Below are 230,686 nucleotides of genomic sequence, written 5' to 3'. Positions count from 1 at the left end.
CGGCTTCGTTGGATGCTTAACAGGGAGTGCCGGAAAGCAAACATCATTCGCCGTGGGATTTTTTCGGATTTGTACTACTACCTATGGGCGCGGGATTTTTCCTGCGCCTTTTTTGTGCAGGAATGCCGTGTATAATGAAGATGCCGGCGGGCCAGTTGTCACCCGTGATAGGCGCCGGAGATATACTTTTCCAGGTTTTCAATGGTATGCTGTTGCTCCTGCATGATCTGCTTTACCAGGTCACCGATGGAGACCAGGCCTACCAGCCGTTGCTGGCCGTCTACTACAGGCAGGTGGCGGATATGTTTGTCCGTCATCAGCTGCATGCAGTGCTCCAGGGAGTCGGCCTCCGTTACGGAAATAGGGTGCTCTGTCATGATGTCGCGGATGTGGGTATCGCGGGAGTTGCGCCCTTTCAGCACCACGCGGCGGGCATAGTCACGTTCGGAGAACACACCGAGGAAATTCTGGGCGGCATCCACCACCATCAGTGCGCCTACATTGCGCTCCACCAGCATTTCCAGCGCCTCGTACACGGTATGATCTGGCGGGATTGTGTACACTGCATGGCCCTTTACGTGCAGGATCTGTTTTACAGTAGTCATAGTTAAATTGTTAGATGGTTAGACGGATAGATGGGCTGATGGTCGAATGGCCGGGCTATTGAATTGCTGGGTTGTTCGATGGCGCTGATAAAATCGACGGATGCCGGGGAGGCCCGGGTATTGTTTTGGTTGAAAAGACAGGGACTTACAGGACAGGAACAGATACTAGAAAAATAATATACAATAGGGCTTATGGAAGTAGTTGCGTGTTTCCTAAGATAATAAAAATGCGGGGTATTCACAAGACATCCCATAAAAAAAGCCGCTCCAACCGGAGCGGCTCTGAAAAATCTATTGTTAAGGCACAAACGGCTATCGCTAACGATTCACCATCTGGGCACCTGACAATTTAAAGATCCTAAATATTGCCTTTCTTCATTTCCTTCACAGCGTAATCCACCGCGCGGGCGGTCATGGCCATGTAGGTGAGGGAAGGGTTTACGCAGGCAGAAGATACCATGCTGGCGCCATCGGTCACAAATACGTTCTTCACGCTGTGCACCTGGTTGTAGCCATTGAGGATGGAGGTCTTCGGGTCGCGGCCCATGCGGGCGGTACCCATTTCATGGATGGCCATGCCGGGCCAGGAGCCTGCGTCGTAGGTCTTTACGTCCTTTACGCCGGCGGCTTCCAGCATTTCAGCGGCATCGTTTGCCATGTCCTTGCGCATTTTGTGCTCGTTCTCCTTAAACTCGGCGTTGAACTTGAGCACGGGCTGGCCCCATGCATCCTTGGTACTGTTGTCCAGGGTTACGTAGTTGTCTTCGTAGGGAAGGCATTCACCAAAACCACCCAGGCCCATCATCCAGTGACCCGGTTCGGTGAGCATTTCCTTGAAGTCCTTGCCCACGCCCATTTCCGCGATACCGCGTGCCCAGCCTTCGCGGCTGGCGCCACCCTGGTAGCCAAAGCCACGGATGTAATCGCGCTTATCGCTGCCAATGTTGCGGTAGCGGGGAATATAGATACCGTTTGCACGGCGGCCAAATACATATTTATCATCAAACCCTTCCACGCGGCCGGAAGCACCGGTACGGAAGTGGTGGTCCATCAGGTATTTACCCAGCACACCGCTATCGTTGCCCAGGCCGTTGGGGAAACGGCTGGAGGTAGAATTCATGAGCACAAAGGTGCTACCCAGGGTAGAACCGTTCACGAAGACGATCTTGGCGTAGTACTCGGTCATCTGCTTGGTGTGCTTGTCTATCACGCGCACGCCGGTGGCTTTGCCTGCCTTTTCATCATAGATGATAGAATTCACTATGCTGTCGGGGCGCAGGGTCAGCTTACCGGTGGCCACTGCTGCGGGCAGGGTGGACGACTGGGTGCTGAAATAAGCGCCAAACGGGCATCCGCGGCTGCACAGGTTGCGGTACTGGCAGTTGGTACGGCCAGGCAGCGGCTGGGTGATGTTTGCCACACGGCCAATGGTCATGCGACGGCTGGGGAACTTGCCTTCAATGCCATGTTTTACGGCTTCTTCCACGCAGCTCATGGCCATGGGCGGCATGAAGTGGCTGTCGGGCAGCTGGGGCAGGTTTTCCGCCTGACCGCTTACGCCGATGAAGCGTTCCACATAATCATACCAGGGGGCCAGGTCCTTGTAGCGGATGGGCCAGTCCACGGCAATCCCGTCTTTCAGGTTACCTTCAAAATCAATATCGCTCCAGCGGTAGCTCTGGCGGCCCCACATGATAGACTTGCCTCCCACGATGTCGGGGCGGTACCAGTCGAAGCGTTTTTCTTCATTATAAGGAGACTCTGAATCCTTGATCCAGTATTTTTCATTGTGCTCGCTGTAGGGATAGTCGCGGCTCAGTTTAGGATGCGTTTCCCGCTGGTCCACGGTAATGCGGCCACGGTGGGGAAACTCCCAGGGATCTTTGGTAGCAGTTTCGTAATCTTTCACGTGCTCCAGTTTCTTACCGCGGTCCAGCATCAGCACGGTGAGACCGTGTTCGGTAAGTTCTTTGGCGGCCCAGCCACCGCTAACGCCAGAACCGATCACAATGGCGTCGTAAGTATTCTGGGCGTCTGCTTTAATGTTTAAATTCATTGTGGAACCATTTTCGGCGGCATCGTTCCCGAGCGCCCTACTGGCGCGGGTTTGCGAGCTTCCTTGTTAGAATAAGTTTTGTGCAAAAGCTTCCGGTTGCGCAAAGGCATGTTGGATCAGGTGGCCCAGGCCTTGTCACCTTTTTTATACGGCAGGCAGGGATCAAATTTGCCCGGTACGGCTACGTAGCGAAGGGCTTCGGTAGCGCCCGGCTTGGAAGTGAAGTAGCCCAGGAGGGTCAGTTCTTTCAGCACCTGGAAGTAGTGAGGGCCGGCGCCTTCCTGCTTGGGTTGCTTGTTGTACTCCACGCGTTCCTTGTCAATGGCGGTAAGCACCTGTTCCCGCTGTTCAGGTTTCAGGTCCATAAAGCTGTTGCCAAACTGCTTTTTGCTGGCTTCATCGATAGACTTCAAACCGTCCAGTACCCGCTGCTGATCTTCCGGCTTGTAGCAATCATTCAGCATGGTGATGATGAACTTGTCTACCCCACCGGCTTTAGCGCCAGGCGTGTTCGTGGTGGGAATGATCGTTTCTGCAATTTCTGAAAGCAGGTCTTTGGTTTCCGGAGCCTGTAAAGCATAGTTCTTCGGGCCCGACACACAGCCATTCAGCGCAGATAACGTGGAGGCAGAAACGGCCGTTCCGAGCAGGATGGCTACGCTTCTGATGGCTTCTCTTCTGTTCATGTTGTTTAGTTAGATAAGTGGAATTTGACCAATTTCCCCAAGTTGAAAAAAATAATCGACATTTCAAGGCTTTTCGTGATGAATGGGGCAGTTTTACGCTTATTCCCCTTCCGCAACCGTTTGCCAGCAAGGATTTGCGGTCAAAAAATTTTTTCCCCGGGGAATGGATTTCATTGTGTTGAAATGACCTAAACTTTACTATCCGGGCATTTCCGGGCATTAAAAAAGCCGGTTGATCTCTGGGAACCACCGGCTTTTTGCGGGTATTTTGGAAATGGTTGTCCTGTTATTACATGATGTACTGACCCTTGTCATCCGTGAGCACCACGGGTATGCGATGGTGTTTTTCAAAGTACATGTAGGCCGTGCGCAGGTTATCCCAGAACAGGCCTTCACAATCATTGTTACATACATTCATCAGGTAGCCGGCAGACCCCAGGTTGCTGAAGCGCACCGGGTATACATGCACGGGAATGAAATCCTGCCCGGCATTCTTGGCATTCACTGCCAGGATATACACTTCATCTATAAAGTTGTCGCTTAGCGGAATGCAACCTATGGTAAGGCAGCTGCCGTGTATGTAGATCTCGTTGCCCGGGCGTTTCGGGTCGCTGAGAATACGGTCGGAGTAGTTCGGGTAGTTGATGCCCAGGGACAGGTGGTAGTTGCTGTTCGGGTTAAAGTCGTTGATGTAGTAAAATCCTTCCGGCACCTGGAGGTCGCCCTCGCGGCGCTTGGGCCCCATCTTGCCGGACAGGTTGCACACCTTGTAAGACTTGAACAGGCGGAACGTGTCTGCAATGTTGTTTTTCACCCAGATCTCCAGTTCACTGTCCAGCTTAAAGGAGCGGAGATAGATATATTTGGCCGGATAGGTCAGGCCCTTTTTTTCAAACTCCTTCTTTAATGCGTCTTCCTTGGCGCGGTAGGCCTCTCCCACCTTGGGAAACAGTTTCTGGTTCTCCAGGAACGACTGCTGGGCGTGTACGGCAGCGCCACACAGCAGCAGGGACAGGCATAAGGTGATCCATTTCATCATATAAACAACAACTTCTTCTTTATCTGTGTGCCAGGTTAAACCAGGCTAAAAAATACATGAGACAAGCCAGGAGGAGGTAAAATACTGCACTTCCTTTTTTGCCCAGGAAACGCATGGTATAATGCTGTTGACCCCGGAAGAGCAGGAAGGCTGTAACACTCTGGAAAAGACCGGCTACCAGGAAAATAATACCTATAATCAGATGGCTGTTCATACAACGTAAAGCCGGGCGGAATATTTTATTGGGACCGGGTTAGGAGCAAATTTAAAAAAAGTGCAGATTTTGAAGGGGTTGAGAATAGTTGTAGGAGATGGTTTTAACAAGATGTTAACGGGAGGTGCCGGGGCAGCCCCCGGTCGGGGCTGGTCCGGCGGGTGGCGGGTAAACAAAAATACCGGCAGGGCCTTGCCCCACCGGTACCGGATCAAACATATAAAAGCGCAAATAATACTGCATGTACAGTGCACCGGTGCTACAGGTTGCCCCGCAGTTCCTGCTCCCGCTCAATGGATTCAAACAACGCCTTGAAATTGCCCTTCCCGAAAGAAGTAGCTCCCTTGCGCTGGATGATCTCGAAGAACACGGTGGGCCGGTCCTGCAAAGGCTTGGTGAAGATCTGCAGCAGGTAGCCCTCATCATCCCGGTCTACCAGGATCCCCAGTTTTTCCAGGGATGCAATATCCTCATCGATCTTGCCTACGCGGGCCTGTAACTCCTGGTAATAGGTGCTGGGCACCGTCAGGAATTCCACGCCGCGGGCCTGCAGGTCAGACACCGTCCGGATGATGTCATTGGTGGCAATGGCCACGTGCTGTACACCAGGGCCTCCGTAGAAATCCAGGTATTCTTCGATCTGGGATTTCTTTTTGCCTTCCGCCGGCTCATTGATCGGGAATTTCACCCGCCCGTTGCCATTGCTCATTACCTTGCTCATGAGGGCAGAGTACTCGGTGGAAATGTCGGAATCATCAAAGGAGATGAGGTTGCGGAAACCCATCACTTTTTCATAGAAGCCTACCCAGGTGTTCATCTCGTTCCAGCCTACGTTGCCCACGCAGTGGTCTACGTACAGCAGGCCGGTCTCGGAAGGATTATATGCACTTTTTACAGCGCGGTAGCCGGGCATAAAGGCGCCGGTGTAGTTCTTTCTTTCAATGAACATATGCACGGTTTCACCGTAGGTGTAAATGCCGCTGCGCACTACCTCGCCAAATTCGTCTTTCTCTGTAACCGGCTCCAGGTAAGGCTTTGCGCCGCGCTTCACGGTTTCTTCAAAAGACCTGCGGGCATCGTCCACCCAAAGGGCCAGCACTTTAACACCATCACCGTGTTCATTTACATGACGGGCAATGTCTGAAGTGGGATGCAGGGCGCTGGTGAGTACAAAGCGCAGTTTGTGCTGCACCAGCACATAAGAGGCGCGGTCGCGCACACCGGTTTCGGGACCGGCATAGGCTACCGTTTGAAAGCCAAAGGCGGTCTTGTAAAAATGGGCGGCCTGCTTGGCATTGCCCACGTAAAACTCTACGTAGTCTGTACCATTCAGCGGCAGAAAATCTTCCGCGGAGACGGCCGGTTGGTTTGCAAGTGTAGATTCCATGGTGATTTTGTTGTGATGAATTGGTTTTTGATATTTTTTACGAAACGAGTGCTAATCCTTGTAGTTGCTTGTTGATGAAATCCATTTCCTCGGAGCTGAGCTTTACCTGCGAGGCACGTGCGTTCTGCAAGGCCTGGTCTGCATTGCGCGCGCCTACCAGGGCGGCGGTAATGCCCGGCCTTTCTATGGTCCAGCGGATCACCAGCTGGGCCACGGTGGCATTTTTGGTTTCTGCCAATGGCTTTAAGCGGCCCAGGAAATCATTGATGCGGCTTACATTTTCCGGCTTGTAGACCCGGCTGGTGGCGCGGGTATCGCCTTCGGCAAAGTGATGCCCCGGGCGGATCTTACCGGTAAGGATACCTCTTTGCAACGGGCTGTAAGCGAGGATGCCAATGTTCTCCCGCACGCAATAAGGCACTATTTCATGCTCAATATTTTTTTCCACCATACTGTAAGGCACCTGGTTAGATGCGATGGGCAGCACGGCGTGGGCGCGTTTCAGCTGCGGCACATTGTAGTTGCACACACCGGCTTCCAGGATCTTGCCCTGCTCCTGCAGGCGCAGCACGGCTTCAAAGGTTTCTTCAATGGGCGTGGTGTTATCCGGCCAGTGGATCTGGTACAGGTCTATATAGTCCGTGCGCAGGCGGCGCAGGCTGTCTTCACATTCCCTGATCACGCTGTCCCTGCCGGCATATTTATATACCTCAATCGGGTTACCGTTGTTATCCTTGCTTTTCATGGCCAGTTCTCCATGCGGGGTCACGAGGTCCCAGCGCATGCCGAATTTGGTCAGGATCTGCACTTTGTCGCGGTTCACTTCCTGCAGGGCCTCTCCCACCAGTTCTTCACTGTACCCCTGCCCGTAAATGGGCGCGGTGTCAATGGAGGTCACCCCCTCGCCAATGGAGGTCTGTATGGCTTTGATGGCATCCTTGTGCTCACTGCCGCCCCACATCCATCCACCGATGGCCCAGGCGCCGAAAGTAATAGCGGATACATTTACGCTGCTTTGTCCGAGTTGACGGTATTCCATAATTGCTGTATTTGGTAGGTTGTACGAATCGGTTGTTATGCCGTCCAGCTTCTTACGTAACCCTCATCCTCAATGCCCAGGGCTGCCTCCGTGATCTGCAGGGGATGGAAAGTATCCACCATCACGGCCAGCTCTTTGGTTTCCCTGGCGCCTATGCTTTTCTCCACCGTACCGGGGTGCGGCCCATGCGGGATGCCCGCGGGGTGCAGGGTGATCATGCCCCTGGTCACATGCTTGCGGCTCATGAAATCACCGTCCACGTAATACAACACTTCATCACTGTCAATGTTGCTGTGGTTATATGGCGCGGGGATGGATTGCGGGTGGTAATCGAACAGGCGCGGACAGAAAGAACACACCACAAAATTGGTGCCTTCAAAGGTCTGGTGCACCGGCGGTGGCTGGTGTACCCGGCCCGTAATGGGCTCAAAGTCGTGGATGGAAAATGCAAAGGGATATTCGCATCCATCCCACCCCACCACGTCAAAAGGATGATGGCCGTAGTGAATGGGGTACATCATCCCTTTTTTCTTGATGCGCAGCACAAAGTCGCCTTCCTGGTCTATGGTCTGCAGGTTTTGCGGCTGGCGGATGTCGCGCTCACAGTAAGGCGAATGCTCCAGCAGCTGGCCGTATTTGCTCAGGTAACGTTTGGGATAACGGATAGGGCTGAATGATTCCACGATGAACAGGCGGTTGTCTGCCCCTGCAAATTCCACCTGGTAAATAGTACCCCTGGGCACCACCAGGTAATCACCATACCCAAAGGGCAGCTGCCCGTACTGGGTATGCAGCACACCACTGCCTTCGTGGATGAAGAGCAGCTCATCAGCATCGGCGTTTTTATAAAAATAATCTCCCATGCCCCGGCGGGGCGCTGCCAGGGAAATGTGCAGGTCATTGTTCACCAGCACAGGCACCCGGCTTTGCAGGTAATCATCCTGCGGGGCAATATGGAAGCCCTGGAAGCTGCGGTGTTTCAGCATTTTTTCTTCGGCCACTCTGGGGGCCACGGAATAGGCTTCGTCTACCCGGAGGATCTCGGTGGGCGGGTGGCAATGGTACAATAAGGTGGAGTTGCTGGAGAAGCCTTCCGTGGAAAAAAGCTGCTCACTGTATAATCCTCCATCCGGCTTTCGGAACTGGGTATGCCGCTTGTGCGGGATACGGCCAGCCTGGTGATAATGCGGCATGACTGAATATTGAAATCAGGAAAAAAGGAGTGGAATATTCATACAGGGTGATTGTACACGGCGTGGGCTACAAACGGTAGCACGCAGGTACAAGGAACACCATTAATAAATGTACTTGGGTAAAAAAGGCATTACATCGTTGAATCCATAGCCAGGGTGGCCATGAGACAATAGTAGCGGAGCTGTTCAGTATTTTTAAGCAACGATGCCAAAGTAGTGATTGTTTTCCAAGGCTAATGTAAGGCTATTCCCCGTGAATGAGAAAAAAAATAACCATGCCCGTTACATTAGTTGCTACAGCATTTATATAAAAACCAACGCTTTCTTTAAATAATTTCAAAAGTTTGACAATTGCTATTGCAAATGCCAATGCTATTTCGCATTTTTGTTTCCAGAAAGTCACAAACACCCAGTGTCCCGTAAGTCTACATATCACTTCTCCTCCATTTGCAGCGCCCCTGCAACCGGCACTACCGTGGCTTTTGGTGTGATCTCCATTATTACCACCACCATTATTACAACCCTTCGGGGTTAATCTATTCATATCGTCCACAGACCAGTACCTGGTACACTTCCGGCAGAAGCCGGCACTCTTTCCAACTTCAACCTTTCGTCAAACATGCAAGTACTAAAATTTGGCGGTACCTCCGTAGGTAGCGCAAAGGCCATCGAGCAGGTGTGCCATATCCTCCAGCAGCACAAACCCGCTGGCCGTTATGCCATTGTTGTTTCCGCGATGAGCGGCGTTACCGATAAACTGATCCAATGCGGCACCCTGGCCTCCAAAGGACAGGAAAACTATAAAACCGTGCTGCAGGATATTGAAACCCTGCACCTCGATACCATCCGCACCCTCTTCCCTATCACCGTACACAGTGGCCTTATCAGCCAGGTAAAAAAAAGACTGAATGCCCTGGAAACCCTGACAGACGGCATTTTCCAGGTAGGTGAACTTTCAAAACGTTCGCTGGACAAGATCATGAGCTTCGGAGAGTTGATGTCGTCTTACCTGCTGGCAGAAAAACTGAAACAACTGGGCCTTTCCGCCGCGTGGAAAGACAGCCGTGAAGTGATCATCACCGATGACCGTTTTGGCAATGCGCAGGTAGACTTCCTGGCCACCAACCATCAAATGCAGCAGTTCTTTGCCGCCAGTACCGTGGAATACGTGGTAATGCCGGGCTTTGTAGCCGCTACCGCCGAAGGTGAGACCACGACCCTGGGCCGCGGGGGCTCTGACTACACGGCCGCCATCGTAGCCGCCGCGGTAAATGCAGACCTGCTGGACATCTGGACGGACGTAAGCGGCATGATGACCGCCGATCCACGCCTGGTATCGCAGGCCCTGCCCATTGCCCACATCTCTTATGAAGAAGCCATGGAGCTCTCCCACTTTGGCGCCAAAGTGATCTACCCGCCCACCATCCAGCCGGTGATGAACAAACGCATTCCCATCTGGATCAAAAATACATTTGCCCCTGCCGATCATGGCACGCTGATACAGAACAGCACCGAGCGTAACTTCCCGGTAACAGGCATTTCCGGCATCCAGCACATTGCGCTGCTTACCCTGGAAGGCAGCGGCATGGTAGGCATTCCCGGCTTCAGCAAGCGCCTGTTTGATGCGCTGCTGCATGCCCGCATTAACGTGATCCTGATCACGCAAAGCTCTTCCGAGCACTCCATCACCGTGGGCATCCATGAAGCAGACATGCTGAAGGCCAAAGCCGCGGTGGACAGCGAGTTTGGGCAGGAGATCCATGAAAAGAAAATAGAGCCCCTCATCGTGGAGCGCGACCTGAGCATCATTGCCGTAGTAGGCGATAAAATGAAGAACCACCACGGCACCAGCGGCAAACTGTTTGGTGCTTTGGGCCGCAACGGGATCAATATCCGCGCTATTGCACAGGGCTCCACGGAAAAAAATATCTCCACCGTTATTAATAAGAACGACATTAAGAAAGCGCTGAACGTGCTGCACGAAGCCTTCTTTGAAACACCCACCAAGCAGGTGAACCTGTTCATAGCCGGTGTGGGCAACGTGGGCAGCAAGCTGCTGGAACAACTGCAGCAACAGCACCACTACCTGGAAGCAGAACTGGGCCTGCACATCCGCGTGATAGGGGTGGCTAACAGCAAGCAGATGGCCTTCCGGGAAAAAGGGATCGCCTCCGGCGAATGGCGGGATGCCCTGGTAAGCGGTGAGCGCATGGACATGGACGCCTTTGTGCAGCAAGTAAAAAAACTGAACCTGCGCAACAGCGTATTTGTAGACAACACCGCCAGTGCCTCCGTGGCCAGGGTATACAGCGAGTTCCTGCAACACGGCATCTCCGTGGTGACCTGCAATAAAATTGCCTGCTCTTCCAACTACGCCAATTATAAACAACTCAAGGAACTGGCCCGCCAGTTCAACGCTTCTTTCCTCTTTGAAACCAATGTGGGCGCAGGCCTGCCGGTGATCAACACCCTGAACGACCTGGTGCGTAGTGGTGACCAGGTAAAAAAGATCCAGGCTGTACTTTCCGGCAGCCTCAATTTTGTGTTCAATCATTTTGTGGGCAATGCCAGCTTCCGCAACGTGGTGCAGGCCGCACAGGATGAAGGCTACACCGAGCCCGATCCGCGTATAGACCTGAGCGGCGTGGACGTAGCCCGCAAGATCCTCATCCTGGCCCGTGAAAGCGGTGCCCGCATGGAAATGGAAGACATCATCAACCACTCCTTCCTGCCGGAAGCCGCGCTGCATGCACCTTCCGTGCCGGCCTTCTATGACCAGCTGGATATATTTGCCAGCCATTTCAATGGCCTCCGCGAAGCCGCCGAAAAAGAAGGCAAGCGCCTGAAGTTCGTGGCATCGTATGAAGATGGTAAAGCGTCTGTAGGCCTTCAATCGGTAGGCCCGGACCATCCTTTCTACAACCTGCAGGGCAAAGACAACATTGTGCTCTTTACCACCACCCGCTACGCAGACCAGCCCCTCATTGTAAAGGGCGCCGGCGCAGGGGCAGACGTCACCGCATCGGGCATTTTTGCAGACATTATCCGTACGGCGAGATAAATGACAACGTATCAATCTAACCATTTAACAATCTAACAATCCAGCCGATGGAAGCAGACTGTATTAAAATATTCGCTCCCGCCACAGTGGCCAATGTGGCTTGTGGCTTTGACGTAATAGGCCTCGCCATTGACGCCCCCGGCGATGAGATCATCCTGCGCCGCAGCAGTGAACCAGGCATCCGCATCCTGGCCAATCATGGGGCAGACCTGCCACTGGAAGCTTCGCAGAATGTGTGTGGCGTAGTGGCCCAGCACTTTCTCAAAAAGCTGGAACAGCCGGATGCCGGCGTGGAAATGGAGATATTCAAGAACATTGCCCCCGGCAGCGGCATTGGCTCCAGTGCCGCCAGCAGCGCAGCGGCAGCCGTGGGTATGAATGAGCTCTTTGGCAGGCCTTATGACAACAAGCAACTCATCCGTTTTGCCATGGAAGGGGAACGCCTGGCCAGTGGCGCCGCGCATGCAGACAACGTGGCACCGGCCATCATGGGCGGCTTCACCCTGGTGCGCAGCTACCAGCCGCTGGACATTACCGCCCTGCACACCCCAAAGGAATTGTGGGTCACGGTGATCCATCCACAGATAGAAGTAAAGACCTCCGATGCCCGCGCCATCCTGAAACAGAAGGTGCTCATGACAGACGCCATCAAGCAGTGGGGCAATGTGGCCGCACTGGTGGCGGGCCTTTACCAGGAAGACTACGGCCTCATTTCCCGCTCCCTGGAAGATGTGATCGTGGAGCCGGTGCGCTCCATCCTCATCCCCGCGTTCCAGGAGCTGAAGCGCAAATGCAAGGAAGCCGGCGCCCTGGGTGGCGGCATTTCCGGTAGCGGTCCTTCCGTGTTCATGCTGAGCCGCGGGGAGGCTACCGCCCGGCAGGTACAGGCCGTGATGAACGAAGTGTATGCGCCGCTGGGCGTGGATTACAGGATCTATGTATCGCCCATCAGCACCCAGGGCACAAGAGTGGTGCCCTTTTAAAAACAAGAACAGACATGCAGTATTATAGCTTAAATGACCATTCCCGGAAAGTATCTTTTGCAGACGCCGTAGTACAGGGCCTGGCGCCGGACCGCGGCCTGTATTTCCCCGCATCCCTGCCCACGCCGGGCAAGGAATTCATGGAAAACCTGGGCCAGTACAGCGATCATGAAATTGCCTACCGCATCATTGCCCCCTTCGTGGGCGATGAGATCCCTGAAAACGTGCTGCGCAAGATCGTGGCAGATACCCTGAGCTTTCCTTTCCCGGTGCATGCCGTGGAAAAAAACGTATATGCGCTGGAGTTATTCCATGGCCCTACCCTCGCGTTTAAGGACGTGGGCGCCCGCTTCATGGCCGGCTGCCTGGGTTATGTGCTGCGCAATGACAAGCGCCCGGTAACCGTACTGGTGGCCACTTCCGGCGATACCGGCGGCGCCGTGGCCGCAGGCTTTTACAATGTACCCGGCATTAATGTAGTGATCCTCTACCCTTCCGGTAAGGTGAGCACCCTGCAGGAAAAACAACTCACCACCCTGGGTGGCAACATCAGGGCCCTGGAAGTGCAGGGTACCTTTGATGATTGCCAGCGCATGGTGAAGAGCGCCTTCCTGGATACGGAACTGCAACAACATGTGCTGCTTACTTCTGCCAATTCCATCAACGTGGCCCGCTGGCTGCCCCAGATGTTCTACTACTTCCTGGCCGTAAAACAACTGAAGGCGCAGGGCAAGGAAAAGCTGGCCTTCTCCGTGCCCAGTGGCAACTTTGGCAATATCTGCGCCGGCATCCTGGCATCGGTACTGGGCCTGCCCATTGACCATTTCATCGCCTCCACCAATGTGAATGACACCGTACCCCGCTACCTGCACAGCGGCGAGTACAAACCCGCCGCCGCCATTGCCACCCTGAGCAATGCCATGGACGTGGCAGCGCCCAGCAACTTTGTGCGCGTGCTGGAACTGTTCCAGCAAAGTTTCCCGGCCCTCACGTCCAAACTAACCGGTTACAGCTTTGACGATGCCGCCACCGTAGCCGCCATGGAAGCCGTGTACAAAGCAGATGGCTATATGATGGACCCGCATGGCGCCGTAGGTTACCTGGGCCTGAAAAAATACCTGGCAGACCACGCAGACTTTACCGGCGTATTCCTGGAAACCGCCCACCCGGTCAAGTTTGCCGATACAGCCCCCCCCTCGTTACAACCCTGCATTGTAACACCGGAGCGCGTACGGGAACTGTTTTCCAAAGCCAAACAAAGCACCCTGCTGCCCGCAGACGACGCCGCGCTGAAAAGCTGGCTGCTGGCACAATAACAGGTTTTTGTATGCTACATTATCACAAAAGCTGCACCTGTAAAACCGGTGCAGCTTTTATGTTATGCCGCCCTGGCCACCGGTGTGAAAATTTTCTCCATCCAGTACTTAATTTTTCGCGAACGCCCATGGCGTGGGTATTCACCGCTGCCATCCCCTTTCCTAAAATCAACCTTTCTCACTAGCTTTACGGCCTATGAAATACATCCCCCGCGTATTACCGTTGCTGCTCTTACTGGCCGCCTGCCAGACCAGGCAAAAGCCAGCTGAAACAACTGCCACACCCGCCGCACCCGGCACCATTGATTCTGCGCTGTATGCGCCGGATGTGGCACCGCTTACGGATTCTATTAAAATGTTTCCCACTGCTTCTTCTTTATATTACCGCCGCGGACTGGCCCTGTTCAACACCCAGCCTGCCCTGGCCCTGGCCGACCTGGAAAAGGCCACCAGCCTCAATCCGCGCATAGCAGATTTTCCTGCTGCCGCCGGCGAGGCTGCGATCAATAATTCATTATACCCAAAGGCCATCGGCTACTTCCGCCAGGCCCTGCATATCTCCCCAAATGATTATTACTTAAAATACCGCCTGGCACTGGCGCTCATTGAAAACAAACAATACACCAGCGCAGATAGCGCTATCACGGAACTGGCCAGGGATGAGCATTCCAGGGATAAAGCCGGCTACCTGCGGGCACGCGTGGCAGAAGAACAAAAAGACACGGCCATGGCCATTCAATACCTCACGGAGGCCATCCTGGCGGCTGGCAAGAACCCACAGTTTGATGCCGTGATGGAACTGGGCGACCTGCTCTCCGCCCAGCACAATCCCAAAGCAATCAGCTATTACAAACAGGCCGCCCAGCTGGATCCTACCAGCGGTGACCCCATGATGGCCGCCGGTGATTTTTACCAGGCACAAAAAAATTACGCCGCTGCTGTTGAAGCCTACAAACAATGCATACTAACGGATGCGGAATATACCAATGCCTACTTTGCCCTGGGCGATATAGCCCGCCTGCAGGGCCAGTGGAAACAAGGCGTTACCTATTACAGCATGGCCGCCAGGACGCATCCTACCAGCGCGGATGCCTACTTCCTGCGGGGCGCCTGTGAAGAAAAACTGGGTAACAGTGCGGCCGCCAAAGAAGACTACCGGAAAGCGCTGTCTTTCAAAAAGTCTTTCCCTGAGGCACAGGCCGCGCTGGACCGTTTACATGGATAAATCAGGAACAGGCCACCTTTTTTAACCGCGAGATCGTTAACTTGCTGTATAACTGTTTCTAAAAACCAAGCTTACTATTCTGACCATGAGCACTCCTTATATAGCGCCCTCCTTACTGGCAGCGGATTTCCTGCACATTGCGCAGGCGGTGGACATCATCAATAACAGTGAGGCCGACTGGCTGCACCTGGACGTGATGGACGGCCGTTTTGTGCCGAACATCAGCTTTGGCATGCCCATTATTGCGGCGGTGAAAAAGATGATCAAAAAAACCTGCGATGTGCACCTCATGATCGTGGAGCCGGAAAAGTATGCCGCCGATTTTAAAAAAGCCGGAGCAGACATCCTTACCGTGCATTATGAAACCTGTCCCCACCTGCACCGCAATATCCAGCAGATCAAAGACCTGGGCATGAAAGCCGGCGTGGCCATCAATCCCCACACCACCATTGGCCAGCTGGAGAATATCATTACAGACGTAGACCTGATACTGGTGATGAGCGTGAATCCCGGCTTTGGCGGGCAATCCTTCATCCCGCAAACCTACCAGAAGCTGCGCCAGCTCCGTAAGCTGATCAACGAAACAGGTGCCAAGGCCCTCATTGAAGTAGATGGCGGCATCAGCGCCCACAATGCCGCGGATATCATCCACGCGGGCGCGGATGTGCTGGTGGCGGGTAGCAGCGTGTTTGGCGCGCCGGACCCCGTGAAGGCGATTGCGGAATTGAAAGCGGCCGCCATGGCCGGGAAATAGCATAAAAAACCAAAAGTCCAATACACCACCGTGCATTGGACTTTTTAAGTACAAAATATCTTCGTTTAGAACTTGCGCCTATTGCGCCTCTTCCAGCAATTTCATCATCACGCTTTGCGCCAGCGGCTTGGTGAGGTAGCCGTTCACAAAATGATATTGGCTTACGCGCTCCTTGTCCTTCTCATCAATGGAAGAGGTAAGTACGTAAATGCGCACGCTGTGCGGGATCTTCTGGTAAAGGTTTGCGTATTCGTTGAGAAAATCCCAGCCATCCATTACCGGCATGTTCAGGTCCAGGAGAATAATGTCCGGCATGGCAGACGCCTCCGTGAGATGGGCCTTGAGATAGGTGAGCACTTCCTCCGCATCACAGAACTTCATGATCTTTTTAGCAACGCCCAGGCGTTCCAGCATGATCTGTGAGATCTGCTGGTGAATAGGATCATCGTCTACAATAAATATCATGTTAAAGGCCTTCATGCTCATAATAGGGATCATTCGGCCTTAAATGTAATGATAAATTTGGTTCCTTCACCTAACTTACTCTCCGCGCGGATGCTGCCGCCCATGGCTTCTACCTGGCTCTTGGTAATGAACAGCCCGATGCCCTTGGCGTCTTTGTTCTTATGAAAGGTCTTCCGGAAGCCAAATAACTTGCTGCCAAACCGGTCCATGTCTATCCCAATACCATTGTCTTCCGCCGTGAGCACTACGTACTCCTCTTCCCGGGTAGCCTTCAAATGCAGCTTGGGCGGGCGTTCCGGCGAGCGGTAGCGGATGGCATTGGTGATCATGTTCTGGATAATGCTGTCCAGGTACACTTTCGGGTATTCAATGCCGGGGGCTTCTTCAAAGTCCGTGGTGAGCTGCATGCCGCTGGTCTCAATGTCCATATACAGGATCTCTTTCAGGTGCTGTACGCGGTCGGCAAAATTGAGCCATTCCCGCTCCACGTTCACGTCCTTGCGGATCTGCACTACTTCCACCAGGTCGTTGAGGGTTTCGTCTATTTTCTTGATCACCTCGTGCAGCATGCCCAGGTACAGGTCGCGCTCCGCCTGCGCGGAGGCTTCGTTGTGCATCTGCATCAACGCCTTCAGGTTGGCAATGGGCGCACGCAGGTTGTGCGAGGTGATGTGGGCAAATTCTTCCAGCTGCCGGTTCTGCTTCACCAGGTTCTTATTGAGCCCGTTCAGCTGCTCATTGGCGCGCCGCAGTTCTTTAGACATTTTCTTGCTGTCTGTAATATCGCGGAAGAACACGGACACGCCGCCTTCGCGCATGGGCGCTATGAGGAAGTCGTACCAGCGGTCGACGCGCTGGAAGTAACCGTTGAACGACTGGGAGACGCGGCGGTTGATGGCCTCGTTCAGCCTTGCATGGAAGGTGGTGTTCACCATCCAGGGGAACAGTTCAAAGATGTTGCTTTCGGTGCGTACGTTGCGGCGGATGATCTGCTGGGCCTTGCGGTTCAGGTATGTGACACGGCCGTCATCTTCTATTGCGGCATAGCCCATGTCGATGGCGTCAAAGAAGAGGCGCATCATTTCCTGGTTGCGGGTCAGCTGTCCGCGCATCTGGTATTGTTCCGTGATGTCCTGCACCACGCCGTATATGCGTACCAGTTTGTTGTTCTCATACACGGGGCGGCCTATGGCGCGTACCCGCTTGGTATTGCCGCGGGAGGTGCGGAGCGTAAGCTGCACGTCGTTCGGCTTTTTACCACGGATAATATCCCGCAGCATGCTGAGCAGCAATGCCTGCGATTCCTCATCATAAAAAGCCTGCAGGCGGGCAAAAGTAATGGGCGGGTAGAGCGGGATCTCGTGGATCTTATAGGTTTCATCGCTCCAGCGCAGGTATTTCTTGCGCACGTCCAGTTCCCAGCCGCCTATTTTCCCGATCTCGCCGGTTTGCAGCAACAATTCCTGTGATTTGGTGTTCTCGCTTTCCTGGCGTTTCTTTTCGGTCACGTCGTTCATCAGCGCCACCACGATCAGGTCCTTATCCACCGGGTCTTCCACGGGGAACACTGTCATGTCTATGTACACCTCGCGGCGCACATTGGTCCATTTCTGTTCGCGGGAAAAATCCAGTTTTTTCTCCGTACGGATCATGCGGTTCTTCTGCAGCACTTCCATGAAGAGATTGTCCAGCTGGAAGAGGCGGGAGAAGGGGTCGCTGAGGATGTTATAATGTTCCGCGGGATTGTCCACGGAGGGTGAATTAAAGAAGGAGCGCTGGCTTTGATTGACCCGCTGGATGAAGCCAAAATTATCGAACTGGATATAGCCCATGGGCAGGTTCTCAATGATATTGTCCAACAGGCGCTGGTTCTTCTCCACGGCTATCTTGGCCAGTTTTTTATCTGTGATCTCGTCCAGGATGAGGAAGAGGAAAGAGACTTCCTGCTGCTCATTGAGGATTGGAAACACGGTGGCTTCATAATAAGCCGGTGATACGCGGGTGATGCTGCCTTGTTGCTCTTCCTTGTATTTGAGCAGCAGTTCTTTTTTCACTGCTTCCTTGCGTTGCAATACTTCCAGGAACAGGTCGCACAGGCCATTGCGCTGGTAGTAGGGATCACTCAGCAGGTTGTACCCTGGCTGGGTCATGATGGGGTGGTCTTTTCCCCAGATGCCGCGCTGTACGGTGTTCATATCAATGCTGAGGCCCTGCGGGCTGAATTCCTGCAGGCCAATGGGCAGTTTTTCCAATACTTCGCGGAAGAAGCTTTCGTTTTCCCGGATCTGTATTTCCTGTTGCTTGCGCTGGGTCACGTCAAAGCCCAGGGCCACATAGCCGGTCACGGCGCGACGTTCGTCCGTCACAGGGGTGATGGACACGTCTATCCAGATCTCTTTGCGGTCCTGTAAAGTATATCTCAGTTCTGAGCGCCAGGTTTGGCCGGCCCGGAGTTGCTGGTCTGCCAACGGCCATTCTTCGCGGGCGGAAAGACCCGTCATTTCTGCAAAGTTACGGCCACGCAGCAGGGGTTCCGGCTGTTGCAGCATTACGCACGCGTGGGGGTAGGCAGAGAGGATCTGCCAGTTAATATCGAGCATGAGCACCAGCGCACAGCTATTGATAGCTTGCTGGATGCTTTGTAATTGAATATCTGACCGGCGCAGGTCACGTGCGTAATTCAGTTCATTACTGATATTACGGCAGACAAAAAAGGCGGCCTGTACTTCCCCACTATCGCTTACCAACGGCTTGAAGCTGATCTCAAAATGTGCAGGGGCTGCCAGGTTCGGCAGGCGCGCACTCTTTACATATTGAAATGACTCTCCAAGTAGTGCGCGTTGCCAGTCGGGGGTTTCGTAGCCGAACAGTGGGATCCTGTTTCCCAATGCCCGGAGGCTGTCGCCCTTTTGTAATGCAATGCCCTGATATTTTAGGATCTCCGCTCCGAATGCCGCATTCATTTCCAGCAGGCAGCAATTTTTATCATATACCGCCACCGGGTCCCGGATCACGTCCAGGACTTGCTTCATCATCGCAATGTTCATAGGCATATGTAAGAGATCATAAAAATAATTAATATATTACTTACTTCCAACGACTTGTAGAAAATTGTCCCGTCTGCCATTCCGAATAGCTAAATCTCGATATCTTTGGGCCGGTTCGGGATACCGGAGCCGGTAGGTTGCCGTAAACACACACCAGTTAGGACGCTGGGAAAAGCGGCAAAGGCAGCAGCATAGCTTAGGTCCGCTACAACCAATTCATTAATAGCGGATTGTACTCAAAAGTCATGGAATTAATATCAACAATCATAAAAATCTGAGGATGAAAGTACTAATTATTATGGGTTCTGAGAGCGGCAACTAAAACGCGCCTGTCTTCTTTTCCACATTTGTGCGTAAATAGTTAACTGGAAACTATTTTTTAACATGATTTGCAAGCTTTTTGCATGTAAATTACGGTAACACCTGGCAGGAAGCTTTAACCGCCCTGTGTTACGCCTTAGCTTGCGCAAGCCTGGTGATGACACCAGGCGGCAGGACCTCAGCCAACCAGGCGCTGAATGATGCCTGCTGAAAGCCGGTACACCCCGTTCCTGGTATTATTGTTACAGCGTAGCCAGGTACGGCGCCACCCAAGCTCAGAGGCGTCTCCACCTTATTCATTATTTAAACTCTCTTACCGTTGACGGAATCTATCATTAACCTGGACAGTATTAATCCCATTGAGTTTTTTGGTGTCAACAACGGAAAACTGGATTTACTGAAGAAAAAGTTTCCCTTACTTAAAATCCTCTCCCGCGGTACGCAGCTCAAATTATCCGGATCGGCAGAAGAAGTGAACGCCGCCAGTGAAAAGATCAACCAGATCGTGCAGTACCTGGAACGCAACGGCAATCTCAGTGAGAACTACTTTGAACAGATCCTGAACGATGAGGAAAGCATAGACAGCTTCCGCGACCGCAATCCTAACGAAGTATTGGTGTTTGGCCCGAATGGCCGCAACGTGAAGGCCCGTACCGCCGGCCAGAAAAAAATGGTGCAGCTGGTAGACAAGAACGATATCGTGTTTGCCATCGGCCCTGCCGGTACCGGTAAAACCTACACAGCGGTGGCCCTCGCCGTACGCGCCCTCAAGAACAAGGCCGTGCGCAAGATCATCCTCACCCGCCCCGCGGTGGAAGCCGGCGAAAGCCTGGGTTTCCTGCCCGGCGACCTGAAAGAGAAGATCGACCCGTACCTGCGCCCCCTCTATGATGCACTGGACGACATGATCCCGGCAGATAAGCTGACCTACTTCATGACCAACCGTGTGATCGAGATTGCGCCACTGGCCTACATGCGCGGCCGTACGCTGGACAATGCCTTCATCATCCTGGACGAGGCCCAGAATGCCACGGACCTGCAGCTGAAGATGTTCCTCACCCGTATAGGCGCCAATGCCAAAGCTATTATCACCGGCGACATGACGCAGATAGACCTGCCCAAGAACCAGCGTTCCGGCCTGGAAAAAGCCAGCCGCATCCTGAACGGGGTAGACGGCATCGGCAACCTGAAACTGGATGAAGAAGACGTGGTAAGACACCGCCTAGTGAAATCCATCATCCGCGCCTACGACAAGGCCCAGGAAGAGGAAGAAGAACAAGGCAGGCCTTATGTAAACGTACCCCGCGCTAAAAAAGTGGCGGAGTAGTAATACCACTACAAACGGGTGAATGCCGCTCCGGGCCTGTTTTAGCACGGAGGGTGCTCACCCGTCTGTTTTCCCGGGAAATACATTAGCGCAAATAATAATACCTTTTATTTCGCGTTATTACTGCCACAACATTACGGACAACGGGCAAAAGCAGGCGTTAGTAGCCAAATTTAACGGCCTTGCAGCATTCTTTTGCTTTTTCAATCTTTCTGAATAATTTTGTAAGTGATTTAATCACGCTGTCGCATGACTTACCGGCCTTATCTGAGTTTTATCTTCGTATCAGTATTTCTTTTGTTGACCAGTTGTATCAAACATGCGACCCCGCAGGATGTAGCGCTGAACTTCATGCACGCTATCCAGCAGTCTAATTTTGAACTGGCCAAAAAGTACGCCACCAAGGAATCCCAGCAAGTCATCAGCCTTTACGCCATCTTTGATGACCGCCGCAACCCCGCCGAGCGTGAAAAGATCCGCCAGGCTGAGATCAGCATCGTGAACCACGAAGAGAAAGGCGACCAGGCCACGGTAACCGTGCTCAATTCCTCCTCCAAAAAGGAAGAGCTCCTGAACCTGGTGAAGGAAAGCGGCCAGTGGAAGATCTCCCTCACCCTGGAAAGCATCATCCCCTCCTCTACCGGTGCCGGCCCCAATGACAGCGTACCTGCGGCTGCCCCCTACCCGGCCGACAGCGCCAGTGGAGCGGCTCCCGGCAAAGGCATCTAAAAATTTCACTATTTTTCCCTTTCTGCTGATATTTTTTTAGCTATTCTGCTGGAGTTGCTTAATTTTGCGACTCTTTGCAAGCTGCTGCTGTATTTTTGCCAACCCGCAGTGGTTCCGAAAGGAGTTACACACACATTTAACTAAACGATAGTAACTAGATGACGACGACAAATCCATGGCATAGCGTGTCACCGGGCGAAAACGCCCCGAAGATCGTGAACGCTATCATCGAAATTCCGAAAGGCTCCCGCGCTAAATATGAACTGGACAAAGAAAGCGGCCTCCTGAAACTGGACCGCGTACTTTACTCCTCCGTATACTACCCTGCAAATTATGGCTTCATCCCCCAGTCTTACTGCGATGACCATGACCCGCTGGACATCCTGGTGATCTCCCAGGTAGACTGCGTTCCGATGTGCATCATCGAAGCCAAGGTGATCGGCGTAATGCAGATGGTAGATGGTGGCGAGGCAGATGACAAGGTGATCGCCGTGGCAGCAAATGACATGAGCGTAAACCATATCAACGACATCAGCGAACTGCCCCAGCACTTCCTGGAAGAAATGCGCCACTTCTTTGAAGAATACAAAAAGCTGGAGCGCAAAACCGTAAAGGTAGAAGAGTTCCAGAACCGCGAAAAAGCACAGCAGATCGTGCTGGACGCGTTTAAGATGTACCAGGAGAATTTCTAGGAATTGTACAGCGTACAACGTACAACGTACTACGTACAACGTACAGCGTACAATGTACTACATAACGAAGGCCGGAAGTGTTATCAGAACGCTTCCGGCCTTTATCTTTAAGCCTACTTTAATGCCCCTGCAGTAAGGATGTGATGGTTAATTTGTACCTTGGCCTCCATAGATTGTTCTTTGACCCCGCCGCCTGTATTCCGCTTCCCGGTACGCTGTACGTTGTACGCTGTACGTTGTACGCTGTACGTTGTACGCTGTACGTTGTACGCTGTACGTTGTACGCTGTACGTTGTACGCTGTACGATTTTCAAAACAACCGCTTAATGATCCTCAGCTGGTGCGTCCTTACACCGGTTTCTGCGTTGATGATGCCCTGGGTGTCTATGGCGTCTATACGCACTTTGCCGGAGGCATGGAGGATCTCGTGGTCATTGAGGAGGATGCCTACGTGGGTAATGCGGCCCTCGGCGTTATCGAAGAAGGCGAGATCGCCCGGGCGGGCCTCCTGGAGAAAGTCCAGTACCTGGCCCTGGGTGGCCTGCTGGTAGGCATCGCGGAGGAGGGGAATGCCCAGCACGCGGTATACGCTTTGCGTGAAGCCGGAACAATCCACACCAAATACGGTGCGGCCTCCCCAGAGATAAGCGGTATTCAGGTAAGCATGGGCGAATGCCAGCAGTTGCTGGCGGAAAGGCTCACTGCCGGGGTGATGTTTGGGAAGCAGGGTCAGGGCTGCATTAAAACGGATGCTGGTGAGGCCCCAGGTCACAGCTTCCTCCGTTTTTAGCACACACCCAAAAGGCAGGTGCATGGGCAGATCATTCACGGTAACCGTATTGCTCCAGCCGGCTGTAAAGTGGGTGGGGGCGGCTTCGTAGTAATCCAGGGGAACGGGCTCTATGTGGGATGCTGTGATGAAGCCCTCGTAACCATCGTACTGGTGGCGGATCTTCACCCATCCATTGTCTGCTTCGTGCAGCACTTCCAGGCAATCGCCAAACAGTGACTGGGAGATCATTTCGCTGGTATGCGCGGCCAGCTTGCGCAGGGGCGATACCGGCACAATGGTAACGGCGTATGGCATATTAATTGTTTGAATTTTTTTTTATATAATCGGGCTATAAAAAGCGTAAATTATAAAGAATATTCCGCTATGCAGCAGCAGCTTCACAATTTATCCGACAAGGAACTCATTGTACGCAACAAGAAGGGAAAGGACCAGGAGGCGGAAGCCGTGCTCCTGGAGCGTTATGGCCACCTGATGGTGGCTACCTGCCTGCCCTGGCTCAATGCAGAACGCAATGCCGGGGTCGTGTTTCCTGCGCTGCTGGAAAAACTGCGGGCTGGTCTTAAAACGGATTCTATCTACAAGATGAATGAATGGCTGCACCAGGCCATCCGTAATATGCAAAGCAAGCAGGATAAACCCCTGCCCTACCCGTCGCGCGAAAAGCGGGCCCTGCTTGGTATAGAACAGCAGGTGGAAAGTGCGCTCACCAATACCATCTCCACCGAACGCATGGCCACCCAGCTGGAAAAAGCCATGGCCACACTTTCTAAAGAAGAACAACAGGCCCTCACCGGCTTTTATATAGACAACCGCTCTTTCAGCGATATGGCAAAAGCGAGGAATATTACGACCGAAAAAGTGCGCCTGGCCCTCAAATCGGCCAAGCGTAAATTAGCTGTACAAATGATGGAACAATCTTATGGCCAATAACGGATCTGCCAACCCAAAGTTGCTCAAAATATTCACCCCGGTGCGTTGCCTCAACCGCGACCAGCTGCCCCGTTATATCGAGGGTAAGCTCACCGACCTGGAAAAGCACCTGGTGGAACAACACCTGGTGGACTGCGATCTATGCAACGAGGCCATGCGCATCCTGGAAAACGAGACGCACCGCAGCCGCTATGCCACGCTGGTAGGCCAGTTGCAGCAATATATCCACGTCAATATCCGCCCTGAATCACAGGTAAAGAAAAAAGAAACCGCCATCCGCAAGGAGCGCAACCGCGAAAGCCTGCTGGCCATTTTCTGGCTGGTAGCCACCGTAGTGCTCATTGCCGGCGGCGTGTATGTATACAACGGCTTCCAGCGCCAGCAACGCAATGCCGGCCTGCAGCCCATTGCACAAAGCAGCGCCGCCATTCCCGCCAATACTGCTGCCGACCTGGAACACCCGGCCGCCCGCCATCCGGACACCCTGAAAAGCACCCCGGCCCCCGCCCCCCAGGCCCCGCTCACCGCAGCGCCACCTCCTGCCACCACCGCGCCGGTCCACAAGCCCGATAGCGCCGCTAAAACGCCGGCCGCAACACCAGCAACCGCCAGCGCTGCCAGTGTTGCCGCGCGTAAGGACAGCGCCAAAGCAACCCCTAAAAAGCCCGTAGACACGGCCTCCAAAACGCCCGCAGTAGCAAAGGCGCCGGACAGCGCCAAGAAAACGCTCCCTTCCAAACCGGATGATAAGACGGACGACAAAACACCGCCCAAAAAGGACGTAGCCAAAACGGAAGCACCCAAACCGGAAGCATCCAAAAAGAACGATGACACACCCGGCGGCACTTCCCTGGACGAATTCATGTACAAAGCCGCCCGCGTATCCCAGCAGGATGGCGATCTGAATGAGGCCATTGTGCGCTACAGGAACATCATCAATTCCGGCGCACCCAAATACGTGGAGCTGTCTAAATACCAGATGGCCCAGTGCTACAAAGCCCAGGGCCACCATGCCAAGGCCAAGCGCCTCTTCAAGGAAGTGGTAAAAATGAACGGCAGCATGAAAGCACAGGCCCAGGCTGCCATTGATAGTGATAAGTCTGATGCGGAATAGGACCTAAGACTTAAGACCTAAGACCCAGGACAAAAAGATTTATGGAATCCCTATCCCCCTTGCATCCTATCCACACTATCTTTAGCCCGTGAATCAACGACTGCACAACGATATGAGCGACCAGGAACTGCTCCAGCGCTATAAGACCGATGGCGACAGCTATTGGGTGGGCATCCTGTTTGACCGCTATGCACTGCAACTGCTGGGTGTGTGCATGAAATACCTGAAGAATGAAGAGGATGCCCGCGATGCAGTGCAACAGATCTTCCTGAAAGTATTATCTGATATTCACAAGCACGAGGTGCAATATTTCCATGCCTGGATCTACCAGGTGACCAAGAACTACTGCCTTATGCAGCTGCGCCACCCGGAGCGGCGGCACCCGGCAGCGATCACGGAACAACATGCAGAGCAACTGGACAGTGGTGCCGAGCAGGCACTCAACCCCGTGGAAAAGGAGGCCGCGCTGGAACACATGGAAGCCGCCCTGCAGCAGCTCAATGAACCACAACGTGTGTGTGTAACGAAGTTCTACCTGGGAAAGCAATCTTACCAGGAAATTGCAGACACCACGCCCTACACATTGCTACAAGTGAAAAGTCATATCCAGAACGGGAAGCGCAACCTGCGCCTGTTCATGGAAAAACAGGGCGCTTTTAAGTCCCGTTAGTTTATTTTTGTAAGGCATATGAAAGCATCTTTCGACGATATTTTTGTGACGACCACCTGCCCTTCCCAGGAGCAGCTGCTGGACTATGTGCAGGGCAAGCTAAGCCCGGAGGAGCGCCATGCCATTGAGTTGCACATCACTGACTGTGAAATGTGCAGCGAAGCCCTGGAAGGCCTCATGGCCATTCAGCAAAAGGAAAAGATCCCCGGCTGGCTGCGCCAGATGAAGTGGGAAACCCTCTCCAAACTCCGTCGCAAGTCACGCACCCGCAGACCGGTGGACTTTAAGATCTCTTTGGTGGTGATCGTGTGCGCCGTTATTTTCCTGGTACTGGCGTTGTTCTGGACGTATTATTTCTATGTGAGGAAATAAGGGCCCAACGAAAGCAAATTACACTCTAATAAAAAAAGTCCAATGCACCTGCGTGTATTGGACTTTTCAGTTATATGTTCTTGCCAAAAGCTGGTATGGGCCCCCTGTCAATGAAGCATTTCACGGCTTTTTTTAAAATTACCCCGGAGGGTCATCAATAAAGTTTCTTATCCCCCTTCTCTTTCCAATCCCGGAACACCTGCAATGCTTCCTCGCTGGGCATGGAGATCAAAGGGATCTTGCGCTGGGGCAGGGGTACGTTGATCTCTTCGTAAATAAAGGAATCGTCGAAATCAATGGCGGCGGCATCGGCCTTGGTATTGGCAAAATATACGCGCTGGGGGCGGGCCCAGTAAATGGCGCCCAGGCACATAGGGCAAGGCTCACAGGAAGTGTAGATCTCGCAGTCGTGCAGCTGGAAGGTGCCCAGGTTCTTACAGGCATCCCGGATGGCCATTACTTCCGCGTGCGCGGTGGGATCGTTGGTGCGCAGCACCTGGTTCCAGCCACGGCCCACAACTTTATCCCCCTGCACTACGATGGCGCCAAACGGGCCGCCTTCGCCTTTTTCCATCCCCTCCGCGGAAAGGCGGATGGCCATTTCCATAAATCGTTGTTCTCTGTCTCCCATTTTTATAAGCTTGAACTTGTCTTTGGCAATTTAAAGAAAAAACCCGGCGAGGAATCGCCGGGCGTCATGTAACTGTATATCGTCGTATTTATAGAAAGTTGAAAAGTGCTTATTAATTAACGCTTGCGCTTATAGTATTATTGGCTGCGGCATTCCGGATCACCACTACCCCATCAAACACATCGACCAGTACCGGTTTGCTCTTGTCCACATCTCCTGCCAGGATCTTCTTACTCAGCAGGTTGATGATCTCTTTCTGGATCAGTCTCTTCAGCGGGCGGGCACCAAATTGCGGGTCAAAACCCTGTTCGGCCAGGTAATCGATCGTATAGTCTGAAAACTCCAATACTATGCCATTTTTAGCCACCAGCTCACGCAGATTTTGTAATTGTATGTTAATAATTCCCTTCACTTCTGAGCGCATCAGGGGCTGGAACATAATCACTTCATCTACACGGTTTAAGAACTCCGGACGGATGGTCATCTTCAACAAATTCATGACCTCTTCCTTCGTCTTTTCCACCACGTCTTCCACGTCGCTGTCTGTTACTTTTTCAAACCTTTCCTGGATGATATGGCTGCCCATATTGCTGGTCATGATGATAATGGTATTCTTGAAATTTACCACGCGGCCTTTGTTATCTGTGAGGCGGCCGTCGTCCAGCACCTGCAGCAGGATGTTGAACACATCCGGGTGGGCTTTTTCAATTTCGTCCAGCAGCACCACGGAGTATGGTTTGCGGCGCACAGCCTCTGTAAGCTGGCCGCCTTCATCGTACCCTACATAACCCGGAGGTGCGCCCACCAGGCGGCTTACGCTGTGTTTTTCCTGGTATTCACTCATGTCTATGCGGGTAAGCATGGCATCATCATCAAAAAGGAAAGATGCCAATGCCTTCGCCAGCTCTGTTTTACCCACACCGGTGGTACCCAGGAAAATGAAGGAACCAATAGGCCTGCGGGGATCCTGCAGCCCGGCACGGCTGCGGCGGATAGCGTCTGCCACCGCGGTGATGGCTTCTTCCTGGCCTACTACGCGTTTGTGCAGTTCATCTTCCAGGGTAAGCAGCTTGTCCTTTTCACTCTGCAGCATGCGCGCTACCGGTATGCCGGTGGCTTTGGACACATTTTCTGCAATGTCTTCCGCATCTACTTCTTCCTTGAGCAGTCGCTTGTGGGAGCTGCTCATCGCGTTCAGTTCTGCGGTATATTTTGCCACGAGGGCTTCCTGTTCTTTTACTTTACCGTAACGGATCTCGGCCACCCGGCCATATTCCCCGTTCCGTTCTGCCTGATCGGCTTCCAGCTTCAGGTTTTCAATCGCAGCTTTGGCACTCTGCACTTTGTCTACCACTTCTTTTTCCTGCTGCCATTTTGCTTTGAATGTATTGCGGTCTTCGCTCAGGCGGGCTATTTCCGCGTTGAGGTCTGACAGTTTCTGGTCGTCGTTTTCCCGTTTGATGGCTTCACGCTCAATTTCCAGCTGACGGATGCGGCGTTCCAGTTCATCCAGTTCTTCCGGCATGGAATTCATTTCCAGGCGCAGTTTTGCCGCGCTTTCGTCGATAAGGTCAATGGCCTTATCGGGCAGGAAACGGTCTGTAATGTAGCGGTGCGACATTTCCACGGCGGCAATGATCGCTTCGTCTTTGATCAGCACATGGTGATGGCTTTCATAGCGTTCTTTAAGGCCACGGAGAATGGAGATAGCGTCTTCCACGGAAGGCTCGTCCACCATTACTTTCTGGAAGCGGCGTTCCAGGGCTTTATCTTTCTCAAAATATTTCTGGTATTCATTCAGCGTGGTGGCACCAATGGCGCGGAGCTCCCCGCGGGCCAGGGCCGGCTTCAGGATGTTTGCCGCATCCATGGCGCCTTCCATGGCACCAGCGCCTACCAGCGTATGGATCTCATCTATAAAGAGGATGATGTTCCCATCGCTTTCAGACACTTCTTTGATCACTGCCTTGAGGCGTTCTTCAAACTCCCCGCGGTACTTGGCGCCGGCCATCATGGCCCCCATGTCCAGGGCGAAGATGATGCGCGACTTCAGGTTGTCCGGCACGTCGCCGCTGATCACGCGGTGGGCCAGGCCCTCTGCGATAGCAGTTTTACCTACACCGGGCTCGCCCACCAGGATGGGATTGTTCTTGGAGCGGCGGCTGAGGATGTGCAGGGTGCGGCGGATCTCTTCGTCGCGGCCGATCACCGGGTCCAGCTTACCGGCGCGGGCCAGTTCGTTGAGGTTCTTGGCATATTTCTGCAGGCTGTTATATTGTTGATCGCTGGTCTGCGAATTGACTGTTTGTCCTTTGCGCAGCTCGCGAATGGCGGCCTTCAGTCCTTTTTCGGTGAGGCCTGCATCCTTAAGGGCTTTGGCGGTATCGTCACTACCGGCGAGGATGCCCAGCAGCAGGTGCTCCACGCTCACAAATTCATCTTTGAATTCGGCAATGGAAGCGCCGGCGCGCAGCAGTGCATTATTCGCCTCGCGGCTCAGCATCTGGCCCGGCTCCCCGCTGGTCACTTTGGGGTATTTGCGCAGGGTTTCATCCAGCTTGGACTGCAGCAATACTGTATTCACATCATTTTTCTTCAGCAGGTAGTCGATGCTGTTATCATCATCATCGAGCAATGCTTTCAGCAAATGACCTGTTTCCAGGGATTGGTGTTGCATATTAAATGCAATCTGCTGCGCCCTTTGCAGGGTTTCCTGTGATTTAATGGTGAAGTTATTCAGGTTCATACGTTTTGTTTCCTTTTATGAAAAAAGCACTGGGATTTACGGGGTAAAATTCCCCGCATTGCTTTCCCTGTACGTAACAAATTATACACCAGTAAAGTGAAGCGGTTATTCTGTCATTCCCGCGCGTAAAAAACTGATCTTTTGCCAGTTATCTTTAACAAACCCTGCCATTATGTAAGCCAAGGCGGCCCCGGCTAACCAGGCTGGGCATGCTTTTGGCACCTAGTATCCTGTACTTGTTTCTCCAGATCCAACCTTAACCACTTAAAAATTACAACTATGTCACTTGACCTTGTAGACAGCACCCGCAATCTTTTCACGGCGGACGTTATCAGCCGGGCAGCTACCCAACTGGGAGAGGCCGATACGAATGTACAAAAAGCAATTCACGGGCTGATACCCTCCGCACTGACCGGCATCTTATACCAGGCCGGCAGCGACGCCGGGGCCAGCAACATACTTGCCTACAGCCGCGACGCGGCGAATACTGCCCCGCCCGTTAGTTTTGGCAGCACCGTGTTTGCTCCCGGGGCTGCTTTTGCACCGGGCGCCACGGACTGGGGCCATAACCTCTTTGGCGATAAAACCGCCGGCCTGGCCGCCCTGGTAGCCGCTTATGCGGCCGTCCGCGAGTCTTCCGCCCTCTCCCTCCTGAACGCGGTGATACCCGCCGCCTACAGCGTAATCGGCCAATACGCGGGCGCCAACAACCTGGGCCCCGGCGGCGTGGTAGCCCTCCTGCACGACCAGCGCGACCGTATTATCAGCGCCGTGCCTTCCGGCATCCCGGTAGCCGGCATCCTGGGCCTGCCAGCGCTGGCAGATGTGGGGGAACGCATTCACCGCGCACACGCCGCTTATGCCAGGCCTTCGGCCAACCATCACTACCGGGAGCACCGCAAACGCAGCTTTCCCGTGGCACTGGTATTTGTGATCCTGATCATCATCATTGGCGCCGCCTGGTTCTTCTTAAGCGGCAACCACGATACGAAAAACAGGCTCACCACCAGCGATACCACAGTGTCCACTATTCCCACTGCAGATACTGTGGTGACCACCACCACCACTACCACTTCGCAACAGGTGGATACTATCAAACATTAACCAACCCTATATTAAAAAGACAAATTCCAACCCACATTTGTTTGCAGGTTGGAATTTGTCTTTTGGGAAATTGCATTAGGCATTTTGTCTTAGGTACCAGGTCTTAGGTCCTCCGCCGGCACATCATTCCTTCACAAACACCGCCCTGCTCCTATCCGCTTTGTACACCGCATCATAGAAATTCACAGCATCCTGGTAGGAGGCCGCGGGGAAGATGCCGCTGCGCTGTTTAAAATCACGGATGTAGGTAAGCTGGTTGTCTTTCAGCTGTACCTCGCAGTGATAGTCGCCAAAGGCGCTGTGCAGGTCCTGTGCCCTGGGCAGGGCTTCTGCCTTGTACCCACCGGGAAGTGTGAAGCGGGTGGTATCGCTGTAATGATAGGTATCATCCAACTGCAGGTTTGCCGTGCGGACGGTATCCTTATTCAGTTTCACCCCGGAGTGATGCAGCACATTGGGCACCACGAAGAGGCGCTTCCCGGTCACCTGTGCATAGCCATTTACATCCAGCTGAATGTGTTCATCAATGGCAGGAATCCTTCCCGGATACTCTTGCCAGGTATAGCCGGCCACGTCGTAGGTAGGCAGGCTATAGGCGTCTTTCAGGGCACGCAGGATCTCTTCTTTAGAGCGGTTGTGAATGAGCTGGTGGCGGCCATCCTGTTCCTGCCCGGTGTAGTGCGTGGTACAGTCCATGTGGGCATTGCCCGTTTCATCCACCGTTACCTGCATAAAGGAATTACGGCGGTTGTCTTCCATTTTATACGTAGGCGTGTGCACCAGGGCACCTCCATCGGGGGTAACGGCCAGGCAATAGCGGTTAGATGTGAAAGCGCTCAGGTAACCGGGAAACAGCGTCTGGCTGGTGCATTCCAGCCAGGTGGTATCCTGGTTATGCGGCACCATTACGATCACGTGATTAAACTGGTCACTTACAAAATCGGGGATGAAATCTGTTTCATAACTGCCGCCGTGAATGAGCACACAACTGGAAGGAATGCCGGCTGCCTTGAGGAGGCTTTGCATGTAGTTGGACAAGGCCTTACAATCCCCGTAACCACGCCTGGCTACGTATTGCGCATCGTAGGTTTGCAGACCGCCTATGCCCAGGGAAATATTTACATAGCGGGTGTTCTGCTGCAGGTATTGGTACAGGGCCGCTATTTTCTGATCCACGGTCTTCAGGGTATCTGTGAGCTGGTGCACCTTTGCGATCATGGCGTCCGGCAGCACATCCCGGTTTGCATTGAGGGTACTGAAGAATTTACCCATGTTACTCCAGCTATCCAGGTTGCCCTTATAGCGCTGCATTTCAAAGTCGCCGGGGCCGGTGAGCACATTGGGGCTGCGGCGGCTCCACGCCTCTGCCATGGCTTCATGCGGCATGGCGCAAAGGCCGCTCACCGTCCAGTCGTACTGGTGCATGCCCTTTTCCGGGGCGCTTTCCTTTGGCTTGCCTACGCGGCCCAACCGGTAGCGCAGCGGGTAATTATCCGGCAGCTGCACGGAGAGGGCGCTATGTTGCACGGCCACATCTTCCCGCTCCTGCGGGAGCCAGTCCGGGAAGCTGTAGCTGTTATACATTTTTATATCCAGCTCATAGTCCACCGTGTAAGGATACTGGTGGCAGGAAAAGTTGTAGTATTTGTACCGCGTATCGTCTACCATGGCGCCATCTACGTCATAGTTGCCATCCTCCATATCCGACATTTTCATCTTCCTTACACGCATGCCATTGGCATCATAGAGCGTAGCTTTTACGCCCGCCACTTCATACAGGCCAGGCGTGTAAGTATGGATAATGACACCATAGCGGTCACCCTCCGGATCGAGGATGGTAACGGTATAATGCCGGATATTGTGGCTGCGGCTCAGCTCTTCCATGCGGAAGGTTTCCGTGCTTTCCCGCACCACGGCATGTGCATTTTTCTTCAGGCTGTCCGGTATGAGGGCGGCGGCCAGCTCCGGGCGCATGTCCTGTGCTTTAATGCCGCTAAAAGCCGCCATCAGTAAGGCAGCGCTACACCATAACTTCTTCATCAGGCTTTCTTTTTTAGCACGATCTGCTCGGCTTCTTTTTTTACAATGTAATCGAAAAATGCACGGAGGTCGTTGTACTCCTCCGGCTGGAAATTAGCACGGGTAAGGTGTACTACCACGCGCAGCTGTACATTCTCCGCGGAGGCCTGCACCAGGTACTGGAACACGCCATCCACTTCATTGAGTTTTACCACCGCGGGTTTGGGCAGTTCCTCCACTTCGTAATTAGGCGGCAGTGCCAGGTTGAGCGTATACATCTCCCACATCATGTAGGGAAACTCCACCGGGTAGCGGCGTTCCACTGCGGCAAAAGGATTTTCACGGGTAGCAGCACCGAATAAAGGTGTCAGGTACAGATGGTCTTCATCCCCGGTGCTATTCACCTTGAAATCAAAAGAGGTCATCAACGGTACATCCAGGCTGTCGAGGTCAGACACCTGTTCATTACTGATCAGTGCATCGTTGTAAAAAGACTTCCCGGTTTCTTTAAAAAAGCTGGCATTGCCTTTATCGTGTATATCGCGCCGGATCTTATAAGAGCCATAATACCCCGGTTGCGACTGTACGTTACCGGTCAGGTTACCGGTACTATCCAGCGTGGCCATCACCGTCGTCCTGTCCAGTTCCTGCAGGGAATCTGCTTCCAGGAATACCGCCGGCATGTCCGGCGTCACCATGCGGGCATGCCCGTTGTAGCATTCCAGGGGCAGGTGGTTGAAGCCCAGCAGGGGCCGGGATGCATCCATGGAAAAAGCCTGGTCACCATCCTGTGCATACACAACAACATAGTTATAACGGTCTGCCAGCGGGTACATGGCCGGTGTGGTACCATTATCGCGCGTACTGAGGATGATGGGCCATGCCTGCAGGCCTGCCCGGCGCAACATGGCCACCAGCAAGAGGTTCAGCGCAGTACTATTGCCCTTCTTATTATTGAAAACAGCTTTCAGACCATCTTCATCCATGTACAGGCGTTCTGCTTCCGTGCAGGAGTAATTATGCTGGATGTATGCGTACAGGCGGCGGGCTTTTTCTTCCCCCGTTTGCGCGCCGGCGGTCACCTGCTTCACTACATCGGCCAGGTACCCGTTGTTCTTGCTCAGCGAGGCGCCAAAGTTCTCATCTTCCAGGAGGGACTGGGCCAGCTGGCTCCAGGAGCCCAATACATTTTTAGTAACCCCACTCGGCCACCGGATAGAAGCCAGCTGAAATGTGATAGCCTGCTCATGGTTGCGGATGGTGGTCGTGAAAGGCTCTTCGTGCAGCGCCGGCATATTGTGGCTTACAAAGCGGTAGTCAGTAACGTTCTGCTCCAGGTCTGATGATTCAGAACGGCCGGTAGCGCCATCCGGCTCATAGCGGATGTGGAAGCGCTCCAGGCGCGTTTCCTTGCTCTCTGTAACCGGGTAGTAACCCTGGCGCATGAACACGAAATTAAACAGCTCGGGAATGCTCACATCGTACTCACACCACTCCCGCGGGTACTTGCCCTGGAAGCGCCAGGATGGCAGGGCATAGCTGGTAAAGCGGTGCAGGTCGTAGCTTACTTCAATGATGGACCCTTCCTTCACATTGGGCAGGGTAAAGGATTCATCAAAGATGTGGTCCGTTACTTTGGTGGTGAAGACGGATTTGCTATCCAGTTTTGTTTCCACCACCTGGCCGTTTTCCAGGTTGTAGGTAACGGCTTTCAGGTCTGTAAGGCGGTCATCGTCCGCCGCGGAAGCACCTTTGCGCATGCGCACGGAAAAATCGGCCGCATCGTAGCCCGCCTTGTGCAGGATGCGCACGCGGGTATAGCGGTGGAATACCATTTCCATGCTGCCGCTGCTGGAGTTGTAGCCGGCATTGCCCACATCGCAAAGGATCACGGCATGCGCCGCAGAGTCGATGGAGTATACCTTGGGGGCAAAGTCCTGCGCTGTTACTTTGCCAAAGCGGTAAGGTATTTTTTCTTTGTTCTTGTCCTGCGCCAGTACGGGTACTACAAACAAGGTTGCGCAAAGCCCCAGGAGGGCTTTAAATGTTCTGTTCATACAGTTTAATTTCATGTATTGGGATTGAAAAACTATTTGCTGGTTATTGCTTCTTCAACACTACCGTCTCCGCTTCCTTCTTCACTATAAAATCAAAAAATCCACGCAGGGCATCATATTCATCCGGTTTAAAAAAAGATTTTTTAAACACCATGGATACGCGCAGCTGCACGGCATTGCCCTCCTGCTGGATCACGTAGCGGAAACTGGCGCTGCTGTCGGGCAGCATTACATTGGCCGGCTTGGGCAGGCTTTCCACCTTGTAATGATCCGGCAGCGTGATACTGGCGGTGTAATTGGCGCGCTGTGTGTATCCAAATTCCACCGGGTAGAGGCGCTCATTTTGGGTAAAGGGATTTTTGCTTTCGCCCCCTGCCAGTACGGGCGTGAGGTAAATAAGATCCGGCTTGCTTTCTTCCGGCGCCAGTTTAAAATCTGCTTTTAGGGTAAGCGGCGCCTCCGGGTCGTCCTTACCGTCTACCACAATGTTGCTTACCGCAACCTCTTTGGGCAACCCGGTAACGGCGTGAATGTTTTCTTTGATGGATGACATCCCCTGCTGGCGCAGGCGCAGCGCATGGTGGTAGCCAGCCATGATGCTGGCCGAGCCACTCAGGTTGCCTTCCTCATCCAGTTCCGCGTGTACATACGTCACCTCTGTTTCGTGCAGGGAATCTGGGCTCAGCATGATGGCCGGTGCGTCGGGCGTCATGAGGCGCGCGTGCCCGTTATAGCAGCGCAGCGGCAACTGCCCAAAGGCCAGCGCGGGCTCAGATGCGTCCAGCATGGAGGGGCCCTCCTGCAGATTGATCCAGGCAATGGTGTAGTTGTATTGATGATACAGTGGATAGTCGGGGTACGTAAATCCATGGTCGCGGGTGCTGAGGATGATAGGCCATGCGTCCAGGTTAGCGGCGCGCAGCATTTCCACCAGCAGCAGGTTGATCTCCGTGCTGGTGCCCTTGCGCTCCTGGAACGCCTTTTTCAGCGGCGTTTGGCCCAGCAGGTAATTCTCCGGTTTGCGGCCCATGGTGTGCTGCATCCAGTAAAAGATGGCGGCTGCTTTTTCCCGGTCTGTTTGCTTGCCTGCGGTAAGCTTCTCCGCCACTTCCTTGAGATAGAAATTATCTTCGAGGAGACGGGCGCCATAGTCGGAACGTTTCATCAACTCTTCCTGTAACTTAGGCCAGGTAGGAATGATCTCGTGTTTGTTCGATTCATCCGGGCCAAAATTCACCGCTGCCAGCTGGAACTCCACGCCACTGGCAAAATTGTACCAGGAGCTGGAATAGCTTTCCACGTTGAGCGCGGGCAGGTTGTGCATGGTGTAGCTGTAGTTGGTTACATGGGCAGACACGCTGCCGTTTTCTTCCTGGGCGGCGTAGCTGGTAGACAGGTCTGCATCCTGGTGCCAGCGCCAGCTTCCCTGTGATTCCTTTTTGGTAACATTCAGTTGGTAATAGCCGCGCGGCAGCACTGCGAAGGCATAAAAGCTTGGCACCTGCATGGTAAACTGGCTCCATAGCACGGGATATTGTCCCTGGAAATACCAGGGAGCCGGTGAGTTCATGGAATAGTACTGGCAATCGTAGCTTACTTCTATGATGGATCCTTCTTTCACATTGGGCATCGTAAAACGCACCAGGTGGTCTTCCTTGTTTTTGGTAACGTACACCTGGGCAGGGTCCAGCTTTGTTTCCACCACCGCGCCGTTTTCCAGGTTGTAGGTGGAGCCGCGCAGGTGCTGGAGCACATCTGACCGGTCTGTACGTTCATCATTGAGGTACACTTCAAACTCCGCGGCGGCGTAACCTGCCTTTTTGAGGATGTGTGCCCGCAGATAACGGTGGGTAAGCAGCTCCATGTCTCCCGTGCGCCCGTCAAATTCAGCGGCACCGGCATCTGCCAGGATCACCGCCGCCGCACCGGAATCTATCGCGTAGGGCGCCTTATGAAAATCCTCCGGGGACACCTTGCCAAAAGTATATGGATTTTTCTCCTGGCCCAGTGTGGAAAGACTGGTCAGCAGGAACAGGGACAATAAATGAAATCTACGCATACAGTATCGGGGTGTTGGATTTATGATTGTTTCCGGAGCACCAATAACTCCGCTTCCTTGTTTACAATAAGATCAAAAAAACGGCGCAAGCCTTCATATTCTTCAGGGCTAAAGACAGCGCGGTTAAAATTAAGCATCACCCTTACCTGCACCAGGTTTCCATCCTGGCGCAGCTGGTAGCGGAAAGTAGCGGCACCATCGGGTAGGGTTATGTTTGCCGGTGCAGGCACGCCTTCCACCACGTAGCCGGGCGGTATAAGAATGGAGGCAATATACGTTTCATTGTCCATATAACTCATCTCCACCGGGTAACGCCGCTCCATGGCCGTGAAAGGATTGCGCACCTGCACCTGCCCCACGATGGGATGGAGGTACAAACGGCTTCCATCCCCGTTGTGCTCCCATTCAAAATCAAAATTTTCAGCCACCGGGGCATCTATGCTATCGAGGTTAATCAGTTGCAGGTTGCTCACGGTGGCATCGTTGCCCAGGATGCGGGCCAACCTTTGCCGGAATGCGTCCTGGCCCTGGCTTGCCACATCATCGCGGAGGTGCAGGGAGCGATAGTAGCCTTCCTGCTCCGTGTAGGTGCCTTTCACATTGCCATTGGCGGCCACGTTCATGCGCACGGCCGTCACCAGGTTTTCGTGCAGCGTGTCTGCGTTGAAGTAGCGTGCGGGAGCTTCGGGGCTCATCAGGCGGGCATGCCCGTTATAAAGATAAAGCGGCAGGTGCCCGAAGCCCAGGTGCCCGCGGGAGCCGTCCAGGTTGTATTCCCGTCCATCTGCCTGCACCCACGCTGTTACATAATCAAAGCGGCGGTGCAGGGGATATTCTTCATACGTTTTGCCGTGCGCGCGGGTGCTGAGGATCAGGGGCCAGGCTTCCAGCCCGGCTTTCCTGAGCATGGCCACCAGCAGCAGGTTAATATCCGCCCCGGTGCCCCTGCCGCTGGTAAATACATGGCGCAGGCCGGGTGCCTCCATGTACATGCCGCTGTAACCGGTGCAGGTCATGTGTTGCTGTACCCAGCGATAGATAGCCTTTGCTTTTTCCGTGTCATTGGGCGCTTTGGCGGTCAGTTGTTTTATCACATCCTCCAGGAATACGTTGTCCTCCATAAGTGGTGCGCCAAACGTGGCATCCCGGAACAGCTCTTCCTGCATCTGGGGCCAGGTGGACAGTATCCTGTGCTCATCACTGTTGGGATAATGCACGGATGCCAGCTGAAACTCCACGCGGCACAGGTGGTTGCGCAGGGTGGTGGTAAAACTTTCATCGCGCAGGCCGGGCAGGTTACGGGCGGAGAAAAAGTGGTCAGTAACGCTCACGGATGCGATGCCGCGGTGGGCCTCGTGCGCCCCGGTGGGTGTGTAGTTAAATGCAAAGTTGGCCACCCGTTCCTTGCTATCGTAGTCCACATCATAATATCCCTGGCGCAGGAAAACGAAGCCGTACCATTGCGGGATGCTCACCGTATAGCCGCTCCAGATACGGGGGCAGCTGCCTTGGAAGTCCCAACTGGGCGGGGTACGGTCCACATAACCGGAGCGCGTATAACTTACCTCTACGATGGAGCCTTCTTTCACGGCGGGCATGGAAAACTTTTTCACTACCCATTCCCGGTCCTCCTTTTCTGTGAAGATGGTTTTGATATCCAGTTTTGTGGCCACCACGCGGCCGTTTTCCAGGTTGTAGGTTACAGCTTTGAGGTCGTTCAGCACATCCGGCTTGCCGGCATTGCCACTGTATAAAGGGATGGTAAAGGTGGCTTCATCGTAGCCGTTTTTGTGGAGGATGTGAATGCGGGTGTAGCGGGTAAATTCCAGTTCCAGGTCACCGCTGCGGTCATTGTAGGAAGCCTTGCCCACGTCTGCCAGGTACACGGCTGCGGCGCCCGTGTCCACTGCATAACTGGTGGGACGGAAATCGTCCACAGACACCTGGCCAAACTGGCAGGGGCTTTTCTCCTGGGCCTGCAGCCTGGTAGGGGTGGTCAGTAAGACCAGGGCTGCTAAAACAAAACGCAACATACTGCCGTACAGGTTCACATGAGGGATAAAGGGCGGAAAGGCCCTGTGGCAACGCTCCGACGGGCGGTACAATGCAGCACGGGGCTAAAGATAGACAAACCTTTCGTATTTTTGCCCGATGACCCAGCAGGAGCGGCATACGGCATTTATCAAGGAGCAGGCAAAGGCCCTGGGCTTCGACTATTGTGGCATAGCCCGGGCGGAGCAGCTGGACGATGATGCCCGCCGCCTGGAAGCCTGGCTGGGCAAGGGCCTGCATGGGGGCATGCAGTACATGGAAAATCACTTTGACCTGCGCATAGATCCCCGCAAGCTGGTACCGGGCGCCAAATCTGTGATCACTTTCCTGCTCAATTATTACCCCGAGCAGCAGCAGCGGCCGGATGCGCCACAGGTAGCCAAGTATGCCTACGGAGCCGACTATCATGAAGTGATACGCGCCCGCCTCAACCAGTTCCTGCAATGCCTGCGCGCGGAGATTGGCGAAGTACAGGGCCGCGGCTTTGTAGACTCCGCGCCGGTGCTGGAGCGCAGCTGGGCCCAGCGCAGCGGGCTGGGATGGATAGGGAAGAATGGTAACATCATCCATAAGCAGGCAGGTTCTTTCTTCTTCATTGCCACACTGATCGTGGATCTTCCGCTGGCGTACGATGGCCCCGTAACGGATCACTGCGGCCGCTGCACCCGCTGCCTGGATGCCTGCCCCACGGGGGCGCTGGCCGCCCCCGGCCTGGTGGATGGAAGCCGTTGTATTTCCTACTTCACCATAGAACTGAAAGATGCGCTGATCCCGGAAAAGTTCCAAGGGCAGTTTCGTAACTGGGCCTTTGGGTGCGATATCTGCCAGGATGTATGCCCGTGGAACCGCTTTGCGCAGCCGCACCAGCAGGAGGCACTCCAGCCTATCCCGGCGTTGCTGAACATGAGCACACAGGAATGGGAAGAAATGAGTGAAACCACGTTCCGGGAGCTATTCCGCCAGTCTCCTATCAAACGCAGCAAATACAAGGGGTTGCAGCGCAATTTGCAGTTCCTTAAGTTGAAGTGATTTTTGCCGCCCATTAAGTGTCCCTGGCACAAATAATTTCCTGGTTTCAATTTCCCTGAAAACAGGGCTTGCAGCGCAATGCCAGCTACTACAGCTGAAGCGATCACCTCACCCTTCCTTCTCCCGGTTAACAGAAAATTAACCGTGCATTCGACATTTGTTTGTACATTCATACCCTACAATGATAGGATTACTGTCTTCGTTTGCCCGCTCCCAAACTAAATGGCCTAATAGCAAAGTGCTTTATTAACGATCCTTCCTGTAGATTCCCCTGATTTTTTTGATGATACCCCTGCACGGTGTGTGCATATTGTATTTACGGTCCGCTGCCAACTGCCCTCACAGGGCTCCTGGCAGCGTATTGCATTATGACTTGTCGTTCCTTTTCTATAAGGCTGTTATGGCCTATCCTTGAGAAAACCCGCCCGTGTGTCTTTCGATCCACGGGCTTTTTTTATGCATTGTCTTCCATTAAATACGCCAAACATTTTTATCGTTAACAATTCATTCACCAACAACTTTTTACCGTCCCCTACCTTTAGGAGGTTGATATTAAAGAGCAAAAAATTATAAGGGTGCATTGTCTAGTGCGCCTTTTCTTTTTTGTGAAAAACCCGTGGAATACTTCCCACTCCTGCATTTGGATATGGCGGGTGCTGCCGCTATTTTTACAGCATGCAAACGCCCTTACTTTTCATGGCGCTTATTGGCTGCAAGCCGCCACAGCGTCATACAGAACAGCATGATGTATTCTTTGGCATTGGTCCGGATATGAAGTCGCTCCTGCCCCACATACAAGCCTTCTGGCCGGAGGCCGGCAAGTGGCATGTGGATGGCTACCGGCCGGTAACGGTAGTAGACGGATACCAGGTACGGGTGGTGCCCAAACGAACAGCTGCACCCGGGGCGCCCCGCCTGTTCTTCCTGAACCTGGGTGGTTATAAGCCGGGGGAGTTTGAAGAGTATCATTACAAAATGCTGGCGGTAAGTACGGATGCCAGCGGGGCTATACAACAGGCAAAGGCTACGGCCTTCTTTAAGCATACCGGCCTGGCCACCTTCAGCACGCATATTGATGATAAGTACGGCGTGGATGTGGATGACATCATGCAGGTGGAAGACATCCTGCCGCCCGCATTCCGCGCGGCTTTCAGCCTGGAGCTGGTACCGGCCGCTGGGCTAACGGCACAGGATGAACTGCAACTGGGCTACTTTAAACCGGAACACTTCCAGGGATAGCTTTGCGTCATAAATACAGGGCATGCCGCCATTTTGCAGTGTTTTCACGTGGACTGTAAACGTGGCCCCGGGCCTGTTTCAGGGCCCGCGTCTTCTAAAAATGTTTCCGCTGAAATATTTGGCTTTTATAAAAAAAATCACTATACTTGCTTAGAGAAATAAGCACTTAAAAATTAATACTGCATCGACACCGGTTCAACCAGATTGTCCATTATTACAGCACTACAACTTTATACCAATTTCCAGCGCATCATTTATTTTTTGCCGCAGGGCATTTTCATCCTGATATCTAATCCCTGGTAGTTTTCTTCTGTATCGGTTCCATAGATCCAGACCAAATAACGCTAAACATCCGTTCAAATATATTTGCACCAAACCGGTAAGGTACCTTCTGCATGATCTATGCTGCCGATACTTTATTGAGCTTGTACAGGTATGGTAACCACCGTACCAATTAACCCCAAAGTAAAGTCCCGCTCCACTGAGCGGGACTCATTATTTTTAGTACATGCGTGGGCGGATGTTATGCGATACTGCATACTAACCGACTTTATCCCGCAGTCACCCCATAGCTATGTCCTGGCTCCAGGCTGTTATCCTCCAGCATCTGGCTGGCATGCTGGCGCACCGGCAGCAGTAAAATAAACGTAGCCCCCTGTCCTTCCTGGCTGCGGGCGCTGATAAGCCCCTGGTGTTTTTCAATCACTTTTTTGGCAATGGCCAGGCCAATACCGGTGCCCTCGTATTCTTCCCGTGCATTCAGGCGCTGGAAGATGGTGAAGATCTTATCCAGGTATTTCTCATTGAAGCCGATCCCATTGTCCTGAATGAGGATGCGGCACCAGGCGCCATTGGGGGCTGCCGGTGCATCCAGGTCTTTTTCCGCCACCAGGGCGGCGCTGATACTGATCTCCGGTCGCACGTCCTTTTTACTGAATTTCAATGAGTTACTAATAATGTTCTGGAATACCTGCCTCATCTGTCCGGGGATCGCCTCGATCTGGGGAATATCGGCCACAACAATAGCAGCCTGCTTTTCCTGGATGGAGAGCTCCAGGTCGCTGAGGATGTCTGTGATGGTCCGGTTCAGCTGCACAGGCTCAAAAGCGCTGTCTACGCTCAGGCGGCTGTAGCCCAGGAGGTCGTTGATCAGCTTACTCATACGCTCACTGCTGTTCACAATGCGCGTAATGTATTGCAGCGATTCATCGTCCCGGCTTACGTGCCGGTCGCGCAGGATGGAGGAAAACAGCTGGATCTTGCGCAGGGGCTCTTTCAGATCGTGAGAGGCCACGGAGGCAAACTGCTGCAGGTCGTGGTTACTGATCTCCAGGGCCAGGTTCATGGCCCGCAAGGCTTCCGTACGTTCTTCTACCCGCTGCTCCAGGATCTCATTGGCCTGTTTCTGGTGCGCAATGTCCGTAAACGTGCCTACCCATTTCACGATCTGGGCGCCTTCCTTTACCGGTGTTACGCGCAGCAGGTGGCAGCGGTAGTCCGGTGCGCCAAACACATTTTCCGCGGCCTTCCGCTTGATGAACACTTCTGTTTCCAGCGAGTGGCCGGAGGCCAGCACGCGGGCCAGCTGCTCCTTCACCGGTGTTTGTCCCGGCAGGGTTTCCGGCCAGGAATGCAGGTCCGGGCTGTAGGCATACCAGTGCTGGTTCACGTACTCCAGGGTACCGTCTGCCTTGGCGGTAAAGGCGATCTGCGGAATGCTTTCCAGGATGCTGTGCAGCTCCTTCACCGTATCACTGAGCGAGGCCTGCGCCTGTTTGCGCACCTCCACTTCTTCCTGGAGCTGGGCCTGCATCTGGCTCAGTTGCTTGGTCTGCTCATAGAGCTTATAGAATGTTTTTACTTTCAGGATAAGGATGTCGGGGTCTACCGGCTTGGTGATGTAATCTATGCCCCCGCTGGCGTAGCCACGGGTTACAAATTTCTTGTCTTTGTTCACCGCGGAGAGGAAGATGATGGGTACGTCCTTGGCCTTGCTGTAGCCGGAAATGGCTTCCGCCACCTCAAAGCCATCCATACTGGGCATCTGCACATCCAGGATGATGAGGGTATAATTGGTCTTGAGAATTTTTTTAAGTGCTTCTTCGCCTGACAAGGCTGTATCTACCTCGAAGTTGTACAACTCCAGTGTTTTTTTCAGCGAGAGTATATTTTCCGGTTTATCGTCAACGATCAGGATCATATTCCTTGGCTTCTTTTTGTGGATCAGGTGTCGCTGACCGCTCATTTAAAAGGTACCCGCCGGTTTTTGATCCTGGCGGCAGCATGGTGACAACTTCTTTACGCTTTGGCAGTGATTTTTGGTCGCCTTTAAAAGGTGCTGTATTGGCACAAAAACTACGCCAAATGCATGCTGGGCGCTGCTTCTAACGGGACAGCGCCGCAAACGTATTAATATAATCCGCCATTTCCGTAATATCCAGGATCTTGCTCACGTGGGCGTATTCCAGGGCCTGTTCCGGCATAAATGGCACCTCCGCGGTTTTAGGGTTCTGCACTGCTGTGAGCCCGCCGCAAGCGGCTACATCACACAGGCCTTCCACACCGTCTGCATTGGCGCCGGATAGCAGGATGGCCAGCAGTTGCGGGCCATACAGGCGGGCCGCACTGGAGAAGCTAACGTCTATGCTGGGCCGGGAAAAATTCACTTTCTCAGAATAGTCCAGGCTCAGGCTTCCATTGCTTTCCAGCAGCAGGTGATAGTCTGGCGGCGCCAGGTAAATGCAGCCCGCCTGCAACACGTCTTTTTCTTCCGCTTCCTTTACCTGCAGCGTGGTACGGGTACCCAGCAGGTCTGTGAGCACTGAGTCTGCATAGTTCTTCCGGTGCAGCACAATGATAACCGGCACTGCCAGGTGTGGGGCCAGCCCTGGCAGCACTTGCAGCAGCACACTGAGACTGCCTGCGCTGCCCCCTATTATCACCAGCGATGTTGCGTTCATAGCGTTGATCAGATAGTTAGTTTACAGGTATAGTGAAAAGAAAATCAGATGCTCACTTTTCTCCAGATCTTTTCGCGCTTGTCTATTTGCCGGAACTTGTGGGCGTCATTGGTAAATTTAAGTGTTTCCTTGGCACCAAGGCCCAGGTAGCCCAATTGCTCCAGGCTTTCACTGAAAAGGCGCAGCACCTTTTCCTGCAGGTCTTTATTGAAGTAGATCAGTACGTTCCGGCAAATGATGAGCTGGAACTCGTTGAACGAGCCGTCTGTCACCAGGTTATGGGGCGCAAAGATCACTTTGCGGCTCAGGGATTCGTTGAATTTAGCATAATCATACTTGGCGGCATAGTAAGCACTGAACTCATGCTGCCCGCCACTGGCCATGTAGTTCTGCGAGTATTGCTGCATATTGGCGATGGGGAAAATGCCTTTGCGTGCTTTTTCCAGCACGCTGGTGTTAATGTCTGTAGCATAGATCACGGATTTGTGCAGCAGGTTAGCCTCCTGCAGCAGGATGGCCATGGAGTACACTTCCTCTCCCGTGCTGCACCCCGCATGCCAGATGCGGATAAAGGGATAGGTAGCCAGCATAGGCAATACCTGTTTGCGCAGGGCCAGGTAAAAACTGGGGTCGCGGAACATTTCTGTAACGTTCACCGTGATCTCTTCCACAAAGTGCTGTATGTAGGATGGATCGTTGCGCACCCGGTAGCGGAACTCCGCAAAGCTCGGGAAGCGGTCCATGCTGAATAGACGGTTGATGCGCCGTTGCATGCTGGCCAGTGAATAGTCCGTAAAGTCGTAACCATAGCACTCCAGCAGGTCATTGAGCAGCACACTGATCTCCTCTTCTTTAACGGCGTTCAATTCCACTTGCTATACAGATAAGTAGTTCTTTAATTGCCCGAGCAACAGGTCCATGTCGATCGGTTTTGAAACGTAGGCGCTGGCGCCCGCGGCCAGGCATTTTTCCCGGTCGCCCACCATGGCCTGTGCGGTCACCGCAATGATGGGGAGGTTTGCCCTTCCCGGCAGGTGGCGCAGCAGTTGTATGGCTTCATACCCGTCTGTTTCCGGCATCATCATGTCCAGCAATATCACCTGCACTTCCGGGTGCTGCTGCAGGGTGGCAATGCCTTCCTTTACGCTCGCGGCGCATAGGCTGGTAAATCCTTTTGCTTTCAACACGGCCTGCAATGCATAGATATTGCGGGCGTCATCGTCAATGATCAAGATCCTGTTCACTGGTTATATTGTTAGATTGATAGATTAATATTTCCGCCCCTTATCGTATAGCCATACCCGGAGCAAAGATAACAACTGATCCACGTCTACAGGCTTGGAAATATAATCTGATGCGCCGGCGGCCATGCATTTCTCCCGGTCGCCCATCATGGCCCTGGCGGTAACGGCTATTACCGGCAGGTTTTTGAGCTTACGGTTGGCGCGGATGTGGCCAATCGTCTGGTACCCATCCATTTCCGGCATCATCATATCCATCAGCACAATGTCTACTTTATGCTGGTCCAGCTGGTTCAGCGCTTCCTGGCCATCTATGGCGGAAAGCACGGTCATCTGGTGCTGTTCCAGTGATTTGGTGAGTGAAAAAATATTGCGCACGTCATCGTCTGCCACCAGCACTGTTTTACCATTGAGCACTTCATTCAACCCATTGCCCCGGCCCTTAGCGGCCACGCTTTCCGGGCGCCCGCCCCGCTCTTCCACCAGGTGCAGGAACAGCGACACTTCATCCAGGATGCGCTGGTAGGAATGGGCCGTTTTTACCACGATGGAGTCTGCATAACGGTGGATGCGCTGCTCTTCAGATTTGCTCAGGCTTTTGCCCGTGAAGATGATCACCGGCACGTTTTCCATGCCCGCACCGGATTTCACAGCCTCCAGGGTTTCGTATGCCCGGGGATCTGGTATGCCCATGTCCAGGATCACACAATCAATGCCTTGCTGTTGCAGCACTTTAAGGCCAGCGTCCATCTGCTGGCAGATCTCCGTGTTCACGTTGTACGTGCCCAGGAAATAGGCCAGTGCCTTGGCATGCTGCGCATTCTCTTCCACGATGAGCACTTTCTTGGGATGCTTGTTCAAAACATATTCCAGTTTCGCAAACACATCCTGCAGCTGGTCAAAGGCCGCGGGCTTGTTAATGAAATCCACCGCGCCCCGGTGCAGGCTTTCCTTTTTCATTTCCATACTGGACATCATGTGCACGGGAATGGGCCGCGTTACCGGGTCACTTTTCAGGGCTTCCATCACTTCCCACCCGTCTTTCACGGGCAGCATCAGGTCCAGCAGGATGCCCTGTGGACGGAATTCCCTGGCCAGTTGTATGCCCTGGTCCCCGCGCACCGCCACCAGGCCTTTATAGCCGCGGGCGCGGGTATATTCCAGCAGTGATTTTGCAAAGGCGGTATCGTCTTCAATGATGAGGATCGTTTTGTCTGTGGCCGTAATGTTAATGCGGTCGTCCGGCACCGGCTCCGGGATAAAGTCCGTGATGAAGTGTGCCTGCTGCACCAGGGGGGCAGGCTCGGAAAGCGTTGCCTCGCCGGCAGGCTGCACCCTTACCGGATCGGCCATGGCAGCGGGTCTGGCAACAGGTATCACCAGCGTGAAAGTGCTACCCTCCTCCGGGATACTTTCTACTGAAATATGTCCACCCAGCAACCGGGCTATTTCGCGGCTGATGCTGAGCCCCAGGCCGGTGCCACCATACTTGCGGCGCGTGGTGCCATCCGCCTGGCGGAATGCTTCAAACACCACGTCCTGTTTTTCCGGGGCAATGCCAATACCCGTATCCATAACCCGGAACTCAATGCGGTCTACACCCCGTGCGGCCACCTGCAGGGAAATGCTGCCTTTGGCGGTAAATTTTAGCGCATTGCTCAGCAGGTTTTTCAATACCTGGTCCAGGCGTTGCCGGTCTGTGTCGATGTATTCCGGTGTGCCGGTACGTATTTCCCAATGCATGTCCAGGCCTTTTTCCTTAGCCATCGGCTCATAAATGGCCTGCAGGTCTTCCAGCAACAGCGCGGGTTTTACCTGTTGGTATTCCAGTTCCATGCGCCCGCTTTCAATTTTGCTCAGGTCCAGTATTTCATCTATGAGGGTCAGCAATCCTTTGCCACTTTTGAGGATCACCTGTGCATATTCCACCTGGTCTGCGGAAAGGTTGCCATCATTGTTTTCTTCCAGCAGGCGGGAAAGCAGCAGGATGGAATTGAGCGGGGTACGCAGTTCGTGGCTCATATTGGCCATGAACTCAGATTTGTAGCGGGTGCTTTGCGCCAGTGCCTCGGACTGCCTTTGTATGTCCAAATTGCGCGCGGTGATCACTTCGTTCTTTTCTTCCAGCAGGCGGCTGCGTTCTTCCAGTTCTGCATTGCTCTGCTGCAATTCTTCCTGTTGCACACGCAGCTCCTCGTCCGATGCCTCCAGTTTCTGTGCCTGCAATGACAGCTCCGTATTCAGCGCTTCCAGTTCACTGTGCTGGGTTTGCAGCTCTTCGGATTGGGCCTGTGTTTCTTCCAGCAGTTCCTGCAGGCGCTGGCGGCTGCGCGCTGTTTGCAGGGCAACGGCAATGCGCGATGCCGCTTCTTTGATGTACTCCAAAGCGGCATCAGCGAAGGGATGCATGGCACCCAGTTCCACCACGCCTTCCACCCGCCGGTTATGTACCAGCGGCACGATGAGCGTGTGTGCCGGCACGGCTTCCTGCGTGGCGCTGCTTACGTTCATAAAGGCATCTGCATGCTGTTCCAGCTGCATGGTTTGCTGGTGCCGGGCCGCCTCGCCCAGCAGCGTGCTGCCCATGGCTATTTGTTGCGGGGCAGGCACGCGGTCATTAAGCCCATAACCGGCGTACAGGTGCAGCCAATCCTGCTCCCGCACATACAGCACGCCCACCTGCGCCTGCAGGTACTGCACCAGGCTTTGCAGGGCCAGGTTGCTGAGGGAATGCATGTCACCTTCGCTGATCAGTTTATCATTGAGGTCATTAATACCCTGCTGCACCCAGATGGTGTGCTCATTATGTTCATGGTAGGCCTTCAGATCGTTGCGCATGTGCACCAGGGCGTGGCCCAGCACATCTTCCTGGCTGCGGGGGCTGATGAGCACATTGAAGTGCCCCTGCCCTATCTGCGCTGCTGCTGCCGCCAGGTGGGCATTGTTCTGGTCTATCTGTGCAAAGGCTTTGGATAACTGGCCGATGGAATCGCGCGTGTACACCGGCAGTTTCACACCGGTGGCGCCGCGGGCAATCCGGCCTGCCGCCTCCTCCAGTTCCCGGAGCTGGCTGGCCATATTGCGCAGGGTAACGCTGATAATGTAAATGCCCAGCGCTACCAGCAGCACCAGTACGGCAATGCTGCGGTTGCGCACCACCAGCTGGCTTTCATAAATATGTGCGGCACTGTCGCTGATGGCCGCTACCAGTGACTGCTCCACCTCTTTGAGCGGGTGCAGGCTCACTTCTGAGTCATTCCACCAGGCATCCGGCGTCATGGCCAGGTCCAGGTGGCGGTCCTGCACAAAATTGTCGATCACCGCCATAGTAGCGCGGTAACTGGCGCTTTCCGTAATACGGTGCAGGTCGCGCTGCGCATCGGCCGGGGACTGCTCATTGAACTGGGCCAGTAATGATTTATAAATAGCGAGGCTGGTGCCCATCTGCTCTATATCACTGGCATCGGCCTGGCGCTGGATAAGGAGCATGTAGAGGTCCAGCCGCATAATGTTCAGGTAAGTGGTCATTTGCGACAGCAACGACTCTGCACGCAGGCGGGGATTGATGGTGCGTGCGGCGGGCATGTCCGGCAGGGTATTGATGGTGAGGCTGTTCAGCCGCAAAATGAGCGCTGTAAAAAAGCTCATGGCGGCGCGCTGATCCAGCTCATTATTATCGATCTGCCTGCGCTTACCTGCCAGGAGCGAGAGCAGGGAATTGCGCTCAAAATTAGCCGGCGCCATGGACACCTGGCCCTCCAGCGCACGGATGGCGGCATCTGTGCGGGCGCGTTGCAGCAGCAGGTCATTGGCATTGCCGGTAGGCGACATAAAATAACTTACTGTAAAGCGGCGCTCCTGCTGCACTTCGTCCACGATCTTCATGATCGCCACGGACTCCTGCACCCCCTCCTGGAGCTTTTGCATGCTGTGCACTTCGCCGGTTTGCCGCAGCAGCAGTTGTATGGCGAAATAGACCATGCAGCCCAGGGGCACGAGCACCACCAGGGACAATTTGATATGAAGCGGAAGTTTCCTGAAAAATTTTCTCATACAGAATCAATGCTAATGCTGTGGTAACAGGTATCGGATAACCGGAATGGGAAAACAGCACAGGCCGTGCCAAATAAAAACAGGCGCCGGGTAAGGCGCCTGTCTGTTGGCAAAGTGGCAAGGTTATGAATAAAAAATCGTACGTCCGTTAACTTTATAGACCACCAAGGTAGCTCAAATATTAGTTAAGCAGTTGTTAATGCATGCTAAATAATTATTATCAGGTGGGCCGCGCCTGCGGCCAATGCGCTGCGGAAGGCAGGAATCCTTTTTGATATATCTTCACACCAGACTAAAACACCGTTATGCCCAGACACAGCGCCGGCATTCTTCTTTACCGCTACCAGGCCCATATGCTGGAAGTACTCCTGGTGCACCCGGGCGGTCCCTTCTGGGCCCGCAGGGATGCCGGCGCCTGGAGCATCCCCAAAGGGGAATATGAAGACAACGAAGATCCTGAAACCGCCGCCCGGCGGGAATTTGAAGAAGAAACCGGCCAGCCCCTCACCGGTAAGCTGCTGCCCCTTACCCCGGTAAGGCAGAAAGCCGGCAAAATAGTGCAGGCCTATGCCTGCGAGGGGCAGCTGGATGTGAACAAAATCCGCCCTAACACGTTTTCGATAGAATGGCCTGCGCGCTCCGGAAGACAGCAAAGCTTCCCGGAGATCGACAAGGCGGCCTGGTACACGCTGGCGGCAGCCCGTGAAAAGCTATTGCCCGCCCAGCTCCCCTTGCTCGATGAGCTGGCGCAAAAGGTGTGAACTTGCATGCCAGCGATGGATTTGCTATCTTGCTGCTGCCGTGCAACAAACACCACCATTGTTGCCAATTTTTCAGCCCTTCATTTTTAAGATCCATGCACCGACAACACATCTGGCTTGCAATAGCCGCGATACTGGCAGGTGGTTGCCATCATCCTTCTTCCAAAACTACCAACATTGATTCCAGCGGCAAAACCGCTTCCGGCGTGGAATGCATCAACCCTGCCTCCCGCTCTGCCATGATACAGGCAGCCGGCAAAGGTAGCAGCAGCCAGTTGGTAGCCGGGCCATCCGCCACGGAAAAAATTGTACTCGATACGACCCACTGGCCGGCCAGACCCTGGCCCGCCGGCATGGTGTGGATCCCCGCCGGCACCTATACCATGGGCGGTGTGGGCGGAGAAGCGCGTAAGGATGAATTTCCCCTGCATGCCGTAAAGATCCTGGGCTTCTGGATGGATAAAACGGAGATCACCGTGGGGGAATTTAAACGCTTTGTAAAGGCCACCGGCTTTATAACTGAAGCAGAGAAAACCCCGCAGTGGGACCAGCTGAAACAACAACTGCCACCCGGCACACCGGAGCCCGCGCCTGGCACCCTGGTGCCGGGTGGTATGGTATTTACCCAGACAGATGGCCCCGTGCCGCTGGACAACTACGCCCGCTGGTGGCGCTACGTACCGGGAGCCAACTGGCGCCACCCCAACGGCCCGCAGAGCGATGTATGGAGCACCGCGCAGTTTGACAACCATCCCGTCACCCAGGTATGCTGGTACGATGCCCTGGCCTATTGCAAATGGGCCCACAAGCGCCTGCCCAGCGAAGCGGAATGGGAGTACGCCTGCCGGGGCGGCCTGGAAGGCAAAGAATTTGAGTGGGGTGATGATGCGCCTTCCGCTACTAACATCCGCGCCAACCTCTGGGAAGGGGAGTTTCCTTACAAAAACTACAAACGCGATGGCTATGAACTAAGTGCACCGGTAATGTCGTATAGCCCTAACCGTTATGGGCTCTATGATATGATCGGGAATGTGTGGGAATGGTGCAGTGACTGGTACCGGCCAGACACGTACGCGAAGAGCCAAGCCGGCGTCACTGATCCGCTGGGCCCTAAAGATGCTTATGACCCGGACGAGCCTTATGCACAAAAGAAAGTAATCCGCGGCGGCAGCTTTTTGTGCAATATTAATTACTGCGCCAGCTACCGGCCTTCTGCACGGATGAAAACAGATCCGTATACGGGAGAGAACCATACGGGGTTCCGGGCGGTGATGAGTGATGGTGATTGGAGGAGCAGTATGAAGCTGGTAGCAATGAAATAGGGAAAAAAGCACACCCTCAGCGTGTGCCCATCACCGTTAGCACTGTAAAACCAGGAAAAAGAGATCAGGAAAACTGGGTCACCAGCTGTACAATGGCCATCCCTATCATGGACAGGCCCAGAAGATCCGCGGCTTTCAGGAAGAGCAGCGCGGTGCGCACCTTGCGTTTTTCAGCCACATCGTCCGTAGCTACCATGTAGCCCCGCAGCGCCTTGCTGTTTACACGACGGTACCAGTCAAACTTGATGTGTGAATGGGCGGGCGCCTGCAAACGGCCCACCATCAGCAGTGCCACCACCATAAAAATGAAAACAAAAACTACGCAGGCAATCAGGTAATCTGCAATGATATCCGACATAGGTTAGTAATTCTAGCGTCAGCCCTCCCGGCAATTTGTTTCTTCAAATTGGCAGGCTCAAGATAGTGAATTTTATATTACATCATAGTTGTAGGTAAATTTTTTTAGTGCCCTGCAACCTTTACCAGTGGCCTATTCCAGGCTTTTAACAGCTAACGTTTACCTGAATTACATTAAATCATTTTATATATAATTTATTCCAATATATCAATAGTTTTATAAATAAAGCACTTACCAAAAACAGCGACGGACATTCACCGGCAAGCCAGCAAACATCCGTCGCATCACACACTACGAACACCGCCCGTAAGACTTAAGAAAAAATTAATCGTGGTGCACCTTTGGTTTGAGCAGTTTGTACATCACCGGTGTTACCAGGCGGGTAAGTACGGTAGAACTGATCAGGCCTCCCACCAGTACCCATGCAAGCGGTGAGTACAGTGGGCTGCGTTCCAGCACCAGGGGAATAAGGCCGCCAATGGCGGTAAGCGTGGTGAGGATGATAGGCAAAAAGCGCGTCTCCCCTGCTTCCTGGATGGCCTCGTCCAGCCCCATGCCGCCGGCTCTGAGCTGGTTAGTATAGTCTACCAGCAGGATGCTGTTCTTCACTTCAATGCCTGCCAGTGCGATGATGCCGATCACGGAAATGAAGGAAAGTGTATTGCCGGTAATGAGCAGGATGGCCACTGTGCCCACAATACCCAGGGGGATCACAGACAGCACGATCAGTGTGCTTTTGAAGGTCTTGAATTCCAGCAGCAGGATGCCCAGGAAAGCAAAGATGGTGATCACGATGATGGTGCCCAGGTTGCCAAAGCTTTCCTGGCTGCTTTCCACTTCGCCCGCCATCATATAGCCGTAGCCGTTAGGGAATTGCATTGCCTTCAGTCCTTCTTCGATCTTTTGCGTGGTCACTGCGGTGTTAAACCCGTTCTTCACAAAGCTGGTCACCAGTGCATAGCGGTTCTTATTATAATGCTTGATCTGGGGCACGGACGTCTCAAACTCCAGGGTGGCCAGCTGGTTGAGCGGTACCATGGCGCCGGCCGGCGTGGGAATATAGATCTTGTTAAAGGCGTCCAGCGTCTGGTGCTGGTCGCGGGGCAATGATACGTTGATAAAGTAGTTATCTCCCTTCTCGTCTTTATACTGCGCCACATTCAGGCCGGCTATGCCCATGCGCACCATGCGGTCTATATCACTGGTCTGGATGCCCAGCAGCGCGGCTTTGTCTTTATTGATCTGCAGGTGCAGGTCTGTTTTATACGTTTGCAGCGGGTTATTCACGTAGATGGTACCCGGGGTGCGGTGCATCAGCTCTTCCACGCGGCCGCTGAGGTTGCGCAAAGTATCCAGGTTATCTCCAAACAGGCGGATGGCAATAGGTGCTTCCTGCAGGGGACCTTGTTCAAATTGTTTCACTTCGATCTTTGCATCTGCATAGTGGTCAAAACGGCCGCGCAGGGTATCTACCAAACGTTCCATCTCCGGCACTTCCAGCGGGTGCAGGCGGATGAACAACTGTGCAAAATTGGAAGCCTCACTGTGCTGCGCCTGGTTGTAATACACGGCGGGGTTGCCCTTGCCGGTGTTGGAAAATACGTTCTGTATATCCGGGTGCCGGCGCAGTTCCGCTTCTACAAAACGGGCCACGCTATCCGTTTTATCCAGGCTGGTGCCCAGGGGTGTTTCAATATTCACCAGGAACATGGGCTTTTCAGAACGCGGGAACAACCCGAAGCCCACCACCTTGAACAACATACACGCCGCAATGAACAGTGTAACCGCGAAACCCAGCGTCCAGTAAGGTTTTGCAAGGGCCCTGTTTAGCAGGCGGCGGTAAGAACCATTGATCAGTTGCTGCAGCTTGCGCAGCACAATATTACCCTCCGGGTGTGCATGCGGGCGCAAAATAAGGCGGGACAGAAAGGGCACGATGGTGAGTGAAACAAACAGCGATGCGATCACGGTGGTCACCACGGCCATGGGCAGGCTGCGGATAAAATCACCTGCGCCTTCCGGCAGGAACAGGATGGGTAAAAAACTTACAATAAGGATAGCTGTACATCCTACTACTGCTACACTGATCTGCTTCGTGGCGTCTATCGCGGCACGCAGCGGGGTGGCGCCCTGGCGCAGGTAACGTTCTATGTTCTCGATCACCACAATACTATCGTCCACCAGCAGGCCTAAAGCTACCACCATGCCTACAATGCTTAACTGGTTAATGGTGTAACCCAGCATCTGCAGCATAAATAAGCCAATGGCAATAGACAACGGGATAGAGATCATCACCACGGAAGATGCACGCCAGCCCAGCGGGATAAGGGTAACCGCCACGAGGAGAATGGCAATGATAAAATCGCGCCCAAAGTGAGACAGCCGCTTCTGTACATCCTGGGCCTGTACAAAACCTTCGTACAGGGCCATGTTGCCCGGCAGTGTTTTCTTAAACGCGCTGATCAGGGGCTCTACCGCTTTGTTATTAGCCAGGATATTCGTACGCTCTTTCTCGTTAGCCGTGATGTACACGCAACGCTGTCCGTTGAAACGCGCCAGGTAGCTGGGTTCTTCATCATCCATGCGTACATCGGCAATGTCGCCGAGGAGCACCATCTTATCACCGGCAGCAGCGATCACCGTGTTGCGGATATCATCGATGCTGGTATAATCACCGTTTGTTTTGATGTTGAACTTCTTACCACCAGCGTCAATACTGCCACCGGGAATGTTCTGTGCCCCAGCCTGTAACGCAGCGATGATGCGGGGTAGCGACAAATGCTGCTGGGCCATTTTTTCCAGGTCTACCGATACGCGGATCTGCTGCTGTGGATAGCCGTGGATCTCCACTTTCTTCAGCTCCTTTACTTTTTCCAGCTGGGTTTTGAGTGCATCTGCCACATCCCAGAGTTGTTTGTAAGTGGCGCGCTGGCTCACCAGTGCCAGCTGGTAAGTATTCACATTGGACGACTCCGCCTTCTTCACATCCAGGCTCAGTAGGGCTTCCGGCAGGGTGGTGCGGATGCTGTTCAGTTCCCGTACCACTTCATTGTACTTGTCGTCCGCATTGGTGCTGTAGTCAAATTCCAGGTCCGTCACAGACAGGCCGTCATTGATGTCCGTACGGATGCGTTTTATATCGGAGAGCTCATGCAGCTTGTCTTCTATAGGTTTGGACACCAGCTTCTCCATGTCGTTCGGACTGGTGCCGGGATACACGGCGATGATGGTAAAGCGCGGGGCTTTGAAAGGAGGGTCTTCCCCTCTTGGCATGTTCAATAAGGAAGTCAGCCCAAGCGCCAGTACCATGAGAAAGATCACGATGGTGAACTGGTAGTTCTTTACAGAAAATTGGGTAATGCGCATAGCAATAAGTTTATAAATGAGGCGGGCGGTAGCTGCCGGTTATTTGGTTTCTTTAACGAATGAGTTTTCCCGGAGAAATGCCGCACCGTCTGTTACTACCCGGCTGATATTTTCCAGGCCCTTATCCACGCCCACGGCATCTTTCAGCTGGCAGGCAATATTTACTGCATGGCGGCTTACAGATTTTCCATCCGCATTGATCGTGTATACGTAGGCGGTAGTGTGGTTTACTTCCGTGATGGCTTCTACCGGTACAAAGGCCAGGGGCGCAGCTTCCGAAGGATAGAGGCTGATCTTGGCAGTAAGCCCGCTGGCAAGGGCAATGCCGCCCGGCAGGACCTTCAGCTTAAGGGGGAAGGTACCCGTAGCCGCATCCGCGGCTTCTCCCCGCTCGGTAAGCACAGCCTTTAATGTTTTGCCCGGATAAGCGTCCAGCGAGAGCGAGGCGGTATCCCCTATTTTCAGGCGTGCCCAGTCGCGGTCTGCCACGCCGGTGCGGATCACCCAGTCTGCGGCATTGGTGCTGTTGATCACATACACCGCCTGGCCGGGGGCCGCTATTTCGCCGGTATTCATTAGTTTATGCAGTACGCGGCCGGATTGATTGGCGTAGATAGCGGCGTATTGTTCATTGAACTTTGCGATATTCAGTTGCTGCTCCGCCATATCCAGGGCGGTCTGGCTGTTTTCCAGCTCTTCGCGGGTAGCGGTGCTGTCGTTATAGAGATTACGGGTGCGTTGCTGCTGGCGCAGGGCCTTATCATAACCTTGCCTGGCTTGCAGCGCCTGCGCATGGATCTCTGTGAGATTGAGGGTACCGAGCAACTGGCCGGCGTGCACGGCATCACCTTCTTCCACATTCAACCGGGCGATGATACCACCGGTTTTAAAACTGAGCCGGGTTTCCTTATCAGAACCGATGGTGCCGCTGCATATGATGGGCGCCACATAGCTGCGCATGGCCACTGCAGCGGTTTTTACGGGCGTGATGTTTACCGTTTCTTCGGGTGCGGGTGAAGAGGTTCCGCAGGATGCCATCAACAGGATGACGGGCAGACAAAAGAAAAATACCTGTTTCATACAATGCTATTTGGTGTGTAGTGTGATCGTTTTTTATAAAGGATAAGCGGCGGTAACCTGTTCCAGTTCCGCTTTGCGGGTGAGCACTTCAGTAAGGGAAAGTTGGTAGGCCAGCTGGCTGTTCACCAGTTGGGTAAATGCGTCGCTCAGCTCTACCAGGAGCACCAGGCCTTCTTTGTAGCGTACTTTCATTTCGCGATAGTACTCCGTGGTGGCATCCAGGCTGGCACGGGCGCTTTCCAGCCGGGCCTGCGCATTGTGCAGGTTTGTATTGGCGGTAGTAAGCTGGAGCCGAAGCTGCTGCTGGGTTTCCTCCATTTCATTTTGCAGGGAGCTGAGATCCACTTCCGCCTGTTTCAGTTGGGATTTGCGCTGGTAGCCATTAAAGAGGGTCCATTTCAATGACACACCGCCAAACACGTAGCGCTGGTCTGCATTGAAATGATAACCGGTGCCCTGGTAACCACCGTCAATAAAAGTGGAGAGTGTGGGCAGTTTATCCGCGCGTTTCATTTTTACATAGAGCTGCGTTTGGGAAATGCCGCTTTGCAGTACTTTCAGTTCATCGCGCTGGGCCAGCACTTCTTCGCGTATAGCCGTTACCGTATCAAGCCCCGGTTCATTGTACACGCTGGAGTCCGCGGTGAGCGGCGTGTCCAGGGGGCGGTTCAGCAGGAAGTTGAGATAAGCCTGGGCCACCTGGATGTTGTTGGTAGCGGCGGTGAGCTGGGCCTGGTTCTTATTGATGTCGGCCGTTACTTTGAGGAGATTGCCCCGCAGCATTTTGCCATTGTTCACCAGCGACATTGTGTTACGGTATTGCTCCTGCAGCAGGTTGGCGGCGTTGGAAAAAATGTTTTGCTGACGCAGGGTATTAAGATAGTTGTAGTAAGCCGTTTTGATGTCCTTTACGAGGTTGCGTTTGTATACGTTGATCTGGGCCTGTTGCTGGGAGATCATTTCTTTATGGATCTTGTAGTTGTACCATATCTCCGTATTAACGAGGGCCATACTGGCTTGCAGGCGGGTGTCCTGGAAGTTGTTGGGCAGGAAGAGCACCTTTTGGTTGGGGATGTTGGAGAATTTGGTGCCTTGCTGCAGTTGGTTGAGGGAGTTGTAAATGGGATTGAACAAGTCGCCGAGGGGCAGGTCTATTTTGCGGCCACCATTGGCGTAGTTGTAATCTGAGAGGAATGAGAGGGATGGGTAAAAGAGGCCTTTGGCTTCCTGGAGGGAGAGTTGGGCTTTTTCCAGGTTTTGGTTTTGCCGCTGCAAGGCCAGGTTGCTTTGCAGCCCTTGTCTTGTAAGCTGCTCCAGGAGCGGGCTTTGGGCCAGGCTGCTGCTGATGGCGGCGAGGAGCAGCCCGGCGGTGAGCAATAAGTGTTTCATGAGTGTGATTTTTATTATAACCTATATTAACTTAATGAACACTGTTCACTAGATAAGCAAAAAATAAAAGGCTGGCTGCCTTTCGTTTATAAAATGAACACTGTTTGGTGATTGCGGAGAAAAAACGGATGCTTTTCACCCGTTGTAAGTTTTAGTTTGGCAGGTTTTGGAAACTTCGCTACATTTTCGTATAGCCGTAACCGTTATAGTCTATTTGATGACGGCCTTCAGGTACGCATCTACTGCCTGATCCAGGAATTCGTCAATTTTATCCTCGTCAATAATCTTACACTCTATCATGATAAGGCGTTTGCGGATATAGAGCGATATGATGCCGTGCAGGGTGGCCCAGCAAAGCAGGGCACCCATTTCGGGGCTATCGTAGCGGATCAGGTTTTTGGCGATGCACGCGTCTACGATGGCTTGCAGTGTTTGAAAGGCAGCGGTGCCGGTTTGAAAATCAGCCTCGTCATGTACCATTTCCATGGGTTTGCGCATTACGAACATCAGATCATAATAGGCGGGATTGTCGTTGGCAAAACTCATGTATAGCTTGGCGATGTCACGGAGACAGGCAAGTGGATCCTTTTCGGGATCGCAGGGCATCTGGCGGAATTTTTCCAGGAGCATTTCAAAGCCCTGTGTCATGAGGGCGTGAAAGACTTCTGTTTTATCCTTGAAATAGAGATAGATGGTGCCTACACTGTATTCTATTTTTTCGGCGATGCCGCGGAGGGAGGTTTTTTCGTAACCGTCTTGTACGAACATGGCGGCGGCGGCTTCCAATATCTTGGTGCGCATTTCCTGTCGTTCGCGGTCTTTTCGTTCGGCGATGCCCATGGTGAATTAAATTGACAATGCAAACATAATGAACAGTGTTCAGTATTTGCAAATTTATTTTTGGGTTTTCCTTAAATAATTGATTTACAGTAATATTTTGGAGTTACGTACATCTCAATTACCAGGCCTGGCCTTAACAGTACATGGCTGTGGGCTTATGTAACTTGTCTTTGCGATAGGTTCACAGGCATTTATCTCGCCTTTAAAGTAGGGTCGTGGCGTTTGTACCCCGTCCTTGCGATATAACACAACCTGCGCCTTCCCTCCCACGCACTTTACATTCAGCCACGTATCTGATCGTCATCCATTCTAGATATTGATTCCCTCACCAACGTGAACGAACAAACGTCAATATGATACGCTTCTAATCTTTTCTACACCCTGACATGCATAAGCACCGGCAATTAAGTTTGTTGGTATCCAGGCTTCCCTGCTGAAAGGTACCGTGTACCTATACATCGCACACACTTCCACTTTTAACAGCTTTTGTTAACCAGTTGTTATCACCAACAATATCACAGCACTTACGAGGAATAATACTGCCTTTACCAAACATCACTTGACACGCGCTGCAGCCGCTGTATATTTGTATCAGGTTTTTCATAGGATATGGTTAAAATATTGAAGGCGGTGTTCTCACCGCCTTTTTTTATTGCCATGCACCACTGCACATGCTGCGCACACCTCATAACTCATTGAACTTAAGCGGAACATCATTCCCCAAAATCATCACCTCTGAAAAGCAGCATCACAAATAGTTCCAATCCGTTTGTTAATCACTTGTTATCACCAGGTATATCACTGCACTTACGAGGAATAATACTGCCTTTACCAAACATCACTTGACACGCGCTACAGCTGCTGTATATTTGTGTCAGGTTTTTCATAGGATATGGTTAAAATATTGAAGGCGGTGTTCTCACCGCCTTTTTTTATTGCTATCACTCGCCACTTGTACTGTGCAGCTCATCCCGTGTAAACGGAGCATCCTGCTCCCAAAATCATAAATGCCCGGGCTCCCGGTACTACAAATGGTGCCGCTACTTCTGTTAATTACTTGTTATCACCAATAATATCACCGCACTTACGAGGAATAATACTGCCTTTACCAAACATCACTTGACACGCGCTACAGCTGCTGTATATTTGTGTCAGGTTTTTCATAGGATATGGTTAAAATTATTGAAGGCGGTGTTCTCACCGCCTTTTTTTATGTTCCTGCCTTTTTTTTACTTACATCCTGCCACGCAATTACTTCCCTTTACCTTAGCCGCTACTGCCTCGCCTTCTAATTCCCTGATTATAAATGAACCATAAAACCACAGGCTCCTAACCAGCTGAAAACCAATACCAGTAATAAATGCAGCCTATTTGTTAACCGTTTGTTATCACGGGGCATTTCCCTGCACTTACCAAGTAAAATCACACTTTCCCTAAACAAGGATTGACAGGGACCGGCAGCGTTCTATATTTGCATCAGGTTTTTCATAGGATATGGTTAAAATATTGAAGGCGGTGTTCTCACCGCCTTTTTTTTATGCCCGTCCGGCACCTATCTTCGTAGTAAATTCCTGCAAATGAAATCAATCCTCACATTTATCCTCCTCCTGGCGGGCACCTGCTCCTTTGCCCAATCTGAAAACCCCTTCCAGCGGTTACATTACCTGCTGGGCGATTGGGTGGCTGAAGGCACCTCCGTGGAAGGCAGCGGTTATTATTCATTCAAAGAAGACCTGGACCAGCACATCCTCGTACGCCGCAACCACGCCGACGTTCCCGCCACCGCGGAACGTAAGGCGGTGTCTCATGATGATCTCATGGTGATATACGCGGATAAATACCAGAAGGCCGCAAAAGCACTTTATACTGACAATGAAGGCCATGTGATCCACTACACCCTTTCTGCCTCCGAGGATGGTAAAACCATCACCTTCCTCAGCGCCGCGGCTGGTCCCATGCCCATTTTCAAGCTGATCTATGCCTTCTCCGATGAGAATAATGTGACCATCACCTTCCAGGTGGCGCAAGCTAACGCCCCGGAAGATTTTCACACCTACATATCGGGCAAAGCCCACCGCAAATAAAACAGGAAAAGCTGCCTTCCCGGCGGCTTTTTTTATGCTTTTTTTTTAACTGGCTTATGGAATGCGCTTAAAACCCGCATCTTATAAAGGTGTGCAATGAACTGTTTATCCCTTTACCTCCTGTCATTTTGTTTTCATAGGATATGGTTTTTTAAAAAGCTTAGGCGGTGTTCCCACCGCCTTTTTTTATAAGGGCAATCACCCCGGGCAATGGGCTTCCTGCTCCAACCTAACTGGTCAAAGCGGAACAACCAAACGTGGAAAATTACAGGAAGAAAATAAAGCAGGTCCGGGATATGGCCAGCAAACAATGTTTTATACTTCAATCGGTTGCAATCAATGGATGCTAACGTTGGCAATGGCTGGGAACCAAATCTAAACGTCAGCTGTACATTTCCAACACAGCACCGTCAGCCTCCTATTTCCGGCTCCGCTACTTGTAGAAACGGGGTCCACAATCAGTGGAAACGGGGAGCTGATTAATGCCGGCTGCCGTTGTGAAACAGGTAGTGCTCAATGTTGGATGCAATATCCGCCAGGAGCGATAAACTGGCTTTGGTGCGGGCACCGGCGGCACGGAGGTACCCGTCCAGGTCGTGCTCAAAATACACTTCCTCGCCGTTTACATTTACTTTAAATTTCTCGGTGTTGCCAGCCAGGAACGGTACTACGTCAAACCGGTTCCTGCGAATGTTGATGGTGAATGCACTCATGGTTTTTGATTTTGTTATACAGTAATGGGGATGCATATCCAAAGCATGTGCCACGCGGCACCTGTTATTTCCAGGTATATATAAAGGGGATGTAGGAATTGGGGTATTCGGACGTTCAAGATACGAAGGGTTCAGAATTAAACCAAATTCAACTGATAATCTTGCATCATATTCAATAAAACATACCTTATGCGCCTCCTTCCCTGGTTTGCCTGCCTGTGCCTGTGGGCACCTGCTCATGCCCAATCCTCCCAATACCACACCCTGCAGCAGATCCAGATCGGTGGCAGTGGCGGTTGGGATTACATTACCGCAGATGCTGATCAGCACCGCCTCTATGTAGCGCATGGCACCCGCGTGGAAGTACGGGACAGCCGCAACGGCGCTGCCATCGGCACCATCGACTCCACCACCGGGGTACACGGCATTGCCCTGGATCCCACGCTGCACAAAGGATTTATCAGCTGCGGCAAGTTGAACACCGTACTTGTGTTCAATACGGAAACACTGCAAGCCGGCGCCAGCATTGCTGCCGGGCAAAACCCGGATGCCATTCTTTACGATGTGTTCTCCAAAAAGATCTATGTAGGTAACGGCCGTAGCCATGACCTCACCGTGATAGACCCTGCCACTGAAAAAGTAATCGCTACCATTCCGCTGGGCGGCAAGCCGGAAGCAATCGTAGCGGATAAAAAGCGGGTGTATGTAAACATTGAAGATAAGAACAGCATTGCCGTGGTCAACCCGCAAACGCTGCAGGTTGTGAATAACTGGCCGCTCACCGGCGGCGATGAGCCTTCCGGCCTGGCCATCGACCTGAAGACCGAACGCCTCTTTGCCGGTTGCGGCAATAAAACGCTTTGCGTGGTAGATGCTACCAGCGGTAAGAACATTGCCCAACTGCCCATTGGCGACGGTTGCGATGGTGTTGCCTTTGATCCCTCCACCGGCACCGTTTTCAGTGCCAACGGGGAAGGTAATATCACCGCCATCCAGGAAGCAAATGCAAACACCTTCCGCGTAGCGGCCACCATCCCTACCCTGGCCAGCGCCCGCACGATCACAATTGATAACAATACTCATCACTTGTTCCTGCCCGCGGCAGCGGTAAAGCCTGCAACCGGTGGCGGCCGGCCACAGGCAATACCTGGTACCTTCCGGGTTCTCGAAGTTGGCCTATAACTACAACTGGATACATGGTGATGAAAAAAGGCTCCCCGCGTGGGAGCCTTTGCTATGTAATGAAGTCTTGTTCTTATTTTGCCAGCGCCTGCAGGTGCGCGGCCAGTTTATTTACCGCGGCTGCGGCCACGGCTACCTGCTGTTCTGCTTCTTTCCATTGCCTTTGCTCAATGGCTTCCCGCACACCGGGCAGGGTTTTTACCCCATAACCGGTATAATAACCGGGTGCATAAATGGTATGCTTAAACCAGGCCCGTTTGGGCAGGCCATCCACTACCAGCAATTGTTGTTCGGCGCGGTACAGGCCTTCGTTAAAAGCGGCATCACCCGCTCCGGTGGCTTGTTTTGCGGCAACAGCATCCGCCGCCTTCTGTAACGCCACCAGTGCATTCTGCAAAGGTGCAAAATCCACGTACGGCACTTCTGCCCTTACCGGGGGTGCCTGCATGGAATCGCGGGGATTGAGGGCCAGGGCATAATCACCGGCGTTAATGATCTTGTTTTCCACTTCCGTATTGGTACGCTGTGCTTCCGTGGCGCTCATCAGGTCGTCCAGGTAGGCACTGATGGTTTTATACAACGCCCTGAAGTCGAATGGCACACTAACGGCGTCGGCTATACGCAGCGTAATATGGCCGGCGGCCTGGGCCAGCGCCCGCTGGTATTGGAAACCCGGGTCTTTGAAGCGCACAAAATCATCGTACGAATCGTAGATGGAGTGGTATTCGCCACCGGCATCCTCCCCGCCAAAACCCAGGTTGAGCGAGGGAATACCTGCATGCTGCAGGAAGGGGGAGTAATCAGAACCGGAGCCCAGGGCCCCGATCTTCAGGGTGCTGGTTTCCAGCAGTTCCTTCTTCGCCTTTGCAGATGCAGCATCTACCACCTCCTTTGCACGGGCCCGCTCCCAGAGCGATACACGGGTTTCGGGATCGGAAATGCCCTTCATCACTTCGTTTACCATGGGCTGCAGTGCATGCGAACCGGCTGCCTCAAAAAAGCCGCGCCCATTGTTATCGGTGTTTACATAGGCCACTGCCTTTTGTTGCAATTCCGCCCCATGTGTTTCCACCCATTCTGTAGAGCCCAGCAAACCCGGCTCCTCCCCGTCCCAGGCGCAGTACACCAGGGTACGCGCGGGGCGGTAGCCTTGTTTGGCCAGCTCCCCGATAGCCTTTGCTTCTTCCATCATCACGGAGAGGCCGCTTACGGGATCGGAGGCGCCGTTCACCCACGCATCGTGGTGGTTGCCGCGCACCACCCATTCATCGGGATACTGGGCGCTCTTGAAAGTGGCGATCACGTCATACGCGGGCTTCAGGCCCCAGTCAAATGCCAGTGCCAGGTGCACCCGGGCGCCGTTGCCCCCCACGTGGTAAGTAACAGGCAGCGCGCCCCGCCAAGCGGCGGGTACCACCGGGCCTTCCAGGGCTGCCAGTAAGGGCTGCGCGTCTTTATAACTGATGGGTAGCACGGGGATCTTTAACAGGTTGGGCGCCTGGGTACGGTCCAGGCGTTTGGCGTGCGCTGTAGCGCCTACATTAGGGGTCAATGGATCACCGGGATATACCACGAAGTCCATTACGGAGCCACGCTGCACGCCGTTTTCATTCTTGAAAGGGCCTTTGGGGTATACGTCGCCCTGGTAGTAGCCATCGTCGAACGGATCGGCATATATGATGCAGCCAATGGCGCCGTGCTCCTGGGCCACCTTGGGCTTTATGCCCCTCCAGGCCTTGCCATAGCGGGCTATTACGATCTTTCCTTTTACACTGATGCCTTTACGGTCCAGCCATTCATAATCATCCGGCAGGCCATAGTTCACGTACACCAACTGGCCCGTTACGTCCCCATCCGCGCTCCAGCAATTGTAAGTGGGCAGTTGTCCCTCCTGCCCGCTGGTGGCGTCTGCCGGCAGGGCGGGCTCTTTCAGGCTGGCTTTGTAAGTGGAAGATCCTACCAGCTCCAGCACCCTGCTTTTCGGTGTGGAAAACAGTACCTGGAAGGTCTCTATGCTGGCATCCCAACCATAGCTTTTGAATTGCTCGCGGATGTTTTCCGCTACGGCCTTGCCCCGGGCGGAGCCCATGTGATGGGGAAAGGCGGAGAACTCCCTGATATTGGCGCCAATGTGCTCCGCACTTAGTTGCTGGTCAAAACGGTCTTCCCAGGCCAACTGGCGGGTTGCGGCCGTATCAGTAAAGCCCAGGATCCTGTGCTGGGCCAGGGCGGGCGCTGCGCAGCAAAGCAGGCCGGCCAGTAAACTTCCGGGTAAGGTCTTTTTCATGTAATGCGTTTAAAACAAACCGCCAGGGTGGTAAGCAGGCAGGGTGATCTTTGGTTGAGCTGGTTCAAATATAAATTTCCAGAACACAATTTCCAACATCAAAACGGTTACGCATATAATTCCGGCGCGGGTATAACGGCTGCAGTTAAACTACGGTGGGGCTTGGCATGAAAAATGTGAAGTTATTTCCCTGCCGCAATAGTGCCACACTTTGCTGCTGCCAATTCCAGTCATGAGGCCGCTTTTTTAATTATGCCTGCCGTAACCCGGCGCAGCAAGGATTTCAACTATGATTTGCTTACCTTGTTGCGCATCCGCAAGGGAGTTAACTACCCGGAGGCATTGGCCTTACCATTGGCAGTAAGATCGTAGCGCTCATAACGGTTCCATCGCTGCTACCAGGGCCCTGGCGCCGGGAGCGCTTTCATTGTAACATTACCCGTAACCTAAATTGACGTACCTGTTTTTTATGAGTAAGAAGATCAATATACTGCTGGCAGACGACGATGTGGAAGACCGTTTTATTATCGGCGATGCGTTTGAAACCATTGGCCTGGCGGACTGCATACAGTTTGTGGAAGATGGGGAAAAAGTACTTTCCTACCTGGGCACCATCGATACGCCGGAACCCTTGCCCAACCTGGTGATCCTGGATCTGAACATGCCCAAACTGAATGGCACCCAAACTTTGAAATTACTGAAAGAAGACCAGCGTTACAGCGATATTCCCGTGATCATTTTTTCCACTTCGCTCAATGAACTGGAAATGCAGGAATGCATGCACCTGGGTGCAAATTCCTACGTGATAAAACCGGTAACATTTGATGAATGCATTGATACGGCGCGGAGGTTTTATAATTTCTGTAAAGGCACTTACCAGTTTCCGTCTGTGCAGTGAAAGTTATTTTATAGCGCAAAAGAAAAGGCGAGGCGGTGAAGGGCTTCGCCTTTTTTATGCGGAGGCTACAAATAAAAAAAGGGCGGCCCGGGAGGAGCCGCCCCAAAAGACATACGCTTGCGCGCTGTCAACTATTTATGCTCATCAGAGAAAGAATACGGGAAGTCCGTGGCTTTGATACCACGCGTCTTATTAGGCGTAGCGCTCATTTTCACGTCCAGCACCGCACCCTTCATCAGGGAGCTGTAATCGAGGTAATTTTTCGTATAGTCAGCACCGTTATATTTCAATGTGTTGATATAACGGTTTGCTTCACTGTTTTCAGGTGCATTGATCACCACTTTTTTGCCGTTTTCCAGCGTAATGGTCATTTTCTTAAACAGTGGCGCTCCCATTACGTACTGGCCGCTGCCGGGGCATACCGGGTAGAAGCCCATGGCGGAGAATACATACCAGGCGGAGGTTTGGCCGTTATCTTCGTCGCCGCAGTAGCCATCCGGGTGCGCAGCATACAGGCGGTTCATCACTTCGCGGCTCCAGTACTGGGCTTTCCAGGGCTCTCCGGCAAAGTTGTACAGGTAGATCATGTGCTGGATGGGCTGGTTGCCATGCGCATACTGGCCCATGTTCATGATCTGCATTTCACGGATCTCGTGGATCACGCCACCATAGTAGCTATCGTCATACACCGGTGGCATGGCAAATACGGAGTCCAGCATTTTCACAAACATCTCGCGGCCACCCATGAGGTTCTGCAGGGCCTTGATGTCGTGGAACACGCTCCAGCTATAGTGCCAGCTGTTACCTTCTGTAAAGGCATCGCCCCATTTGAAAGGATTGAAAGGTTTTTCAAAGCTGCCGTCGCGGTTCTTGCCACGCATCAGTTTTGTTTCCGGGTCAAAGAGGTTGCGGAAATTCTGGGAACGTTTTTTATACAGGTCAATGTCTGCCTGGGGGCGTTTCAACGCCACTGCCAGTTTGTAAATGCACCAGTCGTCATAGGCATATTCCAGCGTACGGGCGGCATTTTCATTGATACCTGCATCGTAGGGCACATAACCCAGGGTATTGTAATATTTCACACCGGCACGGCCTACGGAGGTCAGCGGCCCCTCGTTTTCGGAGCTGTGCACCACGCCATCCCACAGGGTATTCACGTCAAAGTTGCGGCCACCCAGCAGGTAAGCATCTGCAATGAGCGATGCGGAGTTGGAGCCCACCATGCAGTCGCGGTGGCCAGGGCTGGCCCATTCCGGCAGGAAGCCACTTTCCTTATAGGCATTGGCCAGGCCTTCCATGATATGGCCGTTCATGGTGGGGTTCAGGAGGTTCAGCAGGGGGAATACGGCGCGGAAGGTATCCCAGAAGCCGTTGTCCGTAAACATGTAGCCGGGCAATACTTTACCGTTGTAAGGGCTGTAGTGCACCACTTTGCCATTCGCATCGATCTCGTAGAACTTGCGGGGGAACAGCATGGCGCGGTAAAGGCAGGAGTAGAAGGTAGCGGTTTGGTCGGCCGAACCGCCTTCTGCTTTTACGCGCAGCAGTTCCTTGTTCCATGCGGCTTTTGCTTTTGCCTTAACCGTATCAAAATTATCGTTGCCGATCTCTTTCAGGTTGAGCAGCGCCTGTTCAGGGCTGATGAAGGAAGAGGCCACGCGGGCGTACACCTGCTCCCCTTTCTTTGTTTTGAAACCGATCACGGCGCCCACATGTTTGTCGCTGGCTTCTTTGCCACCGCGGGTCAGCACGGTATCGCTAAAGGTGGAAGTGCTGGTGAAAGGCTTGTCAAATACGATAACGAAGTAGTCCTTGAAATTAGACGGTACGCCGCCGCTGTTCTTGGTGCTGTAACCAATGATCTTGTTCTCTTCGGGGATCACTTTGATGTAGGAACCTTTGTCCAGCGCATCGATCACGACGAAGGAACTATCCGTTTGCGGGAAAGTGAAGCGGAAACCTGCGGCGCGCTCGGTGGGCGTGATCTCGGTGGTCACGTCGTGCTCCGCCAGGTACACGCTGTAATAGTAAGGTTTGGCCACTTCGGCTTTGTGGGAGAACCAGCTGGCGCGGTCGTCCTGGTTAAATTTCAGGGAGCCGGTCACGGGCATCAGCACAAACTGGCCGTAGTCGTTGATCCACGGGCTGGGCTGGTGGGTCTGCTTAAAGCCGCGGATCTTCCGGGCATCATAAGTGTAGAACCATCCGTCGCCCATCTTGCCGGTCTGGGGGGCCCAGAAGTTCATGCCCCAGGGCGTAGCCACCGCGGGGTAGGTATTGCCGGTAGACAATGCGTAGTCAGACTGCGTACCCATGAGGGGATTGATCCATTCCACCGGATCGTTCACCTGGTTCACGGTCTGTGCGGAAGCGGCCATCGCGGCCATTCCCAGCAGGGATAAAAAAATTTTCTTCATACAGCATTTTTAATGGCGTAGGCAGCAATACGTATAACCTGTTGTCGGTGTTGCTACAAACGGGAATTATTAAACGGTTTATTGTACTTAATCGATTTAGCAAAATAAACATTCCTTCCCGAATATGCAAAATGATTGTGGAGAACGGTGGCAGAGGCTGGGAAATGGGATGTTTTCAAAAGAAACGCCTCCTGCAAAAATGCAAAAGGCGTTGAAGGTTTACAACAAAAAAGACTTGCATCAGCGCCAACTACTGGCTGCGCCTACGATGGCAGACTTTTCACCGAGTGTGGCGCACTTGATGGGCAGCGTGATATTATGTTTAGCCAGTTCGGCTGTCAGTGATTTTTCAAACAGGGGCAATGCATTGGCTACGTTGCCACCCAGGATAATGATCTCCGGTTTATCCATCTCCACAAAGGACGCAAGGAAGATACCGAGGTTGGTGCCAAATTCATCAAAGACCTGCTGTGCCAGCGGATTCCCGGGCAATATCTCGCTAAGTTCTTTTACATCCTTCACGGTTTTGCCACTTAGTGCTGCATAACGTTTTACAAACCAGCGGGTGGAAATATATGCTTCCGCAATGCTGTCTTTGAAAGGCGCTTTCCAGAGGTCTGCGTCTTCTGCAACTCCATCCAGTACGCGGGAACTACCCAGGCCGGTGCCAAGGGTAAGGCCAATGGCGCGGTGGAAGCCCTTTGCAGCGCCGCCAAATACTTCTCCCTGCAGGAAGGAGGCCGCATCGTTTATCATATGAATGTTCTCAACGGGTATGTGGCATTCGTTCGCCAGCAGTTCTTTCACATTGAGGCCATAGAGCGCATCGTACTTGTTCTGATCTTTCATCAGGGAAATACCGGCTTCATAGTCGAACGGACCGGGCATGGCAAGCGCCAGTTTTTGCTGGGCAGGCTTAAAGGTGTTAAAGATCTCTGTGATCACCACACACCATTCACGGACAATCGCATCCGCTTCACCCATGGAATTTACACGCGCTCTACGCCAGGACGCTTCTACCACTTCCCGGGTATCCAGGTCCACCAGGGCAGCGGTGATGTGTGAACCACCGATATCGATGCCCAATACTACATTGCTCATTCAATGAAAAATTTTTAGGTCCATATTTATTGGCCATTCATCCGCCGGGGGAAGGCGCCAAATCATCATAATGTGAAATTTATTATTCCCCTTTCTCCGATCAGCTAAATCGTTTTACCAAAGAGCGCTAAGTTATGGCTTTTTTTGAAAAATCCTACGGAAAGTAAATTTCACCGGTTGTTTGTTTTTTGTGGTGGATTGTGCGGCAATGCAGGTGGGGAGGCTATTTGATTTCCGTCCGTGTTTTCTTTGTACCAGGCCTTCACATCGTGCATGAAAAAAGCCCGGGTTTCCCCGGGCTCTCCTATTTTAAACCAAGTGCCTGTCATCGCTCCTTCAGTGCCCCCGCGGGTGCTCCGCCCGGCTGTGCGTCTTGCAGGGAGCCGCTTTGCAGGCCCGCTCCTTTATTATATGCAACGATCACCTGCGCCAGGTTCACCGTGCTGCTGTCCTGCTTTAACAGTTGCTGTGAAAGCGCATCATTATCCTTTAAATACTCCGCCAATTGATGCCGGAATTTAAACTCATCATCCGCCAGGGCCATGTAAGTATAATCACCTTCCTTGCGCAGCAGATAACACCCCACCGTGGCGATCATCCCACTTTTAGCAGCAGTAAGCGGCCGGGGTTGGTTCACCTCCCGGTACACGCAGTACAGCTTTACCGGTCCATCCACCAGCAGTTCTGCAAAAGCCCTGCGGGCGTGGTTTCTCCAAAGGCTGGACTGCCAGTGCACGTCTTCCAGTACCACAAAATTGCGGTTGTTATAACTAAAGCCATTACACTGGTCCACTACGATGCGGCTTTCCCTGCCACCCGGTTCCGCGCGGAAGTAAAAGTGATCATAATTGCTTTCATTGAAATAAATGAAGCCTGCCACCTTATTGTTCCCGGCATCCAGATAATAGCCCGGGAAATATTTATCCTTGCCCTGTACAAGATTGCCCACCAGGACAAACAATAATAAGAGCAGGGTGGAACGTCTGGTCATATAATCAATAATTTATATGCAAAATAATTTAAATTTAACATACTTTATTGATCTTGAAGGATTTTTTTGCGGGGCAAAGCGGGGCTGGGTATGCGGTGGTACGCGGCGCAGGCTGGTTGCAACGGGTTTTCCCAGGATGTAGATCAAGGCGGGGCTATGCGGCAAGCAAGCCCACTATGCTACGCCTCGCAGGTTGGCCGTGGAGGGCCTTTCCGGTGGCCAAAGCCCATTACGCAACGCGCCGCAGCAACGGCCGGTCCCAGTTGATACTGGCTGCCAGCCGGTAACAGGCGTACGTAAGCAAGGGCGCCGTCAGTACATCCATGGTATAGTGCACGTGCTGCACCAGCAGCAATGCCGCCACCACGGCGGCTATCCCGCCAACCACCCATTTTTCCCACCGGCCCGGCAGGCAATAGGCCAGCAAACACACCGTGGCGGTATGGCCGGAATAAAAAAGGTCTTTCGTGATAAAACCGGCTTTCCCATAGAACTGGTTAGACAAGGGGTCTTTCAGCTGGATAAGATCCAGCGGCGGGTTGAGGGCCACCAGGTAAATGGTGATAATACGGGAAAGGCAAACGAACAGGAAGCCATACAGCAGGCGCACAAAGACTTCCGGCTGACGGCTGGCCTGGTAAAGCGTATAACCGGCACTGAGCCAGATCAGCAAAAAGATGGGCACAGATACATCTGAGGCAGGAACCACCTGCAATACAAAATCGTGCAGCACATAGCCGTTGCGCATTTCAATGCGCTGGAAAAACGCAGGCAGGTATGAAAGCACGCCAATGAGCGCCACCACACCGCCTATCACCCGGCGCTTGAATGCGGGGATCTGCCAGTTGGCCTTCCAGGGATGCTGCATGGCATAGGTCAGGCTTTGGGCAGGGTCATTTTTCCACTTGACTTCCATCTTGCGATGTTACAAAAAAATTCACGATTTCTTCGCACCTGTTTCATATCTGCAATGCGGGAAAAGTGGTATATATTGGTGCAGGGCGCCTGAAAAGGCACTGCATTTGATGACTGTACAAAACGCTTATGAACCGCACTACCTTCTTAAACGCCCTGCTGGGCCTCTTATGCCTTTTGCCACTGGCTGCCGCCAGGCCGGAAGTGCCGCCGGTAAAGGATTTTGAAACACAATGGACGCGCCGCTCCTATCCCCTGCTGGCCGGCTTTGCCGCCCAGGGATCGCTGGAAGACGCATTGCAACAGGATTCCAGCCTGCACCTGCTTTCCATGATGCGGGCAGGTACCGCCCGCGCAGCGGCCAATGACTGTAAAGACATGGCCTGCATGGTAAAGCCCCTGCAATGGAACGTAGCCGACGCCGACCATGCCGCCGCTGCCCTGGTAGCCCTGCTCGCGACCAACCCCGACCTGCAATCCCTGGTGCGGCAGCTGCGCACGCAACATGCCTACCCGCTCTTTGAGCCCTTCAGCGATGCGGATTATCTTCGCAAAGCCTGGCTGGAAGCGGTGCGCGGGCAGAACTACGTGCTCTCCACCTACCTGCTGGGCACTGCGCCCCGCTACGCTAAAATAGACAGCCTCAGCATACGGCCCGCGGATCACAGCAGCCAGCAGAAGGTGCGCCGCCTTATTAAAGCCGCTACGCGTAAAGCAGGCGCGCCTTTTTACCAGCTGTCTCTTTCGGTGTGCACAGGCGCCCTGGAAATGAACGGGCGTAATGAAGCCGTGCGTTATGAACCGCTTACCGCTGGCAGCAACCGCGCACCTTACGAGGCGCTGGCGGAGGTAAAATGGACCGATTATCCCTACAGTGCCATCGTGGTGCCCGGCCTTGGCCCCGAAACGCTGAGCACCAGCCTGGATTCTAACGGCGCCAAACGCTGTATGCTGGCCGCTGCCAGCTACCGGAAACACCAGGCGCCTTACATCATTGTATCCGGCGGTCACGTGCATCCTTACAAAACGCCGTATGCAGAAGCCGTGGAAATGAAAAAGTTCATGGTGGGAAAACTAGGCATTCCCGATGCAGCGGTGATCATAGAGCCCTATGCACGCCATACCACCACGAACCTGCGCAACGCAGCCCGCATTTACTACCGCTTTAACATGCCTGCTGACAAGCCCCTGCTCATTGTAAGCGATGCCTTGCAGTCGCTGTACATTGGCAGCGCTATGATGGCGAAGCGCTGTAAAGATGAATTGGGGTATGTACCTTTTGATGCCCTGCACAAAGCAGGTAAAGAAGAAACAGCATGCGTTCCGCTGCGCACTGCGATGCAGCCGGACCCGCTGGATCCGCTGGACCCTTGACAAAAAAATTCCAATATCCATCCCAGGCATAAAAACAAAGTCCAATGCACAAAACGTGTATTGGACTTCTTATTAGTACGAAGCAGGATATCTTCGTTTAAAAGCTGGAAATCATTTACAACAGGATGCCTGCAATGGTAGCAGACAAGTAAGACGCCAGTGTACCGCACAGCAGCGCTTTCAATCCCAGCTTTGCCAGGTCTGCCTTGCGTTCCGGCGCTATCTCACCAATGCCGCCTATCTGCATGCCCACGCTGCTGAAGTTGGCAAAGCCGCAGATGGCAATGCTTACGATCAGCAGGCCTCTTTCCGTTACCACCGGCTGGATGTGGGTGGTAAGATCCCGGAAAGCCACAAATTCGTTGATGGTCAGTTTTTCACCGAGCAGGGTGGCTACGCTGTGCACATCCTGCTGGGGTACGCCCATAGACCAGGCCATGGGGTAAAACAGGTTACCGAAAATATAATTCAGGCTGAGATCAAAACCAGGATTGAAACGGTGGCCTATCCACAGCAGCACATAGTTCAGCAGTGCTATCACGGCCAGGAAACCGATCAGCATGGCGATCACGTTCATGGCTATCTTAAAACCATCACCGGCACCATGGGAGATGGCGTCGATCACATTGGTGTAGTTGCTTTTCACTTCCAGTTTTACACGGCCCATGGTCTGGCTTACCTCTGTTTCCGGGAAAACGATCTTGGCAATCACCAGTGCGCCGGGAGCCGCCATCAGGCTGGCGGTGATCAGTTTGGGCGCCAGGTCCATGCCGGCTTGCGCGCCCATGTTGGCATACACCACCAGGATACCGCCTGCTATACAGGCCAGGCTTCCGCTCATGGAGGCCAGCAGCTCACTGTTGGTCATGCCCTTGAGGTAAGGCCGGATCATCACCTGGGCTTCTACCTGGCCCACAAAAGCGGAGGCCACGTTGCTCAGCGCTTCCGCGCCGCTCACCCGCATTACCCAGTTCATGGCGCGGGCTATTACCGCCACTACGCGCTGCATAACGCCAAAGTGATAAAAAATAGCCACCAGCGCGCACACGAGCACAATGGTAGCCGTTACGTTAAACGCAAATACAAAACCCGATGCAGCTGTGCCGTAGTTGTCTACCTTACCATCGGGCGTAAACACCCCGATGCCGCCATACACAAAGGATGCTCCCTGGTGGGCAAACTGCTCGATCTTGCCCATGCCACGGCCCAACCACTGGAAAAACAGGGTCACGGGGGGTACCTTAAATACTAATAATGCGATAACTACCTGCAGCGCCATACCGCTGAATACCAGGCGAAAATTGATCTTCTTCCGGTTGTTGGAGCATAAATAGGCTATTCCTAAAATAAGGACAATGCCGACCAATCCCTGAAAACGTCCCATAAGCGCTTAAAATCGTGAATTACAAGCGATGAAGATAGGATTTTTTTGAAACCCTGCGCAAATGCATTCCTCACTATTCCGTGTTATGGCACGCGGCACGGACGCCCGGCCCGGCGGGCATCTTTCACTACATCCTTTTCTCCTCCGTGCCGATCAGGATGGCCCAGGGCTCCAGCTCCTCCACTTTTTCACTGATGATGCGGATAATGGCCGTAAGCGGGATAAACAGGAACATACCCGGCACGCCCCAAACCAGGTGGCCGGTGAGCACTGCCACGATGGTCACCAGGGGATTGATCTTTACCCGGCCGCCCACAATGCGGGGCAGGATAATGTTCGCATCGATAAAATGCGCCACGATCATTACGATGGCGATGGTCACCGCCTGGCTGCCGCTGCCGCCCGCGTAAGTGATTAACATGCTAAACGCCATGGCGGTATAAATGCCCAGGTAGGGGATGATATTGAGCACGGCCGCCATCACGGCTATGAGCACGGCGTACTTGATGCCGAATATTTCCAGGGCAATGAGGATCAGCACAAAGAGGATCACCATTTCAGACAACAGGCCCAGGATGTAACTGTTAATGAGCGTACGCACGCTGAACACCACTTCCTGTACTTTGGCGCGGTGGTCGCGGTTTACCAGCGATATCACGAAGTTCATCAGCAGGCGCCGGTGATCTAAAATGAAGTAGATAAAAATAAGGAAGAAGACAAACAGCACTACTGTTTGCAGCACGCCTACAAACGTGGTGCCGATGGAATTGGCCACACCCCCCATCAGGCCGTTCACGGATTTATTGATGTATTCCGTTTGCTGGGCATCGTCCAGGTGGTAGTGATCGCCCAGCCAGTCCTTCACGTCTGCCAGGGAAGCCGTGATGCGGGTTTGCAACTGGGGCAGGTCTTTTGACAGATGCACTACCTGCCGGCTGATGATAAACACCAGGGAGCCAATGAACAGCACAAAAGAAAGCAAAGCCGTTACGGAAGCCAGCGGGCGGGGGAAGCGGAACCTTGTTTCCAGCACCAGCGCCAGCGGGTATAGTAAAAAGGAGATCAGCAAGGCAAAAAACAAGGGGATCAAAATGGTTTTGCCCAGGTACATGAACAATAGCGTGAGCGCTACTGCATGCAGTATCAGGGCCAGCCGGGCATAGAAAGCAAGTTTTACGGATTTCATCTGTTGAGCTACTTGAGTAAATGCGTTATCAAATTCGCGGCCAAAAGATGCCAGTCCTGCCACGCTTTACCGCGCTGTGCTATCCCTCGCTACCAGCAGGGGTTCCAGCACGATCCGTTCCGGCGTGCCAGCGGGCTTGCCCTTTTGCTGCAGTACTTTGAGGAACAGCGCAGCCGCCTCCTCCCCCATGCGTACCGTTTGCTGGTCAATGGAACTGAGCGCCGGTGTTACCAGGCTGCCAAAGGCTTCATTGGCAAAACCGATCACCCCCACTTCCTTAGGCACCTTTATTTTATTGCGTTTCAGCGCCTGCAGCACCCCCATGGCCGTATAATCTTCCACGGCAAATACGGCATCAAACGCCAGCCCCTGGTCCAGGAAACTTTGCGCAGTGGCATCGCCAAACTCCAGCGACAGCGCGCCCCGCACAATGTACTGCTCATCTATCGGCAGGTGATGATCGCGCAGGGCGGCCTTGTAGCCCTCCAGGCGGTCTGTGAAAATAGCCAGGTCCTGGTGGGTGTTGATGTGTACAATGCGTTTATAGCCCTGGTCTATCAGGTGTTTGGTGGCCATGTAGCCCCCCTTGAAATCGTCTATCACCACGGCCGGCACTTCCAGGCCGTTGATAGCCCGGTCAAAGAACAGGAGCGGGATGCCCCGCTTGCGGATCTCTGCAAAGTGCGGCATTTCCCGGGTTTCCTGCGTAATGGATGCAATGATGCCATCCACGCGGCTTTGCAGGAAAGTATCAATGCCGCGGGCTTCGTGGTCTGCCTGCTCATTGCTTTGATATAAAAGGATATTATACTCGTTCTCATTCATCACGCGCTCTATGCCATGCACTACAGAACTGAAGAAGCTCAGTTGCAGGTTAGGCACGATAACGCCAATGATATGCGTGCGGCCGGAACGCAGGGATGCCGCTACCTTGTTCTGCCGGTAACCCAGGCGGGTGGCGGTTTCCCGCACGGCTTTCTTGGTAGCGTCGCTAATGGCCGGATGATCATTCAGGGCCCTGGCCACGGTTGAAAAAGAAATATTCAACTTGGCCGCTATATCTTCTATGGTGATCCTTTTCATGAATAACTCCGTGGAAATTGGATGTAGATCGCGTAAGTGTCCTGACGACGCCGGCGAACCTGGTGATGCAAAACTGATCGCTAAATAACAAAACATTCCCCGCATTTTGCGATTTGGACAATAAATCCTATTTTTATGCCAACGTTGGCATAAACCAATTCCATTCCCGTTATGTTGCTTTTAGGTATAGATGTAGGCACCTCCTCTGTTAAGGTATCTGTGGCAGATGCCGCCACCCGCAAGGTACTGGCCACGGCGCAGTATCCTGATGCAGAAACACCCATAGACGCGCCCCAGCCCGGCTGGGCGGAGCAGGCCCCGGACCAGTGGTGGCTGCATGTGCAGCAGGCCATCCTCCGTGCCCATGCTACCGGTGCATACAACCCGCAGGATATTGCGGCCATTGGCATTGCTTACCAGATGCATGGCCTGGTGATGGTGAATGAACAGCAGGAAGTACTGCGCCCCGCCATTATCTGGTGCGACAGCCGCGCGGTGGAACTGGGGGAACAGGCGTTCCGGGCCATCGGCACGGAAAAATGCCTGCAGGAACTGCTCAACTCCCCCGGCAACTTTACTGCCGCCAAACTGGCCTGGGTAAAGGCCCACGAGCCGGCTACCTATGCTAAGGCGTATACGATCATGCTGCCCGGCGACTTCATTGCCATGCGCCTCACCGGAGAGATCACCACCAGCATTGCCGCGCTTTCTGAAGGCATTTTCTGGGACTTTAAAAAACAGGAGCTCTCTAAAGATGTATTGAACTATTTTGGTTTTGATGCATCGCTCCTACCGCAGGTGCTGCCGGTGTTTGCCGTGCACGGGCAGGTGGGCCCGCAGGTGGCTGCCGCCCTGCAATTGCGCCCCGGCACCCTGGTGACCTACAAAGCAGGCGACCAACCTAATAATGCGCTTTCCCTCAACGTGCTGCAACCCGGTGAAGTAGCCGCTACCGCGGGCACCTCCGGCGTGATCTACGGCGTGAGTGACCAGCTGGTATATGATCCTTCTTCCCGCATTAACACCTTTGCGCATGTAAATCATAGCAATGCCGCACAACGGCTGGGTGTACTGCTTTGCATCAACGGCACCGGCATCCTGAACCGGTGGGTGCGCGATGTGTTTGGCAAAGCGCTCAGCTACCCGCAAATGAATGCGGAAGCAGGCACAGCTCCCGCCGGCAGCGCGGGTTTGCGCATCCTGCCGTTTGGTAATGGCGCGGAGCGGATGCTGCAAAACAAACTCATTGGCACCCAGTTGCTGAATATAGACCTGAACCTGCACACCCGTGCACACGTATTGCGCGCAGCGCAGGAAGGCATTGCCTTTTCCTTCCGCTACGGGCTGGATATTATGCGTAGCAACGGTATGAGCCCCGCAGTGATCAGGGCCGGGCAGGCCAATCTGTTTCTCAGTGAGCTGTTCTCCCAAACTTTTGTAAACATCACCGGGGTACCGGTGGAGCTTTACCAGAATGATGGCAGCACCGGTGCGGCGCTGGGTGCAGGGATAGGGCTACAGGTATTCAGCGCGGAAGATGCGTTTGAGCACATAGCACCGCTGAAGACCATTGCACCCCAACATAGCACAGCGCTGGAAGATGCTTACCAGGACTGGCTTTCTTTACTTAACAAACAACTACATTCCACACTATAAATTTTGTAATCATGGCAAACATTGTGCTTGGCAACAAAGAATTTTTCAAAGGCATCGGACAAATAAAATACGAAGGCCCGCAGTCTGACAACCCGCTGGCTTACCGCTGGTACGACGAGCACCGTGTGATTGCCGGCAAAACCATGAAAGAACATTTCCGCTTTGCGGTGGCTTACTGGCACTCCTTCTGCGGCAATGGCGGCGATCCCTTTGGCGGCCCTACCCATATCTTTCCCTGGGATGAAAAATCAGACGCGGTAGAACGCGCCAAGGACAAGATGGATGCGGCTTTCGAGTTCTTTACAAAGATCGGTTTCCCTTACTACTGCTTCCACGATGTAGACGTAGTGGACTATAGCAATGACGTGGCAGACAATGAAAAACGCCTGCAGGCCCTCACGGAATATGCCAAACAGAAACAAGCTGCCAGCGGTGTAAAACTGCTTTGGGGCACCGCAAACCTCTTCAGCCACCGCCGCTACATGAACGGCGCGGCTACCAACCCTGACTTTGCGGTGCTGGCACACGCCGGCGCCCAGGTAAAAGCCGCGCTGGATGCTACTATTGCACTGGGTGGTGAGAACTACGTGTTCTGGGGTGGCCGTGAAGGTTATATGACCCTGCTCAATACCAACATGAAGCGCGAACAGGAGCACCTGGCCCGCTTCCTGCATATGGCAAAGGATTATGCGCGCAGCCAGGGTTTCAAGGGCACTTTCTTCATTGAGCCTAAACCCTGCGAGCCCACCAAACATCAATATGATTACGATGCGGCCACCGTGATCAGCTTCCTCCGCCAGTACGACCTGCTGGGCGACTTTAAACTGAACCTGGAAGTGAACCACGCCACCCTGGCCGGCCACACTTTCCAGCACGAGCTGCAAGTGGCCGTGGATGCGGGTTTGCTGGGCTCCATGGATGCAAACCGTGGCGACTACCAGAACGGCTGGGACACGGACCAGTTCCCAACCAACCTGAATGAGATCACCGAAGCCATGCTCATCATCCTTGAAGGTGGTGGCTTCCAGGGCGGTGGCATTAACTTCGATGCGAAGATCCGCCGCAACTCTACGGATCCGGCAGACCTGTTCTATGCCCACATTGGTGGCGCGGACACCTTTGCCCGCAGCCTCATTGCGGCAGATAACATCCTGCAGCATTCCGATTATAAAAAACTGCGTGCAGACCGTTATGCGTCTTACAACAGCGGCAAAGGCCAGGAATTTGAAGCCGGCAAATTAAGCCTGCAGGACCTGCGCAACATTGCAGCTGCCAGCGGTGAGCCTGCCGTGACCAGCGGCCGCCAGGAATACATTGAAAACCTGATCAACCGTTTCATTTAATTTTCAATTTATTTCCAGGACGCAGTAATACGGGTTCCTAACTGTAAAATCCAATCCTGGAATACCAAAAGTCCCGGTGCACGAAATGTGGGCCGGGACTTATTTTTAAAAGTCCCTCCGGACAGCCACCATCAACCGGTTCCAGTTATTGATCGTGATAATCGCCATCAATAGTTCCGCAGCACCACTTTCTCCAAACGCATTCACTACCGCGGCATAAGCAGCATCGCTCACGCCCCCTTCGCTGATATGCGTCACCTCGTCTGTAAAGGCAAGGGCTGCGCGTTCTGCTGCTGTGAAGTGGGCATGCGCCTCGTGCCAGGTATTTACCAGCACCAGGCTACGGGCAGGCACTCCCATCTCCAGGGCGCGCACCGCATGCATGTCCAGGCAGAAACCACATTGATTCAGTTGGGATGCGCGTATGAACACCAGTTCCTGCAGCGATGGGGGAATGCTGGTAATGGCCAGGTAACCTTTCAGCTTATACATGGCATCAAAAATGCCCGGCTGTACTTTCGCGAGATCCATTCGTTGAGACATAGCTGTAATTTTTATCTATTCCGGTTTCATACGGGTGCTCACACCAATACGGTTCCAGGCATTGATGGTCACGATGGCCATCAGCAGTTGCGCCGTTGTTGCTTCCCCAAAAACGGCCATGGCTTTGTTGTAGGTATCATCACTTACGCCCTGCTTGCTGATCAGCGTCACTTCCTCGGTGAGGGCCAGGATGGTGCGCTCTGCCTCGGTGAACTGGGGCGATTCCCTCCACACGGCTATGAGGTTAATGCGTTGTTCTGTTTCGCCCAGCCTGCGGGCATCCTGTGTGTGCGCATTCACACAATAGGCGCACCCATTGATCTGGGATGCGCGGATCTTGATCAGTTCCTTGTGCAGGGGATCTATCCCGGTAGTAGACAGGTATTTTTCCAGTGCCGCCATGGCCTGGTAAGCGGCGGGTTGTACGGCTCCTACATTTAATCTTTCGGACATAACTTTTGTTTTTTGAGCGGTACAAAGTTATTGCCGGCTTGGACTATCTTTGTAGTCCAGCAAATCTAAAACAAGTAGTCCAGCTATGTTATTACCATTTGATACTCTCGTGCACCTGGACCGCAGCGCCGGTACGCCAGTGTACCAGCAACTGGCCAACCGCCTCATAGCCCTTATCCTGGAAGGCGCCCTGAAGCCGGGCATGCCCCTGCCAGCCAGCCGGGAAATGGCTACCCTGCTAAACCTGCACCGGAAAACGGTGATAGCCGCGTATGATGAACTGCAGCAACAGGACTGGATCTACACCGTGGAGCGCAAAGGCATTTTCATTGCGGAAAACCTGCCGGAAATAAAGCCCCGCAGCTTCAAGGCCGCTGCGCGTACCGGTGCTTATGCGGAAAATGCCAGCTTCCCTTATTATGAAGCCATGCATATAGCATTGCCCCTTTACGTAAAGCAGACCCCGAAATATACTATAGACGATGGCTTCCCCGATCCACGCCTGGCACCCATGGATGAATTGCTGAAAGCCAGCCGGGAATTGATGCGCATCCCGGAAAACCGCTATGGTCTTATCTCCGGCGCATCGGAAGGTGCATGGGCATTGCGCGAAGCGCTGACCACCCATTTAAATAACAGCCGCGGGTTGAACATCCATTCGCAGAACATCCTTATTACGCGGGGCGGGCAAATGGGCATCCACCTCGCCGCCTCCCTGCTGCTAAAACCCGGCGACAAAGTAATTGTAGCAGCGCCCAATTATCACCTGGCAGATCTTTGTTTCCAGCAACTGGGCGCCCACCTGGTGCGTGTACCGGTGGATGCAGAAGGTATTGATGTGGACCGTATTGCCTCCATTCTCGAAAAGCAGGACATCCGCCTGCTGTACATCATTCCCCATCACCACCAGCCCACCACGGTGACGCTGAGCGCTGAGCGAAGAATGAAACTCCTGACGCTGATCCGCCAGTACAAACTGCCGGTGATAGAAGATGATTACGATTATGAATTCCACTACAGCGGTGGCCCGCTGCTGCCCCTGGCCAGCGCGCCTCACCAGGGCCAGGTGATCTACATCGGCTCCATCAATAAATCACTGGCACTCCCCTTCCGCAGCGGCTACATGGTGGCGCCGCCGGATTTCATTGCGCAATGTACTTACCTGCGCCGCATGATAGACCTCCGCGGCGATACGCTGATGGAAGCATCCCTGGCAAAGCTGTTTGAGAACGGCACCATACAAAGGCACCTGAAAAAATCATCCAAGCTTTATGAGCACCGCCGCGATGTGCTGTGTGATACGCTTTCCAAACAACTGGGCAGCGCCGTGCAATTCACATCGCCGCAAGGGGGCATGGCCGTGTGGGCACAGTTCGACCCCTCCATTCCACTTGTCACCCTGGCACGCCGCGCTGGTGAAATGGGTCTCCGCATGAGCGACGGCTCTTCGTACAAGTATGGCGTAAAGGACCAGAACGCCCTGCGCATCGGCTACGCAGCCCTGAATGATGAAGAGATCCGCGCCGTAGTGGGCATCCTGCGCAAATCAGTAGAGGGAAAGTAGAGGGGCCATGCATCCGGATATTGCATGGCCCCTTTTATCCGTACAACGTACAGTGTACAACGTACTTTACATGTCGCGCCAATGATCGTTGTACGCTGTACGTTGTACATTGTACGTTTCCCTATTTCACCGCTACCTGTTCCATCTCCCAATCATCTGTTCTGAAGGGCGCCACGGGGAGCGCTCCTTTCGTGAAGATGTTGCCTACTGCGGTGTTGCTGAAATCATAGCGCACGGCTACGGGTGTCTTCACTTGTTTGGCGGACACCTCTAGTTCGTTGCCTACCACCTTTGCAGTGGCGGGATAAAAGATCTTGTCTTCACCGGCTACCAGGAGGTTCAAAGGTGTTTTACCCTTGATCTGCAGGCCCTCTTCTGCATGGTCAAAGCTGATGATGGCTTTGTCCTTTTCTACGCGCATGCTTTTATACAACGGGCTGTAAACCCCGCCAGCCGGGCGTTTGCCGTATACCTCGGTGAGGGCCAGGCCGGCCAGGCGGTCGCCCACCTGCCGTTTTTGCTTCGGATGGATGTCGTTGGTATCGCCGGCAATGTCACTGGTGATCACGATGCCGGTGTGGGGCAGGCTTGTGCTTTTAGCCTGTGCCTCGCGCAGGAGCATACCCTGGTTACTGGTACCATAGCGGAACGGTGCTATCTGTACAAAATAAAAAGGCAGGTCCGGTTGCTGCCAGCCTGTGCGCCAGGAAGTGATCATGTTGGTAAACAGCTTTTCGTACCCGGCATAGCGGTCTACGTTGCTTTCACCCTGGTACCAGATCACGCCGGCTACTGGCAGGAAAGTGAGGGGTGCTATCATACCGTTGTACAAACGGGCTGGGGCACCGGGCCACCAGGGATTGGGCTTTATTTTGGCGGCGCTTTCCATAAAATCGGGATTGGCTTTCATGGTGCTGTCGGGCGTCCAGGTCTCCGCAGGCGTGCCGCCCCAGTTTGTACTGATGAGGCCTACAGGCACATCCAGTGCACCCTGCAGGCGCTTACCAAAGAAATAAGCGGCGGCGCTAAAGGATTTCAGGTTGTTGCTATCGCACACTACCCAATGGCCTTCCACATCTTCCTGGGGGTAGGCGCTGCTGTGGCGGGCTACGGTGAAAAAGCGTAACTGGGGATGGGTGTGGGCCGTGGCCATTTCCTCGGTGATCTGTGGCATATGGCCCCAGTTCTGGTTCATCTCCATGTTAGACTGTCCGGAGCCTACCCATACTTCCCCGATCAGCACATTTTCCAGCACGATGGTGCTGCTGCCCTTAAAGGTGATCGTGTACGGGCCGCCGGCAGCGGGCGTTTGCACGGGCAGCTCAAAAGTGGCATCACCGGTACCATTCACCGTTTGGGTACGGTTGTCCCAGGAAGTGGTGATCTCGATCTTTTCGCCGGCATTGCACCACCCTTTCAGTTTTACGGTGGCATGCTGCTGTAAGACCATGTTGCTGCCCAGGATGGCCGGAAGGCGCAGGGTAGCGCTGGCGCGCAATGCGGAGGCCAGGAGCAATAAGCATAATAGTTTCTTGAACATTACGTGGATTTTAGGAGATACTAGCCTTGTAAAAATTGGAAAAAAATGGCGGAACACAAAGCAAAGAAGGTGTTTAAGTCAAAATTCTACCGTTTATGGTAAGAATTTTGCAACAATTTGCCTTACACGCTGTTTAGCGTAATAATCATTCCCTGAAAATCCAATCATCATGCAAACATTACGCATTCTCACTGCCGCCCTGCTGCTTTCCTGCCTGGTGTTCGGCAGCTCCTCCGCCCAGGTAAAGCGCTTCAGCATTGGTCCTTACATAGAAACAGGCGCGCCCACTGGCGATTTCCATGACACCCATGAAGTGGGCTGGGGCGCGGGCCTTAATGCAGACATCAAGCTCATTGCGGGTTTGGGTGTTACCGGTTCTGTAGGTTATATGCATTTTAATGGTAAAACCTATATGCAAACGGACCCGGTGAATGGCACCAGCAGCTATTCTTACCCTAATGTGAGCGCCATTCCCATCCGCGTGGGGGTAAAGTACCACTTCTTCCCCCTGCTCTACGCCAAAGTGGAAGGCGGGGTGGCTAATTTCACCAACAACAAATACCGCGACGGGGCCGCGGGTATCTTTGCACCCGGCATCGGCATCCGCATCCTGATGATAGATGCGGAAGTAAAATACGAGCTGTGGTCGCGCAATGGCTCTTCCGGCTTCTGGGGACTGAAGGCGGGCATTAATTTTTGATCATGTACATTTTATTATGGGGAAAGCGCCTTGCACCAGCGGGGCGCTTTTTTGTGTTGCTGGGCGAGGTGGGGGCCGCCGGAAGGATGATAACCCGGGAAGCGGTGAGGAATACCGCCAGAGGCTCCGCAAATTATCCGGGCATTTGTAACATTTGCGGGGCAACAACGTCTTACAGGCATCCCCTCACCCAAAATCAAGATTCCCCCGATGAAGCAACTATTCTTACTGCTGGCCTTTGCTATTGCCGTGCTTAGCACCACGGCCCAGCAAAAAAAATTTTCCATCGGCCCTTACCTGGATGGCGCCCTCTCCTTCGGAGAACTGGCCACCATCAACAAAGCCGGCTATGGTGGCGGGGCCCGGGCCAGTTTTACCCTGACACCACGATTCTCCCTGCAACTGGCCGCTGGTTACCTGCATTTTAAAACTGCAAAAGGGCATGACAATGTACGGATAGGTGATATTATCATGGACATGGACTACCCAAATCCAAAGATCAATGCCATACCGGTAAAACTGGGACTGCGTTATGAACTGCCTGCCCCTTTTTATGTGCAGGCGGATGCAGGCGCCGTGATCTTCCTGGACAATCATTTCCAGGATGAATTTCCCGGCCTTCATTACAACAGGGAGGATGACACTTTCTACACGCTCGACAACCGCTATAACAAAGGTGCCACTTTTACCCTGGCACCCGCCGTTGGCGTGCATGTTTCCAAATCCGTAGCGATGGACCTGCGCTACGAGCACTGGTTTGCAAAAACGCCCGCCGGCTTTATGGCATTGCGCGCCGCACTTTCTTTCTAAGCATGCAGCCGCTCTTACGCCGCGCGCTCCTACCCCGGGGGCGCGCTTTTTCTGGTGGTATTTTCTGAAAATCCCGTATTAAATTGCCGCGCATGATATAATTGCCGCCGGAAATGAGTAATATGCCGGTGAAAGGAAGTGTATCCACGACACTATTCCCGGTGCTCCGCGTTTTTATGAATTGCCAATACGATCTTACATACCACGGGCGGTGCCGTTATCACCGCTTTTATTGCATGCTGCTGCAGGTATTTACCTGTTTATGCCTTGTAACCATTTCGCCTGCCGCGTTTGCACAGCTACCCACTTACCAGTTCACCCGCATTGATATCAACCAGGGACTTTCCGCCGGCCAGGTAAACTGCATCCTGAAAGATGACCAGGGCTTTCTCTGGGTAGGCACCGTGTCTGGCCTTAACCGCTATGATGGTGTGCATTTCCAGGTATTCCACCATGCCCCGCGCGACAGCAGCACCCTGAGCAGCAGTTTTATCAGCACCCTGGAGCAAGGCCCTGGTGGCCGCCTGTGGGTGACCACCTTTTCCGGCCAGGATGTATATGATCCGCGCACGGAAACCTTCCGGCGCAATGCCGGTGCCGTGCAACAAGCCATGGGACTGGATTCCGGCACCGTACGCCACATTGTGCGTGACTACCGTGGCTGGTACTGGTACCTGCTACCCCAGGCAGGCCTGCAGGCTTACGATCCTGCAACGGGGAAAGTATTCCGCCTGCGCGCCGGTAAAGACAGCATCCATCTGCTTACAAATGATATTGCCAACCTGGGTACCGATGCCCGTCATCACTACTGGGTGTTGCACACCAATGGGGTGCTGGAAGATGTGGAGCCGCAACGCTTCCGCGTAGTAAAACGCTACCGCTTTTTGCCATCTGCAGCTACTGCGCAGCATTGTGCCCTGCTCATAGACCATGCGGGAGACTGCTGGATCTACAACCCCACCGGTCCAGCCGGTGTGTACCGGCTGCAAACCAGTACCGGCCAGGTAACCCTTTACCAGACCGGCCCCGGGCCCACAGCGCTGAATAATAACATTGTGCGCGGCGTGGTGGAAGATGACCAGGGGCAGATCTGGATTGGCACCGACCATGGCGGTATCAACGTACTGGATATAACGCGTACGCATATACGTTACGTACAGAATAACCCTGAAGATCCGAAGAGCCTTAGCCAGAACAGCATTAACGCCCTGTACCGCGACAGCAGCGGCATGATCTGGGTAGGCACTTACAAGCGGGGGCTGAATTATTACCACGAGCACCTTTCCAAATTTGCCCTCTACCAGCACCAGCCTTACAACCCGCAAAGCCTTCCTTATGATGACGTGAACCGTTTTGTGGAAGATGCCAAAGGCAATCTCTGGATAGGCACTAACGGGGGCGGTTTGCTTTACTTTGACCGGCAGCAGCATCGTTTTACACAATACCGCGCCGGTATGCCGGAGGCGCCGGGCAGCAACGTGATCGTAAGCCTTTGCATGGACCACGCACAAAAGCTCTGGATAGGCTCTTATTTTGGCGGGCTGGATTGTTTTGATGGCAAACATTTTACCCATTATGCCAATGATCCACGTGTGCCGGACAACAGCATCTGGGAGCTGTATGAAGACCGGCAAAAGCGGCTGTGGATAGGCACCCTGGGCCACGGCCTGTGCTGGACAGACAGCCTGCGCAAAGATTTCCACCTTGTAAACAATGACCCGTTACACCTGCTGTATATCAGCACCCTGCTGGAAGACAAAGCCGGCAACCTGTGGATAGGTGGCGATAAAGGTCTGGAAGTGCTGCAGCCGGATGGGCGCTTCAAAGTATTTACCAGCAACCCCGGAAGCCTGAGCGATAACCTGATCATCTGCCTTTTTGAAGACAGCCGGGGATGGATCTGGGCTGGTACCCGGGAAGGGCTGAACCTCTACGATCCGCAGCAGCAGCGCTTCCGCGTGTTCCGTAAAGAAGACGGGCTGCCGGATAATGCGGTGCTCAATATCCTGGAAGACGGCCAGCACCAGCTGTGGATGAGCACCACCAATGGCCTGTCTGCCCTGAGCATACAGCTGCCCGACAGCAGCTTCACTTTCCGTAACTACGGCGAGGCAGATGGGCTGCAAGGCAAGGAATTTAACGAGAATGCCGCACTGAAAACCCGCGCCGGGGAATTGATCTTTGGCGGGGGCAATGGCTTCAACCTTTTTTACCCGGATAATATTGCAGCTAATAAACAGCCGCCCCGCGTGGTATTCACCGACTTCCAGATCTTTAACAGCAGCGTACACGCGGGCGAGATCATTAACGGGCGGGTATTGCTGCCGCAGGCCATGACGCAAACGCAGTCCATCACCCTGCGTTACCGGGAAAATGTATTTTCCATCAGCTTTGCGGCGCTCAATTTCCTGCACCCCGAGAAGAACCGCTACCGCTACAAGCTGGAAGGCTTTAACACGCAGTGGCTGAGCACAGACGCCCTGCAGCAGAAGATCACGTACACGAACCTGGACCCCGGCGACTATACCTTCCGGGTCATGGCGGCTAATAATGACGGTATCTGGAATGAACAGGGCGCCACCCTTCACATAAAAATACTGCCGCCTTTCTGGCGCACACCCCTGGCCTTCCTGCTGTATGCACTGGCTGTGATAGGCGCACTGCTGCTGGCCCGCTATTACCTGCTGGAAAAAGAACGTTTCAAATTCCGCCTGGAGCGGGAGCGCCAGGAAGCACAACGCATGCACGAAATGGATGCACTGAAATTGCGCTTCTTCACTAACATCAGCCACGAGTTCCGCACACCGCTCAGTCTTATTTTATCACCGGTGGAGAAACTATTGCGCCACGCCGGGGAGCAGGCACAAAAAACGCAACTGGAGCTGGTACAGCGCAATGCCCGCCGCCTCTTGAACCTGGTGAACCAGTTGCTGGATTTCCGGAAGCTGGAAGTGGAGCCCATCAAGCTGCACCCGGCAGAAGCAGACATCATCTCCTTCCTACAGGAACTTACTGTACAATTTTCCGACCTGTCTGAGAAAAAGCAGGTGGGCCTGCAATTCCACAGCAACCTGCAAACGCTTACCATGCTGTATGACGCGGACAAGCTGGAAAAAATATTGTTCAACCTTCTATCCAATGCCTTCAAATTTACACCAGCTGGCGGGCGTGTATCCGTTACCGTTAGCCTGGTCCCGGGCGAGGGCGGAGAGCCGGACCTGCTGCAATTGCAGGTAAAGGACACAGGCATTGGCATTCCCGCGGAGCAGCAGGAGCGCATCTTTGAGCGCTTCTTCCAGCATGATGTGCCCGCGTCCATGGTTAATCCCGGCAGCGGTATAGGCCTTAGCATTACCCGGGAATTTGTGCGCCTGCACCAGGGACGCATCACCGTGGAGAGCGCGCCGGACCAGGGCGCCACCTTTACCGTGTGGCTGCCGGTCCATACGCTATCACAGGCAGCGCCCGTGAGCGGGCAGGTACACGCCGTGATCAGTGCGCCGGAAGGCAGTACCAGCGAGGCTTCCGGCCCGGCGGGCAACAAACCTTTGCTGCTGCTGGTGGAAGACAATGAAGATTTCCGTTTTTACCTGAAGGATAACCTGCGCCAGTATTTCCGCATTGCGGAAGCCGGCAACGGGCAGGATGCCTGGGAGCAACTGCAAAACCTGCAGCCAGACCTGGTGATCAGCGATGTAAGCATGCCCCTCATGGATGGCCTGCAACTTTGCGCCCACATCCGCAAGCAGCCCCGCACGGCCCACCTGCCCGTGATATTGCTCACCGCCCGCGCCGCGGAAGGCATGCAACTGGAGGCCCTGGAAAGCGGCGCCACGGAATACGTGACCAAGCCATTCAACTACGAAGTGCTGCTGTCGCGCATCCGCAACATTATCCAGCGCCAGCAGGCCTTGAGCAAGCACTTGCACCCACACCCGGAGGTAGACCCCGTGCCCGTGAGCATTACCACCCAGGACGAGCGCTTCCGGCAAGCGGCCATGCAGGTGATAGAAGCCCATTTGTCCGATCCTGGCTTTTCCGTGGAAGAACTGAGCCAGGCTTTGTTTATGAGCCGGGTGTCTGTATACAAAAAATTGCTGGCAGTAACCGGCATGCCACCGCTGGAATTTATCCGCTCGCTGCGCATGAAGCGGGCGGCCCAGTTGCTGAAGGAAAGCCAGCTTACCGTGGCGGAAGTGGCATACGAGGTGGGCTTTAATAACCCGAAGAATTTTTCCAGGTATTTCAAGATCGCCTACCATATGCTGCCCTCGCAGTACCAGAAGCGGCAGGCAGGCACCACCCCGGAACCATCCTGACCACCGGTGACCGTGCCATCGCATCATCCTGGCACTTTTCCAGGGGAGGCCGGCCAGCCTCCCCCTTTTTTTGCCCCCTGGTTAACAAATCCACCCCCATTTACAAACAAACCCCTCCCCTCCCTTTCCCGCCACCAGTCTACATTTACGCCCATTCCCGCCCCCCGATGCAGGGCGCCCACGTTTTTGAAAAATCACGCCACGTTTATATGAAGCTCAAGTTCCTTGTTCCGCTATTGCTATCCGCATTTTGTGCCAATGCCACCCCCTCCGGGAAGGTGGAAAAGCTGGAAGACGGCATGTTGGTGCACCTGGCACCTAACACACCTAATGCCACCCGCCAGGTAAAACTGCAAGTCGTTAATGACCATATTATTCACGTAAGCGCCACCCCGGCCACCAGTTTTGACACCACGGCCAGCCTGATGGTCAATTTCAGTGCACCCGCAGGCAACTGGGAGTCTGGTGAAAAGGATGGCCTGGCCTGGATCCGCACCCGTGCCATTTATGCTACAGTAAATGAAGCTACCGGGGAAGTGAATTTCTCCGATCTCCAGGGTCACCCAATCCTGCAGGAGCAGGCCGGGGGCGGCAAGACCTTCCAGCCCATCACGGTGGATGGAGAGCACCTCTATCATATTAAACAGGTGTTCCGCTCCCCGAAGGAAGAGGCCTTCTATGGCCTGGGCCAGCACCAGACAGGCCTCATGGATTATAAGGACCAGGACGTGGACCTTACCCAGTACAATTCCATCGCGGTAACGCCCTTCCTGCTCTCCACCCGCCACTATGGCCTGCTGTGGGACAACTACTCTATCAGCCGTTTTGGGGACGACCGTACCTACCAGCAGCTGGACGGCCTGCGATTATTTGACAGCCAGGGCCAGCCCGGCGCCCTCACTGCCACCTACCGCCAGCACGATAGCATTTTTACCATCCGCCGAGAAGCCTCACTGGATTATGCCTACCTGGACCAGCAGCAGGATTTTCCCAAAGGCATCGACCTGCGCAACGCTACCGTGCGCTGGGAAGGCCAGGTGTCTCCCAAAGAAGACGGCCTGCAGAAATTTTTCATAAGCGGCTCCGGTTACCTGAAGATCTGGGTGGACGGAAAACTGATGCTGGATAAATGGCGGGAAAGCTGGAACCCCGGCCCCTCCCTGTTCCGCTACGCCATGCAAAAAGGCAAACGCTATGCATTGAAAGTGGAATGGATCCCGGATTCCGGAGCGTCTTATATTTCGCTCAAATACCTGCCCCCCACGCCCGCGTCGCTGGCAGACCATATGCAACTTTCATCCGAAGCGGCCACCCGCATTGACTATTATTTTATCTATGGCGCCACGGCCGACGAAATTATAGCCGGCTACCGCACCCTAACGGGCAAGGCTACACTCCTTCCCTCCTGGGCTTTTGGTTTCTGGCAAAGCCGGGAGCGGTACAAAACCCAGGCAGAGATCATGCAGACGGCACAGGAGTTCCGCCGCCGCCACATTGGGCTGGACAATATCGTGGAAGACTGGTCTTACTGGAAAGAGAATGAATGGGGCAGCCACGATTTTGACAGCACCCGCTTCCCCGATGCAAAAGGCATGATAGACTCCCTGCATGCGGAGCACATTCACTTTATGATCTCCGTGTGGCCCAAGTTCTATGAAGGCATAGCCAACTACAACGCTTTTGATGCACACCACTGGTTGTACAAAAAAAATATTGAGAACCGCCAGCGCGACTGGATAGGGGCCGGTTATGTTTCCACCTTTTACGATGCCTACAATCCCGCTGCCCGCAAATTATTCTGGCAGCAGATCAAAGACCACCTGTTCAGCAAAGGCGTGGACGCCTGGTGGCTGGACGCCTCCGAGCCTGATATTTATTCCAACACCAGCATTGCGCAGCGTAAGCAGCTCATGAACCCTACAGCCCTGGGCTCTTCCACCCGCTACTTCAATGCATATGCACTGGAAAATGCACGGGCCGTGTATGAAGGCCAGCGCGCCGCGGCGCCAGACCAGCGCGTGTTCATCCTTACCCGTTCTGCTTATGCCGGCATACAGCGCTACGCGGCGGCCACCTGGAGTGGCGACATTGCCGCCTGCTTTGATGAGCTGGCACGCCAGATCCCCGCCGGTATCAACTTCTCCATGTCTGGCCTGCCTTACTGGACCACAGACATTGGCGGCTTTTATGTGGAAGATAAATACGACCGCCCCGCACCCAAAGGTGCTGCGCTGGAAGAATGGAGAGAGCTGAACACGCGCTGGTACCAGTTTGGCGCCTTCTGCCCGCTCTTCCGCTCCCATGGCCAGTTCCCTTACCGTGAGATCTACAACATTGCACCGGAGCATACCGTGTATTACCAGTCCATGCTGTACTACAACCAGCTGCGCTACCGCCTCATGCCTTACCTGTATTCCATAGCAGGGGCGGCCTACCACCAGGATGGTACGCTGATGCGCGGCCTGGCCATGGACTTTGCCAGCGACACTGCCGTACTGCACATTGCCGATCAATATCTTTTTGGGCCTTCCATTCTGGTTAATCCCGTACATGGCTACAAAGCCCGCAGCCGCAGTGTGTACCTGCCCAAAGGCAACGGCTGGTATAACTTCTACACCGGCCGCTACCTGCGCGGGGGCCAGCATATACAGGCCACGGCGCCGGTAGACACCTTGCCTTTGTTTGTAAAAGCAGGCAGCATTTTACCCGCGGGGCCACGCATGGAATATACCCGCCAGCTACCGGCAGATACACTTACGCTATATGTGTATACCGGTGCAGATGCGCAGTTTGCGCTCTACGAAGATGAAGGCGTGAACTACGGGTATGAGAAGGGCGCCTTCAGCAATATTCCCTTCACTTACCACGAACAAACCCATATGTTCACCATTGGTGCGCGCAGCGGCCAGTTTCCCGGTATGCTGCAGCAGCGTAGCTTCCGCGTGATCACCATCAGCCCACAGCACCCGGCTGGTTTTGATACCCACGAAGCGGGCACCCTGGTGAACTATACCGGTAACGCCACTACGATTTCCTTACACAAATAAATACTCCAATACAAATTCCACGATCATGAACCATTATTATCACTCCCACCCAACACGCCGGCTGTACAGAACAGGGCTTTTGTGGCCCTGTGTGGCGCTCCTGATGGCCACGCCCGCAATAGCCGCCAGCCCGCGCCCCCAGCCAGCTTCCGTCTATGCCATGGCTCCTGCCCATGAGCTGCACGGCACTGTGACCGGGGCTAAAGACAACGCGCCCCTGCCTGGTGTAAGCATCCAGGTACAAGGCACAAACCGAGGCACTGTAACCGGTGCTGACGGCCGCTTTACCATCCGTGTAAATGACAACGACGTACTTGTGATCACGCTGATGGGATACCAGCGACAAACCATTACCGTACATAACCAAACCACCTTGCAGATCAGCATGGCGGAAGCGGCTACCGGCCTGGATGAAGTACTGGTAGTAGGTTACGGCACCGAACGGAAAAAACTCAACACCGGCGCTATTGACCATGTGGCCAGCGCCTCCATAGACCAGCAGCACAACCTGCGGGTAGACGAAGCCCTGCAGGGGCAAACACCCGGCATACAGGTAACGCCTACCTCCGCACAACCAGGTGAGCCGATGAAAGTGCGCATCCGCGGTACAGGCACCATTGGGAATGCCAACCCGCTTTACATCGTGGATGGTGTGCCCACCTATGATATCAGCTACCTCAATGCCGCAGACATTGCCAGCATGGACGTAGCCAAAGATGCTGCCTCCACGGCCATTTACGGCGCCCGCGCGGCAAACGGTATCATCTTCGTGACCACCAAGAAAGGAAAGCGCGGTATCATCAGCCTGGGATATGATGGCTTCTACGGCGTACAAAATCCATCGCGCAAGCTACCACTCCTCGATGCCCATGAATATGAAGTGATCATGAACGAAGCCGGCATCAACTCCGGCCGTGGCCCCTACTTTACGCTGGACCAGGTGAACAGCGCCGGCAAGGGTACGGACTGGCAGGAAGCCATGTACAACAAGAACGCTCCCATTCAAAGCCACGCCATCAATGTAACCGGTGGCAATGACAAGTCTGTATACGCTTCTTCCATTTCTTACATGAAACAGGAAGGGGTGATCGGCTTCAAAGGCCAGTCTGTATACGACCGCCTGAATGTGCGCTTCAACTCCGAGCATGACATGTACAAGGACATTGTGAAATTCGGCGAGAACTTCACCTATTCCCTGTCTAACAAAAGCGGCGTAGGTGTGGGCAATATCTATGCAAACACGATACGTGGCATTGTGAACACAAGCCCCCTCTTCCCGGTGTATGACTCCGCCGGCAACTTTGCAAAATCCACCTGGAACCCGGATGAGACCAATCCCATTGCCCTCATGCGCTACCAGAATAATAACAAGGCAAAGACAGACCGCCTCATTGGCAACGTGTACCTGCAGGCCCAGCCCATCAAGGGTTTGACCATCCGCAGCGACTTTGGCCTTGACCTCAGTTACTATAACTACAACAACTACCTGCCCACTTACAACCTGTCTACCAACGTGGTGAACAACCACACCCGCGCCACCATGGGCATGCAGCGCGTAGCTACCTGGAACTGGGACAACACCGTGGCGTATGAACACAGCTTTGGCAAGCACAGATTCAATGTGCTGGCGGGCATGAGCTCACTGCAGGCAGATACTTTTTATGTGAATGGTTATAAGGAAGACCTCATCATTGCAGACCAGGACCATGCGGTGATCAACAACGGCACCAATGAAGACACCAAGCAGGTATACGGCAGTCATAACCAGATGTCGCTGCTCTCTTACTTTGGCCGTATTGGTTACAATTATGCAGAAAAATACCTGGTAACGGCGGTGTTCCGCGCGGATGGCTCCAGCATGTTCGGGCCTAACAACCGCTTTGGTTACTTCCCCTCCGTTTCCGCGGGCTGGGTGGTGAGCAATGAAGAATTTGCCAAACGCATACACGGGCTGGACTTCCTGAAAGTGCGTGCCGGATGGGGCCAGAACGGTAACCTGCCCTTGCTCAACTGGGCTTACCTGGCCACCGTTTCTTCCAACTACCAGGACTATTATTTTGGCAGTGATGAGAGCAAATATGTAGGCACCTCTCCCAACCAGATCCCCAACCCGGACCTGAAATGGGAAACATCCGAACAGGCAAACATTGGCATTGACGGACAACTGTTCCGCGCCTTCACCTTCACCGTGGAATTTTATAACAAGACCACGAAAGACTGGATCATACAACCGCCCGTACCGGTGATAGCCGGTACTTCTGCACCCCTGGTGAACGGCGGCTCTGTGCGCAACCGCGGGGTAGAAGTAATGGTGGGTTATGAAAACAATGACCACCAGCTGCACTGGCGCGTGAATGGCAACATCGGCATTAACCGTAACCAGGTAATAGACATCCCCAACACAGGTAAAGTGATCCAGGGGCAGACCGGTACCAACTACGTGGGTGGTGACGAATACTACCGCGCGCAGGTGGGCCACCCCATTGGTTATTTCTATGGCCTGAAGACCAACGGCATTTTCCAGAATGAAAAAGAAGTAAGCGCTTACACCGGCAAGAATGGCCTCATACAGCCCAATGCGCTGCCGGGTGATGTGCGTTTTGTAGACCTCAATGGGGATGGCATCATCGACAGCAATGATAAAACACAGATCGGCAACCCCTTTCCCAAATTCACGTACGGCATCAATGCAGGGGTGAACTACAAAGGCGTGGACCTGAGCCTGTTCTTCTACGGCAACCAGGGCCAGGATGTGTATGATGGCATCCGCGATTACTCCCGCCCCGTGAGCAACTACACTACGGAGATCCTGGGCCGCTGGACCGGTGAAGGCACCTCTAACCGCCTGCCCCGCATGACCCTGGGCGATGACAAGAACCTGAACATGACCCGCTCTTCCGATCTCTTTGTGCACAAGGCATCTTTCCTCCGCATCAAGAGCATTAACCTGGGGTATGATTTCAAGACACTGTTTCCCCACATGCCCATGCAGCAATGCCGCCTGTACATATCTGGCCTCAACCTGTACACCTTTACGCAGTACAAGGGCATGGACCCTGAAATTGGCTATGGACCGGACAGCTGGTCATCTGGCGTGGACCTGGGCGCTTACCCGCAACCCAAATCATTGCTGGTGGGCCTGAATGTTAAATTCTAAAAATGTATTCCATGAAAAAATTCATCATAGCAGCGGCAGGCCTTTTCCTCTTGGCCTCCTGCAGCAAAAGTTTCCTGGACAAAGGTCCGGTGGATAAAAAGACCATTGAGAACTTTTACAAAACACCGGCAGACGGTATGGAAGCCCTTACCGCGGCGTATGACGGCCTGCAGTATGGTGACTACGATAATATTACCCTCGTATCTGAGATAGCCAGTGATAACTGCTTTGGCGGCGGCGGTGAAAGTGACCTGCCCTGGAAGCGGTGGGACCGCGTGGAGAATGATGTGAACCTGAATGAAGGCGCCTGGACCCGCTACTACACAGGCATTTACCGCGCCAACATTTTACTGGCGCACCTGAATGATATAGACTGGGGTGCAGACAGTACGCTGAAAGTACGCTACCGTGCAGAGGCCCGCTTCCTACGCGCGTACTTCTATTTTGACCTGGTGCGCATGTTTGGCAATGTACCGCTGGTAGACCATCCACTGGCACCTGCAGAATTGCAGATGAAACAAGCTGCACCGGCTGATGTATATAAGTTCATCGTGGAAGACCTGGAAGCAGCAGCAGCAGACCTGAAACCCGTATCCTACAGCGCCATCCCCACCAGTGAATACGGCCGCGTGACCAAGTGGGCCGCAGAAGCCCTGCTGGGCCGTGTGTTCCTGTTCTACACCGGTTATTATCAACAGCCCGATGTGGCAGGCGTGCTGACCAAAGCACAGACCCGCACCTACATTGATGACGTGATCAACCAGAGCGGCTATGGCCTGGTAGACTCTTTCCCCACGCTGTGGCAGAGCAGCCGCAAAGCCTTTGTGGGAGAGGATAACAAGGAAACGGTATTTGCCATCAAATTTACCTACAAGGGCCTGGGCGACTGGAACAAGCATGATGGCAACCGCATGCAGGTGGATATCGGCATCCGCAATGCCGTGGACACACCTTACTACAAAGGCTGGGGCGCCGGCACGGTAACGCCTAAACTGTGGAACAGCTATGAGACCGGGGATACCCGCCGTGGCGCCACCATCATTTCCATCAATGATGAAAAGCTGGGCGTGCCCACACCTTTCCCTCAGTACACCGGCTATTTCTGGAAAAAGTACGCGATGATGTATGACGACCGCCCTGACCAGCCCTCCATTGGTGGCGACTTCCAGATAGACAACTACTATGACTTTGTCTGCATCCGCTTTGCAGATGTGCTGCTCATGGGTGCAGAACTGAACCTGGATGGAGACCTGGCCAAGGCACAGGGTTATTATGACCGGGTGCGGGACCGCGCATTCCGCAACCACTCCCACACACATACGCTGACCAATGATGCGAACGGCCTGCAGCTCATCTTCAAAGAGCGCAACCTGGAGCTGGCGCTTGAGGGCATCCGGTACTGGGACCTGCTGAGACAAGGCATGACCAAAACGAAAGCGGAGATAGATAACAACAGTACCGATCCGCAATTCCAGGTAACCTTCCGTCCGGAAACCAAAGGCCTGTTCCAGATACCGCAGCAGGAAATTTCAGTATCCAACGGTGCGCTGGTACAGAACCCGGGCTGGTCTAACTAATCATTTACGTATAATCATTACCGTTATGAAAAAATATTTTTTCCTTTTTATACTGCCCCTCTGCTGGCTGGCAGCCTGCGATCCGAAGGAGGACCGGGAAGATATGCCCAGGCCTGCTTACACTTCCAAAGACCTGCAGTACAGCATTACCCAGCAGGCGGGGTACGACAACCGCGTGATGCTGGAAAACAAAACACCGGGCGTCATTCCTTACTGGGACTACATTGTAGGAGTGAGCAACAGGCAGAAAGACACCATCGTACTGCCTTTTGCGGGCGATTTCTTCATCAAGTTCTACGCTTACACCAAGGGGGGCCCGGTGGTAGATTCCACCAAGATCACCGTGACCAATAATGATCCCAACTACTTCCATAACCCGGCCTGGAACTTCCTCACAGATGGTGTGGCTGGCAGAACATGGGTATGGGCGGCAGACGTGCCCACGGGCTTCTGCTTTGGCAATGGCTCCGGTGCAGCCACCACCCCGGAATGGTGGCAGGTGCCCGCCTCCCAGCTGGGCGATGCCGTAGCGGATGAAATGCACTTTGACCTCGATGGCGCTTACAACTATACCATCACCCACAACGGCGTTACCACCAAAGGCCTTTTCTCCCTGGACACTACGGCCATGAGCCTGAAGATCACCGGGGCGGATATTCCCAAGGGCAACGGCGTTACCTACAATATTGTGAAGCTGAACGACAATGAGCTCACCATTGTACAGCAGGGCGATGGCTGGAGGGACCTGTGGCTGTTTAAACGCAAGGGATACAATTACTAATACACACATTTTCATCGTGGACTGAAAGCCGGCAGCAGCCCCCTGTAAAACGGGACAGGTGGTCTTGCAATGCCGGCTTTCTATTTTAATTGTACATTGTACACGAAAACCATTTGCCAAATGACAACACTACTCAAACGATGCATCCTGGCAGCCGACCTGCTGCTGGGTATGAACAGCCTGCACGCAGCAGACGGTGGCCACCGCGGCACCGTGCTGTTTGACAGGGACTGGAAATTCCACCTGGGAAATGAAAACAATGCACAAGACCCTGCCTACAATGACGCGGGCTGGCGTAAGCTGGACCTGCCGCACGACTGGAGCATAGAAGGTGCCTTCAGCAAAGACGCCCCGGCTACCACCGGTGGCGGCGCGCTGCCGGGCGGCATTGGCTGGTACCGTAAAACCTTTACCCTGCCCGCCGCAGACCAGGATAAAAGCATCGCCATTGATTTTGATGGCGTATACATGAACAGTGAAGTATGGATCAATGGACATTACCTGGGCAAGCGCCCTTATGGCTACAGCTCTTTTGAATACCTGATCACCCCTTATTTACATTACGGGGCTACGCCCAATGTGATGGCCGTAAAGGTGAATAACGACCAGCAGCCAAACTCCCGCTGGTACAGCGGTTCCGGCATTTACCGCCATGTATGGCTCACCATTGCGCCCAAGGTGCATGTGGGCCATTGGGGCACCCACATTGCCACACCGGAAGTAAGCACACAGCAGGCCACCGTGGTAATGCATACCATTCTTCGCAATGAAGATGAGCAGGCTAAAACTGTATCCCTCACCACTACCCTGCTGGATGAGTCCAACAAACCGGTGGCTGCTAAAACACAGCAGCAGCAGGTGCCCGCGGGCGATAGCATAACGGTGAGCACCACCTTCACCGTGAAAGCACCCCGGCTCTGGAGCGTAGACCGTCCCTACCGCTACACCGCGCAATCCGTGGTAACCGCCGCAGGACAAAACGCAGATACCTACAAAACACCTTTCGGTATCCGCTACTTTAAGTTTGATGTGAACAAAGGCTTCTCACTCAATGGCAAGCCACTCAAAATACTGGGTGTATGCAACCACCATGACCTGGGCAGCCTGGGTGCGGCTGTCAATGACCGCGCACTGCAACGCCAGCTGGAACTGCTGAAAGACATGGGCTGCAATGCCATCCGCACCAGCCACAACCCGCCAGCACCGGAGCTCCTGGACCTTTGTGATAAAATGGGCTTCATCGTGATGGATGAATCATTCGACATCTGGAAACACGCCAAGACCACTTACGATTACCATTTGTATTGGGATGAATGGCATGCCCGCGACCTGCAGGATATGCTGCGCCGTGACCGTAACCATCCTTCCATCATCATCTGGAGCGTAGGGAATGAAGTGTGGGAACAGGGAGAAGACAATGGCCCTGGCATTATCCGCGAACTGCGGGCATTAGTGCGTGCCATGGACACCACCCGCCCTATTTCCACGGCCAATAACGGCGTGGACAAAGGCAATAAGCTGATCAACTCCGGTGCCCTGGACCTTACCGGCACCAACTATCACGAGTCCATGCTGGACACCATCCAGCAGATGTTTCCCGGCAAGCCTTACATTGGCACGGAGAATACTTCTGCGCTGGAAACCCGCGGCTTTTATGATATGCCGGCAGACAGCATCCGCCGCTGGCCCCTGGACAAGGGCGCACCCGGCCACATGAATGAAGACCTTACCTGCTCTGCTTATGATAACGTAAGCGCGCCCTGGGGCGCCACGCATGAAGAAGCGTGGAAGATCATAAAGCGGCATGATTATATGTCCGGCATGTTTGTATGGACCGGTTTTGATTACCTGGGTGAGCCCACCCCGTACGACTGGCCCGCGCACTCCTCTTACTTCGGCATCATAGACCTGGCAGGCATTCCCAAGGATGTGTACTACATGTACCAAAGTGAATGGACCAATAAAACGGTGCTGCACCTGCTGCCCCACTGGAACTGGGCAGGCCGCGATTCTGTGGATGTATGGGCATACTACAGCAATGCTGATGCCGTGGAACTCTATGTGAACGGGCACTCCGCAGGGGTGCGCAGCAAAAAAGGAGACGAGCTGCATGTATCCTGGAAAGTGGCTTACCAGCCCGGGGAGCTGAAAGCGGTATCGCGCAAGGATGGCAAAGTAGTGCGCACGGAAGTGATCCGCACGGCCGGTGCCCCGGCTAAGCTGGTGCTGGTAGCAGACCGTAATAAACTGCAGGCCAGCGGCACGGATCTTTCTTTTGTAACGGTGCGCGTGGAAGACAAAGATGGTAACCTGGTGCCGGATGCGGATAACCTCGTGCATTTTAGCCTCACCAATAATGGTTTCCTGGCAGGGGTGGACAACGGCAACCCGGTAAGCCTGGAGCCTTTCAAAACCAGTGAGCGCAAGGCTTTCCATGGCAAGTGCATGGCCATTGTACAGGCAAGGCCGCAGGCAGGAAAGATCGTGCTGACCGCCACGGCGGAAGGAATGGCGCCGGCCAGTGTGAGTTTGGAGGTGCGTTGATTGTAACAGTAACATATATTATACGTACAAATCACAACCAAAGCCCTGTCCATGCTCCTCCGGAGTAACACGCCCATGATACACCTGGCCCTCAAGGCAGGCCGCGCCACCGCGGGGAGCGACTTTGTATTTGATACCGGTGCGCATTACAACGTGATCGGTTTTGGGCCTTTTTAAAAGCGAATAAACTACTGCTCAGCGGCCTTGACCCGTATGACGTGGGATCTACCGTGAGCATGGGGCAGGCAAGCAATACTTACGCAGGTTACCTGGGTTGGGTGCAGGTGGGTCAGTTCCGTTTTGAGCAGGTACCGGGTACGTTCCAGGCATTCCGCCCCGGTGATGAGCAATGGGCACATGCAGGAGACGGTTCGCTGGGCATTTTGCTGATAGCACGCTAGAACTTTGTGCTGGACCTGGGGAACCGTCAATTCAATTTCCGCCCTAACAAACAATATAACGCAGTTTTTTTTGAAATGACGTTTAGTTATACCGACCATTAACCCATTGCAGCTACCCGGGTTTTGAATACAAGAAAGCCACTGCCTGTTGAGGGAGCGGCTTTTGATAAAAATTCTCCTGTAGTCGTTATTTTCCTGTTTAACCAGCCAGTACTAATAACACTATTATGCCCTACGATTACCTCTTCAAAAACGATTAAAGAGTAAAAACATACCAAGTATCAGGGAAACGTTGGATTATCTAACGCCATTCATTTATTTTACATAAAAAAAATGATCGTTTTCCTCGTTTTCTTTATCCTCTTTTTAACAGTGCTTATTCCGCTTATACTGCTTGCATTATATCTTTCGAGCACCAGAATAGAAAAGAATGTCATTAAGGCTCTTAATCAGCATGGACTCAAACTGGTGTCAATTGAAAAAACCAGTCGCACTTTCAAATACAAAGAACGTTCTTCCGATTTTACAGTCGCCGATTTATTTCAAATGAATCTCATGCCTGGCGTGCGCAGCGTGAGTTTTCGCGCAATCACTTATCTTACAAAAGATAACCAAACAATTACAAGCCTAGCAGCTATTGAAACCAAGACAAACAATACTTTGGAGATATACTTCGAGTCCCTGCGGTCATAGCATATTATTTACACCTGACGAGAATTGATTTACTTCTTTTTATTGGGATCATAAGTCAACTCCAGCTTAATGCCACCTTGAATACCTAAGATTACCCCGGCGTCTCCGCTTATGCCCACCGAAAATTTCGTCACATTGTCACCATTTAAATCATTGTGTTCCCGGGTCGCATTTGTTGCAATCGGAACCGGCCCCAGAGTTATAGATGCCCTCCCTTCCACAGTTGTCTTTTTTTCGATATATCCATTTTTGTCTACATCATATGTTGCATCCTTTGTAATTCCTGCACCAAAGCCTCCAGAGACTCCCGGCCCCACTGGAACACTCATTGACATGCTATAACCCTGGCTTGTTTTAATTTTACCGTCTACAAGCATCTCATTTACCTCCGTAGTATTCCTTATATCTCCCAATGCCGCATTGCCATCTTGCGCTATTCCGAATTTATAACCGATGATCTGAATACTGCCAGCAAAGTACCACAGGAGTAGCTGTGGGCAAGGTTACGTTACTGGGCGTATTAATCTGCGCATAAATTAAATATGGGGTAAGACTGAGCAACAGCAATCCCGATATTTTCCGGAACAAAAATACAAATGACATGGGTATAGGTCTTTTTGAGTTAAAAACAAGATTCAAGAGCTAACAGTAGCTGCCATATCATAGTTCACAACACACAAACTAAAAAAACATTTGGAATAACCATAATTAATTTCTGATAGCATTGTCCCTGTCATTCATACTACATTTTACTATGTGGATTCATATAAAGTTCATTGAATTCATCTACGGTAAAGGAATCTCTCTGTAACAAATAATACAAACCCAAACCTGTTACAAACTGTGCTGAATCACGGTTCCATCCTTACAATTGCCATGTGAATCCCTAATTCGTTGTGTCACATGCGCCTTAGTCATGTGATACCGCCAAGCGTATACGCGCACCGCTGCAAACAGTATCAATGGCAGTATCAACGACAACCATGCCTGAAAGAAAGACACAAAACGCTTTCTACCAGATGCGTCCTTATACTTCGAAAGAAGCGACGCCAGTCTACGCGAGTCAAAAAAATAATACACAGCAGCTATCCATAACGCAAACACCGGTAAAAACCATTCGGCCGCATTGCTTCCCGTCCATTTAAATATATCTATTTCCGCAAAGTGCAGCAGCGCTTCTGCCAGGAACCGAAAGGTAAAAAACTGGCTCAAAGCCACAAGTAATGCGGCACTAAAACGAGGCGGCATTCCAAACGCCATACTTACACGGTAAAAACTGATAAAAATACGATTGTACATACACATTGGGCATTAAGACCTGCAGTCAAAAGTTAAAACTACAACATCTATTGTAAATTCCTTTGCTCACAAAAAAAGCCGGCGCATCCTGCACCGGCTTTTTCATTATTGCCTTAAGAACAGCGTCTACTTCACACCATTCAGTTGTTTGATCAGGTCTACTTCCTCCTGCTTGTACGGCGTGCCATCCGGGCGGAAAATATCATGGAACCACAGCTTAGGCTCGCTGCCATCTGGAATAGGCGTATCCCATGCATAAATGGTATTGGTCTTACCCGCTACAAAACCCCAGTTAATGGCGCCTACATTTTCCTTTTTCAGCATGGGCAGTACCGTTGCAAAAGTACTGTTGCGCGGGCGAGCCATGTATTCTGTGCAGATCAGCGGGCGGCCGTAAGCTTTCAGCAGTTGCACCACGCGTTCATGCCAGTTCACTTCTTCGTAATCGTGGTAAGTGATCACGTCGGAGTGCGCCACCTGGAAAGCATTCAGTTCCTCCAGGTTCCAGGACCACAGGCCTGCGCTGACGGGCTGGTCGGGATTTACTTCCTTGGCCCACTGGAAGATCTTGGTCAGCAGGGGCAGGGATTTGTTGCCTTTGCCGCTGTTGCCGGGCTCATTATACAGGTCCCACAGCAGGATGCGTTTATCATGCGCAAACGTCGTGAGTACATCCTTCACGTATTTTTCCAGCTCAGGGAAGTTGGCCGCATCTTCAGACGCGGGCTGGCCGGGGTCCTGCATCCAGCCGGAGTTGTGGATACCGGGTTTGGGCGCGGGCTGGGTACCGGCTTTCGGTTCCTTGTTCCAGCAGTCGTCAAAGAAAACGAACATCGGCTCAATGTGGTGCTTTGCCGCAATAGCCAGGAACTGGTCTACCCGCTGCTTGAAGCCTTTGGGATCTTCTTTCCAGGCCACGCTGTGCAGGAACACGCGCATGGTATTGAAGCCAATGCTTTCCGCATAGCCAAATTCCTGGTCGATGGTCTTGGGATCAAATGTGGCGGCCTGCCACATTTCCAGCTGGTTGATGGCGGTATGCGGGATGTAATCCGCTCCCGTAAGCCATTTGTGTGTTTTGTACCAGGCATTCGCCTTTTCGGCGGTCCAAACCTTTGCTGCCTGCTTGGTCTGGGCCATGGTAGCGTTAGTGAGCCCTGCTGCCAACAGTGCACATAACAGTGGAACTTTGAATCTGGTTTTGATCATGATATCGTGGATTTACCTTAAACGTACAATATACGCTTAAATAGGAAATAACCAAATGGATTTCCACGAACGTACGTTACCGTGCCTGTTTTTCAAACCGGTAATATGGCTTCACCAGGTAATTTACAAACTCCCCCGCGGAGCCGCCATTGTCGATCTCCGTTTCATAATTTTCCCATACGGAACGGGGTACTTCAAAGTAGTTATAGGCGTCGCCATCAACGTAGATCACCGTCAATACGCGGCGCCGCGCATCATAACCCGCTATGCGGATGCTGCTGCTTTGCGGGGTTGCCCGCCACACCATAGCCATTTGTTTCCTGCTTAACTTACCTCTAAAATAATCTTTCCTGCTGCGTGCCCGGTTTCACTATAAGCATGGGCTTCGCGCACGTCCTGCAGCGGAAATATTTTGTCGATGACCGTGCGCACCTGTTCTCTTTCTATCAGTTTTGCCATTTGTTCCAGCCTGGCTCCATTGGGCTGCACCATACCGTAGCCGGTGCGCAGGCCCAGTGCGGCCACTTTTACTTCGTCCGGCCGGGCCACGGTGGTGGTAATAGCCCCACCCCGCTTCAGTATTCCATATGATCTTTCCAACGTGTCTCCTCCTATCGTATCCAGCACCACATCCAGGTCTTTTACCACCTGGCTGAAATCCTGGTTCCGGTAATCTATCACCTGGTCTGCACCAAGTGATCTTACCAGGTCGGTGTTCCTGGCAGAGGTGGTGGTGATCACATATGCGCCGGCCGCTTTGGCCAGCTGTATACCGTAATTACCCACTCCTCCACTGCCGCCGTGTATGAGCACTTTCTGCCCGGGGCGCAGGTCTGCCTTGTCAAACAACATCATCCAGGCTGTAAGGCCTGCTAACGGTACACCGGCTGCTTCTGCCGGCGACATATTCCCTGGCATTAACGCCAGTTCATCCTCTCTTATTACAATGTATTCCGCATAACCACCAGGCCTCGTAATGTCCGGCCTTGAATACACGGCATCTCCCGGCTTGTAACGCAGGGCCATGGAGCCGGTTGCATCCACCGTGCCCGCAATATCCCAACCCAGGATCTGCGGAAATTGGGAGGGGAAAGCACCTTTTGCATGGCCCGCGCGGATCTTCCAGTCCACCGGGTTAATGCCACAGGCCTGGATCCTCACCCGCACTTCCGTGGGGCCTGGCTCAGGCAGCGGGGCGTCTTCATACTGCAATACTTCGGGGCCGCCGAATGCGTGAATGCGAACAGCCTTCATAACAGTTGTGGTTTGGTTTGCTTTCTCTATCAGATACTGTGCCTTATTTTCCCGGAACAATATCTGCATTACCTGCCCGTTATAATCCTGCTAGTTAAAACGGAAAGGTGTATGCGACAACACATGCTGATCATAACACTTGGGGCCGCCTGCTTGTTGGGCACCACGGGCTGCGCGCCCAAAAGCAACCAGGCCTACCAGGCGCCCGCCATGGGCGCGGAAACACTGTTCGACAAAGGCCTTCCCAAAGAAAAGCACACCCGCCACCTTTACAGCAAAAAGGAAAGGGCGGAAATGCAGAAGATGGGATACCCGGTAAACTAATGCTGCATCCATTCCTTTCGTCTCAATCACCGGCAGGCGCCCGGTTTGCATATTCCCTGCAGTTGCCCTACCTTGCAGATTCAACCATTAATTTTGAACCATGACATTAGGTAACAAGTCCTGCCGCCTGCTGCTGGCAGGCGCCCTTGCGGGAGGGATGATGATCCCTGCACAGGCACAACTGAAAAACCCGGTAAAAGAACCATCCCCGCTCAATGCGGTAGACCCTTATATCGGCTCCGGCGGCCATGGGCACGTATTCGTAGGCGCCAGCGTACCCTACGGCGCTGTGCAGGCCGGCCCTACCAACATCGTAAAGGGCTGGGACTGGTGCTCCGGCTACCACTATTCAGACAGCGTGGTGATCGGCTTCCCCCAGACCCACCTCAGTGGCACCGGCATTGGCGACCTGGGTGATGTAATGATCATGCCCTACACCGGCACGCCCAAAACCTATACCGATGAAGAAGATGATCATGGTGTTAAAACCCACACCGGTTCCAAATATACGCATGACCAGGAAGTAGCCCGCCCCGGTTATTACGCGGTGCAACTCCTCGACTACAATACAAAGGTAGAGATCACCGCTACCGAGCGCGTGGCCCTGCACCGCTATACTTTCCCGAAAGGCCAGGATGGCAAAGTGCTCATTGACCTGGAACAGGGCATTGGCTGGGACGCGCCCACCGATACTTACCTGGAACAGGTAGACCCTTACACCCTGGTAGGTTACCGCTTTTCCCAGGGCTGGGCGAATGACCAGCGCCTCTGGTTTGCCATTAAAACCTCCGTGCCGGTAAAGCAACTGGAACTGCTGGATAATAACCAACCCGCCAGTGGCAAATCGCTCAAAGCAAAACATACCAAAGGCATCCTCACTTTTGCCAACGGCGGCACCGTACAGCTGAAGATCGGCATCTCCCCGGTGAGCAGCGAAGGCGCCCTGGCCAATATCACCGCGGAACTGCCGGACTTCAATTTTGAAAAGACCGTAGCTGCGGCCAATGCCAAGTGGAACAAGGAACTGTCCCGCATCAACATTACGACCAAAGACAATGCAGCGCGCACTGTATTCTACACCGCCCTCTATCACACGATGATAGCGCCCGCCCTGTTCAATGACCACAACGGCGACTACCGGGGTACGGATAAAAAGGTGTACAAGAATCCTGGTTTCAATAACTACTCCGTGTTCTCCCTGTGGGATATTTACCGCTCCTGCGCTCCCCTGGCGACCCTCCTCCACCCGGAAAAGATCAACGATTTTTCCCGCACCCTGCTGGCCATTTATGAGCAGCAGGGCAAGCTGCCCGTGTGGCACCTGATGGGCAATGAGACAAACTGTATGGTGGGCTACCACGCGGTACCCCTGCTGGCAGACGCCTATAAAAAAGGCTTCCGAGGTTTCAGTGGCGAAGAAGCCCTGGAAGCCATGAAGAAAACGGCCAACAATGGTGAATTTGGCCTGAACTACGTAGTGTCCAAAGGCTACATCCCGGCAGATAAGGAATACGAATCGGTATCCAAAGCCATGGAATATGCGATTGACGACTGGTGCATTGCACAACTGGCCCGCGAGCTGGGTAAGACCGCCGATGCGGAATACTACGCCAAGCGCGCCCAGTATTACAAGAACTATTTTGATCCCAGCATCCGCTTCGTAAGGCCTAAACTGGATAACGGCCAGTTCAAAACACCTTACGATCCGTTTAACTCCATCCATGAAAGAGGTGACTTCACCGAGGGCAATGGCTGGCAATATACCTGGCTGGTGCCACAAGACCCGGAAGGCCTCATTAGCCTCATGGGTGGCGACGAGCCTTTCACCACTAAGCTGGATAGCCTCTTCACCGCACAGGGCGACATGGGCGCACAAGCCTCCAGCGATATCTCCGGCCTTATAGGCATGTACGCACATGGCAATGAGCCCAGCCACCATGTAACTTACCTGTATTCATTTGCAGGCAAGCCCTGGAAAACGGCGGAGAAAGTACGCCAGGTGGTAAATGAATTTTACACGGATAAAGTAGATGGCCTGGCCGGCAATGAAGATTGCGGTGCCATGAGCAGCTGGTACGTTTGGTCTGCCCTGGGCTTCTACCCCGTGAACCCCGCAAACGGCGTGTACGTATTTGGGAGTCCCCTGTTTGACAAGGCTACCGTGAACGTAGGTAAAGGCAAAACCTTTACCGTACAGACGGTGAACAACAGCAAGGAGAACATCTATATCCAAAGCATTACGCTGAACGGACAGCCTTACACGAAGAGCTTCATTAACCATGCAGACCTCCTGAAAGGTGGCGTGATGAAGATCACCATGGGGAATAAACCCAATGAAACCTTTGGCCAGGCTACTGCCAGCAGGCCTAAGTCTATCTAACGGTTACGAATAAACGTTATAAACAAAAAGCGGGCTGTCTGGTTCTTTACAGACAGCCCGCTTTTTATGCTTCCGGGGGGATCCATCAAAAATTGGGAAAGCCCTGCAGATGTTGTTTTATCCCTTCCCGCAACTTCCACGAGAAAAGTAAACCATTGTGATGGTCGCGGGAAAGTGGGGTGAGCTGCCCGGAGCGCCTGATCGGTGTTGCCATGTTTAAAATAAATTCACAGATGAAGAAACCACTTCCACATAAATGCCCCATGCAATGAAAATAATGATCAGCACAAAAATCCAGTAAGGAATGCTTTGCGGCGTTTCACTGCCCACAATAAGGAAGTTCTTTGCATCCCCCTTGCCATAGGCATTGATCATAATAGGCACAATGCCATCCACCACTGCTTCTTCGCGGATACCTTCTATATCAATGGCCGGCCCGTTACGCACTTCAAAAGGAATGAGGCGCACACCTTCCTTGCCGGAGGGGTCGCGGCTCACGATCTTCAGGCAATGTTTGCCGTCTACCAGCTTGGTGGTATCCAGTTCAAAATTCACCGGAGATTGCAACGCAGCAATGGGCGTTGTTTCATCATCAATGAAAATGTATATGGAGCTTTTTTCTGCCATTTCATTCAGGAATTAAGATCAATGATTTGATATGGGTGCTTTCTTTTTCACCGGGGTTTAAAAGCCACTTTACGGAGTAGAACATGGTAAGCAGCACAATGACAACGGTGATGCCTACGATGAGGTAATCCCAGTTGCTATCCGGCCCGGAGGGATGCTGCATTTCACCGCGCAGCCCCCGGGGCAGGCCGGTAGTACATTCCTTACAAGCCAGCACCAGGCGTGGCAGCGCCAGCATAAAAAATGTGAGGAGGTATTTTTTCATCACTTTGCAATTTTACTTTTTAGCGTTAGTAGTTGCAGCCGTTTTACTACTATCCAGTGCAGGGGCTGCGGCCGTTACGGCAGCACCGGTGCCGGGTGGCGTATTCACCGGGGGGCCGCCTTTTACTTTTTCTATCAGCTTCGTGATCTCTTCTACCGTTACCTGTTTGGCATCATTGCCCCAGTTACTCTTTTCATGGTTCATAATGGCCGTGATCTCTTCCGGCTTCAGTTCATTATTGGTGCCCACACCCGGCATGGGTCCAAAACCTTCCGGCTGGCGGCCGGTGTAGCCGTTCATGATAATAGCCACCATCTGTTCGGGATCTGTATTCAGCACCACCTTACTACCTTTGAGTGCAGGAAAAGATCCCTGCAGGCCTTCCCCATTGGGCTGGTGACAGGCCTGGCAGTTAGCTGCATATAAAGCCACCCCATCTGCGGCGCCACCGGCAGCAGCACCTGTTGCGGCGGCTTCTTTACGCGGGTAAAGGAAAAGGGGCGTGCGGGCATCTTTGGGCAGGTCTGCCTGTTTTAACGCCTGCAGGTAAGCCACCAGGTTCAGTGCATCTTTGGTGGCTACTACCACACCGGTATCCCCATCAATGAATTCCTTTGGCACCTTCACTACTACATCCCCTTTTTCCGCCTGAACCTTCACTTTGAACAGCCAGGTGTAAGCCGGCATGATAGACGCTTCCACTACAATGCGGGGATTGTACAAATGACTCAGGTGCCAGTCCTCGCTGGGCTGGCGGGCACCGATGTTCGTCAGGTCAGGGCCTGTACGTTCTGTGCCCATGAGGGTAGCGGTATTGCGCCAGGCATCCAGGCGGCGGTTATCCGCATAATCACCGGACACACTGGGGCGCTTGCCCCACACCTTATCCGATTCAATATTGCGCACCTGCTGCGTATGACAGGCCACGCAGCCATTGGCAATAAACACCAGCTTCCCTGCCTGAGCGGCCTCGCTGAGGGGCTGTGCATCCGGCAGGGGGGCATTGTCTGCCTGGTTCTTATAGGCAGGCAGCACCGCCACCCAGATGGTGAGCAGCAGGAAAAGCCCTCCTGCGGCGCGGTACAACTTCTTATGATTATCAAATAATTCCATCGCGTTTGTTTGATACCCGTTTACAATTGTGGTGAAGCTGCCGCCATGGCGGCATTCAGTTGTTGTCCTGCTGCCTCCGTAGCATTGCGGGAGGCTGGTGCGGCGATCATGCGGTACAGGTTGTACACGAAGAATACATGCCCCAGCCACATCAAACTGCCGCCTATGGCGCGCCACAACCAGTAGGGCGCCATGAGCACCACCCCGTCTATAAACGGCTTGCCGGACTGCCAGAGCAATCCTTTCAGCGTAGCACCATACATGAGAGGAATGGCGTAGAACAACAGGCCTATCAGAGAAAGCCAGAAGTGAATGCCCACCGTGATCTGGGGCGCTTCCCGGCCGGTAAGCCGGGGTACTACTGCGTAAATGCCTGCCCATAAAAAGAAGGCAATGATGCCGTACATGGTGAGGTGCGAATGAGCCACGGTAAAGTCCGTGAAATGCCAGATCAGGTTTGTGCTGCGGAATGCCTCCGCGGTGCCCTGCAGGGAGCCGGTAAAGTAAAAGATGATGCCCACGATAAAAAAAGGCAGGGTATAGCTGGAAGCCACTTTATACCACACGCCTTTGAACGTGAGTATAAAGTTAGTAGCCCCCGCGACCACGGGTATCACCATGCCACCACTGCCCACAATGGCCACGGTTTGCAGCCACCAGGGAACGGCGCTGAAAATAAAGTGGTGGGTACCGATCACGGTATAAAAAAGGATCTGCGTCCAGAAAGCAAGGATGCCCAGGCTGTAAGAATAGATCGGTTTATTGAGCTGCTGCGGCAGGAAATAATAAACAATACCCAATGTAAAGAACATGAACCACATGCCCACACCCTGGTGCATGAAATAACCCTGTATGATGGTTTCGCCCAGGCCATTCTGGTACATGGGCAGGTAAGCAAGTATTTCAATGGTAAGGCCAAAGATGATGGCAGACACAATGTACCAGTTGGCAATGTAGATCTCCTTGGTTTGCCGCCTTGCAATGGTCTGCAGGAAATTCACCAGGCAGATCACCACCCCGATACCGAAGAGCAGCATGATGGGCCAGATGTATTCCCGGTATTCACCACCACTATTATTAACCCCGCTCATTAATGCCCAGGTGCCCAGCAATACCGATGCATTGATCAGTATCAATGCGTACCAGGCCCGTTTATAGCTGGCCAGTTGGTTATTGCCCACACGGGGCACAATGTAGTGTGCAAGGCCCAGCATGCCGAGGGATGACCATCCCCAGAACACCATGTTCGTGTGCACAGGACGCAGGCGCCCGAAGCTCAGGAAGGATACATGGTCCACATCCGGCGCCACGAACTTGATGCCCACGTACTCACCAACGGTAGTACCAATGAGCAGCCAAAGCGCGGCACTCACAATGTACCAGATCACGATCCTGGCCAGTTGGGGATCAATGCCCGGGCGGTTCAGCCCACTTTTTTTCTGCGACACCACGGGCAGCGTAGTATGGGTGCTGATATTTTTCAGCAACCCCTTGCTATCAGTGGCCACTGTTTTGCCACCCAGTTCTGTGCCGCTAAGCTGGTAATCCAATGCCTGCTTACGGGCTTCCAGTACGGCTTGTGTGGCATCGTGCTGCTGCGCGCTCTCCATCGCGGCCTCAAAGGCGGCAGCATCTTTTGCTGCCTGTTTGTTACGATACTGATGCAAGGTGTACATCACCTTGGCAATAAGCAGCAAAGCACCTCCCAAAATGGGAAGCAGGATGAGGATCATGGTGATCACCACACCTGTATCTGTAAAAGGGAATACGCCTTTAACAGGCGATTGCGCAAACACGGGCTGTGCGCCCAGCAAGCAGGCCAGCAGCACTGCAATGGACACCACGGAGCCGCTGTTTGTCTTACGGTCTGCATCGCGCTGCAGGTAGTAGCCTATCTGCCTGCTGTCCAGCGAAGAAAGATATTCCTGAAACTGCTCTGGTGTGAGGAAATGATCTGCACCATGCAACAGCTCGCGCTGCGTGCGTTGCAGTTGTTTCACTTTACTGTACAGGTACGCCACCGTAACCAGCAGACAGACAATGAGCACCACGAGAATGAAGATCAGTCCCCGCATGGAATGAAGTGAGAAAAAGGCCTGGTAAGAGGGCGTTGCAAATAACGGCAACGCCATTGATAGCAGCAGCGAGGTGAGGGGGACGCTTTTGTAAAGTGTCATTAGCCGTTTCATTAAATATGTTTTAAGGGGCCGGTGCTGCATTGCAGCGGAGATCACGGCGATAACAGTTGTTTGTGGCCCTGAGGCTAGGCCGTTATACGGGGGCTGGGGTCCCTGCGGCATTTTCTCCACAAAAATCATTCCGGTTGCAACCAAACGGAAATGGCAATGCGGTACCAGGTGTTAATGGCTACAATGGTCAGGATCACCTGGGCGGTCTTGTGCTCACTCCCGTTCGAAGATGTTGGATCTTTCAAAGACAGGTGCCGGCTACCAGGAAGCTGCACGATCACTTGTACATCTCCACGGTTCGTGTGCTTAAATCATCGGGTCACCAACAAAAAAACGCCCCCGCTTGCAGCAGGAGGCGTTCCTCTATAAACACACACGAATTTGCAACGCAATACAAGCCCCGTTTGCACAACGGGTTTAAAACCTAATAACTCAATCCAAACCCAAACTTGTACAACGGGTTTTTGGAATCATAAGGCACATCTTCTTTCTGCGCCCGTACTGCTTCCATCGAAGCGGGCAGCTCCACCGGCAAATGCCCGCCGGGCTTGAATTTGCCAAAGATCACGTCCAGCACCGCCGCATCGCTGGCGCCAAAATCTGCCAGCAATCCTTTTGCAGCCTTGCTGATCTCCGGGATCACAGCGGGGCGGTCAATGTAGATGTCCACGATGGTGGGCACCTGGTGTAACAGTTGCAGGATGCTGTCTTTCTGCGCACCTTTAAAATCAAGGTCGCCGTGGTGAAACATCTTCGCCAGTGGAATATCTGATGCTACCGGGTAGAAGGGCGTTTGCAGGCGCAGGATGGCCAGGTCTGCGTCCGCGGGATCGTCTACCACGGTACCGTATTGCGCGGCTACTTTCGGGTCCATATTTCTCACATAGATCTTCAGATTTTTTTTGAGAGGTAATACATGCCGGTCATTTTTCAGCAAGGTAATAGCCCTGCGCTGGGAGGCTTCGCCCGCGGCCACAAAATCTGCGCGGCCCACGGTGGTATTGGCCTTGTCTTCATCGATATAAGGATTGTCGAACAGGCCCAGTTGGAACTTCTGGCGCAGCAGGCGTACCGCGCTGCTGTCTATCCGTTTTTCACTCACCTTACCCTCTTTCACCAGCTGCACAATTACTTCGGGAATGTTCTCCCCGCCAAACTGGTCCACCCCCGCATCAATGATCTTCTGCACGCGCTCCGGGATGCTCAGGCTTTCCACGCCCCACGCGCGGGCCGGCCATACCACAGGCCCCAGGTTGGCATCTGTGACCAGGCCCCAGTCTGTGCACACCACCCCATCGTAATGATAATGATGACGCAGCAGGTCCGTGATCATCGCCTTGTTATAAGAAAAGCCCACGTCTTCTTTCGTTTGCCCCATGGGCACCCCATAGTAGGGCATGATGGCGGCAGTATGTGCCGCAAAGGCCGCTTCAAACGGGATCAGGTGGTACTTAAAATTATGCCCCGGGTAGATCTGTCCTTTCTGGAACGGGAAGTGCGGGTCCAGCCCTTCGCGCTGGGGACCACCCCCGGCAAAGTGCTTGGTCATGGCTGCCACGCCTTCCCGGGTGAGGCTATTGCCGCCCTGGAAACCTTCAATATAGGCAGTAGCCTGCTTGGCAGTGAGCTGCGCATCTTCTCCAAAGGTGCCGCTGATACGTGCCCAGCGGGGCTCCGTGGCCAGGTCCACCTGCGGGTGCAATGCCTCGCGGATGCCCACGGCCAGGTATTCCTGGCGTACGATGTCGGCAAACTGGCGGGTGAGCTCCGGGTCGCCAATAGCGCCCAGCCCCAGCGGCTCACACCACTGGGAGAAACCACTGGCCTTCATGGCAAAGATGTTATTGGAAAAATGGTTGCGGGGGTCTGATGCAATGGTAATGGGAATGCCCAGGCGGCTGTCTTCTGCCAGCTTTTGCATTTTATTGTACCACACCGCCAGCGTATGTGGCTCATCCGGGATGGCCCAGAGGTTAAAGTGATTCATTTTCTTTTCGGTGAGCAGCCTGGCCGCATTGGGCGCAAAGGCAAAGAGGCCCGTGCCCGGTTTGTCTTCAATGGAGCCATCGTCGTTGATACGGGCCCCGTTGATGAACAGGAGGCCTGCTTTCTCTTCCAGGGTCATCTGGTGCAGCAGGTCCTGCACCCTTTTTTCAACCGGCTGGCGCACGTCTTCATATACATCCAGCTTGTCGTTCTTATTCAGGTCGCGGAACCCGAAGTTGCCCGTGGTCTTTACCACCTGGCTGTGGCGCAGCAATGTTTGCGGCAGGGCGTTTAACGGGCCGGGGGTGGAAACTGCCCGCATGGCCGCAACGGCTACGCAGGCGGCCGCAGCCGGTGCCCAGGTCCAACGTGGAATGTTTCTCATACGTATCAATGCGTTTATGTGACACAATGTAATATTTTTATCCTACACAACGAAATAGATTATTTAGTTTTATCCAATCGTTTTGAAGCGCATGACGGAATACGAAAAATTCAAGCAACTCATTGACAAGGGCAGTTCCCTCTATATTCCACAGTTATCACTGGATTGTGTGATCTTCGGATTTCACCAGAACCAGCTGAAGGTTTTGTTGTTAAAGATGCGTACCCGCCACGACTGGGCCCTGCCTGGCGGATTCATACATCAGGACGAGACCCTGGAAGTAGCCGCCGCCCGGGTATTGAAGGAACGTACGGGGCTGGATAATATATTTCTCCGGCAGTTCCACACCTTTAGTGCCCTGGAGCGCTCCAACCCGCAGCAGGCCATGAAGGATTTTGCGATGGAAGATCTCCGTATTGATCAGCATCACTGGCTGGCCCAGCGTTTTATTTCCGTAGGCTTTTATGCGCTGGTGGACTTTACCAGGGTAACGCCCCAACTGGATGAACTGTCTGAGATCTGCACCTGGTATGACCTGGACAGCATACCGCCGCTCATGCTGGATCACCGCCAGATCCTGGACAAGGCACTGGAAACATTGCGGGTGCAGCTGAACTACCAACCCATCGGCATGTCCCTCATGCCGGAGCTGTTTACCATGCCGGAACTGCAGAAGCTGTATGAGACCATCCTGGGCACACCCCTGGACCGGCGCAACTTCCAGCGCAAGATCCTGGGGTACCACATCCTGCGCAGGAGGGAAGAACGCCGCACCGGCGTAGCACACAAAGCACCCTACCTGTACAGCTTTGACATAAAGCGGTACCAGGAGGCGTTGCAGGAAGGATTGCACAAATGGTAAATTGTCATTCCCCCCGTAACAATTAGATAATTCAACGATCTAACAATTTCACAATCTGACAACCTGAGTACCGGCACATTTATTGGGCGATGCTCCGCATTAAAAAAATCCAATCTGATTATCATGGACACTAAGACCCAGGAAATCGTTCAGGCGGGCATCAATACGGTACGCGTATTGGCCGCAGACGCAGTACAGAAAGCCAATTCCGGGCATCCCGGCACCCCCATGAGCCTTGCGCCAATGGGACACGTTCTGTGGACATCCGCCATGCGCTACAACGCAAAATCTCCTCACTGGCCCAACCGCGACCGCTTTATCCTCTCCGCCGGCCACGCCTGCATGTTACAATACGCTTACCTCTACCTTACCGGCTATGAAGATATCACCATGGATGATATCAAGCAGTTCCGCCAGCTGCACAGCAAAACCGCCGGCCACCCGGAATATGGCCTGCTGGCAGGTATTGAAGTGACCACCGGCCCCCTGGGCCAGGGCTTTGCACACGGCGTAGGCATGGCCATTGGCCAGCAATACCTGGCTTCCCGCTACAACAAACCGGGCTATGATATTTTCGATTACCGCATTTACGCCATCTGCAGTGACGGCGACCTGATGGAAGGTGTGAGCGCGGAAGCCGCTTCCCTGGCTGGTCACCTGAAGCTGGGCAATATCATTTACCTGTATGACGATAACCACATTTCCATTGAAGGCGATACCGCCATCGCATTCAACGAAGATGTGGCCAAACGCTTTGAAGCTTACGGCTGGCATGTACAGGTGCTGCCCGACGGCAACGACATTGCCGCCATCCAGGATGCGCTGGAAAAAGCAAAGGCAGAAACAACGCGCCCCTCCCTCATCAAGGTACGCACGCATATTGCCTACGGCAGCCCCAATAAGGTAGATACCGCGGGTGCGCACGGCGCGCCCCTGGGAGCGGACGAAGTGAAGCTGGTAAAGCAAGGCTTTGGCTTTGACCCGGAAGTGTCATTCTATGTGGCAGACGACGTGCTGCAATATTACCACGAGGCCGGCAGCCGTGGCGCCAAGGACGAAGCAGCCTGGAATGAACTGTACGCAAAATGGAAGGCCGCCTTCCCCGACCTGGCAAAAGAATACGAAACCCTTGCCGCCGGCAACCTGCCCGATGGCTGGAAAGATAAACTGCCCACCTACAAAGTGGCAGACAATCCCAAGGGCGTAGCCACCCGCAAGGCTTCCGGCGAAACCCTCAACGCCATTGCTGATGCACTGCCCACGCTGATAGGCGGCTCCGCAGACCTGGCGCCTTCTACAGACACGAACCTGAAGAAATATCCTTCTTTCAATTTTGACAACCACGGTGGCCGCAACTTCCACTTTGGCATCCGCGAGCACGCCATGGGCGCTGCGCTCAATGGCATGGCGCTTACGAAAGGCATCATCCCGTTTGGCGCTACCTTCCTGATGTTCTCTGAATATATGCGCCCGCCCATCCGCCTGGCGGCCATTATGAAGATCCGCCCCCTGTTCGTGTACACGCACGACAGCATTGGCCTGGGCGAAGATGGTACTACCCACCAGCCCATTGAGCAACTGGCTGCCCTCCGCGTGATCCCCAACATTACGGTGATCCGCCCGGCAGATGCCAATGAGACCGCGCAGGCATGGCGCGTAGCGCTGGAGCACAAGGATGGCCCGGTGGTGCTGGTATTTACCCGCCAGAACCTGGCCGTGATAGACCAGGACAAATACGCCAAAGCCACCAACCTGGAAAAAGGCGCCTACATCCTGGCCGATGCAGATAAAACACCGGATGTGATCCTGATGGCCACCGGCTCTGAAGTGGACCTGATCGTGAAGGCGCAGGAAAAGCTGAAAGCAGAAGGCATTGGCGCCCGCATCGTCAGCTTCCCCAGCTGGGAGCTGTTTGAAAAACAGGACGCTGCTTACAAGGAATCTGTATTTCCCAAAAACGTGCGCAAGCGCCTGGCCGTAGAAGCCGGCGCCTCCATGGGCTGGCACAAGTGGGTGACCGACGAAGGCGATACCATCACGGTAGACCGCTTTGGCGAATCCGCGCCCGCAGAGCAGATCTTCGCGGAGTTTGGATTTACGGTGGATAACGTAGTGAAGAAAGCAAAGGCTTTACTGGGAAAGTAAAGTGATGACCAGATAATAATACAAAGCGGCTGCCTTTGAAGGGCAGCCGCTTTGTTATTTTATGCAACGCTTCATCAGGCGCTGTGAAAAATTTCACTAACCGTTGAGAAAATTTTCGCCGTGCAATACTAATCCCAGATCCCATTCCCCGCCGTGAGCACCACCGGCGCCCCGTCGGTTACCATGATCGTGTGCTCATGCTGTGCCACGTAACCACCCTTATCCCCCACCAGCGTCCATCCGTCCCGCTGGGTAAGCGCCATGGTGGAGTGCGTGGAGATAAATGTTTCTATGGCCACTACCGTGCTCCTGCCAAAGCGCCGTTCATTGAACCGGTTATAGCAGTTGGCAATTTCATGGGGCTCTTCGTGCAGGCTGCGGCCCACACCATGGCCGGTGAGGTTCTTGATCACTTTATAGGCACGCAGGCGCGCTTCGGTTTCCACCACGCGGCCCACTTCTGAAATATGCACACCGCTGTGGATGGAGTTGATGGCCAGTTGTAAAATCTCCCGGGAAGCATTGACCAGGGGCTGGAGGCGGTGTTTATCATCTCCCAAAACAAAAGAGCCGCCATTGTCGGACCAGAAGCCATTCAGCTCCGCGGATACATCCACATTGATCAGGTCTCCTTCATGAAAGATCTTGCGGGCAGTGGGAATGCCATGGGCCATTTCATTGTTCACACTGATGCAGGTCCACCCGGGAAAGTTATATGCCGCGCGGGGCGCAGAGCGGGCTCCATGATCCTGCAGGATTTTGCCTCCATAATCATCCAGCTCCCTGGCAGACATACCCGGGCGGGCGTGTTGCCTCATTTCGCGCAGCACCATTGCTACCAGTGCGCTCACCTGCTGGATGCCGGCCAACTCGATATTATCTGTGATAGACATGACGTGGAATATTCATCTAAATATAACGAAAATAGCGGCACAAGACAATATCGTGGCCCCGCACCACCATATCTGCCCCGCAGACAGCCGCTCTCCTATACCGGCAAGGCCGGCACTTCAGCTGCTCCGCTTCTGGTGCAGCAGCATATCCACGGCGTCCTGCATGGAGCCGGCCCTGGTCACCGCCCCGCCATTTACAAAAAAGATCTCGTCTGCACTTTCTATCGTGTTCAGCCGGTGGGCAATGATCACGCGGGTAGTGCTGGCGGGCAGCTTGTGCAAAATATCTTCCAGCAATTGTTCTGTTACGGTATCAATATTGGCCGTGGCCTCATCCAGGATGAGGAGGGAAGGGTTGCGCAGCACTGCGCGCATAAAGGCGATCAGCTGTTTCTGCCCCAGGCTTACCCCTTCCCCGTTAGGCTGGATGTCTGTTTCCAATCCATTTTCAAAACGGGCCAGCAGGCTTTCCAGGTTGGCGTCCTTCATTACTTCCGTAAGTTGCTCCGGCGTGTAGTGGCGCAGCGCTTCATTACCATACAGCAGGTTATCCCGCACGGTACCGCTAAACAGGAAGGGCTCCTGCAAAATGAAGCCGATCTTCCTGGCCCGTTCTGAAGGCTGGTAGGTGCGGATGTCCTTTCCGTCCAGCAGTACCGCGCCCTGCGTAGGATCGTACAGGCGGGCAATGAGGCTGGCCGTGGTGGTTTTCCCGCCACCGGTGGGCCCCACCAGGGCGTAGGTTTTACCCGGCTCCAGGCGGAAATTAATATCATGCAGCACGGTTTTGCCATCCGGGTACCCGAAAGAAACATTTTTAAATTCCAGCAGCGGGTGCTTCGTTTGTCCGTTACCGTTAGTGGTCCTTTCTTCTTCCACCACCAGGTTGGATTGCAGGCTGAGGATCTGTGCAATGCGGTCCCACCCGGCCTGTGCCACCTGGAAGTTGGCCCACAGTGCGGCCAGCTGGCGCACAGGGTTGTAGAAGTTCTGCACGTAAGCCAGGTATGCTACCAGCAAACCAATGGTAAAGGTTTCATGGGAGCCGATGGCCTGCTCATGGTGCAGGATCATGTAAATGCCATATGCCACCACTACCAGTTGCGCCAAGGCGGAAAAGAAGGTGGATACCGGCAGGAACAGGTTATTGGCGATACCGGCATCTACAGACGTTTTGTAGTTGTCTTCATTAGCCTCCTGGAAGCGCTTGCGGAAATAGTCGCGGCGGTTAAAGGCAATGATCACTTTGAAGTTATTGAGGCTTTCCTGGATCTCCCCACTCAGGGCCCCGGAGCTCTTTAAGCTGCGGGCATTACGGGCCTTCAGCCAGGGGGAAATGACACGTGTAAAAATAAGTAATGCCAGCGCGGGCAGCAGCGCGGCCACCCCGAGTTTCAGGTTCAGTGACAACAGGAAAATGCCCGCGCCCAGCATGGTAAAAATGCTGCCAATGAACTGCATCAGCGATTGGGAGAAGAACTGGTTCACCTTGTCCGTATCATTGTTAATGCGGGAGATCAGGTCACCGGCCTTGTTCTGGTTAAAAAAGGCTACCGGCAGGTCCTGCAGTTTGATGAACACGGCATTGCGCAGGGTGAACAGCATGCGCTGCCCTACCCCGCCCATTTTCTTGGTCTGCAAATAAGCGGTGATGAAGGCGCAGCCGTACACCGCCAGCAGCAACAGGCCTATGCGCGACAGGCCGGCCAGGTCTTTTGTAGACACGTATTTATCCACGGCCATCCCTACCAGCAGCGGGCCTACCAGGTTCAGGCCTGTATTGAGCAGGATGAACACCTGTGCAATGAGCAGGTTACGCTTCTCCTCGCCCATCAGGGCCACAAATTCGCGCAGCGCCTTCCTGGCCCCGGTCTTTTTATCACGTTGGGCTAAAAGCTCGTTAAGATTGTAATTCATAGTTACTGGTGCTGCGTTGTGATTCAAAAATCTGTACATACTCAGGGCTGATCTGCATCAGCTCCGCATGGGTGCCTGCGGCCAACACCTCTCCTTCCATCAGTAAAATGATCTGGTCATAATCCTGCACGGACGCGATCTTCTGCGTCACGGAGAGCAGGGTAATGCCTGGATAGTTAGCCCGCACGTTCTGCAGGATCTTCTGTTCTGTTTGGGAATCCACGCGGGCGGTAAAATCATCCAGCAGCAACACTTTCGGGTTCACGGCCAGGGCGCGGGCCAGCATGATGCGCTGTTTCTGCCCACCGGAAAGACTGTTGCCCCGTTCAGACACGATGGTGTTCAGCCCCTCGGGCAGGGTGTGGATGAAGTCGTACAGCTCCGCGGTGCGGATAGCTTTTTCCAGGAATGCATCCGTTACCGTATCGCTGAACGCAATGTTTTCCCGCAGGCTCAGGTTAAACATAATGCTGTCCTGGAACACCAGGCCCACCTGGCGCAGCAGCTCGTCCTGCTGGTATTTGTCGATGTCCACCCCATCGTACCGCACCTGGCCGGAAGTGGGCTTCAGCAGGGCGGTGAGCACGTTGAGCAACTGGGTTTTGCCCGCTGCTGTAGGGCCTATCACCGCGGTGCGGCTGCCGCCTTTAATATGCATGGTCACGCCTTTCAGGGCCAGCTTTTCCCCATAGCGCACTACCACGTCTTCCAGGTCAATATTACCCTGCAGCTCCGCCACGTACGTGCCGGTGGGCGCGGTTTCCGGCGCATCCAGCACACTGCGCACGCGCTGGTAGGCCACCGTGCTCTGGGCAATGATATTGCTCATAAACCCGATCACGAAAATGGGGAAGATCAGCATGGCCAGGTAGCTGTTAAATGCTACAAACGTACCCATATCCATCTGCCCGTAGATCACGTAGCGGCCACCCAGCTGCAGGATGCAGAACACAGCCAGGTTTGCCGTGAGGGTTACAATGGGAATGAGCAGTGCAAACAGGCGCAGGATGCTCAGGCCCAGGTCGCGGGCTTTGGCATTGGGGCCGGTAAATTTATCGTATTCCAGTTGCCAGGAGTTGAGCACCCGTATCAGGGCGGCACCCAGGATGCTTTCATTGATCACCTTGTTCAGCCAGTCAATGATCTCCCGGCTCTTTTTAAACAGGGCCCTCACCTTGCCCAGCACCACGAAAAAGGTAATGGCAATGATGGGAATAATAGCGATCACGCACAGCCCCAGCCGCCAGTTCACCACCAGCAGCAGCACGCTGCCACCCAGGATGGTGATCACGCTGGCCACGATAGACGACATGGCCTGGGCCACGAAGGTCTTGATGGAGTCAATATCAGATGTGAGATTGGTAAGCAGGCGGGAGGGATTGGCCGCCTGGATGTAGGCATAGCTCTGGCGCGAGATCTTGTCCGACAGCTGGGTGCGGAGATCCTTGGCCACGGTTTCCGAGGTGTATGTTTGCAGGTAGCCCAGCGCAAAAGAGAGCAGGAACACTACCACCGCTACCACCAGGAAACCCAGGTATACGGAGTTCATCGCATTGGGATCGGTATTGAACTGGTTCACCGCCTTGCGGATGTAAAGGGGCAGTACCAGGGAAAACCCATTGGAAACCGCGGCAAAGGCCACGAGCCCGGCCACCAGTTTCCGGTAAGGTTTGAGCAACCCGAACACACTGGGCCCCTGCGGCTTACTTCCTTGTTTTTGTTTGGCCATTTATTGAATTGTTAGATTGCTGGATTGTTAAATTGTTGAGCGGCTGGACGTTAACCGTTAAATGTTATGCGTAAAATGCTGACCGGTATCATTGAATAACACAAGGCCCGGTTTTAACGGGGAGGCCTGTTAAGTTGCGATTATCAGTTACAATAAACTTTTCATGGTAGCCGTTAAATGATGGCAATAAACTGTCAATGTTGAATGAGCTGGCAATTTAACCATTTAACCAGCTACCCGGTCTGACAATTTAATTTCGGAGACGATCCCGGCATACAAATATTGTAGAAACGGGGACAAAAAGTATTTTTTTGTTCCGCCGGCATGCGCGCGGGTGGAAAATCCGGCATCAAAAGTACTGCGCAATTTTTTAGCGCCCAAGACAACAATTGTGCTTTTTGTCTTGTTTACCATATGCGTTTCCCCTTAAAGTAATTCGCGGGCATTCCGCGGATAGACCATATCCTAGAACAAAAGCCTGTCGCTGTTCTCAGCGGCAGGCCTTTTTTATGACTCACACCGTTGCCCGCGGGGCAACCGGTTCAGTTCAACCTTTTAATAATGAGCCCTTCTCAGAGCGATGACCGCAGTGTAAGGTGGAATGGGATCTCCACGTGGCGGCGCTCATTGTCCAGGATCATGCGGGCGGCGGCGGAGCCCATCTGCCGGAAATCCGTGCTCACGGTGGTAATGCCGTTGAGGATGATCTTCTTCAGCGGGGTTTCATTGTAGGAAATAACCCCCACCTGCTCTCCCACTTTCAGCTGCATGGAAATGAGGCGCTCAATGAGCAGCACCAGGTCGTCTTCCATCACGCTCAGGAACACATCCCCTTCCTCTATGGGCTCTTCCGCCACCTTGTGCACCTGCCGGTAATTGAAGGCATAGTCCTGGCAGAAGCGGTTCACGCCCCGCTGGATCTCCACGGGATAGTAACTGTTGCGCGGGAAAATGATCTTGATGGTGCGGTACTTGCTCAGCTGCTCCAGCGCCTGTTCCAGCGCGTTGTAAATATCGTTGGCAAAATTTTCATACACCGCTGCATATTCCCCCTGGATGCCAGGCAGTATCTTATCCAGCAGCAGTAATTTTTCCGGGGGAATGGTGTTGATGATCTCGTGCGCGTGCTCCCCTCCTTCCAGGAAATGCGGGATCACCACGTAATGGGAATACTCTCCCTTCTTGTTGTTCAGTATTTTCTTGAAGAGGCCAAAGTCGTTGTTGTAGATATAAAAATCGATGGCTACATGCTCACCCAGGGCGGCTACAAACGCATCGTAAATGATCTTTTTGTGCGCGCTGAGTTTGTTGAAGAGCAGGCATATTTTCAACATCTGGCGGAAGCCGGTGTTGCGGATAAAATATCCTTTGCCCGGCACGGAGGCCAGCACGCCTATTTTTTTGAGATAGCGGTAGCCTTTCTCTGCGGTGTCACGGGAGATCTCCAGCTGGTAACTCAGTTCATTGATGCTGGGCAGGGGATCGTCTTTCTCGATCTTGCCGGCGCTGATGGCGTTGAGGATGGCATTGGTGAGTTGTAAATATTTTGGCGTGGCGGAAAATTCGTCCACCGCGATCATATCAAACAGCTTGGATGCTTTCATGGACATAAGTTACGGCATTTTAGCGCGGGTTGGTACAGCGGGCGTGCTTAGGGATATTCATTCCCCGGGGTTGAATTTTCGCTCCCGGGGCCCCCCTCCGGCGGGACAAGCGCTTGCGGAGCGGGTGCGGCATAGTACTTCAGCTCAATGAGATCTGCCGGCAAAGGCTTGTCATTCCAGGCGGTGTGGATGGCCAGGGCTGCACCCAACGCGGATGCCTGTGGCATGGCGGCGGCATATACCTCTACCTGGGGAAATGCCGCTGCCAGTAAATGCATGAACAACGGGTTACCGCTAAAGCCCCCGTCCACGAAGATGCGCTTCACCGGCGCGTTTTCCAGCACCAGTTCCAGCGATCTTTTTTGCAACGCCATAAGCGATACCACCCATTGGTGATAAGCCGTTTCATAATCCGGGTATTGCTCCAGGCGGGCCAGGGTAAGCCCCTCCAGGGCACCGGGTTGCAGGCCGGCGGCCAGCAAAGGATCGTACCATACGGTGCGGTAATAGTGCAGGGGCTTGTTATAATGCTTTGCCAGCGCCTTTACCAGCTGCTCATGCCCGTGCCCTGCAAACAGGCGGCTGGCCTTTACGGGCCTGCCTTTGTAATCCAGGTAGCAAAGGCAATCCTGCTGCAGCTCCGCGTCTGTAAGCGGTGTGTGGTTAAAAGGATTCAGGCTGATGCACCAGGTACCGGTGCTCAGCAACACAAACGGCTCATGAAAGCCGGACAGGTAGGGGATCAGCGCGGCAGAGCTGTCGTGCAGGCCTATGCCCGCGGAAATCTCCCGCCCGTTCACCGCTACGTGCAGGGCTTCATCCGCCGCATGCAAAGGCGCCAGCTTGTCCGGCAGGCCTTCCGCCGTCACCCAGTGATGATAGGCATTTGCTGTAAAGTTCCACAGGCGGGTATGGCAGCCAATGCTGGTAATATCTGTAAATGCCTGCCCGGTGAGCAGGTAACTGAGGTATTGCGGTAAGTGCAGGCAATAACGGGCACGGGCATACGTAGCTGGTTGCTCCTGCTTCATGCGGTATAGCTGCATGCCGGAATTAAGACTGCCCAGCACCGGGGAAGCCGTTTCCCTGGCCACTTTGGCGGCAGTACCATACGTGGCGGCAAACTGTTGCTCCAGTGCTTCGGGATAAGGTTTCAGGTAGTTATACAGCGGCGCTACGGGCTTCCCTTGTTCGTCCAGCCATACAAAACTGGCCCCATAACCGGAAAAGTTCACCGCGCGGATCTCATATTCCCCCAGCTGCTGCAACTCCCGGAAAGTATTGCGCACCCAGGCCCCCAGCGCATGCACATCTTCTGCCGGGTAGCCATCTTCATCAGGGACTTCCGGCAGTTGCACACTATGCTCCTTTACCAGCTGGTAGTGGGTATCGAAAAGCAAACATTTCTTGTTTGTCTTCCCGATATCAAAGATCACGATCACGGGTATACGTTGCATGGGCTAAAGTCCGGTAGCCACGGCAGTGGTGCCGCGTTCTTTAATGAGGGATTGTCTTACGTTCAGTTCACGGAACAGTTGCAGGGGCGCCAGCGCGGCACCGGCCCGCAGGCGGCTTTCGGCCAGCAGGGGGCGGAGGTCTGTGCGGAAGGCGGCCTGCAATATTTCCTGGGCGCGCACCACGTCGTTATTCGCCTGTGCGGCAGCCAGTGCCTTGCGGTCCACGATCAGGGCCTGTGCATAGGCCAGTTTAATGGCTTCCACGCTTTGCAGCAGGTCTTCCAGCGGGTCTTTCACGTTGTGCGATGCGTCGATCATCCAGCCCAGGTCCTGTGCGTGGTTCATATGGCGCGCGTCCATGCCTTCCACCAGTTCATTGAAAATAAGGAACAGCTGGTAAGGGCGGATGCTGCCGGTGGTGAGGTCGTCATCCCCGTATTTGGAATCATTGAAGTGGAAACCACCCAGGCGTCCTTCCATGAGCAGCAGGGACACGATCTGTTCAATGTTCGCATTGGGCAGGTGATGGCCCAGGTCCACCAGGGTAAAGGCTTTAGGCCCCAGCTTGCTCACGTACAGGTAAGACTGGCCCCAGTCTGCCACCGTAGTGGAATAGAAATTAGGTTCAAATGCTTTGTACTCCAGCCACAGTTTCCAGTCTGCCGGCAGGGCTGCGTAGATCTCCTGCAGGCTTTCCAGCGTGTTTTGAAATGCTTTGCGGAAGTTGAGTTGCCCCGGGAAGCAGGACCCGTCTGAAAGCCACACGGAGAGCGCCTTTGAGCCCAACTCCACTCCCTGGCGTATCACTTCAATATTGTGCTCGATGGCTTGTTTGCGCACGGCTTTGTCCACGTGCTGCAGGGAGCCAAATTTGTAGCTGTGTTGCTGGCCCGGCTGGTCCTGGAAAGTATTGGAGTTCACTGCATCAAAGCGCAGCCCATGCTGGGCGGCCAGGGAACGGATGCTGGCGTGGTTTTCCGGCACGTCCCAGGGTATGTGCAGGGAAATGCTGCCACTGCTCTGGTTGAGGGCATGCAGCAGGCCTACGTCCTCAATTTTCTCTGCAATGCTGCGGGGCTCTCCACCGCCGGAAAAACGGCCGAAGCGGGTACCACCGGTGCCCAATGCCCAGCTGGGAATAGCTATCTGTAAGTCGGTCAGTAAAGGCAATACATCGTCTACCTGCGGCACTTCACTGCGCAGGTATTGCAGGCGGCGCTGGTGGGCGGCCAGCAAGGCGGCATTATGGTCTTCAATGGACGTGCGGTGTAGCAGCATAACGTGGGATTTAAAATATCAGGAAAGAAAGCCGGAAACCCGGTAGCATGGCCGTTCCCAAAGTAACGAAAACGCGCGGATCTCCGGCCTGTTTTTACCGTACAAAGGCCATGGCCACGCCCCCGTCCACATTCAGCACATTACCGGTGCTTTTGTTCAGCAGGCCGCCTACAAAAACAAAGCAGGCGTTGGCAATATCTTCCGGCAGGATGATCTCGTTGAGCAGGGTGCGTTTGGCATAGAACGCGGGCAGGTCTTCCACCTTTACGCCGTATGCTTTGGCGCGGCCCTCCGCCCAGGCGCCTTCCCAGATCTTGCTGTCTGCGATCACGGCGTCGGGGTTTACGGTGTTCACGCGGATGCGGTCTGGCCCCAGTTCTGCCGCGTTGAGGCGGCCCAGGTGCAGCTGCGCGGCTTTGGCACTGCCATAACCGGCATTGTTAGGACCAGACACCAGCGCGTTCTTACTCACGATGTTGATCACATCGCCGCCCTGGTCCTGCTTGCGCAGGATGTTTACGCCGGCTTGTGTGACCAGGAACTGTCCTTTCACCAGTACATCGTAAAGCAGGTCCCAATCCGCGCTGGTATGGTCCTCCAGCGGTTTAGAAACAGAGAGGCCGGCGCAGTTCACAATAATATCCACGCCGCCAAATGCCAGGCAGGATGCATCAAAAGCGCCCTGGATCTGGTGTATATCCGTTACGTCCAGGGGCGCAGTGATAAAGGCATCCCGGCCATATTGTTTTTCAAATGCAGCTTTAGCCACGGACAGTCTTTCCGCATCATTATCATTGATCACCACCACGGCGCCTTCGTCGGCAAATTTCCTGGCAATGGCGCGGCCTATGCCACCGGCGCTGCCGGTTACCAGTGCTATGCGCCCGCTCAGCGCCTTGGGCTTGGGCATGCGCTGCAGCTTGGCCTCTTCGAGCAACCAGTATTCAATGTCAAATGCTTCCTGGCGGGGCAGCGAGGTGTATTCTGAGATCGCCTCCGCGCCTTTCATGACGTTGATGGCATTGATATAAAATTCTGCCGCTACGCGCGCGGTCTGCTTATCCTTGGCAAAGGTGAACATGCCCACGCCGGGATACAGGATCACCACCGGGTTGGCATCGCGCATGGCGGGACTGTCCGCGTGCTTGCAACTTTCATAATATGCTTTGTAATCCGCGCGGTACGCTTCAAATGCGGGGGCCAGTTTTTCCTTCAGTGCTTTTACATCTTTCAATTCCGCATCCGGCGCCAGGTCCAGCACCAGGGGTGCTATTTTGGTGCGCAGGAAGTGGTCCGGGCAGGAGGTTCCCAGGGGTGCCAGGCGGCCCAGGTCATGGGAGTTGATGAATTCCAGCACGCGGGCATCATCGGTAAAGTGGCCCACCATGTGCTGGTGCGTGGAACAAAAACCACGCAGTACCGGTGCCAGTGCAATGGCTTGCTGCTGGCGTTTTTCGGGCGCCTGTGCCGTGATGCGTGCGCCGCCAAATACGGGCTTCACTTTGTTATAATTCGCTTCTACGTAAGCGGCACAGGTCTCGATCACTTCCAATGTGTTCACATAACTTTCATAGGCGGTGTTGCCCCAGGTAAAGAGCCCGTGCGATCCCAGCATAATACCACGAATACCGGGATTGTCCTGCAGGCACTGGCGGAGCTTCAGGCCCAGGTCAAAGCCTGGTCTTTGCCACTCCACCCAACCCAGGGTGCCGCCAAATAATTCCTGTGTAATGCGTTTGCCATCCTTTGCTGCCGCAATGGCGATGGCCGCATCGGGATGCAGGTGGTCAATATGATGGAAGGGCAGGAACCCATGCAAAGGCGTATCGATGGAAGGCGCTTTTGAATCCAGGTCAAACAGGCAATAGTTGAAGAGGCGCACCATTTCATCTTCATGCGCCAGGCCCCGGTACACCTTTTCCAGGCCTCTCAGCTTATCCACGTATAAAGCAGCCAGCCCGCTGCGTTTCAGCGTACCGATATCGCCGCCGCTGCCTTTCACCCACATCACTTCCGTGTCCTGGCCGGTCAGCGGATCTTTCACCACGGCCTTGCAGGAAGTATTGCCCCCGCCATAATTAGTGAGCCGCAGATCGGCGCCCAGTAAGTTAGAACGGTAAATGAGCAGCCCCACTTCATCGCCCGCCAGTTCTGCTGCCTTACGCTCATCCCAGAGGTAGCTTACGTGTTTGAATTCTTTGGTTTTCATGATTTGAAAGTTTGTACAAGATACAGCGTACAACGTACAGCGTACAACGTACAACGTACCTTGCTTTGAAAGCACCATGCCGGCGCATTTCAGTATGTTTTTGTTTTTAGTTTACTGTTTGTTTGCCACCTGTTGACACGTCCCGTAATCATACGCCGTACGTTGTACGCTGTACGTTGTACGTTTTAACCACCCACGCTATTCCCCCACCCTACCAGCAGTACGGAAAGCATGATGGTGGCAATGCCGAGGGAAATGGCGGTCCAGGTTTTACGGTCCACGCCCTTCCATTCCTTGAGGGCGATGCCCCAGCAGTTAGACACCAGGATGATGAAAGCCATGTGCAGGATCCAGGAGCTGGCGCCGTTGCCCAGGCGGCTTTCGCCCATGCCGTAGAAAAAGAACTGGAGGAACCACGTGGTACCTGCCAGTGCGGAAAAAATATAGTTAGCCGCCAGTGGCGTGGACCTGTTGCCATAGTCACGGTAGCTTTTGTTTTTCAAATTGAGATAAATGCACCACAGCACGTTCGTAGTGAGGCCGCCCCAGAGAATGACCACGAAGATCACGTTGTTGCGGAACAGGGGGTTGGCCCCGTTCGCCTCGGCCACTACGGCCATGGACCTGCCGGCTTCTATGCCGAAATTGAAACAGGCGCTCAGGATGCCGGATATCGTAGCCACGATCAGGCCCTTGCTAAGGTTAAATTCTTTTACGCCCACCTTTTGTTCTTCCGGCGTGAGCACCTTTTCCTTGAGCATGCCGGCACGGCCGCAGATACCAATCCCGATAAGGCATACCGCCACGCCAATGAGCACGATCACGCCTCCCTTGCTATGTAGCATCTGGGTAAAGGTAACGCCGCTGTCCGGCGCAAACAGGTCCCGGTAAATGGGCGGCACCAGGGAGCCGAAAGCCGAGGTAAAACCCAACGCTACAGACATGCCCAGGGACATCCCCAAGTAACGCATAGATAGCCCAAAAGTCAAGCCACCAATGCCCCACAGCAGGCCCAGTAAAAACGTCCATCCCAGCACGCTGGTGGGCGCTGCATGGATGATGTTCATAAAGCCGGGCACCGTGAGCCAGGCCGCTACCAGGGGAACAATGAGCCAGGAAAACAAACCGCCGGCCAGCCAATAGCTTTCCCAGGACCAGCCTTTTACTTTTTTATACGGCAGGTAAAAACTGCCGGAGGCGAAACCGCCGATAAAGTGGAATATAACACCCAGGAGTGCCTGCATGGAATTTATTTTGTATCAGTTAGAATAAAAGTAACCCGGCCCCGGCAAAGTCCCATCCTGTGCCATCATGCCCAGGCTGGCGGCGCCGCGGTACGATGATCGCGCAGGTTACTGCACTTCCGCCCGCAGTGTTACAGGGCCCAGCAGGCCCGCGGGTTGTAAAGGCGTGTCCGCATGGAACGGGTCATAGCTCAGGTGCAACTTCCGTTGTGCTTTGGGCAGTTGCTGATCGCCCACCAGCGCGTTCACCCACGTGTTCACCACCGTAATGCGGATGGTATTGCGTCCCCGCTTCAGCGCGTGCGAAACGTCTGCCTGCCAGGGTGCCGTCCACACCGTGCCGGCGTCTGTGCCATTCACCTGTACATGGGCTATGGCGCTTACTTTCCCCAGATCCAGCAATACCGGGCCGTGTGCAGGTACGCTATCTACAGGAACGGAAATTTCATACACCCCGCTGCCGGAAAAATAACGGGCGCGTTTGTCTGCCAGCGTGGTCCAGTCCTGCAGCGTATCCAGTTGCAGGTGCAGGCTGTCCAGCTGCAATTGCCAGGTGCCTTGTATGGTTTGCAGCACCCGTTGTTCCGGGAAATTACGGCGGTTTATTGCCTGCAAACCGGCCCGTTTATTAAACACGATAAAGACGCTTTGCGCTGGCGCCAGGGTAAGCGGCACGGCCGTACCAGTGGGCGTTTGGGCGTATTCCGGCAAGGCGCGTGCGCTGCCGGTCACCGCATCCCAGTACGTGGGCTGCAGCGCCTTTACGCGGAACACCGGGCGGAAGGCAATCATGCTATCCGCCTGGTTGCTGATGAAATAAATGTCACTACCATCTGCCGTGCGGCGGTGGGTGAAGAGCACCGGTTGTTGCTGCCATTCCAGGTCTGGCTGCAATTGCAGCAATGCAAATACATCCCGCAGCGGCATGTCATGGATCACCATGCCCTTGCCTGCGTGGTGTATGGTTTCCCGGCTCCAAAGTTTTGTGGCCAGTTGTTGCACCATGGCATCTGCACGGGGATAATCCTGCAGGCTGGGAGATTGCTGCGGTGCAGGGCCCACCACCACGGCCCCTGCGCGCACCAGGGTATCCAGCTTGCGCAGCAAAGCAGGCCGCATGGTGGTTTGCGGGGGTAATACCAGCACGCGGTAGCGCAGGCCATCCGGCAGCACCAGCGTCCCGTCTTTTACCTGCGCCCGTGTAAGCAGCACTTCCGCATTGATGTAGTCAAAATCATATCCCTGGGGCAGTTCCGGCTGGCGGATGCCGCTCATCTTCGGTGCATCCTCCCCAATAAAATAAGCAACGTCCTTTACCGGCAGGCCTTGTTGCAGTAAGTAATTACAACGGCGCACATAGTCAATGAACGCCTTCCCTTCTTTAAACCAGGTGTTGCCCCGGTTAAACTCAGTACCAAACCATGCGTTGATACCGGGTCGCAGGCTATCGTCGGGTTGGGAAATGAATACGTGCAGCAACGTGTTATTCACACCTTCCGTGAAAGACCAGTCGCCGCGTTTTTTCAACATGGCCGGGTAGCGGTAATACGTGGCCAGGGCCGCGGTAAATGATTCTGCAGATACTTTGGTCTTGCCATAAATGTGTGCCGCAGAAGATGCATCGCGCAGCTCCACACTGCCCAGGGCGCCTTCGCTCCAGAACTCACCCCCCACTTCATCACTCTGCCCGCCGTATTGAAGAAACTCCGCCGGGAAGCCCCAGTGGCCGTAGTTTTCCAGCCAGAGACCCAGGCCCAGGCGATGGCTTTCCCGGCGCAGTGCACCTACATATTGGTACGCAATACGGTCTGCCACCAGGCGGCGCAGGTCCCACAGGAAACGGCTGCTCTGATCCGGGCTGCCCACTACCCTGCCGGTAAGCACGGGCAGCCAGGGCAGCGGATCATAGCCATAAGTTTTACGAAAGGCCGTACGCATATCATCCGTCCAGTTCTGGGAGCCGGTTTCGTAACTGTCTGCCACCACGTATTTAAAGGCGCTGCGTTGTGCCGGGGCCAGGCTATCATACACCCGTTTTACAAAAGCGCTGAAATGTGCCGCCATGGCCATGGCGGAGAGTTTGTCCACTTCCAGGCCCGTGGCATCCGGCGTGGCAGGGGCGTTATGTACGCCCGTGGGCAACATGCCCATGCGGAGGATGGTCCAGCGGGTGGTGGCGGTGTTGCCCTTAACACCCGGTTCAGCGGAACGGGGCGCCTGCCAGCGCAGCGTGCCATCCGGCTGCATAAAGCGGGTAATGTCCAGCACCTGGCGGGTGGATAATGCCTGCGCTGTATCAGGGCTGTCATTGGGCCACAGATAAGTATCCCACAGGGGTTGCGGCGCGGGAAACATTTTACCCAACTGTTTTTCAGGATAGCGGGCCACCCGCGCCAGGGTATCCAGTTGCACGTCCGCCAGGGAAATGCCGCCCCTGGCTTCTTCCAGCAACAGGCGGAAATCCTTGCCTGGCGTGGGCGGCAGGGCTATCACTACCGGTGCCCAGGGCATGAAGCCCACATTGTCTGCCGGGTTGCTGCGGTCGTATTCAAAGCTTGTTACTTCTTTATAACCGGCTCCGGTATTCACTTCCAGCCGCCCTTTTGCATAAAACGCATGTTGCCCGCCCTGCAGCACCAGCGTGCGCACTGTGCATGGAGCTGCGCTTTGCAGGCGCAGCTCCATGCGGTGTATACTGTCCGGCAGCTGCACCGTGGTAGTGATGTTATCATCTGTAAGATTACGTATACCCGTTACCGTTAGTTCTGAAGTAATGTTCCATACCGGGGCTGCCGGTGCAGCAGGGATGGCCAGTACCGCTACGTCCTGGAAGTCTTTGCCTGGTGCTGGGAGCTTTTGTGTAATATACTGCCCGCCCTGCACCGTGGTGGTGCTGGCCGCCAGGTAGCGCATGGACTGTCCCGGCTTGATCCACGGGCCGCCGGACTGGCTCCATCCCGGCCCGTTAAACAGGCCGATGGCCACATGATGATCCGCTCCCGCCTGCATAGCAGCGCGGGTTACCGTCCACCATTCCGGGGAAAAGAACTGCACGGGGCCTGCGGGCACTTCCGCACCCAGGCCAATGTTGCCAATAAAGGCGCGCCCGATACCCACCTGTGACATAGCCGCCACATCCCGGGTAACGCCACCGGGTGAAACATTGCCCGACAACCAGTACCAGTACACCGATGGCTTTACGCTGTCCGGCGGCTGCTGGAAGCCCCGGTACAAAGCGGTACCGGGCCCCTGGGCCATGAGGCGGTTTGCAAAAAAGAGCATTGATAGCAGTACAGCAAAGTGTTGTTTCCGTTTCATACATGGCATGGTCTGTAAATATGCATTAATATAAGCGCATGCGCAGGGATAACTGTCCTGTACTGTTGCCCGGTGCCAGACCACTTGGTATAAAATGTGTTACACACAACGCTTTGGAAACCATTTCTAACTATTCGTATGAGCATCTCCACTTACCCTGGCAGTCCTTACCCGCTGGGCGCCACCTGGGATGGCAAAGGCGTCAACTTTGCCCTTTATGCAGACAACGCCACCGGTGTAACACTTTGCCTGTTTAAAGACCCGGCAGACCCCAACCCGGAAATGGTTGTTTTTAAAGAACGCACCCACCAGGTGTGGCATGCCTACCTCCCGGGCCTGCAACCCGGGCAGGTATACGGCTACCGCGTGGCCGGCCCCTACGAGCCGGCAAACGGGCACCGGTACAATGAACATAAACTGCTCATAGACCCTTATGCCAAGGCTATTGCCGGCGTCATTGACTGGCACGATGCGTTGTTTGGCTACAAGATAGGCGATGCAGCGGAAGACCTCAGTTTCAGCGAAGAAGACAGCGCGCCTTACCTGCCCAAGTGTGTGGTGATAGACCCGCGGTTTGACTGGGAAGACGACACCCCGCCCCGCATCGCTTACCACGACAGCATTATTTACGAAGCCCATGTAAAAGGCTTTACCAAACTGCACCCGGACATACCGGAGCCACTGCGTGGCACCTACGCGGGTATTGGCCACGAAGTGACCATCAACTACCTGAAAGCACTGGGCATTACAGCCATAGAGCTGATGCCCGTGCACCATTTTGTAGTGGACCGCTACCTGCTGGACAAGGGGCTTACCAACTACTGGGGATATAACACCATCGGCTTCTTTGCGCCGGATGCGCGCTATGCCAGCCAGGGTGTACAGGGCCAGCAGGTGCAGGAGTTTAAACAAATGGTGAAGAACCTGCACAAAGCCGGCATAGAAGTGATCATAGACGTGGTGTACAACCATACCGGCGAAGGCAGCCACCTGGGTCCTACCTTGAGTTTCAGGGGCATTGACAATGCATCTTACTACCGCCTTACGGATGATAAGCGCTATTACATGGACTACACCGGCACCGGCAATACGATGAATGCCAACCTGCCCAATGTGCTGCGCCTTATCATGGACAGCCTGCGGTACTGGATAGCAGAGATGCACGTGGATGGCTTCCGCTTTGACCTGGCGGCCACCCTGGCGCGGGAACTGCATGAAGTGCACCGCCTCTCCGCTTTCTTTGACATCATCCACCAGGACCCCATGATCTCCCAGGTGAAGCTGATCGCAGAGCCGTGGGATATCGGGGAAGGCGGCTACCAGGTAGGCAAGTTCCCCCCGGGATGGGCGGAGTGGAATGGCCTGTACCGCGACTGCATCCGGGACTACTGGCGGGGGGAAGACAGGACCCTGCCGGAATTTGCCCAGCGCTTTACCGGCAGCGCAGACCTGTACAAGGATGACTACCGCACCCCCGGGGCCAGCATTAATTTCATCACCGCGCATGACGGATTCACGCTGCTGGACCTGGTGTCTTACAACGATAAGCACAATGATGCGAACAAGGATAATAATACAGACGGGGAAAGCCATAACCGCAGCTGGAACTGCGGCGCAGAAGGGCCCACAGACGATGCCGGCATCAACGCACTGCGGAAAAAACAACAGCGTAATTTCCTGGCGACCCTGTTCCTGAGCCAGGGCGTGCCGATGATCGTAGCGGGCGATGAATGCGGCCGCACGCAACAGGGCAATAACAATGCTTACTGCCAGGATAATGAGATCTCCTGGATAAACTGGACGAGGGCCGATGTGGAACTGCTCTCCTTTACCCGCCACCTGATACAGCTGCGTATTAACCATCCCGCGTTTCACCGGCGGCGCTGGTTCCAGGGGCAGCCCATCCGCGCGCGGGCCGCAGAGGATATTGCCTGGTTTACACCGGAAGGCCAGGAAATGGGCCAGGAGCAATGGGATGCCGCCTTTGCAAAATCTGTCGGTATTTTCCTGAACGGGCACGGGCTGCACGCTGTGGGGCCGCACGGGGAGCAGATGATAGACGATAGTTTTTACATCATTTTCAATGCACACCATGATGCCCTGGACTTTATGCTGCCAGAGCCAAAATATGGCAAGCAGTGGTGTGTAATGCTGGATACCGATAAGGCAACCCTGCCGGAAAAAGATAGCAGTCCTGTATGTAAGAGTGGGGAAACCATCCCGGTGGCCGGCAGGTCCATCGTATTATTAAAAGCGGGAACGGGGAAACAAGGCAGCGTACCTATAGCTTAACAATTTTCTAACAAATGAAAAGCATCCTTTTATAAAAACACGCAGTAGCAAGGATTTACGCCGGCTGGCACTTTGAAGTGAGAATAATTTTCAGCATATTTTCTTTTGTGGTGAACAATTGCCCGCAAATGTGTGTAATAATACCATCATTATGTTGATAAAGCTCGTTCAACAATGCTGGATAATATTTATCTTACACCACATTTACCGGAACACGCCCAATCGCCATTGTTAAATATAACTAGCTACATGCATCACACGACTTGCCTGATTATTGACGATGATCCGGATGACCAGGAGATCTTTGCCCTGGCACTGGAAGAAGTAGGGCCCAGCTATCAATGCGCTTTTGCCAATAATGCTACAGATGCCCTGGCGCAGCTGCAACAAAATGCAGTATCGCCGGATTATATTTTCCTGGACCTGAATATGCCGCGCATCAACGGGCTGCAATGCCTGGCGGAACTGAAAAGGATGCCATCCACCAGGGCTATCCCGGTGGTGATGTATTCCACCTCGTCGGAGCATCATTTCTCTTCCCTGGCCATGGCGGCAGGGGCCACCGCCTTTGTGAGCAAGCCCTCCCGCATCAGTGACCTGGTGCAGATCCTGAAGGACCTCTTTTCCCGGATCCATCAAAAGTAACGGTGTTTTTTTCTCAAAGATAAATGCCGGGTTAAATGCGGGCACCATCCTGCCTGGATCAGGTAGTTTGCCGCAGCAGGGGTTGAAGGCTGCTGTGTTTTTCCGGCAGGCCGATGGTGAAAACCGCCCCCTCTCCCAGGGCGCTGCTGGCCTCAATATATCCTTTGTGCCGTTCTACGATCTTTTTACAGATAGAAAGCCCCACCCCGGTACCTGCAAATTCATGATAGCTGTGCAGGCGTTTGAACACTACAAAAATGTCATCCGTGTATTTAGGATCGAAGCCGATGCCATTATCTGCAATGGCAATGCGGTAATGCGTGCCAGGCATCCCTTTGCCAGGCTGGCCATCGCTTACCAGGGTAGCGCTCACACGGATGCGGGGCTCCCGGTCCGGCCGGCTGAATTTCAGGGAATTGCTGATCAGGTTCTGGAACAGCTGGCGTAGCTGGCTGGGATAACCGGAGAGCACCGGCAGGTCGTCTACCGTGATCACCGCGCGGCGCTGCTCTATTTCCACTTCCATGTCGCTGAGCACTTCCTGCACCAGTTTCTTTACATCCACCACTTCGTAATCATCATCATCCACGCTGGTCTGGCGGGAATATTTGAGCAGGTCTTTGATGAGCAGCTGCATGCGTTCCGCGGCGTTGGTGATCTTTTGCAGGTAATCCGCCATCTCGGGGTGGATCTGGTCCTTGAACTTAAAACCCATCTTATCACTGAACACCATGATCTTGCGCAGGGGCTCCTGCAGGTCGTGGGAAGCCACGTAGGCAAAGCGGTTCAGCTCTTCGTTGGTAGCCTTCAGGTGGGCATTATTTTCCAGCAGCTGCTGGTTGAGCAGGCGTATCTTTTCTTCCGAAATAATGCGGTCCTGGATCTCTTTTTCCAGGCTTTTATTCATGGCCAGCAGCTTTTTTTCCTGGGCCACCAGCTGCTGGGTTTTGCGGTACATTTCCACAAACACGCTCACTTTTACCCGCAGCAGTTCAGGATCAATGGGTTTGTAGATGTAGTCCACGCCGCCCATCTGGTATCCTTTAAAAATATACTCTTCGCCATAATCATTGGCGGTAATAAAGATAATGGGAATGTCGCGCAGCCTGTCGCGCTCATAGATCATGTTGGCCGTCTCAAACCCGTTCATACCAGGCATTTGCACGTCCATCAGGATAAGCGTGAAGTCCTGCTTTTGCAGCAGGCTCTTCAGGGCAGCCATACCACTGTTCGCCTTCACGATCGTGTAACCATCCTTTTCCAGGATGGTTTCGATGGAGAACAGGTTGTCTTCCCGGTCATCGACTACTAGTATTTTGATTTCTGGTCTTTCCATGAGGGGAGGGAAAATTGTACAATGTACCATGTACAATGACTATTGTGCTGTATTTATATACGATTTTTTATAATATTTCAAAAAGCAGCTTCATTTTACCTCAAAATCCGTACCCGGATGCCATGCCGGCGGCCAGCCAGTTTGCGCCGCAGGCGCGTACACTGTACGTTGTACGTTGTACGTTGTACGATTTTATTTATACAGCCACACCCGCATCAGCGACAGCAACTGGTCTATCTTCACCGGCTTGGTGATGTAGTCAGAGGCCCCGGCTTCAATGCATTTCTCACGGTCGCCTTTCATGGCTTTGGCGGTTACGGCTATGATGGGCAGGTGGGCGTTCTTGTGCTCCCGGCGGATCTTCTGCGTGGTTTCATAACCATCCATTTCCGGCATCATAATATCCATCAGCACCATGTCCACGTGCTTGTTCTCATTGAGGATATTGATGGCTTCCTGGCCGCTTTCCGCGGTGATGGTATTAATTTGATAGCGCTCAAAGGCCGTGGTAAGGGCAAAGAGGTTGCGCACATCATCATCCACCACCAGTATGTTTTTGCCGGTCAGCACATCTTCCTGGCTGCGCAGGTTTTCAATCACCTTTTGTTTTTCCGGCAGCAGGTCTTTGTGGTCAATGTGCAGGTGCATAATGGTTTCTTCCAGCAGGCGGTCCAGGGAGTTCACATCCTTGAGCAGTACTTTGTTGGCATACTGTTTCAGCAATGTTTTTTCGCGGGGCGAAAATTCCTTGGCGGAATATACCAACAGGGGTGTCATCTGCATTTTCTTGATGGAGTTGATCTCCGTGATGAAATCCATTCCGCCAATATCGGGCAGCATGTAATCCACGTTAATGCAGTCAAAGTCCTGGCTGCGCAGGTGGTCCAGGCCTTCCCGGCCATTGTTTGCCAGGGTTATTTCTATCCGGTCCCCGTTGTCCAGCATGCGCAGGATCTGGGAAGAATCCAGTTCATTGTCTTCCACGATGAGCAGGCGTTTGGTCTTGCGCTCAAAGAAGCTCACAATGTCAGAAAAGAGCACATCCAGGGCCTCGTTCTTCAACGGCTTCTGGTGGAAGCTGCGGGCCCCGCGCTGCATGGCCAGGGCACGGTTTTCCTCACCGGAGATCAGGTGCACGGGAATGTGGCGGAAATTAATATCATTCTTGAACAGGTCCAGTATCCTCCAGCCGCTGGCATCCGGCAGTTTTACATCCAGCGTTACGGCAATGGGGCTGTATTTGTTCGTGAGCTCAAACACATCGCCAAAGGCAGTGGCTACCACCACTTTCAGGCCATGCTCATGCGCGGCCTCTATCATGATCTTGGCAAAGCGCAGGTCGTCCTCCACGATGAGCACCACCTTGTCGTGGCTCATAATGTTGTTGCGGTCATCACCGGTTTCGTTGATGATCTCATTGAGCCCTTCCAGGTCTTTGGCATCATTCACTTTTACGGTAGGCACGCTCTGGATGGCCAGTTCATCACTTTCCGCCAGGCGGTATTCACTGGCGGTAAGGCTGGTCTTGGCCGCAGGCGCGGCTTTCACCTTCTCCGTTTTAAGTATGCCAGGGTTGTAGTCCAGGGGCAGGAACAAGGTGAAGGTACTGCCTACACCGGGCTCACTTTCCAGTTCTATGCTACCGCCCAGCAGGTCTGCCAGGCCACGGCTGATGGAGAGGCCCAGGCCCGTGCCACCGTACTTGCGGGAGGTAGAACCTTCCGCCTGCTGGAAGGCTTCAAAGATGATGTTTTGCTTGTCACGGGAAATGCCAATACCCGTATCCTTGATCTCGAAGGCCACTACACGGGCCGCCGCATCCAGCGTGTGCGAACCGGATTTCCAGTTATGCTGCGCTTCGTATATGCGTAACCGTACCCCGCCTTTTTCGGTGAACTTGAACGCGTTTGATAACAGGTTCTTGAGGATCTGGTTGAGGCGCTGGATGTCTGTTTCCAGGCTTACCGGCAGGCGCTCGTCCAGGTCTATGCTGAAGCGCAGGTTCTTGTTCTCCGAAATATGTTTGAAGGTGGTTTCCACGAAAGAGGTGATCTCGTGGAAGCGTACGCTGATAAAGTCTGTAGAGATGTAGCCGGACTCGATCTTGGACAGGTCCAGGATATCGTTGATCAATTGGATCAGGTCATCCCCGCAACTGTGGATGGTCTTTGCGTAACGCACCTGCTTTTCCGTAAGGTTGCCTTCCCGGTTTTCAAACAGCTGCTGTGCAAGGATGAGGAGTGAGTTAAGCGGCGTACGCAGCTCGTGCGACATATTGGCGAGGAACTCGGATTTGTACTTGGAAGTAAGCTGCAGCTGTTCCGCTTTTTCTTCGATGGCCAGGCGCGCTTCTTCCACTTCCTTGTTCTTGTGCTCCACTTCTTCTTTTTGCTTCACCAGCAGGTGGGCCTTGTCCTGCAGCTCTTCGTTGGTGCGGCGCAGCTCCTCCGTGAGCGACTGGGATTGCGCCAGCAGGCCTTCCGTACGGGAGTTGGCCTCCAGCGTGTTCAACACGATGCCGATACTTTCCGTGAGCTGGCTTAAGAAGTCAGAGTGGATCTCAGAGAAGGGCTCAAAAGAGGCCAGTTCAATCACCGCCTTGATCTCTTTTTCAAACAATACCGGCAGGATGATGAGGTTCATGGGCGAAGCATCGCCTATGCCGGAGCTGATGCGCACATAATCACGCGGCACATTGGTGAGCAGGATCTTTTCCTTGTCCACCGCGCACTGGCCTACCAGGCCTTGTCCCAGCTCGTATTCACGGTTGATATTCAGGTCCCCGTTAAATGCATAAGCGGAGAAAAGTTTCAGTTTTTTGTTCTGCTGGTTTTCATCCTGCTCCAGGATGTACACCATCCCCATTTGCGCATTCACTACCTGCGCCAGTTCAGACAGGATACGGCGGGTTACCGTGTTCAGGTCTTTCTGGCCCTGCAGCATCTGGGTGAATTTCGCCAGGTTGGATTTCAGCCAGTCCTGCTCCTGGTTTACCAGCGTAGTGGCCTTCAGGTTAGCGATCATCTGGTTAATGGTATCCTTCAGTTCTTCCACTTCCCCTTTCGCATCCACACGGATCATCTGGGTAAGGTCTCCTTTCGTTACCGCGGATGCTACTTCAGAAATGGCGCGCACCTGCGTGGTAAGGTTCTCTGCCAGCTGGTTCACGTTTTCCGTCAGGTTTTTCCAGATACCGGATGCGCCGGGCACAGAGGCTTGTCCGCCCAAACGCCCTTCCACACCCACTTCGCGGGCCACGGTGGTCACCTGGTCTGCAAACAGTGCCAGCGTATCGATCATTTCATTGATGGTCTCTGTAAGCTGCGCCACTTCCCCGCGCGATACGATGGAGAGCTTCTGCTTCAGGTTACCGGTAGCCACCGCGGTCACCACTTTGGCAATGCCGCGCACCTGGTTGGTGAGGTTAGAGGCCATCATGTTCACAGAGTCTGTAAGGTCTTTCCAGGTACCGGCCACGCCCTGCACTTCCGCCTGGCCACCCAGCTTACCTTCCGTGCCCACTTCACGTGCCACGCGCGTTACTTCATAGGCAAAGGAGTTCAGCTGGTCCACCATGGTATTGATGGTATTTTTCAGGTCAAAGATCTCACCCTTTACGTCGATGGTCACTTTCTTGGACAGGTCGCCGGAAGCCACGGCCTTGGTCACTTCCGCAATGTTGCGCACCTGGGAGGTCAGGTTGCCCGTCATCTGGTTTACGGAGTCCGTCAGGTCTTTCCAGGTACCGGCCACACCGGGTACAAACGCCTGGCCACCCAGCTTACCGTCCGTACCTACTTCACGCGCCACGCGCGTTACTTCCGATGCAAAGGCGCGCAGCTGGTCCACCATCGTGTTCAGCGTTTCCTTCAGCTGGAGGATCTCCCCGCGGGTATCCACGGTGATCTTCTTGGACATATCACCGTTGGCCACCGCAATGGCCACTTCCGCAATGTTACGCACCTGCGCGGTCAGGTTGCTGGCCATCTGGTTCACAGAATCCGTAAGGTCTTTCCAGGTACCGCCTACACCGGGCACAAACGCCTGGCCGCCCAGCTTACCATCCGTACCTACTTCGCGCGCCACGCGCGTTACTTCCGACGCAAAAGCGCGCAGCTGTTCCACCATCGTGTTGATGGTGTTCTTCAATTCCAGGATCTCCCCTTTTACGTCCACCTCGATCTTACGGGAAAGGTCCCCGTTGGCCACTGCGGTGGTTACTTCCGCAATGTTGCGCACCTGGGAGGTCAGGTTGCTCGCCATTTTATTTACAGAATCCGTAAGGTCTTTCCAGAGGCCTTCCACGCCGGGCACAGAGGCCTGGCCGCCCAGCTTTCCTTCAGAGCCTACTTCACGCGCCACGCGCGTTACTTCAGAGCCAAATGCGTTGAGCTGGTCCACCATCGTGTTGATGGTGTTTTTCAATTCGGAGATCTCGCCTTTTACATCCACCGTGATCTTGCGCGACAGGTCGCCCTTGGCCACGGCGGTGGTCACTTCCGCAATGTTGCGCACCTGCGCTGTAAGGTTGCTGGCCATCTGGTTTACAGAGTCCGTGAGGTCTTTCCAGGTGCCACCTACGCCCTGCACCTTGGCCTGGCCGCCCAGTTTACCTTCTGTACCTACTTCCAGCGCCACACGCGTTACTTCCGATGCAAAAGAGTTCAGCTGGTCCACCATCGTGTTGATGGTTTTCTTCAGTTCCAGGATCTCCCCTTCCACGTTCACCGTGATCTTCTTGGAAAGGTCGCCCAGGGCTACAGCGGTGGTCACTTCCGCAATGTTGCGTACCTGCGCTGTAAGGTTGCTGGCCATCTGGTTTACCGAGTCCGTGAGGTCTTTCCAGGTACCGCCTACGCCCTGCACCTTGGCCTGGCCGCCCAGCTTTCCTTCCGTACCTACTTCCAGCGCCACGCGCGTTACTTCCGATGCAAAAGAGTTCAGCTGGTCCACCATCGTGTTGATGGTGTTTTTCAATTCGGAGATCTCGCCTTTTACATCCACCGTGATCTTGCGCGAGAGGTCACCGCGCGCCACGGCGGTGGTCACCTCTGCAATATTACGCACCTGTGCCGTGAGGTTGCTGGCCATCTGGTTCACAGAGTCTGTCAAATCTTTCCACACACCGCCCACGCCTTTTACCGTGGCCTGGCCGCCCAGCTTCCCTTCAGAGCCTACTTCACGCGCCACGCGCGTTACTTCCGCGGAGAAGGAGTTCAGCTGGTCCACCATGGTGTTGATGGTGTTCTTCAATTCCAGGATCTCCCCTTTTACGTCCACCGTGATCTTGCGGGAGAGGTCGCCGCGGGCCACGGCAGTGGTCACTTCTGCAATATTGCGTACCTGGCCGGTCAGGTTGGAGGCCATCTGGTTTACAGAGTCCGTGAGGTCTTTCCAGGTGCCGGCCACGCCTTTTACTTCGGCCTGGCCACCCAGCTTCCCTTCCGTACCTACTTCACGCGCCACGCGCGTTACTTCGGAGGAGAAAGAGTTCAGCTGGTCCACCATGGTATTGATGGTATTTTTCAGTTCCAGGATCTCACCCTGTACATCTACCGTAATTTTCTTGGAAAGGTCGCCTTTGGCCACGGCGGTGGTCACTTCTGCAATGTTGCGCACCTGGGCGGTGAGGTTGCCCGCCATCTGGTTTACAGAGTCTGTCAGGTCTTTCCACACACCGCCTACGCCCTTTACCGTAGCCTGGCCGCCCAGCTTCCCTTCAGAGCCCACTTCGCGCGCCACGCGTGTCACTTCCATGGAAAAGAGGTTCAGCTGTTTCACCATGTCATTCACTTCCGTGGCAATGCGCGCAAACTCCCCTTCCAGCACGTGCTCCCCTATTTTCAGGGGCATTTCCTGGGAGAGGTTTCCTTTGGCCACGGAGCTGATCACGTGGGCTATTTCAATGGTGGGATGCACCAGGTCGGAAATAAGGCTGTTGATGGAATCTGCACCGTTGCTCCAGGCGCCGCGGGCCTGGCGGGGCAGCTCTACGCGGTGGTTCAGCTTTCCCTGCTTCCCAATGATGTTGCGGGCCGTGGTGAGCTCCAGCATCAGGTTCTCATTGAGGGTGATGATCTCGTTAAGCGTATCACAGATCTTACCGGAAAGGCCTACCTGGTCTATGGGCATGCGCACGCCGAAGTTGCCGTTTTTCACTTCACTGAGCACGCGCAGTAATGTGCGCTGGTCCAGGAAGTCAGGTTCAAAGGATGGGTCTGTTGCAGGGACAGCGGGCAGGGAAAGGGGTCCCGCTACCGTATTGGTTTCCAGGCCGATATGGTCAGCGGCCTTGTTGGTCCTTTTTCGGGTGCTCATATGCATGATTAATGTATACACAACGTACGTAAAAACCGGAAAAAAATAAAGGGGTTTTACATCCGGTGCCCGGCCTTCTGCCAGGAAAGTGGAGCATGGGGTACACAACGTATTTCTTTTCAGCACAAAACAAACAAGGTTTGCCATATTGCCCGGATAGGGATGGGCGGGAATATCATGTAAAAGCCGCAGCCGCACCGGGATTGCCGGCCGGCTGCGGCCATGCCGGAGCGGTCCTGCTAGCGGTACACCTGCTCGCGGATGGTATGGGCATCGGCCAGGGCAAAACGGGCAATGGCATCTTTCCGCATAAAGGTAACGCCGGGATGTTTGGCCGCATAAGCCAGGAACTCCCGCAGTACCTGCACCATAGCAGGGGTACCTCCTATACGGTCATGCGTGCTCACGGACATCATGCGGCGGCGCTGTGCAGACTCCGCATACAGCTGGTCAAATTCATCCTTGAGCTGCTGGCGGAAATCAGCGGTAGAAAAGTAACGCCCTTCTACCTGCTGTATATCGTTATTGCGCAGCGTGTAAGGTACCACCGCAAAGTCTCTCCCATTCACAGGGATAATGAAAGGCTCATCCCGGCTCAGGTCATCAATATGATACAGGAAGCCCAGCTCCTGCAGTATTTTCACGGTATGTTCCCCGCGGCGCAGCCAGTTGGCATTATAGCCCAGGGGCTGCTGGCCGGTCACCTCCAGGATGGCGTCTGCGCCGGCTTTGATGAAAGCCTTTTCTGCCGCATAGTCCAGGTTATACTGGGAGGTCCAGCTCATCCCGTGGGCAGCGGCTTCGTGGCCCCGTTGTACAATCTCTTTGGCCAGCGACGGGTTATTAAGGACAGCCTGCCCTATCATATGGGAGGTCACTTTTACCCCAAACGCATCCCAGAGCTCCAGCAGGCGGGGAATGCCTTCGCGGTAGCCATACTGGAACCAGGTTTTTGCCGGCAGGTCCACGTAACCTTTTTGCAAGGTGGGCGGAAAGGGGCTGTCCGCACCGGTTTCCGGTTCTCCACCGGCTTCAAACTGCATGGAAATGGAAATGGGCATGCGGATACCGTCCGGCCAGCACCCACCGCCTGCGGCATGGGTGGCTGGCTGGGACAGGGAGGGAATGGCCGCGGGCCCAGATAAGGGACTACCACCTTTCCACGGAAGCCCCAGGGCAGTACCGGCAAGGGAAAGGTTGCGCAGAAAACGGCGGCGGTCCTGCCCGGATGTTGCATTTGTCATAGTGTTACTTTTTTAACACGAAGGTGGCCCATTGCCGCCCACGGAAAATGGTACATTCCTGCGGAATAGTGGTAAAAAAAATCGCCCGCAGCAAGCTGCAGGCGATCGTGGATACTACAATATCAATAAAGGTAATTACCTGTTCTTCATGTATTCCTTGAACACTTCCATGAAATAACCACCTACCACGCTGCGGGCCTGGAAGCCCACCTGGCGGCCGTCTTCCGTCTCATGCCAGTCGGACAGCGGTACACGGGAGGGTGTTTCGGTGATGTATTTATACAGGGGGTCTGTAAAGGTTTTGAAGTCCTCCTGGTTGTCTGTCAGCGATGCAGTCCAGCAGATCCAGTCAGACTTGGTGTAGCCCTTGCGGCTGTCCAATGGCAGGCCATACTTTTGCTGCTTTGTTTTGTAATAAGCCAGCTCCTTGTCATATACAGACTGGGGGAAGAGGTGCAGGTGCAGCACCTTGTCCCATACCATGTTGTATTTCTGGCTCCAGGTGTTCTTATCGTTGAAGGTAAGGCCGTAGTGGTCACCGGCGTCGGCCAGTTCCATCCACTTCTTCACCATGGCTTCTGTTTTGGCGCGGTATACGGCAGCCGTATCGGTTTTGCCCAGGGCCTTGGCCATGTCTGCATAGCATCCCAGTGCCACGATGGCTTTCACAGAGAGGTTGGCATTGCGCGCCAGGTGGCCGGCAAAGTCGTCGGTGCACAACTGGTTGGCAGGGTCCAGGCCTTCCCGGTCCAGGTAATGGGCCCAGGTGCTGAGGGTGTTCCAGTGTTTGGCTGCATATTCCTTGTCGCCGCTGGCGCGTACAATGGCATCCGTGAGGATCAGCATATTGCCGGATTCTTCTACCGGCATGCCTTCTCCATATACCTGCCCGTTTGCCAGGGGATAGGTGCCCAGGTCATGCGCAGCATAGTCGCGGTGGTAAAGGCCACTCTTTTCAGAGAAGTAGAAGATGCCATTCAGCATGCCCTTCATCAGCTCCGGATTGTAAGTGAGATAGAGCGGTGCGGAAGGATAAGTTACGTCTACCGTATTGATACAGCCGTTAGAGAAATTTTCTTTGGACAGGAAGAGGATCTCTCCTTCCGGTGATCTTACCAGTTTGTGTGCGGAGATGGTCTGGCGGTAGCCCAGCACGCACAGGCGCGCATAGTCTTCGCCCCCCACTTTGGCGGCATCTTCATGAATGCGGGCATTGGTTGCCTCGCACTTATCCATGATGGATCTATAGTCTTTTGCAGCAGCAGCCATTTGTGTTTCAATGGTCTGGCCAGCCTGCAGTTTCCACCAGGCTTTCAGGTTGGTCTTGAAATACTGGATGGCGTCAATATCATCATACGCCACCAGCATGAATTTTTCCACCGGCGTGGCACCTACCTTGCCCAGGGGCACGATGGTGTTGAGGCTCAGGGAGCGGCCTTGTGTGGCCGTGGTCTTAGGCACGCGGGCGCTGGCAAAACTGGCACTGCCGTCTGCTCCGGGCGTAATGTATTGTACTGCATGTTCACCCTGGGGGGTGGCCACAAAAACATAGCCCCAGTCAATGCGCAGATCGTCCCCTTTCTTTTTCAGGATGGGTTGTTCCAAGCTACCGGCTTTCAGGATAGAAAGGCCGTTGCTGGCGTATTGCTTGGTGGTAACCGGTTGCGCCGGCACATTCACGGCCAGGTCTGTGGAGGCACCCAGGTATACCTGCACATCGTGGCTGGCACCGTCCGTGCTTTGGGCGGTCCAGGTGAGGTAAGATACCGGGCGCGATACCATGTTCAGGTCATCGAGAAACAGTGGGGAAGAAAACTTCAGCTGCACTTCCACCGGCCCGCAGGCCAGGTCGTAAATGGTTTGGGTGGCGTGGATGATAACACTCCGCTGCTGGGCCACCTGCACACCGGCAGTGGCTTTGGGCTGGATCTCTTCTACCAGGCCTGCATCCAGCATGGCGCCGCCTACGTTGTTGCGTACGTGGATGGCCATTACATTTTTACCCGTGCGCATTTTCTCCACTACTTCCGCCGGTATTTTGAAATAGCCGTACTTGGTCAGCCAGCCTTTAAGGTGGTATACTTCCTCCCCGTTGATGTACACTTCTGCGTCATCATCGTGGTTCAGTTTCAGCAGCAGGTTTTTGAAAGATCTGTCTGCAAGGGTAAAGGTGCGGCGCATCCAGATATCGTGGGTTTCCCAGGCGGTACCCTGGCCGCTGTTGGTCCAGGGCGCCTTGCCGGTTTTCCAGGACGCGTCGTTAAAGCCGGGCTGTTCCCAGCCGGTGGCGGGTTTATCAAAGGTGTATTGGGCAGAGAAATTACCGTCTTCCGCAGAAGGCAGGTACACTTTGTAAGCGGTGGCATCGTGGCCCAGTACGCGATAGGTTTTCCCATCCACTTTCACCATGCCGGTGAGGGATTGGGTGGCGCCGGTCCAGTGGTGAGTGGGGGCGCTGCTGGCAGTGTCGGTATTAGACCATACACTGAAATAAGGATCGTGCGTGATCAGCGGGTAAGCCGGGGCCCTGAATTCCTGGGCGCTAGCGGCCATGCCACCAAGCAGCAAAGCAATGATTCCGATTTGTTTTTTCATGACATGCAAATGGTTAATTATAAACCCGGGCGCGAAAGACACGCCCGGGTGAGAAACTGGCAGTAAGATAGGCATTCGCCTTTAAGTGTAAAAGATACGCTACAGATTAATTTTCTCTGCCTGGGAGTACAGCATATCATCCACACCGGCAATCTTCACCCCTATGCGGGCAAAGGCGGCGGTATGGCCCTGGTACTGGGATGCCGGCACCTTGATCTTCATGTTGAAGTTCTGCAGGCTGGTAAGGCTTCCCCCGTCCACGGAAGTAGCCGCCACGTTGTACTGCAGGTCGGAGATCACCTGTGCATTTTCCAGGAGGTACACCTTTTCAATACCTTTTACCAGGGCCGGGTCCTTTACGATGGTGTCCAGGCTGAAAGTAGCGGTAATGCTGCTATCCGCGGCAGAAAAGGCAAACTTGGCATTGCGGATCATGTAGTAAGGCATTACTTCAAAATCCTGGGATTTGCTGCCGGATAAAGTGATGGTAGTGGTATCACCATAATGCCCGCCGGGCGGCAGGTACGGGCCCTGGCCGGTGGGGAAGTCCATGCGGTAAGTGCCGTCATACAATTTAGCGGAGAAGCTGCCATCCTGCGCAATGTACACATTGATGGGGGTCAGCTTGCCGTAGCCGGACTGCCACAGTTCAAAGTATACGTTACCGTTGCCCTGTTGCACGCCGATCGGTTCGCCCTGGTAGGTGATATGCCCGGTAAAGTCGGTGCCCGGCGCGGTGTAGTTATCTTTTTTGCAGGCGGCCGCTCCCAAAAGAAGGAGCAGGCCTGCGCTATATAAAAAGGATTTTTTCATGACCAATTGTTCGGTTTACTGGTTAGGATTCTTGACGATCTTAGGATTGTTATTCAGGATATCCTGGGAAATGGCGGAGTAGTAGTTACCCATGCGGAAGTTGTGCGCTTCCGTTACACGGGAAGGCTTCACCACCTTGTACAGCCATTTGCCATCATTGGCAGTGCCCGGGCTGAAGTAGCGGTAGGGCCACAGGCCATATACCTGGGTGTTGATGCGTTTTGCGTTAGACAGGTCGCTTACCACATCTGTAGCAGTCATTTTCTGGCCGTTCCATACCACGTCTGCAATGCGCCAGCGTTTCATATCGTAAAACTCATGCCCTTCAAAGGCCAGTTCCACCTTACGTTCGTGCACAATGCGGTCGAAAGTAACATCCGCTGCAGTGAGCGGTGTTTTAAAGCCTGCACGGGCGCGCACCTGGCTGAGGTAATCCGCTGCTACCGCGGGCTGGCCCAGTTCAAATGCAGCTTCCGCGGCATTCAACAATACTTCTGCATAACGGAAACGGATCCACCATACTTCACTCTGGGTACCAATACGGCCGGAACCCACTGAAGGGTCCATGTATTTGCGGATGAAGAAGCCGGTCTGTGTGGCCAGTTCTATACCATCCAGCGGTCCATCCACGCCTACTACTTCACGCTCACCCTTGCCATCAATGTCTTTCGTATCGCCAAACTTGGTACCGCTCACAATGCTGCCATCGGGCCTCACCCAGCCGGCAAGAATATCCGTGGTGAACCCTTTGAACGATGCACCGGGAACGATCACTGTGCCTTCCAGGCGGGCATCGCGGCCGGCAAAGATATCCTGCGGCTTGTCATACAGTTTAGGTGTGCCGTCTGTATTGGTAATAGCCGGCGGGGCAAAGGTGTTGTCCAGTTTTTCAAAGATCGCTACCAGGTTCAGGGAGGGGTTCAGGCGGCCCCCCTGCTGCTCTTCCTGGGAAGTACGGGGAGAGTTGGAAAGGGTCCAGCCTTCCACCTTGCCGCTTTTCAGTTTATAATCCTTCGCGAAGATGGTCTCCGGACTGGATTTGTCTGTGAATACGCTGGCAAAGTTATCTGACAGGTCGTCTGACTTCTTGGTATACAAAGAATAGGTGTTCAGGCCAATGAGTTCCTGCGCGGCTTTCAATGCTTTCTGGTAATAACCGTCTGCCATGGATGCAGGGATACCGGTTTCACCACCGGGCAGCATGGCCGCTGCCTTGGTAGCACCAAATTTGGCAATGGAACCGGCATAGAGTGCGGCGCGGCATTCCATCGCCAGCGCGGCGCCTTTGCTGGCGCGGGAGCGGTCGTTCAGGTCATTGGGCAGGGAATCCTTGATGGCTTCCAGCTCGCTGATCACGAAATCGTATACTTCAGATTCCTTGTTGCGTGGGTGCTGCAGGTAGGTAGGATCACCACTGTAATCATAGGTCATCGGAGCCGTGATGATGGGCACACCGCCTACCCGTTTTGCTTCTTCAAAATACACGGCGGCACGCAGGAAACGCGCTTCCGCCATGTAGCGGGTGCGGTCTCCCTGGCCTATCGTGGCAGAAGAATCCTTGGAGATGAACAGGTTCAGGTCACGCAGGTAGTTGTAGTCCCAGTAAGTGCTGTACGGGCCATTGCTGTAGCCCAGCTGCGGGTAGAAATAATCCAGGTTCGCGTTCTGTACACGGTAGTACTGGCCTGCTTCTGAAGGGAATGCCTCATCAAAGTTGGCAAACTCCGCCCAGTTCTCCAGCGATTGCGCGGTGGCGTTGTTGCTCTGGGTATTGTAATCCGGGTAGCGGTCATACAGGTCGGCCAGTACGGAAAGTACCAGGTCCGAATGCGCCCACACCTGGTCATCCGTAAGAATATTGGAGGGGGAATGCTGCAGGAAGTCTGCATCACTCTTACAAGCGCTCCAGCAAAGCGCGCCACCTATCAGGATATATGCTAATTTCTTCATCGTTTGTCTGCTTTTAGAAGGAAAGATTAACGCCCACGTTCACGAATTTGCTCTGCGGATAAGTAAGACCGTTGTCGTCATAGATCTCCGCATCCACGCCATACTGGTGGGTGTTGTCAAGAGAGAACAGGTTATTGGTGTTCACATAAATGCGTGCCTTGGAGATCTTGGTGCGTTCCAGGAGACCTTTGGTCAGGGAGTAGCCCAGCTCCAGCGTACGGCAGCGCAGGTAGTGCACATTCACCAGCCAGAAAGTGGAGCTCTTGTTATAATCGCTGTGGCCTCCATCGTTAAAGCGCATGGCAGGATACTTACCGGCTATCCATTTGCTGTTCGGGTCAAACGGATCTTCGTGGTGCCAGTGGCTGTCGTAGAAAATGCGTTGCAGCGCACCCCCATTCTGGAAGGGCCAGCGCATTTCCCAGTTGCGGTTAAAGGAATACATGGCACCGCCGGAGAAGTTCATGTTCAGGTCAAAGCCCTTGTAAGCAAAGCTGAAGTTCAGGCCAAAGTTCACAATGGGCGTTTTACCGGTACCATAGCCAATGGGGCGGGTATCCTGGTTGTCGATCACCCCATCACCATTGATATCCTTGTAGATCAGGTCACCGGGCAGCAGGGTCCTGTTGTTACTGCCATCAATGTTCACCTTGTAGTTATCGATCTGCTCCTGGCTCTGGAACTGACCAATAGCTTCATAACCCCAGAACAGGTTACTGTTGCGGTGCTCACCGGAGTTGTAGTACTGGTCCAGGTGGCTGCCAAAGCGGGGTTTGTAGGAATCCAGGAACTTCTGGCGTGCGTAAGACACGTTACCACCCACGCTATAGGTAAAGCCATTCTTGCTGTTGCGATAGCTGAGAGACAGTTCACCACCGCGCACCTGGTCGCTGCTCACGTTCTGGTCCGGCAGCCTGTAACCCAGCTCGGAAGGCATCAGCACGTCGTATTTCGGGCCACGGAGGCCGGTACGTTTGCGGTTGAAGTAATCCACGGTAGCCGTCAGTTTATCGTGCAGCAGGGACACATCGGCACCCACGTCAAAGATCTTACTGGTGAACCAGGATACGTTGGTAATGGGTACACCGGTGCTGCGGGCACCTTTCACAGACTGGCCGCCCAGGATCACGGTAGACAGGTAGGTGTTGCTCTGGTAAATGCTCTGCGGCAGGAAACCGTAGTTGTAACCAGGCAGGTAAGCGTAATCCGCCAGCCCTACATCATCATCACCCAGTGAACCGTAAGAAGCACGCAGTTTCAGGTCGCCCAGGGTTTGCTGGCTTACCAGGTTGCGGAACCAGGGCTCTTCTGTAATACGCCAGCCACCGGATACGGAGGGGAAAGTACCCCAGCGGTGGTCCGGTGCAAATTTGTAAGAAGCATCGCGGCGGGCACTGGCTTCAAAGTAGTATTTGTTAGCGTAGTTGTAAGTGAAACGGCCTACATAACCAATACGGTTTTCATACGTATCCTGGTCCGTGTAGGTATCCATGTCGGAGAAGAACACGATGGGCAGTACGTTGTTGGTAGGCACCGCGTGCAGCCAGTTATAAATATGGTGGCGCTCAATCCTTTCATTCAGCGCGGTGGCACCAAACGTGTGCTTGCCGAAGGTACGGTTGTAGTTCAGCTGCAGCTGGGTTACGGGGGAGATCACATACTCATTCGCCCTTTCACGCCAGGGGTTGGAGCTACCGCCAGTCACTTTATAAGTATCAGACCCGGCATCATAAGTATACACATCATAGGTGTATTCATGGCCGTTCATGATCTGGTTTGCATAATAGTAGGAGAACATTCCCTTCAGGGTAAGGCCTTTCAGGGGCAGGTCGTACTCGCCGGTCACGTTGGTCTGCAGTACGCGCCAGTCGCTGTGCCAGTAGCCGGACAGGGTTTTGTTCTGCAGGGCCCAGTTTTCCGTGTTATGGCCAATGTCATTCGGGTACTTGGGGTTGTCATTGGCATACGGTCTTTCCATCGGCGTGTTACGCAGGATGGCAAAGCGCGCTTCCCAATAGTCGTCACCACCTGGAACACCAGGCTGGTCGCGGGTTTCCAGGCGGCCGTTGATCTGCATGCCCAGGCGCAGGCGGTTGCTCACCTTTGCATCGATATTGCTCTGGAAGTTAGCGCGGTCAAAGGTGAACTGGCGGCCCAGTACAGAATACTGTTTCAGGTAAGTGCCGGACACGTAATAGTTAATACGGTCAGAACCACCGGAAGTATTCAGGTTGGCAGAGTACAAAGGCGCATTGGGCTTCACGATGAACTTGTACCAGTCAAAGCTCTTGTAACCGTTTTCGGTGCCTTGTTTCCATTTGGCCAGTTCCTCGCGTGTCATATTGGTAGTGCCGTTCTGGTTAATGTCCGCTTCCACCTTGGCCTCCTGCCATTCATAGGCATTGGTCACCTTGGGGAACCGGCTCCAGTTCTGCCAGCCCGTGTAGGCGTCCACGTTAAAGCGGTTGGGCGCGCCCAGTTTACCGCGCTTGGTGGTCACCACGATCACGCCATTGGCCGCACGCACCCCGTAAATAGCCGCCGAGGCGTCTTTCAGTACAGCAATGCTTTCAATGTCGTTGGGCGACAGGTTGTTGAACTGGCCTGCGTCCTGTTGGATTCCGTCAATTACGTACAGCGGGTTGCCCATGTTACGGATGTTGATGTCCGCGCTGGCGCCGGGGCGGCCGTCGCTCATGCGGAAGGTAACACCGGGGATCTTACCGGCCAGCGTGGTGCTCACCGTAGAACCGCCGTGGGCGTTCTCAATGTCTTTGGAGTTGATCGCAGCAATGGCACCGGTGATGGACGCCTTTTTCTGCTGGCCGTAACCTACTACTACCACATCATTCAGGGAGTTGGCAGAAGCAGTAAGGGATACGTTCAGCGTGGCGCGGCCGGCCAGGGCCACTTCCTGGGAAGTATACCCCACGAAGGAGAACACCAGGGTGGCGTTGTCGTCCTGCACGTTCAGTTTAAAGTGACCGTTTACATCGGTGGTGGTACCATTGGTGGTGCCTTTCACCTTTACGGTCACGCCGGGCAGGCCCATGCCTTTCTCGTCCGTTACCCGGCCGGTCACCGCCACGGCGGCCACCCGGTTGGCAGCGTCATAAGAATAGGTGCGGCTCAGCACGATCTGGTGGCCGGATACCTCGTAGGCCAGTTGCAGGGGCCCCAGGAGGGAATCCAGCACAGCGCCCAGCTGGCGGTCATTTGCCGAGAAATCCACCCTGCGGTCGGAGCCGATCAGGGTAGAGCTATAGAGGAATTTCACCTTGGCCAGTTTGCCAATATCGGCGAGCACTTTGTCCACCGTTTCCTGGCGGGCCGCAAAGGTGATCTTTTTATCGAGCACCTCCTGGGCCTTGCCGGCAGTGGCGAAGGTCACCTGGGTAAAAATTGTAAGCAGCAGTAGCTGATAAATGCTTATTCGCATGATTAGACCTATTAAATCATGGACAGGTAATCGTTTTTTCATAACTTGGAAATGAATCTGGATTAGAAATGAGCAATAACGGGCCTTTCCCATGCAGGCTTGCATGGGTCAAGGTGTAACTGCTCGTGGAAAATCATACCGGTGGTACTGCCATACCGCCGGTTTTTTTTTGCACAAGATCTTAGGTGAGGAATTTCGTCATACGTGGTTTTTTAGACAGCTTGGTTGATAATAATTGTTTCGATTTCGTTTACGGATTCGGACTATGTGTAGTGAGACTGTAATTACTATACTGTTTGCTTCGGACTATGTGGATTAAGTAATAAGATGATGCCGTTTTGTTACCTGTGTTTATGATGACTATACGTTTTGTTACGCCGGACTATACAAACTGCTAGCATGCAGTATACATACTGGTAGTATACTGTTAGCATAGTAAAAGTGTTATTTATTACAGCGGGTTACACCCCGGGTGTACGACAGCTATACCGTTTTGTTACGTGTACTGATATGATAATTTAAACTGTGTTAATTACAACGCTTTCCCCGGATGGTCACCTCGCTCCCGTTAATTTCATAGGGCGCCCCGATGGCCTTACAGATCAGGCGGATCTTTTCCGGCAGCGGTTCATCGCTCAGGAAGGCCGTAAGCCGGCAGTGGCTCAGCTGCGCTTTATCATAATTAATATGAATGCCGTAGGCCTCTTCCAGGGTGGAGAACACTTCCGGGATGGAGGCGTCTTCAAACGTAAGGGGCACCTGCTCTGCAGCAGCGAGTGCGCTGGGCTCCGTTTCCGGGGTGGCCTTGGCCGCTTCTTCCGGTTTTTCCGTGAGCAACAGCTGCCCGTTGGTCAGCGCTGCTTTCTGCCGGGCATTTACTACCAGGCTATGGGTTTCCGCACCGGTGTACAACAGCACTTTACCAGACTTCACCTGCACCTGTACTTCGGGTTTATCATTGGGTGCGGTAACCGAAAAACTGGTGCCCAGCACTTTGACTGCTAACGTAGACGCATATACGACAAAAGGATGCGTGGCCTTTTTCTGGACTTCAAAGAAAGCAGCGCCGGAGAGGTATACCTCGCGCTGGTTCCTGGCGGTAAAATCATCCGCGTAGGTAAGGCGCCCACCCGGCGCCAGCACGGCGGAGCTACCATCCGGCAGGGAAACCCACAGGGGCTTATTGCCTTCATTGCGGGCTTCTGTGCGGTGGTCCGCAGAGAGGCCGGCGCGGCGCAGCAGTACCGCGTAGTTATCCACCTTTGCATGGCGTTGCCACAGCAAAGGCACCACGATGCAACCGGCCAGCACCGCGGCAGCAGCGGCCCACCAGCCATGGCGGCGGGGCTTGCGCTGCAACGGTACCGGCGCGTGGTCCGGCGGGGCCGTGGCGGCCACCACGGCTTCTGCCTGCAATGCACTATTTATCCGGCCCCAGAGCTGGCGTCTTTCCGCCTCTTCGGGGTAATGTATGGGCATACTGGCGGCAGCAAGGATAATGGCGCCGGCCTGCTCTACCACTTCCCGCTGATGGGGATGTGCCTCCAGGAAGGCCGTCCAGTATTGATGTTGCTCTCCATATTTTACCCAGGCCGCAAAACCAGGGTCGGCCAGGAAGGCCGCTATGTCTGACGTGGAATGATCGTGCATGCGGATGAAATAAAGGTCGTTAAATGTATAAAGTACGCTTTAGGTTGTTTTAACTCACCTGGCGCAAAATATTTTTAAATTATTTTTGGGGCCTTAATTTCCGCCATGAAAAAACTGCTCCTCCTCCCCATGTTACTGCTGGCCGGCCACGCCCTGGCCCAGCGGGATTCCGCCACGCTGGTGGAGATATCCCCGTTAAAAGGTCATTCCTATTTATATGTCACCTACGGGAAACCAGACGATAAGACCTGGTACCCGGCCAACAGCCTGTTTGTGCGCACCCCGGCGGGCATTGTATTATTAGACACTCCCTGGGACGATGAGCAGGCAGACACGCTGGTAAACCAGCTGGAGGCCCGCTTTCATGAAAAAGTAGTGGCCTGCATCAGCACCCACTGGCATGCGGACCGCGTAGGGGGCATAAAAGCCCTGGCAGCGCGCGGCATTCCTACTTACGCCAGCGCACAAACCGTGGCACTGTGCGCAGCTAACGGCAAGGCTGCCCCGGCCCACGCTTTTTCCAAAGACACCACTTTCCGCTTTGGCGGTACGCGCATACAAACCTTTTATCCCGGCCCCGGCCACACCACGGATAACATTGTAGTATGGCTGCCGGAGGACCAGGTACTCTTTGCCGGATGCTTTCTCAAAAGCGGCCTGGCTACCAGCATAGGCTATACCGGCGATGCCGACCTGCAGGCCTGGCCGGCTTCCATCCGGAAAACGGAAGCAAAGTTCCCATCGGCCAGGATCATTGTTCCCGGCCACGAAAGCCTGGAGGGCAATCCCTATGAACGCACGTTGGAATTAATAGGCAAGGCGGGTAAGGAAAACGAGAAGAAGAAGGAGTAAGAGACGGAGAAGGTGATCTGGTAAGGGACCTAAATCGATTCAGCAAATGGTCCTTAATTTAAGGACCGCCCGCTGAACGAGATTCCGCACGGACTGCTCATTGATCTGCAGGATGCCCGCAATCTCAGCCCAGGAAAAATCGTCATAAAAGCGCAACCGGATCACCTCCTGCTGGCGAAACGGCAAGGTGGCAATGGCCTGTTGCAGGCGTTTCATCTGCTGCACAGATTCTTCCACCTTGATCATCACATGCTCGGCAGATTCCGTGTGTGGGTCGTGCTGCCCATCTTCCACCCAGAGGGTAGTGCGGGCGTCCGTTTCCCGGAGCCGGACCAAACGGCGGCGCAGGCAGCAGAAGAGATAATATTTAATGGAAGTGGTGTCAGAAAGTTGTTCCCGGGTACGCCACAGATCAGCAAAAACATCCTGGATGGCGTCCTGCACCTGGGCAGCATCCATCACAAAATGATAGCCATAGTTATACAATTCATTGACGAAGCGTTCGTAAATCTCACTCAACGCCTGGGCATCGCTTTGCTTAAACGCTTGCCAAAGGCTCGCTTCCGGCATCGTGGCATAATTCATAACAGCATAACGTGGTAAAAAAGCTAAGTACCAAGCACCAAATGTTTAAACAAGATAGGTAAAAAGGTGGATTATACACCTAATATTTTTTTCTCCCTGCCTGTCAATATTTTAGCCATTGCAACAAAAAGCCGTCCCATATGGATGGAACGGCTTTCAAGGGGAATGGATGTTATTTTTTTGCAGTTAGCGGTGGCGTTCACCATTGCGTTCTACCGGCGTTTTCTTGTTTGTTTTCTTCTGGCCTTTTTCTACTATGATCTTGGCGGTTTCACTTTCCTGTTTTTCACGGGTAAGATCCCGGCTGTAGTCATTGCCCAGCTCTTTACCACCTTGTTGTAAACCCTGGCTGCCGATCGTATTGTCTTTCATAATAAAATAATTTAAGCGTGATGAATGATGGTTTCCTTCAACTATTTTACGAAAACTATGCCACGCAATGCAAGCTCATGGCTAATTACAGCCTTTTTTGTACCTTAACGGCATGATCCGTTTTACCGCTGTCATCCAGCAGTTTGGCGCCATGGGCGAGAAAACCGGCTGGCGTTATATCACGATACCCGCCGCTATGGCGGAGCAACTGCAACCCGGCATGCGCAAATCCTTCCGGGTAAAGGGTAAAGTAGACCAGCACGCCATTGCGCAGGCAGCCCTCCTGCCCATGGGTGAGGGCGACTTCATCCTGCCCCTCAAGGCCGACATCCGTAAGGCCATTGGCAAGGGCACGGGCGCCACAGTGCAGGTACAAATGACCGCGGACGCCACGCCCCAGCAAGTGAATACCTTGCTACTGGAATGCCTGCAGGATGAGCCGGCGGCACTGGCCTTTTTCAACACCTTGCCCCGCTCCCACCAAATGTATTTTTCAAAATGGATAGACAGCGCCAAAACCGAGGCCACGCTGGGCAAACGCATTGCCCAGACGGTAACGGCCATGCTGCACCGGCAAACGTATAACGAAATGATCCGCGCCAACAAACAGGCATAACCGTGCACTGCATACAAACCACTCCTGATATGTCAAGAATTGTAATTGCCTGCTATCGTCCCCTGCCCGGCAAAGCTGCCGAACTGGAGGCCCTGATGCACACACACCTGCCCACGCTAAAAAGTGAACACCTGGTAACAGACCGGCCTTCAATTATGATGAAAGCCGCAGATGGCACCATCATAGAAGTATTTGAATGGATCTCCCAGGCAGCGATAGATGCCGCACACACGAACCCCGCAGTGCTGGCCATGTGGGAAAAATATAGCGCTTGCAGCGAGTATGTGCCTGCGGCCAGCATTGCTGAGACAGGGCAACTGTTTTCCAACTTTGCGCCGTTTGGCAGGTAGTGCGCAATCAGCCGCCTCCGGTACAATAGCGAAAATAGCCCCGCAGTGAATACGGCCACGGATGTAACCGAGGAATCGTGCCAGGCACAAAGCCCTTTTGTGTTTGGCATCGTTTTATGGCGTATGTCTTAAACTGATCCTCATGAGCAAGTTAACGTTATCTGACACCCTCACTATTGCAAGCCTGGGCGTGGTAGCAGGCTCCCGCGCCATGCTGGCACCCACGCTGGTAAGCCGCCACCTGCAAGCGCAGAAAGACAAGAACGAAAAAACAGGTATCTCCCAACCCCGCATCACCAAAGCGGGCATCTGGACCATCCTCTCCGCCGGGGAGCTGATTGGTGACAAGATGCCCCTGGCCCCCGACCGCATAAAACCTTTAGGCCTGATAGGCCGCGGCATTTCAGGCGGACTGGCCGGCGCGCAGGTGGGTAAGCAGTTACAACAAAAGGCATGGGTGGGCGCCTTGATAGGCAGTGCCACTGCGCTGGGTGCCGCTTATTTGTTATGGTATACCCGCACCCGGCTTACAAAGCATACAAAAATACCAGATGGCGTAGCGGGCATAGTGGAAGATGCGCTGATGCTGTGCCTGGGGTACAAAGCGCTGCAGCGCGTGTAGGCATTGCTCCGTTTGGCACCGGCAAAAAAATGGCTTCACGGCAGCATAAACTATACGCCGAGGGGTGAAACCAGCGCGGCTTCCCTAACAAAACGTTAAACCTAAATCCCCTCACCAAATATACATGAATGAATATCAGCCTCTTCCTAAAGTGGCCTGATTTTGGCACTTGTGGGGGCAACGATTTAAACCAAATGCTCTTTGTATGAAACAAATATTCCTACTTCCCCTGTGCGCAGCGTCCCTCCTGCTTTTTTCCTGTGGTACCGGTAAAAAGCTGAAGGCCAGCCAGCAGCAATATGGTGAATTGAGCGGCAAGTACATGCAACTCCAGGAACAGTTGAACCATTGCCAGGAAAACGGTAAAGACTCCAGCGCTGAATTTGCACGCCGCGAGCATGCCTACCAGACACGCATCTCTTCCCTCCAGGAACAACTGGAAGGCCTTAAAGGCAACAACAGCCAGTTGCTTACCCAGTTAAAAGACCTGTCTGTGATCTCTTCTTCCCAGGCAGAAAGCATCAAGAAATCATTGGACAACATCGGTTCCAAAGACTCTTACATCCAGAACCTCCAGTCTGAAATTGCCCGTAAGGACTCCCTGAACATGGCCCTGGTGATGAACCTTAAAGGCGCCATTGGCAACCTGGATGACAAAGACATCAATATCAAAGTGGAAAAAGGCGTAGTGTTCATCGACATTTCCGACAAACTGCTGTTCTCCAGCGGCAGCTACGTGGTAACACCCCGCGCCAAGGAAGTACTGGGTAAAGTGGCCATGGTACTGAACAACCAGCCCAATATCGAGTTCATGGTGGAAGGCCACACCGATAATGTACCCTACCACAATGGCGTACTGCTGGACAACTGGGACCTGAGTGTGAAACGTGCTACCGCGGTAACCCGCATCCTGCAGAACGACTACAAAATGGACCCGGCCCGTATCACCGCCGCCGGCCGCAGTGAGTATGTATCTGTAGCCAGCAACGACACTCCCGAGGGCCGTGCTGCCAACCGCCGCACCCGCATTGTGATCCTGCCACAGCTGGATCAGTTCTTCAAATTGCTCGAAACAAAGCAATAATTGGCTGTTCATACGGCGATTACAGTCGTTTGTCAAAATTTTAAAGGGGCGAGCGTACAATTTCTTAACATTACATCCGTTAAAGGATACCGCCCCTCTAACACCTGATTTTACAGGGCTGCCACACCGGCAGCCCTGTTCTTTTGCCACAGCCTTCCTCAACCCGGGCTTCCTGCTGGCCCGGCATTTGTCTTTTTCCCGTATATAACTTCACAGGCCCTCATCGCATGAAGAAAGTTTTACCGGCGTAGATCGCCTGCCTGATCACCTTTACCATAAATATGCATGCTTGTGGTACCCCGGAGCATGACTACAAGGAAAGATTTGCTATGCCGGAGGCAGGCGGGCCAGGAGGCAGGTCTATGCATTGGTGAATGGTGAGATGGCCGGATTGTTGTAGCATTGCTGCATGGTCTGTTTACCATGCACCCAAACCATTCACCTTTAATCATTCAGTCATGCCGGAACTACCCGATCTGCAAGCATTCAGTCATAACCTGCAAAAGCTCCTGGCAGGTAAGCAGGTAGAAAAAGTAATAGTGCCATCTAAAAAAGCGCACAGCGCTGAAAAGACCATGCAGGAAACACTGCACGGCCAGAAAGTGAGCAAAGTGTACCGCAGTGGCAAGGAACTACGCATTGCCTTTTCAAAGGGAGATGTACTGGGGCTGCACCTCATGCTGCGGGGCCGCCTGCATTTTTCTAACGAAGCACTGCACGAAAAAGGCACCGTACTGGAGCTGCACTTTAAAGACGGCAGCAGCCTGGCCATGACGGATTTTATGGGCGCCGCCCTGCCCACCCTCAATCCTGAAGAACCCGATGTGCCCGATGCGCTGGAGCTTACCCTGGATTACCTGAAAAGCAAGCTGGAAGGCACGCGCAGCAGCATCAAGAACATCCTGCTGGACCAGCACGTGATCCGTGGCATTGGCAATGCATATGCAGATGAGATACTCTGGGACGCGGGCATATCGCCATTTTCCGTGGGTGGCAAAATACCAGCGGATAAGATCAAGGACCTGCAGCACTCCATTAAAACAGTGCTCACCCAATCAGAAAAAACGATCCTCAAAACCCACCCGGACATTATTGCCGGCGAGGTACGGGATTTCTTTAAGATCCACAATGCCAGGCAAACCACCAGCCCTGGCGGCTCAGAAATAGAGATCCAGACCAACGGCGGCCGCAAAACCTACTACACCGCAGAACAAGTGCTGTACAAATAGAAAAGGCTACAAACCCGGGAGATCCGGCTACATTTTTACCTGCGCCGCATGGTACTTTTACAATTGGAATATGGCCTTATGAAACTGCGACAGATCAAAACAATCACGGAATATCACCAGATACGGCTGCTCCCCAAACCGGAGCACCCGCTGATCAGCGTCATTAATTTTGAAGATATCCGGTGGAGGCAGGAAGACCTGGAAACCAACTATGTGCAAACGTTTTACTCCATTGCCCTGAAAAGAAGCCCCCGTACCAAAATGCGCTACGGGCAGCAGGTGTATGACTTTGATGAAGGCATTATGTTCTTTGTATCGCCGGGGCAGGTGTATGCCATTGAGGCGCCGGCAGATGTAAAACATGAAGGCTGGCTGGTGCTCGTACATCCCGACTTTCTATGGAATACCCCCCTGGCAAAACAGATCCGCCAGTATGAATATTTTGACTACGCCGTGCATGAAGCCCTCTTTCTTTCTGACAAAGAGGAACAGACCGTGGTAAACCTGGTGCACAACATTGCGCAGGAATATCACGCCAACATCGACAAATTCAGCCAGGGCATTATTATTTCCCAACTGGAGCTGCTGCTGCATTACGCGGAGCGCTTTTACCACCGCCAGTTCATTACCCGCCGGATCAGCAACCATCAAACCCTGGATAAGCTGGAAGCCTTGCTCACGGCCTATTTCAACGATGACGACCTGGCGCGCAAGGGCCTGCCCACCGTGCAATACGTGGCGCGGGAGCTGCATGTATCGCCTAACTATTTAAGTGGCCTGCTAAAATCACTTACCGGGCAAAGTACCCAGCAGCACATCCACGACAAGCTGATTGAAAAGGCAAAAGAACAACTCTCCACCACTACCCGCTCCGTGGCTGAAATAGCCTATGCACTGGGCTTTGAGCATCCCCAATCCTTCAGCAAACTTTTCAAAACAAAGACACAACAGTCTCCCGTGGAATTCCGGCAGTCGTTTAACTGATACGTGTAATTATCCGTTCAAATCGCCAGCCTTTTTAGCACCGGCTGGCCCAGTTGCCTCATTTTGTAAAAAATTCACTCAAAATAACCCTTGATTTAAGTCCTGTTAACTAAAAATTAACCAGCCTGGATGAGAAATTCTCGTCCTTAGCGGAGTTGTTTTCCCGGGAAGGTCCTTATCACGATACCATCATCCATCCAAAAATTTTCCATATCACTTATCTGAGTGAGCCACCAGCGTGTACCAATAGATAGCTCCTGCTTAGTAGAAAATTGTTCCTGGCATGTTCATATACACAGCGCACGTTTGCACCAGCGTGCCCCGATTGCATTACTTTCTTTAAACCAATAAGTGTGAAAACAACCTGCCCCCCGCTCCCGCTTCCTGACAAGACGACCACGGACTACCTGGCCGCCTACCTGAAATTACCCGCGTCGCTGATCAGCTACGTGTTGCTGGAGAATGCTTACCAGCAGGCACGCGCGCCGCACGCCGCCCACCTGCCCTGCCCGCCCCTGCACAAGCTGCTGCTGCAGATGAAGGGTGATTATGAATTGCTGACGGGGTTCAACCGGCTGTTTATCCAGTTCCGGGACGGCTCCACGCTTTCCCACGAGGGTGCTACCCTTACCTGGCAGGAGTTTTTCCGCCTGGCGTACATCCACTATTCTCCCCAGCAATTACAGCGCATAGAAGTGCTGATAGATGCCGTGTTACGGGCGCTTACGCCCGCAGGGCAGCAGCTGCCCGCAGACTGGCGGCACCAGGTAAATTAAGTGCACCATCCACAAGCTGGCAGTGCCCGGCAAATTAGCGGACAGATGCCGCGCTGCTTACCTTTACAAGGCAGCATCCATCCACAGGCTGGCAGCGCCCAGCAAATTAGCATGTTTTAAGCCGGAAACCCTGACCTGTAGCCGCTCTACCGTCCTGGTAAATTGCAGGGTACGGATGCGTGCCCACATGGTTTCCTGGAAGAAATCGTAGGTTTGTGCAATAGAACCACCCAGGATGATCATTTCGGGATCATAGGTATAAAGGATCGTCTTCATGGCGTTGCCAATATGGGTACCCAGCTCCGCAAAGGCAGCCAGTGCCTGCGCATCGCCCTGGCGGGCCCTTTCAAAGAAAACTTCCCCACCCTCCTTGTACACGTTGCGGAAAAACTGGCCACTGGCATAGTATTCAACGATCTGGTCCAGGTATTCCACCATTCCAAACTCGCCGGCCCCGCAGTTACTGCCGGAAAACAGCTTGTCCTTTACCACGATGCCGGCGCCCATGCCGGTGCCAATGGCCAGCCCCACGATGGAGTGCACACCCTTAGCCTGCCCGAAATATTTTTCGCCCAGCACAAAGCAATTAGCGTCGTTATTAACCAGCACGGGCACCTTGTAACGCGCTTCCATCAAGGCTTTCAGCGGCACCTCTTTCCAGGATGCAATATTGGCCACATCATACACAATGCCCTGCTCCACATCCACCACACTGGGCACACCAATGCCAATATGGGTGACCCCTTTGTGCATAAACTGGTCTGCCACCTGGTAAATATCTTCCAGCACCTCCTGTTCCGTGCCACTGGCCCGGATGCGGGTGGAAACGATCTGCAATTCCTGCGCAGGTGCTACAATGCCGGCGCGAACATTGGTACCTCCCAGGTCTATGCCCAGGACGGTTTGGGATGTCTTCATACGTTAGCGAGAATAGAAACTTAGAATACGCCAAGATAGCCGTAAATACCCGGAATTCATAACGGAATTCATGAGCCTGTAAGGCGCGGATTTAACATAGGTCGGAAAAGCCTTGGCATAGCACTTGTACCGGTATTGTAAACACAAGCATTCATTTCATCAAAAACGATAGACCATGAAAAAGATCCTTCTTGCATCACTTGTCGTAGGAGCTGCCGCAGCAGGCGTAATCATTTACCTGGCCAAAAATGCAGACGCACTGGATGAAGCCGTGGATGCGGCAGACGATGCCCGCGCCCGGCTCAATAAACACGCACGCCGCGCCAGCCGCTTTGCTAAAAAAGTAGTGAACGGTGCAGGCGCCATGAATTAAAGCATCATCCTCCGACCATACAGCCAGCCAGTTTTCCCCGGAAAGCAGCTGGCTTTTTTGTTTGGCACGTGGCTAAAAACCAGGTAGCCCCTACGGGCATCTTTTCCCGCCTGGGCCAAAGGAAAATGATCTCCCGGGCTGTTCCTGGGTTGCAGGAGCGGGCCATTTCCCGGCCCACTTTTTTATGCGGGAATCCTGCTTTTTATCATGTTTTCCCGGGGGCAAAAATCCGCCTTTTTTAACATCGCGGTAACCAAAACAGCCTTAGCTTTGTAGCGTCCCCTGTACTTAACCCGGTCCTCACCCACAAAACGATTTTTATGGAAAAAAAAGAAATTCGCGATGCATATAAAATGTATTGGCTGGAGAACGGCAAAGCGCCCGTTTCCGTGTACGCCCTCACCAAAAGCCTGGGCATCCCGGAGTCTGAGTTCTACGACCAGTACACCTCGCTGGAAGCCATTGAAAAAGACATCTGGCTGGCCATTTTTAATGATACGGTAGCCCAGTTGCAGGCAGACGAAACCTACCAGCAGTACAGTGCTTCCGAAAAGCTGCTGGCCTTCTACTTCCTCTGGGTGCAAAACCTGAAGGATAACCGCAGTTACCTGCTGCAACAGGAGCGCCGCATTAAGCTGCCCATTATGCAGTACGACCAGCTGGACCTGTTCCGCAAGGCCTTCAAGGAATTTGCGGCGGACATCATCAAAACCGGCTATGCCACCAACGAGATCCAGGAACGCAAATACATTTCTGACAAATACGTGCACGGCTTCTGGCTGCAGGCCCTGTTTGTCCTGAAATACTGGCTGGACGATACCAGCGACCGTTTTGAAATGACCGATGCCGCCATTGAAAAAGCGGTAACCCTCAGTTTCCAGCTGATCGGCACCAGCACGCTGGACAGCCTCCTGGATTTTGGAAAATTTATCCTGGCCGGCAAACACTGATGCCCGCCAGCCCGCTTTATTGTTTTATGTGACCTTTGCCAGCCGGGCATCCCGGCAACGACCTGATTTATGAAAGAACAATCCAGCATACCTACCTCCAAAGTAGAACGCGCCAGCCGCTTTGTAAGCACCGGCCTCAAAGTGGGCGGCAATTATATCAAACACTACACCCGCAAGCTCATGGATCCCTCCACTACCAAGGAGGCCCTGCATGAAGACAATGCGGAAGACATCTATAACACCCTCAGCAACCTGAAAGGCAGTGCCCTGAAAGCCGCACAGATGCTCAGTATGGACAAGGGCCTGCTGCCCAAGGCCTACACCGATAAATTTGCGATGTCGCAATACAGCGCCCCGCCCCTTTCCGGTCCGCTGGTGGTGAACACTTTCCAGAAAACCCTGGGCAAATCGCCCTCCGCCTTGTTCGACAGTTTTGAGCTCAAGGCCAGCAATGCTGCGTCCATCGGGCAGGTACACAAGGCTACGCTGGATGGCAAAACCCTGGCAGTGAAGATCCAGTATCCCGGCGTAGCGCACAGCGTAAAGTCGGACCTGCGCCTGATCAAGCCCTTTGCCATGCGCATAGCGGGTCTCAGTGAAGTGGATATGGACCAGTATTTTGAAGAGATAGAAAGCAAGCTGCTGGAAGAAACGGACTATCACCTGGAACTGGAACGTTCCATGGAACTTTCTGCCCGGTGCGCGCACATTCCCAACCTGGTGTTCCCGGAATATTATCCCGCGCTTTCTTCCGGCCGTATCATCACCATGGACTGGCTGCCGGGTAAGCATTTAAAAGAATTCCTGCACACCCATCCCAGCCAGGAAGTACGTAATAAGATTGGCCAGGCCCTGTGGGACTTTTACCAGTTCCAGATGCATAGCCTGCGCAAAGTACATGCAGACCCGCACCCCGGCAACTTCCTGATGCAGCCGGACGGGCGCCTGGGCATTTTTGATTTTGGTTGTGTGAAAGAGATACCGGAGGATTTCTACATCAATTATTTCCTGCTCACAGACCCGGAAACGCTGAAGGATGAAACCAAACGGCGCCGCGTGTACCGTGCACTGGAAATGATCCATGACAATGATACGGAGCAGGATATTGTGTTCTACTCCGGCCTGTTCCAGCACCTGATAGACCTGCTGACCATTCCCTTCCGCCAGGAGCATTTTGATTTTGGGAATGATGCCTATTTCCGGGAAATGTATGACTACGTAGAATATTTATCTAACCTGAAGGAACTGAAAGAGAGCAAGGTGGCCCGGGGCAGCCGGCATTCCCTGTATGTGAACCGGACCTACTTTGGTTTGTATACCCTGCTCAATGACCTGAAGGCACAGGTGATCACGGGACAATCCCGGATCGATGCGTTAAAACATTAGGTTGAATGGCTGCGAAGCACCACATCCGGAGGAGAGGCCAACAAAAAGCGAAAGGCGGTTTTGTTGGCTTTTTTATTTCTGGGCACCACCATTTCCAGGGGCTGGAAATCAGCAGGCAGGTGGACTACTGTTTTATACAACAAGCCCAAACCCATACAATTGCAGGAAACTAAATGCACAGGATCAACAAACCAGCTAATCTGTTTGCTACCAAACCATTGGTAGTTTTTAAGCGGTAACGCAGTGACTAACGCTAACCATTATACGTAGTTACCGCATCACCCCGTTCTTCTCCCATTGCCTTCCGGCAGCCGGTGTACTATGCCCGCCGGCAGTTCAAGGCCTTCCCCGGTTTGCCGGATCATTTCCCAGTGGGTGATCCGCAGCATCCAGGTGAAGAGGCGTAGTTCGGAGGGCCGGTAATCATCTATGCCCTTAATAATGTGGAGAAATGCAGCGGACAACACATTGGCCGCTGCAGGTTCGCTGGGTACTGTTTTGAGGATATAGCCGTACAATGCGGGGGCGTACTTGTCGTAGCAGAGGGCGATGACGTTTTTGTCGCGCGCCAACAAGCCTGCTACCCAATCCGCTTCCGAGAATTGTGCTGCATCGGTGTATTGTTTGTATTCGTCTGCACCAGGCATATTGAACATTGGGATCTTTTCGCCCGCGCCGCTGGCGTATCGGGGGAAAACAAAAGTTTTACAGTTGTATACGGTACTATAAATATAACTGGTTCTTGCCCAGTATTAGTGTGACATTAGTCACACAGGACTAAACTCTTTCCAACAAAGAGATCCGGCTCCTGGCCATGCGCACCACGCCTTGCCGCTCCATCTGCTTCAGCAGGCGGGATACCACCTCCCGGGAAGTGTTCATTTCGTTGGCCAGTTCCTGGTGCGTCATACTGACAAAATTGGTACCACCGTTGCGGCAGGCTTCCCGGATGTACTCCAGCAGGCGCTCGTCCAGCTTCTTAAATGCAAGATTATCAATGGCCCGGAAAAGATCATCAAATTTCTGCCCGCAGGTGTGCAGGATAAACCGGCGGAAAGAGATCTGCTCTTCCATCCAGCGTTCCACCAGGTCGCCGGGAATGGCCAGCAGCTTCACCTCCGTTTCGGTGACCGCCTTTACCTTGCTTTTGTCGCCGCCCAGGCTGGCCAGTACAGACATGGCACAGGTTTGCAGCGCCTCCACATAATACAGGAATACTTCCTTTCCTTCTTCATCCACGCGGTAAATGCGGATAGATCCGTCCAGCACCAGGGGCAATACTTTAACGTAGGCATCCGGCAGCATGATGGTCTCTTCGGCTGGCACCGTCATTGGCGTGGCGTGTTGCTCTATCAGGTCGGCCATTTCACTGCCAAAAATGCGGGCTACTTTTTGTTGGGTTATGCTTTTCACGGTTTTAATGTTGAGGGGTAAGTGATATAAGAAATATGGTCGTTTGGTAAAATTAGTGTCTCGCTGGACTTGGCTCGTTAATTAATTGTAATTGACAAAAAATTGTTGCCACCGGGCAGGCAGGAGCCCCCGGGTAAGGATAAAATTGGTAAACAGTCCGTTTATTTTTGGCCCACCGGCTGCACATACCCATTGTACGATATGGGCTGCCGGTTGGTACTGGTCACAGATAAGCTGGCGGAGCCGGAATCAAAAATGGTGAATTCATACCGCTGGATGTCCCGGGAATTTACAGGTTTCAGCGTTACCAGCCAGCCCCCCTTCTTCCGGGTGGCCAGTATGTAGGTTACCGGCGTGGTAAAGTCCAGCGGACCGGTGGTAGACCCTATAGGCGCCGAGTATGCACGGCCCACATAAGGCAGGTAGGACCTCAGCGTATCTCCGCTCACTTTTACCGTGTAGTCTGGCGTTACCTGGCGTACCCGCCCGCCCATAGGCATCATTTGCTGGGGCACAAAGACAAAACGGTGGTCGTTCAGGGCCGCTGCCACCCGGGCACTGTCTTTAGCTGCACCCTTCTTCTGGGCCCACCCTGCCTGTACCACGATGCTTAATAGTAACAAACCGCCCCACTTCAGCAATTGGCTTGCGCTCATAAATGGTCATTTTTGGTTCTTATTTGGATAGGTAAATGCTGTAGCAGGTTTAATGTAATGAAATTATTTGGATTACACATCATGTACCAGGGGGTGTTATATGTTATATTTTCACACCTGGTGTATCCTGCTGCAGCAACTGATTCTCCCGGCTATACGAAGCTAATGCAAATCTGCACAGTACTCCTTACTTTTTTATACAACCTGTTGAAAGATGTTATAACGGTCATTTTTAAAAATATTTTCTGCTTAAATACTGATAGTATCTTCACCCGGCATCCAAAATGTGATTTTTTGCTATCTTAGGTACAAATCCACGACTATGGCAAAAGCGCTTACCACGTTGTACCGGCCAGTTGGTCCAAAGGAACTTGAACTGATCAAAGCGTCCGGCTACACGAAATTTCCACCGCGGCTCCCGGATCAGCCCTTCTTCTACCCGGTAATGAACGAAGCCTATGCTGCACAGATATCCAGTGAGTGGAACGTGCCTGCCTATGGCGCCGGCTACGTAACCATGTTTGACGTGGATAGCAGTTTCCTGGCCCGTTACCCTGTGCAGAACGTGGGTGGTGCCATCCACAATGAACTGTGGGTGCCGGCCGAAGAACTTGACGCGTTCAACGCGCACATTGTAGGCCTTATCGAGGTCATTGCAAAGTTTGAGGCGAATCCATCGGGCTCCGTCGCGCATTAGATTATTCCACGCAATAAAAACGCTGCCAGGCAAAACTGGGCAGCGTTTTTTTATGGGATCTTGCGGAGTTTTTTAACTTTCCCGGCAGGTAAATTTGTGCCGGGTTTTTCGCTGGACTGCGGCTTAGCTTTTCTTCAGCAGCAGCTTCTCTCCCTGGAAATCGTTGGCGGCGTCTACCACCTTCAGCACATCCGCCCATTGGGCCACCGGTTCAAACGCATTCTTATACACCTTGCTGATGTGCAGGGTCACCACATCGCCCGCCTGGCTGGCGGTTACGTTGAACGTGCCGCAATCGTTGTCCACCTTGCGGTTCAGCTTATCCACCCCTTCCACGGTATACCCTTTTGGCACCTGCAGGTCTATATCATACTGGTAAGTGCGGGCAAAAGGCATGTACACATCCACCTTGCGCTCCCGCTGGGAGGGTTTGATGGTGAGCTGGGAGCCAATAAGCTTCCCGGCATCCAGGATGTAATTATTACCGGCGCGCTTCACCAGGCCTTCCATGGTGAAATCAGAGCTGTACACAAAATCAGGATCGGTGTGGCGCAGGCCCATTTTGTCCACGCTGTAACTTTTCAGCTCTTTTACGGGGTTGTCAAAATCGCCTTTGATATCGCTCATAAACTGGTCCTTCACGGCTTTGCGGGCATCTGCAAAAGCGCCGGTGTAATCGTCTATCAGCGCCTTGTTACGGCGGCTGCCGGACATTTCTTCCATGAAGGTATTGGGTATGCCCAGTGCCTTGCGCTCTGCCTCATTGTAATCCTCATATACCATCAGCTGGCGTTGCTCATCCACGCGCAGGTGCCCTTTCAGGGTTACGGTGCGTTTAATGTCTACCAGCTGCATGTTGTTATCCAGCTGCACTTTCATTTTTTCCAGGTGCGCATTTTCTGCGGCGGTGCTCACCGGCAGTGTTGCTGTCATCTGCTCCGCGCGCGACTCAAACTTTTTGCCGCTGGTGCCGTAGAAAGCCGGCGCCACGGCGCCTTCCAGGTCGTACCGCATTTCGGCGTAGCCGGTAAACATACCCGCGGCGCTCATGAACACCGGTTTGGCTTCATGCGTGCGCAGGATGTATTCATAGTCGTCCAGATCCAGCAGCTCACTTCTATCCGGCCCAAAACGGGACGTAGCAAAAATGAAATCACAGTCAATATCAAAATGGTGCAGGGCTTCAGAGAGCAGCATGGCAAACTTGTTATTGTTCACCCGCCAGTCGTTGCGGCTGCGGTCTACCACCATGCGGCTGTCAAAAGTATTGATCTTATACAGCATCAGGTAGCGCATGCCGTAATACACGTAAGCGGACAGGCTGTCCTTCGGAATGTCTTTACCCCGCTGCTTTTCATAGCGGCGTATCATGGATTTCAGCTCCCCTACTTCGGGAAAATAGGCGCTGGCCGCATATTTCTTAAACTCAGACAACCGTTGCAGGGCGGCGGTTTTCACCTTTTCCTCAGACACGGTTTTGTACACATGGCCTGCTGCAAAATCACCGCCCCGGGGATTGAAGAGGTACTCCATACGGATAAGGGGGATCTGGCGGAAGGGCGACATCCACAGCGTAGTAGGCATGGCCGGCAGGTTGCGCACCAGCAGGTCCAGCATAATGGAGCCGTCTTCTTCCTGCTGTTTAAATTCCGGCGCGCCGTTCACCGCGCGGTACACGATGGCAAAGTCATTGTCTATTTTGCAGTGGATGGAATAGCTCATAATGGGGCAGTCATCGCCCATGGCAAAGACCTGCTGTTCAAAAATGCTTACCGGCCCGCGGGCCTGGTACTGCACAAAGAAATCCAGGATGTCGCCGACCTGCAGGTCCGGGATGGCCAGCTTGGCACGGCGGTCCCAATCGGTTTGTTTGGTAGATACGGCATCGTCTTTCACATTCACTTCCTTCACCGTGCCGTCCGGTTTTATAATACGGGCGCCCACATAGTTAGCGGTAGCGGTGCTATACAAACCGGATTCATTGGTCCTTTTCTGGAAGTCCAGTTCAGAGTAGTCGTCCAGCGCCGCCTTGTCATTGATCTTCACCATGGTGCGCACCGTTTTGATAAAGTAAAAACCTTTGCCGAGGTCGCCCCGCTGCTTGCCCGTGGCCAGCACCTCCATATGCTTTGCCACGATCACCTGCGATTCCCTGGTGCTGATCTTACTGAAATCCGGTTTATTAAACGCCGGCAGGTCCCAGGCCCACACGGCCTGGCGCGCGGCAGCCGCGTCTTCATCATACCGGCGGTCCATCCGGTCCTGGGCCTGCACACTGGCTATACACAGCACCAGTGCGGCTGCCAGGCTATAAATGCGGAATAATTTCATCGGTATCTTTTTAAAAGGGCTTATGCTTGTTTGGTAAGGGTGATCTGCTGCAGATAGGTATTTTGCAAGGCCTGTACATCTTCATTCCACTGGCGGAACTGGTCCCGCGCCAGCTTTACATTCCGGATCAGGATCTCTTTATAGTAAATGATCCGGTTGGCATCTTTCCGGTAGGTAATACGGAAAGTATAACCGGCGCGCTCTATGCTGAGGTTATTGGGCAGGGCCGCGGCCACATAGCCGGCGGGTATTTCCAGGGAAGTTTCCGTAACGGTTTTTTCCTTGTAGGGGAAGAGGAAATCCTGTGTACGCCTGGTGGTATCAAAACTCATCCCGCTATATTCCTTGCGGAAATCCGGCTCTATGTAAATATCTTTCCCAAAGCTGGTCACCGCATCTTTATGCACCAGGTCATAGTGGATGTCCAGGTCTGCATTCCAGTTTTTCAGGTCCGAGGTTTGCAGGTTGCTGATGGTGTACTTGTTATCAGCCTCCGCCAGGTATTGCACCAGGGCGTCGTTCACTTTTTCAGAGCGCAGGCCGTGGATGTTGCCCAGCAGGTCTTCTTCGCTTTCCCCTTTCCAGCTGTGTTCCACCCTGCCGGTAAGGTCTGTGCCGGCTATTTTCAGGGCGCGCTTTTCATAAGAAACATTCTGCTGTACATCGCGGGTAGGCACGTGGTCCAGGATGTAATGATCGCCATCCTCTATGAGTACCTGGCGCCCCTGTATGCGCTGCGCGTATTTATTCATGCCAATGTAGGACTCCGTGGCATCCAGGAAATAGCGTTTGCCATTCAGGTTCACCGCGCAGATCATATGATTGTCCACTGCCAATGTGGGCAATGAATAATCGTAAGCAATATGATCCGTGCCTATCCAGCACAGGCGGGCATCGTAGCCCAATGCCTTCAGCAGCTGGCAGGTGAGATTGGCCATGCCTTTACAGTCGCCGTATTTATGTTGCAATACATTTTGCGCGGCTTCCGGTTTAAAGCCGGCAATGCCATCTTCATACGCAATGTAGCGGATATTGTCCTGTACCCAGTTGTACACCGCGCCAATGCGGGCACTATCGCCGGTGATACCTTTCGTGATCTCCGTGGCTTTGGTTTTCATCACGGCTTCATCATTGCTGACCTGTTTTACCAGGCCATGATACCAGGCATACAGCCCGTCTACAGTGCCCAGGTATTGCAGGGTATTACCATCCATGGTGGCAGACTGGCTCATGACCAGCAAATGGGGATACAGGTAAGAAGGGCCGGGGCAGCGCTTTTCCCGTGCCATGGCCGGCAGGTTAGTTGCAGTGTACACGTATACATCGGCATCTGCCCTGGCATCATAGCTCACCTGTTTGCTGATCTGGAAGCCATTAAAATTGAGCTCTTTGATGGTGGCCTTCATCCAGCGGGGCACCACCATTTTTATTTCCTTTTTACCCACGGCATAAGGCTCACTGAAATACACAGTATTGAAATAACGCGGGTCCAGTACCGTCATTTCCATCTCCGTTTCACTTTCCGTACCTGCTTTGGTAAGGGGCAGGGAGAAGGTGCATACCCTGGCATCAGAATAAAAAATATCGTCCACCTCGTATAAAGAAAAATTGGGCCGGAGGCCTTTTACCCGGCTGCCATCCACCCAGGCACGCACATCGCCCATGGCCACCTGGTCGTTATAAAACGCCACGATGGGTATACTGGTGCGGAACTCATTGCATTTGTAAGTGGTATGCAGGAGCTCCTGCACGGTTACGGGATGCTCCTTACCGCCTTTGGTAAAGGTGTAGGTTTCCTGCTGTGCACTGATGGAAACGTTGGTCTGGTCGTCTGCCGCCCAGGCATGCGTGGCGCTGGCCAGGACAAAGGCCAGTTGTAGAAGAAAGGGCTTAACGCGCATACGGTAGCTGGAATAATTGGGATAAAATCACTCCAAATATAGTATACATTTATAATACATAACTAACATTTTTGGGGAATCTTGCGGAAGCCGGTGGCTTTTAGTATTTTAAAGGTATGAGCACAACACCTCCCCTCCCCGAATACTGGATGCGCGGCCCGGTGGCCGGCATACCCGGATTGCTGCAACCTGTGGCCCATGCCCTGCTGCAGGCCCGGGAAGAAGTACAGCAACTGATGACGGACTTCCCGCCGGAACTGCTGTGGAAGCGCCCCGCGGGGTTGGCCTCCCCGGCGTTCCACCTGCAGCACCTGCGCGGAGTGCTGGACCGGCTGGCTTCTTATGCGCGGGCAGAGCAGCTCTCTCCTGCCCAGCTGGAGGTCCTGGGCCAGGAAGGCAAAGAAGACGCAGCCCTCACGGCCAGGGTGCTCACGGAAAACTTCAGTCGCCAGGTAGACCTGATGCTGGCGCAACTGCAAACCACGGATCCAGCCACCCTGGAGGATTTCAGGAACGTAGGGCGCCGTGCGCTCCCCAGCACGGTCATGGGGCTGCTCTTCCATGCGGCGGAGCATACCATGCGCCATACCGGCCAGCTGCTGGTAACGGTGCGGGTGTTAAAAGATGAGTTGCTATAAACTTGCAGGCCTGATGCAGTACTAAGGACAGGCTATTATAAGGCAAGAGATCAGGCACCCTTCCCGGGCTGCTTCACATAATTTTTCAGCGCCGTTTCGTTCAGGATCTTAATGTGCTTGCCGCTGGTGGCAATGATATTTTCGTTAGTAAGCTCCACGAAGAACTTGAACACCGTTTCATACGCCGCACCGGCGTATGACGCAATATCCTGGCGGGTCACCGCCAGGGCAATGTATTTTTCCTTATCCAGGCCAAAGACCTGTTTCAGGTCCAGCAGGGCAGCCGCAATGCGGCCTTTTACCTCCATATGCGCCAGGTTGCGCATGCGCAGCTCTGCCTGTTGCAGTTCCAGTGCATAGCGCTGCATCATTTTATACGTAAGGGAAGGATTGGTTTGCAGGGAGGCTTCATAAAAGACGTTATCAATAAAACAAAGCCTGGTATCATCCAGCGCGGTGGCCGTTACCGGGTAGGTATCGCCAATGCCGCGCAGGCCTATCACATCGCCGGCGGTGGCAAAGCGCAGGATGAGTTCTTTCTGCTCTTCCCAGGACTGGTGCACCTTTACGGCCCCTTCATATAGAAAGAAGATGCCCTGCACTTTATCCCCCTCGCGGAAGATCACTTCCCCTTTACGGAATGCCAGCGTTTGCTTACTAGCCGCAATGGCCGCCCGCCAGGCCGGTATGCAGGACTGGCATAAAAAACAGCTTTCAATATTGCAATCGGTTCCTTGCATGCGCAATATTACGACTTTTCCATCGGCCTGGCCTTGCTTATAAAATATTATTTAAGCAATGTTTTAATCTATTTTACCGTAGTTTTGTGATCATAAACATTACCTACGCAATATTTAGAAAATGAACGACGCAGACCGGATACCGATTGCTCCCTCGCTGAAACAGCGGGAGGTTACTGTGCCCCCTATACCTGGCGCTATGATCAATAAGCGGGTGTTCTACCTCAGCCTGCAGGCAATTTTCAATGCCCTGCTCATCGGCGTGGTGGCCCGTGTACTGGTGTACCTCATTAACTTTGTGACCAACCTTTCGTTTTATGGCCGTGTTTCTTTTGAAGAAGCCTCGCCTGCCGGCCACCACTGGGGCTGGTTCGTCGTCTTTGTTCCCATCATTGGCAGCGTGATAGTAGGCATCATGGCCCGCTACGGCTCGCCCGCCATCCGGGGGCATGGTATTCCCGAGGCCATGGAAAAGATCATCCTCGACGAAAGCCGTATCCCTCCCATCATTGCCATCCTTAAACCCTTGTCTGCCGCTATTTCCATAGGCACTGGTGGTCCCTTCGGCGCAGAAGGTCCCATCATTGCCACCGGCGGCGCGCTGGGCTCCTTCAGCGGACAATGGATGCATATATCTTCCAGCGAGCGTAAGATCATGCTGGCAGCCGGTGCCTGCGCGGGTATGTCCGCCATCTTTGGCAGTCCCCTGGCCGCCGTGCTCCTGGCTATAGAACTGTTATTATTTGAATTTTCCCCCCGGTCCATCATCCCGGTAGCCCTGGCGTGCATCACCGGTGCGGGCATGCACATTGCCCTCTTTGGTTCTACGCCCGTATTTGCCATGCCGGATATTCCCGTCGCTACAAACAGTGGCCTGCTGTTGTATGCCGCCCTGGGTATATTGATCGGTGTGATCGCTTCCCTGGTGTCCAAATCTGTATACGCGGTGGAAGACCTCTTTGAGAAACTGCCCATCCACTGGATGTGGTGGCCCGCTATTGGCGCGGTAGCGGTAGGGGTAGTGGGTTACTTTGCCCCCTTTACCATGGGTGTAGGGTACGATAATATCCAGCACCTGCTTACCGGCAACATGGCCCTCACTATGTTATTATCCCTATGCCTGCTCAAGTACATTTCCTGGGTCATAGCCCTGGGCAGCGGCACTTCCGGTGGTACGCTGGCGCCCTTATTCACGATTGGTGGTGCGCTGGGTGCACTGCTGGGGGTGGGTGTACTCCACTTCTTCCCCACCGCAGAAATTGATGTGGCCACGTGTGCCCTCATTGGCATGGCCGCCATGTTTGCCGGCGCATCCCGCGCGGTGCTCACGGCCATCATCTTTTCCTTGGAGACCACCGGTCAGCATCATGGGCTGCAACCTTTGCTGGCAGCGTGTATCGCGGCTTACTTCGTGTCTTTCTTCCTGATGAAAGGCAGCATCATGACGGAAAAAATATTACGCCGTGGCGTGCGCACACCCGATGCCTATACACCAGATGTGCTGGAAAATGCGTACGTGCGTGATATCTTCCAGCCGGCTCCTCCCCGTGCGGCAGGCGATGATATGATCACCATTGCCGCAGGCGCCAGTATTGCACAGGCAGCAGCGTTAATGGGCCAGCATAAAGTAAAAGAACTGTACGTGCTGGAACAGCCGGATCATAGGGTAACACTAGGTACTTTATCTGCCGACGCTATCCTGGCTTACTATGCCGCACAGCAGGAAAAAAAGAACCGTTATCAATCGCCCATGGGCACCCGCAAGCTGATCGTACGGGGCCGGAGGGTATTTTATTAAGGACTTATTCCTAAACCGCTCCGCAACGCCTTCAAGGAAGGGCGTTATACCAGCAAGAGACATGGCAGGCATTCATAAAAAGGGCTGCATCAACATATGATGTAGCCCTTTCTTTTGGTGTAGTAGTTGTGAAAATCATTCTTATCCCTGCCAGGTGGCGGACCTGCCCATACCAACTTTTACCACGTGCAAGACAAGCCCGCCCGGCGTGGGATACAGTCCCGGGGTAATTAGGCTGGCAATGAAAGCCGGTAATCAGTCATTACGCAGCACCCGGTACTCATAAGGTTGTAATGCCACAGCGGCAGCCAGGGTAGCGGTACTGCCATCGAAGGCATTGCGCCAGCCCGTAGGCGCGATTGCTGCCGGCAGGTTATAGGTCACTGTTTTATTACGGAGGTTAGCCATCACCAGCACCTGTTTGCTGCCAGCTGTTTTGGTGAACACGCACACATCATCACTGCTGTAACTGGCCAGCGCACCGGTTTTCACGGCATTGCTGCCACTGCGGAAAGCAAGGATGGCTTTGTACGCCGCCGTAATATCCGGCGCCGGCGTCCAGTCTATGGGCGTGCTGTTATTAAAATACGTGAGGCGCTGGGTACAACCTATCTCCTGCCCATTGTAAAGCATGGGCACACTCTTCATCAGCGCCGCCACGGTGAACACTGCCAGTGAGCCCTGCCTGCCGCCAAACAGCTCCAGCGGTGTACCGTCGGAACTGTTCACATCATGGTTGGATGTATAGCGCACTACCTGCGACAACGGCAACGCGCCGCTGTACTCTGCGTTATTTACACTGTCTATCAGCTTCACCGAAGCGCCGGCTCCAAACACTTTATCTTTCAGTGTATAGTAAAAACCCATGCCATACTCCAGCTGGAAGCCCGCCTGGAACTGGTCTTTGCGCGTACCTTCCGCATACAGCAGCAGCTTGTGCGTGGTGATCTTTTGCAGCGAATCAATGGCCTGCACCCAGAAATCGTGGGGCACAAAATCAGCGGCATCGCAGCGGTAGCCGTCTACATTGGCGGTGTAGATCCAGCTTTGCATGGCTTTGATCATGGCCTTGCGCAGGTCTGTGCTTTTGTAATTAAGCGCTGCCACATCGTTCCAACCCGTGCCAGGTGGGGCTATGATGTTGCCGCCACCATCCTGCTGGTACCAGTCTTTATGTGCGGTGATCCAGGGATGGTCCCAGGCCGTATGGTCTGCCACCCAGTCCAGGATCACGGCCATGCCGTGCTGATGGGCGTCCTCCACCAGGGCACGCAGATCATCCAGGGTGCCAAATTCCGGCGCCACACTGTTAAAATCCTTAATGCAGTAGGGTGAGTTCACCGATTTCAGTACCCCTACCGGGTATACCGGCAGCAGGTACACCACATTTACGCCCAGGGCCCTGATGGAGTCCAGGCGTTGTTGCACGCCCCTGAGATCACCGGCGGCGCTGAAGGCGCGCATATTCACCTGGTAGATCACCGCATCGGCGGCATCGGGCACTTTATTGAAGGGCGTGCCGTATTGATCGGGCGTGGTTTCCACGGGCTGCGTGGGTGGCGTTACCGGGGGCGCAGGCGCAGCGGGGGCCTGGCCGCCTTTGGAACATGCCAGGAGCAGCAGCAGCATTAGGTTCAACAAGTTCATTCTCATCTTCGCTTTTTCTTAGTCGCTTATTGTTTTACGGCCGTGTAGGTATATTTACCTGGTAGGTGCAGGTCCAGCGTAAATTTGTAGGTACCATCTTCCGGCACGGTAAGGTTGTTAAGGCCGGAAGTACCGCCTATCAGCGGGTTATCCGCGTATTGCAGGTTGCCATTGGCATCTATCCCAAAATCCAGCGCCCATGCCTTGTTTGCGCGGAATTTGAAAGAGCCGGCCGTCTTCATGGCCACTGTAGCCGTCCACACCTGCTTGTCCGGGTCATAGCTCAGGGGCGTGTCATTATCCCATCCACCGGGGCTGGCATCGCCAATAATGCCCCAGGTGGTTTGCTGGTATTTCCAGGTCAAAGAATTTACATCCGCATACAGCTCGTAATAACCGGCAGCCGGCACCTGCAGCCCGTCTGCCAGGCCATCGGTGGAAAGGATGCCATCCCCGCCGTAACCATAATTGGTATGGTTCCAATCCGGCTTGCTGGTAAATTTGAAATGCATGTCCGCTCCGGTAATATGCACGTAGCCTTCAAAGCGGCCGGTGGTATTGTGCAATTGCCCTATTACCGGCGCTGCGCCCGGGTTCCAGCCCTGGTAGGCGCCCGGCACCCAGAGGGTCAGTGCATAAGGTGTTACTTTCACGGCCGTGGCGTTGGAATACACACTGGGCACCGTAGAGGCCACACCGTTATATTGCTGCACATCTACTTTCAGGCGCACGGCCAGCTGGCTGGCATTGTCCGGCAGGAAGCCCATATCATTGAGCAACTGGTTCAGCGCTGCGCCTTTAAAGCCGTAGCTGGTAATGTTATTGCCCGCCGGGAAGCTCCGGGCTTTGGTCCAGCCGGTGGCCGTATCTGCAGGATTGTCCAGTTGCAGGGTGTAGGTGACGGTGGGCTGTGCCGCTCCATAGGTTACGGGCGCCCATGAAAAAGTGAGCACGGTATCCGCATCATTATCGGCAGTGAAGGTTACCGACTGCACATTGGAAGTAAGGCTGGTGGAGGCTTTGGAGGCATCTACCTGCAGGAGGGCACCTTCTTTTTTACAGGCGCCCAGCAGCAGGCCGGTGGCCAGTATGGCAAGGCAGTTATATTTTATAAAACGCATAAGAGCAGTTTAAGGATCAGGAAGAATTAGTAACCCTGGTTTTGATGCAGGTGCGGGTTGGCAATGATCTCAGATGATGGGATGGGCAGCAAATTGAAACGCGCATCCACCCCGGCACCAGCTTTTACCCCGCCTTTCCACGGCCACAGGTAAGTGCTGCCGGTAAATTTGCCAAAGCGGATCAGGTCCGTACGGCGGCACATTTCCCAGCACATTTCACGGCCCCTTTCACTGAGCACATCATCTACTGTAAAGCTGGTAAAATTACCGTTGGCATTGCCATAGGCACGCTCCCGCAGTTTGTTCATGTACAGCAGTGCCGTAGCCGCATCGCCGCCTGCACCGCCTCTTTTCACGGCTTCTGCATAAATGAGGTACATCTCTGCCAGGCGGAAAAGCGGGAAGTCGGTATTTACCAGCACCCCGTTGGGGGAGTAAGGTATAGTGCCATCGGAAGCAATGTTGGAAAACTTATTTACCCGCCATCCGTCAGTGAAAGTGAGCACGTTGTCAATGGCCTGCTTATCGCCCTGGAACATGGCACGGGCGTCGGTTTTTCCGGATTGGTCTGCAAAAAGCTGGGGGATCTTTTCCGTGGTACGGTTGCCCAGCCAGCCACCACCGGGTATGCCGGCAGCCTTGCATTCTGCCGCATCTGCCGTGTGGGCGGAGCAAATGAGGAACGTGGTGCCGCCGTAGTTGCCGGAATTACTGGCATCGTACGCAATGGGCAGGATCACTTCCGTATTGGCCGGCAGGTTATTGTCTGCCTGGAAAAGACTGGCGTATTTGGGCACCAGTTTGTAACCGGCGCTGATCACTTTATTGGCATAGGCAATGGCATCCGTATAATGTTCCTGGCCGGTGTACACGGCTGCATTGAGGTACATCCTGGCCAGCAATGCCCAGGCCGCGGCCTGGTCTGCCCGTGCATACTCATTCTGCCGGGCCGGCACCAGGTCTGCGTCAATGGCTTTCAGCTCCGTTTCAATGTAAGTGAAAAGGTCTGCCCGTGTGATCTGGGGTGGAATGAATTTACCAATAGGATCTTTATCCGTAACAAAAGGCGGGTTGCCGTATACATCCATCAGCACCCAGTACTGGTAGGCACGCAGGAAGCGGGCTTCTGCGCGGTAGTGGCGGATGTTGTCCGCATCGGCGCCGGTAAAGCCACGGGCAGTGATCTTCTCATCACTGGATTCGCGGATCAGTTCATTGCACACCGTGATCTGGAACAGGCTGCGCGCATAGAGCAGGTTCACATACAGGTTAGACGATGCCCAGTTCAGGTTGTGCAGGCTTTGCAGGTCTGCATCGTTCCAGGCGCATACTGCTTCATCCGTGGTCAGTTCATTTACATTGAAGAGCGCGCGCAGAAAATCAGACGGGCCTTTGTCGCTGCCCAGGCCCGGCACGGAGATATCCGAGTTGCCCACGCCGGTGCTGCTCACCAGGGAATAGCCGCCATACACTTTTGCCAGCACTTCCTTGTAGCCCTGCGCGGTGCTATATTGTTTATCAGCAGTATTCGAGTTAACCGGCTGGAGGTTTAAGTCCTTAGCGCAGCCGGTAAGGTACAGGGCACCCAGGATAAGGAAATATTGTATGATCCGCTTTTTCATATGCGAAGAATTACTTTAAGTAAAAAAATCAGAACCGCAGGTTAGCGCCAATGGAGTACGTGCGCGGGCGCGGATACACGGTGAAGTCCATCCCTGCGCCGGAACCGCCTATCAGCTCCGGGTCCTGGCCCTTGTATTTCGTGATCACAAACACGTTCTGCACATTGGCATTGAGGCGCAGGCCCACTTTCCTGTTGAACACAGCACCTGCATCATAGCCAATGCCCAGGTTGTCCATACGCAGGAAAGATGCGTTCTGCACGTAGTAGTCAGACAGTTTCTGCCCATTCACAAAACCGGTGTACAGTACATTATCCAGGCTGTTTGCCAGGTAACCCAACGGGTTCAGGCTATTGGCCTGGATGGAGCCTACCTGCAGGCCGTTGTACATGTAGTTGCCGGTATTGGCACGCAGCACTGTATTGAGCGACCAGCGGTCTACCGTGAGGTCTGTGGAGAAGCCATAGATGTAGCGGGCGTTGGGTGATTTATAATGATACAGGTCGTCCTGGTTGATCACCCCATCGTGGTTCAGGTCTTCAAACACGCCTTCAATGGGCTTGCCTGCTTTATCATACAATTGCCTGTACACGTAGAATGCGTTGATCTGGTAACCTACGGAGTTGATCTGGATGCCGTTCGCATTGGCCGTACCATGGAAAGAAGGATCATTCACCGCGGTAAGGTTCGTGATGGTGTTGTCATTGTAAGCCACGTTGAAGCCAATGTTCCACTGCACATGCTTTGTGCGGATGGGGCTTGCATTGATGGAAAACTCCGCGCCTTTGTTGGTCACGTTGCCCACGTTGGTGAGGATCACGCTGTTGAAGTTAGAGCCCGCGGGAATGGGGATCACGTTCAGCAGGTCCTTTGTTTTCTTGTAGTACACATCAATGGCGCCGGAAATACGGTTGTCCAGGAAGCCGTAATCCAGGCCGATGTTGGACGATGCTGTTTGCTCCCACTTCAGGTGTGCATCATAGGCCGCGGGCGATGCCATGTTATACCAGGTGTTACCAAATTGCACTTTGGATGAATTATCGCTGAATGCATAGTTAGCCTGGTAAGCATACGGATCAATGCCATCCTGGTTGCCCGTCACCCCGTAGCTGAGGCGTAATTTCAGGTCGGACAATACTTTGGCATCTTTCAGGAAAGCCTCCTGGTTCACGCGCCAGGTAAGGGCCACGGAGGGGAACAGGCCCCAGCGATCGTCCGGCCCAAAGCGGCTGGAACCATCTGTACGCAGCGATGCAGCGAGGATGTACTTCTGGTTAAAGGTGTAGATCAAACGGCCGTAGTAAGAGAGCAGCCGTGTTTGCGGTTTGTCGTATGGATATTTCGGTTGCGTGTTAGGCACCGTATCGCCGTTATAGCGGATGAAAGGGAAGTTGTACTTCGTTTCCAGGTTATTGTAGTAGCCATACCCCGCGGTGACGTTGATATTGCTTTTGATGGACCTGAGATCCTTCGTGTAGTTCAGGTAAAACTCCGCTACCTGGTTGCTCACTTTATTGGCGTATTGCGTATTGCGCCCGGTGTCCAGCCAGTTCTGCGCGGCATAAGCGGGCACAATTTCATGGCCGCTGCCCTTGGCCACATCATAGCCCAGGTTCAGGTTTGCATGCAGTTCCGGCAGGAAATGGAATTTGTAATCAAACTGCACGTTACCATAGCTGCGGCTTACATTACTGGTATTGCGGTACAGGTCCAGCAGGGCCACGGGATTGCGGGGCGCCACTTTATTCAGATTGATATCACCATTCGGTTCAATGGTAGCCCACTCATAGTAGTTACCAAAGGGCGAGGTGGCGTGCACCGGCTGGGTGGGATCAAAATACATAGCAGCGCTCACGGCGCCACCGTTGGCAAAGCGCGCCTGGCTGAGGGAGCCTTTCAGGTTCACGTCCACTTTCAGGTGGTCATCGAAAAAGCGGGGCGAGAGGGACACGCCTACCGACTGGCGGGCCAGGCGGTCTGTTTTCACAATGCCTTCCTGGTTCAGGTAACCCACAGACACCCGGTAAGGCATGTGCTTCAGGGAGCCGCTTATGCTCAGGTTATTATCTGTGCCCTGGGCTGCGTGAAAGATCTCCTTTTGCCAGTCGGTGCTGGCATTGCCCATCATGTCTACAAACGTGTGGCCCACAGTATCCAGGGAGGTCACGTACTTGCGGAACTGGTCTGCACTGAGCACGGGCAGTTCTCTGGTCACCTTGCCCGCGGAATACTGGGTGCTGAAATTGAAGACCGGCTTGCCGGCGGCGCCTTTGCGGGTGGTGATGATGATCACCCCGTTGCTGGCGCGGGAGCCGTAGATGGCGGTGGATGCCGCGTCTTTGAGCACGGTCATGCTTTCAATATCATTGGGATTAATGGTGCTCAGGGGATTGGAGGCGCCGTAAATATTGTTGCCATTCAGGGGCACGCCGTCTACCACGTACAGCGGATCGTTGCTGGCATTGAGCGACACGGAGCCACGGATGCGCACCGTGCTGCCTGCGCCGGGGGAGCCACTGTTGCCCGCGATGGACACACCGGCCACTTTGCCGGCAATGAGCTGCTCCGGCGTGGTGATGCTCCCTTTCTGGAAATCCTTGCTGCTTACCACGGCAATGGCGCCGGTTACCTCTTTGCGGCGGGAAGTACCATAGCCGATCACCACCACATCATTGAGGGAGGTGCTGGCAGCTTTGAGGGTAATGTCCAGCGTGCGCTGGGCCTTGAAGGTTTGCGACTGGTAGCCGAGGGAAGTGACCACCAGGATGGCGTCACTGGGCACCTCGATGGTGAACTGGCCTTTGGTGTCTGTGAGCACCCCTTTAGTAGTGCCCTGCACCTGTACGGAAGCGGCAATCACCGGCTGGGCGCCTTCATCGCGCACGGTGCCGGTCACCCGGGTCTGCCCCAGGGCCAGTGCCGGGATCAGGCAGATCAGGAACAGGATGCCTGTAAGAAATGCTGTTGCAGTTTTTGATAACGACATAACGGAATTTGATTGAATGGGAAAGCTGGGAACTGACACGGTGTAACGGGCACTAAGCCGGTGCATACGTGGAAGCTGGCATAGGTTATAATTTGAGATCCAAAACGTGGTAAATGACTGCGGGGCCATCGCCGCGCTAACAATTCAAAGGAACAATCCACGGAAAGGGAAAACAAATTTTAGACACGAAATCAAGGAAAAAATGCGGTTTGGAGAAGCATCGCCGGAAATATACACATTGAAAATCAATCGATTAACTACATATTATATTTTTATTCTATAGAATGAAATTTGGACGGTTTCCAGGACAATTTCCGGGGCCTTACGGCCAGTAAGCCAGTGCTTCCGGCCCTTTACGCCGGGTGGCAGCTTTGGTCCTGCCCCTGCTGCTTGCTAAAAAATTGTATCTTCCGGCGCTGCCACCGCGCAGGCTGTTCATGTTATGAAATGGATCTTCACCGCGTTATTCCTTATTACCATACTACCTGCCACCCGGGCTGCAGACAGCCTGCTGACTAAACTTACCCGCACCATAGGCCAGGCGGACCAGTACGATGCCGCCAAGGTTGCCCACCTGCGAGTGCTCCAGCAGGAATGGGCCGCCGCCACGGATGCCCCGGCCCAGTACCAGGCCGCCGCCCGGCTGTATGAGGAATACAAACTATTCAACTACGACTCTGCCTATACCTGGGTGCACCGCCTGCAGCAATCCGCCGCCCGCCTGGGCAACCCGGACCAGCTTACGGCCGCCCGCCTGAAAACGGTATTCATCCTGTTATCCGCCGGCCTCTATAAAGAAACCTACGATTCCCTCCAGACCATTTCCGTGGCCGGTGCGCCGGACTCGCTGAAGGCAGATTATTACACCCTCCTGGCCCGCTACTACTTTGACCTGGCCAATTATGATTACGACAATTACCACTCTGTAGATTATGACGCCCGGGGCACGCGCTACCTGGACACGGCCCTGCACTACTACCCTGCCGGCAGCTTTGACCATATTTATTATAGTGGCCTTAAGGCCTATAAGCAAGGCCACGCCGCGGAGGCAGCCCCTTTTTTCCAGCAGTTGCTCCGGCGGCCAGACCTTACCCATCACCAGGTGGCGCTGGCCGCATCTACGCTGAGCGGTTTTTACCTGGAGAAAAATGATACCCGCTCCGCCCTGGACCTGATGATCCAGGCCGCCATTGCGGATATTGCGTCCAGCACCAAGGAGACCTATGCGGTGTTCAACCTGGCCTCTTTGCTCTTTAAGGCAGGGGATGTGAAACACGCCTCCCTGTGCATAGACCTGGCCGTGCGCAATGCAGATTTTTATGGCGCCCGCCAGCGCAAGGTGCAACTCAGCTCCATCTTACCCCTGATAGAGGGCGAGAAGATCAATATGGTAGAGAACCAGCGCCGCCTGTTGATGCGCTATGCCGCGGTGGTTACGGTACTTATTTTGCTGTTGCTGATACTTGGCTATATCATTTTGCAGCAGGTAAAACGCCTGCAGGTGGCCAAGCAGGTGATCACAGACGCCCATGCCCGCCAGCAGGAGATCAACGAAAAACTGGAACTGGTAAACGCCCAACTGGCGGAAGCCAACGTAAAACTGGAAGAAGCCAACAAGATCAAGGAAGAATCCATCGGTTACTTCTTTAACATGGACGCCGAGTTCTTTGCCCGGCTGGACAAGCTGAAGAAAGCCCTGGAGCAGAAGTTGTCCGAGAAAAAATATGAAGAGATGCGCTTTGTGGTAAATAACATAGATCCCCGGAAAGACAAGGAGGAGTTGCTGCGCAATTTTGACAAGGTGTTCCTGAAGCTGTTTCCCAATTTTGTGCGGGACATGAACACCCTCTTCCCGCCGGAGGACCAGATCGTGCTGAAGAACGGGGAGTTGCTGAATACAGATCTGCGCATCTTTGCGCTCATCCGCATGGGTATTACGGAAACGGAGAAGATTGCCCAGATACTGGAATATTCTGTAAAGACGATCTATTCCTATAAAACACGGCTGAAGAACAAGGCCCGGGTACCGAACGAGGAGTTTGAGGAAAGGGTGATGCAATTCAGGACGGTGTAGGGACTGCCCTCAGGGGCCACTTTTCTCAAAGTTACCGCTACATTTCCCCGGCCTGCCGCATTCTTTTTTGAAAACTTGCCCCTACCGCGGATATTTGAGCAAATTGTGCCGTATTGAAAGATCGTTTCCGGCAGGCGGGGTTGCATATTTTGGGGTGCTGCACGTTCCTGGCGCTGCCCATGCTCTTCTCGCCTACCCCTTCCAAGTCCCTCACTTTCTACACCTCGCCCTTTGGCCTGCGTGACCTGATCGCTTATACGCTGCTCATTGTCTACTTTTACTGCAATTACTTCATTTTTATACCACGCCTGTACTTTACGAAGAAGTTCTGGGCCTTTGGCAGCATCACGCTGGGTTGTTTCATACTCGTGGTGTGGGTGCCCATTTTCATCCTTCACCAGCTCTATTCCTTTCCTGACTGGCAGGCAAAAGTACCGGTGGCAGACACTGGCTTTATCACGCATACCAAAGGCCCCCTGCCCATGCAGGATGTGCATCCTCTCAGGGACAGCGCATACCATCCTGTAAAGCCCCCGTTTGGCCATGGGACCGGCTTCTGGCCGGACAATGGCGGGCATCACCCCTGGCCGGACCGCCGGGATGAGGTGCGTAAATATTTCATCTTTGGAGAAATTGGGCACAGCATATTCCTTTTCATTGCCGTGCTGCTGTTCTCACTCATTATCCGCATTGTAAACCGGTGGAAGCAAACGGAAAAGCAACGCCTGCTGGCGGAGCTGTCCAACCTGAAAGCGCAGATCAATCCCCACTTCCTGTTCAATGCGCTCAACAGCATTTATGCCCTCTCGCTTGAAAAGTCGGACCAGGCGCCCAATGCTGTGATCCGCCTTTCCGGCATGATGCGTTATGTGATCTATGAAGCCGGGAAGGAATGGGTGCCCCTGGAAATGGAAATGAATTACCTGCGGGATTACATTGCCCTGCAGCAAATGCGCTTTGGGCACACGGTAAGTCTTACCTTTACGGTGACCGGGTCTGCACAGGGCAAGCACATTGCGCCGCTCATCCTCATTCCTTTCGTGGAAAATGCTTTCAAACATGGCGTGAATCCCGAGGAAGATTCCATCATCCGCATTGCCGTAACGATAACGGAAAATGCGCTGTCGCTCCAGGTCTTCAACCATAAAGTGCATGTAAAACATTACGAGGCCAATGGGGGCGGCATAGGGCTGGACAATACACGCAAGCGCCTGCACATCATCTATCCCGGCCAGCACGAGCTTTCCATTGCAGATGCAGCCACTGATTACACCGTACTCCTGATCCTGTCCCGTTTATGATAAAAGCCATCGCCCTCGACGACGAACTGCCTGCCCTCCAGGTGATCCGCAATTTCTGCGACCAGGTGGATTATGTTGATCTCGTGAAAACCTTCCACCAGCCGGGGGAAGCCTTGCGCTACATCCAGCAATACCCCGTGGAGCTGCTTTTCCTGGACATACAAATGCCGGCCATTTCGGGGATAGACTTTTACAAATCGCTGCCCCAGCAGGCCATGGTGATCTTTACCACGGCTTACAGTGAATATGCAGTGGAAGGCTTTAATGTAAATGCGGTGGACTACCTGCTGAAGCCCTTCTCCTTTGAGCGCTTTACGCAGGCCGTGCAAAAGGCCCGTGATTACTACAAGTTCCAGCAGCAAACGGACCACTCTGCCCTCTTTATCCGCGTGGATTACAGCCTGCTGAAAGTGGATACCGCAGACATCCTTTACATTGAAGCCCTGGATGATTACCTGAAGATCTACCTGCACCAGCAAAAGCCCGTGATAGCCCGCATGACCATGAAGGCCATGCAGGAAAAGCTGCCGCCTGCTTTTGTACGGGTACACCGCTCTTACATTGTGCCCCTGCACCGCGTGGAGCATGTGCGCAACAAGACCATCCAGCTGGGCAGCATGCAGATCCCTATTGGCAGTAATTATGAAGAGCAATTCTTCAAACTCTTCTCCCGCTAGGTTTTCGCCGCAACAATTTTACAGCTTACCGCAACCTGCTATGTACTTCGCTGCATGCTTGTAATATTTGCAATATCCACCCGTTCTGCAGGCGAATGATTGCGGCATGGAAAGAAAGATGACCATCTCTCTGGTCTTTACAGGGAACTATCGTTAACAAAAGCAGTATCCGATGAACAATGCACAGATCCGCCTTACCTGCCGCCAGGTCCTCGATGCGACCAGCTCCGGTATCTTTGCCAAACAGGTGCTGGCCGCCACTTTTGCGGAGTTTCAGTTAAAATCGCAGGTCTATAACCCGCAGGGCAGGTTCTATACTTTCCGGGAAATGGCCGGTAATGATGGACGTGCTAATTCACTGCATTACAAGCTTTACCTTGCGGCAGCGCCTTACCTGGAGCTGCTGGATAAGAAGATGCCGCATGTGTGCGATATGCTGGAAAAGCCCCTGCCTTTTGAAGGAGCAGCGTTACAGCTTATTGCATCAGACCTGCGCGATGCCACGCAGCACAAGGTGGCGCTGCATTATCACACCCCCTTGTTCCTGCTGCACGGGCACATAGGCGACCATCTCATCCTGGCCGTGCCGGAACTGCCGGAGCACACGTTCACGCTCAGGCTGCGCATGGGGGTATCCATCAGCCATTATACCGTGGAGGCGCCGCTTGCCGCCCCCCTTCAAGCTTCAGTTTCATAAAAAAGGTCTCCTCATCGATTTCATGCACCTCACCGGGGGCTATTTCTCCCAAGGCCAGGTCTTCAATGGAAATGCGTACCAGCCGCAGGCAGGGATGTCTGACATACTGCACCATTTTACGGATCTGGTGAAACTTTCCTTCGGTGAGTGTGATGAGGAGCCAGGAGCTTTTGCCATAATCATCCGGCTCCCCCGGCCGTTCAAACAAGCCTGCAGGCTTTTCCACGATCTCTGCCTGGCAGGGTGTGGTCTTATAATATTCCCCACCTTTCACCTGTATAGGCACGCCACTCCGCAGCAATTCCAGTTTATCCGCCGTTATTTTATTTTTCACCTTCACCAGGTAAGTACGTGCATGGGGCACCTTGCTTAAGAAGAGCAGGCGCGTCACCTTTGCATTAGTGGTGAGTAACAACAGGCCTTCCGATTCCTTGTCCAGCCGGCCCACCGCGTGCGTACCTTCCGGGAATGCAAAGTTCAGCGCTCCCAGCATAGGCAAATGCTGCTCTCCTTCAAAGCGTGTTACAAACTGTGAAAGCATGCCATAAGGCTTATTGATCATAAAGTAACGGTGCGCGTGCTGCATAGCGCACAAAAATACGCTTAAAAATCCGATCCTCCGAAAAGCTTTACCACGGCCACTCTTCAGCCATTAAACTTGTACATTATCCCGAATTTTATTTACACCTCTGTAATTAACGGCTATAAAATATTTTCAGCAATAAATCTTCACCTGCCAATTGAGCCGCTACTACACAGCTGCATCATTCGTGGTGGGCTAAACACTTGCATAAACGCCCTATTGTTCCTTTTGCGCAAGATCCCCATTGGCGCCCCCCCTGTGCTTTTCAGCCCATGGCATCGGTTTTGCGGGCGGATAGCAAACCTATCACCATGTATGGGAAAACAGTATACAGCGGTTTGTTGCTGATGGCGCTTGTGGCGTGCCATACCAACACGACCAATCACCGGAGCTCCGGTACAGATTCCCTCCTGGCCACCCCATTTCACAGCGACAAATGCTACCAGCTCCTGGAAGGCACGGCCAACCAGGACACCACCACCGTGCACCTGGTGATCCATGACACCCTGGTGACCGGCGTCATGGTGGTAAAACGTGCGGAAAAAGATACCCGGGCCGGTGTGCTCCGGGGCCACGTGCGCGGCAACCTGGTGGAAACCTGGTGGTACTATGCACAGGAAGGCATGGCAGACAGCCTGCCAGCCAATTTCAAACTTTATGAGGATAAACTGGTAGAGCAACGCTACAGTTATGACCCAGCTACCGGCCGGGAAATGCTTACGGACACCAGTGCATTTGCCATCACACTGTCCCCCGTGGCCTGCAAACTACCACTGCGCTGACATTGCATGTACTAACGTAGCCGGCTATACGCTTTTTTTTGCGTCCATTAACGCTTTGGCCCTGTCCAGGAAACTATGCTGCTCCATTTGCAGTTCCACTTCACCAATGGCCTTGAGGAGGTTATTGGACGTGTTTGTCATGTCAGTAATGGCTTCCGCAATGAGGCTCCACACCGGCAGCATGCGGGTTACCAGCTGCCGGCCTTTGTCCGAGAGCTGTATCATGCGCTTGCGGGTATCTGTTTTGTCTTTGCGTGACTGGATGAGCTTTTTAGCCTCCAGTTCCTTGAGGAGACTGATGGTGGAGGGGTGGGCGTAGCCGATCTCGTTGGCAATTTCCACTACGCTGAGCAGGGGTTTATGATGGAGGGTGTAAATGACCGGGAACCATTTGGGCTCAAAGTCGATGCCATGCAACCGGTACACCTCCTGCCCTTCTTTACGGATCTGGTCAGCCAGGCGTTGCAGCCGGGTAGAGATAGCGAGTATGCCGGATTGGTCAATGACGTTCATGCCATGAAGATATTAAATTTCTGCAGGGGTGCGCTGTATGGCGTACAGCATGAGCGCGTGGGCCTCGCCCGGGGGCCGGATCATTTCCTGGTAGTGGAAGCCGATAGCTTGCAGCAGGCGCATGCAGCGCAGGTTAACGGGCAACGTGAACGCATATACCCGATGGGCACCCATAGCGTCAAAAGCATAGTCCATGCAGGCGCGCAGGGCTTCGCTGGCATAGCCCTGCCCTTCATACTCCGGCAGGAAGGCCAGGCCTGCATCCGGGGCATCCAGGAAAGGGCGCTGGAAAAATCCACACATGCCGATAGGCGCACCTGTGTCCCGCAGGGTTACCAGCCAGGGGCCAAAACCGTTCACGCGGTAGCTCTGTAAAGGCCCGTGCTGCAGGTAATGGCGGGCCGCAGCCAGGTCTATGATATGGCGGTCGCCAATGAATTGCAGCCAGGTAGGGGTATTCAACAGGCGATAGATAAAGGCATCGTCTGCCAGGGTAAATGGGCGCAGGGCCAGGCGGGAAGTGACGGGCAGGTGATCCATATGCTTTTATTCATCCATGCCATCCGTGGGGGCGCTGCTGCCTTTGTCGGTCTTGCTGCTGTTGGCCACCATGGCATTGAGGGTGTTGATCTCGTCTTTTGTGAAGAAGCGCCATTTGCCGGGCGCCAGGTCTTTGAGGGTGAGGTGCATAATGCGCGTGCGGCGCAGTGTCTTCACCTGGTAGCCCAGGGCTTCGCACATGCGGCGGATCTGGCGGTTGAGGCCCTGGATGAGGATGATGCGGAATTGCAGGGGCCCTTCCTGTTGCACAAAGCAAGGTTTGGTATAAGTGCCCAGGATGCGCACGCCGCTGCGCATGTTCCTGATAAAGTCCGGTGTGATGGGTTTGTCTACCGTTACTACATATTCCTTTTCGTGCTGATTGCCGGCGCGCAGTATCTTGTTTACAATGTCGCCATCGTTGGTGAGGAAGATGAGCCCTTCAGAGAGCTTGTCCAGCCGGCCGATGGGGAAAATGCGGGTATTGAAGTTCACATAGTCCACGATATTGGTCTTGTCTTTCTGGTCGGTGGTGCAAGTGATGCCCTTGGGTTTATTGAGGGCGATGTAGACGGTGGCTTTCTTTTTTTTGAGGGGTTCCCCGTCTATTTCCACGATGTCGCCTTCTTCCACGCGGTTCCCCTTCATCGCTATGTTATCGTTGATGGTAACACGGCCTTGTTCTATGTATTTATCAGCCTCCCGGCGGCTGCAAAAACCGGTATCACTGATGTATTTATTAACGCTTTTGTCCATATGGTTTTGTACCTGGTACGAAATTACGGAAAAAAGTTGTGGTGGCGGGAATGGGCTGTGGCGTGGGATTTGAGGGGGGATGTGCGGTGCAGGAATGAGGTGTAATGAAAAAAGTTTTAGAATTATTTGGAAGGAAATAAATAATTCCTATTTTTGCACCCGCTTAACCGCACAACCCGCATAGGAATCGGTAGCTCAGTTGGTAGAGCAATACACTTTTAATGTATGGGTCTTGGGTTCGAGTCCCAACCGGTTCACTTAAGGAGACGATCAGTTTTGATTGTCTCCTTTTTTATTGCTAGTAACCTATTGTCCTACAATAATTTAAGGGCCTGTTTTTTAGCCATAGAAGCGGTTCGATATTTTTGTGAAACATGTGATTTATTTCGCGGCAATTAACCGGGTGAGCTAATAAGCATCTCAAATAACGATTTTGTGTTCGATTTCCTTTCCAGGGGTAATACTATCAGATGGCGCATTGGAAGCCCGGCCACGATACATTTTAGCAAGGAAGTAGAGAAAATCCAATATGACTTTGGCTTGCTTTTCATTCGCATCAATACCATTCTTTCTTAAAACTTTAATGGTCTGATCAGTGGGAACTTTTCGATCAGAAAAAATCAGTTTTTTTATGTGAGAGTTGCACATGGATTATTGTTCTAGAAATAAAAAGCTACTGCCCGTTACAAGAAGTTATCATTGATAGTGCTGGATTTATTTGTAGGGGACCTAATTCCTTTGTGATGGAATTGATCGAAATCGGTGTAAATAAATCGATGATGTAACGTTTGCCTGCTACATCTTGATTTTTATATCATTCAAAAATGCTATTCTCCCTCCGCTTCATATCTTCAATGTCGTTTGGTGTTTGGCAACCGGCTAATCTCTTGTCTACTGCCAACAATTGGTAATTGAGAAACTCCAACATCTCTTTATATCCCTTTTTAGCGCACTAAAATCATCGAATTCAATTTTGTTCCGGAGGAAGTGGCTTCTCCCTTTAGATATTAACAATTCTTGTTTTGAAATATCCTCCAAAAGCACTTCTGGCCTAAGTGTTATTCTCTTTAAGAGGTTTTCATACTCGCTATCAAGAACATCAGCCCTGACGCGGCCTTTACACCTGCTACTTAGACAATGATAATACCGATATTTTGCGCGCCTTCCTGAAGATATGCTCCCTGTAAATTATGCCTTTTTGGATTTTTTCAAAAATCATCTTTTTTAATGATTGCCACGGTCTTCAGGCCAATCTACTTTTATACCATATATTTTTTTCAAAATAAAAAGTTTCAATCGGTATGAAAACAACAAAATACAATACCTCTAGAATAGCAATCAATATAACTTTTTCGCTATTCCTGCTTGCATTGTCTTCCTGCAAAAAAGACAATGGCATTCCCAATAATAACCCAACATCGCCAGACACTACGCTTAAAATAAGCGCTTTATCTAACACCACGTTGCACTATGGCGACACGCTTATCATCACCGGTAGTAATTTTTCCGCTACAGCACTTAATAATACCGTTACCATTAATGAAATGGCAACCCGTGTACAGACAGCCACGGCTACACAATTGAAGGTAATCGTTCCGGCCCTTGGAGCAGTTACTGGCGAAGTAAAAATAAAAACAGGCACCCAAACTGCAAGTGGCGGCAACATTACTTATGTGCCCGATATATTTGTAGCCGGCTCACAGAATAATAGCGCTCGCTCTCTAGCTACCTATTGGAAAAACAATATTGCTGTTACGCTGAGCACAGAAGAATCCGCATTGAATTCCATATTTGTAAATGGCAATGATGTGTATGCAGCGGGAAGAGAAAGAATCAATAATTTACAATTGGCCAACTACTGGAAAAACGGCACTAAGACCACGCTTGGCACCAACGAATCCGCTGCCAATAGCATTTCTGTAAATGGCAACGATGTGCATGTTGGCGGCTGGGAAATCATCAACGGGTTCGACCTGCCCAGATATTGGAAAAACGGAGCAGGTACAACCATAAATGTCAATGACCCCATTATATCACAAATTGTTACGGGTAATGGCTCTTGCACAGGTATTTATGTAAATAACAACAATGTTTATGCCGTTGGAAGCTACCGCAACTCACAAGGACAATTTTCTCCCTGGGAATTTACAAACGGAATAATACCGGCCAATACCATACCTAATAACGATAAGCATTGCTTTGCCAATGCTGTTTTCGTTAGTGGAAGCGATAAATATGTGGCAGGCAACCAAAACAATGCAACAACCGGGTTGGCAATGGCTACTATCTGGAAAAACGAAACTGCTGCAACATTAACCGCAGGCACTGCTTCGGTTGGCGTGGCAACAGCTGTTTTCGTAGCGGGAAATGATGTATATGTGGCTGGATATGAACAGGAGGATTATTATGGCGGCGGGCCATCTTTTGCTAAATACTGGAAGAACGGGGTGGAAGTAAAATTATCAACGGTATCGTCTGGTGCTACGGGCATCGTTGTTTTTGGCAATGATGTGTATGTATCGGGGTGGGAAAACAACGGCTCCTATAATGTAGCTAAATACTGGAAAAACGGAGTGGCTGTCAATTTAGGCAATGCTGTACTCAATTCATCAGGCAATGCCATAGTTGTGCGATAGATAAAACAGGCAATTAAAAACATACCAATGAGAAAGTTATTTTCCTCACTCCTATTGCTTTTAGCAACATCAGTATCTTTTGCTCAAAAAAATAATTTCGGTATTGTCACTTATACAGTGCCTTCGGGTTACCAGCTGGTTAAGAACGACAACCTGTTAACCTACTTTAAACAAGATAGTAAAACAGGTGCCTACTGCAAGTTTATAATTTACAAAACACTGCCAGATCAGGGCGGCTCTCAGGCTAATTTCGACTTCTTCTGGAAGAAAATGGTTCAGCCGGCTTTTAATGTGCCAGATGCCGCCAACCTGCAACCCCAGGCAAAGCTAAAAGGATGGGACCTTCTCTTGGGTACAAAAATGTATAATAACAATGGCGTGAGCACGATGTTGCTGGTCAGCAATTTTAGTGGTGAAAACATAATGCAGAATATTGTTGTTCAGTCAAATGCAGACATATACAAGCCCGATATTGAAAGTTTTATTGCATCGGTAGATGTGGCGAGAGAGATTAAGACTGACGATAAAAGCCAAAAAGAAATAAAGGACCCGGATAAAGAAAATACTGTTAGCACCAAAACAGACGCATCTGCACCATCAGGTAATATTAAATACGAAGTGTGGGAATGTAATTGCCCCAGTCTTGAAACAGGCACACTGGCAACTACTAAATTAAATACGGTAGTGTTATCTCCCAATGGTAAAAGCCTTTATTACATGCCCGAAAAAGGCCTGAATGGTGTAACGCCGGAAAATAGTAACCAGCATGACAGTTGGGGGAATGTAACTGATAAAGGAAATATGCTGAGCCTTGTTAATGACAAATACGGAAAAATGGAGTTATACAAAATCAACGCCACTTCCATGAGCAGGTATCTCAACTCAAAAAGCAGCGTGTATAAAAAAATAAAACCCGTAGATGGCTTGCGTTTTGATGGCGCCTATTCGCCGGAACTTTCTTATTACAACGGCAAGACTGATGTTATCTCAAAACAAATAGACCCCAATAAACGCCCTATCATATTTTTTAAAAAGGATGGCACGTATATTAATGAAGGAATAGCATTTAGCAATATCACCTATGGCGATGACTATGCTATTGGGAAAGGCACTTATGAGATTATCAATTTTTCACTGATTCTCTCAACGCAAAGCGGAAGAAAATTACAAGTTTCATTTACGCCGGTGTTAGATGCAAATCCTACTGCGGTAGATAATCCCGGCTTTATCATCAACAATAATATATTTTACCGGTTGAACAGAAGTTTTACACCGCATAATTAATTGGTTTTACAGGAAATTGATAAATCATCTTTTTAATGATTGACTTCGCTGCTCTATCAATCTACTTTTACTGCATAAATTCTTTTACATGAAAAAAATGGCAAAAAACAATGTTGCTGTCTGCTGTTGTTAAAGATTCTATCAATGCAGAAGCGTACCGCTCATTGGCATTGGTTGCACAGAAGCAAGGCGACAATGCACTATGCGCCGGCTATCTTGAAAAAGCCATTGCTCACGGTGGGGCCACCACACAAAACATTAACCTATTGAAACAGATATCGCCCACAGCCGGCAAGTCGGCCATGTACATGACTATTCAGAATAGTTTTAAACAATTTTACAAAGACCACAGCATTACCAAACGCTTTATTGTTCCGACAATACCCGATAGTTCCGAATCGGCCATAGCAGCTTCCCTGCCAAAGCCGGAAAAGACAAAGAATTTGATATTACAGATAATATAGGGGAAAAATTGGCGCTTCGGTAGAAACAACCATACAATTTGATGGCAATATGAACCCTATTGATTTGATTGTAACCGGATCGGCAGGTGCAAAAATAAATGGCGGTGTCATTGAAAGCGCTTCCGCAGACCTGGGTTCTGTAACAGTAAGTGTAAACGGTGGTTTCAATTCATCCGGCCCCGGCTTCACATCATTTGGGAGCGATTTTTTACAAAATTAAAAAAACAGAAACAATTATGAAATCATACACCATCATCATTGCATGGCTGCTATTTACAAATAGCCTCTTCGCACAAACTACCTTTAAAGCATGGGAGCAACAGATCACTAAAGATTGTACCAATGAAAGCGTACAAAAAGAACCGAGCAGGTTTTGGGATGCACACATCGGCGGAGCAATAGGTGGCGGCAAAGAAGGGTACACTTCAACCGAATTGGCCAATGCAAAAAAAATGATGACGGCCTTTGAAAACGTATGCAAGCCAAAAATGCAATTTAGCGGTGGACTGGTAAAAGCCAGCTTTGGGCTAAATTCAAAATCGTTTTATAACCGAACGCCGATTTTCAGTTATACCTACAACATGGGCTTTCATCAATATGTTTGTAACGTACAAACACACAAGCTGTCCATTGTTGACGAATATCAAGGAGTGCTTAGAATAACAGGAAATCCTTCGTTTCAAACGGCATTTCCTCGAGGCATTGATGATCGTTCCATTGCCGTGTATAGCTATTGTGCATTTTCAGACAACAGACTGGTAAATGCTATCAATAACGGAAGTGGTTTTATTGATCTAAATAGTGAGGAAACAGGCAATACCAGTCTTTATCCTATTGTTGAGTACAAGCCGGGCAAAGGATATGGCATTTCATTTCCGAATTCCGGTTTCGTTGCCGTAAATAACGATTTCGTATTTCACCATGCATTTATAACACACCCCGATATCCCCTTTTTTATTCCCATAACGCGTAAACAATTCTTAACAGACCTGCTTGAATTTTATGATCGTGAAAAACCATCGCTGGTAGCGAACATGCAGGATAACATAAAACAATTAAGCAAAACAATAGCCGAATCGGAGAAAACGAACAGCCGTTATTTGCAAGATCAAAAAAGCAGACAGGCATTACAGCAACAAAGCGCAAACGATATACCTGCTATAAACGAGCAGAAAAAGCAGACCGTCACCAAACTGTTGCAATCGAAAGATGAAAAATGGTTGAACCAGCAAGCTGTTATACCGGGCGATAACAAAGCTTTTATTGTGCCGAGCGATCGCAATAGAAATTTAAAAGAAGTGTATGGAGATTTTTACTTCACTGAATTCTATACAGGCACTGAAGGCTTAAAATTATATCAAATCAACCCCGAATATCTTAAAAAATATCCGCCCAATGGCGCAAAACCATCTCTGATAGATGTAATGTACCGTTTCCAACCAAACAATAAATTTTTAATGGGCATTAAAGAATCTTCTATTGATCAGCTTGATCTGAATGAGTTTAGAAAATTGTTACAATAATAACCCGGTGTACAATGAAACAAATAAAATATTTACTTCTTTTAAATGTACTGGTAATGGTAAGCTGTACAGGCTTCGCCCGGAAACAAACTGATAATAGAGTGTTACAGCAGGATCTAATCTTTTACAACCTACAAGTCTGCATCACAGCTTTGCCGACTAACTTCCTTTCTTAAAAAGGAATTTTCGATGCGAAACTCCCCAGGTCGAAATAGCGTCAATTACCCCGCTCAAAGTCTTACCATGTTCCGTTAGCTCATATTCCACAGTTATCGGTTTCGTAGACATCACAGTTCGGGCCACTATTTCATTTTGCTCAAGTTCCTGTAACTCTTTAGAGAGCATTTTAGCAGCAATACCATCTATCCCTCGCAGCATATCCATAAAGCGCACCTTACCATATAGCAGGAGCCATCCAATAATCTGAATTTTCCATTTTCCCGATAACAGGATCATCGTGTCCTTAATTGCAATTAATTGTCCTTGACAATCAGGTGCTTGCGGGGCTGGCTTTTTCTTATTCATATCCTTCAAAATTACTGTAATCGCTTCATCAATTGCCACTTGATTTCATAAAGGAAACCAGTTTCTAAAAGGTAACAGATAACAATTGTAAAGTTAGTCTAAAATAATTTTGTACTGTAAATAGCTGAATCATGCAGAAAGAAAAAAGAATCTATTGGATCATTACGGTTATTGGAATGGCATTGATTGTACTTCCTTCCTACTTTGCTCCGCGGGAATATCTTGTCGAATCCATACGCAGAATGGGTTTCCCCGGTTATTTTGGTCTTGAACTGAATATCTGTAAGATCGTTGGTGCGGTGATTATCCTTATTCCTGCCATACCTACGATGTTCAAAGAATGGGCTCATGTCGCTTTCGGAATACTACTGCTTTCCGCAAGCCTGGGACATTGGCTCGTTGATGGTCCAGTAAAAGGGATAGCACCGCTGGTTCCGTTTACAATACTATGTGCATCCTATTATTACTTCAGGAAACTGAACTATGCCAAATAAAACGCTTGCAGTAATTGCAGTCTTTCTTTTGACACTAATTGTCGTTGACCTATTCGGTGGGCGCAGGACTATAACCGGAATCAATCAGAAGAAAGATAATAACACCGTTAAAAAAGAAACACAGAAAAAAATGAAAATAGAAATCTGGAGCGATGTGATGTGCCCATTTTGCTATATCGGCAAAAGGAATTTTGAAGCTGCCCTGGCACAATTTCCTGACAGGGAAAATATAGCGGTGGAATGGAAAAGTTTCCAGCTTGACCCTACCATTCCTGAAGTGCCGCAGCATCAGGGAAACATTTACCAGTTTGTGGCTGCACGGAAAGGAATCAGCTATGAGCGGTCAGTTGGCATGCATGAACAGGTAGCAAGGATGGCTAAGGATGCGGGGCTTGAATATCATTTCGATAAAACGCTTGTCACTAATTCATTGAAAGCCCATCGCCTGATCCAGTTTGCAAAGCCGAAAGGCCTGGGAGAATATGCAGAAGAGCGCCTGTTTTATGCCTACTTCACAGAGGGCAAGGATCTTTCTGACGACGCAGTTTTAACAGAACTGGGGAATGATATTGGTCTGACGAATGCTGATGTAAAGGAAGCCCTTACCAACCCTGCATTTCAACATCAAATAGAAGCTGATGGGGCTGAAGCAAACAGTTTGGGGGCGAAAGGCGTTCCTTTCTTTGTGATCGATCGCAAGTATGCCATCGCCGGCGCCCAGTCTGGTGCCGAAATGCTCAAAGTACTGCAAACTGCTTATACAGAATGGAAGAAAGGCAACCCCGCTCTGCTTCAGGTTACGGAGGGCGCAACCTGTACACCTGGTAATGAGTGTACACATTAATTTAAACAATATAATAAATGAAAAAGACAATAGCCATTATAGGTGCCGGTCCGGGTACCCGTTGCCATAGCTGCCGTGTAGCCCGCACTTCCACAAATGCTGAAAAGAAAAAACGGCAGCATTTTATTCACTACCGCATCCTCCGCCCAACGTCCCATTAATTTAACTGCCAGCTTCGGCGTTGCTGCAGGAGCGTTACTAAATTATGCGTGGCTGCTTAATACGGACCTGAAGGAGGACAACATATATGCCGGTATTGTGTCCATTGCCGCGCTGGTTACTGTAGACAAACTAACTACCCAACTCTTTCTATACTTTTTGCGTTCAAATTGAAAGCCGCCACGACTGAATTTGAAGAGGTACTGTATTCTTTATTTTACTTTCTAAACCGCCGGATCTCATTGATCCTTCATTCTCCATTACAGAATTTGGAGACCAACTATTTTTTTTAAACTCTGTCCTTTACCGGTATGACCAATTTCAGACCGGACCAGATTTCGTCTATCGCACAAACTTTGATGTCAACCAGCCCATTGCTCAGCGCCAGGTCCCGGATTATATCTTCAGTAATATCAGTGGCAATCTTTGATGCCTTCTTAGGCCATGAGATCCATATCATACCATTGGTCTCGATTTCTCTCTTTAATAACGGGATATCCCTGCGCAAATCGTCCGCATTCTTCGTGAAATAGTGAATCAGGTTCTTAGCTGTTTCCTTGTCATCGCGTATCTGGATATTGAGAGGCATGTCCTCAAACAAATCGAAATAATAAGCCGGTTGACCTGCCAGCCGTATTGTAAATCCCTCCTTCATCCCCAATTTTTTAGCCAATGGTGTTGCTGAGTATCCTGCTGTTTTCATCGGTTTGTTAAAAATTGCCAATTGTTATGAAAGATACATTTAATTACAATAATGGCTCGAGATGCCCAAAATTCAAGCTATTAAAGGCCGAAGCGATTATGATGCCAACAATCGAAAGCGCTATTTTTATCTAATCTGTTCATCCACTAATTTTCTCAGTTCAGCATACTTTGCCTGTCGCCCGTTATTTTTCAGATAAAATGCCATCAAAAATGCGCAGTATCCCTTCTCGTTATTGACCCAGGGATAGCTGCCAAAAAGGCCAGGGCTGCTCACCGTGCCATTGCCCATGATCCACTCCCCGTAGCCATAACCTACTTCTTCGGCCTCCGTAGGTGCATAGGCAACCCTGACATCAGGGGTAATTCTGTTGACCTGCATTTGAGCAATGCTGGTTTCTGATAAGATCCTTTTCCCCTTGAAGGTCCCTTTGTTTAAGATCATGGTTAAAAAGTGGATATAGTCTTCCGGCGTACTGCTGGCCCCACCAGCAGGAAGCGCCACTGCACCTTTTCCAAAATCGGTGTTTTTCATTCCTAGCGGCTGGGTGATCCGCTCAGCAAACAAAGTCTCAAAGCTTTTACCACTGATCTTTTCGAGTACCGCGCCCGCTATTTGAAGCCCCGTATTACTATAACGGAAAACGGTTCCCGGAGCACCTTCTACCGGGTAGGCCGCAATCTGTTCTATGATTTCGTCCATATTTTTGGCGTGCCGCTTTTCTTTAAGATCTTCTTTCAAATCCGGGGAGAGGATACCTGTCATATGCGACAGGCAATCTGAAATAGTGATACTGCCTTTGCCATTTTTGGAAAGCCCTGGCAAAAATTTCCCAACCGTATCGGTTAATTGTATTTTGCCATCATCTATAAAGGTCATCACCAACGCTGCACTCAGCCATTTGCTACAACTAGCGATGGGTTGTCTGGTCATTTCAGTGTAATCGTTTAAATCGGGCTGTTTTCCCTGTCTCTCTGCCATCAACCTGGCTAACATCCGTTGTTTACCATTCATTTGATTGACAGCATGGCTGTAAATCATCTTTCCATCTTTATAGACTACCAGTATCAGGCGCCCGCCCATTTCATCCGCATGGGAGTCCAGCCATTGGTCTACCCGGGAGAACGACTGCTGGGCATGGGCACCGGGAAAGGCCAGCATTACCAACATCATTAATACTATACTTTTCATTACCTAGTTTTAGCGGTCATCCGCAGTGGTCTATCCGGGATTGTACAGGATACTACTGCATTTAAATTCATGTTTACGCTGGTCGTATTTTGGAGCTGGATTATCAGCGACTTCAAGCGGTGCCACAAACTGCCCGTTACATCTGGGCAGGCTTGCCTGCCCGGAAGAGCCATTCCCCAGCGCCACATTTTTTCCCACTGCACCGTTATTAAAACCAGGGCGCCATGGTATTCATCTCATCCTGGAAATCCTGGTATCGTTTGTACTGCTCCGGGGTGAGAACCTTTTGAGTTCTGATTCCTTTTCGCAAAGCCAAAAGTTTGGGTGAGTTTACCATAGGGGCGATAAGCGGGGAACTGTACCAGCAAATACGGCGCTCATTTTTATCCATCATTAAACTTAATGAAAAATTGATATTTGCAGGCAAACAAAGCTGCCAGCCTGAAAAATGAAAGGGTGAGATAGAAAATTTAAGCCGTCAGTTTGAGTTGGTCCAGTCTGGGAGGTATGACAAAAATGGAATAGTAAAAAAGCATTCCCATAAAGCAATACGCACACTTACCCCCCCGAGGCTCATTTGAAAATCCTTAAATTTGGTACGATCGCCAATTAAACGCTGATAATGACCACCTATTACGACACCTTGTTCGCTTACATCGCCCGTATCATGGAGCTGCCCGAGCACGATAAGATCTCGTGCAGGGAGACTTTTCATCCATTATCAGTACCCAGGGATACGTTACTGGAAACGGCGGGTAAGGTACCCTTCTACCATAACTTTATTGTCTCTGGGTATATGCGGAAGTATTATATCAACGAGAAAGGCGAAGAAGTCACCAATGACCTGAACGATGGCCCCCGTTTTTTTACGTCCTACCTCCATTTTATAAACCAGACACCGTCTAACGAATACCTGCATTGTATCACAGATTGCCAGCTGTTGCGCATTTCAAAGCCCGATGCAGACCACACAGCGGAGACCAGTTTTACGCAAAAGGATTATACCATCCGGCTGTTCCACCAGGTACAGGAAGAATACCGGGAGCGGATCGATGACCTGGCCAGCCTTACGGCCGAACAGCGTTACTTGAAATTCATCCACAGGTCTCCCAATATCGTGAAGCATGTACCACTGAAGTATATAGCCTCCTACCTGGGCATCAAACCAGAAAGCCTGAGCCGCATCCGCCGGGGAATTTCCTAACAATTGTTAAGTGGATTCGCCCGCGCACCGGGTATATTTGTGCGTATGCTTGCACTCACACAAAACAGCCGGGAAGTAGCACCCGTAAAGGCTTTACAATGGGCAGCCCGGGCATGGTTCATTGTTTTCTTCTTAGGGCAGGTGATCTTTGCCTGCTACATTTTCCTTTTATACTGGCGGTCGGCCTTCCAGGGACATTTTGAAAACTGGAATGCGCAGGCGCCACATTTGTATGTGGAGGGCGCTGGGCTGCGCAATGCAGTATTTGCGCTGCACATAGCAACAGCGGCTATTGTAAGCCTGCTTGGCCCCCTGCAGTTGCTGCCAAAACTACGGCAACTGGCACCTCGCTTCCACAGGATCAGCGGGCGTTTTTATATCTTCTTCGCGTTTGCCATTGCCATTGACGGGTTATTGCTGGCCTGGCGAAAGGGCGCTGTTGGCGGAAACATAGATCACATCATCATCTCCATCAATGCGCTTATCATTTTGACATGTGCTTATTACACCATCCGCTACGCCATAAATCGGGAACTGTCAACGCATCAACGCTGGGCCGTGCACCTGGTACTGGGTATGAGTGGCGTATGGTTGTTCCGCGTTTTCCTGATGTTTTGGCTGGTAGTGAACCAGGGGCCCGTTGGCTTCGATCCGGATACATTCACAGGGCCCTTCCTGGTTGTGCTTTCCATTGTGGTATATGTGTTCCCGCAAGTGGCCGTATGGGGGTATTTTAAGGCGCAGCAAGCCAACCTTGCAGGCCCCAAATGGGTGGCATCCATCGCGTTGCTATGTATCACCCTGGCAATGCTTATTGGCGTTTTTGCCGCCACGATGGGTATGTGGTGGCCGCGCATCCAATAAACTCCGCTAAACAACAGATTGCCGGGTTAAAACAACGGGTTGCCAAAGATCACTGGCTAGCTAAACGGAAAGCCGGATCCATACCTGGCAACGCCATGGGCTTACTTAAACGAAACCCGGAATTCCAATGGGCTCATATTTATCTTGGCTTTGAAAAGCCGGCTAAAAGATTGGGAGTGCTCAAATCCCAGTTTATACGCAATTTCCGCTACTGACAGATCGGTAGTGGTCAGATATTCTTTCGCCTTGTCAATTATCTTTTCATGAATATGTTGCTGGGCGTTCTGGCCAGTCAGAATGCGGAGCATATCACTTAAGTAACTGGGAGAAATCGCCAGTTGTTCCGCCAGGTACTGAACGGTGGGCATGCCATTATCCCTGCTGACGTGATCTTCGAGCATGGTTTCTAACCTTTCCAATAAGGTTGTGTTCACGGCTTTTCGTGTAATGAACTGGCGCTTATAGTAACGGTTGCTGTAATTCAGCAACAGTTCGACCTGCGAAATCAGTACATCCTGGCTCAGCTCATCAATGGGCAGGGTCAACTCGCTTTCAATGCTTTTCAACGTCGTAAGAATGGCGTTCTTTTCGGCTTCGGAAAGGTGAAGCGCTTCATGGGCCGAGTAAGAAAAGAAACCATATTGTTTGATCTTTTTTGCCAGGGGATAACCCAGGAAAAAATCGGGATGCATGAACAAGCTATAACCCGAATAAGGGCCATTATGTTCACTGCCGCCCATCAGTTGGTTAGGCGCAGCAAACAGCAGCCCACCTTCGTCAAAGTCGTAATACCCCTGGCCGTATTTCACCTTGCCTGATACTTTAGCAGTGTAAGTGATCTTATAAAAGCTGGTGACATGTTTCTCGGCCGTAAACTTCACTTCGATCTGGTGATCGATACCGTTAACGATACTGATCAGCGGGTGCAGCGGCTTCGGTAAACCGAATGCCGCGTGCACTTCTGATAATGAATTAAACCTGTGCGGTTGATTTACCATGGTATATTTTCATTTTCCCAACGGGTAAAAGTGCCCGAAGGCGCTTCCGGCCCCAACAGGGCTACACGCACCACTTCCCGGGAACCTTCCTCTACTGACTCTGTTCCTTCAAATTTGTTAAGCGCCGTACTTGTAAATCCCGGAGACACTAAATTCACTTTAACATTGGTGTTCTCCAGTTCGTTCATCATTGCAAGGGTGATGCCATTCAATGCAGTTTTAGACGCCGCATACCCTGGACTATAAAAGCCGCGGTACGGAAAGTTTGGGTCCGCATTCAGGGTAAGTGAACCAACACCACTGGAAACATTAACGATACGTGGTGCGGCTGATCTGCGCACCAGCGGCAACATTGCCTGATAAACTGCCAGCACGCCAAAAACATTGGTTTCCCATATGGCGCGAACTTCATCCAGCGGGATATTACTTGCCATACTGACCTTTGCGTATTCCAGCAATGAGAGATCACCTTTCCTGGTATTTGAGATAGCCGCATTGTTAACCAGCAAGTCCAAATACCCGAACTCTTTTTCTATGAAAGCTGCGGCAGCATTAATAGAGGCCTGATCGGTAACATCGATCTGTAAAGCGATAGCACCCTGGCCAATTTCTTTGGCTGCCGCTTCTCCTTTGGCCAGATCGCGTGAGCCCAGCAATACGGTATGCCCGGCAGCCACCAATTCTTTCGCTACCTGCAAGCCTATACCCTGGTTAGCCCCGGTCACTAAAGCCAGTCGTTTAATTTTTGTTTCGTTCTTCATATCACAAATATCGGCAATTGCGGTGACCTGCCTGTAACCAAAATCAGGAAGTATGTAACTGAAATGAGGGAATGGAGCGGCCATCTGCCGCCCCGCCGCCGGCGGCCAATCACTACTTCCTGACTTACGCGGTTGCAGCAGTTTTTCCTGGATATTTTTCATCAGCCAACCTGACATTCTGCCTTCAGTTACAAGTTTCCCTGATTTGGTTACAGGCCCGAAATGTCTAACGCCGACCTTTGTTATAAATAATAAATCAAATATTCAATGGAAAATCAAACCACATCACCGGTCAGCCCGGTTGCACTTGTTACCGGTGCTAACCAGGGCGTTGGAAATGAGATCGCCAAGGCGCTTGCTGCCAATGGTTATATCGTATACGTAGGTTCACGTAAGCTGGAAAACGGAGAAAAGGCGGCAAGCGAAATAGGCGCGAATGCGAAAGCGATCCAGCTGGACGTTACGCAGCAACAAACCATTGATGCGGCAATAGCACGCATCGGCAATGAGTATGGGCGCCTGGACCTGCTGGTGAATAATGCCGGTATATCACACGGGGAACGTCTCCTAAAGGTGTAGATGAACTGATGCGCACGGGGAGGGCCGTTAATGTATCTTTAGACGAAGTGCGCACGGTATGGGAAACCAACGTCTTCGGCGTTATAGCAGTTACCCAGGCTGCGTTGCCGCTGCTGCGCAAGTCGGCATCCGCGCGTATCGTAAATGTATCCAGCGTGCTGGGTTCATTATCCTGGATATCTGATCCCCAGTGCTGGGCGCGGGAACATTTCGGAATAGTTTATGCGGCCTCCAAAAGTGCACTGAATGCAGTTACACTGGCCTTTGCGCTGGAGCTGGAAAAAGAAAACATTAAGGTAAATGCCGTAAGCCCCGGCTACACGGCCACTGCACTAAATAATTTCCAGGGCACAGACACCCTGGAAGTTGGCTCCCGTGAACCGGTACGCGTAGCATTGGAAACCGACGGACCGACAGGAGGTTTTACAGGACCTGAAGGTCCATTGCCCTGGTAATATTGTGTAACGGTTACCCACGTAAGCTTATTGAAACCCTAAATATGACCGGTAGCTGAAAGCCTCCGGTCATATTTTGTATCTTACAGGAAGAAAAGCGATATGTCAAAAATTGTTAAACTGGAATCTATAACGGAATTCCACCGTTTGCTGGACATTCCCGGGCCTGCCCACCCACTGATCACTTTACTGGATACCAATGGAGGACGGATCAATCTAAGCCGCCTGCCGGTTAGCTATGTGACCACTCTTTACAAGATCACTTTTATCCAAAAACTCGGTGGTAAATTCAGGTATGGTCAGGGCTATTATGATTTTGACGAAGGGAGTATGGTATTTACCGCACCTAACCAGGTAGTAGGCAATACTGCTAACTACAAGGGAAATGAAGGCTACTCCCTGATCTTTCATCAGGATTTCCTGCAGGGTTACCCGCTTGCTTCCAAGATCAAACAATACGGGTTCTTTTCATACGCTACTAATGAAGCACTGCACCTTTCCGAACAGGAAAGAACAACCGTGTCATCTGTTTTTAATATCATCCGGGAAGAGTTAAATAACCGTATAGACGACTTTAGCCGGGAAGTAGTTATTGCACAGATCGAATTACTGCTTAGTTACGCCAAGCGTTTTTACAAACGCCAATTTATTACCCGGCACGCAACCACCAATGACCTGCTGCAACAATTCGAGGCCCAGTTAAACGCATACTTCAGCGGGGAAAAACCGGTATACAATGGAGGACTTACTGTGCACTACCTCGCACAGCAGCTGAACTATACACCTGACTATTTAAGCGATATGCTGCGGTCACTCACCGGGCTAAACGCGCAGCAGCACATTCATGAAAAAATGATCGAAAAATCTAAAGAACTACTCCTGACCACACAGCTGACAGTCAGCGAGGTGGCTTACCAGTTAGGTTTTGAACATCCCCAGTCCTTCAGCAGGTTGTTTAAAAGCAAGACCGGGCAATCGCCATTAGGATTCAGGGCCTCCTTTAACTAATAAACAGGGCTTCCTGCTACGGGATGCATTGCAACCCTAAACATTATCGCCACTTAGGTTAAAACAAAGCGCATTTTGGTTAAACTCAAGCGCATAGGATTGCGGACTTTTGTAAAAACAACATATGAAAGCAATCATAATTGAAGCATTCGGCGACCCGGAAGTAATGAAGATCGCTGAGGTGGAACGCCCTGTCCCGGCAGCGGATGAGATCCTGGTGAAGATCTATGCCGCCAGTGTAAACCCCGCTGATTACATCATTCGCCGCGGCGGTAATGAAGGATTAAAACCGTTACTCAAACTACCAATGGGATTAGGCATTGACGGGGCAGGAATGGTGGAAGCAGTAGGAGGCGAGGTAACCAGATTTAAAAAGGGTGATCGTGTGTATGGGGTTCCCAACTATTTAGACGGCAGCTACACGGAATACCTTGCAGCGAAATCCAACCAATTTGCACGGATGCCCCAAACGCTCAACTTCAACGAAGCCGCCTCCTTACCTGCCTGCGCACGCATGGCCTGGAACGGCATGGTGGAGAAGGCAAAGGTCCGCCCGGGGCAGCGCGTACTGGTTCATGGCGCGGCCGGCGGCATCGGGAACCTGGCCTTACAGTTTGCGAAGGCTTGCGGCGCCTACGTTATCGGTACGGCGTCGGCATACAATGCTGACTTTCTCCGGGAGCTGGGCGCTGATGAGGTGATCGACTATAATACCCGGAAATTTGAAGCGGTGGTGAGTGATATGGACGTAGTATTCAATGCAACCCCTACCACCTCGGTTGACGAAGCGCTGCGCCTCCGGTCTGTACCGGTTATCAAAGAAGGTGGTATCTTTGTATGTACGCACGGGGTATGGCCAAGCGAGGAGTTCAAGTCGCTGCTGGCCGCAAAAAATGCAACCGTTGCTATGGCAGGTGTTGACATTGATCATTACAAATGCCTGACCGAAGTGGCCAGGTTAGTGGATGCAGGTAAAGTAAAGCCTGTTATCAGCAGGATCTATCCCTGGGAGCAGGCCGCCATGGCCCATCGGGATATTGAATCAAAACATGTCCGCGGAAAAATAGTACTTGAAATCCGTAAAGCAGATTAAAACATATGGTGCACTATAAAACGATCAGCGAATGGTTCCAGGCCTGGCAAATGCCAAAGCCTGAACATCCGCTGATCAGTGCAGCTAAGATAGATATCACCAGAACGGTACGCAATGGCGAAACCTTCTCCAGCTTTTGCGATTTCTATTGCATTGCCGTGAAGCGGGTAACCGGCGGGGAAGATCTTCATTTGAAATACGGGCAGCAGCCCTATGATTTTGATGAAGGGATCATGTCTTTTGTATCGCCCGGGCAGGTGACCAGCTTTTCTGTAGAAAAGGATGCAGAGGTCAGCCATTCGGGCTGGCACCTGATCGTTCATCCTGATTTCCTTTGGAATACGCCATTGGCAAATACTATAAAAAAGTATGCGTTCTGGGATTATGCCGTAAATGAATCTTTATTCCTTTCCGAGAAAGAAGAAGAGATCATCACCGGCATCATTCAAAATATCCACCGGGAAACACATGCAAATCTCGATAAATTCAGCAAACAGATCATTATATCGCAACTGGAAAGCCTGCTCAATTATGCTGAGCGGTTTTACAACCGCCAGTTCATTACACGCGAAAAGACCAATCACAGCATTCTTGACCGGCTGGAAAAAGAACTGGATCATTATCTCAGCAGCGGCCAACCCGCTATCAAAGGGTTGCCAACGGTAAATGATATTGCTGCCCAGCTTCACATTTCCCCGAAATATCTGGGCAGCCTTTTAAGGATGCACACCGGGCAAAATACCCAGCACTATATCCACGAAAAGTTAATTGAAAAGGCCAAGGAAAGGATCTCCACAACAAACCTTTCCATGAGTGAAATTGCTTACGAACTAGGATTTGAGCATCTACAATCCTTCAGCCGGTTATTCAAAGCTAAAACACAACGCTCTCCACTGGAATTCAGGCAATCATTCAAAAACCAGTAACTTTTTCAGGGAAGCCTTCACTCAGGACACCAGGAGCGCTGCAGGGAAAGGGCTGCACGGCGCCTTGCGGATATACCAGGCGCGGCTAACCGCCTTTGACCATAACCTGAGGATCATCTCACAGCCGGGGGTGATCAAAGTACCGCTGGCAGGCGTTCCGGGAGAGGAAAACAACCTTGCCACCGTGGCCCAAACCTTTGAAGATACAGGGGTCAGAGCCTACAAGGGCAGAGCCGGGGAGCAGACAGCAATGGTATAAATTCGATGCAAACTGGGGGCTTTGGGCGAATGAATAAAATAGCCCCGAATACGCGCAGCGGCTGCCTGGAAACTGACAGCCACTGCTTCCGTTATCTCACTCCGCCCGTAAACTCTTCACCGGGTCTGCCACGGCCGCCTTCACTGCCTGGTAACCCACCGTAAGCCACGCCACCGCTTCCGCAATAAGGACCGTCCATAAAAACACCTCCACGCCTATGCTGATCCTGTTCGCAAAGTGCTGCAACCACTGGTGCATCAGGTAATAAGCCCCCGGCGCCGCAATTAAAAACGCCAACCCGATCAGCAGCGTAAATTCCCTGGACATCAGGTAAACGATATTGCCCACCGACGCACCCAGCACCTTCCTGATCCCCACCTCGCGGGTACGCTGCACCGCCATAAACGAAACAAACCCATACAACCCAAGACAGGAAATAAAGATCGCCATCCCCGCAGCCACCTTGAACAGCAGCGACAACTCCTGCTCCTGCCTGTAAAAACCCGCAATCTTATCATCCAGAAACTGGTACTCATAAATAAAATCCGGGAAGGTGTTGTCCCAGATCCTTTCTATGGCCGCCAGCGTCTCCTTTACATGCCCTGGCTGTATCTTTATATTGAGGGACCGGTACACCATCTTGTAGGAGCCAAGCACCACCGGCGTCATTTCATGCTCCAGGGAGCTGCCATTAAAATCCTTCACCACGCCTACCACCGGGGCCGCCATTTTTCCATCCCAAAAATCAATACGTTTACCGATGACATCTTCCGGGTTTTTAAATCCTAATTTCTTCACCATCAACTCGTTCATCACAAACCCGTTCACCGTATCTGCCTGGGCATACGGTTCTCCTGCTATGAACCGGATGTTGTACGTCTTAAAATAATCCGCATCGGCCCACTTAAAATCGGCTTTAAAACCAGCCGGCTTCACCGCATTGTCAAACTTAAACTCACTATCCCACCCTGCCTTATCCATCGGGGTAAACGCGCTCAGGCTCACGCTTTTTATACCAGCCTGCTGGAGCAACTGCGCCTTCAGGGCGTTCATTTTAAACACACGGGAGCTGTCATTTCCCAAAGGCACTGTAACGATCGCATCTTTGTCAAATCCCAGATCTGCGTGCTGGAAAAGGTTCATCTGGCCTATGACCACCAATGTGCCTATGATCAGCGCCTGGGTAACTGTAAACTGGAAAACCACCAGGGCACGTCTTATAGAAATGCCACCTACCGTTCTGCTGGTAAATTTGCTTTTGAGCACAGCGATGGGATTAAATCCTGACAAAACAATGGCAGGGTAAAAACCCGACAGAAATGTAACAACAACAATGAGACTGCATAAAAATGCGATCAATGTAAGGTCCGGCCGCAGTGTCAATGGCGCCTGTATCATATTGCTAAGCACCGGCAATGCTATCAGGGCAAATACCACCGCTATTACGACGGAAATGAGCGTAATAAGAAAAGTCTCGCTCAAGAACTGCGTGATCAATTGCTGTTTGCTACTACCCAGCACCTTCCTGATGCCCACCTCTTTTGAACGGCTCACCGCCTGTGCAGTAGCAAGGTTTATAAAATTAATACAGGCAATGACCAGCAGGAACACGCCTACCAGGCCCAATGCGGCCATCAGTTCTTTACTGAAGACGTGGCCCCGGTAAGTTCCAAATTCCGGCTCATAGTGCATCCTGCTCAATGGCTGCAGGATATACCCCTGGTTGGCATATTCGGCAGGCGTGTGCTTCTTTACAAAGGCTTCGAGGTACTGGTTGAACTGTTGCGCCGGTACGGCCGGAGGCAGCACCAGGAAAGTGTTTAACGATCCATCCTGGCCCACCCAATCTGTCAACATATCCTCATGCCTGGCCGTTTTAAAAGAAAACACCACTTGCAGGGGAAAGTCCGTATTATCAGGAACATTTGCCAGGATACCGGTTACCTTGCAAACCAGGTCGTTATCGTACCTGATGAATTTACCTACTGCGGTATGCCAGTCTCCAAAATATTTCTCTGCTGTTTGTTGGGTAAGCACCACTGTATTAGGCTCAGACAATGCCGTTTTTGCGTTGCCTTCCAAAAAAGGAAAATTGAAAATGTCAAAAAATTCAGGCTCTGCAAAAAACACATCCTCCCTGAATTTTTGTTGCGGTGCCCCCACTTTATCATCCAGTAAAGTGACTTGCTTTTTCTCCCGCCCGTAAATGCGGGCCACGTGCTCCAGCTGGGGGTAATCTATCCGCAGGGCATCTGCTACCGGGAAGGCACTGGCTTTTGAATAATGCATGCCGGCAGGCGTTCTCGTTGCCGCTACCACCCTGTAAATGCGATCTTTATGCTTATGAAAAGTGTCAAAGCCTGTTTCAAACCGGATCAGCAGGAAAATAAGCACGCAGGCTGCGATCCCCACGGCCAGGCCAAGTGTATTGATGATGACGTAAGCCTGATGGCTGCGTAAATAGAGCCAGGCGGTTTTCATATAATTTCTAAACATAACCAGCATGTATTAAGCATTAAGCAATCGCAACACAGCAATTGCTAAGAATGATGCCACCGAATTACAAATTTTAATATGAACTGCATACAAATTAAAACAAAATAATAAGTGTGCGTTTTTGATACAATAAATGTTCAATTATAAAGCAGCGTGCAATACCAGGCCCGGTTGTGCCGCAAATGCCCCCCCACTCCCCGGGTCATCGTTGTTGACGACCTGTATAACTACCGCCCCGGCATGGAACGGGTGTTAAACTGCCGGTAATTGACGGCGATTTCCGGCAATAAACTGCGCCTGCACAGCCATTAGCACTCCAAACCATTTCCCGGTATGTTAACATTATGCCAAGTTCGCCCCATGCTTTTTGTTTTTCTGAATTTTTTGCTTTTTCTTTACGCCGTGCCCCCGGCCGCCAGCAATACACCAACTGCTGCAGTTTGGCCGTGTTACCCTTCGGATCATGCTTTAAATAATTGTTGAATGGCATTACCTTTTTTAGAAATCATTGAGTCGCTGACGCCTCACCCCAATATGCTCATGTGGAAGTTTGAGGATGCCGACAAAGAAATAAAAAACGGAGCTGTACTTACCGTACGCGAAAGCCAGCACGCCATGTTCCTCAATGAAGGCCAGCTGGCAGACGTATTCCCCGCCGGCAAGTACACCCTGAGCACAGAAAACACCCCCATCCTTACAAGGCTGCGTGGCTGGAAACATGGATTCAAAAGTCCTTTCAAGGCAGACATCTATTTCTTCAACACCCACCAGTTTGTAAACCTGAAATGGGGCACGCCCATGCCCATTCTTATGTCTGATGCCCTGTTTGGCCAGGTGCGCATCCGGGCCTTTGGCACCTATAATATTCGCATCGTGGATGTGGCAAAGTTCTTTAAGGAATACGCCGGTACCTATCCCAAGCTCACTATCGCTGAACTGGAAATACAACTGCGCGATTTCATAGCGCCTAAATTTGGCGAAGTATTGTCGCTGGCAAAAATACCGGTGGTGGATGCCGCCGCCAATGTGCCTGCATTGAACGAAAAAATACAACCACTCATACAACCTTACTTTACCGACTTTGGCGTGGAAGTGACCCGCTTCACCATCACCGGCATCACCCTGCCGGAAGAGGTGTTGCAGCAGTACGACAAAGTAACGGGCATGAACATGGTCAACGACGTGCATAAATTTTCGCAGTACAGCATGGCCAACGCCATGGACAAGGAAGGCTCCGCACTGAGCGATGGCGCAAGACAGGGCGTGGTCCTGGGTATGATCTCCAACATCCTGCACCAGCCCAACGCCGCACCAGGTGCCCCCACTCCTTCTCCCTCGCCCGCTCCGGCTGAAGATCTTACGGAACGGCTGCGCAAACTAAAATCACTGTTTGATGCCGCGCTGATCACCGAAGCTGAATACACTGCCAAAAAGGAAGAACTCCTGAAATTACTCTGAACCTAGCCGCATGACTGACGAAAATAAAAAAAGGACCGCCTCCTTCCTGGAAAAACTCAAACAAAAAGCCACCACGCAGCAGCACTATGGCGGCAATGTGCCGGATGAGGAAGCCAAAATGGATATCCGCGATTGCCCCAATTGTGGCGCCGGGCGGGCCTATCATAAAGGGCTTACCCACTGTGCTTATTGCGGTTTTGCATTCATGCACACCACCCTTACAGACGGCATTCATATCCGGAAAGAAAATAATTCCTGACACATGTTTGATCTTTTTAAGCAGCCATACAGCAACCCGGAAATGCTGGCGGAGCTGCAATCCAGGCAGGAACGCTGGTTCATTTTCCTCGACAAACTGGAAGCCCGCCTGCTGGAGCTCACCAGCGCCGCCCTCCCCGAACTGCGGCAGGTATTCCAGGAAGACACAGACCCTTACAAGCGCTCCCATTATCACATGTTACACGGGCTACTGGGCCAGGTGAACAATATGCGCGACAAAGCGAACGCGGTGAAAGAGGACAATATCCTTTCCTTCCTGTACAGTTGTGAGGCAATGCTGCCTCCCTTCACCAGCCACGCGGGAAGCGAATACCGCAAACACCTGCACGATTTCAGGATGGCCTGCCTGCACCGGCACGACCTGTTTGACATAAAACTCAACGGGGCCCTGGACCAGCTGCGCCACGCGGCCGGGGAGCAGGACCTGGAAAGTGCCTACCAGCAAGCACTCCAGGACTTTGAAAAGATCAAGGACCAGTTTACCTGCAGGCAATGTGGTGGTAGCATCACCATTGAAAAAATGTTCTTCATTGATACCTACATCACCTGCCCGTTCTGCCAGTCTCAAAATACTTTCCATCCGTCTACCACCGCCAGGATGGCGCTTCACAATGCAAGGGCACTGGCAGAGCAACGTACTGCAGCGCTTCGCAAGGCATATGAGGATAGCCAACCCAGGGACGCTGCACTGTATAAAAAATACCTGCGGGCCATGTTTGACGAGTGGAACAAGATCGTACCGGATATGGCCGGGGAGAATGAAAAATTCTACGAACGATTATTGCAAGCGCCACTTTTTTAACCATTTATAAATTAAATCACTATGTCTGAAAATCCGTTATTAGCCCCCATTCACGGCATTACCCTGGAAGATTACAGCGCAGCCTGCGCAAAATTAGGCAGTGGCCTCAGTGAAGAGGACGTGGCAAAAGCCCTGGGCGTGGAAGTACCGGTATGGCAGGAGGCCAACCTGTTGTGGCCCGAACGTATGAAGCAGGACAGCTCCTTCCAGATCGTGACCCTGTTTGGCCAGTATTTTGGCCAGGCAGACCAGCACCCCAAATTCAGCAACCCGGCGCCAAACGCCTCCGGCGCGGGAAATGCAAATACAGACCGGATAAAATCGGATAAAGATTTTTACCAGGAACTGGAAGTGGCCAGGAGCGTGGCATACGAATATGGCCTGGATGGCGCACAGTGGATCGCTGATACCTACGGCATTACGCTGGGAGATTTCCAGATCGCAGCGTCGCGCTGGAATGAGCAGATCCATAAAGACCTGGAAGCCAACTTTGAGGCCTATACGGCGCAGCAGCAGGCATACAAGGCTAAATACCAGCAGCAGTTTGCCCAGGCACAAGGTGGTAATGTGGCGGACGATATTGAATTTTAATATTAAATTTACCGTCGCACCGGCAAAAGGGAGCCGGTGCGACCACCTTGATGAATGAACAGGCGCTATTGCAACAATTAGCCCTCGGTGACCGGGAGGCATTTACCACCATCTACCAGCAATACCACGCTGGTATCTATAATTATCTGCTCAAATTCACCCGGAATCCCGCGTTGACGGAAGACCTGGTGCACGATGTATTCCTGAAGATCTGGGAAGTGCGCGCCCAGCTGGATATCCGCAAGTCGTTCGACAGCTATTTATACCGCCTGGCCCGCAACACGGCCCTGAACCAACTAAACCGCCTGGCCCTCTACGATACCATCCGCGATGAGCTGCTCCACCGGCTCTCTCTCGATGCCACGGACCAGCCCCTCATGAATGCGCTGGAAACCAAACAGTATGAAGCCCTCCTGCAAAAGGCCCTGGACAGCCTGCCACCCCAGCGCCGCGAAGCATTCATCCTCTGCCGCCAGCAGGGCAGAAGTTACGAGGAAGCCGCCGCCATGATGCATATTTCCCGCAATACCTTTAAACAACACCTTTCCCTGGCGGTAAAGTCCATTCGCGACTACCTGCTGGAACATGGCAATATCTCTCTCCTCATCCTGCTCGTATCCCTGAAATAAAAATTTCCGTTTTTTTTCAAATTCCATCCACCCATTTCCCTCATCCGTTTGTCTTATAGTTATGGCGCCAAGTAATTTTCCTAAAGACCTCTTTCAAAAACTGCTGGACGGGACCCTCACAGATCCCGAAAGCGTCACTTTGTTTGCATGGTTCCGGGAAAACCCTGACAGTACTGATCCTGCACTGGAATCCTTACTGGAGCAGGCATACCACCGCTCTTTTGCAGCGCCGCCGGCATTGCTGCCCGGCGCCGGTGACCGCATCCTGCACCGCCTCATGGAAAGCACCACCCCGGTGGTGCGCATGCGCCGGCGCTGGCTGCAATATGCCGCAGCAGCGGCTTTGCTGGTGGCTGTTGCCGGAACTGCTACCATACTGGTCATGCGCCAGCGGCCGGCCACACCGCTGGCAGGCAATGTGATCAAGCCCGGTAAACATGGCAACTATGCCACGCTGACCCTGGGCAACGGTACACAGATCCAACTGGATAGCGCGCACGGGAATATCGTTCGCAGTGGTGACCTCCTGGTGGATAACCACAAAGGTGAACTGGACTACCAGGGACAAGCCGGCAGTGCGGAACTGCATACGCTCACCACGCCCAAGGGCGGGCAATATAAACTGCTCCTCCCCGATGGCACCATCGTATGGCTGAATGCTGGCTCCAGCATCACCTACCCTACCGCGTTCAACGAAACCTCCCGCCAGGTGAAAATGACCGGCGAAGCTTATTTCGAGATCAAACAAGCCGCCGCCAGGCCGTTTGTCGTGAATGTAGCAGGGAAAGCATCGGTAGAGGTGCTGGGCACCGCGTTCAACGTAAATGCTTATGCAGATGAACCGGGCATCCGCACCACTTTATTACAGGGTAGTGTGAGAATGCACGTGCAGGATGCCTCCGCAGTACTGCACCCGGGGCAACAGGCAGTGATCAAAGACGCACAACTCCAGGTCACCAGCGCGGACACCGCCACCACCGTGGCCTGGAAAGATGGACTATTCCGCTTTGACCACACCTCACTCGATGAAGTATTAAGGCAAGTGGCCCGCTGGTACGACCTGGAAGTGGTGTATGAAACGGGAATACCACACCTCCCGCTCAGCGGTGAAATAAAAAGGGACCTCGACCTGGAACAGGCGCTTTCAGTACTTCGTAATCTGGGACTGCATTACAGGCTCGAAGGCAGGCAATTGATCGTAACACCATAACATGTTGTCATGTAGACTATACCTGCTGTTTTAAGGATGTGACATCACAAACGTTTTGATCTTGTTCGGAATTGAAGCTGGAAAGCTACTGGCGGAGCTTTGTTCACTTCTGACGAACATGATATATGTCAACTACCTCCTGCACGGGGGCGCACGGGACACGTGCATCAATGATCAACCAATTATCTACTCAACCAAAATTGTCATGATTCCAGCTTTAAATTTTTGCAAACGGCCAACGGCAGGAAGACTGCTGGCAGTGGCTTTGTTGCTGCTCGTCTGCCTTGGGATCTCCACAAAAGCTGGCGCACAGGCCATCACCTATAGCAGCAAAAAAGCCACGCTGCAACAGGTGTTTGCGGAGATCAAGAAACAGTCCGGCTACGTCGTGATCTTCAATCCCGACCAGGTGGATGTTTCGGTTACCGTGGCCGTGAATGCACAGAAACAGCCACTGGCGGCATTCCTGAAAACAGTTTTATCCGGCCTGCCTGTCACCTACAATATTGTTGGCACCACCATCGTGATCTTCCGGAAAACGGATGCGCCCCAGCAACTCAATGAAGTGAAGGCGCAGGCACCGGAAATATCCGGCATTGTGTCTGACGAAAGGGATGGCACGCCGCTCATAGCGGTAAACGTAGTGGTAGCCGGCACCAGCAAGGGCACACAAACCAATGAGAAGGGTTTGTTCACGCTGAAGGATGTGAATGATAACGATGTGCTCACCATTTCCTGCATTGGCTACCAGAAACAATCCGTGCAGATAGCCGCACTGAGAGCACAATTTTCCATAAAGCTGAAACCCGCCACCAGTGAGCTGGACCAGGCAGTGGTGCAGGCGTATGGTATCACCAGCAAGCGCGTGGCCACCGGCGATATTACCCGCATCACGGCCAAGGATATTGAAAGACAACCGGTGCTCAACCCTTTGCTGGCCTTGCAGGGCCAGGCCCCCGGCCTGCTCATCACGCAAACCAGTGGTTATGCCAATGCACCGGTGAAAGTGGAGATCAGGGGCCGCAATTCGCTGGGCACTAACTTTCTTTCGGACCCACTGTACGTGATAGACGGTGTGCCCATGACGGTGCTGGATCTGCCGGGATCGTATCATAACGGCGGCATTTCTTCCGGCTTCGTACAGGGAGGCATGTCTGCTACCGGTGGGCAAAGCCCCCTGTTCAGCATGAACCCACACGATATTGAAAGTATTGAAGTATTAAAAGATGCGGATGCCACCGCCATCTATGGTTCCCGCGCGGCCAATGGGGTGATCCTGATCACCACGAAAAAAGGCAAACCAGGCAAAACCAATTTCTCACTGGATGTGAATGAAGGCTACATCGATGTGCCGCACCGCCGCCATATGCTGAATACCCAGCAATACCTGGCCATGCGCCGCGAGGCTTTTAAGAATGATGGCATTACCCCCACCATAGCCAACGCACCGGACCTGGTAGCCTGGGATACCACCCGCTACACGGACTGGCAAAAAGTACTGCTGGGCACCGGCAGCCAAACCATGGTGAACACCAGCCTTTCCGGAGGTGATGCCCGCAATACTTTCCGCATCAGCGGCAACTACGGCAGGCAAGTGGATGTACTGAGCACGCGGGGATCTAACCAGCAGGCCACACTGGGAGCCAACATTGGCCACCGCAGCGACAACCAGAAACTCACTGTAAACCTTGGTACCATCTTTTCCTATACGCATGTAGATGCCGTGAATGCAGATCCTTCTATTTTTCTCCTTCCGCCCAATGCACCTCCCATCTACAACAGTAAAGGTGATCTGAACTGGGATGAATGGAACGCCAGTAACACTGGCAGTTCCTTCCCTTTCGGCTACCTGCTCCGGAATAATATTATGGAGACCAACCAATTCAGCAGCAACCTGGGTATCAGTTACGAACTGTTGAAAGGCCTTACCATCTCTACCACCGCCGGTTATACGAACATGACCGGCTCCAGCAACTATTTTATTCCCATCGCCTCTGCAAATCCCCAGGACAACCCGATGGGCTCCGCCAATTTCGGCACTACAAAGAACACCAACTGGATCATAGAGCCCCAGATCGCTTATACCCGCTTTGTAGGCAACGGTGACCTGAAAGTACAATTGGGCGGCACCTCCCAGTCTACGATCACAGACGGGGTGTCCACCTTCGGCATAGGTTACAGCGATGATAACATGCTCACCAGCATCAACAACGCGCCGATACAGCAAACCACGGAAAACTATGCGCGCTACAAATACGCGGGCGTATTTGGGCGCATCAACTATAACTGGCGCAACAAATACATCATTAACCTGAATGCCAGGAGGGATGGCTCTTCCCGCTTTGCACCGGGCAGCCAGTTCGGCAACTTTGGTTCTGCAGGCCTGGCCTGGAACGCCTCTGAAGAACCCTGGATGAAAAAATTACTACCCTCCTGGGTCAGCTTCCTGAAGTTCCGCACCAGCTACGGCCTTACCGGTGGAGATGGGTCCATCGGGGATTACCAATATCTCTCCCAATGGTCCACTAAATTGTCTGGTACACAATTATATCCCTATAACGGGCTCACACCACTGGTACCTATACACGCAGTGAACCAGCAATACCAGTGGGAGTCCAACAAAAAATATGAAGCAGCGGTGAGCATCAGTTTCCTGGAAGACCGCATTAACCTGGAAGGTGTTTATTACCTGAACCGCTCCGGCAACCAGGTGACCAATATTCCCACGCCGCGGTACACCGGCTTTGGGTCCATCGTGGCAAACTGGGACGCCGTAGTGGAAAATACCGGCTGGGAAGGAAGCCTGCGCGCAAACCTGGTGGAGCAGAAAGACTTCCGCTGGTCTGTGAATTTCAATATTTCCACCAATAAGAACCGGCTGGCATCCTACCCGGGCATTGAGCAGTCGCCCTACTACAGCGTTTACAAAGTAGGCCAATCCCTCAGTGCGGTATACCTGACGCACTACCTGGGCGTAGATCCGCAAACAGGCCAGTACAGCTTTGAAGACCGCAACAAAGACGGCCAGATAAAAACCAATCTCAGCGTGCCCGCGGGCACCGCGGACGATGACCGCTACATCGTGAAAGATCCCAACCCAAAATATTACGGTGGCGCAGGTACTTCCTTTACCTACAAAGGCTGGAACCTGGACCTCTTCTTTGATTTCAAAAAACAGATCGGGATGAACCCCTACCTGGTGATCCCCGGCAAGTTTGGTAACCTGCCGGTAGAAGCGATCCGGGACCACTGGCAGAAACCCGGCGACATTGCCACTTATCCCGGCTTTTCCACTGCTTACGGCACTTCCGTGGGATCGTCCGATGCGCAGTTTGTCAATGCTTCTTACCTGCGTTTACGCACGGTGGCACTCAGCTATTCCCTGCCGGACCCGCTGCTGAAAAAGCTGCACATGACCGCCTGCCGCGCGTTCTTCAGGACACAGAACCTGTTCACCATCACCAACTATCCCGGTATAGATCCCGAGGTGCAGGATATTTCCAGTGTACCGCCTTCCAGGATCATCACCGGCGGCTTATCCTTTAACTTCTAAACACAAGGCTATGCAGCGATCTTTTAAAAATATGATGCTTACCTGCAGCTGCCTGCTGCTTACCCTAGTATGCGCCTGTAAAAAACTGGTGACCGTACCGCCACCCATCAATACCATTTCCACCGTGCAGGTATTCAGCACGGAGCAACAGGCCAATGCCGCCATGGCAGGCGTTTACAGCCGGATGATAAATGGTACGGACATGACAGGCATTGGCAGTATTGCGCTGAACAGTTTTTCCGCCGGCCTGTCCACCCTCCTGGGTGGCCTGTCGTCAGACGAACTGTATAACTACCAGGGCACGGCAGACCAATCCTGGTATAGTGTAAATACCAACAAGCTCACTATCAACAACAGCAGCCGGCCATGGTCTGCATGGCAATCTGCCTACGATGCTATTTACGGTGCCAACTCCGTGATCGAAGGCATTGCAGCTTCCAAATCGTCTATGCTGAAAGACAGTGTGCGCAAAGCTTTGACGGGGGAAGCCAAGTTTGTGCGGGCATTCAGTTATTTCTACCTGGTCAATTTCTTTGGCGACGTACCATTGGCCTTGTCGGTGGATTTTAACCAGACCGCCAAACTGCCCCGCGCCCCGCAGGCGCAGGTTTACCAGCAGATGGTGCAGGACCTGAAAGACGCCGCAGCCACTATGCCGGCCACTTATCCCACGGGCAACGGGGAGCGTACCCGCCCTAACAAATACGCCGCACTGGCCTTGCTGGCCAGGGTATACCTCTACCTGGGTGATTATAACAATGCTGCCACTACCGCCACCATGGTGATCGATGATGCCACGGATTATACCCTGGAAAGTGACCCGGACAAGGTGTTCCTGACCAACAGCCGGGAAGCCATCTGGCAACTGCAACAGGCCTTGCAGGATTTCACCATCAAAAACGCCACCCCGGAAGGCTACATCATGCGGCCCAATGTGCTGAAGATCGGCATTGCTACATTTTGCCTCACCCCTTCCTTGCTGGCGGCATTTGAACCGGGCGATCAACGCTTTAAAAAGTGGACAGACAGCACAGACAATTCATTGGGCACTGCCAATAAGCCGGGGGTTACCTACTACCCGCTGAAATATAAGATCAGCCTTGCCAATGGCGAATCTGGCGCCGCTCCCACAGAATACTACATGGTGCTCCGCCTGGCAGAAATGTACCTGGTCCGCGCGGAAGCCGCCGCCAATGGCGGTCCCGGTGGCACTGCCACCGCGCTGGCAGACCTGGACCTGATCCGCAACCGGGCTGGCCTTCCCCCTTTATCCACCGCCCTCACCAAAGACCAGTTGCTGACCGCAGTGGCCAAGGAAAGAAGGACGGAGCTATTTGCAGAGTGGGGCCACCGCTGGATGGACCTGAAACGCACCAACCGGATGAACGCCGTATTATCCGCCACACCACTGAAACAACCGTGGCTGGGTGATTACCAGGCATTGTACCCGATCCCCACTTCGGAGATCAGCGTAAACCATTTCCTCACGCAAAACACCGGCTACTAAGATGAAGCAATTATATCGCGTATATGCATGCCTGTTAGTAACCGTACTGGCGGCATGCGGCAAAGAGACCACACCGCCCACGGACGCTGCTGCGCTCAATATCATGAATGCTATTGTGGGCAGCCAGTACGTGGCCACCAATTTCAGGGGCGCCGTGCCGTACGACTATTACCGCACGCTCTTCCTGCAATACGGGGATTCCAACCTGGTGGCCCGCCACTACAGTTGTTTCAGCGGTGAGCAACCGCTCTGGATCTACAACTACCCGGATACCACGGCGAAGGATGTACCATTGCTGAAGCTGGACCTGCAGCTATCAGCGGGCTCCATCCACTCGCTGTACCTCACCGGTACTGTGGCACACCCGGATACGGTGTTCACCGAAGAGCACCTGCCCTACCATCCCTTGGGCGATAGTACTACGAGCATCCGGTTCATTAACCTTTCACCGGGCAGCAACCCGGTGAAGGTGGTGCTGAAAGGGAAAACCACACCGGAAGCTGCCAGCGTGCCTTACAGGTCATTCACAGGCTTTATTACCTATCCTGTACATACCTCCGATGATGATTATGTGTTTGAGTTCCGGGACGCAGCCTCGGATGCGCTGATCCTGACGTATACGGCAACCGGCATTCACAACCCCGCACCGTCCCCGTTACCGCATCCCTGGCTGTACCAGAACCGGGCGCTGGCGCTGACAGGCATACCAGGTGGCACCGGCCTGCAGCAACAAAAGGTGCTGGTTGTAAAATATTAAACAGAACATCAATTACCGCAATGAATGCAATACTGAAACTTGAGGGGCTATCACACCGGTATAGCAGTGCATGGGCTATACGGGACATTAACCTGGAAATTACGGAAACCGGCGTAGTAGGATTGCTCGGCTCTAACGGGGCAGGCAAGTCCACCACCATGAACATCCTCTGTGGGGTGCTGAACCAGACGGAAGGCCAGGTGTATATCAATGGCATTGATATGAGAACCGCACCGGAAACAGCTAAAAAAGAGATCGGCTTCCTGCCGCAATACCCACCGGTATACCAGGATCTTACCGTGGATGAATACCTGACCTTTTGCGCACAGCTGCGCAGGATGGAAAAAGGTACCATTAAAAAGGCCGTGGAAGAAGCCAAGGAACGTTGTGGCATCGGGCATTTCAGCGGGCGCCTCATCGGCAACCTTTCCGGTGGTTACCGCCAGCGTGTGGGCATTGCACAGGCCATCATCCACAAGCCAAGACTGGTGGTGATGGATGAGCCCACCAACGGCCTGGATCCCAACCAGCTGATCGAGGCCCGTAAACTGATACGGGAAATAGGCCAGGACCACACCGTGTTGCTGTCGTCACATATCCTGAGTGAAGTGCATCTCTTATGCAGGGAAGTGATCATGATAGAAGGCGGCAGGGTTATTTTTTCAGATACCATGGACGCCTTTAACAACTACGTGCAGCCGCACAGCGTGCTGGTTTCCATGGAAAACCCGCCTTCTGTAGCTGCGCTGATGCAGATCCCCGGCGCCACCAGGGCGGAGTTCCTGAGCGACCGCCAGGTGCGCATTTACTTTGACGGGGACCCTGACATTACGGAAAGGATCGTGACCGCCAGTGTGCAACAAGGCTGGAGGCTGCGGGAGATCAACCTTGACAAAGGCCTGCTGGACGACATTTTCAAGCAACTATCTACTCAATCCCTCCAATAATATTCCTACATGAAGATGATATTCAAGATCGCGGGAACGGAACTGCGCAACCTGTTCTTTTCCCCGGTAGCCTGGTTTTTAACAATTGCTTTTATGGTGCAATGCGGGGTGTATTACACCTCTGCACTGTACCCCGTAGCCAAATGGCAGGAGGTGCTGCGGGAGAACACACCGGGGTTTAAAACCCTGGGTATACCCATGACCGCCTCCATTTTCCTGCCACAGGACGGCATTTTCACAAATGTGCTGCAGAACCTTTACCTGTTTGTGCCCCTGCTCACCATGGGGCTCATCAGCCGCGAGATCAACAGTGGCACCATCAAACTGCTGTATTCATCACCCGTAAAGGTGCGGGAGATCGTACTGGGCAAATACCTGGCCATCATGCTCTACAACCTGCTGCTGGTGGGTATTGTGGGTGTATTCATCGTAACGGGGCTGATCAATATACAACATGCGGATTATGGATTATTACTTTCCGCGGTGCTGGGATTTTATCTGCTGGTATGTGCTTATACCGCCATTGGCCTGTTCATGTCCAGCCTTTCCAGCTACCAGATCGTGTCCGCCATTGGCAGCTTTATTGTCATTTTTATACTGAGCCGCATTGGTGGCCTGTGGCAGAAATATGATCTTATCCGGGACCTTACTTACTTCCTCTCGCTCTCCGGCCGCACCACTAAAATGCTGAAAGGGCTGATCACCACCAAAGACGTGATCTACTTTATCCTCATCGTATACCTGTTTGTAAGCTTTACCCTCATAAAACTGAAAGGTGGCCGGGAGTCAAAGCCCTGGTACCTGAAAGCCACGCGGTACGTGGTAGTGTCCGTATCAGTACTGTTTTTGGGGTATTTCAGCTCCCTGCCCGGATGGATAGGCTATTGGGATACCACTGCTACCAACAGCAACACCCTCAATGAAAACACGCAGGCGGTGATCAAAGAAATGAAGGGCGCACCGCTGGAGATCACGCTGTATTGCAATCTCTTTGGCAGCGGCGTAGCGCGTGGGCTGCCGGAAAACCGCAATGATTACCTGTGGAACCTGTGGGAACCTTACCTGCGCTTTAAACCGGACATCGACTTCAAATACGTTTACTACTACGACGTGCCCGATCATGACAGCACCTTGTACATCACCTGGGGTGGTAAGAGCCAGCAGGAGATTGCAAAAAAAATGTGCGAAGGCTATGACATCCGCCCTACCCTGTTCAAGCCGGGACCGGAAGTGCGTAAGCTGATAGACCTGGCACCGGAGAACTACCGCCTGGTGATGCAGCTGAAATACAAGGGCAAGACCACTTTCCTGCGCACCTTTGAAGACGCCATTTTCTGGCCGGAAGAGCAGCAGGTGGCAGCAGCCTTTAACCGCTTGCTGCAGCCGGCCATGCCCAAAGAAGTATTCCTGACCGGTAACCTAGAAAGGGATATTTATAAAAAAGGCGAAAGGGAATACAACATGCATTCCCTCTCCAAAGACAACCGCTATTCCCTGATCAACATTGGGTTTGACGCTGACACGCTGGCCGTGGAAACACAGGACATCCCCGCCGGCACCACCACCCTGGTACTGGCCGATCCTAAAACAGCGCTGAGCCCTGCCACTATGGAAAAACTGCAACGCTACATCGATAACGGCGGCAACATGTTCATTCTCGGTGAGCCTGGCAAACAGCAGATACTAAACCCATTGCTGGCGCAACTGGGCGTACGCATGATGGATGGCACCCTCATAGAGCTGTCCAAAGATGAGATGCCGCAGATGGTGAAACCCTTCATTACCCGCGAGGCCACTGACCTCTCCAAGGAACCGATACTGGACCTGCTAAAGGAACAATTCCGGGAAGGAAGCGACAGCCTGCCCCTGCTCATGCCGGGCGTTACCGGGCTGGAATGGCGCAATGACGGCCCTTACACTGTAAAACCATTGTTGCAGACCGCTACCAACAAGGTGTGGCTGAAGGCCGGCGTACTGGTAACAGACTCCGTGCCACCGGTATTTACGCCGGCTGAAGGTGATACCAAAATGCCGCGCTACACCACCGCCATTGGGCTGAGCCGCAACATACAGGGAAAAGAACAGCGCATCGTCGTTACCGCCGATGCAGACTATCTCAGTAACCTGCGCCAGGGTGGAGGATTTATGAGCCGCACATTCTACTCCTGGATGGACTATGGAAAATTCCCCATCTACATTCCTAAGCCTAAAGCACGGGACCTGGTACTGAACATCGGTTCTACCGGCGCAGGTATCCTCAGGATCGTGTACGTGTGGGTACTCCCGGGCTGTGTATTGCTGCTGGGCACCGTACTGCTCATCCGGAGAAAAAGAAAATAATTAAAACAGGAACACATGATCTTGCACACAGATGACCAGACAATAGAAGACCTGCGGATCTTTGGGAAGCGCGACAGCAAAGGCATCTACGATCTTTATAACCAAACCCGCACCAGGGGCGGCGAAGGCATACTGGCAGAGATGTTCCGCCATCCTTTGTGCAACCGGGACGAAATAAACAGGCGGAGCAGCCTCATAGCACATTTTGCACAACACAGCGTGCAGTTCCCCTTCAGCGCTTCCCTGTTTGACATGGCAGAGAAATACCTCGCTAACGCAAACGCGCAAACGAAAAATGCCACCCGCAATGCAGCCCTCAGTGAAAAAGACATCAACAATGGCGTGGCAGCGGTAATAGGGCTGATACAGCAGGTATACTCGTTCATTAGTACAGATGCGGTGCAGCGCATTGCGGCCTATGACCGGGAGCGGCAGGAGATAGCCGCTATCGTAACGCACCCTTCTTTTGACCCGGTGCACCAGGAAAAAAGCAATGCCAAGCTATCCTACGCCGCTGTAACCGCTTATGACCTGCTGTTCCGCACCCGCGAACGTGGCAACATTGAAAAGCTGCTGCAACATGTCTATTACCTTGATGTATACATTTCCGTAGCAGGTGTGGCCACGGCCAGGCAGTTTGTATTTCCCAAAGCTGTAGAGAAAGGCGGAGACCTGTTACTGCTGGAAGGCGTATACCATCCCGGCCTGCAATCCGCCGTGGGTAACGATGTACGCCTCAACGCGCAGGAGCACGTGATCTTCCTTACGGGCGCCAACATGGCCGGCAAGTCTACTTTCCTGCGCGCGCTCAGCACGGCCGTATACCTGGCACATATGGGATTCCCGGTGGCTGCAAGGCGGATGGAATTTGTAGTGCTGGACGGTATTTATACCACCATCAACCTGCCGGACAACCTGGGCATGGGCGCCAGCCATTTCTATGCAGAAGTACTGCGTGTCAAAAAAATAGCGGCGGCGCTCCATGCCGGGAAATCCCTGCTGGTGATCTTCGATGAACTGTTCCGCGGCACTAATGTAAAAGACGCGCACGAAGCCACCGTGGCCATTACCAGGGCATTTGCCAGGAAGCTGGATAGCCTCTTCGTGATCTCTTCCCATATCGTGGAAGCGGGTGATGACCTGGAAAGGGAGGACGGCATCGGGTTCCGCTACCTGCCCACCCGCATGAAGGGGCATACGCCGGAATACACCTACACCCTGGAACGTGGCATTACTGACGACCGCCATGGTATGATCATCATCCGCAATGAAGGCATCCTCGACATCCTGCAGCATGGCCGCAAACGTGCCGTGGAGCAATAAAAGCACTGTTATGAGTTTTAATATAGACAAACAAACCGCGGAGGAACTGAACCTCATGGGTAAGTACCGCGCAGGCTCTGTATACCACCTGTTCAACCAGGTGAAAACAGCCGGCGGGCAGCAGGTGCTGGACAGCATTTTCCGCCATCCACTGGAAGATGCGGAAACCATCAATGAAAGAGCCGCCACGTTCCAGGCCTTTCAAAAAGCAAACCTTGCCTTCCCCTTTGATGTATCGCAATTAACGCTGATGCGGGAATACCTGGACACCCGCGCCGCCGGCAATGCAGCCATTGCCATGCTGGATACGCTGGTTAAAAAAGGGCTTTCCTCCCTGACCCGCGATGAAAGATACCGTAAGCAGGTGCAGGGACTGCAGGCTACCATTGTAACACTGAAAAACTGCTACGTGCTCCTGCAGGTAATGCCGCCTGTTACGGAACAGTATGCGCTGAAAGTGGCCGCCATCCGGGCTATCCTGGCAGACAGGGAGGTAGACAAACTAATGAATGTAGACATCTACAAATCATTACCGGTAAGTACGCTGGCTGCCTATGACCACCTGTTGAAAGGGCGCCTGCATGCAGCCATGGAACAGGTGCTGGACTTTATTTACGAGCTGGATATGTACATCGCCGTGAGTGAGGTGGCAAGGACCAGGAACTTCCATTATGCCACGGCGCTGCCCAAAGGGAAGAACACCTTCTCCGTGAAAGGACTGCGCCACCCCTGCCTGCAAAGCGCTGTGGGCAATGATCTGCGCATGGAGGAAGGCAGTAACGTATTATTCCTGACCGGGGCTAATATGGCAGGTAAATCCACGCTGATGAAGTCCGTAGGCATCTGCATGTACCTGGCCCATATGGGTTTTCCCGTGGCAGCGGAAGCGATGGTGTTTTCCGTGCGGGAAGGCATTTGTTCCTCCATCAACGTGGCAGATAATATACAACTGGGCTACAGCCATTTCTATGCAGAGGTGGTGCGCGTAAAAGAAGCCGCCACCGCTGCCGCCAGCGGCAAACGCCTGCTGCTCATGTTTGACGAACTATTCAAGGGCACGAACGTGAAGGATGCCTACGATGGCACACTGGCTGTAACGGCGGCTTTTGCGGAATACCAGGACTGCCTGTTCATTGTATCCACCCATATCATTGAAGTAGGCGAAGCCCTGCGCAGCAACCGCAATATCCAGTTTGCCTACCTGCCCACCGTCATGGAAGGATCGCGCCCACGCTACACCTACCGCCTGCAGGAAGGCATTACGGAAGACCGGCAGGGTATGATGATCATCCGCAATGAAGGCATCCTGGAACTCATCGGGTCCTGACGTTTCTTAACATTCAAAAACCAACCATATGAAGCGATTGATATTTTCCGGGATGGCTGCGCTGCTGTGCTTTTACAGCATGCAGGCGCAGGCCCAGGAAAAAAAACTGGTAAACCTGACCAAAGAGGATTTCATTGCAGACTTCCGCCTGGCGGCAACCATCCTGCAACAGCAACATCCCAATCCCTATAAGTTCATTGATTCTGTAAGTTTCCAGCGCAAGGTGGATTCCCTGACAGTGCTGATGCGCAATGCACCCGATGTGGTGTCCTGCCTGCAATACTCCCCGGTGTACCTGCTGAAAGACGTGCATACCAGCCTCACGATCAGCAATGAAAATGTGAAGGAACTGTACGGTATGATCAACCTGTTTCCTTATCCGGTAGTGATAGAGCGCGGGAAGATCTTTATGAATATGAAAGGCGGCGCCATTCCTTTTGGTGCGGAAATCACCAGCATCAACAACCTGGCGGTAAAAGACATCCTGCAGGATTTGTCGGCCCCTGCATACAGTGATGGCTACATCACCAGCGGCATGGACCGGCTGTACCCAAATTTCCAGCTGATGTATAGCCTCCTTTCTCCCCACCAGCCATCCTTCCCGGTAACCTATATTGTCCCCGGCACCACGGACACCAAAAAGGTAATCCTGCCTGCTGCCAGTACCACACAGGCTTTCCATGATGGCAGGATGGCAGTATTGCCCATTAACCTGCTGCAGCACACCTACGCCATCTATGATAACTATGACGACCCTACGAAAACGGGCACGCTTACGGTAAACACCTTTAACATCAATGAGTCTGACGCCTACAAGCAGTTCAGCGAATTTTTCCGGGAGGTGAACCGGCGGAAATACAAACAGGTGATCATTGATATACGCAGTAATGGTGGTGGCAACCCTGCTATTTCCGCACTGTTGTATTCTTTCATGACGGAGGGCCCTTTCCGCAATATCTACAACTACCGCACCCGCACCATTGACATTGCCTTCCCGGAATATGCAGTGGCGGATAACGGCAGGCGCCTGTCTGATGATGACCTGCAAACCCAGAAGAACTTCCTTTACCAGCGTTTTGATAAGGACAGCAACGGCTTGTACGTGGGAAATGCCCGCTTGCGCGATGGTTTGCTGGAAAATTTTCCACCGGATAAAGATGCCTTTCACGGGAAAATATACGTGCTTGCAGGCGGCGGCACCGTGTCTGCGGCCACCTACTTTGCATCGCTGGTGCAGCAACACAAGCGGGGCGTGGTCATTGGCCACGAAACCGGCAGCGGGGAGGTGGTTACCACCGCAGCATGGTTTATGAGATACCTGCTGCCTGCCACCAAGAGCGTGTTATCCGTACCAATGTCTGAGCTGTATTTCTTTAATGCCGCGGAAGACAAGGGCCATGGCGCCATGCCGGACCTGGAAGTGCCCATGAATAAGTTCACCGCCTATCTCCAGGCCGGCAAAGACCCGGAGATGAGCTTCACCATGGAGCTTATCAACAGCAATAAATAAAAGTGTGGTCACCTGTCGTTTACAAAGTGCCTCCAACCGGTGTTGGGGGCACTTCTTTTTTATATAGATTTGATACATGGACCTATTCAATCAGACACCGGATAAAAATCAGAACCTTCTCCCCTATGACGGCACCGTAAACTACTACGGCCGGGTGCTCTCCCACGCACCGGCACACGCTTTATTCCACACACTACTGGAAACCATTGACTGGCAGCCGGATAAGCTGCGCATGTTTGGAAAAATCATCGTCACCAAAAGAAAAGTGGCCTGGTACGGCAGTAACCCTTACCAGTACACGTATTCCAACGCCACCAAAACAGCACTCCCCTGGACCGCCGCACTGCTGGAACTAAAAACGCTGGTGGAACAAGCCACCGG

178 protein-coding genes and 1 tRNA gene (1 of these 179 cut by a window edge) are annotated in these 230,686 nt (G+C 52.9%); 90 read left to right on the top strand and 89 right to left on the bottom strand.

The genetic code is table 11. The annotated features are described in order from the left end of the window. Positions 1-158 precede the first annotated feature (158 nt). The 8 genes from DCC81_RS17290 to DCC81_RS25395 all read right to left on the bottom strand — a co-directional run bounded on the left by DCC81_RS17290 (position 159) and on the right by DCC81_RS25395 (position 8,763). On the bottom strand, positions 159-605 hold the full coding sequence (locus DCC81_RS17290) for a CBS domain-containing protein (protein ID WP_108687836.1): 447 nt from the start codon (positions 603-605) through the stop codon (positions 159-161). Between the two features lie 358 nt (positions 606-963). Beyond that, positions 964-2,661, bottom strand: a complete 1,698-nt coding sequence (locus tag DCC81_RS17285) for a GMC oxidoreductase (RefSeq protein ID WP_108687835.1) — start codon at positions 2,659-2,661, stop codon at positions 964-966. 116 nt (positions 2,662-2,777) lie between these two features. After that, positions 2,778-3,347 carry a gluconate 2-dehydrogenase subunit 3 family protein gene (locus DCC81_RS17280; RefSeq protein ID WP_108687834.1) on the bottom strand — a complete coding sequence of 190 codons (570 nt, stop codon included), beginning with the start codon at positions 3,345-3,347 and terminating at the stop codon, positions 2,778-2,780. 289 nt (positions 3,348-3,636) lie between these two features. Continuing rightward, on the bottom strand, positions 3,637-4,386 hold the full coding sequence (locus tag DCC81_RS17275; protein WP_240613011.1) for a L,D-transpeptidase family protein: 750 nt from the start codon (positions 4,384-4,386) through the stop codon (positions 3,637-3,639). A gap of 473 nt (positions 4,387-4,859) precedes the next feature. Continuing rightward, positions 4,860-5,987 carry a 4-hydroxyphenylpyruvate dioxygenase gene (gene hppD, locus DCC81_RS17265; protein WP_108687832.1) on the bottom strand — a complete coding sequence of 376 codons (1,128 nt, stop codon included), beginning with the start codon at positions 5,985-5,987 and terminating at the stop codon, positions 4,860-4,862. A 37-nt stretch (positions 5,988-6,024) separates the two neighbouring features. Continuing rightward, positions 6,025-7,026: an aldo/keto reductase gene (locus DCC81_RS17260; RefSeq protein ID WP_108687831.1), complete on the bottom strand. Its 1,002-nt coding sequence runs from the start codon at positions 7,024-7,026 to the stop codon at positions 6,025-6,027. Positions 7,027-7,061: 35 nt separating this feature from the next. Then, positions 7,062-8,219 carry a homogentisate 1,2-dioxygenase gene (locus DCC81_RS17255; protein WP_108687830.1) on the bottom strand — a complete coding sequence of 386 codons (1,158 nt, stop codon included), beginning with the start codon at positions 8,217-8,219 and terminating at the stop codon, positions 7,062-7,064. 244 nt (positions 8,220-8,463) lie between these two features. Continuing rightward, entirely contained in the window at positions 8,464-8,763 is a 300-nt protein-coding gene (locus DCC81_RS25395; protein ID WP_133177697.1) for a hypothetical protein, read from the bottom strand. A 75-nt stretch (positions 8,764-8,838) separates the two neighbouring features. On the opposite strand from DCC81_RS25395, the gene thrA reads away from it, so the two are divergent. The 5 genes from thrA (at position 8,839) to rpe (ending at position 15,558) form a co-directional block, all read left to right on the top strand. After that, positions 8,839-11,280, top strand: a complete 2,442-nt coding sequence (gene thrA, locus DCC81_RS17250) for a bifunctional aspartate kinase/homoserine dehydrogenase I (RefSeq protein ID WP_108687829.1) — start codon at positions 8,839-8,841, stop codon at positions 11,278-11,280. 47 nt (positions 11,281-11,327) lie between these two features. Continuing rightward, the gene (locus DCC81_RS17245; protein ID WP_108687828.1) at positions 11,328-12,263 is read left to right on the top strand and encodes a homoserine kinase; all 936 of its coding nucleotides are present in this window, start codon (positions 11,328-11,330) and stop codon (positions 12,261-12,263) included. 14 nt (positions 12,264-12,277) lie between these two features. After that, positions 12,278-13,579: a threonine synthase gene (gene thrC / locus DCC81_RS17240; RefSeq protein ID WP_108687827.1), complete on the top strand. Its 1,302-nt coding sequence runs from the start codon at positions 12,278-12,280 to the stop codon at positions 13,577-13,579. 196 nt (positions 13,580-13,775) lie between these two features. Continuing rightward, positions 13,776-14,804 (top strand): tetratricopeptide repeat protein, encoded by a 1,029-nt coding sequence (locus DCC81_RS17235; protein ID WP_108687826.1) that lies wholly within the window; start codon positions 13,776-13,778, stop codon positions 14,802-14,804. An 85-nt stretch (positions 14,805-14,889) separates the two neighbouring features. Further along, positions 14,890-15,558 carry a ribulose-phosphate 3-epimerase gene (gene rpe / locus DCC81_RS17230; RefSeq protein WP_108687825.1) on the top strand — a complete coding sequence of 223 codons (669 nt, stop codon included), beginning with the start codon at positions 14,890-14,892 and terminating at the stop codon, positions 15,556-15,558. Between the two features lie 78 nt (positions 15,559-15,636). Here the strand turns inward: rpe and DCC81_RS17225 are convergent, their stop codons facing one another. Together DCC81_RS17225 and DCC81_RS17220 are read right to left on the bottom strand one after the other, a co-directional pair. Continuing rightward, complete coding sequence (locus tag DCC81_RS17225; RefSeq protein WP_108687824.1) at positions 15,637-16,056, bottom strand: response regulator; 420 nt, start codon at positions 16,054-16,056, stop codon at positions 15,637-15,639. Further along, positions 16,053-19,070, bottom strand: coding sequence for a PAS domain-containing sensor histidine kinase (locus tag DCC81_RS17220; RefSeq protein ID WP_165806624.1), 3,018 nt, complete (start codon positions 19,068-19,070; stop codon positions 16,053-16,055). The genes DCC81_RS17225 and DCC81_RS17220 overlap by 4 nt, the downstream gene beginning before the upstream one ends. Positions 19,071-19,710: 640 nt before the next feature. Here DCC81_RS17220 and DCC81_RS17215 point away from each other — a divergent pair. From DCC81_RS17215 to DCC81_RS17205, 3 genes are all read left to right on the top strand, one after another. Beyond that, positions 19,711-20,718, top strand: a complete 1,008-nt coding sequence (locus DCC81_RS17215) for a PhoH family protein (protein WP_108687822.1) — start codon at positions 19,711-19,713, stop codon at positions 20,716-20,718. A 249-nt stretch (positions 20,719-20,967) separates the two neighbouring features. Next, positions 20,968-21,447, top strand: coding sequence for a DUF4878 domain-containing protein (locus DCC81_RS17210; protein ID WP_108687821.1), 480 nt, complete (start codon positions 20,968-20,970; stop codon positions 21,445-21,447). Positions 21,448-21,605: 158 nt separating this feature from the next. Next, the gene (locus tag DCC81_RS17205; protein WP_108687820.1) at positions 21,606-22,139 is read left to right on the top strand and encodes an inorganic diphosphatase; all 534 of its coding nucleotides are present in this window, start codon (positions 21,606-21,608) and stop codon (positions 22,137-22,139) included. Positions 22,140-22,449: 310 nt separating this feature from the next. Here the strand turns inward: DCC81_RS17205 and DCC81_RS17200 are convergent, their stop codons facing one another. Continuing rightward, positions 22,450-23,226: a C40 family peptidase gene (locus DCC81_RS17200; protein ID WP_108687819.1), complete on the bottom strand. Its 777-nt coding sequence runs from the start codon at positions 23,224-23,226 to the stop codon at positions 22,450-22,452. 69 nt (positions 23,227-23,295) lie between these two features. On the opposite strand from DCC81_RS17200, the gene DCC81_RS17195 reads away from it, so the two are divergent. The 4 genes from DCC81_RS17195 (at position 23,296) to DCC81_RS17180 (ending at position 26,018) form a co-directional block, all read left to right on the top strand. Next, on the top strand, positions 23,296-23,862 hold the full coding sequence (locus DCC81_RS17195) for a sigma-70 family RNA polymerase sigma factor (protein ID WP_133177696.1): 567 nt from the start codon (positions 23,296-23,298) through the stop codon (positions 23,860-23,862). Next, entirely contained in the window at positions 23,852-24,976 is a 1,125-nt protein-coding gene (locus DCC81_RS17190; protein ID WP_108687817.1) for a tetratricopeptide repeat protein, read from the top strand. Before DCC81_RS17195 ends, DCC81_RS17190 begins: the two co-directional genes overlap by 11 nt. An 88-nt stretch (positions 24,977-25,064) precedes the next feature. Beyond that, entirely contained in the window at positions 25,065-25,646 is a 582-nt protein-coding gene (locus tag DCC81_RS17185) for an RNA polymerase sigma factor (RefSeq protein WP_240613010.1), read from the top strand. 18 nt (positions 25,647-25,664) lie between these two features. Beyond that, the gene (locus tag DCC81_RS17180) at positions 25,665-26,018 is read left to right on the top strand and encodes an anti-sigma factor family protein (RefSeq protein WP_108687815.1); all 354 of its coding nucleotides are present in this window, start codon (positions 25,665-25,667) and stop codon (positions 26,016-26,018) included. Between the two features lie 154 nt (positions 26,019-26,172). Here the strand turns inward: DCC81_RS17180 and DCC81_RS17175 are convergent, their stop codons facing one another. Together DCC81_RS17175 and clpB are read right to left on the bottom strand one after the other, a co-directional pair. Next, a complete protein-coding gene (locus DCC81_RS17175; protein ID WP_108687814.1) occupies positions 26,173-26,649 on the bottom strand; it encodes a nucleoside deaminase in 477 nt (158 codons plus the stop codon). A 112-nt stretch (positions 26,650-26,761) separates the two neighbouring features. Then, on the bottom strand, positions 26,762-29,395 hold the full coding sequence (gene clpB, locus DCC81_RS17170; RefSeq protein ID WP_108687813.1) for an ATP-dependent chaperone ClpB: 2,634 nt from the start codon (positions 29,393-29,395) through the stop codon (positions 26,762-26,764). 279 nt (positions 29,396-29,674) lie between these two features. Between clpB and DCC81_RS17165 the strand changes: the two genes are divergently transcribed. Beyond that, positions 29,675-30,499 carry a DUF937 domain-containing protein gene (locus DCC81_RS17165; RefSeq protein WP_108687812.1) on the top strand — a complete coding sequence of 275 codons (825 nt, stop codon included), beginning with the start codon at positions 29,675-29,677 and terminating at the stop codon, positions 30,497-30,499. 123 nt (positions 30,500-30,622) lie between these two features. On the opposite strand, the gene DCC81_RS17160 is transcribed toward DCC81_RS17165, so the two are convergent. From DCC81_RS17160 to DCC81_RS17145, 4 genes are read right to left on the bottom strand one after another with little or no spacing between them, the layout of a single operon-like run. Beyond that, positions 30,623-32,539 carry a DUF3857 domain-containing protein gene (locus DCC81_RS17160; RefSeq protein ID WP_108687811.1) on the bottom strand — a complete coding sequence of 639 codons (1,917 nt, stop codon included), beginning with the start codon at positions 32,537-32,539 and terminating at the stop codon, positions 30,623-30,625. Continuing rightward, entirely contained in the window at positions 32,539-34,575 is a 2,037-nt protein-coding gene (locus DCC81_RS17155) for a transglutaminase-like domain-containing protein (RefSeq protein ID WP_165806623.1), read from the bottom strand. The genes DCC81_RS17160 and DCC81_RS17155 overlap by 1 nt, the downstream gene beginning before the upstream one ends. 43 nt (positions 34,576-34,618) lie before the next feature. Further along, positions 34,619-36,634, bottom strand: coding sequence for a transglutaminase domain-containing protein (locus DCC81_RS17150; RefSeq protein ID WP_108687809.1), 2,016 nt, complete (start codon positions 36,632-36,634; stop codon positions 34,619-34,621). Positions 36,635-36,654: 20 nt separating this feature from the next. Then, positions 36,655-38,667 (bottom strand): transglutaminase domain-containing protein, encoded by a 2,013-nt coding sequence (locus DCC81_RS17145; RefSeq protein ID WP_133177695.1) that lies wholly within the window; start codon positions 38,665-38,667, stop codon positions 36,655-36,657. A gap of 118 nt (positions 38,668-38,785) precedes the next feature. On the opposite strand from DCC81_RS17145, the gene queG reads away from it, so the two are divergent. Together queG and DCC81_RS17130 are read left to right on the top strand one after the other, a co-directional pair. Further along, complete coding sequence (gene queG, locus DCC81_RS17140) at positions 38,786-39,715, top strand: tRNA epoxyqueuosine(34) reductase QueG (protein WP_108687807.1); 930 nt, start codon at positions 38,786-38,788, stop codon at positions 39,713-39,715. Between the two features lie 675 nt (positions 39,716-40,390). Beyond that, on the top strand, positions 40,391-40,954 hold the full coding sequence (locus DCC81_RS17130; protein ID WP_108687805.1) for a DUF1543 domain-containing protein: 564 nt from the start codon (positions 40,391-40,393) through the stop codon (positions 40,952-40,954). Positions 40,955-41,504: 550 nt separating this feature from the next. On the opposite strand, the gene DCC81_RS17125 is transcribed toward DCC81_RS17130, so the two are convergent. The 5 genes from DCC81_RS17125 to DCC81_RS17105 all read right to left on the bottom strand — a co-directional run bounded on the left by DCC81_RS17125 (position 41,505) and on the right by DCC81_RS17105 (position 49,208). After that, positions 41,505-43,154: a hybrid sensor histidine kinase/response regulator gene (locus DCC81_RS17125; protein ID WP_108688296.1), complete on the bottom strand. Its 1,650-nt coding sequence runs from the start codon at positions 43,152-43,154 to the stop codon at positions 41,505-41,507. 184 nt (positions 43,155-43,338) lie between these two features. After that, positions 43,339-43,914, bottom strand: a complete 576-nt coding sequence (locus DCC81_RS17120) for a chemotaxis protein CheB (RefSeq protein WP_108687804.1) — start codon at positions 43,912-43,914, stop codon at positions 43,339-43,341. A gap of 44 nt (positions 43,915-43,958) precedes the next feature. After that, entirely contained in the window at positions 43,959-44,780 is an 822-nt protein-coding gene (locus tag DCC81_RS17115) for a CheR family methyltransferase (RefSeq protein ID WP_394337121.1), read from the bottom strand. 9 nt (positions 44,781-44,789) lie between these two features. Further along, the gene (locus tag DCC81_RS17110) at positions 44,790-45,158 is read right to left on the bottom strand and encodes a response regulator (protein ID WP_108687802.1); all 369 of its coding nucleotides are present in this window, start codon (positions 45,156-45,158) and stop codon (positions 44,790-44,792) included. A 24-nt stretch (positions 45,159-45,182) separates the two neighbouring features. Next, positions 45,183-49,208, bottom strand: a complete 4,026-nt coding sequence (locus tag DCC81_RS17105) for a response regulator (RefSeq protein WP_108687801.1) — start codon at positions 49,206-49,208, stop codon at positions 45,183-45,185. A gap of 305 nt (positions 49,209-49,513) precedes the next feature. Here DCC81_RS17105 and DCC81_RS17100 point away from each other — a divergent pair, with 305 nt between their 5' ends. Beyond that, positions 49,514-49,969 carry an NUDIX domain-containing protein gene (locus DCC81_RS17100; RefSeq protein ID WP_108687800.1) on the top strand — a complete coding sequence of 152 codons (456 nt, stop codon included), beginning with the start codon at positions 49,514-49,516 and terminating at the stop codon, positions 49,967-49,969. Positions 49,970-50,064: 95 nt separating this feature from the next. Then, positions 50,065-51,291: a formylglycine-generating enzyme family protein gene (locus tag DCC81_RS17095; protein ID WP_108687799.1), complete on the top strand. Its 1,227-nt coding sequence runs from the start codon at positions 50,065-50,067 to the stop codon at positions 51,289-51,291. Positions 51,292-51,355: 64 nt separating this feature from the next. Here the strand turns inward: DCC81_RS17095 and DCC81_RS17090 are convergent, their stop codons facing one another. The 5 genes from DCC81_RS17090 to DCC81_RS17070 form a co-directional block, all read right to left on the bottom strand. Further along, positions 51,356-51,649, bottom strand: coding sequence for a hypothetical protein (locus DCC81_RS17090; RefSeq protein WP_108687798.1), 294 nt, complete (start codon positions 51,647-51,649; stop codon positions 51,356-51,358). Between the two features lie 324 nt (positions 51,650-51,973). Next, positions 51,974-55,015 (bottom strand): efflux RND transporter permease subunit, encoded by a 3,042-nt coding sequence (locus DCC81_RS17085; protein WP_108687797.1) that lies wholly within the window; start codon positions 55,013-55,015, stop codon positions 51,974-51,976. Between the two features lie 39 nt (positions 55,016-55,054). Next, a complete protein-coding gene (locus DCC81_RS17080; protein ID WP_108687796.1) occupies positions 55,055-56,095 on the bottom strand; it encodes an efflux RND transporter periplasmic adaptor subunit in 1,041 nt (346 codons plus the stop codon). A 33-nt stretch (positions 56,096-56,128) separates the two neighbouring features. Continuing rightward, on the bottom strand, positions 56,129-57,484 hold the full coding sequence (locus tag DCC81_RS17075) for a TolC family protein (RefSeq protein WP_108687795.1): 1,356 nt from the start codon (positions 57,482-57,484) through the stop codon (positions 56,129-56,131). Positions 57,485-57,694: 210 nt separating this feature from the next. Further along, entirely contained in the window at positions 57,695-58,324 is a 630-nt protein-coding gene (locus tag DCC81_RS17070) for a TetR/AcrR family transcriptional regulator (RefSeq protein WP_108687794.1), read from the bottom strand. Positions 58,325-59,901: 1,577 nt separating this feature from the next. Here DCC81_RS17070 and DCC81_RS17065 point away from each other — a divergent pair. Beyond that, positions 59,902-60,408 (top strand): hypothetical protein, encoded by a 507-nt coding sequence (locus DCC81_RS17065; RefSeq protein ID WP_108687793.1) that lies wholly within the window; start codon positions 59,902-59,904, stop codon positions 60,406-60,408. A gap of 479 nt (positions 60,409-60,887) precedes the next feature. Here the strand turns inward: DCC81_RS17065 and DCC81_RS17060 are convergent, their stop codons facing one another. Beyond that, positions 60,888-61,121: a hypothetical protein gene (locus tag DCC81_RS17060; protein WP_108687792.1), complete on the bottom strand. Its 234-nt coding sequence runs from the start codon at positions 61,119-61,121 to the stop codon at positions 60,888-60,890. A gap of 189 nt (positions 61,122-61,310) precedes the next feature. On the opposite strand from DCC81_RS17060, the gene DCC81_RS17055 reads away from it, so the two are divergent. Then, the gene (locus DCC81_RS17055; RefSeq protein ID WP_108687791.1) at positions 61,311-62,303 is read left to right on the top strand and encodes a YncE family protein; all 993 of its coding nucleotides are present in this window, start codon (positions 61,311-61,313) and stop codon (positions 62,301-62,303) included. Between the two features lie 73 nt (positions 62,304-62,376). Here DCC81_RS17055 and DCC81_RS17050 read toward each other — a convergent pair whose 3' ends face one another. After that, entirely contained in the window at positions 62,377-64,590 is a 2,214-nt protein-coding gene (locus DCC81_RS17050; protein WP_108687790.1) for a transferrin receptor-like dimerization domain-containing protein, read from the bottom strand. A gap of 469 nt (positions 64,591-65,059) precedes the next feature. Here DCC81_RS17050 and DCC81_RS17045 point away from each other — a divergent pair, with 469 nt between their 5' ends. After that, the gene (locus tag DCC81_RS17045; protein ID WP_133177694.1) at positions 65,060-65,488 is read left to right on the top strand and encodes a response regulator; all 429 of its coding nucleotides are present in this window, start codon (positions 65,060-65,062) and stop codon (positions 65,486-65,488) included. 131 nt (positions 65,489-65,619) lie between these two features. Here DCC81_RS17045 and DCC81_RS17040 read toward each other — a convergent pair whose 3' ends face one another. The 4 genes from DCC81_RS17040 to DCC81_RS17025 all read right to left on the bottom strand — a co-directional run bounded on the left by DCC81_RS17040 (position 65,620) and on the right by DCC81_RS17025 (position 70,913). Then, a complete protein-coding gene (locus DCC81_RS17040; protein ID WP_108687788.1) occupies positions 65,620-67,905 on the bottom strand; it encodes a GH92 family glycosyl hydrolase in 2,286 nt (761 codons plus the stop codon). A gap of 240 nt (positions 67,906-68,145) precedes the next feature. Next, positions 68,146-69,006, bottom strand: a complete 861-nt coding sequence (locus DCC81_RS17035; protein ID WP_108687787.1) for an ROK family protein — start codon at positions 69,004-69,006, stop codon at positions 68,146-68,148. A gap of 325 nt (positions 69,007-69,331) precedes the next feature. Further along, positions 69,332-69,997, bottom strand: coding sequence for a hypothetical protein (locus tag DCC81_RS17030; RefSeq protein WP_108687786.1), 666 nt, complete (start codon positions 69,995-69,997; stop codon positions 69,332-69,334). Positions 69,998-70,226: 229 nt separating this feature from the next. Next, on the bottom strand, positions 70,227-70,913 hold the full coding sequence (locus DCC81_RS17025; protein ID WP_108687785.1) for a phosphatase PAP2-related protein: 687 nt from the start codon (positions 70,911-70,913) through the stop codon (positions 70,227-70,229). A gap of 128 nt (positions 70,914-71,041) precedes the next feature. Here DCC81_RS17025 and DCC81_RS17020 point away from each other — a divergent pair, with 128 nt between their 5' ends. Continuing rightward, positions 71,042-72,286 (top strand): YdcF family protein, encoded by a 1,245-nt coding sequence (locus tag DCC81_RS17020; protein WP_108687784.1) that lies wholly within the window; start codon positions 71,042-71,044, stop codon positions 72,284-72,286. A 115-nt stretch (positions 72,287-72,401) separates the two neighbouring features. Here DCC81_RS17020 and DCC81_RS17015 read toward each other — a convergent pair whose 3' ends face one another. The 3 genes from DCC81_RS17015 to DCC81_RS17005 all read right to left on the bottom strand — a co-directional run bounded on the left by DCC81_RS17015 (position 72,402) and on the right by DCC81_RS17005 (position 75,939). Then, positions 72,402-73,670, bottom strand: a complete 1,269-nt coding sequence (locus tag DCC81_RS17015; protein WP_108687783.1) for a NupC/NupG family nucleoside CNT transporter — start codon at positions 73,668-73,670, stop codon at positions 72,402-72,404. Between the two features lie 127 nt (positions 73,671-73,797). Then, positions 73,798-74,856, bottom strand: coding sequence for an AI-2E family transporter (locus tag DCC81_RS17010; RefSeq protein ID WP_108687782.1), 1,059 nt, complete (start codon positions 74,854-74,856; stop codon positions 73,798-73,800). Between the two features lie 66 nt (positions 74,857-74,922). Next, positions 74,923-75,939, bottom strand: coding sequence for a LacI family DNA-binding transcriptional regulator (locus DCC81_RS17005; RefSeq protein ID WP_108687781.1), 1,017 nt, complete (start codon positions 75,937-75,939; stop codon positions 74,923-74,925). A 171-nt stretch (positions 75,940-76,110) separates the two neighbouring features. On the opposite strand from DCC81_RS17005, the gene DCC81_RS17000 reads away from it, so the two are divergent. Together DCC81_RS17000 and xylA are read left to right on the top strand one after the other, a co-directional pair. Next, positions 76,111-77,595 carry a xylulokinase gene (locus DCC81_RS17000; protein ID WP_108687780.1) on the top strand — a complete coding sequence of 495 codons (1,485 nt, stop codon included), beginning with the start codon at positions 76,111-76,113 and terminating at the stop codon, positions 77,593-77,595. Positions 77,596-77,606: 11 nt separating this feature from the next. Further along, positions 77,607-78,938, top strand: coding sequence for a xylose isomerase (gene xylA / locus DCC81_RS16995; protein ID WP_108687779.1), 1,332 nt, complete (start codon positions 77,607-77,609; stop codon positions 78,936-78,938). A 105-nt stretch (positions 78,939-79,043) separates the two neighbouring features. Here the strand turns inward: xylA and DCC81_RS16990 are convergent, their stop codons facing one another. Further along, positions 79,044-79,481: a carboxymuconolactone decarboxylase family protein gene (locus DCC81_RS16990; protein ID WP_108687778.1), complete on the bottom strand. Its 438-nt coding sequence runs from the start codon at positions 79,479-79,481 to the stop codon at positions 79,044-79,046. Positions 79,482-79,496: 15 nt separating this feature from the next. Further along, a complete protein-coding gene (locus tag DCC81_RS16985; protein WP_108687777.1) occupies positions 79,497-79,934 on the bottom strand; it encodes a carboxymuconolactone decarboxylase family protein in 438 nt (145 codons plus the stop codon). Positions 79,935-80,019: 85 nt separating this feature from the next. Here DCC81_RS16985 and pdxR point away from each other — a divergent pair, with 85 nt between their 5' ends. After that, entirely contained in the window at positions 80,020-81,498 is a 1,479-nt protein-coding gene (pdxR, locus tag DCC81_RS16980; protein ID WP_108687776.1) for a MocR-like pyridoxine biosynthesis transcription factor PdxR, read from the top strand. A gap of 121 nt (positions 81,499-81,619) precedes the next feature. On the opposite strand, the gene DCC81_RS16975 is transcribed toward pdxR, so the two are convergent. Beyond that, positions 81,620-83,038: a sialate O-acetylesterase gene (locus tag DCC81_RS16975; protein ID WP_108687775.1), complete on the bottom strand. Its 1,419-nt coding sequence runs from the start codon at positions 83,036-83,038 to the stop codon at positions 81,620-81,622. 169 nt (positions 83,039-83,207) lie between these two features. Here DCC81_RS16975 and DCC81_RS16970 point away from each other — a divergent pair, with 169 nt between their 5' ends. The 11 genes from DCC81_RS16970 to DCC81_RS16930 all read left to right on the top strand — a co-directional run bounded on the left by DCC81_RS16970 (position 83,208) and on the right by DCC81_RS16930 (position 101,067). Beyond that, the gene (locus DCC81_RS16970; RefSeq protein ID WP_108687774.1) at positions 83,208-83,738 is read left to right on the top strand and encodes a hypothetical protein; all 531 of its coding nucleotides are present in this window, start codon (positions 83,208-83,210) and stop codon (positions 83,736-83,738) included. Between the two features lie 210 nt (positions 83,739-83,948). Continuing rightward, positions 83,949-84,548: an outer membrane beta-barrel protein gene (locus DCC81_RS16965; RefSeq protein WP_108687773.1), complete on the top strand. Its 600-nt coding sequence runs from the start codon at positions 83,949-83,951 to the stop codon at positions 84,546-84,548. 113 nt (positions 84,549-84,661) lie between these two features. Next, on the top strand, positions 84,662-88,867 hold the full coding sequence (locus tag DCC81_RS16960) for a hybrid sensor histidine kinase/response regulator transcription factor (protein ID WP_240613009.1): 4,206 nt from the start codon (positions 84,662-84,664) through the stop codon (positions 88,865-88,867). Positions 88,868-89,076: 209 nt separating this feature from the next. Next, positions 89,077-91,914 (top strand): glycoside hydrolase family 31 protein, encoded by a 2,838-nt coding sequence (locus tag DCC81_RS16955; protein WP_108688295.1) that lies wholly within the window; start codon positions 89,077-89,079, stop codon positions 91,912-91,914. Between the two features lie 25 nt (positions 91,915-91,939). After that, positions 91,940-95,071 carry a SusC/RagA family TonB-linked outer membrane protein gene (locus tag DCC81_RS16950; RefSeq protein WP_108687771.1) on the top strand — a complete coding sequence of 1,044 codons (3,132 nt, stop codon included), beginning with the start codon at positions 91,940-91,942 and terminating at the stop codon, positions 95,069-95,071. Positions 95,072-95,082: 11 nt separating this feature from the next. Continuing rightward, positions 95,083-96,648, top strand: coding sequence for a RagB/SusD family nutrient uptake outer membrane protein (locus DCC81_RS16945; RefSeq protein WP_108688294.1), 1,566 nt, complete (start codon positions 95,083-95,085; stop codon positions 96,646-96,648). Positions 96,649-96,673: 25 nt separating this feature from the next. After that, complete coding sequence (locus DCC81_RS16940; RefSeq protein WP_108687770.1) at positions 96,674-97,429, top strand: hypothetical protein; 756 nt, start codon at positions 96,674-96,676, stop codon at positions 97,427-97,429. A 120-nt stretch (positions 97,430-97,549) separates the two neighbouring features. Further along, complete coding sequence (gene galB / locus DCC81_RS16935) at positions 97,550-99,973, top strand: beta-galactosidase GalB (protein WP_108687769.1); 2,424 nt, start codon at positions 97,550-97,552, stop codon at positions 99,971-99,973. 51 nt (positions 99,974-100,024) lie between these two features. After that, on the top strand, positions 100,025-100,150 hold the full coding sequence (locus DCC81_RS25970) for a hypothetical protein (protein WP_262510168.1): 126 nt from the start codon (positions 100,025-100,027) through the stop codon (positions 100,148-100,150). Positions 100,151-100,191: 41 nt separating this feature from the next. Beyond that, positions 100,192-100,374: a hypothetical protein gene (locus DCC81_RS25390; RefSeq protein ID WP_133177693.1), complete on the top strand. Its 183-nt coding sequence runs from the start codon at positions 100,192-100,194 to the stop codon at positions 100,372-100,374. A gap of 333 nt (positions 100,375-100,707) precedes the next feature. Then, positions 100,708-101,067: a hypothetical protein gene (locus DCC81_RS16930; RefSeq protein ID WP_108687768.1), complete on the top strand. Its 360-nt coding sequence runs from the start codon at positions 100,708-100,710 to the stop codon at positions 101,065-101,067. A 29-nt stretch (positions 101,068-101,096) separates the two neighbouring features. Here the strand turns inward: DCC81_RS16930 and DCC81_RS16925 are convergent, their stop codons facing one another. From DCC81_RS16925 to DCC81_RS16905, 5 genes are all read right to left on the bottom strand, one after another. Then, positions 101,097-101,480 (bottom strand): hypothetical protein, encoded by a 384-nt coding sequence (locus DCC81_RS16925; protein WP_133177692.1) that lies wholly within the window; start codon positions 101,478-101,480, stop codon positions 101,097-101,099. Positions 101,481-101,901: 421 nt separating this feature from the next. Then, a complete protein-coding gene (locus DCC81_RS16920; protein WP_133177691.1) occupies positions 101,902-102,366 on the bottom strand; it encodes a hypothetical protein in 465 nt (154 codons plus the stop codon). Between the two features lie 126 nt (positions 102,367-102,492). Beyond that, positions 102,493-103,575, bottom strand: a complete 1,083-nt coding sequence (locus DCC81_RS16915; protein ID WP_205686355.1) for a glycoside hydrolase 5 family protein — start codon at positions 103,573-103,575, stop codon at positions 102,493-102,495. Positions 103,576-103,651: 76 nt separating this feature from the next. Next, positions 103,652-103,882, bottom strand: a complete 231-nt coding sequence (locus DCC81_RS16910) for a KTSC domain-containing protein (RefSeq protein ID WP_165806622.1) — start codon at positions 103,880-103,882, stop codon at positions 103,652-103,654. A gap of 17 nt (positions 103,883-103,899) precedes the next feature. Next, a complete protein-coding gene (locus DCC81_RS16905; RefSeq protein ID WP_108688292.1) occupies positions 103,900-104,829 on the bottom strand; it encodes an NADP-dependent oxidoreductase in 930 nt (309 codons plus the stop codon). Positions 104,830-104,940: 111 nt separating this feature from the next. Between DCC81_RS16905 and DCC81_RS16900 the strand changes: the two genes are divergently transcribed. Continuing rightward, positions 104,941-105,153: a hypothetical protein gene (locus DCC81_RS16900; RefSeq protein WP_133177690.1), complete on the top strand. Its 213-nt coding sequence runs from the start codon at positions 104,941-104,943 to the stop codon at positions 105,151-105,153. A 100-nt stretch (positions 105,154-105,253) separates the two neighbouring features. Continuing rightward, positions 105,254-107,533: a GH92 family glycosyl hydrolase gene (locus DCC81_RS16895; RefSeq protein ID WP_108687763.1), complete on the top strand. Its 2,280-nt coding sequence runs from the start codon at positions 105,254-105,256 to the stop codon at positions 107,531-107,533. Positions 107,534-107,749: 216 nt separating this feature from the next. On the opposite strand, the gene DCC81_RS16890 is transcribed toward DCC81_RS16895, so the two are convergent. From DCC81_RS16890 to DCC81_RS16870, 5 genes are all read right to left on the bottom strand, one after another. Continuing rightward, on the bottom strand, positions 107,750-108,160 hold the full coding sequence (locus tag DCC81_RS16890) for a cytochrome C (protein WP_108687762.1): 411 nt from the start codon (positions 108,158-108,160) through the stop codon (positions 107,750-107,752). 1 nt (position 108,161) lies between these two features. Continuing rightward, positions 108,162-108,425 carry a hypothetical protein gene (locus DCC81_RS16885; protein ID WP_108687761.1) on the bottom strand — a complete coding sequence of 88 codons (264 nt, stop codon included), beginning with the start codon at positions 108,423-108,425 and terminating at the stop codon, positions 108,162-108,164. A gap of 12 nt (positions 108,426-108,437) precedes the next feature. Beyond that, positions 108,438-109,538 (bottom strand): cytochrome c, encoded by a 1,101-nt coding sequence (locus DCC81_RS26140; protein WP_108687760.1) that lies wholly within the window; start codon positions 109,536-109,538, stop codon positions 108,438-108,440. 20 nt (positions 109,539-109,558) lie between these two features. Further along, the gene (locus tag DCC81_RS16875) at positions 109,559-111,715 is read right to left on the bottom strand and encodes a cbb3-type cytochrome c oxidase subunit I (protein ID WP_205686354.1); all 2,157 of its coding nucleotides are present in this window, start codon (positions 111,713-111,715) and stop codon (positions 109,559-109,561) included. Between the two features lie 436 nt (positions 111,716-112,151). Continuing rightward, positions 112,152-114,098 (bottom strand): glycoside hydrolase family 3 protein, encoded by a 1,947-nt coding sequence (locus DCC81_RS16870; protein WP_205686353.1) that lies wholly within the window; start codon positions 114,096-114,098, stop codon positions 112,152-112,154. A 91-nt stretch (positions 114,099-114,189) separates the two neighbouring features. Here DCC81_RS16870 and DCC81_RS16865 point away from each other — a divergent pair, with 91 nt between their 5' ends. Then, positions 114,190-114,960, top strand: coding sequence for an NUDIX hydrolase (locus tag DCC81_RS16865; protein ID WP_108687758.1), 771 nt, complete (start codon positions 114,190-114,192; stop codon positions 114,958-114,960). A 123-nt stretch (positions 114,961-115,083) separates the two neighbouring features. Further along, positions 115,084-117,105 carry a transketolase gene (gene tkt / locus DCC81_RS16860; RefSeq protein WP_108687757.1) on the top strand — a complete coding sequence of 674 codons (2,022 nt, stop codon included), beginning with the start codon at positions 115,084-115,086 and terminating at the stop codon, positions 117,103-117,105. A gap of 128 nt (positions 117,106-117,233) precedes the next feature. Here the strand turns inward: tkt and map are convergent, their stop codons facing one another. The 9 genes from map to DCC81_RS16810 form a co-directional block, all read right to left on the bottom strand. Continuing rightward, positions 117,234-117,998: a type I methionyl aminopeptidase gene (gene map, locus DCC81_RS16855; protein ID WP_108687756.1), complete on the bottom strand. Its 765-nt coding sequence runs from the start codon at positions 117,996-117,998 to the stop codon at positions 117,234-117,236. Positions 117,999-118,115: 117 nt separating this feature from the next. Then, positions 118,116-119,915 (bottom strand): ABC transporter ATP-binding protein, encoded by a 1,800-nt coding sequence (locus tag DCC81_RS16850; RefSeq protein ID WP_108687755.1) that lies wholly within the window; start codon positions 119,913-119,915, stop codon positions 118,116-118,118. Next, the gene (locus tag DCC81_RS16845; protein WP_108687754.1) at positions 119,899-121,644 is read right to left on the bottom strand and encodes an ABC transporter ATP-binding protein; all 1,746 of its coding nucleotides are present in this window, start codon (positions 121,642-121,644) and stop codon (positions 119,899-119,901) included. Before DCC81_RS16845 ends, DCC81_RS16850 begins: the two co-directional genes overlap by 17 nt. A gap of 572 nt (positions 121,645-122,216) precedes the next feature. Next, positions 122,217-123,248 (bottom strand): GntR family transcriptional regulator, encoded by a 1,032-nt coding sequence (locus tag DCC81_RS16835; RefSeq protein ID WP_108687752.1) that lies wholly within the window; start codon positions 123,246-123,248, stop codon positions 122,217-122,219. A gap of 47 nt (positions 123,249-123,295) precedes the next feature. Beyond that, positions 123,296-124,705, bottom strand: coding sequence for an FGGY-family carbohydrate kinase (locus tag DCC81_RS16830; RefSeq protein WP_108687751.1), 1,410 nt, complete (start codon positions 124,703-124,705; stop codon positions 123,296-123,298). A 3-nt stretch (positions 124,706-124,708) separates the two neighbouring features. Continuing rightward, the gene (locus tag DCC81_RS16825) at positions 124,709-125,983 is read right to left on the bottom strand and encodes a TIM barrel protein (protein WP_108687750.1); all 1,275 of its coding nucleotides are present in this window, start codon (positions 125,981-125,983) and stop codon (positions 124,709-124,711) included. A 94-nt stretch (positions 125,984-126,077) separates the two neighbouring features. Then, entirely contained in the window at positions 126,078-128,192 is a 2,115-nt protein-coding gene (locus DCC81_RS16820; RefSeq protein ID WP_108687749.1) for a bifunctional aldolase/short-chain dehydrogenase, read from the bottom strand. Positions 128,193-128,377: 185 nt separating this feature from the next. After that, on the bottom strand, positions 128,378-129,436 hold the full coding sequence (gene rhaT / locus DCC81_RS16815; protein ID WP_108687748.1) for an L-rhamnose/proton symporter RhaT: 1,059 nt from the start codon (positions 129,434-129,436) through the stop codon (positions 128,378-128,380). Between the two features lie 108 nt (positions 129,437-129,544). Beyond that, positions 129,545-132,754, bottom strand: a complete 3,210-nt coding sequence (locus DCC81_RS16810) for a glycosyl hydrolase (RefSeq protein ID WP_165806621.1) — start codon at positions 132,752-132,754, stop codon at positions 129,545-129,547. A gap of 138 nt (positions 132,755-132,892) precedes the next feature. On the opposite strand from DCC81_RS16810, the gene glgX reads away from it, so the two are divergent. Together glgX and DCC81_RS16800 are read left to right on the top strand one after the other, a co-directional pair. Beyond that, positions 132,893-135,046 (top strand): glycogen debranching protein GlgX, encoded by a 2,154-nt coding sequence (gene glgX, locus DCC81_RS16805; RefSeq protein WP_108687746.1) that lies wholly within the window; start codon positions 132,893-132,895, stop codon positions 135,044-135,046. A 249-nt stretch (positions 135,047-135,295) separates the two neighbouring features. Next, the gene (locus tag DCC81_RS16800) at positions 135,296-135,691 is read left to right on the top strand and encodes a response regulator (protein WP_165806620.1); all 396 of its coding nucleotides are present in this window, start codon (positions 135,296-135,298) and stop codon (positions 135,689-135,691) included. Positions 135,692-135,749: 58 nt separating this feature from the next. Here DCC81_RS16800 and DCC81_RS16795 read toward each other — a convergent pair whose 3' ends face one another. From DCC81_RS16795 to DCC81_RS16760, 8 genes are all read right to left on the bottom strand, one after another. Next, positions 135,750-137,027, bottom strand: a complete 1,278-nt coding sequence (locus DCC81_RS16795) for a sensor histidine kinase (protein WP_240613008.1) — start codon at positions 137,025-137,027, stop codon at positions 135,750-135,752. Positions 137,028-137,219: 192 nt separating this feature from the next. Next, entirely contained in the window at positions 137,220-143,345 is a 6,126-nt protein-coding gene (locus tag DCC81_RS16790; protein ID WP_108688290.1) for a HAMP domain-containing protein, read from the bottom strand. A gap of 239 nt (positions 143,346-143,584) precedes the next feature. Continuing rightward, a complete protein-coding gene (locus tag DCC81_RS16785) occupies positions 143,585-144,589 on the bottom strand; it encodes a polysaccharide deacetylase family protein (RefSeq protein WP_108687743.1) in 1,005 nt (334 codons plus the stop codon). Positions 144,590-144,724: 135 nt separating this feature from the next. Then, the gene (locus DCC81_RS16780) at positions 144,725-147,184 is read right to left on the bottom strand and encodes a glutaminase family protein (RefSeq protein ID WP_108687742.1); all 2,460 of its coding nucleotides are present in this window, start codon (positions 147,182-147,184) and stop codon (positions 144,725-144,727) included. Between the two features lie 99 nt (positions 147,185-147,283). Next, entirely contained in the window at positions 147,284-147,997 is a 714-nt protein-coding gene (locus DCC81_RS16775; RefSeq protein ID WP_108687741.1) for a DUF3823 domain-containing protein, read from the bottom strand. Between the two features lie 15 nt (positions 147,998-148,012). After that, entirely contained in the window at positions 148,013-149,947 is a 1,935-nt protein-coding gene (locus tag DCC81_RS16770; protein ID WP_108687740.1) for a RagB/SusD family nutrient uptake outer membrane protein, read from the bottom strand. A gap of 13 nt (positions 149,948-149,960) precedes the next feature. Further along, on the bottom strand, positions 149,961-153,386 hold the full coding sequence (locus DCC81_RS16765; protein WP_108687739.1) for a SusC/RagA family TonB-linked outer membrane protein: 3,426 nt from the start codon (positions 153,384-153,386) through the stop codon (positions 149,961-149,963). 528 nt (positions 153,387-153,914) lie between these two features. After that, positions 153,915-155,036: a FecR family protein gene (locus DCC81_RS16760; protein ID WP_108687738.1), complete on the bottom strand. Its 1,122-nt coding sequence runs from the start codon at positions 155,034-155,036 to the stop codon at positions 153,915-153,917. 105 nt (positions 155,037-155,141) lie between these two features. Between DCC81_RS16760 and bla the strand changes: the two genes are divergently transcribed. Further along, a complete protein-coding gene (bla, locus tag DCC81_RS16755) occupies positions 155,142-155,888 on the top strand; it encodes a subclass B1 metallo-beta-lactamase (RefSeq protein WP_108687737.1) in 747 nt (248 codons plus the stop codon). A 39-nt stretch (positions 155,889-155,927) separates the two neighbouring features. On the opposite strand, the gene DCC81_RS16750 is transcribed toward bla, so the two are convergent. Both DCC81_RS16750 and DCC81_RS16745 read right to left on the bottom strand, forming a co-directional pair. Further along, positions 155,928-156,473, bottom strand: a complete 546-nt coding sequence (locus DCC81_RS16750) for an RNA polymerase sigma factor (protein ID WP_108687736.1) — start codon at positions 156,471-156,473, stop codon at positions 155,928-155,930. Positions 156,474-156,659: 186 nt separating this feature from the next. Next, positions 156,660-156,845 carry a hypothetical protein gene (locus DCC81_RS16745; protein ID WP_108687735.1) on the bottom strand — a complete coding sequence of 62 codons (186 nt, stop codon included), beginning with the start codon at positions 156,843-156,845 and terminating at the stop codon, positions 156,660-156,662. A gap of 112 nt (positions 156,846-156,957) precedes the next feature. Between DCC81_RS16745 and DCC81_RS16740 the strand changes: the two genes are divergently transcribed. The 7 genes from DCC81_RS16740 (at position 156,958) to DCC81_RS16710 (ending at position 162,506) form a co-directional block, all read left to right on the top strand. After that, positions 156,958-157,461, top strand: coding sequence for a YdeI/OmpD-associated family protein (locus tag DCC81_RS16740; protein ID WP_108687734.1), 504 nt, complete (start codon positions 156,958-156,960; stop codon positions 157,459-157,461). A gap of 29 nt (positions 157,462-157,490) precedes the next feature. Beyond that, positions 157,491-157,811: a hypothetical protein gene (locus tag DCC81_RS16735; protein WP_108687733.1), complete on the top strand. Its 321-nt coding sequence runs from the start codon at positions 157,491-157,493 to the stop codon at positions 157,809-157,811. Between the two features lie 142 nt (positions 157,812-157,953). After that, positions 157,954-158,433 (top strand): hypothetical protein, encoded by a 480-nt coding sequence (locus DCC81_RS16730; RefSeq protein WP_108687732.1) that lies wholly within the window; start codon positions 157,954-157,956, stop codon positions 158,431-158,433. 205 nt (positions 158,434-158,638) lie between these two features. Further along, positions 158,639-159,517, top strand: a complete 879-nt coding sequence (locus DCC81_RS16725) for an OmpA family protein (RefSeq protein WP_108687731.1) — start codon at positions 158,639-158,641, stop codon at positions 159,515-159,517. Between the two features lie 458 nt (positions 159,518-159,975). Further along, a complete protein-coding gene (locus DCC81_RS16720; RefSeq protein WP_108687730.1) occupies positions 159,976-160,746 on the top strand; it encodes a DNA-formamidopyrimidine glycosylase family protein in 771 nt (256 codons plus the stop codon). A 78-nt stretch (positions 160,747-160,824) separates the two neighbouring features. Beyond that, positions 160,825-161,730, top strand: coding sequence for a helix-turn-helix domain-containing protein (locus DCC81_RS16715; protein WP_108688289.1), 906 nt, complete (start codon positions 160,825-160,827; stop codon positions 161,728-161,730). 353 nt (positions 161,731-162,083) lie between these two features. Continuing rightward, complete coding sequence (locus DCC81_RS16710; RefSeq protein ID WP_108687729.1) at positions 162,084-162,506, top strand: hypothetical protein; 423 nt, start codon at positions 162,084-162,086, stop codon at positions 162,504-162,506. A gap of 63 nt (positions 162,507-162,569) precedes the next feature. Here the strand turns inward: DCC81_RS16710 and DCC81_RS16705 are convergent, their stop codons facing one another. Beyond that, positions 162,570-163,424, bottom strand: coding sequence for an ROK family protein (locus DCC81_RS16705; RefSeq protein ID WP_108687728.1), 855 nt, complete (start codon positions 163,422-163,424; stop codon positions 162,570-162,572). Between the two features lie 175 nt (positions 163,425-163,599). Here DCC81_RS16705 and DCC81_RS16700 point away from each other — a divergent pair, with 175 nt between their 5' ends. From DCC81_RS16700 to DCC81_RS25575, 4 genes are all read left to right on the top strand, one after another. Then, a complete protein-coding gene (locus DCC81_RS16700; RefSeq protein WP_108687727.1) occupies positions 163,600-163,797 on the top strand; it encodes a hypothetical protein in 198 nt (65 codons plus the stop codon). Positions 163,798-164,117: 320 nt separating this feature from the next. Next, positions 164,118-164,747 (top strand): TetR family transcriptional regulator C-terminal domain-containing protein, encoded by a 630-nt coding sequence (locus tag DCC81_RS16695; protein ID WP_108687726.1) that lies wholly within the window; start codon positions 164,118-164,120, stop codon positions 164,745-164,747. A 69-nt stretch (positions 164,748-164,816) separates the two neighbouring features. Next, positions 164,817-166,133: an ABC1 kinase family protein gene (locus DCC81_RS16690; RefSeq protein ID WP_108687725.1), complete on the top strand. Its 1,317-nt coding sequence runs from the start codon at positions 164,817-164,819 to the stop codon at positions 166,131-166,133. Between the two features lie 5 nt (positions 166,134-166,138). Further along, complete coding sequence (locus DCC81_RS25575) at positions 166,139-166,306, top strand: hypothetical protein (protein WP_165806619.1); 168 nt, start codon at positions 166,139-166,141, stop codon at positions 166,304-166,306. Positions 166,307-166,411: 105 nt separating this feature from the next. Here DCC81_RS25575 and DCC81_RS16685 read toward each other — a convergent pair whose 3' ends face one another. The 3 genes from DCC81_RS16685 to DCC81_RS16675 all read right to left on the bottom strand — a co-directional run bounded on the left by DCC81_RS16685 (position 166,412) and on the right by DCC81_RS16675 (position 168,202). After that, entirely contained in the window at positions 166,412-166,789 is a 378-nt protein-coding gene (locus DCC81_RS16685; protein ID WP_108687724.1) for an RNA polymerase sigma factor, read from the bottom strand. A gap of 121 nt (positions 166,790-166,910) precedes the next feature. Continuing rightward, positions 166,911-167,546 carry a Crp/Fnr family transcriptional regulator gene (locus DCC81_RS16680; protein ID WP_108687723.1) on the bottom strand — a complete coding sequence of 212 codons (636 nt, stop codon included), beginning with the start codon at positions 167,544-167,546 and terminating at the stop codon, positions 166,911-166,913. Between the two features lie 161 nt (positions 167,547-167,707). After that, on the bottom strand, positions 167,708-168,202 hold the full coding sequence (locus tag DCC81_RS16675; RefSeq protein WP_108687722.1) for a DUF4251 domain-containing protein: 495 nt from the start codon (positions 168,200-168,202) through the stop codon (positions 167,708-167,710). 322 nt (positions 168,203-168,524) lie between these two features. Here DCC81_RS16675 and DCC81_RS16670 point away from each other — a divergent pair, with 322 nt between their 5' ends. Beyond that, positions 168,525-168,899, top strand: a complete 375-nt coding sequence (locus tag DCC81_RS16670; protein ID WP_108687721.1) for a hypothetical protein — start codon at positions 168,525-168,527, stop codon at positions 168,897-168,899. Between the two features lie 123 nt (positions 168,900-169,022). Here the strand turns inward: DCC81_RS16670 and DCC81_RS16665 are convergent, their stop codons facing one another. Further along, complete coding sequence (locus DCC81_RS16665; protein ID WP_108687720.1) at positions 169,023-171,230, bottom strand: DUF3857 domain-containing protein; 2,208 nt, start codon at positions 171,228-171,230, stop codon at positions 169,023-169,025. 20 nt (positions 171,231-171,250) lie between these two features. Further along, positions 171,251-173,131, bottom strand: a complete 1,881-nt coding sequence (locus DCC81_RS16660) for a transglutaminase domain-containing protein (RefSeq protein ID WP_108687719.1) — start codon at positions 173,129-173,131, stop codon at positions 171,251-171,253. A 116-nt stretch (positions 173,132-173,247) separates the two neighbouring features. Between DCC81_RS16660 and DCC81_RS16655 the strand changes: the two genes are divergently transcribed. After that, positions 173,248-173,769 (top strand): DinB family protein, encoded by a 522-nt coding sequence (locus DCC81_RS16655; RefSeq protein WP_108687718.1) that lies wholly within the window; start codon positions 173,248-173,250, stop codon positions 173,767-173,769. 50 nt (positions 173,770-173,819) lie between these two features. On the opposite strand, the gene DCC81_RS16650 is transcribed toward DCC81_RS16655, so the two are convergent. Beyond that, a complete protein-coding gene (locus tag DCC81_RS16650) occupies positions 173,820-174,509 on the bottom strand; it encodes a Crp/Fnr family transcriptional regulator (protein ID WP_108688288.1) in 690 nt (229 codons plus the stop codon). A gap of 121 nt (positions 174,510-174,630) precedes the next feature. Between DCC81_RS16650 and DCC81_RS16645 the strand changes: the two genes are divergently transcribed. Further along, entirely contained in the window at positions 174,631-176,307 is a 1,677-nt protein-coding gene (locus DCC81_RS16645; protein WP_108687717.1) for a chloride channel protein, read from the top strand. 255 nt (positions 176,308-176,562) lie between these two features. On the opposite strand, the gene DCC81_RS16640 is transcribed toward DCC81_RS16645, so the two are convergent. Genes DCC81_RS16640 through DCC81_RS16625 form a run of 4 tightly spaced genes read right to left on the bottom strand, consistent with a single transcriptional unit; the run spans position 176,563 to position 183,683 of the window. After that, positions 176,563-177,954, bottom strand: a complete 1,392-nt coding sequence (locus tag DCC81_RS16640; RefSeq protein ID WP_165806618.1) for an alpha-amylase family glycosyl hydrolase — start codon at positions 177,952-177,954, stop codon at positions 176,563-176,565. Between the two features lie 26 nt (positions 177,955-177,980). Continuing rightward, positions 177,981-179,075, bottom strand: coding sequence for a SusF/SusE family outer membrane protein (locus DCC81_RS16635; RefSeq protein ID WP_108687715.1), 1,095 nt, complete (start codon positions 179,073-179,075; stop codon positions 177,981-177,983). Positions 179,076-179,101: 26 nt separating this feature from the next. Then, entirely contained in the window at positions 179,102-180,697 is a 1,596-nt protein-coding gene (locus DCC81_RS16630; protein WP_108687714.1) for a RagB/SusD family nutrient uptake outer membrane protein, read from the bottom strand. Positions 180,698-180,725: 28 nt separating this feature from the next. Then, positions 180,726-183,683, bottom strand: coding sequence for a SusC/RagA family TonB-linked outer membrane protein (locus tag DCC81_RS16625; RefSeq protein WP_108687713.1), 2,958 nt, complete (start codon positions 183,681-183,683; stop codon positions 180,726-180,728). Between the two features lie 442 nt (positions 183,684-184,125). Between DCC81_RS16625 and DCC81_RS16620 the strand changes: the two genes are divergently transcribed. The 4 genes from DCC81_RS16620 (at position 184,126) to DCC81_RS16605 (ending at position 188,432) form a co-directional block, all read left to right on the top strand. Continuing rightward, positions 184,126-185,757, top strand: a complete 1,632-nt coding sequence (locus DCC81_RS16620) for a DUF6377 domain-containing protein (RefSeq protein ID WP_108687712.1) — start codon at positions 184,126-184,128, stop codon at positions 185,755-185,757. Positions 185,758-185,870: 113 nt separating this feature from the next. Next, a complete protein-coding gene (locus tag DCC81_RS16615) occupies positions 185,871-187,058 on the top strand; it encodes a sensor histidine kinase (RefSeq protein WP_133177689.1) in 1,188 nt (395 codons plus the stop codon). Further along, complete coding sequence (locus DCC81_RS16610) at positions 187,055-187,735, top strand: LytR/AlgR family response regulator transcription factor (protein ID WP_108687710.1); 681 nt, start codon at positions 187,055-187,057, stop codon at positions 187,733-187,735. The genes DCC81_RS16615 and DCC81_RS16610 overlap by 4 nt, the downstream gene beginning before the upstream one ends. Before the next feature lie 172 nt (positions 187,736-187,907). Beyond that, the gene (locus DCC81_RS16605; protein WP_108687709.1) at positions 187,908-188,432 is read left to right on the top strand and encodes a hypothetical protein; all 525 of its coding nucleotides are present in this window, start codon (positions 187,908-187,910) and stop codon (positions 188,430-188,432) included. Here DCC81_RS16605 and DCC81_RS16600 read toward each other — a convergent pair. After that, positions 188,374-189,018 carry a pseudouridine synthase gene (locus tag DCC81_RS16600; protein WP_108687708.1) on the bottom strand — a complete coding sequence of 215 codons (645 nt, stop codon included), beginning with the start codon at positions 189,016-189,018 and terminating at the stop codon, positions 188,374-188,376. The genes DCC81_RS16605 and DCC81_RS16600 overlap by 59 nt on opposite strands. Positions 189,019-189,326: 308 nt before the next feature. Here DCC81_RS16600 and DCC81_RS16595 point away from each other — a divergent pair, with 308 nt between their 5' ends. Beyond that, positions 189,327-189,797 (top strand): hypothetical protein, encoded by a 471-nt coding sequence (locus tag DCC81_RS16595; protein ID WP_133177688.1) that lies wholly within the window; start codon positions 189,327-189,329, stop codon positions 189,795-189,797. 24 nt (positions 189,798-189,821) lie between these two features. Here DCC81_RS16595 and DCC81_RS16590 read toward each other — a convergent pair whose 3' ends face one another. The 3 genes from DCC81_RS16590 to rluF are packed head-to-tail and all read right to left on the bottom strand — an operon-like array spanning position 189,822 to position 191,606. After that, a complete protein-coding gene (locus tag DCC81_RS16590) occupies positions 189,822-190,310 on the bottom strand; it encodes a MarR family winged helix-turn-helix transcriptional regulator (protein ID WP_108687706.1) in 489 nt (162 codons plus the stop codon). A 12-nt stretch (positions 190,311-190,322) separates the two neighbouring features. Further along, positions 190,323-190,850, bottom strand: a complete 528-nt coding sequence (locus tag DCC81_RS16585) for a GNAT family N-acetyltransferase (protein ID WP_108687705.1) — start codon at positions 190,848-190,850, stop codon at positions 190,323-190,325. A 6-nt stretch (positions 190,851-190,856) separates the two neighbouring features. Next, a complete protein-coding gene (gene rluF / locus DCC81_RS16580; RefSeq protein ID WP_108687704.1) occupies positions 190,857-191,606 on the bottom strand; it encodes a 23S rRNA pseudouridine(2604) synthase RluF in 750 nt (249 codons plus the stop codon). A 184-nt stretch (positions 191,607-191,790) separates the two neighbouring features. Here rluF and DCC81_RS16575 point away from each other — a divergent pair. The 5 genes from DCC81_RS16575 to DCC81_RS16550 all read left to right on the top strand — a co-directional run bounded on the left by DCC81_RS16575 (position 191,791) and on the right by DCC81_RS16550 (position 197,513). Next, positions 191,791-191,863: transfer RNA gene (locus DCC81_RS16575), tRNA-Lys, on the top strand. A gap of 1,044 nt (positions 191,864-192,907) precedes the next feature. Next, positions 192,908-194,242, top strand: coding sequence for an IPT/TIG domain-containing protein (locus tag DCC81_RS16565; protein ID WP_108687702.1), 1,335 nt, complete (start codon positions 192,908-192,910; stop codon positions 194,240-194,242). Positions 194,243-194,269: 27 nt separating this feature from the next. After that, positions 194,270-195,526: a hypothetical protein gene (locus DCC81_RS16560; protein WP_133177687.1), complete on the top strand. Its 1,257-nt coding sequence runs from the start codon at positions 194,270-194,272 to the stop codon at positions 195,524-195,526. A gap of 110 nt (positions 195,527-195,636) precedes the next feature. Further along, positions 195,637-195,990 (top strand): hypothetical protein, encoded by a 354-nt coding sequence (locus DCC81_RS16555; RefSeq protein WP_108687700.1) that lies wholly within the window; start codon positions 195,637-195,639, stop codon positions 195,988-195,990. A 236-nt stretch (positions 195,991-196,226) separates the two neighbouring features. Further along, positions 196,227-197,513, top strand: coding sequence for a hypothetical protein (locus DCC81_RS16550; RefSeq protein WP_108687699.1), 1,287 nt, complete (start codon positions 196,227-196,229; stop codon positions 197,511-197,513). A 159-nt stretch (positions 197,514-197,672) separates the two neighbouring features. On the opposite strand, the gene DCC81_RS16545 is transcribed toward DCC81_RS16550, so the two are convergent. After that, positions 197,673-198,038, bottom strand: a complete 366-nt coding sequence (locus tag DCC81_RS16545; RefSeq protein WP_165806617.1) for a winged helix-turn-helix transcriptional regulator — start codon at positions 198,036-198,038, stop codon at positions 197,673-197,675. A 131-nt stretch (positions 198,039-198,169) separates the two neighbouring features. Between DCC81_RS16545 and DCC81_RS16540 the strand changes: the two genes are divergently transcribed. Further along, positions 198,170-198,532 carry a DoxX family protein gene (locus DCC81_RS16540; protein WP_108687698.1) on the top strand — a complete coding sequence of 121 codons (363 nt, stop codon included), beginning with the start codon at positions 198,170-198,172 and terminating at the stop codon, positions 198,530-198,532. Continuing rightward, complete coding sequence (locus DCC81_RS16535) at positions 198,522-199,376, top strand: DsbA family oxidoreductase (protein WP_240613007.1); 855 nt, start codon at positions 198,522-198,524, stop codon at positions 199,374-199,376. The genes DCC81_RS16540 and DCC81_RS16535 overlap by 11 nt, the downstream gene beginning before the upstream one ends. Before the next feature lie 448 nt (positions 199,377-199,824). Here DCC81_RS16535 and DCC81_RS16525 read toward each other — a convergent pair whose 3' ends face one another. Both DCC81_RS16525 and DCC81_RS16520 read right to left on the bottom strand, forming a co-directional pair. Then, positions 199,825-200,238 (bottom strand): DUF3052 family protein, encoded by a 414-nt coding sequence (locus DCC81_RS16525; protein WP_108687696.1) that lies wholly within the window; start codon positions 200,236-200,238, stop codon positions 199,825-199,827. A 126-nt stretch (positions 200,239-200,364) separates the two neighbouring features. Beyond that, positions 200,365-201,429 carry a serine hydrolase domain-containing protein gene (locus tag DCC81_RS16520; protein ID WP_108687695.1) on the bottom strand — a complete coding sequence of 355 codons (1,065 nt, stop codon included), beginning with the start codon at positions 201,427-201,429 and terminating at the stop codon, positions 200,365-200,367. A gap of 622 nt (positions 201,430-202,051) precedes the next feature. On the opposite strand from DCC81_RS16520, the gene DCC81_RS16510 reads away from it, so the two are divergent. Together DCC81_RS16510 and DCC81_RS16505 are read left to right on the top strand one after the other, a co-directional pair. Continuing rightward, entirely contained in the window at positions 202,052-202,633 is a 582-nt protein-coding gene (locus DCC81_RS16510) for a Crp/Fnr family transcriptional regulator (RefSeq protein ID WP_108687693.1), read from the top strand. A gap of 45 nt (positions 202,634-202,678) precedes the next feature. Beyond that, a complete protein-coding gene (locus DCC81_RS16505) occupies positions 202,679-203,497 on the top strand; it encodes a DUF2306 domain-containing protein (RefSeq protein ID WP_108687692.1) in 819 nt (272 codons plus the stop codon). A 101-nt stretch (positions 203,498-203,598) separates the two neighbouring features. Here DCC81_RS16505 and DCC81_RS16500 read toward each other — a convergent pair whose 3' ends face one another. Together DCC81_RS16500 and DCC81_RS16495 are read right to left on the bottom strand one after the other, a co-directional pair. Then, a complete protein-coding gene (locus tag DCC81_RS16500) occupies positions 203,599-204,495 on the bottom strand; it encodes an AraC family transcriptional regulator (protein ID WP_108687691.1) in 897 nt (298 codons plus the stop codon). Beyond that, positions 204,489-205,433, bottom strand: coding sequence for an SDR family NAD(P)-dependent oxidoreductase (locus tag DCC81_RS16495; protein WP_240613006.1), 945 nt, complete (start codon positions 205,431-205,433; stop codon positions 204,489-204,491). The genes DCC81_RS16500 and DCC81_RS16495 overlap by 7 nt, the downstream gene beginning before the upstream one ends. Positions 205,434-205,523: 90 nt before the next feature. Here DCC81_RS16495 and DCC81_RS25965 point away from each other — a divergent pair, with 90 nt between their 5' ends. The 5 genes from DCC81_RS25965 (at position 205,524) to DCC81_RS16475 (ending at position 209,317) form a co-directional block, all read left to right on the top strand. Continuing rightward, positions 205,524-205,835 carry an SDR family NAD(P)-dependent oxidoreductase gene (locus tag DCC81_RS25965; RefSeq protein WP_262510167.1) on the top strand — a complete coding sequence of 104 codons (312 nt, stop codon included), beginning with the start codon at positions 205,524-205,526 and terminating at the stop codon, positions 205,833-205,835. Between the two features lie 8 nt (positions 205,836-205,843). After that, on the top strand, positions 205,844-206,290 hold the full coding sequence (locus DCC81_RS25960; protein WP_262510166.1) for an SDR family NAD(P)-dependent oxidoreductase: 447 nt from the start codon (positions 205,844-205,846) through the stop codon (positions 206,288-206,290). Positions 206,291-206,392: 102 nt separating this feature from the next. Further along, positions 206,393-207,298 carry a helix-turn-helix domain-containing protein gene (locus tag DCC81_RS16485; RefSeq protein ID WP_108687690.1) on the top strand — a complete coding sequence of 302 codons (906 nt, stop codon included), beginning with the start codon at positions 206,393-206,395 and terminating at the stop codon, positions 207,296-207,298. Between the two features lie 124 nt (positions 207,299-207,422). Continuing rightward, complete coding sequence (locus DCC81_RS16480; RefSeq protein WP_108687689.1) at positions 207,423-208,391, top strand: NADP-dependent oxidoreductase; 969 nt, start codon at positions 207,423-207,425, stop codon at positions 208,389-208,391. A gap of 5 nt (positions 208,392-208,396) precedes the next feature. Beyond that, positions 208,397-209,317 carry a helix-turn-helix domain-containing protein gene (locus DCC81_RS16475; RefSeq protein ID WP_108687688.1) on the top strand — a complete coding sequence of 307 codons (921 nt, stop codon included), beginning with the start codon at positions 208,397-208,399 and terminating at the stop codon, positions 209,315-209,317. 355 nt (positions 209,318-209,672) lie between these two features. On the opposite strand, the gene DCC81_RS16470 is transcribed toward DCC81_RS16475, so the two are convergent. After that, positions 209,673-212,072, bottom strand: a complete 2,400-nt coding sequence (locus DCC81_RS16470; protein WP_108688284.1) for an ABC transporter permease — start codon at positions 212,070-212,072, stop codon at positions 209,673-209,675. 483 nt (positions 212,073-212,555) lie between these two features. Here DCC81_RS16470 and DCC81_RS16465 point away from each other — a divergent pair, with 483 nt between their 5' ends. From DCC81_RS16465 to DCC81_RS16395, 15 genes are all read left to right on the top strand, one after another. Continuing rightward, entirely contained in the window at positions 212,556-213,530 is a 975-nt protein-coding gene (locus DCC81_RS16465) for an SPFH domain-containing protein (protein ID WP_108687687.1), read from the top strand. Positions 213,531-213,540: 10 nt separating this feature from the next. Beyond that, complete coding sequence (locus tag DCC81_RS16460) at positions 213,541-213,789, top strand: hypothetical protein (protein ID WP_108687686.1); 249 nt, start codon at positions 213,541-213,543, stop codon at positions 213,787-213,789. A gap of 3 nt (positions 213,790-213,792) precedes the next feature. Beyond that, positions 213,793-214,611: a hypothetical protein gene (locus DCC81_RS16455; RefSeq protein WP_133177686.1), complete on the top strand. Its 819-nt coding sequence runs from the start codon at positions 213,793-213,795 to the stop codon at positions 214,609-214,611. Between the two features lie 21 nt (positions 214,612-214,632). Then, positions 214,633-215,202 (top strand): DUF6620 family protein, encoded by a 570-nt coding sequence (locus DCC81_RS16450; RefSeq protein WP_108687684.1) that lies wholly within the window; start codon positions 214,633-214,635, stop codon positions 215,200-215,202. Between the two features lie 68 nt (positions 215,203-215,270). Beyond that, positions 215,271-215,831, top strand: coding sequence for an RNA polymerase sigma factor (locus tag DCC81_RS16445; protein WP_165806616.1), 561 nt, complete (start codon positions 215,271-215,273; stop codon positions 215,829-215,831). A gap of 61 nt (positions 215,832-215,892) precedes the next feature. Further along, a complete protein-coding gene (locus DCC81_RS16440) occupies positions 215,893-217,041 on the top strand; it encodes a FecR family protein (protein ID WP_108687682.1) in 1,149 nt (382 codons plus the stop codon). Positions 217,042-217,246: 205 nt separating this feature from the next. Beyond that, entirely contained in the window at positions 217,247-220,594 is a 3,348-nt protein-coding gene (locus DCC81_RS16435; RefSeq protein ID WP_165806615.1) for a SusC/RagA family TonB-linked outer membrane protein, read from the top strand. Between the two features lie 10 nt (positions 220,595-220,604). After that, positions 220,605-222,101 carry a RagB/SusD family nutrient uptake outer membrane protein gene (locus DCC81_RS16430; protein ID WP_108687680.1) on the top strand — a complete coding sequence of 499 codons (1,497 nt, stop codon included), beginning with the start codon at positions 220,605-220,607 and terminating at the stop codon, positions 222,099-222,101. Position 222,102: 1 nt separating this feature from the next. Continuing rightward, positions 222,103-222,858, top strand: coding sequence for a DUF4397 domain-containing protein (locus DCC81_RS16425; RefSeq protein ID WP_108687679.1), 756 nt, complete (start codon positions 222,103-222,105; stop codon positions 222,856-222,858). 20 nt (positions 222,859-222,878) lie between these two features. Next, positions 222,879-223,805: an ABC transporter ATP-binding protein gene (locus DCC81_RS16420; RefSeq protein ID WP_108687678.1), complete on the top strand. Its 927-nt coding sequence runs from the start codon at positions 222,879-222,881 to the stop codon at positions 223,803-223,805. Between the two features lie 9 nt (positions 223,806-223,814). Next, the gene (locus tag DCC81_RS16415; RefSeq protein WP_108687677.1) at positions 223,815-226,145 is read left to right on the top strand and encodes a Gldg family protein; all 2,331 of its coding nucleotides are present in this window, start codon (positions 223,815-223,817) and stop codon (positions 226,143-226,145) included. 15 nt (positions 226,146-226,160) lie between these two features. Next, the gene (locus tag DCC81_RS16410) at positions 226,161-227,468 is read left to right on the top strand and encodes a MutS-related protein (RefSeq protein WP_108687676.1); all 1,308 of its coding nucleotides are present in this window, start codon (positions 226,161-226,163) and stop codon (positions 227,466-227,468) included. Between the two features lie 10 nt (positions 227,469-227,478). Continuing rightward, positions 227,479-228,795: a MutS-related protein gene (locus tag DCC81_RS16405; protein WP_108688283.1), complete on the top strand. Its 1,317-nt coding sequence runs from the start codon at positions 227,479-227,481 to the stop codon at positions 228,793-228,795. A 28-nt stretch (positions 228,796-228,823) separates the two neighbouring features. Next, on the top strand, positions 228,824-230,305 hold the full coding sequence (locus DCC81_RS16400) for a S41 family peptidase (RefSeq protein WP_108687675.1): 1,482 nt from the start codon (positions 228,824-228,826) through the stop codon (positions 230,303-230,305). Between the two features lie 76 nt (positions 230,306-230,381). Beyond that, positions 230,382-230,686, top strand: the 5' portion of a protein-coding gene (locus DCC81_RS16395) for an alpha-ketoglutarate-dependent dioxygenase AlkB family protein (protein ID WP_108687674.1). 304 nt of this gene lie beyond the right edge of the window; 305 of the gene's 609 nt are visible here — the first part of the coding sequence; its start codon is at positions 230,382-230,384; its stop codon lies beyond the right edge, outside the window.

The sequence above is a fragment of the Chitinophaga parva genome (assembly GCF_003071345.1).
Lineage (GTDB): Bacteria > Bacteroidota > Bacteroidia > Chitinophagales > Chitinophagaceae > Chitinophaga > Chitinophaga parva.
This window is presented reverse-complemented; position numbering and strand designations above follow the sequence as displayed.

Coding starts and splice junctions, on each gene's coding strand:
- DCC81_RS17290 (WP_108687836.1), bottom strand. CDS start 605: ATGACTACTGTAAAACAGATCCTGCACGTAAAGGGCCATGCAGTGTAC.
- DCC81_RS17285 (WP_108687835.1), bottom strand. CDS start 2,661: ATGAATTTAAACATTAAAGCAGACGCCCAGAATACTTACGACGCCATT.
- DCC81_RS17280 (WP_108687834.1), bottom strand. CDS start 3,347: ATGAACAGAAGAGAAGCCATCAGAAGCGTAGCCATCCTGCTCGGAACG.
- DCC81_RS17275 (WP_240613011.1), bottom strand. CDS start 4,386: ATGATGAAATGGATCACCTTATGCCTGTCCCTGCTGCTGTGTGGCGCT.
- hppD (WP_108687832.1), bottom strand. CDS start 5,987: ATGGAATCTACACTTGCAAACCAACCGGCCGTCTCCGCGGAAGATTTT.
- DCC81_RS17260 (WP_108687831.1), bottom strand. CDS start 7,026: ATGGAATACCGTCAACTCGGACAAAGCAGCGTAAATGTATCCGCTATT.
- DCC81_RS17255 (WP_108687830.1), bottom strand. CDS start 8,219: ATGCCGCATTATCACCAGGCTGGCCGTATCCCGCACAAGCGGCATACC.
- DCC81_RS25395 (WP_133177697.1), bottom strand. CDS start 8,763: ATGAATAGATTAACCCCGAAGGGTTGTAATAATGGTGGTGGTAATAAT.
- thrA (WP_108687829.1), top strand. CDS start 8,839: ATGCAAGTACTAAAATTTGGCGGTACCTCCGTAGGTAGCGCAAAGGCC.
- DCC81_RS17245 (WP_108687828.1), top strand. CDS start 11,328: ATGGAAGCAGACTGTATTAAAATATTCGCTCCCGCCACAGTGGCCAAT.
- thrC (WP_108687827.1), top strand. CDS start 12,278: ATGCAGTATTATAGCTTAAATGACCATTCCCGGAAAGTATCTTTTGCA.
- DCC81_RS17235 (WP_108687826.1), top strand. CDS start 13,776: ATGAAATACATCCCCCGCGTATTACCGTTGCTGCTCTTACTGGCCGCC.
- rpe (WP_108687825.1), top strand. CDS start 14,890: ATGAGCACTCCTTATATAGCGCCCTCCTTACTGGCAGCGGATTTCCTG.
- DCC81_RS17225 (WP_108687824.1), bottom strand. CDS start 16,056: ATGATCCCTATTATGAGCATGAAGGCCTTTAACATGATATTTATTGTA.
- DCC81_RS17220 (WP_165806624.1), bottom strand. CDS start 19,070: ATGAACATTGCGATGATGAAGCAAGTCCTGGACGTGATCCGGGACCCG.
- DCC81_RS17210 (WP_108687821.1), top strand. CDS start 20,968: ATGACTTACCGGCCTTATCTGAGTTTTATCTTCGTATCAGTATTTCTT.
- DCC81_RS17205 (WP_108687820.1), top strand. CDS start 21,606: ATGACGACGACAAATCCATGGCATAGCGTGTCACCGGGCGAAAACGCC.
- DCC81_RS17200 (WP_108687819.1), bottom strand. CDS start 23,226: ATGCCATACGCCGTTACCATTGTGCCGGTATCGCCCCTGCGCAAGCTG.
- DCC81_RS17195 (WP_133177696.1), top strand. CDS start 23,296: ATGCAGCAGCAGCTTCACAATTTATCCGACAAGGAACTCATTGTACGC.
- DCC81_RS17190 (WP_108687817.1), top strand. CDS start 23,852: ATGGCCAATAACGGATCTGCCAACCCAAAGTTGCTCAAAATATTCACC.
- DCC81_RS17180 (WP_108687815.1), top strand. CDS start 25,665: ATGAAAGCATCTTTCGACGATATTTTTGTGACGACCACCTGCCCTTCC.
- DCC81_RS17175 (WP_108687814.1), bottom strand. CDS start 26,649: ATGGGAGACAGAGAACAACGATTTATGGAAATGGCCATCCGCCTTTCC.
- clpB (WP_108687813.1), bottom strand. CDS start 29,395: ATGAACCTGAATAACTTCACCATTAAATCACAGGAAACCCTGCAAAGG.
- DCC81_RS17165 (WP_108687812.1), top strand. CDS start 29,675: ATGTCACTTGACCTTGTAGACAGCACCCGCAATCTTTTCACGGCGGAC.
- DCC81_RS17160 (WP_108687811.1), bottom strand. CDS start 32,539: ATGAAGAAGTTATGGTGTAGCGCTGCCTTACTGATGGCGGCTTTTAGC.
- DCC81_RS17155 (WP_165806623.1), bottom strand. CDS start 34,575: ATGAACAGAACATTTAAAGCCCTCCTGGGGCTTTGCGCAACCTTGTTT.
- DCC81_RS17150 (WP_108687809.1), bottom strand. CDS start 36,634: ATGCGTAGATTTCATTTATTGTCCCTGTTCCTGCTGACCAGTCTTTCC.
- DCC81_RS17145 (WP_133177695.1), bottom strand. CDS start 38,667: ATGTTGCGTTTTGTTTTAGCAGCCCTGGTCTTACTGACCACCCCTACC.
- queG (WP_108687807.1), top strand. CDS start 38,786: ATGACCCAGCAGGAGCGGCATACGGCATTTATCAAGGAGCAGGCAAAG.
- DCC81_RS17130 (WP_108687805.1), top strand. CDS start 40,391: ATGCAAACGCCCTTACTTTTCATGGCGCTTATTGGCTGCAAGCCGCCA.
- DCC81_RS17125 (WP_108688296.1), bottom strand. CDS start 43,154: ATGATCCTGATCGTTGACGATAAACCGGAAAATATACTCTCGCTGAAA.
- DCC81_RS17120 (WP_108687804.1), bottom strand. CDS start 43,914: ATGAACGCAACATCGCTGGTGATAATAGGGGGCAGCGCAGGCAGTCTC.
- DCC81_RS17105 (WP_108687801.1), bottom strand. CDS start 49,208: ATGAGAAAATTTTTCAGGAAACTTCCGCTTCATATCAAATTGTCCCTG.
- DCC81_RS17100 (WP_108687800.1), top strand. CDS start 49,514: ATGCCCAGACACAGCGCCGGCATTCTTCTTTACCGCTACCAGGCCCAT.
- DCC81_RS17095 (WP_108687799.1), top strand. CDS start 50,065: ATGCACCGACAACACATCTGGCTTGCAATAGCCGCGATACTGGCAGGT.
- DCC81_RS17090 (WP_108687798.1), bottom strand. CDS start 51,649: ATGTCGGATATCATTGCAGATTACCTGATTGCCTGCGTAGTTTTTGTT.
- DCC81_RS17085 (WP_108687797.1), bottom strand. CDS start 55,015: ATGCGCATTACCCAATTTTCTGTAAAGAACTACCAGTTCACCATCGTG.
- DCC81_RS17080 (WP_108687796.1), bottom strand. CDS start 56,095: ATGAAACAGGTATTTTTCTTTTGTCTGCCCGTCATCCTGTTGATGGCA.
- DCC81_RS17075 (WP_108687795.1), bottom strand. CDS start 57,484: ATGAAACACTTATTGCTCACCGCCGGGCTGCTCCTCGCCGCCATCAGC.
- DCC81_RS17070 (WP_108687794.1), bottom strand. CDS start 58,324: ATGGGCATCGCCGAACGAAAAGACCGCGAACGACAGGAAATGCGCACC.
- DCC81_RS17065 (WP_108687793.1), top strand. CDS start 59,902: ATGAAATCAATCCTCACATTTATCCTCCTCCTGGCGGGCACCTGCTCC.
- DCC81_RS17060 (WP_108687792.1), bottom strand. CDS start 61,121: ATGAGTGCATTCACCATCAACATTCGCAGGAACCGGTTTGACGTAGTA.
- DCC81_RS17055 (WP_108687791.1), top strand. CDS start 61,311: ATGCGCCTCCTTCCCTGGTTTGCCTGCCTGTGCCTGTGGGCACCTGCT.
- DCC81_RS17050 (WP_108687790.1), bottom strand. CDS start 64,590: ATGAAAAAGACCTTACCCGGAAGTTTACTGGCCGGCCTGCTTTGCTGC.
- DCC81_RS17045 (WP_133177694.1), top strand. CDS start 65,060: ATGAGTAAGAAGATCAATATACTGCTGGCAGACGACGATGTGGAAGAC.
- DCC81_RS17040 (WP_108687788.1), bottom strand. CDS start 67,905: ATGAAGAAAATTTTTTTATCCCTGCTGGGAATGGCCGCGATGGCCGCT.
- DCC81_RS17035 (WP_108687787.1), bottom strand. CDS start 69,006: ATGAGCAATGTAGTATTGGGCATCGATATCGGTGGTTCACACATCACC.
- DCC81_RS17030 (WP_108687786.1), bottom strand. CDS start 69,997: ATGACCAGACGTTCCACCCTGCTCTTATTATTGTTTGTCCTGGTGGGC.
- DCC81_RS17025 (WP_108687785.1), bottom strand. CDS start 70,913: ATGGAAGTCAAGTGGAAAAATGACCCTGCCCAAAGCCTGACCTATGCC.
- DCC81_RS17020 (WP_108687784.1), top strand. CDS start 71,042: ATGAACCGCACTACCTTCTTAAACGCCCTGCTGGGCCTCTTATGCCTT.
- DCC81_RS17015 (WP_108687783.1), bottom strand. CDS start 73,670: ATGGGACGTTTTCAGGGATTGGTCGGCATTGTCCTTATTTTAGGAATA.
- DCC81_RS17010 (WP_108687782.1), bottom strand. CDS start 74,856: ATGAAATCCGTAAAACTTGCTTTCTATGCCCGGCTGGCCCTGATACTG.
- DCC81_RS17005 (WP_108687781.1), bottom strand. CDS start 75,939: ATGAAAAGGATCACCATAGAAGATATAGCGGCCAAGTTGAATATTTCT.
- DCC81_RS17000 (WP_108687780.1), top strand. CDS start 76,111: ATGTTGCTTTTAGGTATAGATGTAGGCACCTCCTCTGTTAAGGTATCT.
- xylA (WP_108687779.1), top strand. CDS start 77,607: ATGGCAAACATTGTGCTTGGCAACAAAGAATTTTTCAAAGGCATCGGA.
- DCC81_RS16990 (WP_108687778.1), bottom strand. CDS start 79,481: ATGTCTCAACGAATGGATCTCGCGAAAGTACAGCCGGGCATTTTTGAT.
- DCC81_RS16985 (WP_108687777.1), bottom strand. CDS start 79,934: ATGTCCGAAAGATTAAATGTAGGAGCCGTACAACCCGCCGCTTACCAG.
- pdxR (WP_108687776.1), top strand. CDS start 80,020: ATGTTATTACCATTTGATACTCTCGTGCACCTGGACCGCAGCGCCGGT.
- DCC81_RS16975 (WP_108687775.1), bottom strand. CDS start 83,038: ATGTTCAAGAAACTATTATGCTTATTGCTCCTGGCCTCCGCATTGCGC.
- DCC81_RS16970 (WP_108687774.1), top strand. CDS start 83,208: ATGCAAACATTACGCATTCTCACTGCCGCCCTGCTGCTTTCCTGCCTG.
- DCC81_RS16965 (WP_108687773.1), top strand. CDS start 83,949: ATGAAGCAACTATTCTTACTGCTGGCCTTTGCTATTGCCGTGCTTAGC.
- DCC81_RS16960 (WP_240613009.1), top strand. CDS start 84,662: ATGAGTAATATGCCGGTGAAAGGAAGTGTATCCACGACACTATTCCCG.
- DCC81_RS16955 (WP_108688295.1), top strand. CDS start 89,077: ATGAAGCTCAAGTTCCTTGTTCCGCTATTGCTATCCGCATTTTGTGCC.
- DCC81_RS16950 (WP_108687771.1), top strand. CDS start 91,940: ATGAACCATTATTATCACTCCCACCCAACACGCCGGCTGTACAGAACA.
- DCC81_RS16945 (WP_108688294.1), top strand. CDS start 95,083: ATGAAAAAATTCATCATAGCAGCGGCAGGCCTTTTCCTCTTGGCCTCC.
- DCC81_RS16940 (WP_108687770.1), top strand. CDS start 96,674: ATGAAAAAATATTTTTTCCTTTTTATACTGCCCCTCTGCTGGCTGGCA.
- galB (WP_108687769.1), top strand. CDS start 97,550: ATGACAACACTACTCAAACGATGCATCCTGGCAGCCGACCTGCTGCTG.
- DCC81_RS25970 (WP_262510168.1), top strand. CDS start 100,025: ATGCTCCTCCGGAGTAACACGCCCATGATACACCTGGCCCTCAAGGCA.
- DCC81_RS16930 (WP_108687768.1), top strand. CDS start 100,708: ATGATCGTTTTCCTCGTTTTCTTTATCCTCTTTTTAACAGTGCTTATT.
- DCC81_RS16920 (WP_133177691.1), bottom strand. CDS start 102,366: ATGTACAATCGTATTTTTATCAGTTTTTACCGTGTAAGTATGGCGTTT.
- DCC81_RS16915 (WP_205686355.1), bottom strand. CDS start 103,575: ATGATCAAAACCAGATTCAAAGTTCCACTGTTATGTGCACTGTTGGCA.
- DCC81_RS16910 (WP_165806622.1), bottom strand. CDS start 103,882: ATGGTGTGGCGGGCAACCCCGCAAAGCAGCAGCATCCGCATAGCGGGT.
- DCC81_RS16905 (WP_108688292.1), bottom strand. CDS start 104,829: ATGAAGGCTGTTCGCATTCACGCATTCGGCGGCCCCGAAGTATTGCAG.
- DCC81_RS16900 (WP_133177690.1), top strand. CDS start 104,941: ATGCGACAACACATGCTGATCATAACACTTGGGGCCGCCTGCTTGTTG.
- DCC81_RS16895 (WP_108687763.1), top strand. CDS start 105,254: ATGACATTAGGTAACAAGTCCTGCCGCCTGCTGCTGGCAGGCGCCCTT.
- DCC81_RS16890 (WP_108687762.1), bottom strand. CDS start 108,160: ATGGCAGAAAAAAGCTCCATATACATTTTCATTGATGATGAAACAACG.
- DCC81_RS16885 (WP_108687761.1), bottom strand. CDS start 108,425: ATGAAAAAATACCTCCTCACATTTTTTATGCTGGCGCTGCCACGCCTG.
- DCC81_RS26140 (WP_108687760.1), bottom strand. CDS start 109,538: ATGGAATTATTTGATAATCATAAGAAGTTGTACCGCGCCGCAGGAGGG.
- DCC81_RS16875 (WP_205686354.1), bottom strand. CDS start 111,715: ATGACACTTTACAAAAGCGTCCCCCTCACCTCGCTGCTGCTATCAATG.
- DCC81_RS16870 (WP_205686353.1), bottom strand. CDS start 114,098: ATGAGAAACATTCCACGTTGGACCTGGGCACCGGCTGCGGCCGCCTGC.
- DCC81_RS16865 (WP_108687758.1), top strand. CDS start 114,190: ATGACGGAATACGAAAAATTCAAGCAACTCATTGACAAGGGCAGTTCC.
- tkt (WP_108687757.1), top strand. CDS start 115,084: ATGGACACTAAGACCCAGGAAATCGTTCAGGCGGGCATCAATACGGTA.
- map (WP_108687756.1), bottom strand. CDS start 117,998: ATGTCTATCACAGATAATATCGAGTTGGCCGGCATCCAGCAGGTGAGC.
- DCC81_RS16850 (WP_108687755.1), bottom strand. CDS start 119,915: ATGAATTACAATCTTAACGAGCTTTTAGCCCAACGTGATAAAAAGACC.
- DCC81_RS16845 (WP_108687754.1), bottom strand. CDS start 121,644: ATGGCCAAACAAAAACAAGGAAGTAAGCCGCAGGGGCCCAGTGTGTTC.
- DCC81_RS16835 (WP_108687752.1), bottom strand. CDS start 123,248: ATGAAAGCATCCAAGCTGTTTGATATGATCGCGGTGGACGAATTTTCC.
- DCC81_RS16830 (WP_108687751.1), bottom strand. CDS start 124,705: ATGCAACGTATACCCGTGATCGTGATCTTTGATATCGGGAAGACAAAC.
- DCC81_RS16825 (WP_108687750.1), bottom strand. CDS start 125,983: ATGCTGCTACACCGCACGTCCATTGAAGACCATAATGCCGCCTTGCTG.
- DCC81_RS16820 (WP_108687749.1), bottom strand. CDS start 128,192: ATGAAAACCAAAGAATTCAAACACGTAAGCTACCTCTGGGATGAGCGT.
- rhaT (WP_108687748.1), bottom strand. CDS start 129,436: ATGCAGGCACTCCTGGGTGTTATATTCCACTTTATCGGCGGTTTCGCC.
- DCC81_RS16810 (WP_165806621.1), bottom strand. CDS start 132,754: ATGAAACGGAAACAACACTTTGCTGTACTGCTATCAATGCTCTTTTTT.
- glgX (WP_108687746.1), top strand. CDS start 132,893: ATGAGCATCTCCACTTACCCTGGCAGTCCTTACCCGCTGGGCGCCACC.
- DCC81_RS16800 (WP_165806620.1), top strand. CDS start 135,296: ATGCATCACACGACTTGCCTGATTATTGACGATGATCCGGATGACCAG.
- DCC81_RS16795 (WP_240613008.1), bottom strand. CDS start 137,027: ATGGAAAGACCAGAAATCAAAATACTAGTAGTCGATGACCGGGAAGAC.
- DCC81_RS16790 (WP_108688290.1), bottom strand. CDS start 143,345: ATGAGCACCCGAAAAAGGACCAACAAGGCCGCTGACCATATCGGCCTG.
- DCC81_RS16785 (WP_108687743.1), bottom strand. CDS start 144,589: ATGACAAATGCAACATCCGGGCAGGACCGCCGCCGTTTTCTGCGCAAC.
- DCC81_RS16780 (WP_108687742.1), bottom strand. CDS start 147,184: ATGAAAAAACAAATCGGAATCATTGCTTTGCTGCTTGGTGGCATGGCC.
- DCC81_RS16775 (WP_108687741.1), bottom strand. CDS start 147,997: ATGAAAAAATCCTTTTTATATAGCGCAGGCCTGCTCCTTCTTTTGGGA.
- DCC81_RS16770 (WP_108687740.1), bottom strand. CDS start 149,947: ATGAAGAAATTAGCATATATCCTGATAGGTGGCGCGCTTTGCTGGAGC.
- DCC81_RS16765 (WP_108687739.1), bottom strand. CDS start 153,386: ATGCGAATAAGCATTTATCAGCTACTGCTGCTTACAATTTTTACCCAG.
- DCC81_RS16760 (WP_108687738.1), bottom strand. CDS start 155,036: ATGCACGATCATTCCACGTCAGACATAGCGGCCTTCCTGGCCGACCCT.
- bla (WP_108687737.1), top strand. CDS start 155,142: ATGAAAAAACTGCTCCTCCTCCCCATGTTACTGCTGGCCGGCCACGCC.
- DCC81_RS16750 (WP_108687736.1), bottom strand. CDS start 156,473: ATGAATTATGCCACGATGCCGGAAGCGAGCCTTTGGCAAGCGTTTAAG.
- DCC81_RS16745 (WP_108687735.1), bottom strand. CDS start 156,845: ATGAAAGACAATACGATCGGCAGCCAGGGTTTACAACAAGGTGGTAAA.
- DCC81_RS16740 (WP_108687734.1), top strand. CDS start 156,958: ATGATCCGTTTTACCGCTGTCATCCAGCAGTTTGGCGCCATGGGCGAG.
- DCC81_RS16735 (WP_108687733.1), top strand. CDS start 157,491: ATGTCAAGAATTGTAATTGCCTGCTATCGTCCCCTGCCCGGCAAAGCT.
- DCC81_RS16730 (WP_108687732.1), top strand. CDS start 157,954: ATGAGCAAGTTAACGTTATCTGACACCCTCACTATTGCAAGCCTGGGC.
- DCC81_RS16725 (WP_108687731.1), top strand. CDS start 158,639: ATGAAACAAATATTCCTACTTCCCCTGTGCGCAGCGTCCCTCCTGCTT.
- DCC81_RS16720 (WP_108687730.1), top strand. CDS start 159,976: ATGCCGGAACTACCCGATCTGCAAGCATTCAGTCATAACCTGCAAAAG.
- DCC81_RS16715 (WP_108688289.1), top strand. CDS start 160,825: ATGAAACTGCGACAGATCAAAACAATCACGGAATATCACCAGATACGG.
- DCC81_RS16705 (WP_108687728.1), bottom strand. CDS start 163,424: ATGAAGACATCCCAAACCGTCCTGGGCATAGACCTGGGAGGTACCAAT.
- DCC81_RS16700 (WP_108687727.1), top strand. CDS start 163,600: ATGAAAAAGATCCTTCTTGCATCACTTGTCGTAGGAGCTGCCGCAGCA.
- DCC81_RS16695 (WP_108687726.1), top strand. CDS start 164,118: ATGGAAAAAAAAGAAATTCGCGATGCATATAAAATGTATTGGCTGGAG.
- DCC81_RS16690 (WP_108687725.1), top strand. CDS start 164,817: ATGAAAGAACAATCCAGCATACCTACCTCCAAAGTAGAACGCGCCAGC.
- DCC81_RS25575 (WP_165806619.1), top strand. CDS start 166,139: ATGGCTGCGAAGCACCACATCCGGAGGAGAGGCCAACAAAAAGCGAAA.
- DCC81_RS16685 (WP_108687724.1), bottom strand. CDS start 166,789: ATGTTCAATATGCCTGGTGCAGACGAATACAAACAATACACCGATGCA.
- DCC81_RS16675 (WP_108687722.1), bottom strand. CDS start 168,202: ATGAGCGCAAGCCAATTGCTGAAGTGGGGCGGTTTGTTACTATTAAGC.
- DCC81_RS16670 (WP_108687721.1), top strand. CDS start 168,525: ATGGCAAAAGCGCTTACCACGTTGTACCGGCCAGTTGGTCCAAAGGAA.
- DCC81_RS16665 (WP_108687720.1), bottom strand. CDS start 171,230: ATGAAATTATTCCGCATTTATAGCCTGGCAGCCGCACTGGTGCTGTGT.
- DCC81_RS16660 (WP_108687719.1), bottom strand. CDS start 173,131: ATGCGCGTTAAGCCCTTTCTTCTACAACTGGCCTTTGTCCTGGCCAGC.
- DCC81_RS16655 (WP_108687718.1), top strand. CDS start 173,248: ATGAGCACAACACCTCCCCTCCCCGAATACTGGATGCGCGGCCCGGTG.
- DCC81_RS16650 (WP_108688288.1), bottom strand. CDS start 174,509: ATGCAAGGAACCGATTGCAATATTGAAAGCTGTTTTTTATGCCAGTCC.
- DCC81_RS16645 (WP_108687717.1), top strand. CDS start 174,631: ATGAACGACGCAGACCGGATACCGATTGCTCCCTCGCTGAAACAGCGG.
- DCC81_RS16640 (WP_165806618.1), bottom strand. CDS start 177,954: ATGAACTTGTTGAACCTAATGCTGCTGCTGCTCCTGGCATGTTCCAAA.
- DCC81_RS16635 (WP_108687715.1), bottom strand. CDS start 179,075: ATGCGTTTTATAAAATATAACTGCCTTGCCATACTGGCCACCGGCCTG.
- DCC81_RS16630 (WP_108687714.1), bottom strand. CDS start 180,697: ATGAAAAAGCGGATCATACAATATTTCCTTATCCTGGGTGCCCTGTAC.
- DCC81_RS16625 (WP_108687713.1), bottom strand. CDS start 183,683: ATGTCGTTATCAAAAACTGCAACAGCATTTCTTACAGGCATCCTGTTC.
- DCC81_RS16620 (WP_108687712.1), top strand. CDS start 184,126: ATGAAATGGATCTTCACCGCGTTATTCCTTATTACCATACTACCTGCC.
- DCC81_RS16610 (WP_108687710.1), top strand. CDS start 187,055: ATGATAAAAGCCATCGCCCTCGACGACGAACTGCCTGCCCTCCAGGTG.
- DCC81_RS16605 (WP_108687709.1), top strand. CDS start 187,908: ATGAACAATGCACAGATCCGCCTTACCTGCCGCCAGGTCCTCGATGCG.
- DCC81_RS16600 (WP_108687708.1), bottom strand. CDS start 189,018: ATGCAGCACGCGCACCGTTACTTTATGATCAATAAGCCTTATGGCATG.
- DCC81_RS16595 (WP_133177688.1), top strand. CDS start 189,327: ATGTATGGGAAAACAGTATACAGCGGTTTGTTGCTGATGGCGCTTGTG.
- DCC81_RS16590 (WP_108687706.1), bottom strand. CDS start 190,310: ATGAACGTCATTGACCAATCCGGCATACTCGCTATCTCTACCCGGCTG.
- DCC81_RS16585 (WP_108687705.1), bottom strand. CDS start 190,850: ATGGATCACCTGCCCGTCACTTCCCGCCTGGCCCTGCGCCCATTTACC.
- rluF (WP_108687704.1), bottom strand. CDS start 191,606: ATGGACAAAAGCGTTAATAAATACATCAGTGATACCGGTTTTTGCAGC.
- DCC81_RS16565 (WP_108687702.1), top strand. CDS start 192,908: ATGAAAACAACAAAATACAATACCTCTAGAATAGCAATCAATATAACT.
- DCC81_RS16560 (WP_133177687.1), top strand. CDS start 194,270: ATGAGAAAGTTATTTTCCTCACTCCTATTGCTTTTAGCAACATCAGTA.
- DCC81_RS16555 (WP_108687700.1), top strand. CDS start 195,637: ATGTTGCTGTCTGCTGTTGTTAAAGATTCTATCAATGCAGAAGCGTAC.
- DCC81_RS16550 (WP_108687699.1), top strand. CDS start 196,227: ATGAAATCATACACCATCATCATTGCATGGCTGCTATTTACAAATAGC.
- DCC81_RS16545 (WP_165806617.1), bottom strand. CDS start 198,038: ATGAATAAGAAAAAGCCAGCCCCGCAAGCACCTGATTGTCAAGGACAA.
- DCC81_RS16540 (WP_108687698.1), top strand. CDS start 198,170: ATGCAGAAAGAAAAAAGAATCTATTGGATCATTACGGTTATTGGAATG.
- DCC81_RS16535 (WP_240613007.1), top strand. CDS start 198,522: ATGCCAAATAAAACGCTTGCAGTAATTGCAGTCTTTCTTTTGACACTA.
- DCC81_RS16525 (WP_108687696.1), bottom strand. CDS start 200,238: ATGAAAACAGCAGGATACTCAGCAACACCATTGGCTAAAAAATTGGGG.
- DCC81_RS16520 (WP_108687695.1), bottom strand. CDS start 201,429: ATGAAAAGTATAGTATTAATGATGTTGGTAATGCTGGCCTTTCCCGGT.
- DCC81_RS16510 (WP_108687693.1), top strand. CDS start 202,052: ATGACCACCTATTACGACACCTTGTTCGCTTACATCGCCCGTATCATG.
- DCC81_RS16505 (WP_108687692.1), top strand. CDS start 202,679: ATGCTTGCACTCACACAAAACAGCCGGGAAGTAGCACCCGTAAAGGCT.
- DCC81_RS16500 (WP_108687691.1), bottom strand. CDS start 204,495: ATGGTAAATCAACCGCACAGGTTTAATTCATTATCAGAAGTGCACGCG.
- DCC81_RS16495 (WP_240613006.1), bottom strand. CDS start 205,433: ATGTCAGGTTGGCTGATGAAAAATATCCAGGAAAAACTGCTGCAACCG.
- DCC81_RS25965 (WP_262510167.1), top strand. CDS start 205,524: ATGGAAAATCAAACCACATCACCGGTCAGCCCGGTTGCACTTGTTACC.
- DCC81_RS25960 (WP_262510166.1), top strand. CDS start 205,844: ATGCGCACGGGGAGGGCCGTTAATGTATCTTTAGACGAAGTGCGCACG.
- DCC81_RS16485 (WP_108687690.1), top strand. CDS start 206,393: ATGTCAAAAATTGTTAAACTGGAATCTATAACGGAATTCCACCGTTTG.
- DCC81_RS16480 (WP_108687689.1), top strand. CDS start 207,423: ATGAAAGCAATCATAATTGAAGCATTCGGCGACCCGGAAGTAATGAAG.
- DCC81_RS16475 (WP_108687688.1), top strand. CDS start 208,397: ATGGTGCACTATAAAACGATCAGCGAATGGTTCCAGGCCTGGCAAATG.
- DCC81_RS16470 (WP_108688284.1), bottom strand. CDS start 212,072: ATGTTTAGAAATTATATGAAAACCGCCTGGCTCTATTTACGCAGCCAT.
- DCC81_RS16465 (WP_108687687.1), top strand. CDS start 212,556: ATGGCATTACCTTTTTTAGAAATCATTGAGTCGCTGACGCCTCACCCC.
- DCC81_RS16460 (WP_108687686.1), top strand. CDS start 213,541: ATGACTGACGAAAATAAAAAAAGGACCGCCTCCTTCCTGGAAAAACTC.
- DCC81_RS16455 (WP_133177686.1), top strand. CDS start 213,793: ATGTTTGATCTTTTTAAGCAGCCATACAGCAACCCGGAAATGCTGGCG.
- DCC81_RS16450 (WP_108687684.1), top strand. CDS start 214,633: ATGTCTGAAAATCCGTTATTAGCCCCCATTCACGGCATTACCCTGGAA.
- DCC81_RS16440 (WP_108687682.1), top strand. CDS start 215,893: ATGGCGCCAAGTAATTTTCCTAAAGACCTCTTTCAAAAACTGCTGGAC.
- DCC81_RS16435 (WP_165806615.1), top strand. CDS start 217,247: ATGATTCCAGCTTTAAATTTTTGCAAACGGCCAACGGCAGGAAGACTG.
- DCC81_RS16430 (WP_108687680.1), top strand. CDS start 220,605: ATGCAGCGATCTTTTAAAAATATGATGCTTACCTGCAGCTGCCTGCTG.
- DCC81_RS16425 (WP_108687679.1), top strand. CDS start 222,103: ATGAAGCAATTATATCGCGTATATGCATGCCTGTTAGTAACCGTACTG.
- DCC81_RS16420 (WP_108687678.1), top strand. CDS start 222,879: ATGAATGCAATACTGAAACTTGAGGGGCTATCACACCGGTATAGCAGT.
- DCC81_RS16415 (WP_108687677.1), top strand. CDS start 223,815: ATGAAGATGATATTCAAGATCGCGGGAACGGAACTGCGCAACCTGTTC.
- DCC81_RS16410 (WP_108687676.1), top strand. CDS start 226,161: ATGATCTTGCACACAGATGACCAGACAATAGAAGACCTGCGGATCTTT.
- DCC81_RS16405 (WP_108688283.1), top strand. CDS start 227,479: ATGAGTTTTAATATAGACAAACAAACCGCGGAGGAACTGAACCTCATG.
- DCC81_RS16400 (WP_108687675.1), top strand. CDS start 228,824: ATGAAGCGATTGATATTTTCCGGGATGGCTGCGCTGCTGTGCTTTTAC.